At 69.9% G+C, this 230,686-nt stretch carries 199 protein-coding genes, 7 tRNA genes, 1 other RNA gene and 2 pseudogenes (2 of these 209 running past the window's edge); 131 read left to right on the top strand and 78 right to left on the bottom strand.

What is annotated here, in order from left to right; all coding sequences use genetic code 11:
• The 3 genes in view from V1457_RS07060 to V1457_RS07050 are tightly spaced (each overlapping or abutting the next) and all read left to right on the top strand, a layout consistent with a single transcriptional unit that may run on beyond the window.
• Positions 1-428: the 3' portion of a hypothetical protein gene (locus tag V1457_RS07060; protein WP_338601650.1), read on the top strand. Its footprint begins 1,111 nt before the window's first position; 428 of the gene's 1,539 nt are visible here — the last part of the coding sequence; its start codon lies beyond the left edge, outside the window; it ends in the stop codon at positions 426-428.
• Entirely contained in the window at positions 425-1,834 is a 1,410-nt protein-coding gene (locus V1457_RS07055) for a phage portal protein (protein ID WP_338601648.1), read from the top strand. The genes V1457_RS07060 and V1457_RS07055 overlap by 4 nt, the downstream gene beginning before the upstream one ends.
• Positions 1,752-2,477, top strand: coding sequence for a hypothetical protein (locus tag V1457_RS07050; RefSeq protein WP_338601646.1), 726 nt, complete (start codon positions 1,752-1,754; stop codon positions 2,475-2,477). Before V1457_RS07055 ends, V1457_RS07050 begins: the two co-directional genes overlap by 83 nt.
• Here the strand turns inward: V1457_RS07050 and V1457_RS07045 are convergent.
• Complete coding sequence (locus tag V1457_RS07045) at positions 2,460-3,269, bottom strand: hypothetical protein (protein WP_338601644.1); 810 nt, start codon at positions 3,267-3,269, stop codon at positions 2,460-2,462. The two genes, V1457_RS07050 and V1457_RS07045, sit on opposite strands and share 18 nt — an antisense overlap.
• Positions 3,270-3,342: 73 nt before the next feature.
• Between V1457_RS07045 and V1457_RS07040 the strand changes: the two genes are divergently transcribed.
• From V1457_RS07040 to V1457_RS06995, 10 genes are all read left to right on the top strand, one after another.
• Positions 3,343-3,831, top strand: a complete 489-nt coding sequence (locus V1457_RS07040) for a hypothetical protein (RefSeq protein WP_338601642.1) — start codon at positions 3,343-3,345, stop codon at positions 3,829-3,831.
• Positions 3,832-3,840: 9 nt separating this feature from the next.
• Positions 3,841-4,863 carry a phage major capsid protein gene (locus tag V1457_RS07035; RefSeq protein ID WP_338601639.1) on the top strand — a complete coding sequence of 341 codons (1,023 nt, stop codon included), beginning with the start codon at positions 3,841-3,843 and terminating at the stop codon, positions 4,861-4,863.
• Positions 4,864-4,876: 13 nt separating this feature from the next.
• A complete protein-coding gene (locus V1457_RS07030) occupies positions 4,877-5,176 on the top strand; it encodes a hypothetical protein (RefSeq protein ID WP_338601636.1) in 300 nt (99 codons plus the stop codon).
• 126 nt (positions 5,177-5,302) lie between these two features.
• Complete coding sequence (locus tag V1457_RS07025; RefSeq protein ID WP_338601633.1) at positions 5,303-5,680, top strand: Gp19/Gp15/Gp42 family protein; 378 nt, start codon at positions 5,303-5,305, stop codon at positions 5,678-5,680.
• Between the two features lie 4 nt (positions 5,681-5,684).
• Positions 5,685-6,011, top strand: coding sequence for a hypothetical protein (locus tag V1457_RS07020; RefSeq protein WP_338601630.1), 327 nt, complete (start codon positions 5,685-5,687; stop codon positions 6,009-6,011).
• A 4-nt stretch (positions 6,012-6,015) separates the two neighbouring features.
• Positions 6,016-6,318 (top strand): HK97 gp10 family phage protein, encoded by a 303-nt coding sequence (locus V1457_RS07015; RefSeq protein WP_338601627.1) that lies wholly within the window; start codon positions 6,016-6,018, stop codon positions 6,316-6,318.
• A 3-nt stretch (positions 6,319-6,321) separates the two neighbouring features.
• Positions 6,322-6,717, top strand: a complete 396-nt coding sequence (locus tag V1457_RS07010) for a hypothetical protein (RefSeq protein WP_338601624.1) — start codon at positions 6,322-6,324, stop codon at positions 6,715-6,717.
• A 4-nt stretch (positions 6,718-6,721) separates the two neighbouring features.
• Entirely contained in the window at positions 6,722-7,450 is a 729-nt protein-coding gene (locus tag V1457_RS07005) for a hypothetical protein (RefSeq protein ID WP_338601620.1), read from the top strand.
• Complete coding sequence (locus tag V1457_RS07000; RefSeq protein WP_338601617.1) at positions 7,447-7,782, top strand: hypothetical protein; 336 nt, start codon at positions 7,447-7,449, stop codon at positions 7,780-7,782. The genes V1457_RS07005 and V1457_RS07000 overlap by 4 nt, the downstream gene beginning before the upstream one ends.
• Before the next feature lie 155 nt (positions 7,783-7,937).
• Positions 7,938-8,219 carry a hypothetical protein gene (locus V1457_RS06995; protein ID WP_338601614.1) on the top strand — a complete coding sequence of 94 codons (282 nt, stop codon included), beginning with the start codon at positions 7,938-7,940 and terminating at the stop codon, positions 8,217-8,219.
• A gap of 69 nt (positions 8,220-8,288) precedes the next feature.
• Here V1457_RS06995 and V1457_RS06990 read toward each other — a convergent pair whose 3' ends face one another.
• Positions 8,289-10,364: an NACHT domain-containing protein gene (locus V1457_RS06990; protein WP_338601611.1), complete on the bottom strand. Its 2,076-nt coding sequence runs from the start codon at positions 10,362-10,364 to the stop codon at positions 8,289-8,291.
• A 104-nt stretch (positions 10,365-10,468) separates the two neighbouring features.
• On the opposite strand from V1457_RS06990, the gene V1457_RS06985 reads away from it, so the two are divergent.
• Entirely contained in the window at positions 10,469-14,005 is a 3,537-nt protein-coding gene (locus tag V1457_RS06985) for a hypothetical protein (protein ID WP_338601608.1), read from the top strand.
• On the opposite strand, the gene V1457_RS06980 is transcribed toward V1457_RS06985, so the two are convergent.
• Positions 13,971-14,885: a DUF4365 domain-containing protein gene (locus tag V1457_RS06980; RefSeq protein WP_338601605.1), complete on the bottom strand. Its 915-nt coding sequence runs from the start codon at positions 14,883-14,885 to the stop codon at positions 13,971-13,973. The genes V1457_RS06985 and V1457_RS06980 overlap by 35 nt on opposite strands.
• Before the next feature lie 93 nt (positions 14,886-14,978).
• Here V1457_RS06980 and V1457_RS06975 point away from each other — a divergent pair, with 93 nt between their 5' ends.
• Positions 14,979-15,887: a hypothetical protein gene (locus V1457_RS06975; protein ID WP_338601600.1), complete on the top strand. Its 909-nt coding sequence runs from the start codon at positions 14,979-14,981 to the stop codon at positions 15,885-15,887.
• Positions 15,787-16,704, top strand: coding sequence for a hypothetical protein (locus V1457_RS06970; RefSeq protein ID WP_338601597.1), 918 nt, complete (start codon positions 15,787-15,789; stop codon positions 16,702-16,704). The genes V1457_RS06975 and V1457_RS06970 overlap by 101 nt, the downstream gene beginning before the upstream one ends.
• Here V1457_RS06970 and V1457_RS06965 read toward each other — a convergent pair.
• Positions 16,685-17,686, bottom strand: coding sequence for an IS481 family transposase (locus V1457_RS06965; protein WP_338604824.1), 1,002 nt, complete (start codon positions 17,684-17,686; stop codon positions 16,685-16,687). The genes V1457_RS06970 and V1457_RS06965 overlap by 20 nt on opposite strands.
• Before the next feature lie 180 nt (positions 17,687-17,866).
• Here V1457_RS06965 and V1457_RS06960 point away from each other — a divergent pair, with 180 nt between their 5' ends.
• The 21 genes from V1457_RS06960 (at position 17,867) to V1457_RS06860 (ending at position 38,808) form a co-directional block, all read left to right on the top strand.
• Positions 17,867-18,217 (top strand): hypothetical protein, encoded by a 351-nt coding sequence (locus V1457_RS06960; RefSeq protein WP_338601595.1) that lies wholly within the window; start codon positions 17,867-17,869, stop codon positions 18,215-18,217.
• Positions 18,218-18,225: 8 nt separating this feature from the next.
• Complete coding sequence (locus V1457_RS06955) at positions 18,226-19,353, top strand: hypothetical protein (protein WP_338601592.1); 1,128 nt, start codon at positions 18,226-18,228, stop codon at positions 19,351-19,353.
• Positions 19,354-19,526: 173 nt separating this feature from the next.
• Complete coding sequence (locus tag V1457_RS06950) at positions 19,527-20,630, top strand: N-acetylmuramoyl-L-alanine amidase (RefSeq protein ID WP_338601589.1); 1,104 nt, start codon at positions 19,527-19,529, stop codon at positions 20,628-20,630.
• Entirely contained in the window at positions 20,627-21,658 is a 1,032-nt protein-coding gene (locus V1457_RS06945) for an alpha-hydroxy acid oxidase (protein ID WP_338601586.1), read from the top strand. The genes V1457_RS06950 and V1457_RS06945 overlap by 4 nt, the downstream gene beginning before the upstream one ends.
• 113 nt (positions 21,659-21,771) lie before the next feature.
• The gene (locus V1457_RS06940; protein ID WP_338601583.1) at positions 21,772-22,371 is read left to right on the top strand and encodes a hypothetical protein; all 600 of its coding nucleotides are present in this window, start codon (positions 21,772-21,774) and stop codon (positions 22,369-22,371) included.
• Between the two features lie 152 nt (positions 22,372-22,523).
• Complete coding sequence (locus V1457_RS06935) at positions 22,524-23,321, top strand: hypothetical protein (protein ID WP_338601580.1); 798 nt, start codon at positions 22,524-22,526, stop codon at positions 23,319-23,321.
• Positions 23,322-23,397: 76 nt separating this feature from the next.
• Positions 23,398-24,141: a hypothetical protein gene (locus V1457_RS06930; RefSeq protein WP_338601577.1), complete on the top strand. Its 744-nt coding sequence runs from the start codon at positions 23,398-23,400 to the stop codon at positions 24,139-24,141.
• Positions 24,142-24,405: 264 nt separating this feature from the next.
• Complete coding sequence (locus V1457_RS06925) at positions 24,406-24,648, top strand: hypothetical protein (protein WP_338601574.1); 243 nt, start codon at positions 24,406-24,408, stop codon at positions 24,646-24,648.
• Complete coding sequence (locus tag V1457_RS06920; protein ID WP_338601571.1) at positions 24,645-25,055, top strand: hypothetical protein; 411 nt, start codon at positions 24,645-24,647, stop codon at positions 25,053-25,055. The genes V1457_RS06925 and V1457_RS06920 overlap by 4 nt, the downstream gene beginning before the upstream one ends.
• Before the next feature lie 4 nt (positions 25,056-25,059).
• Entirely contained in the window at positions 25,060-27,201 is a 2,142-nt protein-coding gene (locus V1457_RS06915; protein ID WP_338601567.1) for a DUF3631 domain-containing protein, read from the top strand.
• An 11-nt stretch (positions 27,202-27,212) separates the two neighbouring features.
• On the top strand, positions 27,213-29,102 hold the full coding sequence (locus V1457_RS06910; RefSeq protein WP_338601564.1) for a DNA polymerase: 1,890 nt from the start codon (positions 27,213-27,215) through the stop codon (positions 29,100-29,102).
• A 375-nt stretch (positions 29,103-29,477) separates the two neighbouring features.
• A complete protein-coding gene (locus tag V1457_RS06905; RefSeq protein WP_338601561.1) occupies positions 29,478-30,308 on the top strand; it encodes a hypothetical protein in 831 nt (276 codons plus the stop codon).
• A 57-nt stretch (positions 30,309-30,365) separates the two neighbouring features.
• The gene (locus V1457_RS06900) at positions 30,366-30,611 is read left to right on the top strand and encodes a hypothetical protein (RefSeq protein ID WP_338601558.1); all 246 of its coding nucleotides are present in this window, start codon (positions 30,366-30,368) and stop codon (positions 30,609-30,611) included.
• Between the two features lie 394 nt (positions 30,612-31,005).
• Positions 31,006-32,223: a helix-turn-helix domain-containing protein gene (locus V1457_RS06895; RefSeq protein WP_338601555.1), complete on the top strand. Its 1,218-nt coding sequence runs from the start codon at positions 31,006-31,008 to the stop codon at positions 32,221-32,223.
• Positions 32,224-32,282: 59 nt separating this feature from the next.
• Positions 32,283-32,663, top strand: a complete 381-nt coding sequence (locus V1457_RS06890; protein ID WP_338601553.1) for a hypothetical protein — start codon at positions 32,283-32,285, stop codon at positions 32,661-32,663.
• Positions 32,664-33,508: 845 nt separating this feature from the next.
• Positions 33,509-33,811: a hypothetical protein gene (locus V1457_RS06885; RefSeq protein ID WP_338601550.1), complete on the top strand. Its 303-nt coding sequence runs from the start codon at positions 33,509-33,511 to the stop codon at positions 33,809-33,811.
• A 786-nt stretch (positions 33,812-34,597) separates the two neighbouring features.
• Positions 34,598-34,984 carry an SAV_915 family protein gene (locus V1457_RS06880; protein WP_338601547.1) on the top strand — a complete coding sequence of 129 codons (387 nt, stop codon included), beginning with the start codon at positions 34,598-34,600 and terminating at the stop codon, positions 34,982-34,984.
• Entirely contained in the window at positions 34,984-35,283 is a 300-nt protein-coding gene (locus V1457_RS06875; RefSeq protein ID WP_338601544.1) for a hypothetical protein, read from the top strand. Before V1457_RS06880 ends, V1457_RS06875 begins: the two co-directional genes overlap by 1 nt.
• A 23-nt stretch (positions 35,284-35,306) precedes the next feature.
• Entirely contained in the window at positions 35,307-36,443 is a 1,137-nt protein-coding gene (locus V1457_RS06870) for a hypothetical protein (protein ID WP_338601541.1), read from the top strand.
• A gap of 47 nt (positions 36,444-36,490) precedes the next feature.
• A complete protein-coding gene (locus V1457_RS06865; protein WP_338601538.1) occupies positions 36,491-37,087 on the top strand; it encodes a hypothetical protein in 597 nt (198 codons plus the stop codon).
• A 1,373-nt stretch (positions 37,088-38,460) separates the two neighbouring features.
• A complete protein-coding gene (locus V1457_RS06860) occupies positions 38,461-38,808 on the top strand; it encodes a metallopeptidase family protein (protein WP_338601535.1) in 348 nt (115 codons plus the stop codon).
• Positions 38,809-38,827: 19 nt separating this feature from the next.
• Here V1457_RS06860 and V1457_RS06855 read toward each other — a convergent pair.
• Positions 38,828-39,127: pseudogene (locus V1457_RS06855) on the bottom strand (metallopeptidase family protein); the annotation flags it as partial.
• 4 nt (positions 39,128-39,131) lie between these two features.
• Positions 39,132-40,133: a septum formation family protein gene (locus V1457_RS06850; protein ID WP_338601532.1), complete on the bottom strand. Its 1,002-nt coding sequence runs from the start codon at positions 40,131-40,133 to the stop codon at positions 39,132-39,134.
• A gap of 164 nt (positions 40,134-40,297) precedes the next feature.
• On the opposite strand from V1457_RS06850, the gene V1457_RS06845 reads away from it, so the two are divergent.
• From V1457_RS06845 to serS, 5 genes are all read left to right on the top strand, one after another.
• Entirely contained in the window at positions 40,298-41,011 is a 714-nt protein-coding gene (locus V1457_RS06845) for a hypothetical protein (RefSeq protein ID WP_233626572.1), read from the top strand.
• A gap of 3 nt (positions 41,012-41,014) precedes the next feature.
• Entirely contained in the window at positions 41,015-42,181 is a 1,167-nt protein-coding gene (locus V1457_RS06840) for a glutathionylspermidine synthase family protein (protein ID WP_200068130.1), read from the top strand.
• 117 nt (positions 42,182-42,298) lie between these two features.
• Positions 42,299-43,357, top strand: a complete 1,059-nt coding sequence (locus V1457_RS06835; RefSeq protein ID WP_200068131.1) for a hypothetical protein — start codon at positions 42,299-42,301, stop codon at positions 43,355-43,357.
• Positions 43,354-43,602, top strand: coding sequence for a hypothetical protein (locus tag V1457_RS06830; protein ID WP_200068132.1), 249 nt, complete (start codon positions 43,354-43,356; stop codon positions 43,600-43,602). The genes V1457_RS06835 and V1457_RS06830 overlap by 4 nt, the downstream gene beginning before the upstream one ends.
• A gap of 77 nt (positions 43,603-43,679) precedes the next feature.
• Positions 43,680-44,945 (top strand): serine--tRNA ligase, encoded by a 1,266-nt coding sequence (gene serS, locus V1457_RS06825; protein WP_200068133.1) that lies wholly within the window; start codon positions 43,680-43,682, stop codon positions 44,943-44,945.
• 39 nt (positions 44,946-44,984) lie between these two features.
• Here the strand turns inward: serS and V1457_RS06820 are convergent, their stop codons facing one another.
• The gene (locus V1457_RS06820) at positions 44,985-45,620 is read right to left on the bottom strand and encodes an endonuclease (RefSeq protein WP_338601520.1); all 636 of its coding nucleotides are present in this window, start codon (positions 45,618-45,620) and stop codon (positions 44,985-44,987) included.
• Positions 45,621-45,720: 100 nt separating this feature from the next.
• On the opposite strand from V1457_RS06820, the gene V1457_RS06815 reads away from it, so the two are divergent.
• On the top strand, positions 45,721-46,335 hold the full coding sequence (locus V1457_RS06815) for a cupin domain-containing protein (protein ID WP_338601517.1): 615 nt from the start codon (positions 45,721-45,723) through the stop codon (positions 46,333-46,335).
• Positions 46,336-46,479: 144 nt separating this feature from the next.
• Here the strand turns inward: V1457_RS06815 and V1457_RS06810 are convergent, their stop codons facing one another.
• Positions 46,480-47,355, bottom strand: coding sequence for an LLM class flavin-dependent oxidoreductase (locus tag V1457_RS06810; protein ID WP_200068136.1), 876 nt, complete (start codon positions 47,353-47,355; stop codon positions 46,480-46,482).
• 172 nt (positions 47,356-47,527) lie between these two features.
• Here V1457_RS06810 and V1457_RS06805 point away from each other — a divergent pair, with 172 nt between their 5' ends.
• Positions 47,528-48,343, top strand: a complete 816-nt coding sequence (locus V1457_RS06805) for an HAD family hydrolase (RefSeq protein ID WP_295142594.1) — start codon at positions 47,528-47,530, stop codon at positions 48,341-48,343.
• Between the two features lie 7 nt (positions 48,344-48,350).
• On the opposite strand, the gene V1457_RS06800 is transcribed toward V1457_RS06805, so the two are convergent.
• A complete protein-coding gene (locus tag V1457_RS06800) occupies positions 48,351-49,589 on the bottom strand; it encodes a glycosyltransferase 87 family protein (RefSeq protein WP_338601512.1) in 1,239 nt (412 codons plus the stop codon).
• Positions 49,590-49,872: 283 nt separating this feature from the next.
• Here V1457_RS06800 and glf point away from each other — a divergent pair, with 283 nt between their 5' ends.
• The 6 genes from glf to V1457_RS06770 all read left to right on the top strand — a co-directional run bounded on the left by glf (position 49,873) and on the right by V1457_RS06770 (position 57,001).
• On the top strand, positions 49,873-51,057 hold the full coding sequence (glf, locus tag V1457_RS06795; RefSeq protein WP_200068139.1) for a UDP-galactopyranose mutase: 1,185 nt from the start codon (positions 49,873-49,875) through the stop codon (positions 51,055-51,057).
• A 1-nt stretch (position 51,058) separates the two neighbouring features.
• Complete coding sequence (locus V1457_RS06790; protein WP_307849841.1) at positions 51,059-53,047, top strand: glycosyltransferase; 1,989 nt, start codon at positions 51,059-51,061, stop codon at positions 53,045-53,047.
• 123 nt (positions 53,048-53,170) lie between these two features.
• On the top strand, positions 53,171-53,689 hold the full coding sequence (locus V1457_RS06785; protein ID WP_200068660.1) for a phosphatase PAP2 family protein: 519 nt from the start codon (positions 53,171-53,173) through the stop codon (positions 53,687-53,689).
• A 205-nt stretch (positions 53,690-53,894) separates the two neighbouring features.
• Positions 53,895-54,851 (top strand): decaprenyl-phosphate phosphoribosyltransferase, encoded by a 957-nt coding sequence (locus V1457_RS06780; protein WP_233626697.1) that lies wholly within the window; start codon positions 53,895-53,897, stop codon positions 54,849-54,851.
• Between the two features lie 139 nt (positions 54,852-54,990).
• A complete protein-coding gene (locus V1457_RS06775; RefSeq protein ID WP_338601503.1) occupies positions 54,991-55,950 on the top strand; it encodes a hypothetical protein in 960 nt (319 codons plus the stop codon).
• Positions 55,951-56,062: 112 nt separating this feature from the next.
• Positions 56,063-57,001: a hypothetical protein gene (locus V1457_RS06770; RefSeq protein ID WP_338601500.1), complete on the top strand. Its 939-nt coding sequence runs from the start codon at positions 56,063-56,065 to the stop codon at positions 56,999-57,001.
• Between the two features lie 133 nt (positions 57,002-57,134).
• Here the strand turns inward: V1457_RS06770 and V1457_RS06765 are convergent, their stop codons facing one another.
• From V1457_RS06765 to V1457_RS06745, 5 genes are all read right to left on the bottom strand, one after another.
• Positions 57,135-58,403: an NAD(P)/FAD-dependent oxidoreductase gene (locus V1457_RS06765; RefSeq protein ID WP_338601497.1), complete on the bottom strand. Its 1,269-nt coding sequence runs from the start codon at positions 58,401-58,403 to the stop codon at positions 57,135-57,137.
• The gene (locus V1457_RS06760) at positions 58,400-58,804 is read right to left on the bottom strand and encodes a GtrA family protein (RefSeq protein ID WP_200068140.1); all 405 of its coding nucleotides are present in this window, start codon (positions 58,802-58,804) and stop codon (positions 58,400-58,402) included. The genes V1457_RS06765 and V1457_RS06760 overlap by 4 nt, the downstream gene beginning before the upstream one ends.
• Entirely contained in the window at positions 58,791-59,798 is a 1,008-nt protein-coding gene (locus V1457_RS06755) for a glycosyltransferase family 2 protein (protein ID WP_200068141.1), read from the bottom strand. The genes V1457_RS06760 and V1457_RS06755 overlap by 14 nt, the downstream gene beginning before the upstream one ends.
• A 172-nt stretch (positions 59,799-59,970) precedes the next feature.
• On the bottom strand, positions 59,971-63,213 hold the full coding sequence (locus tag V1457_RS06750) for an arabinosyltransferase domain-containing protein (RefSeq protein ID WP_307849844.1): 3,243 nt from the start codon (positions 63,211-63,213) through the stop codon (positions 59,971-59,973).
• Positions 63,214-63,397: 184 nt separating this feature from the next.
• Entirely contained in the window at positions 63,398-64,330 is a 933-nt protein-coding gene (locus tag V1457_RS06745; RefSeq protein WP_200068143.1) for a helix-turn-helix transcriptional regulator, read from the bottom strand.
• Between the two features lie 352 nt (positions 64,331-64,682).
• On the opposite strand from V1457_RS06745, the gene V1457_RS06740 reads away from it, so the two are divergent.
• Together V1457_RS06740 and V1457_RS06735 are read left to right on the top strand one after the other, a co-directional pair.
• Positions 64,683-65,153 (top strand): hypothetical protein, encoded by a 471-nt coding sequence (locus tag V1457_RS06740; protein ID WP_338601489.1) that lies wholly within the window; start codon positions 64,683-64,685, stop codon positions 65,151-65,153.
• Between the two features lie 95 nt (positions 65,154-65,248).
• Positions 65,249-66,172, top strand: coding sequence for an alpha/beta fold hydrolase (locus V1457_RS06735; protein WP_338601486.1), 924 nt, complete (start codon positions 65,249-65,251; stop codon positions 66,170-66,172).
• Here the strand turns inward: V1457_RS06735 and V1457_RS06730 are convergent.
• The 3 genes from V1457_RS06730 to V1457_RS06720 all read right to left on the bottom strand — a co-directional run bounded on the left by V1457_RS06730 (position 66,150) and on the right by V1457_RS06720 (position 71,230).
• A complete protein-coding gene (locus V1457_RS06730) occupies positions 66,150-67,142 on the bottom strand; it encodes a hypothetical protein (protein ID WP_338601482.1) in 993 nt (330 codons plus the stop codon). The genes V1457_RS06735 and V1457_RS06730 overlap by 23 nt on opposite strands.
• Positions 67,143-67,259: 117 nt before the next feature.
• The gene (locus V1457_RS06725) at positions 67,260-70,277 is read right to left on the bottom strand and encodes an arabinosyltransferase domain-containing protein (protein ID WP_338601479.1); all 3,018 of its coding nucleotides are present in this window, start codon (positions 70,275-70,277) and stop codon (positions 67,260-67,262) included.
• A gap of 125 nt (positions 70,278-70,402) precedes the next feature.
• Positions 70,403-71,230, bottom strand: a complete 828-nt coding sequence (locus tag V1457_RS06720; protein ID WP_338601476.1) for an SDR family NAD(P)-dependent oxidoreductase — start codon at positions 71,228-71,230, stop codon at positions 70,403-70,405.
• 255 nt (positions 71,231-71,485) lie between these two features.
• Between V1457_RS06720 and V1457_RS06715 the strand changes: the two genes are divergently transcribed.
• Complete coding sequence (locus tag V1457_RS06715; RefSeq protein WP_200068147.1) at positions 71,486-72,361, top strand: helix-turn-helix transcriptional regulator; 876 nt, start codon at positions 71,486-71,488, stop codon at positions 72,359-72,361.
• A gap of 258 nt (positions 72,362-72,619) precedes the next feature.
• Here V1457_RS06715 and V1457_RS06710 read toward each other — a convergent pair whose 3' ends face one another.
• The 3 genes from V1457_RS06710 to V1457_RS06700 are packed head-to-tail and all read right to left on the bottom strand — an operon-like array spanning position 72,620 to position 76,073.
• On the bottom strand, positions 72,620-73,381 hold the full coding sequence (locus V1457_RS06710; RefSeq protein WP_200068148.1) for a decaprenylphospho-beta-D-erythro-pentofuranosid-2-ulose 2-reductase: 762 nt from the start codon (positions 73,379-73,381) through the stop codon (positions 72,620-72,622).
• Positions 73,378-74,712, bottom strand: a complete 1,335-nt coding sequence (locus V1457_RS06705) for an FAD-binding oxidoreductase (protein WP_200068665.1) — start codon at positions 74,710-74,712, stop codon at positions 73,378-73,380. The genes V1457_RS06710 and V1457_RS06705 overlap by 4 nt, the downstream gene beginning before the upstream one ends.
• A gap of 26 nt (positions 74,713-74,738) precedes the next feature.
• Positions 74,739-76,073 (bottom strand): FAD-binding oxidoreductase, encoded by a 1,335-nt coding sequence (locus V1457_RS06700; RefSeq protein WP_338604868.1) that lies wholly within the window; start codon positions 76,071-76,073, stop codon positions 74,739-74,741.
• A 365-nt stretch (positions 76,074-76,438) separates the two neighbouring features.
• Between V1457_RS06700 and V1457_RS06695 the strand changes: the two genes are divergently transcribed.
• Positions 76,439-76,828 (top strand): GtrA family protein, encoded by a 390-nt coding sequence (locus V1457_RS06695; protein WP_233626704.1) that lies wholly within the window; start codon positions 76,439-76,441, stop codon positions 76,826-76,828.
• 113 nt (positions 76,829-76,941) lie between these two features.
• Here the strand turns inward: V1457_RS06695 and V1457_RS06690 are convergent, their stop codons facing one another.
• The 6 genes and pseudogenes from V1457_RS06690 to V1457_RS06665 all read right to left on the bottom strand — a co-directional run bounded on the left by V1457_RS06690 (position 76,942) and on the right by V1457_RS06665 (position 84,177).
• Positions 76,942-77,208, bottom strand: coding sequence for a hypothetical protein (locus tag V1457_RS06690; RefSeq protein WP_200068150.1), 267 nt, complete (start codon positions 77,206-77,208; stop codon positions 76,942-76,944).
• A 150-nt stretch (positions 77,209-77,358) separates the two neighbouring features.
• Positions 77,359-80,676: an arabinosyltransferase domain-containing protein gene (locus V1457_RS06685; RefSeq protein ID WP_374220902.1), complete on the bottom strand. Its 3,318-nt coding sequence runs from the start codon at positions 80,674-80,676 to the stop codon at positions 77,359-77,361.
• Between the two features lie 245 nt (positions 80,677-80,921).
• Positions 80,922-81,848, bottom strand: coding sequence for a glycosyltransferase family 2 protein (locus tag V1457_RS06680; protein WP_338601469.1), 927 nt, complete (start codon positions 81,846-81,848; stop codon positions 80,922-80,924).
• Positions 81,845-82,492: pseudogene (locus tag V1457_RS06675) on the bottom strand (ABC transporter ATP-binding protein); the annotation flags it as partial. The gene V1457_RS06680 and the pseudogene V1457_RS06675, both read right to left, overlap by 4 nt.
• A 187-nt stretch (positions 82,493-82,679) precedes the next feature.
• Positions 82,680-83,552 (bottom strand): ABC transporter permease, encoded by an 873-nt coding sequence (locus tag V1457_RS06670; protein ID WP_200068153.1) that lies wholly within the window; start codon positions 83,550-83,552, stop codon positions 82,680-82,682.
• Positions 83,553-83,646: 94 nt separating this feature from the next.
• Positions 83,647-84,177, bottom strand: coding sequence for a bacterial proteasome activator family protein (locus V1457_RS06665; protein WP_374220903.1), 531 nt, complete (start codon positions 84,175-84,177; stop codon positions 83,647-83,649).
• 85 nt (positions 84,178-84,262) lie between these two features.
• Here V1457_RS06665 and V1457_RS06660 point away from each other — a divergent pair, with 85 nt between their 5' ends.
• Positions 84,263-85,462 carry a cysteine desulfurase-like protein gene (locus V1457_RS06660; RefSeq protein WP_200068155.1) on the top strand — a complete coding sequence of 400 codons (1,200 nt, stop codon included), beginning with the start codon at positions 84,263-84,265 and terminating at the stop codon, positions 85,460-85,462.
• A gap of 152 nt (positions 85,463-85,614) precedes the next feature.
• Entirely contained in the window at positions 85,615-87,942 is a 2,328-nt protein-coding gene (gene secA2, locus V1457_RS06655) for an accessory Sec system translocase SecA2 (protein WP_338601462.1), read from the top strand.
• 127 nt (positions 87,943-88,069) lie between these two features.
• Here secA2 and V1457_RS06650 read toward each other — a convergent pair whose 3' ends face one another.
• The gene (locus tag V1457_RS06650; RefSeq protein ID WP_338601459.1) at positions 88,070-89,050 is read right to left on the bottom strand and encodes an NAD(P)H-quinone oxidoreductase; all 981 of its coding nucleotides are present in this window, start codon (positions 89,048-89,050) and stop codon (positions 88,070-88,072) included.
• A 129-nt stretch (positions 89,051-89,179) separates the two neighbouring features.
• Between V1457_RS06650 and V1457_RS06645 the strand changes: the two genes are divergently transcribed.
• Complete coding sequence (locus V1457_RS06645; RefSeq protein WP_200068158.1) at positions 89,180-90,640, top strand: M28 family metallopeptidase; 1,461 nt, start codon at positions 89,180-89,182, stop codon at positions 90,638-90,640.
• A gap of 33 nt (positions 90,641-90,673) precedes the next feature.
• Here V1457_RS06645 and V1457_RS06640 read toward each other — a convergent pair whose 3' ends face one another.
• Positions 90,674-91,447 carry an ABC transporter permease gene (locus tag V1457_RS06640; RefSeq protein ID WP_200068668.1) on the bottom strand — a complete coding sequence of 258 codons (774 nt, stop codon included), beginning with the start codon at positions 91,445-91,447 and terminating at the stop codon, positions 90,674-90,676.
• Positions 91,448-91,506: 59 nt separating this feature from the next.
• A complete protein-coding gene (locus tag V1457_RS06635) occupies positions 91,507-92,478 on the bottom strand; it encodes an ABC transporter ATP-binding protein (RefSeq protein ID WP_338601453.1) in 972 nt (323 codons plus the stop codon).
• 191 nt (positions 92,479-92,669) lie between these two features.
• Between V1457_RS06635 and V1457_RS06630 the strand changes: the two genes are divergently transcribed.
• The 5 genes from V1457_RS06630 to V1457_RS06610 all read left to right on the top strand — a co-directional run bounded on the left by V1457_RS06630 (position 92,670) and on the right by V1457_RS06610 (position 95,878).
• Positions 92,670-92,754, top strand: a tRNA-Ser gene (locus V1457_RS06630).
• 76 nt (positions 92,755-92,830) lie between these two features.
• Positions 92,831-93,151, top strand: coding sequence for a hypothetical protein (locus V1457_RS06625; protein WP_338601450.1), 321 nt, complete (start codon positions 92,831-92,833; stop codon positions 93,149-93,151).
• A gap of 389 nt (positions 93,152-93,540) precedes the next feature.
• Positions 93,541-94,404 carry a L,D-transpeptidase gene (locus V1457_RS06620; RefSeq protein ID WP_338601447.1) on the top strand — a complete coding sequence of 288 codons (864 nt, stop codon included), beginning with the start codon at positions 93,541-93,543 and terminating at the stop codon, positions 94,402-94,404.
• 137 nt (positions 94,405-94,541) lie between these two features.
• A complete protein-coding gene (locus tag V1457_RS06615) occupies positions 94,542-95,033 on the top strand; it encodes a hypothetical protein (RefSeq protein ID WP_338601444.1) in 492 nt (163 codons plus the stop codon).
• A gap of 89 nt (positions 95,034-95,122) precedes the next feature.
• The gene (locus tag V1457_RS06610) at positions 95,123-95,878 is read left to right on the top strand and encodes a hypothetical protein (protein ID WP_200068181.1); all 756 of its coding nucleotides are present in this window, start codon (positions 95,123-95,125) and stop codon (positions 95,876-95,878) included.
• Between the two features lie 219 nt (positions 95,879-96,097).
• Here the strand turns inward: V1457_RS06610 and V1457_RS06605 are convergent, their stop codons facing one another.
• Together V1457_RS06605 and hisC are read right to left on the bottom strand one after the other, a co-directional pair.
• Positions 96,098-96,853 (bottom strand): hypothetical protein, encoded by a 756-nt coding sequence (locus V1457_RS06605; RefSeq protein WP_338601440.1) that lies wholly within the window; start codon positions 96,851-96,853, stop codon positions 96,098-96,100.
• A 76-nt stretch (positions 96,854-96,929) separates the two neighbouring features.
• Complete coding sequence (gene hisC, locus V1457_RS06600) at positions 96,930-97,985, bottom strand: histidinol-phosphate transaminase (protein WP_338601437.1); 1,056 nt, start codon at positions 97,983-97,985, stop codon at positions 96,930-96,932.
• Positions 97,986-98,386: 401 nt separating this feature from the next.
• On the opposite strand from hisC, the gene V1457_RS06595 reads away from it, so the two are divergent.
• From V1457_RS06595 to V1457_RS06580, 4 genes are all read left to right on the top strand, one after another.
• Positions 98,387-99,091, top strand: coding sequence for a dienelactone hydrolase family protein (locus V1457_RS06595; protein WP_200068184.1), 705 nt, complete (start codon positions 98,387-98,389; stop codon positions 99,089-99,091).
• 117 nt (positions 99,092-99,208) lie between these two features.
• Complete coding sequence (locus V1457_RS06590; RefSeq protein ID WP_338601434.1) at positions 99,209-101,203, top strand: acetoacetate--CoA ligase; 1,995 nt, start codon at positions 99,209-99,211, stop codon at positions 101,201-101,203.
• 78 nt (positions 101,204-101,281) lie between these two features.
• A tRNA-Ser gene (locus V1457_RS06585) sits at positions 101,282-101,371 on the top strand.
• A 37-nt stretch (positions 101,372-101,408) separates the two neighbouring features.
• Positions 101,409-101,481: transfer RNA gene (locus V1457_RS06580), tRNA-Arg, on the top strand.
• Positions 101,482-101,705: 224 nt separating this feature from the next.
• Here V1457_RS06580 and V1457_RS06575 read toward each other — a convergent pair.
• Positions 101,706-102,857: a glutathione-independent formaldehyde dehydrogenase gene (locus tag V1457_RS06575; protein ID WP_338601431.1), complete on the bottom strand. Its 1,152-nt coding sequence runs from the start codon at positions 102,855-102,857 to the stop codon at positions 101,706-101,708.
• A 198-nt stretch (positions 102,858-103,055) separates the two neighbouring features.
• A complete protein-coding gene (locus tag V1457_RS06570; RefSeq protein ID WP_338601428.1) occupies positions 103,056-103,418 on the bottom strand; it encodes a group 1 truncated hemoglobin in 363 nt (120 codons plus the stop codon).
• Between the two features lie 114 nt (positions 103,419-103,532).
• On the opposite strand from V1457_RS06570, the gene V1457_RS06565 reads away from it, so the two are divergent.
• Positions 103,533-104,324, top strand: coding sequence for an aminotransferase class IV (locus tag V1457_RS06565; protein WP_338601426.1), 792 nt, complete (start codon positions 103,533-103,535; stop codon positions 104,322-104,324).
• A 253-nt stretch (positions 104,325-104,577) separates the two neighbouring features.
• On the opposite strand, the gene V1457_RS06560 is transcribed toward V1457_RS06565, so the two are convergent.
• Together V1457_RS06560 and V1457_RS06555 are read right to left on the bottom strand one after the other, a co-directional pair.
• Entirely contained in the window at positions 104,578-105,777 is a 1,200-nt protein-coding gene (locus tag V1457_RS06560; protein WP_200068189.1) for a thiolase family protein, read from the bottom strand.
• A 45-nt stretch (positions 105,778-105,822) separates the two neighbouring features.
• The gene (locus tag V1457_RS06555; RefSeq protein ID WP_307849849.1) at positions 105,823-106,800 is read right to left on the bottom strand and encodes a prephenate dehydrogenase; all 978 of its coding nucleotides are present in this window, start codon (positions 106,798-106,800) and stop codon (positions 105,823-105,825) included.
• Positions 106,801-106,928: 128 nt separating this feature from the next.
• Between V1457_RS06555 and V1457_RS06550 the strand changes: the two genes are divergently transcribed.
• The 4 genes from V1457_RS06550 to V1457_RS06535 all read left to right on the top strand — a co-directional run bounded on the left by V1457_RS06550 (position 106,929) and on the right by V1457_RS06535 (position 108,293).
• The gene (locus V1457_RS06550; RefSeq protein ID WP_200068191.1) at positions 106,929-107,417 is read left to right on the top strand and encodes a tRNA adenosine deaminase-associated protein; all 489 of its coding nucleotides are present in this window, start codon (positions 106,929-106,931) and stop codon (positions 107,415-107,417) included.
• Positions 107,414-107,872 carry a nucleoside deaminase gene (locus tag V1457_RS06545; protein WP_200068192.1) on the top strand — a complete coding sequence of 153 codons (459 nt, stop codon included), beginning with the start codon at positions 107,414-107,416 and terminating at the stop codon, positions 107,870-107,872. The genes V1457_RS06550 and V1457_RS06545 overlap by 4 nt, the downstream gene beginning before the upstream one ends.
• 63 nt (positions 107,873-107,935) lie before the next feature.
• Positions 107,936-108,157: a CsbD family protein gene (locus V1457_RS06540; RefSeq protein ID WP_200068193.1), complete on the top strand. Its 222-nt coding sequence runs from the start codon at positions 107,936-107,938 to the stop codon at positions 108,155-108,157.
• A gap of 51 nt (positions 108,158-108,208) precedes the next feature.
• Positions 108,209-108,293: transfer RNA gene (locus V1457_RS06535), tRNA-Ser, on the top strand.
• A 428-nt stretch (positions 108,294-108,721) separates the two neighbouring features.
• On the opposite strand, the gene V1457_RS06530 is transcribed toward V1457_RS06535, so the two are convergent.
• Both V1457_RS06530 and V1457_RS06525 read right to left on the bottom strand, forming a co-directional pair.
• On the bottom strand, positions 108,722-109,915 hold the full coding sequence (locus tag V1457_RS06530; protein ID WP_200068194.1) for a lipase family protein: 1,194 nt from the start codon (positions 109,913-109,915) through the stop codon (positions 108,722-108,724).
• 66 nt (positions 109,916-109,981) lie between these two features.
• Positions 109,982-111,562 (bottom strand): GMC oxidoreductase, encoded by a 1,581-nt coding sequence (locus V1457_RS06525; RefSeq protein WP_338601415.1) that lies wholly within the window; start codon positions 111,560-111,562, stop codon positions 109,982-109,984.
• Between the two features lie 201 nt (positions 111,563-111,763).
• Between V1457_RS06525 and V1457_RS06520 the strand changes: the two genes are divergently transcribed.
• Entirely contained in the window at positions 111,764-112,318 is a 555-nt protein-coding gene (locus tag V1457_RS06520; RefSeq protein ID WP_200068196.1) for a TetR/AcrR family transcriptional regulator, read from the top strand.
• A gap of 77 nt (positions 112,319-112,395) precedes the next feature.
• Positions 112,396-112,581 (top strand): hypothetical protein, encoded by a 186-nt coding sequence (locus V1457_RS06515; RefSeq protein ID WP_200068197.1) that lies wholly within the window; start codon positions 112,396-112,398, stop codon positions 112,579-112,581.
• Between the two features lie 130 nt (positions 112,582-112,711).
• Here the strand turns inward: V1457_RS06515 and V1457_RS06510 are convergent.
• Positions 112,712-112,797 (bottom strand) — tRNA-Ser (locus V1457_RS06510).
• A 137-nt stretch (positions 112,798-112,934) separates the two neighbouring features.
• The gene (locus V1457_RS06505; RefSeq protein ID WP_200068198.1) at positions 112,935-113,594 is read right to left on the bottom strand and encodes a superoxide dismutase family protein; all 660 of its coding nucleotides are present in this window, start codon (positions 113,592-113,594) and stop codon (positions 112,935-112,937) included.
• Between the two features lie 102 nt (positions 113,595-113,696).
• Here V1457_RS06505 and ffs point away from each other — a divergent pair.
• An RNA gene (ffs, locus tag V1457_RS06500) (signal recognition particle sRNA small type) lies at positions 113,697-113,793 on the top strand.
• A gap of 68 nt (positions 113,794-113,861) precedes the next feature.
• Positions 113,862-116,096: a DNA polymerase III subunit gamma and tau gene (locus tag V1457_RS06495; RefSeq protein ID WP_338601406.1), complete on the top strand. Its 2,235-nt coding sequence runs from the start codon at positions 113,862-113,864 to the stop codon at positions 116,094-116,096.
• Positions 116,097-116,108: 12 nt separating this feature from the next.
• Here V1457_RS06495 and V1457_RS06490 read toward each other — a convergent pair whose 3' ends face one another.
• Positions 116,109-117,920 carry an alpha/beta fold hydrolase gene (locus V1457_RS06490; RefSeq protein WP_338601403.1) on the bottom strand — a complete coding sequence of 604 codons (1,812 nt, stop codon included), beginning with the start codon at positions 117,918-117,920 and terminating at the stop codon, positions 116,109-116,111.
• A gap of 299 nt (positions 117,921-118,219) precedes the next feature.
• On the opposite strand from V1457_RS06490, the gene V1457_RS06485 reads away from it, so the two are divergent.
• Together V1457_RS06485 and recR are read left to right on the top strand one after the other, a co-directional pair.
• Positions 118,220-118,537, top strand: coding sequence for a YbaB/EbfC family nucleoid-associated protein (locus V1457_RS06485; RefSeq protein ID WP_233626592.1), 318 nt, complete (start codon positions 118,220-118,222; stop codon positions 118,535-118,537).
• Between the two features lie 12 nt (positions 118,538-118,549).
• Positions 118,550-119,146, top strand: a complete 597-nt coding sequence (gene recR / locus V1457_RS06480; RefSeq protein ID WP_200068202.1) for a recombination mediator RecR — start codon at positions 118,550-118,552, stop codon at positions 119,144-119,146.
• A gap of 97 nt (positions 119,147-119,243) precedes the next feature.
• On the opposite strand, the gene V1457_RS06475 is transcribed toward recR, so the two are convergent.
• Both V1457_RS06475 and V1457_RS30560 read right to left on the bottom strand, forming a co-directional pair.
• Complete coding sequence (locus V1457_RS06475) at positions 119,244-120,866, bottom strand: hypothetical protein (protein WP_338601397.1); 1,623 nt, start codon at positions 120,864-120,866, stop codon at positions 119,244-119,246.
• An 836-nt stretch (positions 120,867-121,702) separates the two neighbouring features.
• Positions 121,703-121,936, bottom strand: coding sequence for a zinc finger protein (locus V1457_RS30560; RefSeq protein WP_407074752.1), 234 nt, complete (start codon positions 121,934-121,936; stop codon positions 121,703-121,705).
• Positions 121,937-122,193: 257 nt separating this feature from the next.
• Between V1457_RS30560 and V1457_RS06470 the strand changes: the two genes are divergently transcribed.
• Positions 122,194-123,057 carry a helix-turn-helix transcriptional regulator gene (locus V1457_RS06470; RefSeq protein ID WP_200068206.1) on the top strand — a complete coding sequence of 288 codons (864 nt, stop codon included), beginning with the start codon at positions 122,194-122,196 and terminating at the stop codon, positions 123,055-123,057.
• Positions 123,054-123,257: a DUF397 domain-containing protein gene (locus V1457_RS06465; RefSeq protein ID WP_200068207.1), complete on the top strand. Its 204-nt coding sequence runs from the start codon at positions 123,054-123,056 to the stop codon at positions 123,255-123,257. The genes V1457_RS06470 and V1457_RS06465 overlap by 4 nt, the downstream gene beginning before the upstream one ends.
• Positions 123,258-123,325: 68 nt before the next feature.
• Here the strand turns inward: V1457_RS06465 and leuA are convergent, their stop codons facing one another.
• Positions 123,326-125,113, bottom strand: coding sequence for a 2-isopropylmalate synthase (gene leuA, locus V1457_RS06460; RefSeq protein ID WP_338601391.1), 1,788 nt, complete (start codon positions 125,111-125,113; stop codon positions 123,326-123,328).
• Positions 125,114-125,363: 250 nt separating this feature from the next.
• Here leuA and V1457_RS06455 point away from each other — a divergent pair, with 250 nt between their 5' ends.
• The 3 genes from V1457_RS06455 to V1457_RS06445 all read left to right on the top strand — a co-directional run bounded on the left by V1457_RS06455 (position 125,364) and on the right by V1457_RS06445 (position 128,233).
• Entirely contained in the window at positions 125,364-125,645 is a 282-nt protein-coding gene (locus V1457_RS06455) for a hypothetical protein (protein WP_200068674.1), read from the top strand.
• A 174-nt stretch (positions 125,646-125,819) separates the two neighbouring features.
• A complete protein-coding gene (locus tag V1457_RS06450) occupies positions 125,820-126,206 on the top strand; it encodes a hypothetical protein (protein WP_200068209.1) in 387 nt (128 codons plus the stop codon).
• A 137-nt stretch (positions 126,207-126,343) separates the two neighbouring features.
• Complete coding sequence (locus V1457_RS06445) at positions 126,344-128,233, top strand: FUSC family protein (protein ID WP_338601384.1); 1,890 nt, start codon at positions 126,344-126,346, stop codon at positions 128,231-128,233.
• A gap of 43 nt (positions 128,234-128,276) precedes the next feature.
• Here V1457_RS06445 and V1457_RS06440 read toward each other — a convergent pair whose 3' ends face one another.
• Genes V1457_RS06440 through V1457_RS06430 form a run of 3 tightly spaced genes read right to left on the bottom strand, consistent with a single transcriptional unit; the run spans position 128,277 to position 131,291 of the window.
• The gene (locus V1457_RS06440; RefSeq protein WP_338601381.1) at positions 128,277-129,398 is read right to left on the bottom strand and encodes an aminotransferase class V-fold PLP-dependent enzyme; all 1,122 of its coding nucleotides are present in this window, start codon (positions 129,396-129,398) and stop codon (positions 128,277-128,279) included.
• A gap of 41 nt (positions 129,399-129,439) precedes the next feature.
• Positions 129,440-130,033: a nitroreductase family protein gene (locus V1457_RS06435; RefSeq protein ID WP_338601378.1), complete on the bottom strand. Its 594-nt coding sequence runs from the start codon at positions 130,031-130,033 to the stop codon at positions 129,440-129,442.
• 16 nt (positions 130,034-130,049) lie between these two features.
• On the bottom strand, positions 130,050-131,291 hold the full coding sequence (locus V1457_RS06430) for a mannosyltransferase family protein (protein ID WP_233626595.1): 1,242 nt from the start codon (positions 131,289-131,291) through the stop codon (positions 130,050-130,052).
• Positions 131,292-131,599: 308 nt separating this feature from the next.
• On the opposite strand from V1457_RS06430, the gene V1457_RS06425 reads away from it, so the two are divergent.
• From V1457_RS06425 to V1457_RS06395, 7 genes are all read left to right on the top strand, one after another.
• Positions 131,600-132,865, top strand: coding sequence for an aspartate kinase (locus V1457_RS06425; protein ID WP_200068213.1), 1,266 nt, complete (start codon positions 131,600-131,602; stop codon positions 132,863-132,865).
• The gene (locus V1457_RS06420; RefSeq protein ID WP_200068214.1) at positions 132,865-133,917 is read left to right on the top strand and encodes an aspartate-semialdehyde dehydrogenase; all 1,053 of its coding nucleotides are present in this window, start codon (positions 132,865-132,867) and stop codon (positions 133,915-133,917) included. Before V1457_RS06425 ends, V1457_RS06420 begins: the two co-directional genes overlap by 1 nt.
• A 150-nt stretch (positions 133,918-134,067) precedes the next feature.
• Positions 134,068-134,640: a Uma2 family endonuclease gene (locus V1457_RS06415; protein WP_233626597.1), complete on the top strand. Its 573-nt coding sequence runs from the start codon at positions 134,068-134,070 to the stop codon at positions 134,638-134,640.
• A gap of 78 nt (positions 134,641-134,718) precedes the next feature.
• A complete protein-coding gene (locus tag V1457_RS06410) occupies positions 134,719-136,218 on the top strand; it encodes a gluconokinase (RefSeq protein ID WP_200068215.1) in 1,500 nt (499 codons plus the stop codon).
• Between the two features lie 193 nt (positions 136,219-136,411).
• Positions 136,412-137,827 (top strand): gluconate:H+ symporter, encoded by a 1,416-nt coding sequence (locus tag V1457_RS06405; protein ID WP_338601368.1) that lies wholly within the window; start codon positions 136,412-136,414, stop codon positions 137,825-137,827.
• A gap of 188 nt (positions 137,828-138,015) precedes the next feature.
• Positions 138,016-138,528 (top strand): Fur family transcriptional regulator, encoded by a 513-nt coding sequence (locus tag V1457_RS06400; protein ID WP_295139576.1) that lies wholly within the window; start codon positions 138,016-138,018, stop codon positions 138,526-138,528.
• Between the two features lie 29 nt (positions 138,529-138,557).
• Entirely contained in the window at positions 138,558-140,009 is a 1,452-nt protein-coding gene (locus V1457_RS06395; RefSeq protein WP_200068217.1) for a catalase, read from the top strand.
• Positions 140,010-140,196: 187 nt separating this feature from the next.
• Here the strand turns inward: V1457_RS06395 and V1457_RS06390 are convergent, their stop codons facing one another.
• The 3 genes from V1457_RS06390 to V1457_RS06380 form a co-directional block, all read right to left on the bottom strand.
• The gene (locus V1457_RS06390; protein ID WP_338601361.1) at positions 140,197-141,666 is read right to left on the bottom strand and encodes a dynamin family protein; all 1,470 of its coding nucleotides are present in this window, start codon (positions 141,664-141,666) and stop codon (positions 140,197-140,199) included.
• Positions 141,663-143,474, bottom strand: coding sequence for a dynamin family protein (locus tag V1457_RS06385; protein WP_200068219.1), 1,812 nt, complete (start codon positions 143,472-143,474; stop codon positions 141,663-141,665). Before V1457_RS06385 ends, V1457_RS06390 begins: the two co-directional genes overlap by 4 nt.
• 162 nt (positions 143,475-143,636) lie before the next feature.
• Positions 143,637-144,752: an IniB N-terminal domain-containing protein gene (locus V1457_RS06380; protein ID WP_338601356.1), complete on the bottom strand. Its 1,116-nt coding sequence runs from the start codon at positions 144,750-144,752 to the stop codon at positions 143,637-143,639.
• A gap of 329 nt (positions 144,753-145,081) precedes the next feature.
• Here V1457_RS06380 and V1457_RS06375 point away from each other — a divergent pair, with 329 nt between their 5' ends.
• Both V1457_RS06375 and V1457_RS06370 read left to right on the top strand, forming a co-directional pair.
• On the top strand, positions 145,082-146,530 hold the full coding sequence (locus tag V1457_RS06375) for an Hsp70 family protein (RefSeq protein WP_338601353.1): 1,449 nt from the start codon (positions 145,082-145,084) through the stop codon (positions 146,528-146,530).
• A gap of 41 nt (positions 146,531-146,571) precedes the next feature.
• Entirely contained in the window at positions 146,572-149,058 is a 2,487-nt protein-coding gene (locus V1457_RS06370; RefSeq protein WP_338601350.1) for a LuxR C-terminal-related transcriptional regulator, read from the top strand.
• Between the two features lie 47 nt (positions 149,059-149,105).
• Here the strand turns inward: V1457_RS06370 and V1457_RS06365 are convergent, their stop codons facing one another.
• On the bottom strand, positions 149,106-150,203 hold the full coding sequence (locus tag V1457_RS06365; RefSeq protein WP_295143071.1) for an alpha/beta hydrolase: 1,098 nt from the start codon (positions 150,201-150,203) through the stop codon (positions 149,106-149,108).
• A 158-nt stretch (positions 150,204-150,361) separates the two neighbouring features.
• On the opposite strand from V1457_RS06365, the gene V1457_RS06360 reads away from it, so the two are divergent.
• Positions 150,362-150,919 (top strand): NADPH-dependent FMN reductase, encoded by a 558-nt coding sequence (locus V1457_RS06360; RefSeq protein WP_200068224.1) that lies wholly within the window; start codon positions 150,362-150,364, stop codon positions 150,917-150,919.
• 103 nt (positions 150,920-151,022) lie between these two features.
• A complete protein-coding gene (locus V1457_RS06355) occupies positions 151,023-151,514 on the top strand; it encodes a Dps family protein (RefSeq protein ID WP_200068225.1) in 492 nt (163 codons plus the stop codon).
• 113 nt (positions 151,515-151,627) lie between these two features.
• Here V1457_RS06355 and V1457_RS06350 read toward each other — a convergent pair whose 3' ends face one another.
• The gene (locus V1457_RS06350; RefSeq protein WP_338601342.1) at positions 151,628-152,692 is read right to left on the bottom strand and encodes an NADH:flavin oxidoreductase/NADH oxidase; all 1,065 of its coding nucleotides are present in this window, start codon (positions 152,690-152,692) and stop codon (positions 151,628-151,630) included.
• A gap of 413 nt (positions 152,693-153,105) precedes the next feature.
• Here V1457_RS06350 and V1457_RS06345 point away from each other — a divergent pair, with 413 nt between their 5' ends.
• Positions 153,106-154,914 (top strand): ABC transporter ATP-binding protein, encoded by a 1,809-nt coding sequence (locus V1457_RS06345; protein ID WP_338601339.1) that lies wholly within the window; start codon positions 153,106-153,108, stop codon positions 154,912-154,914.
• 41 nt (positions 154,915-154,955) lie between these two features.
• Here V1457_RS06345 and V1457_RS06340 read toward each other — a convergent pair whose 3' ends face one another.
• The gene (locus V1457_RS06340; RefSeq protein WP_338601336.1) at positions 154,956-156,800 is read right to left on the bottom strand and encodes a prolyl oligopeptidase family serine peptidase; all 1,845 of its coding nucleotides are present in this window, start codon (positions 156,798-156,800) and stop codon (positions 154,956-154,958) included.
• Positions 156,801-156,988: 188 nt separating this feature from the next.
• Here V1457_RS06340 and V1457_RS06335 point away from each other — a divergent pair, with 188 nt between their 5' ends.
• From V1457_RS06335 to V1457_RS06325, 3 genes are all read left to right on the top strand, one after another.
• Positions 156,989-158,005, top strand: a complete 1,017-nt coding sequence (locus tag V1457_RS06335) for a hypothetical protein (RefSeq protein ID WP_338601333.1) — start codon at positions 156,989-156,991, stop codon at positions 158,003-158,005.
• A 268-nt stretch (positions 158,006-158,273) separates the two neighbouring features.
• Positions 158,274-159,275, top strand: a complete 1,002-nt coding sequence (locus V1457_RS06330; RefSeq protein WP_338604824.1) for an IS481 family transposase — start codon at positions 158,274-158,276, stop codon at positions 159,273-159,275.
• Positions 159,276-159,715: 440 nt separating this feature from the next.
• Positions 159,716-160,651: a hypothetical protein gene (locus tag V1457_RS06325; RefSeq protein ID WP_338601330.1), complete on the top strand. Its 936-nt coding sequence runs from the start codon at positions 159,716-159,718 to the stop codon at positions 160,649-160,651.
• A gap of 121 nt (positions 160,652-160,772) precedes the next feature.
• On the opposite strand, the gene V1457_RS06320 is transcribed toward V1457_RS06325, so the two are convergent.
• The 4 genes from V1457_RS06320 to V1457_RS06305 all read right to left on the bottom strand — a co-directional run bounded on the left by V1457_RS06320 (position 160,773) and on the right by V1457_RS06305 (position 165,253).
• Positions 160,773-160,846, bottom strand: a tRNA-Pro gene (locus tag V1457_RS06320).
• A 51-nt stretch (positions 160,847-160,897) separates the two neighbouring features.
• The gene (locus V1457_RS06315; RefSeq protein ID WP_200068679.1) at positions 160,898-161,839 is read right to left on the bottom strand and encodes a metallophosphoesterase; all 942 of its coding nucleotides are present in this window, start codon (positions 161,837-161,839) and stop codon (positions 160,898-160,900) included.
• Positions 161,840-161,967: 128 nt separating this feature from the next.
• Complete coding sequence (locus V1457_RS06310) at positions 161,968-162,753, bottom strand: siderophore-interacting protein (RefSeq protein ID WP_307849852.1); 786 nt, start codon at positions 162,751-162,753, stop codon at positions 161,968-161,970.
• 31 nt (positions 162,754-162,784) lie between these two features.
• Positions 162,785-165,253 (bottom strand): transglycosylase domain-containing protein, encoded by a 2,469-nt coding sequence (locus tag V1457_RS06305; RefSeq protein ID WP_338604862.1) that lies wholly within the window; start codon positions 165,251-165,253, stop codon positions 162,785-162,787.
• A 214-nt stretch (positions 165,254-165,467) separates the two neighbouring features.
• On the opposite strand from V1457_RS06305, the gene V1457_RS06300 reads away from it, so the two are divergent.
• Entirely contained in the window at positions 165,468-165,767 is a 300-nt protein-coding gene (locus tag V1457_RS06300) for a WhiB family transcriptional regulator (protein WP_200068231.1), read from the top strand.
• A 68-nt stretch (positions 165,768-165,835) separates the two neighbouring features.
• On the opposite strand, the gene V1457_RS06295 is transcribed toward V1457_RS06300, so the two are convergent.
• The 3 genes from V1457_RS06295 to V1457_RS06285 all read right to left on the bottom strand — a co-directional run bounded on the left by V1457_RS06295 (position 165,836) and on the right by V1457_RS06285 (position 168,319).
• The gene (locus V1457_RS06295; RefSeq protein ID WP_338601323.1) at positions 165,836-166,981 is read right to left on the bottom strand and encodes an ArsA family ATPase; all 1,146 of its coding nucleotides are present in this window, start codon (positions 166,979-166,981) and stop codon (positions 165,836-165,838) included.
• Positions 166,978-167,979 (bottom strand): ArsA-related P-loop ATPase, encoded by a 1,002-nt coding sequence (locus tag V1457_RS06290; protein WP_200068233.1) that lies wholly within the window; start codon positions 167,977-167,979, stop codon positions 166,978-166,980. Before V1457_RS06290 ends, V1457_RS06295 begins: the two co-directional genes overlap by 4 nt.
• Before the next feature lie 88 nt (positions 167,980-168,067).
• The gene (locus V1457_RS06285; protein WP_295141931.1) at positions 168,068-168,319 is read right to left on the bottom strand and encodes a hypothetical protein; all 252 of its coding nucleotides are present in this window, start codon (positions 168,317-168,319) and stop codon (positions 168,068-168,070) included.
• Between the two features lie 147 nt (positions 168,320-168,466).
• On the opposite strand from V1457_RS06285, the gene V1457_RS06280 reads away from it, so the two are divergent.
• The 4 genes from V1457_RS06280 (at position 168,467) to V1457_RS06265 (ending at position 171,468) form a co-directional block, all read left to right on the top strand.
• Positions 168,467-168,622 (top strand): DUF4177 domain-containing protein, encoded by a 156-nt coding sequence (locus V1457_RS06280; RefSeq protein WP_019855875.1) that lies wholly within the window; start codon positions 168,467-168,469, stop codon positions 168,620-168,622.
• 2 nt (positions 168,623-168,624) lie between these two features.
• The gene (locus V1457_RS06275; protein WP_200068236.1) at positions 168,625-169,083 is read left to right on the top strand and encodes a RidA family protein; all 459 of its coding nucleotides are present in this window, start codon (positions 168,625-168,627) and stop codon (positions 169,081-169,083) included.
• A gap of 343 nt (positions 169,084-169,426) precedes the next feature.
• Positions 169,427-170,035 carry a hypothetical protein gene (locus V1457_RS06270; protein ID WP_200068237.1) on the top strand — a complete coding sequence of 203 codons (609 nt, stop codon included), beginning with the start codon at positions 169,427-169,429 and terminating at the stop codon, positions 170,033-170,035.
• A complete protein-coding gene (locus V1457_RS06265; RefSeq protein WP_338601313.1) occupies positions 170,035-171,468 on the top strand; it encodes a hypothetical protein in 1,434 nt (477 codons plus the stop codon). Before V1457_RS06270 ends, V1457_RS06265 begins: the two co-directional genes overlap by 1 nt.
• Before the next feature lie 41 nt (positions 171,469-171,509).
• Here the strand turns inward: V1457_RS06265 and V1457_RS06260 are convergent, their stop codons facing one another.
• Positions 171,510-172,400, bottom strand: a complete 891-nt coding sequence (locus V1457_RS06260) for a Gfo/Idh/MocA family protein (RefSeq protein ID WP_200068238.1) — start codon at positions 172,398-172,400, stop codon at positions 171,510-171,512.
• A 391-nt stretch (positions 172,401-172,791) separates the two neighbouring features.
• Between V1457_RS06260 and V1457_RS06255 the strand changes: the two genes are divergently transcribed.
• The 3 genes from V1457_RS06255 (at position 172,792) to V1457_RS06245 (ending at position 175,062) form a co-directional block, all read left to right on the top strand.
• Positions 172,792-172,998 carry a hypothetical protein gene (locus V1457_RS06255; RefSeq protein ID WP_338601308.1) on the top strand — a complete coding sequence of 69 codons (207 nt, stop codon included), beginning with the start codon at positions 172,792-172,794 and terminating at the stop codon, positions 172,996-172,998.
• Between the two features lie 442 nt (positions 172,999-173,440).
• Positions 173,441-174,277 carry an NUDIX hydrolase gene (locus V1457_RS06250; RefSeq protein ID WP_407074751.1) on the top strand — a complete coding sequence of 279 codons (837 nt, stop codon included), beginning with the start codon at positions 173,441-173,443 and terminating at the stop codon, positions 174,275-174,277.
• Positions 174,274-175,062: an MBL fold metallo-hydrolase gene (locus V1457_RS06245; RefSeq protein WP_200068240.1), complete on the top strand. Its 789-nt coding sequence runs from the start codon at positions 174,274-174,276 to the stop codon at positions 175,060-175,062. Before V1457_RS06250 ends, V1457_RS06245 begins: the two co-directional genes overlap by 4 nt.
• 1 nt (position 175,063) lies before the next feature.
• Here the strand turns inward: V1457_RS06245 and V1457_RS06240 are convergent, their stop codons facing one another.
• The 3 genes from V1457_RS06240 to V1457_RS06230 form a co-directional block, all read right to left on the bottom strand.
• The gene (locus V1457_RS06240) at positions 175,064-176,287 is read right to left on the bottom strand and encodes an MFS transporter (protein WP_338601302.1); all 1,224 of its coding nucleotides are present in this window, start codon (positions 176,285-176,287) and stop codon (positions 175,064-175,066) included.
• A gap of 606 nt (positions 176,288-176,893) precedes the next feature.
• On the bottom strand, positions 176,894-177,568 hold the full coding sequence (locus V1457_RS06235) for a Crp/Fnr family transcriptional regulator (RefSeq protein WP_338601299.1): 675 nt from the start codon (positions 177,566-177,568) through the stop codon (positions 176,894-176,896).
• A 95-nt stretch (positions 177,569-177,663) separates the two neighbouring features.
• Entirely contained in the window at positions 177,664-177,918 is a 255-nt protein-coding gene (locus V1457_RS06230; protein WP_200068243.1) for a hypothetical protein, read from the bottom strand.
• Between the two features lie 301 nt (positions 177,919-178,219).
• Between V1457_RS06230 and nth the strand changes: the two genes are divergently transcribed.
• The 4 genes from nth to V1457_RS06210 all read left to right on the top strand — a co-directional run bounded on the left by nth (position 178,220) and on the right by V1457_RS06210 (position 181,571).
• The gene (gene nth / locus V1457_RS06225) at positions 178,220-178,957 is read left to right on the top strand and encodes an endonuclease III (RefSeq protein ID WP_338604856.1); all 738 of its coding nucleotides are present in this window, start codon (positions 178,220-178,222) and stop codon (positions 178,955-178,957) included.
• Positions 178,954-179,613, top strand: a complete 660-nt coding sequence (locus tag V1457_RS06220; RefSeq protein ID WP_338601294.1) for a TlpA disulfide reductase family protein — start codon at positions 178,954-178,956, stop codon at positions 179,611-179,613. Before nth ends, V1457_RS06220 begins: the two co-directional genes overlap by 4 nt.
• Positions 179,610-180,305 carry a CoA pyrophosphatase gene (locus V1457_RS06215; protein ID WP_338601292.1) on the top strand — a complete coding sequence of 232 codons (696 nt, stop codon included), beginning with the start codon at positions 179,610-179,612 and terminating at the stop codon, positions 180,303-180,305. Before V1457_RS06220 ends, V1457_RS06215 begins: the two co-directional genes overlap by 4 nt.
• A 78-nt stretch (positions 180,306-180,383) precedes the next feature.
• A complete protein-coding gene (locus V1457_RS06210; RefSeq protein WP_200068245.1) occupies positions 180,384-181,571 on the top strand; it encodes a MarP family serine protease in 1,188 nt (395 codons plus the stop codon).
• Positions 181,572-181,702: 131 nt separating this feature from the next.
• Here the strand turns inward: V1457_RS06210 and V1457_RS06205 are convergent, their stop codons facing one another.
• From V1457_RS06205 to V1457_RS06190, 4 genes are all read right to left on the bottom strand, one after another.
• The gene (locus V1457_RS06205; RefSeq protein WP_200068246.1) at positions 181,703-182,209 is read right to left on the bottom strand and encodes a phage holin family protein; all 507 of its coding nucleotides are present in this window, start codon (positions 182,207-182,209) and stop codon (positions 181,703-181,705) included.
• A gap of 114 nt (positions 182,210-182,323) precedes the next feature.
• The gene (gene nhaA / locus V1457_RS06200) at positions 182,324-183,541 is read right to left on the bottom strand and encodes a Na+/H+ antiporter NhaA (protein WP_338601287.1); all 1,218 of its coding nucleotides are present in this window, start codon (positions 183,539-183,541) and stop codon (positions 182,324-182,326) included.
• 152 nt (positions 183,542-183,693) lie between these two features.
• On the bottom strand, positions 183,694-185,676 hold the full coding sequence (acs, locus tag V1457_RS06195) for an acetate--CoA ligase (protein ID WP_338601284.1): 1,983 nt from the start codon (positions 185,674-185,676) through the stop codon (positions 183,694-183,696).
• Between the two features lie 495 nt (positions 185,677-186,171).
• The gene (locus tag V1457_RS06190) at positions 186,172-186,609 is read right to left on the bottom strand and encodes a hypothetical protein (RefSeq protein WP_200068249.1); all 438 of its coding nucleotides are present in this window, start codon (positions 186,607-186,609) and stop codon (positions 186,172-186,174) included.
• A gap of 216 nt (positions 186,610-186,825) precedes the next feature.
• Here V1457_RS06190 and V1457_RS06185 point away from each other — a divergent pair, with 216 nt between their 5' ends.
• Both V1457_RS06185 and V1457_RS06180 read left to right on the top strand, forming a co-directional pair.
• Positions 186,826-187,581, top strand: coding sequence for an oxidoreductase (locus V1457_RS06185; RefSeq protein ID WP_338601281.1), 756 nt, complete (start codon positions 186,826-186,828; stop codon positions 187,579-187,581).
• A gap of 134 nt (positions 187,582-187,715) precedes the next feature.
• Positions 187,716-188,651, top strand: a complete 936-nt coding sequence (locus V1457_RS06180; RefSeq protein WP_295144555.1) for a nucleoside hydrolase — start codon at positions 187,716-187,718, stop codon at positions 188,649-188,651.
• 69 nt (positions 188,652-188,720) lie between these two features.
• Here the strand turns inward: V1457_RS06180 and murQ are convergent, their stop codons facing one another.
• From murQ to V1457_RS06150, 6 genes are all read right to left on the bottom strand, one after another.
• Positions 188,721-189,641, bottom strand: coding sequence for an N-acetylmuramic acid 6-phosphate etherase (gene murQ / locus V1457_RS06175; RefSeq protein WP_338601277.1), 921 nt, complete (start codon positions 189,639-189,641; stop codon positions 188,721-188,723).
• Positions 189,638-190,582: a MurR/RpiR family transcriptional regulator gene (locus V1457_RS06170; protein WP_200068253.1), complete on the bottom strand. Its 945-nt coding sequence runs from the start codon at positions 190,580-190,582 to the stop codon at positions 189,638-189,640. Before V1457_RS06170 ends, murQ begins: the two co-directional genes overlap by 4 nt.
• A gap of 185 nt (positions 190,583-190,767) precedes the next feature.
• Positions 190,768-192,516, bottom strand: coding sequence for a serine hydrolase (locus tag V1457_RS06165; RefSeq protein WP_338601272.1), 1,749 nt, complete (start codon positions 192,514-192,516; stop codon positions 190,768-190,770).
• 33 nt (positions 192,517-192,549) lie between these two features.
• Entirely contained in the window at positions 192,550-193,797 is a 1,248-nt protein-coding gene (locus tag V1457_RS06160) for a DUF1343 domain-containing protein (RefSeq protein WP_338601269.1), read from the bottom strand.
• Between the two features lie 4 nt (positions 193,798-193,801).
• Positions 193,802-195,601 carry a glycoside hydrolase family 3 N-terminal domain-containing protein gene (locus tag V1457_RS06155; RefSeq protein ID WP_338601266.1) on the bottom strand — a complete coding sequence of 600 codons (1,800 nt, stop codon included), beginning with the start codon at positions 195,599-195,601 and terminating at the stop codon, positions 193,802-193,804.
• A 504-nt stretch (positions 195,602-196,105) separates the two neighbouring features.
• Positions 196,106-196,945, bottom strand: coding sequence for an HAD-IB family hydrolase (locus tag V1457_RS06150; protein ID WP_200068256.1), 840 nt, complete (start codon positions 196,943-196,945; stop codon positions 196,106-196,108).
• A 607-nt stretch (positions 196,946-197,552) separates the two neighbouring features.
• Between V1457_RS06150 and ssd the strand changes: the two genes are divergently transcribed.
• From ssd to V1457_RS06110, 8 genes are all read left to right on the top strand, one after another.
• Positions 197,553-198,665 (top strand): septum site-determining protein Ssd, encoded by a 1,113-nt coding sequence (ssd, locus tag V1457_RS06145; RefSeq protein ID WP_338601259.1) that lies wholly within the window; start codon positions 197,553-197,555, stop codon positions 198,663-198,665.
• Positions 198,662-199,831: a TadA family conjugal transfer-associated ATPase gene (locus V1457_RS06140; RefSeq protein ID WP_200068258.1), complete on the top strand. Its 1,170-nt coding sequence runs from the start codon at positions 198,662-198,664 to the stop codon at positions 199,829-199,831. Before ssd ends, V1457_RS06140 begins: the two co-directional genes overlap by 4 nt.
• On the top strand, positions 199,825-200,664 hold the full coding sequence (locus V1457_RS06135) for a type II secretion system F family protein (protein ID WP_200068259.1): 840 nt from the start codon (positions 199,825-199,827) through the stop codon (positions 200,662-200,664). The genes V1457_RS06140 and V1457_RS06135 overlap by 7 nt, the downstream gene beginning before the upstream one ends.
• Positions 200,661-201,386 carry a type II secretion system F family protein gene (locus V1457_RS06130; RefSeq protein WP_338601251.1) on the top strand — a complete coding sequence of 242 codons (726 nt, stop codon included), beginning with the start codon at positions 200,661-200,663 and terminating at the stop codon, positions 201,384-201,386. Before V1457_RS06135 ends, V1457_RS06130 begins: the two co-directional genes overlap by 4 nt.
• A 235-nt stretch (positions 201,387-201,621) precedes the next feature.
• Complete coding sequence (locus V1457_RS06125) at positions 201,622-201,762, top strand: DUF4244 domain-containing protein (protein ID WP_338601248.1); 141 nt, start codon at positions 201,622-201,624, stop codon at positions 201,760-201,762.
• Between the two features lie 86 nt (positions 201,763-201,848).
• Positions 201,849-202,193: a TadE family type IV pilus minor pilin gene (locus V1457_RS06120; RefSeq protein ID WP_200068262.1), complete on the top strand. Its 345-nt coding sequence runs from the start codon at positions 201,849-201,851 to the stop codon at positions 202,191-202,193.
• Positions 202,190-202,555, top strand: coding sequence for an Rv3654c family TadE-like protein (locus V1457_RS06115; RefSeq protein WP_200068263.1), 366 nt, complete (start codon positions 202,190-202,192; stop codon positions 202,553-202,555). The genes V1457_RS06120 and V1457_RS06115 overlap by 4 nt, the downstream gene beginning before the upstream one ends.
• A gap of 307 nt (positions 202,556-202,862) precedes the next feature.
• Positions 202,863-203,570, top strand: coding sequence for a bifunctional DNA primase/polymerase (locus V1457_RS06110; RefSeq protein ID WP_338601241.1), 708 nt, complete (start codon positions 202,863-202,865; stop codon positions 203,568-203,570).
• Positions 203,571-203,708: 138 nt separating this feature from the next.
• On the opposite strand, the gene V1457_RS06105 is transcribed toward V1457_RS06110, so the two are convergent.
• Positions 203,709-206,087, bottom strand: a complete 2,379-nt coding sequence (locus V1457_RS06105; protein ID WP_200068685.1) for a DEAD/DEAH box helicase — start codon at positions 206,085-206,087, stop codon at positions 203,709-203,711.
• Between the two features lie 571 nt (positions 206,088-206,658).
• Between V1457_RS06105 and V1457_RS06100 the strand changes: the two genes are divergently transcribed.
• The 5 genes from V1457_RS06100 (at position 206,659) to V1457_RS06080 (ending at position 215,122) form a co-directional block, all read left to right on the top strand.
• Positions 206,659-208,971 carry a sodium-translocating pyrophosphatase gene (locus tag V1457_RS06100; protein WP_233626737.1) on the top strand — a complete coding sequence of 771 codons (2,313 nt, stop codon included), beginning with the start codon at positions 206,659-206,661 and terminating at the stop codon, positions 208,969-208,971.
• Positions 208,972-209,196: 225 nt separating this feature from the next.
• Positions 209,197-209,892, top strand: a complete 696-nt coding sequence (locus V1457_RS06095) for a hypothetical protein (protein WP_200068266.1) — start codon at positions 209,197-209,199, stop codon at positions 209,890-209,892.
• An 88-nt stretch (positions 209,893-209,980) separates the two neighbouring features.
• Positions 209,981-210,565 carry a hypothetical protein gene (locus V1457_RS06090; RefSeq protein ID WP_200068267.1) on the top strand — a complete coding sequence of 195 codons (585 nt, stop codon included), beginning with the start codon at positions 209,981-209,983 and terminating at the stop codon, positions 210,563-210,565.
• Between the two features lie 189 nt (positions 210,566-210,754).
• The gene (gene topA, locus V1457_RS06085) at positions 210,755-213,799 is read left to right on the top strand and encodes a type I DNA topoisomerase (protein WP_407074750.1); all 3,045 of its coding nucleotides are present in this window, start codon (positions 210,755-210,757) and stop codon (positions 213,797-213,799) included.
• A 72-nt stretch (positions 213,800-213,871) separates the two neighbouring features.
• Positions 213,872-215,122: a DNA polymerase III subunit delta' gene (locus tag V1457_RS06080; protein WP_200068268.1), complete on the top strand. Its 1,251-nt coding sequence runs from the start codon at positions 213,872-213,874 to the stop codon at positions 215,120-215,122.
• A gap of 72 nt (positions 215,123-215,194) precedes the next feature.
• On the opposite strand, the gene V1457_RS06075 is transcribed toward V1457_RS06080, so the two are convergent.
• The 3 genes from V1457_RS06075 to V1457_RS06065 form a co-directional block, all read right to left on the bottom strand.
• A complete protein-coding gene (locus V1457_RS06075; protein WP_200068269.1) occupies positions 215,195-215,995 on the bottom strand; it encodes a hypothetical protein in 801 nt (266 codons plus the stop codon).
• Between the two features lie 165 nt (positions 215,996-216,160).
• Positions 216,161-217,000 carry a DUF4231 domain-containing protein gene (locus V1457_RS06070; protein WP_200068270.1) on the bottom strand — a complete coding sequence of 280 codons (840 nt, stop codon included), beginning with the start codon at positions 216,998-217,000 and terminating at the stop codon, positions 216,161-216,163.
• Positions 217,001-217,557: 557 nt separating this feature from the next.
• A tRNA-Thr gene (locus tag V1457_RS06065) sits at positions 217,558-217,631 on the bottom strand.
• Positions 217,632-217,827: 196 nt separating this feature from the next.
• Between V1457_RS06065 and V1457_RS06060 the strand changes: the two genes are divergently transcribed.
• Complete coding sequence (locus V1457_RS06060; protein WP_338601227.1) at positions 217,828-219,348, top strand: hypothetical protein; 1,521 nt, start codon at positions 217,828-217,830, stop codon at positions 219,346-219,348.
• Between the two features lie 96 nt (positions 219,349-219,444).
• On the opposite strand, the gene V1457_RS06055 is transcribed toward V1457_RS06060, so the two are convergent.
• Entirely contained in the window at positions 219,445-219,936 is a 492-nt protein-coding gene (locus V1457_RS06055; RefSeq protein WP_200068271.1) for an inorganic diphosphatase, read from the bottom strand.
• Between the two features lie 274 nt (positions 219,937-220,210).
• On the opposite strand from V1457_RS06055, the gene dacB reads away from it, so the two are divergent.
• The 6 genes from dacB to folE form a co-directional block, all read left to right on the top strand.
• Positions 220,211-224,773, top strand: a complete 4,563-nt coding sequence (gene dacB / locus V1457_RS06050; RefSeq protein ID WP_338601224.1) for a D-alanyl-D-alanine carboxypeptidase/D-alanyl-D-alanine-endopeptidase — start codon at positions 220,211-220,213, stop codon at positions 224,771-224,773.
• Between the two features lie 140 nt (positions 224,774-224,913).
• Positions 224,914-226,011, top strand: coding sequence for a zinc-dependent metalloprotease (locus tag V1457_RS06045; RefSeq protein WP_295146922.1), 1,098 nt, complete (start codon positions 224,914-224,916; stop codon positions 226,009-226,011).
• Positions 226,012-226,045: 34 nt separating this feature from the next.
• Positions 226,046-227,077 (top strand): tRNA lysidine(34) synthetase TilS, encoded by a 1,032-nt coding sequence (tilS, locus tag V1457_RS06040; protein ID WP_374220906.1) that lies wholly within the window; start codon positions 226,046-226,048, stop codon positions 227,075-227,077.
• Positions 227,078-227,110: 33 nt separating this feature from the next.
• Complete coding sequence (gene hpt, locus V1457_RS06035) at positions 227,111-227,668, top strand: hypoxanthine phosphoribosyltransferase (protein WP_200068273.1); 558 nt, start codon at positions 227,111-227,113, stop codon at positions 227,666-227,668.
• A gap of 224 nt (positions 227,669-227,892) precedes the next feature.
• Positions 227,893-230,451 carry an ATP-dependent zinc metalloprotease FtsH gene (gene ftsH, locus V1457_RS06030; protein ID WP_338601221.1) on the top strand — a complete coding sequence of 853 codons (2,559 nt, stop codon included), beginning with the start codon at positions 227,893-227,895 and terminating at the stop codon, positions 230,449-230,451.
• 109 nt (positions 230,452-230,560) lie between these two features.
• On the top strand, positions 230,561-230,686 hold the beginning of the coding sequence (gene folE, locus V1457_RS06025; protein ID WP_295142362.1) for a GTP cyclohydrolase I FolE. It continues 516 nt past the right edge of the window; the window shows 126 of its 642 coding nt (coding positions 1-126); it begins with the start codon at positions 230,561-230,563; the stop codon falls past the right edge of the window.

Raw genomic sequence — 230,686 nt, 5'->3', positions numbered from 1 at the left:
TGCGTGCCGCGTTCGAGCGCTACCGCGTGATGGCGATGTACGCCGACATCGCGTACTGGGAGTCCTATGTGGACTCGTGGGTGGCCGACTTCGGCCGCCGTGCCAAGCTCAAAGCCTCGCCGCGCTCGACGTTCGCGTTCGACATGCGTGCCCGCATCCGCGACTTCGGGTTGGGCTGCGAGAACTTCCTCGAAGCGGTGCTGAACCAGCACGTGCGCCATGACGGCGATCCGCTGCTGCGGCAACACGTGCTCAACGCCAAGCGGCGGCTGACGAAGTACGACCACATCGGTATCGGCAAGGAGACCAGGGACTCCAAGCGCAAGGTGGACGCGGCCGTGACCGCGGTCCTGGCGTGGATGGCCCGCCAGGAGATCGTCAAAACCCGAACGCTCGGAGCAAGAAAGGTGGTGTTCCACCGCGGATGAACCAAGCTGAGCTGGACATCATCGATCGTCTCCAAGTCGAGCTAGCTACGCGCGAGCCCTACACCCAGGTGGAGACCGCCTACTACGAGGGCGAACAGCGGCTGCAAAGCATGGGCCTGGCGATCCCCCCGGAGATGCGCAACCTGTCGGTGATCGTGAACTGGCCGGCGATGTTCGTGGACTCCGTCGAGCACCGGATGGACATCGAGGGCTTCCGGTTGGCCGGGCAGTGGCGGGCCGATGAACAGCTCTGGGACTGGTGGCAGTACAACGACCTCGACGAGGAGTCGAGCCTCGCCCACCTGGAAGCGTTGATCCACGGTCGCGCGTATCTGTGCGTCGGCTACAACGAGGAAGACCCCGAGGTCCCGCTGATCACGGTGGAGTCCCCGCAGAGCATGATCGCGCTCACCGACCCGCGTACCCGCCGGGTCACTGCTGCGCTTCGGCTCTACGAGCCCGACCCCTCCCGCGCTGTACAGGGCTGCGTGCTCTACCTGCCGGACGTCACGATCTACGCCGAGCAAGCCGATGGCCGGTGGGTGGAGACCGACCGGCACGCGCACAACCTGGACGTCGTGCCCGTAGTCGCACTGACGAACCGGGCTCGGGTGTCTGATCGGCAGGGGCGTACCGAGATGCGGCGCATCATGGGACTGACCGATGCGGCCTGCCGTTCGTTGATGAACCTCCAAGGCGCGCAAGAGCTGATGGCCACGCCGCAGCGCTACATCCTCGGCGCAGACGAGACGTTGTTCCAGGACGAGCACGGCCGCCCGGTCCCGACATGGCAGGCGTACCTGGCGCACATCCTGGCGATCCCGGAAAGCGGCACCGAAGTCAAGGTCGGCCAGTTCTCCGCGGCCGACCTGCGGAACTTCACCGACACCTTGAACGCCTACGCCCACCATGTTTCTGCGCTGACTGGGCTGCCGTCCCACTACCTCGGACTGTCCACCGACAACCCGGCCTCGGCCGACGCGATCCGCTCGTCAGAGGCCCGATTGGTGAAGTCGGTCGAACGCAAGAACCGAGCGGCCGGGGGCGCGTGGGAACAGGCCATGCGGATCGGACTGCGCATCACCGGCGGCGACCCCGACGCCTACCGGCGCCTGGAAACGATCTGGCGCGACCCGGCCACGCCCACGGTCGCGGAGAAGGCCGACGCGGTGCAGAAGCTCTCCGGCGGCCAACCCCTCTACGACCGCGAAACCGCGCTCGAAGAACTCGGCTTCAGCCCGGAGCGGATTCGGATGGTGATGCAACGGGTCGCCGACGACCCGATGCTCAAGCTCATGGCGATGGAAGGAGGCGCAGCCGCGGATGGCGCTGACGATGAACCAGTACAGCAACAAGCAGGCGGGGATCGTGCGCCGACTAGCCCGAGCGATCCTCAAGCTGCTTAGCCCCTTCCGCGCCCAAACCCTCACCGACCAGCAGTACACCGTCCTCATCGGACAGATGTATGACCTGGTCGACGACGCACGCCGCGAGTCCGCGAAGGCCGCACGGGAGTTCTTCGACTCGCAATGGAACGCCGAGTTCGACCAAGACCCACCCGACGTGGACCTACCGGCCTACCGGACCGAGTGGTTCGAGGCAGCGATGCAACCCCTCAAACCGCAACTGACCAGCCGCAACAGCCCACGCGACGCCATCCACCGAGCCTCCCAGATCGCGACTAAAGAAGCCGAAAACGGCGGTCGGCGCACCGTCATCCGAGCCGTGGACGACAACTCGCGGCTGATCGGCTGGGCACGGTACGACCCCGAGCCACCGACCTGCGGGTTCTGCCTGATGCTCATCTCCCGCGGCCCGGTCTACAAGACCCGCCGCACAGCCGGAGACCAACAGCTCTGGCACCCAGGCTGCACCTGCAAGGCCGTGCCGGTCTTCTCCCGCGACCAGTGGGAAGGCCGGGACCAGTACCTCGACGCTGACCGCCTCTGGCGCGAAGCGACGCGGGGATGGTCCGGCAAGAACGCCATCAACGCCTTCCGCCGCGCTGTCGAAGACAAGCATCGTCGCGACTTATCGGTTGCTGCGTGATAGCGTCAGCGAACCGTTCGGAAACTTGTTTGGGTTTGGCCGTGCCTCGGTTCTATCGCGGTTCTTGGCGCCCGAGCTGACGAAATCGATGTGGATGTGGTTCTCTTCCTCAGCCTTTGACAGGTTCCTGACCTTGTCCTGCCGAAGGGTGGTGGTCATCCATGTCTTGTCATAGTCAATCTCGATCTCGTGCAAGAAGCCACTGGCATCGCGCCTCCAGGTCTGCTTGTTTGCGTCGAGGAAGATCACAGAAACGCCAGTTTCCTGCAAGCTTTGACATAGCGCGTCCGATTCAATCGAAAATGTGCCATCCCTGTAAGTGCTTGGCAAATCGTCACTGAGCGTTGCCAGTTTACCGTCGATGACTGTCCGAGCCCATCCAGTGGCTGCGTCAAACGGAAGCACCTGAACCTTGTCGGTCGGCTCCGCCACGAGGAGCCTTACTCGCCGGGTGGTGCACGCTTCGAGGATCACCATTAGATTCCACACTGGAAGCCCGCTCTTATTCACGTAATGCAATTTGACGAGCGGGAACCCATCTTCGGGATCGCGTGAGGCGGAAACCCACACCGCAACCTTCGAAGCCTGCTCCTCTCGGTCCTTCGCATTGCGATACTCGATCTGGTCTAGTGCAACGTCGCGCTGTATTTCTGAAGATCTCGCGCTTCGTCTGGTGAATGTCAGCGCGACGGATGCAATAAGTGCGGCGAAGCACGCGGCGAGTGCTGAAACCCACGAAGGAAGATTACCTGGATCTAACTCAAACATGAGATCGAGAGTATCAGCGGTCACGAGTATTTGATTACAAAAACGTCGGCGCGGCTCCTGGAGGGTCGGCGCTGAGATCTGGTCCTGGAGGCCATCTATGTCTGAACCCCTGTCCGACCCCGCCGAGCACGACGTGACCCCGGAGGCCACGTCGGTCGAGCCGGAGCGGGAATCGGTTGAGGATCTGCCGGCGTTCGCTCAGAAGATCATCAGGTCGTTGCGGTCGGAGGCGGCGACGCATCGGCACAAGGCCCGCGTCGCGGCCGAGAAGGCCGCCGCGCTGGAGCAGGAAACCACCGCGCTGCACGCCGCGAAGGTCAACGCCGAAGCGACCCTGTCCGAGTCCCGGATGGAGCTGACTCGCATTCGCGCCGCGCTCGACGCGGGTGTTCCGGCCGAGATGGTCGAGGACTTCGCTGCCCGATTGCAGGGCTCGACCGCGGAGGAGATCGCCGCCGATGCGGCTCGCCTGAAGTCGACCTTCGGGGTGTCGGCGCGACGTGGTGATCCCTCGCAGGGCGCCTCGGGTGGCTCGGCTGTGACCGATCACCCGCTGACGAACTTCTTCCTGTCACACCGAACGTAAGGAGGGGCTGTGGCGTTCGAAAACGAGATCGCCCCGAACGAGCCCACGACCAACCACGCCATCGCCGATGGGCGCCACCAGCTCCGGATGGCGCACCTGCAATCCCACGACGTCCCCCGGGAGATCGTCAGCGACATCTTCCGCGAGGCCCAGGAATCCTCGCTGGTGTTGCGGGTCGGCCGCCGGATTCCGGTCGGCTACGGCGAAACCATCATCCGTGTCGACGGCGTGGAACCCGAAGTCGGACAGGTCGGCGTCGGCACCCGGCCCGAGGACCGCGAGGGCTACACCAAGCCGGTCTCCGGGGTGAGCTGGGGACATAAGAGTTTCGGGCCGATCAAGCTCGCGACGATCGTCACGGCCTCGGCGGAGTGGGAGCGGACCGATCCGCTGCCGTTCTACCGCGACCTCCAGTCGAAGATGTCGCGTGCGATCGGCCGCGGTGTCGACCTCGCGGTGTTCCACAACCGGCGCCCGGACACCGGTGCGCCGCTGCTGGGCACGGAACTCAACAGCTACGTCAACGCCACGCCGAACCGGATTTGGCTCTCCGGCGACATCTACACCGACATCATGACCGGCTACACGATGCTGGCCGAGTCCGACAAGGACCTGACCCAGTTCGCCGCCGACGAGCGTGTGCGCCCGCAGTTCATCTCCGCCCGCGACCACAACGGCAACCAGGTGTTCCAGTCCCGGTTGAACCTGGCCGACCCGTTCGACTCGATCGCCGGGCTGACCGTGGAGTACGGCAAGGCCGTGCCCGGACGTATCGGCACGTCCCGGGACACCGGCGTGCGCATGTTCGCCGGGGACTTCAAACAGATCGTCTACGGATACGCCGATCAGATCACGCTCAAACGCACCGACGTCGGCTCGATCGAGGTCGACGGCCAGCAGATCAACCTCTGGCAGACCAACCAGGTCGCCTATCTCGTCGAAGTGACCTTCGGGTGGCTGGTCAACGACCCGAACGCCTTCATCGCCTACGACATGGCGCCACTGCCGCACGTGGCCCCCGCTGCTGCCTGAAAGGAGCCGAACATTGGCTGACATCAACGCGCTGCCCGAACTGCACGAGGGCGATTCGGGACACATCGAGGCCCACAACACCATCCGCACGATCTTGTGCGAGCACGAGAACCAGTTGCGTGCACTGGGCGAGCGGCTTGCCCGTGTGGAACGGCGCCCGTGGTTACCGGAGGACCCGGACAACCACGAGGGGCAGCGGCCGTTGCTGCCTGATGACCCGCGGCAGGCTCCCGAGCTGCCCGAGCAGCCGCCGAAGCGGCAGAACCCGGAGATCCCCGCGCCGCGGTCGCCGCGTGAGGACGGGAGCCGCTGATGCGCCTGATCAGCCCGTACGGCCGCGAGATCCACGTCTTCGGCCCGATGGTCCCGGCACTGCTCGCAGTCGGCTACAAGGACGCCGACGCCGAGTGCCCCGACGAGGACGAGGAGGAGCACGGCGATGCCGGTCGCGACTCCGCACGACGTGGCGCTGAGGCTCGGCAGGGACATGGACGCAGCCGAGGTTCCGCAAGTGGAGGCGCTGCTAAGCGACGCGGAAACACTGATTCTGACGAGGCTGCCTGACCTGTACGCCCGCATCGAATACGGCCTGCTCGCTACTGAGGTGGTCGTGCTCGTCGAAGCCACCGCGGTCCTGCGGGTGCTACGCAACCCGGCCGGCATCCGCTCGCAAACCGCAGACGCCTACAGCGTCAGCTATGACAACCGCGCCGCATCCGGCAATCTGAACCTCACACCCGAGGAATGGCGCCTGCTCGGCGTGCGCACCGGGCTGGGTGTACTACGCCCCTTTCTCCCGCCTGCGGCGTGGTGGTGAGCCCGTGCGGTTCGCCAACCCGATCACGGTCACCGTGCGGCGCTTCGCGGTGGATGGCTTCGGCGACGAGACGGTCACCGCCGAGTTCACGCTCACCGGCTGCGCTCTCGCGCAGCAATCGTCCGAGGGCACACCCGGTGACTTCCGGCAGGAAACCACCACCCGATTACGGCTGCTTGCTCCGGCCGGCGCCGCCCTGCACGCCGGTGACGAGGTGACGCTCCCGGGCGGGGCGCGGTTCCGCGTCAGTGGCACGCCTTCCACGCCGCGGTCACCGTTCACCGGATGGCGGCCCGGCCTCGTCGCCGACATCGAAGACATGAGGGGGTAGGGCAGTGCGCTACCGGCGCAACAGCCGCTCCACCGGCCGGTTCCTGCGCTCGTCGCAGCTCTACCCGGTGGTGCAGAGCATGACCCGCGAGATCGCGCGCCGAGCGCGGCGGCTCGCGCCGGTCGGCGATAGCGGTGAGTACCTGGACGGGATCACTACCGGCTACCGCGCCGGGTGGACCGATGGACGTCTGGTCGGCGAAGTCGTGGCCACCGCGGAGCATTCGGCCGCGGTCGAGTTCGGCAACGCAGGCAACGCGCACTCTGACCAGCATGTGTTGCGCCGCGCTGCCTCCGGCGAGGAGTAACCCGTGTACGCCGATCAGCGCCCGTTTCCCGACACCGAGCAGGTCGCGATGGCGTTGCTGACACCGCTGGCCGACGTCGTGGTGGTGAGCCCGCGCCAGTTCACCAGCCCGATGATCCAGGTGCGCCGAGCCGGTGGCGCCGACAACGGGGTCACCGACACCGCCCGGTTGGAGGTCGAATGCATCGCCTTCTCCCGCCACGAGGCATGGCGCCTTGCCGAAGCGGTGCGCCAGCGCGTCCTAGCCGCCGGAGCGACCGTCCACAGTGGAGCGCTCATCGATCGCACGGCCGTGGAGATCGCTCCGCAACAGATCCCCGATGACAACGTCGACATCCGGCGGGTGGTGGCGACCTACCGGGTCTCGATGCGCCGCCCGTTGCGCACGGGAAAGGACTGAACTTTTGCCTGCATACGAAGAGATCGCGAACCGGCAAGCCGAACTGATCCGTAAGGCCCTGGCCGGGTCCGTGTTCGTCGCCCCCATCGCCGCACCCCTCCCCGAGCGATTGACCAGCGGCGGCAACGCCGAGCTGGTGCCATTGCCGCAGGGCTACGGCGACCTCGGGTGGATCAGCAAAGAAGACGGCGTGAACTGGGCACGCGAAACCGAGGTCTCCGAGGTGACCTCCTGGGGTGCGTGGGAACCCACCCGCCGCGATATCCAGTCCGACGTCACCGAGATGACCGTGATCGCCCAGGAAACCAACATGCGCACCCTGGGCATGTACAACAACACCGACCTGTCGCACGTGCGCCCCGACCCCGAAACCGGCGAAGTCTCCTTCGCTACCGCGGTGCGCCCGGCTACCCAATATTGGCGGGTCTTCGCTGTGTTCGCCGATGGTGCCGGCGACGACACGATCTACGTCGGCCGCCTGCTGCCACGCGCCATGGTCTCCGAGGTCGGCGAGCAGATCTGGACCGATGGCGAAGACGACCCTGTCGCCTACGAGATGACCCTGACCGCCACCCGCGACTCCGAGGCCGGATTCTCCATCCGGCACTTCTTCGGCGGCCCCGGCTGGCGCAAGCTTCTGACCAAGATGGGCTTCGAACCCGAGCCTGCCCCGGCGCCGAAGCGCGGGCAGGGCGTCAGCGTCGTGGCCGCAACCGTGACGAGGGCGGCATGAGCAACAACAGAAAGGGCAAACCGGTGGAGCGCAACGTGCGCACGTTCGAGCAGTTCCGGGACGAGGCCGGTCGCGCCGAACCGTATCCGCTGGATCTCGGTGGCGGCGACATCATCGACATCCCGCCACCGGACACCACCGAAGCGGTGTTCATCCTCAGCGAGAACGGTCACAAGCCGCGCGAGGCACTGAAGGCCCTGTGCGGCCAGCACTACGGACGGGTCTACGCCCGGCTCAAGGGCGAGCACATCTCCGTGTTCAACGGCCTGGTCGCCGACATGGCCGAGCACTTCGGCATGGGCAGCTCCCCTTCTGGAGCTGGCGGGAACTGATCGAGATCATCGACCGCTACGGAGAGGAGATCGAGTACGACCTCCTCAGCCTGCTCGGGGTCGACATCCTCGACTTCTTTCGAGGGGTGCACCCGTGGATGCGGTTGTTCCGGATACTCCGTCAGCTCCCGCGCACCTCGCGCTACTGCGCCGCCGTGCACAACGACGACGAGCGCGCCGCTGAGCTGGTCGCCGACGACCAGGAGCCGGCGGCGCGGCCGCCGTTGGAGACCTGGTCGCAGGAGGCTGAACTTCTCGCCCTGATCGCGGACCTGTTGGCCCATCAGCGCGCGGACTTCGCCCAGGTACACAGCAAGTCCCACCGGTGGCGGGCACCGAAATCCGTGCCGCGGCCGGAAACCGCGCTCGACCGCGCCTCACGGCGCAGTGACCACCAGCGACACCGGGACATCGTCACGTCGATGCTCCGTGCCTAGGACCTGTTCTCGAAGCTACCGCGGCTGGCGTGTTTGGGTGGTCAACTTAGTAACCATGTGTCGTCCGGGCTAGCTTCGGTAGTGCTCGGCGAGGTGATCACGGAGCCGCGCATGGCGGAATTGGTAGACCGCGCCTGTCCTGCGCAGTACACCGCGCTCGTAGGCGTCTTCGAGGAACAGCTTCGGGCGCCACGGCAAACGACGGGTTATCGGCAACCACAACCGCGAGAACAAAATCCATTGTCCCCATGCTGACAGTGGAAATCGTACGACCCCGACCAGAATTCCAATGAGGAGGCCCTCGCTTAGTCCGATCGCGGCGACATGTCCGCGATCAATCCCACCCATGGGGGCGAGCATCAAAAGAGACGTTAATGCGAACATGAAGATGGGAATAGTTGCGGATGTCCGGACAATTGTGACCTTCCGGTCGGAATTGAGGAGCGTCCACGGGTGATTGGCGTGTGGGATCGCTGTGTCGCCGAAGTCTGTTACAGCGAAGTACGCTGACAGCACCGCGGCCGCGAGTATGATCCCAACTCCGACTCCGTTGAGTCCGTACTGAAGACCGCCTCCAAGTAGGCACATAAATCCAATGGCAAGTCCGACCGTAACCTGAGTCTTAGACTTCTTGAGGTGTGTCAACTGTAGGCGTGTTTGGGGGCCTTGTGGTGGTATCCAGAAGCGTGGCGGATCGCTGCTTTTGGTATTCCTGTACTTGAATCCAGATTCGCTGAACCATCCAGCGATGAGGCCGAAAAATGCACCGAAGAAGAATCCAAATGAAAGACCTTCTTTGATGCCGATTGCGAACGTAGTCCCAGCCTTAAGCCCGTCGGCGAGCCCGAGGGTGAGTCCCCAAAGCCCCCCGACAAGAAGCCCAGTGGGGAGTCCGAAAGCGAGCCAGACAGCAACCGTGGTGACGCCGCGGCGAGTCAGGTGGTGAAGGGTGTCGGGGAGTCGCCACCAGGCGAGGTCGTGGGTGTTGCGTTCTTGCAGATGGGTGGCGAGGTAACCGAGCCAGCGGCGGGCTTGCTCCGGACGCCACTCGGGGTGTCGTGCTCGGTTCGGGCCGACGCCACCGCGAACGTACGTCGTGCGCAGGTAAGCCGCCAACAGATGCCCTTCCAGTGCCGCCGTGGTGGGGAAGCGTTCGGCGTCGAGGAGCTCACCAGGGTCGTGTCCTCGATCGTCGTTGTAGACGGTGCGGGCGAGCGTGATCATCAGGGGGGTGGTCAGCACGGCGGTGAGATTCTGGCTCAGAGACTCGTCGGGTGCGATGCGCATCTGCTCGAACACCGAAGTCCAGGCGGGGGCACGGGTCTTGCCGGTGCTGTGGAGTAGGTATTCCTCGGCTTCTCCGAGAGTGAGGTCTTCCAGCGCTATCGCCGCGGCACCACCGACCGCTTTGATCTCGTGCGCGGCGCGAGCGTAGTCGTCTAAGCGACTTGTGACGATCAGTGGCAGGTCGAGGGTACTGATCTGGCGGATGGCGGCGGGGTGATGCTGTCCGAGGATCTCATCGAATCCGTCCAAGACGGGCACGATAAGACCGCGTTCGATGAAGACCTCGGCCAGCTTGCTCCCGACGGAGGTTTCCTTGGTGCCTAGGAACGGATAGTCGCGGATGAGGTGTTCGGCCAGCCAATGTCTAAGTTCGGTTGAGGGGTTCCAATCGCCGAGGCTGAACAGCACCGGCACCGGACCCGTCGGGTTGTTCTTGAGCAGGTCCAGGATTAACCGGTGCGCAAGCATGGTCTTGCCCGCGCCGGCCCGTCCCAGCACGACCAGCCGTCGAGACTCGACTGCCTCGTAGGTCCGTCGGATCTTGGTGAACTGACCCTCCAGCGACACCGGCGCACCGCTTGTCTGGATCTTCTCCCAGTAGTCGAAGAGGTCTTCTGCTGCGGTGTGCCAGCGCACAGGCAATGCATCCGACCCACGTAGGCCCCACTTCGACAGTTCCTGGCCGCTTGCCGAGCTGGTCTCGTCGGCGAGTTTCTGGAGAAGTTCCGCTTGCTTCCCGTCAAGGTTCGGCGGGGGCGGTGGGCTGGTCATGGAGATCGGCCCGTTGTTGACGGCGATCTGGAAGCTGGTCCCGGCCTGCCCGGTGAACTCGTTGTGGTTCCTGTGCACCTCTTCCACCTCGCACAGTGTGCCGCATCTGCCTACGTACTGTGCGCGATCACGCTTGATTACCCGAACCGTCGCTGAGGACGGATCCAACACGTGAAAGGAGGCGGTGCCGCGTGGCGAAGTTCGAAGCGGGCACCGCTTTCGTGCAGGTCGTCCCGAGCTTGCAGGACTTCCACAAGAAGATCGGCCAGGCTCTGAAGGGCTTGGACGATCAGGTGGCGGTGCCGGTCTCCGCCGATGCTGCCGAGGCGCAAACGGCGGTCGCCCAGCTCGGCAAGCAGCTCGACACGAACGCCACTGTGGACGTCTCGGCCGACACCGCATCTGCGCGGGAGAGTGTGGAGCAATTCCAGCGCGAGGCCGAAAACACCTCGGCGAATATCCGCGTCTACGCCCAGACCTCGAACATCGAGGCCGACACACAGACGATGCTGGCCAAGCAGAACACCACCAGCGTCACCGCCGAAGGCGACGTCGCCCGCGCCCAAGCGCAAATCGACGCACTCGCCGCCACCGCGCCGGCCGTTGAAGTGCCCGTTGACGCCGACATCGCCAAAGCCGAAGCCAAGATCGCATCCTTGGCAGCGAAGAAAGCCACAGCCGAGGTCGAGGTCACCGCCAGCATCGATCAGGCCCGAGCCCGGATCGAGGAGTTGACCACCCAGCGGCGTGCGCGGGTGATGGCGATCGAGGCGGACATGGCCCCGATCCGTCAGCAGATCGCCGCGCTGGTCAAACAGCGCGACGAGAAGCACATCGACGTCACCGCCGAGATCACCAAGGCGCAAGCCCAGTTGGCCAAGCTCGACGCCCAAAAACGCGGCGTTCAGGTGCAGGTCGATGCCGACATCTCCCGTGCGCAGATGCAGATCGCCAAAGCCCAAGCGCAGTGGGAACACACAGCCTTGACCGTGGATGCGGATACCGCGGTGGCCGAGGCGAAACTGGCCGAGTTGCGTGAAGGCGCCGAGAAACTGGACGGGCGCAAGCTCGCGATGCGGGCGGATGTCGAGGGCGCCGAACGCGCGATCAACATCACCGGTCTGCTCTCGGCCGCACTATCCACGCTCGGCGCCGCAGCGCCGGCCGCCGCCGCGGCACTCGCAGCCGTGCCAGCATCCCTAGTCGGTATCGGGCAAGTCGCCGGAGCGGCCATCGCCGGGTTCAACGGCATCGGGGACGCCGTCGAAGCGATGGAGACGGTGCGGTTGGACAACCTCACCGGTGCCGGGGCCAGCAAGGAACAGCTCGACAAGATGCACGACGCGCTGGCGGCGCTCACACCGGCAGGGCGCGAGTTCGCCGTCTTCCTGCACGGCGAACTGATGCCCGCGATGAGTGGTATCGGCGACCGCGTGCAGTCCGAGATGCTGCCTCCCATCCGGGACGCACTCGGCCAAATGATGGCGCTTGCGCCGCAGCTCGATCGTGCCTTGGTCTCGACCGGGCAAGTCCTCGGAGACGTCGCCAACCGGTCAGCGCAGATGATGACCTCGGGTGTGTGGAGCAACGACTTCACGCTCGTAGCCGAGGCCAACAGCCGCATCATGGGCTCGCTCGGCGGCGCCGGACTCGCGTTGGCCGATGCGCTGCGGTCGCTGACCGCCGCGGCCATGCCCATGCTGGAGACCTTCGGCCAATGGGTCGAATCGCAAGCGATCCTGCTCAACCAGGTCGTCCAAACCTCGCGCGCCAGCGGCGAGCTGGGCGTGTGGTTTTCCCAGATGGGAGACCGGCTCGCCGAGTTCGGCGCCATCGCCGTCCAAGCAGCAACCGGCATCGCCGGATTGCTCAACACCCTTGCCCCACTGGGCATGGCAGTGGCGGGCATGGTCGGCAACCTCGCCGAACTGGTCGGCAACTTCGCTACGGCCAACCCGGCGTTGACCCAAGTCACCGCCGCTGCCGCTATCGCCCTGGCCGGTTTCGTCGCGCTCGGCCGCGGGATCGGCGGTGTTGCAGCGGCCATCACCTCGGCGCGTGCCGGATACCAGGCACTCACCGGTGTCATGGCCACGTGGCAGGCCCGCGCCACTGCGGCGGGCGCCGCGATGGGCACCGTGGCCACCTCGATGACCGGCAGTGTGGCCGCAGGCCAGCGCATCACGACCGCTGTCGGCGGCGTGGCCGGGGTGTTTTCCCGATTGGTCAGCGTGGTTCCGGTCGCCGGAGTCGTCCTCGGCGGCGCCGCGCTCGCCTTGGATGCCGTGGGAACCAGCGCCGACGAAGCCGCGAACTCACTGCTGAAAGGCGGCACCGCCGCGCAACAAGCGGTCGCCTCCATTCAGCAGGACAACCAGTTCACCGGGCTCGGTTGGCTGGACGCCTTCGGCGGACCCGGCCAGTTGATCAAATCGCAGTTCACGACCAACCTCGACGAGGCCAAGGCGAAAGCGGGCGAGCTGTACGCAGCCATGACCCCGCTACAGCAGGCGCAGACGGACCTGACCCGGGCACAGAACGACTACGCCTTGGCGGTGCAGCAGCAAGGCCCCGCCTCGTCGGCCGCAGCCGCGGCACAGCAAGCCGTTGCCGCCGCCTCGAACCGCGTGGAGCTGGAACAAGCCGCCGCGGCCAACGCCACCAAGTCCCACACCGACCGGATGGTCGAGCAGCAGCTACAAGCGATTGCGGCGCTCGATAAGGACTTGGCGCTGCGCCAGGCGTTGACCGCGGTCACCCAGGCACAGCAGCAGGCCGCAGCCGCCACCGCCCAACACGGAGCCGGCAGCCTCCAAGCCACCACCGCGAACCAACAACTGGAGCAGACGATGCTGCGGGCGGCACAAGCTGCCCGTGACAAGGCGCTGGCCCACAACCAAGGGCTTCCTGCCGAAACTGCCGCCACGATCGCCAACACCGAATACAACCGCACCCTGGCAAACCTGGTCATGCAGGCCGGAGCACAAGCACCGGCCGCGCTCATGGGCTACCTCGGCAGCCTCAACCGCGCCCAACTCGGCGCGATCGGCGCCCGCATCTCCACCGACCAGTTCGGCCACGCGATCGCGATCCTGCCCAACGGCAAAGCCATCCCCATCACAGCACCCGGCGTGCTGGAATCCCTGCGCTACACCCGCGAACTCATGACCGCGATCAACACCATCCCGGCCCAAAAGAACATCCGCGTCCACATCGATCGTGTCCTCGGGCCACCCGTGGGGCCGACCAACCCCGGCAGCGGCATCCCGCTTCCGCTCGGCAACGCCACCGGGAACCTCGTGCATCGGTTCGCCGCAGGCGGCATCGCGGGACTCACACCGATGCGCCCGGTCGCCCAAGTCGTCCCGCCGCAGACCTGGCGTGTGGTCGGCGATCGGATGCGCGGCGACGAGGCATACATCCCCGTCAACAAATCCCCACGGTCACAGGCAATCCTCGCCGAAACCGCCCAGCGCATGGGATACGGCCTCCTGCCCCAACAGCAACAGTCGGTCGGCATGGCCTCCGGCGGACTCGTCGGCGGCGGTGTTGCTTACAACAACACCGCACCACCACGGCGGGCACTGCCGCGAGACCGGGGTCAAGTAACGGCACCCGGGCAGCCGATGTGGTCGCCGCATATCATTGTCAACGCCCGAACTGAGGCGAATCCCGATCACATCGCTGCGGTGATCAACCGGCAGTTACGGATTCGCTCTCGGCTGTGAAAGCGCGGAACTGATTCTTCCGCCAAGTCAGGGGTCCATCCCAAACCTCATGATCATGACTGAAGTGCGCCCTTTTTGTGATTTGTGCAATCTCGCCAAATAGCACCGAAGGGATCACCTGAACCGCTCCAGGGGGCATTAACGCGAAAAGTGCAGAGATTAGGGAGTGATCCAGTAATTCCCCCTGTGTTTCATGCCCTTCTTTTGCCTGATCGAAATGTTCCGCTGCTGCCCGGAGCGCTGGGCGGAAGGCGGGGGTGAAGCTGTATCCATCCCCGCGGAGGGTTACGATACTCAAATCGTGCATTACATCGATAAGCTGCAAGTGGATATCCTCACGGATTCTTCCTGCGGCTTCGATATCGTCCTCGGCTACGTCGATCATGTCATGGTACGAGGCCTTCATGAGGCGCATGGCTGCAAGCAGCCTTGCTTCCCATGCGAGAATGTCAGCTGTCGCCGTGTCGAATTTCGCGTCCCGTGAAAATGGGATGGACACCTTCTTTTGGCCAGCTTCTAAAAGTGTCGTGAAATCAAAGTCGTGGTCGGCCGGTATCGCATACCACCCGACATTGTTGGCAACATCCCAAAGTACAACTAGGACAGGGTCTCCGAAGCGGGACCAGCGGATTAGTTGCCGGACGCTCAGGTTGACAGATGGGAGATTAGTCCCCTCATCAAGGCAGTTCCGCTCAGTTCCTTTGACCTGGACCCAGATTGGCCTCGGGTCTACCCTTCCGCGAACGCGAGTCTTGACCAAAAGGTCTTCGCCGTAGTCCTTATGAATTTCGTCTACGGCAGCTCCCTGTCTATTCCAAATTAGACGGACAGCGGCGGCTGCCTGGTCTCCGATGACATGCTCGTTCGGCCTTGCTGTCATTTGCCGAGCGTACCCCTTGCTGGAAAACCGCTTGTCTCCGACCGCTGGATTCTAGGCAGCGTACCCAGTTTGCCCCTATGAAAGGACATCTCTGTGGACGGCTCCCCAATCTGGAGCCTCGGCCCTGTGGTGCTCGATCCTGAACGTCCAGATCACAACGGTGTGCACTGGATCTTGACCAGCGAGGAAGGTTTCTGGGCTTCGCCGGCGACCAACGCGGAGCTGAACCCTCAGTTGAGCACTCATGGTGCGTTCCGCACGCCAGGTTGGAAGACCGAGCGCACGATCACGTTGGAGGGCCAGGCATTCGCGCCCACCGCGGCGGCGTTGCGCCGTGCCTCGGCGGCGCTGACCGGTCTGCTCAGTGACCCGACAACGCCGGTGACGTTGACCTGCCACTCGGAGATCGGTGCCCAGAGCTGCGATGTCTACCTCGATGACCAGATTTTGACCAAGCCGACCGAGACCGCAGCGCTGGGGTTCGAGTGGTCGCTTCAAGTTGTGGCGCCGGACCCGCGCCGCTACTCGTCGGCGTGGTACCGCACCTCGACCGGGCTGCCGTCGCAGGGCGCGGGCGGGTTGAAGTTCGGCAGCGGTCTCGACTTCGAGCACGGCCTGCACTTCGGCTCGGGTGCGAGTTCGGGCGCGATGGTGTTCTCCAACGAGGGCACCGCGCCGACTGCGCCGCTTTACACCCTGCACGGGCCGCTGCATTGGCCTCGGCTGACCGTTGATGCTGGCGGCAGCAGGGCGGTGTTGGCATACGAAGCCACGCTGCGGGACGGCCAGTCGCTCGTGATTGACCCCGCGGTGCCGACCGCGTTGCTTGACGGCCGCACTCCTGTCCGGGGGCGGATCTTTCCCGCGCAGTTCGGGGAGTTTGTCGTCCCCGCGGCGAGCTTTGACCGAGAACCCGGACGGCTACACGTCCGGCTCAGTCACGACGGCCCCGCTGGTGCCGAAGGCCGTGTCGAGGCGGCCTGGCGGCACGCCTGGTTCTGACGCCCGCTTCTACTTCTCAGGGAGTTTCCTTATGTCCACCGTCAGCATGTACGTGACCTCGGATGTTGATCCGTGGGCCGTCGAAGGACAGATCGGTCTGCGCGACGCGCGCATGGCTTTCTCCGCGCTGCTGGCCCCGGAACCGCACAAACCCATCGACGTGCGTCCCGGCGTGATGGTCTCGGGTGATTCCGAGGGGTTCGACGGCTCGTGCCACACCGGCCTTCGGGTGCAGGCCGCGCAGTCGATGAGTCTCACCGTCGAATGCGGCAGTTGCGTGATCACGACCGAGGACGGGCCGTACATCTGCACTCTCAACACCACCGCGCGCCTGCACCTGGAGCCGGCCAGCCGGTACATGAACCGCATCGATCTCGTGGTTGCTCGCGTCTACGACGACCTCAGCGAGTCCTTGCTGCCATCACAGGGACGTCGGCATTTCTGCATCGAGGTGTGGAGCGGTGACCCTTCGCCGACGATGCCGGCGGCACCAGAGCCGGACGGCATCGGGTGGATTCCGCTCGCCAAGGTCCGCGTCCCGGCCGACACGACCCAGATCACCGCCGAGCACATCACCGACCTACGAGGGCCGGGATTGGCTACCCGCGGCGGTGTTCGGATACTGCACGGGCAGGACGCTCGCCCAGAATCACCGGTGTTCCGGCAACCTGGTGCCCACCCTGGCGAACAACGATGGGTCACCGGTTCCGTCTTCGCTGCCCAGGTCTGGCATGGCGGAGGTGAGGACAGAACGGTCCACGGCTGGCACGGAGTTCACAACGCGGCCACGCACACAGCTAGCTGTATGAGGCCATGACGTTGGTGACGCCGGTGGAGAGCCGGGATGCTGGTGGCTGATCTCCGGCGGCAGTGTGTGGCCGATGGTAGTTGTAGTGCACGTTCCAGACCGCCAGAGCCGCGGTGCGGTGGTGTTCGCTGGTCCAGACGCGGGCGTAGAGGAATTCTTCGGCCAGGATTCGGTTGTAGCGTTCGACTTTCCCGTTGTGGCGTGGGGTGTAGGGCGTGATCCGCTGGTGGCGGGCTCCGCGCAGGACGACGGCGAAGTCCTTCGCGCGGTAGCAGGCGCCGTTGTCGGTGACCAGGCGATGAATGTGGGCGATGCCGTGACGGGCGAAGAACGCGCGGGCGCGGTGGACGAATCCGATCGCGGTCCGAGCCTTCTCATCGGGGAGAGCTTCGGTGTAGGCCAGGCGGGAGTAGCCGTCGATCGCGGAGTGCAGGTAGATGTAGCGGGCCCGCTCGCCGCGGGTCTTGCCGCAGGCAACCCGTTTGTCCTGGTCGCTGCCTTTGCCGTGGACGCGCCAGCCACCACCGTCGGGGATCTCGCCGGTCTTTTTCACGTCCAGGTGGACCATGTGCCCTGGCCAGCGAGCGAGGATCCGCCGCGGCTGGCGGTTGCCGGCGCCGGTGGGGTCGAGGAACCTGCGCCGGTTCAGCCCGAGATGCAGCAGCTGCCGACCAACGGTCCGCACCGAGATCATCACACCCTCGGCGGAAAGTTCGGTGGCGATCCGGCGCGCTGAATACTTCCGCTGCCGGCGCAGCTGCTCGATCCGGGTGATGGCCTCGGCAGGTGTGGCGGTGGGCTGGTGGTGCGGAACGCTCGGGCGATCGAGCAGCCCTGCCTCGCCGTGGCGGCGCCAGCGGTTGACCCACTTGCTGGCGCATTGGCGGGAGAGGCCCATCTCGGCGGCGACGTGGGCGATCGGGCGGGTCTGGCACCGCTGCACGAGCCGACGGCGGCCCTCGACAGACAGTGGGGCATTACGGTGATGCATGGACGGGTCTTTCTGTCCGGCGGACGAGTTGGTCGCACTTCTCATCCTGCCGCCGAAAGACCCGTCCCCCTCCTCAGACCCCGCCAGCCGACACCAACGTCACGACCCGCAACAGCTAGCCCCGGCAGCGGCGATTGGCTGTGGCTGCGCGGAGGGGGAGCGCTGCGCGAGGTATGCAGCGTGACGATCCCCGATCCCGGTGTGCCTTACACGATCTTTCCCACCGGCCGCGTCGTCGCGCAGCAGAGCCCCAACACCGCCGTCGACGTCCACATCAAGGTGCACGACCCGAACACCGGCCCGGCGGTGAACTGGGACGGCGGCGAGACCGGCAACGCCGACTCCGACACTCGACAGGTATATGGCGTGCCGCCGCTGCGATTCGGGCCGTTCGTCGGCGAAATCCAGGTCTTCCTCACTGTTCAGGTCATCCGTACTGATAACCCCGAGTTCGGCGTGGCCTATCGAGGTGATGACGTCGGCGACAACACGTTGTCCGTCGAGGTCTGGCCGCTCCCGCGTCGGGTCTAAGGGCAGCCGTGGCTGACGAATGGCGTGTGCTCGTCGCCCGGACGACAACGGGGGAGATCGTCGGCGATATTCGAGCTTCCGACGTCCCGCGCTTCGAGCGCCGTATCAGTGACCCCGGTAGCTACAGCGTCGATGTCTTCCTCGGCACCGGTGCCAACACGGCCGCCGACCTGCACGAGTTCACCGAAACCGGTCGCTACTCGTGGATCGTGGCCTACGGCGACCACATCTGCCAGGCCGGTCCAGTGTGGACATGGCAGTTCTCTGACGAGGAACGCAAGCTCAGCGTGTCCGGGTCGAACGTGTCGAGCCTGTTCGACAAGCGCATCCTGCGAAACCCGCACGGACACACCGCCATCACCGATCCCAGCGAGGACCTGATCCTGCGCGACCTGTCGGTGCGGGGGCTGGTCGCCGAGCTGGTGCGCGCCAACCTTGCCCAGCGCGGCTACCAACTCCCCATCACCATCCCCGACGCCGAGCCAGGCCCGGAAAGCATCACGTACTACGGCTACGACCTGGCGACGGTCTGGGATCGCATGACCGATCTCGCGGAGCGCGATGACGGTCCGGAAGTCGATTTCGCGCCCGAGTTTGTCGACGGTGGGCGCAAGATCCGGTGGCGCTTGGAGATCGGTGGCCCCTTGCTGGGTGATCAGAAGACGCCCGAGGTGTGGGACTACGGCTCGGTGGTCGGCCCCATCGACACCGATGTGGACGGGGCGACGACCCCGGCAAGCCGGGTGTGGGTCAAAGGCGCCGGAGAGGGGCGCACCCTGCTGACCGGTGTCGCGGAAGATCCCGCCCTGCCCGCGGCCGGTGTGCCCGGCATCGATCTGGTCGACACCACCCACGCCGCCGAACAGCGCCAAGATCTATTGGACTCGTACGCCCGTGCAGCCCTGGAATCGCAGCGTCGACCGGCCAGCAGGTGGGAGACCACCTTGCGCATCGCCACCGGACGCCGTGGCAGCGAGGTTTCGGCGGCGCTGGGCACCTGGTCTTTGGGCGATGCGCCGTTGATCGCGGTGGACGGGCACCCGTGGGTGCCGGCGGCGCACTACCGACGCCGTGTCGTGTCGTTCGCCGACAGCTCTCCGACCGAACTCCGGATCGATCTCCAACCCGTCCCGTGATGCCAGGAGAACACAGTCATGCCACCACCTGATGATCTCGCACGTCGTATCCGCCGGCTGGAACGCCAGATCGCAGAGTTGACCCGCCGAACCGGCTCGTCCGGGCTCGGAGGTTCCGGCCCGATTTCGGACGTCGTCGGAGACGTCGTCACCAGTAGCGGCGGTGGTTCGTCGTGAGTCTTGATCTCGTCGGCGTACTCCGCAGTGCCGGACTGGTGGTGACCGCTACTCCTGGCTGGGCGCAGCGCGGTGTCCGCGGCACGCCACCGGCTCCGGTCGGCGTGCTCAACCACCACACCGCCAGCAGCTCCAGCGAGCGCAACCCGGCACCGAGCGTGCAGCTGACCATCAAGGGTCGTTCCGACCTGGACGGCCCGCTGTGTCACATCGTGATCGGAGCGGACGGCACCAGTCACATCATCGCCGCAGGCCGGGCTAACCACGCCGGACGTGCGAAGGCGTCCGGGCCGAACCCGGCAGGCGACGGCAACACCCTCTACCTCGGCGTGGAGTGGGACTACGACGGCACTCATCCCCCGAACTCAGCCCAGTACAACGCCGCGGTCCGGGTCAACGCGGTACTGCTGCGCCACCTTGGGCGTCCTGCTGAGGCGGCCCGTGGTCATAAGGAAACCAGCACGACCGGCAAGTGGGACCCCGGCTACGTCGACATGGACCGGTTCCGGGCCGATGTTGCCCGTGCCATGAGCGGAGACACCGACATGAACCTCAACGACGAATTCACCGACTGGGCCGGGACGACGAAGACCGTTCAGGGCCTGTTCAACGATCTCGATCAGCGGATTGCGGCACTGCACCACGTCTTCCTGAAGCCGGGCGCCGAGCCCTCGCGCATCCCTGGCGATAAGAACCGGACGAACCTGCGCGACGCGATCATGGACACCACCGCCAAGGTCGTAGGCGCAGGCGGCGAGACTCCGCCGCAACCGGTTCCACCGGTGCCGCTGCCGACTCCAGTGCCGGAGAACCAGCCGACTCCCGAGCCAGCACCGGTCGAGCCCGCACCGGTCGAGCCGGTGCCGGAAGCGCCTCCTGCTGCTCAGGCACCGACGGACACCCCGGCGCCGAAGCCGTCGCGGAAGCCTGGCCGCACCGTGGCCGCCGGTGGCGCGGCCGGTGCGGTGGGGACCGTGGCGGTCTGGATCGCCAGCCTCTACGGCGTGCAGATGCCCGAACCGGTCGCCGCCTCCATCGTGCTCGTGCTCAGCGCTGGCATGTCCTACTTCGTCCCCGACCGGCAGGAGGCCCAGCAGTGACAGTGACACCGAATCGCCCCCTGACACCGGAGATGGAGGAGTACGCGGCGCGTGCGGTGTTGAGTTCGCCGGTCTTCGCGTTTGTGGCCGGTGCTGCGGGAAGCCGGGAAACCACCAAGGGCCTCAACCGCCATCGCTGGGACGCGGTGCGCCTCGCTCACCAACTTCCCGCGGATGTGGCACGGCGCGATCTGCGGTCGCGGGTGTTCGGGATCGACTCCTCCGCGCCGATGGCCGTCGCCCCGATGGGCAGCCTCGGTGCCGTCTATCCGGACGGAGATCTCGAAGTTGCTCGGGCCTGCGCCGTGGCCGGGATTCCCATGGTCGTGTCCACAATGGCCAGTAGCCCTGTTGAGGACATCGCTGTTACCGGGGCAGCTCTGGTGTTCCAGCTCTACGCACTGCGCGACAAGCACCACCAGCGCGACCTGGTCCGCCGGGCGGAAGCTGCCGGCTGCCGCGCCCTTGTGCTCACCATCGACACCCCGGTCCGCCACGGATCGGCTCGCGAAAGCTCTGCCGACTGCGAGCAGCGGGCTCCGAAAGGGCACTTCGTCGAGGGAGACGCGGACATCGACCCCGCCTTAACGATGGAGGAGATCACGGCACTGGTTGAGCAGACCAGCCTGCCGGTATGGATCAAGGGAGTGTTGCGGCCGAGCCAGGCCGAACGTGCCCTTCGTGCCGGAGCATGTGGCGTCATCGTGAGCAACCACGGTGGTCGGCAATCCGATGCAGCACCCGCCACCGCCGATGTTCTGCCCGCCGTCGTCGATGCGGTCGCAGAGTCGCCCGTCGATGCGGGCGTGATGGTCGATTCCGGCATCGTGACCGGCACGGATGTGCTGCGTGCGTTGGCCTTGGGCGCCTCCGGGGTGTTGGTGGGCCGGCATGTCGCCTACGCCCTCGCTGCGTATGGCGAACTGGGCGTGATCATGACGTTGACACGGCTGCGGCGGGAACTGGACCGCGCGCTGGCGTGTTCGGGAAGCGCCACCCCGGCGGACGCCCGAAGCCTGCTTCTTTGAGCGTTTCGGCTGGTCGGCGCGGGGACTGGCGTCGCCCCGTGTTTGTCCCACGGATTAATTCTCGCTAGGCTTGTCACCAGCTCGTGATGAGACCGTAGGTGAGGAGAACGACTGTGGGGATGCCGAATTCCGCTGAAGACCTCAGCGGTGAGTTCCGCAGTCGCGTCGCCGCCGGGGCACGGCATTTGCGCAATATCCATAACGCGCCGAACTCGGAGCAAAAGCAAAAAGATTCCGACGACCTGGCCAGCATCATGTTGTGGCTGCGGAAAAACTGTCGGCGGCGCGATGGGGAAATGGATCTGCGTGGCAAATCTGGGGAATATACTCAAGCTATTGGGCTGATTCGCAAGGAAGCCGGGTCGCCTGGCGATCCACTAGCGGTTCCGGCGGCAGTCAAGTACAAGGTCAGTGAACTATTGTTTCAAGATCCCGATATCAGCGAGGAGACCCGCGAATCCTACGGATTCGGGTCTGCTCCTTCGCATATCGCCTCTCGGAGGCGGTACGATGATCGGCGATCAAGGGATCGTGCATTTCGGCGATCAGGCTTGTCGGAGAATATTTCCCAGCTTGTCCGCGATGTCGAACAGCTCGAACTTTCGAAGCTGGATGACGCGGATGAGGCCGAGCGGGAGACTGTGATCGAGCAGTTGAGCCGCCTGGAAACCCTGGTGCGCGAAAGGCGCGACGAAATCGGATCAATCTTCTAGGTTCCGAATGGGAGCGGCCCGTCTCTTCATGTGAGAGGCGGGCCGCTCTTGTGTTTGCTCCATCCGAGTGAACTGGAGCGGTGGCGTGCCCACCTTGCGCAGTGCGGCACCCCTTGTCTCGGTGTCAACACCAGCCCAGTTGAGGAGCATCGATGACAGGGGTTCAGACCCTCAACCGTTCCGGCAGTCGCTTCTACGTGGACCCGGAGACCAACAAGAAAGCTCCTTCGGTGACCAGCGTGGTCAGCATGTTGCCCAAGCCGTTCCTGACCGCATGGGCGGCCAAGCTCACCGCCGAGAACGCGCTGGAAAATCTCGGGTCCATCGTGGATCTCGCGCTCACGGATCGGGACGGCGCGCTCGACTACATGAAGCGTGCGCACCGCCGCGTCACCAAGGCGGCCGCGGGTGTCGGGACTGAAGTGCACGACCTGTTCGAGCGGGTCGCTCGGGGCGAGACCGTCCGTCACGTCCACCCGGACGTGCGTCCCTACCTTGATCACATTCACGCCTTCCACGAGCGCTACCAGCCCGAACACCGTCACATCGAGGATGCCGTGTGGTCCGACGAGCACGACTATGCCGGGTCGTTCGACGCGATTAGCGACATCGACGGCGAGACGGTGATCATCGACGTGAAGACCACCCGTAGCGGGGTGCACGAAGACGTGGCGTTGCAGCTCAGTGCCTACGCCCATGCTGACCGCATCATCAAACAGGATGGTCAGTCACATTCGTTGCCGGACATTCAGGCTGGTGCCGCGCTGCATCTGCGTCCGGAAGGCTGGCGGCTCGTTCCCGTCCGCGTGGACGAAGAGGTCTTGGCGTATTTCCTGCATCTGCGCAGCATCTTTGATTGGAACAACGAGGTGGCCAAGACGGTCATCGGCAAGCCTGATTACGAATCCTCTGCGTCGACCGGGTCACAACGCCGGAAGGCGACGCGCTGACCCCGGTGGCGGGGAGGAAACGTTCGCCGGACGCTTCCGGTGTTGCGGTGGAAGTGTTCATTGTTGTGGTCGTTGTGTGGCTGCTGTTGTCTTTTCTTTCGCACGAGGGGGTTTTATGAGTCTGCGCATCTGGGAAACTGATCCGGAGGCCAAGCCGAGTCCGCGCACTCGGTTCGCCGAGGACGTCGTGGGTTACATCCACGGTGGAATGATGACCAAGACGAAGCCGCTGTCGTTGAGTCTCTGGCGGTTCACGTCCGACGATCCTGATGTGGCCGCGCGCATTGCGGAGCTGTTCGGCGGCGAGGTCGAGGAGTGGGATACCGATAAAGCCAACAAGCTGCAAGTGCTGTCGGAGTCCGCGAGTATCGATCTGATCCTGGAATCCCCGGAAGAGCTTCGCTCGCGCATGGTGCTGTGGGGGCGCAAGGGCGTCATCCATGCTTGCGACGGGGTGTACTTCGTCGATGGTGAGGACCGAGGAAATCCCTGCGGGTGCCCGCCGGAGTTTGCGGTGCGCAAGGCCAACGCTGAGAAAGGCACCGGACCGCAGCCGGAGATCACCGTGAAAGCACGGCTGGCTGAGGACGAAGGGCTGGGGTTCTTCCTGTACCGCACCAGCTCATGGACGTTGACCAAGGAGTTGCACGCGGTGGAGAACGCGGTCGCCGAGGCCGCCGAGTCCGGTGCTCGGGTGCGGATGACGTTGCGGCTTGAACACGTGCAGTTCACGACGAAGAAGGGCCAGGACGTCGACTACTACCGCCCGGCGCTGACCGACATCACGGCAGAAGCGTCCCCCACGGACGCCGCAGCGTAATCGAGCCGCTTGCTGCGCCCCGGCCACCTGCTGGTGGCGAAGGACGGGGCGCTTTTCGCGTCCAAGGAGCCCCATGCGCGCCGAGCCCACGCCGCCCGCGGCTGAGACCCCGACTGCCCCCTACACCGCACGACCCCGCCGCAGGCGGCATTTCCCTCCGTCGCCGAGTCGCACCCACATCTGAGATCGGAAGTCATCGTGCCCGTCTACGTGTACCTCGTCACCGGTTCCTGCCCGCGGCCGGTGGGAACGTCCTCGCACCCGATGCAGGTCGAGCTGGATCGCGCCCATGAGTCGATCACCGTGCTCTGCGACGAGCTGGAGCAGGTTCAGTGCGCGCTCGCGGCCAAAGACGCGAAGCTTGCCGAAACCAGTACCGGGGTTTCCGTCGATCGGTTCGAGGCGATGCGTGCCGACCGTGATCACTGGCGTCAAGCAGCCGAGTCGACGTGTCGGGCGCTGGCCATACTCAAACGCCGCCTGGCCGAGCTGGCAGGCCGCGAATGAGCCGAGCCCGAGCAACCGGCACCAACTGGGAAAGCCGTTGCGCGTCCTACTACGCGCAGGTCCTCGGCACACCGGTGCGCCGCCTGGCCCAACACGGCGTGCTGGACATCGGTGATCTGGAAGGGATCTACCTGCACGCCGCCGAAGCCAAGGCCCACCGCCGGTGGGACGTCTTGGAGTGGGTCCGCCAGGCGCGGCGCGAGGCCGACAACAAGCAGGTTCCCTTCCACGTGGTGCTGGCCAAGCGTCCCCACGTCAAAACCCCGGAGTGCCTGGCCATCTCGACCATCGACAACCATGCCCGCCTCGTCGCCCGGTTACGCGACGCCGAAGAGGCATTGCGGCGAACCGATCCGGCGACCTATCGGGTGCACGTCGCCGAGCACAGGACAACAGCACGGGGGTAGAGCGGTGCACATCGACACGCTGGTGCAGCGGCTCGCGGCAGGGGGACCGGTCGAGCAACGCGGTGATGGGCGGTTGGTGCGGTGCCCGGTGCATGGAGACCGCCGCCCGTCGCTGCTGATCAGCGTGAGTCCGGAACGCAAGGCAGTGCTGCATTGCCGTTCCCAGGGGTGCGATGTCGGGTCCATGCTCGACAAGGCCCATCTGACCTGGTCGGATCTGTTCGATGTCCGCGGCGAGATCACCGCGGGGTCAGTCCCGGCCGATGGCCTCGGCACAGCAGAGGTCGCCGCTCTCGCGTCCTTTCTGGACCGTACGCAGGGGGCGTTCGCCGGCTCGCCAGCGGCGGTCTACGCGCGCGAGCGTTTCGGCATCACCGACAGCGCGGCGCGTGAGCTGGGGCTTGGCTACGACGACGGCGCCACGCCGTTTGTCCACGCCTCGGAAGCGTTCCAGGAGCACCCCCGGCTGGTGGTCCCGTTCTGCACCCCCGATGGCATCGCGCAGGGAGCCCAGGGGCGTGACCTGTCCGGTTCGGACCCGCATCGGTGGGCCGGACTGACCAATCCGGACGGCAAGCGCTGGACGCATCTGGCGTGGTTCCGAAGGCAGCCCACGGGGCCTGTGGTGGTCACCGAAGGCCCTAGTGACGGGCTCGTCGTGGCCGCGGCGGGTTACACGGTGGTGTCGGTGGCCGGGGCGTCGCACGCACGCCGACGCGCCACAGCAGAGGAGATCGTGGCCGGGGCCGCGGGGCGGGATCTCATCCTTGCCGGAGATGCCGACGAGAGTGGGCAGCAGTTCAACGCGCACCTTGCTGAACACCTGGCCGACGTCGGGATGACGGCGAAGCAGCTCGTCCTCCCGCACGAATGCGGGGACCTCGCCGAGTGGTTCCAACACAGTGGTGAAGGCTTCGCCGGGGAGTTCGCCGAGGCGATCAGACGAGCCCGGCCCCTGCGGCTGGAGGAGATTTTCGACGATGATCCTGTCGAGCTGTTGGACGCCGTGCACGCCTTCCTCCGGCGGTTCCTGCTCATCGAGCCGGCCGGCTGGTTTGACGTGATCACGTTGTGGATCGCGACCTGCTTCTTCGTGCGCCGGTCCGATGCGGCCGATGTCGCTCCGCGGCTCGGCTTCCTCAGCACTGTGCCGGGATCGGGAAAGACCTTGGCGTTGGATCTGGTGTGCCGGTTGGCGCAAGGACGATTGGCCGTGGACCCCACCGCCGCCTCGGTACTGCGCACGATCAACGCGATGACCTACGAGGAGTCCGATCCGGACAAGCCCGACGTCCCGGTGCCGCTCGGGCTGGACGAGGTCGACAACCTCTATGCCGCCCGAGGCCAGGACACCAGCAGCATCACCGCGGTGTTGAACTCCGGCTACAAGCGGGGCCAAGACACCATCCGGGCCGACACGAACGACCAGCGCAAGGCCATCGCCTACACCACGTTCGCTCCGATCGTGTGGGCTGGCCTCGCTCGTGCTGCATTGCCCGACGCTCTGCTCTCGCGCACCTTCGTGGTCTCGATGCAGCAAGCGATGTCGCACGAACGCCCTGCCTCGTTCCGGCCGCGCCGCGACGGCCCGGTGGCCGATGACCTCGCCGAGAAGCTGTCGTCCTGGGCGGCGTCGGTCGCCAGCGATGACGCGGTCAGTGAGGTGTTGGACCAGGTCGAAGACGACCTGGCTCCGATGGTGTCGAACCGGGATCTGGAGCTGTGGTCGGTGCTGTCATTGCCTGCGGTAATGGCCGGCGGGCATTGGCCAGCCCGTGCCTACGCCGCGTGCGAAGCACTGCGGGATGCCGGTAAGGACCAGGCCGAGAACATCAGCGTCCGATTTCTGCGCGCCACGCGGGATGTGTTCCGTGCGGGCAACTGGGGACGCGGCATCAATGACCGCGTGGTCTTCCGCTCGGCGCTGGCCGAGCGGGTCATCGACGCCGACGCGATCTTCGGCCGCTGGTCACGGGGGCAAGGCATCGACGACGAGCACGTACGGCGCTTCCTGGCCGAGTTCGGCGTGCGGCCGGTCGTCGTCCGCGTCGGCAAGGAGACCGGACGCGGCTTCCGCTGGAGCGACTTGGCACCCGAGTGGCAGCGCTACCTCGGAGAGGACCACGAAGAACCCATCACGGGATAAGGGAGGTGACCATGCGCAGCTATTCCTACCGGGTCGCCGGCGACGAGACGGTCACCTACCTGCCGGAGACCGCCGAGGACCTGGAAGCGTTTACCGCATGGGCGCGTCGCGAGCGTGGCCGCGTGATCGGAGTGGACACCGAAGGCACCGGTCTCGACACCTTTGTGGACGGCAACCGCTTGCGGACGGTGCAGTTCGGTACCACGCGGGAGGCGTGGGTGCTGCGGGTCGAAGGACGCCCGAGGTTCTGGGCCGCGGCGCGAAACACGCTGCTGGGGCTGTCTCGGATCGCACTGCACAACGCCCCGTTCGACTGGCTTGTGCTCGACCACCACCTGAAGGTTCCGATGGAGAGCCTGGCGAAAAAAACCATCGATACGCGGATTCTGGCCCATCTGCTCGACTCGCGAGGCCGGGAAGACGGCGGCATTGGGCACGGGCTCAAACCGTTGTCGGAGCATCACCTCGATCCCGAGGCGCCCGACACCCAGGACGGCCTGAACAACGTGTTCCGAGAACTCGGGCACACCAAGACCACGGGGTGGGCGGCGATCCCATCCCACCACCCGATCTACGTGCGCTACGCCGGGCTCGACGTCATCTTCACCTCCCGCCTGCTCGACGTACTCGGCCCGCAGGTGCACCAACGCGGCCTTGCACGTCTGGCCGAGTTCGAACACCGGCTCGCTCGGGTCTGCGCTGCGATGGAGCGCCGCGGCATTCGCATCGATGACGAGTACGTGTCCCGGCTGTCGTCGCGGCTGTCGGCCGAGGCCGAATCCCAACGCACGCGGGCGCTTCGGTACGGGGTATCGACGATCGGCTCGACCAAGCAAGTCGCCGACGCGCTGGTGGCGATGGGCGAAACCCTGACCGCCACGACCGAGACCGGAGCGCTGCGCGTCGACAAGGACGTCCTGCTGCCGCTCGCCGACCTGAACCCGCGGTGGGAGCCGCTGGGCGTCCGAACGCCGAATCCGCTGGCCGATGCCGTCGTGCGAGCCAAACGGGCTTCCAAGTGGAAAACGACCTACGCCGACGCCATTGCAGCCGGCCTCGATGCACGGTCCCGGCTCCACCCCAAGATCAACGCTCTCCAGGCGAGGACAGCGCGCATGTCGATCAGCAAGCCACCAGTACAGCAACTTCCCGCCGGGGACAGCACGATCCGCAAAGCGATGGTGGCCGAGCCCGGCAACGTCCTCGGCAGCGTCGACTTCTCGGCCATCGAGATGCGGGTGCTGGCGGCGTTGTCCGGGGATCGCGCGATGGTGGACGCCATCCGCGGCGGGCTCGACCTCCACGACTTCACCGCCGAACAGATCTACGGGCCGCGCTTCACCAAGCACCACCGCAAAGTTGCCAAGACAGTCGGCTTCGGCAAGGTCTACGGAGGCGGGGCCGACTCGATCGCGCGCCAGACCGGGGCGCCACTGGCCGACATCCGCCGCGCCATCGCCAGCTACGACCGGACCTTTCCCGGCATCAAGCGGTACTCAACGCGGCTGACCGCCCGGGGCCAGTACGGGGCTACGGAGCTGATCTCACCGACTGGTCGCGTTTTGCCGCTGGACCGAAGCAGGCTCTACGCGGCAACCAACTACATGATCCAGAGCGTCGCCCGTGACATCTTCGCCCAAGCACTCATTGACCTTGACGAGGCAGGGCTGGCCGAGCATCTGCGGCTACCGGTACATGACGAAGTGGTCTTCGAGGTCGCCGAGGATGGCGCCTTCGAACTCGCCGAGGAAGTACAGCGCCTCCTGACCGTGCCCGACTTCTTCGGTGTCGAGTTGACTACCGAGGCCGAGCTGTTCGGCACAGCGTGGGAGCCCGACGCCGCCCATCACGTCCGAACGGGCGCACAACCGTGGAGGTTGCAGGGTGCCGATGCTGCCTAATGCAAGGCGGCCAGCGCACGATCTCCAGTATGGGAATACCGGCAAATGGGGGTTCTATGTGTCGGTCCGCCGTTTGGTCTAGGTACCCCTACCTACAGGGGGAAGAGTAGAGGCACGTCAATAGTCCATTTGTGCGGACTGCGCCACCTCTACTGGCCAGTAAGTGATCAAATCGTTACTTTTGGCGTGCTTCAAATTTCGTTCGCAACCACACGAGTCGCATACGCTATGTAGCGATCGCGTCTGGGCTGTGTTCGCCCGAAAGGAGGTATCGGCACGACAGTGCGCAGGAACGACGAGTGCATGTGATGTCGGGGGGGGGGCTTATGTGCATGAATGCAAGCTTATGCACAGAGAGTTTGTAGGGGGAGATCTGTGGACGGGCGCACCTACGTGGACCGGATAGCAGCCACCCGAAGTGCTGCTTTCGGAAGTAGTCCGCTTTCGTCGGTCGGCCGGTGCCTTATCCGGAACGCAGAGTTTCAAGATGTCGCGCAAAACGAGGACGATCCCGGCGACTTAGTTCGGTGGATCGCCCAGCACGGAGCCGACGCCATCGGCGAACTGAAGCTCTATGCGCAATACGGGATGCTGATCGAATCCATCGGAACCCGGTTCGGGCGCTACCCCGCGTTCGGTCCCGAGGACGGCCACCAGGAAGGCGTGTTGGCGCTGCTGGAGATGGCCCGCGCAGGGGCAGCCGACTTCACGCGACGGGTGAAGCGCTCGATCACATACCGGGTGTCCACCGAGGCGTCCCGCCTTTCCCGCGCCGTAACCGGGTTCAGCCGCGATCAAGTGCGCACCGTGTACGCAGCGCTCGAACAAGCGGCCCATGACCACCAGACCGCCCGTGAGTTCGTGCTCGCCCACCCCGATGTGAACCGGCGTATGCGCGCGGACACATTCGATGCCATCGCGGCGCTGTTGCAGCCAGCGCACTACACCATCGACGACGCGCTCAACGATCACGCCGACCCGTGGCTCGACGAGGCCGCCGCGTACGTCGATGAGCTGCTGAGTCACGAAACGGTCAGCGAGGACGAACACGAACTGCTGTGCCGCGCTTACGGGCTCTACGGGTTCGCCCCACATACCGACCACGACCTCGGCCAGCACCTCGGAGTCGATCGCAGCGTCGCCGGCAAAGCGCGCCGCCGAGCGCTGGCCACGCTGCGCGCTGTTGCCAAGGACGTTGCTGCTTGAGGGCAGGCAGACAGACGTGCCGCACTCATATTCCCGCTCCCAGGAAGGAAGACGACTGTGCCCAGTACCCGCTCGGACTGGCCCGAGCCGGCCGACACCTACACGCTCCAGCCTGTCTGGGAAGTGTGGAGCAAGCACAAGGAATACCTCGGCGTGGTCCGTCGCGAGGAGCGCTCAGGCACTAGCGTCTACATCCCCGAACGCAAAGATGGAAACCCGATCGAACTTCCACGAAGGGGCAGCCGACCGGGCTGGTCCAGCAAGAACAGTGCCGCCGCGGCACTTGTGCTCTCCTACCGCTGACGGTACGGGCGTGCCTTGTGGCAGCGTCCTGCTCCGCCGCCGGGTTAGGCGGTACTTTTGTGCACAAATGACTTATAGTCTTGTGTTAAGCTTCTCTCGTCAGAAGATGACGGCACCGTCCGTCACCGAGCATTGTCACCGCACTGACAATAGAAGGGCTCCCCGATACGTCGGGGAGCCCTTCTTGCGTCTGCGCTAAGGTGGTTGAATCTCATGGCGGATCTTCCGTCGTACCTGGGGCTGCACTGTTGACCTTCTTCAACTGTTGGCCACCGGTGAGGGCTCACCTGGGTACTCGTCACTTGATCGTGCCCCAGCTACGCTCGACGAGCCGGACGAGAGAGAGCTGTACCGCGAAGGCGGCTGGTCGACTCAGGGAACGTGGTGGTTGTAGGTGGAACACAACGATCTGCCCGTCGGTAACCGCATCCGTCAGGCGCGGGAGCGCTCCGGCATAAGCCGTCGGGTGCTCGGTGGGCTCGTCGGTCGCTCGCCCGAATGGGTGAAGGCAGTCGAATCCGGCCGTCTCCAGACGCCAAAGCTCCACATGCTTACCAAGATCGCCGGTGCTCTCGACATCAGCGACCTCGCCGAGCTGACAGGCGACGGAGAAGCAGTCTCGATCTCCCGGTACGCGATCGGCCCCGCGCACGGTGCGCTCAACGACGTGCGGGCGGCCTTGATGGACTACCGGCTCAGCTCGGATACGCGCCCGGTAGACCTGGCGCACCTGCGTGAGCGGCTTGCTGCGGCGTGGCATCTTCGCCACTCGTCACCGGACCACCGGACACAGGTCGGTGCCGTTCTGCCGAACCTCATTCGTGATGCGCAGCGTGCTGTGCGGGCACGATGGGGACAAGAACGTCGAGACGCACGCCGGATCTTGGCGGGCGTCTATCAGTTGGCGGATTTCTACGTTGCCTACCAACCGGCTCCTGAGTTGGTGTGGCTCGTCGCTGATAGAGCGGTTACCGAGGGGCAGGACGCCGACGACCCGTACGCGATGGCGGCAGGCGCATGGGCACTGGTGCAAGCGCTGCGCGAGTCCGGGCGTTGGGACGAGGCGATCTCGGTCGCACATGACGGCGCCGCACAGCTTGAGCCCTATATGGAGTCGGCGCCTGATGACTGGCGCGGGATGGTCGGAGCGCTACGCGCGGAAAACGCCCTTACGTACGCCCGGAAAGGGAGGCATGGGGACGCCTGGCGGTACTGGGAGTCCGCGTACGAGATCGCCCGAAAGCTCGGGCCGAGCTATCGCCACGTCCAGTCCAGTTTCAGTCTCTCGATCATGCAAGCGAATGCATTGAGTCTCGGTGTTGATCTCCGCCGCAACGGCGAGGCACTGAAGGCCGCGAGAGGACTCGACCCTGACCACATCGTCTCGATCCCGCGCCGTTCACGGCACTTGATCGAGGTGGCGCGTGCTTACGCAGAGCACGGCGAGAGTGCGTCAGTACTGGAGATCCTGGCCAGAGCGGAGCGAACAGCTCCGGAAACGGTTCGATTCAACGGCTGGGCACGGGACCTGAGTCTGAAGCTTCTTGACCACCCGCCAACGGGGGAGCAGGCAGCCGTCCGCGAGCTTGCCACGAAGATCGGCACCCGCTGATCGGGTGAGGGTACAAAACGTACCTACTCTCTTGCTGGTCGTGCACGAAGGTGCCGATCATGAGCTACAGCCTGTCCACCGTGGACCTGCTCCCCGAGTGGCTTCGTGCGCACATCGAGGCGATTGAGGACAGCAAGCGTGCCGGCTTCATGTTCCTCTACCTTCCGAGTTTGGCGAACCTGACGACGTTGCAAGGGGTCCACAAGACGCATGGCGCGATGGACGTCTACAGCGCGAGTTCGACGTCAGACGCCGTCGCGGCTCGGTTCCGGCTCGAAGACCTGGAGGGTGGAAGACCGCGGCCATTGTGGCAAGCGCATGGATCGGTCACGGACGTGGTGGGCGAACTAATGCAACTGCCGCCGCATGGGTCCACGGGGGCGCCGAATCTCGCGCTTCCGCTTCCAGGCGAGCTGTGGGTGCCGCCGTTCGCCCGGTGACCTCGCAGCAGCGTCTGCATCGCGCATTGGTGCGCTCCGAGTAGATCGTTCAGTTTCGCCAAAGCCTTTCAGGGGAGATCCGAAAGGCGGGGACTAGCCGTATTAAGAGTCAGGAGTATTCGTGTTTCACGAGATAATGTGGATATTGGTGCTTCTTGTTGCCGGGCTCAGTGCGCTCGCGTGGTGGGCGTCTTCGCCGGAGCGGGAGCAGCAGGGGATCAACGAGGGAAAAGACCGAGCCACCCGAGCGTGCGACCGATGAGTAGACCGGTCGATTTCGTGTGGGTGGCGAGCGAGAAGGAATCCAGGCTGCATCTCGTCGAACGGTCCGTATCCGAGATGGGAGCGGATTTTTTCCCCGGTTTATGTGAGCACTGGGTCCGCGGGGTCATTGGGGCATGGTCGGGCCGCCCCCCGCACGTTCACGGCTACGCCTTGTGCGAGCCGTGCTGTGTGATTGCGAAGATTTTTCCAGTTCTGTCCGAGTCGGCCGTGTCTCTCGACGAAGCCCTATCGAGGGCGTTGGGCAGCTCCCGGCCGGGGGCGCACTCGACGGATCGGGCGACGGCACTGATTCCGCGCGTAGCGGATGTCGAGGCAACCGACCAACTACCGGTGATCCGCGATGGTGTTCACGTCGTGGATTGGCCTGTGGTTGACCAAGATCTTGACGGCCCCGGCTTACACATTGGTGTCCCCGGCAGCGCTGACGAACGGTCCTGGCAGTCCTCACCTGCCAGGCACACCCGTCAAGCATCTCCGCCGGGGACGGCAGCCGAGCCTACTCGGCTTCCGGGGCAGTCGTACAGGCCGCGCCACGCGCTGGAATTCGGGGTGGAGGCGGCATGACCGAGCACAGTGAGCGGACCACGGGAGCCGCGGACAACCGTCAGTTCCGTGCCGTGGTTCCGGGTGTGGATCCCGACGCCGCTTATCAAGCTATGCGGCAGGCGGGCGGATTTCGCTCGTGGGAGGACCCGACCCGAGATCTGCACTGCCTTGGGCCGAACCGCGTCGAGGTCTACCGGGCCGGCGGGCTGTGGGTGCTGACCGTTAACGGTCCGAGCGTTGAAGCCGTCCGCGACGGTGTGCGCCTGCTGCGGTGCGGTGCGGACCGGGATGTGCACGAACTGAAGGGAGCAGTGTGATCGTCATGACGTTGGTGGCAGCCCTGTTCGCCGTGGTTGTCGGCGCCGCCGTCGGGTCGTACAACGCCCGCACCCTGTGAAAAAAGTTCGGGTCGAGGGTTGTCGTCAGCACCGGACTCGGCCCGTTTCGGCCCTGGCCACTGGCACACGAGGTGGTGGCCAGGGCGTCCAACCAAAAAGGGGAGGGCTAGCTCGCAAGTTTGGCCCGGCCCGCCTTCGCGACGGCTGGTTGGACCGGCGATGCCACCGCCGACATCCCTGAGAGGAGAGGAATTTCGTGCCCGAGGACTCAGACTCGCAAAAAGAACCGGAAGACGGGGACGACGAGCAGGCCAAACCCGTCTACGACTCGAAGGGGACGCCGCATTGGCCGGGGGTCGGGCCGCAACTGTGACCCAGCGATTAGAAAGAATCCTGAAAAGGGGCTGAATATGTCAAAAACTCCAAATGCCGAGAAGGAGGCTGTCGCGGGGGTGCCGATTCCTGTTCCGGTTGAGATCTTCCCGACCGCTTCCGGTGTTGGGGTCGACACCGAGCATGAGTTCACAGGCGCCCACGAGACTGAATAGTCCTGCGGGCTGGTCCGTCCAAGGCCGACGCTGTAGAGATCGATTACGGCGTCGGCCTTGCTCGCATGAGCATCGAGCTGTCCAGGTGAGTGTCCTGGCGACCCTGCGTCTTGGACTGGTCTATCCAGGTGATCCGGGGAGCTGAGTAGTTATCCCCCCGCGCCGTCGGTGCCTTGTTCGTTACCGTGCCCTCGGAGAGATCGTCTGAGGAGGGGTGTTGGCTTACGGGGACCGGGACGTTCTCCAGCAGCATGGGGATGTCGCACCGTCGGTGATCGGCCCGGAGAGCGTCGCACCGCTCGACGCCGATGAGCAGTTGCCGGAGACGGTGTACCTGCCGTCCGAACGTGTCACCGACCGCAACGCCGAGGTGACCTTGGAGCTGCGGGCGACCGGGCAGGGGCAGATCGCCATGCTGGCGTTTACCTCGTTGGAGGAACTCGTCGCCGGGTGCGGCAATGCGCAGCCTTGGGTGTCGGTGCGCGGCCATCAGGTTGACGAGTTGCGATCACTCAGTGGCGCTGACGTGGTGGTGTGGGATTCGGCGCTGCCCTATGAGGAGCGGAAGACCCAGTTGGAGCGGCAGAAGGGCAACGAGAACTGATGGCCGATCAGGTAGGCGTCGACCCAGAGCTGTTGTCCTCACTGACCAGCAAGCTGCGCAACGTCGCCGCGGACGTGGAAGCCGAGGCCAGCGAGCCGCCGATCCCGCAGGCCGGAGAGGTCACCGATGTGATCGAGGCAGCCCTGCGGTTGATCTGCACCGGCGTGGGCAACATGTCCGCCAGCGCGGGCGGTGTCGGCGACGCTGTGGCCGAGAGCCGAGACACATACACCACGACCGACTACGAGTCCGCGTTGCAGCTGGAAAAGACGCAGCTCAATGCAGAGAACCCGAACTGACGATCTCTGAGGATTGAGAAGCAGTGGGAGAGCTGGACACCGAGGTCAAGGGCGACCCCGAAACCTTGACCGTCACCGCACAGTGGATGCGCGAACGCTGCGTCAGCCTGGAGGACCTCGCCCGAGCGTTCGCGTCGGCACGCGGCGAATCGGAGACCGGATGGCTTGGCTTGGCCGGTGACAATCTGCGCGCTCTGCTGACCGAAGGCGACAAGATGGCCAACGGCCAGACGATGCTCATCACGAGCATGGTCACCGCGCTGGAGACCCACCAAGCCGACCTGCGCACGGTCCGAGCCCGTATGCAGCAGGCACGTGATGTGGCGCGCGAAGGCGGCTTGGTCATCGAGGGTTTCAAGATCAAGGAGCCGGGTCCGGCGCCTGCCGCCCCGGGGCATTTGCCGAAGAACGCCACCCCGCAACAGAAGGAACAGCACGCGGGCCTGACCGAGGCGAACGCTGACTACGTCAAGCAGGTCCGCGCGTACAAGGAAGCAAGCCAGATCGTCAAGGCCGCCAAGGACAAGGAAACGAACTCGCAGTCGATGGTGGTGCAATTCCTCTCCGGCACCTTCGACCCGGCGAAGTTCACGGTCACGCTCGGCGATATTTCCGGTGGTACGGCTGCTGCGATCGCTGCGCGGACCTCTGCATGGCGCACGATCGCCTCGAACGTGAAGAGCCCGGCCCTAGCCTCGAAGATGGCCGCAAACCCGAGCATTAGCGCAGCCGGTCAGCTTAAGGCAGCATCGATCGCCGCCGAGCGCACGATGGACCACAAGTATGCGTTGAACATGGCGCAAGCTACCCGCGCGTCCCGGTTCATCGACAAGTACGTGCCGCCGCGGGTCACGCGGATGCTCGACGCGAAGATTGTGCCCAAGAGCGTGACCCCTCCCGCCAATATCTTTGTGCGGGGCGGCAGCAAGGTCCTCAGCAAGCTTCCATGGGTTGGCCTGGGCTTCACCGCCGTGGGCGTCGGTCTCGACGTCTCCGGTGGCAAGGATCCGACGCAAGCGGTCGTGTCCAATACCGCTGGCTTCGCAGTAGGCGGCCTTATCGGGGCCTCTATCGGCGGCCCGGTAGGTGCTGTCGCAGGCGGGTTGATTGGAGTCGGAGTCGGCTTCGTCGTCGATGAGGTGTGGGAAGCGGCCGGGTAGCGTTCTCGCCAAACCCCGGACCATGAGCAGGAAAGCAGGACTGCACTGTGCCGCAGGTCGCCCCGAAACCCGACCCGACCACTGGGGAACCCCGCCCCCCGCGCGCCCCTGTGCTCAAGGAAGACCACCACGAAAAGAGCAGGGTCGACCCCACCAAGGCGAACTACCCCCCGGCCCCGGAAGGTGAAGGGCCGGTCCTGGAGTGGTACCAAAGCTCGGCCCGAGACTTCTTCCTCATGGGCGTCTATGCCTCAATCGCACTGCTGCTCTTCGCCATCCTCCGCGACTGGGGCTTTGGGTGGATGAGTACCTGGTGGATGTGGCTGATCATCCTGGCACCCATCCCGGTGTTCAGCCTCGTTGTCCGCTTTCAGCAGCGGGTCGGGATCTCCGCGGGCGCGGAATGGTTCGCCAGCGACCGCACGACCTACGTTCGGGTCTACGAACTCGCCGAGGTCAAACTCGAAGGCACCTACGGCGGGTGGGACCTAAGCCTCGAAGATCGAGTCGGTGGCCGAGCTTTGGTCAACCTCCGCGACGTGCAATGGGATCGCGACCTCTGGGACCTGGTCTACAACGGCATCGTGTACTCGGTCCAACAGGGTGCGAAGACGAACGCGCGCGCTGACTCGATGTTTCGCTGATTTGGCAGGTGTGAACTGGTCAATCCCGGGATCTGACCTGACGCCGACGCCAATAACCGTCGCGCGTTCGGTATAATCGTCCCTGACGGGCGTCGCCGCGTACCTGATTCACTAGCGCTGCCGCATCAGCCGGCACCTCCGCGACCGTCCAACGTCGCTTCCGTTGATGCCGTATCGACGGTCACGCCTTGCACGAACAGCTGCGCCTCGCCGAAGCTGATTCCGCAGCGGATTGCTGTGGCGGTGCTCCCACCGCACACGGCGGCGGCCGCGGACGCTGCCGCCGTCGACGAGAGACCGCCACAATCCCTTGCGCTCGCTGCAGGAGGCGGCAATGCCAAGCTGACGGCGACCGAAAAGGCACGACGGTGGCTCGACGAGCAACGTGAAAGGTCGTGACCTCCGAATCAAGGTCACCGCGGGGGTCGGCTGCGCTGAAGGCTCGGCGTTCACGGGCGTCGGCGCCACATCAACGCAAACAGTACGTCTAATGCTGCTTTTCGGCGCTTAGCGCACTTAGTGAAAATTGCCATTGTTGCAGCTAGGGATATCAGCGCCAAATAGATCAGTGTCACGACGCCGGCCATGTCGGGTATAGCCATGGTGGAGATCAGCATCATCGCGACCCCCCGTCGTTGCGATGCTTGCTCGCCACAACATTTAGTTCTGGGCTCTCGTCTTCCTGTATCCTTTTCCACGATTCGAGTAGCGGCGCTGGGAAATCTTGCGGATGCGCGTCGACTATTTCGTGGCAATGCTGACACAGCATAAGAGTGTTGTCGAGCGTGTCGAAATGTTTTGATGGGTCAAAGCCGGGTATTGACATTGACGCTGGGCGTATATGAACTATTTTTGCCGCGTTGATTGCACGGGGCTTTCCGGCAACCCAAGCGATACACGTCTCCGCGCATTCCGGATTGGCGCATGTACGCGCTGTAGCGAATAGGCTCTCTGCAAATTTATTTGGCGGGGGCGAAATCTTCTTACGCCGATTTTCGACCGCCTGAAGGGCTTGGCGGTAGGAACACCCGTGTTGTGCCTGATATGCCCTGGCCGCGCGCTTACGCGCCTGGTTCACTTTGCGCTTAGGGGGCGAGTCACCCATGACAGCCTCCGCAGGAGCCCATGCCGTCCCACACGAGGTCGGGTAACCGGCGCTGCCGTCGTGGACGACTTGTCCTCATCGTCACCAGCTGCATGGGAACCAGATGACTCGGAGCGGGCCTGCGTTCTGCCCGCCGCCGAGTGTAGCTGTCCGCGCTGACACGCCCGCTCAACGGGTCGGCATCTAATGAACGCCGCAGGGTATGGCCTCAGGCGGACAGCTCATTCCCGGGGTACGTGGTGGCACGGATGCGATACATGATGGTTGCATGAAGCTTTCCCGGGCCGAGTTTGAAGAGCTGGTGGCCGATGCGCTCGATACGATCCCCGGCGAGTTGATGCGGCTGCTCAACAACGTCGTGGTGCTAGTCGAGGACGAGCCGGATCCTTCGGACCCTGACGTGCTGGGTCTGTACGAGGGCATCGCGCTAACGGAGCGCGATAGCACCTACGGCGGTGTGCTACCGGACCGCATCACCATCTACCGAGGCCCGACGCTGCGGGTGTGCGAAACCCTTGACGAGGTCGTGCAGGAGGTTGCAACGACCGTCGTCCATGAGGTCGGACATCACTTCGGCATCGATGACCAGCGGCTTCATGAACTCGGATGGGCCTAGCTCGACGGGTGTATATCGGTATAAGCTGCACGACGGTGATCGCGACCTCGTCGACGACGTCCTGCTCGCTGTCGCACATCTCCAGCAGCGGCTCGCGGTAGATCATGATCCGGTCCGGCAGCACGCCCGCGTAGGCGCTGTCGTCCCGTTCGGTCAGCGCGATCCCGAAGTACAGCCCGAGCAGCGAGGGATCCTCCGGGTCGCGGTCCTCGACCAGCACGACCACGTTGTTCATCGCCGTCGCGAACTGCTCCGGCACCAGGTCGAGGGCATCGGCGACGAGCTCCTCGAACCGCTTCCGGGTCATCTCCACCGGCACCGGTTCAGCGCTCCCCGGTGGCGGGCACGCCGGGTTCGATCGGCGCGCTGTCCTGCGGCGCGGGTTCGGTACCGACCTGCACGTCACCCTTGACGCTGCCGGTGACCGGGGCGAGCCCGCTGCCGTCCGGCAGCTGCGCGCTGGCCTTGCAGTTGACCTGCCGGGAACCGGCGTCCCAGCTCTCCTGCGGCAGCGTGTCCCAGTAGCTGACCAGCTTCTTGTCCGCCACCGCGGTCGGGCTGCCCGCGTATGGCGCGGTGAGTTCGGTGCAGCGGGTCGCGAGGAAGCCGTCCTGCTGGTCCTCGCCCGGGAAACCGCCGGGGAACTGCCGGCCGAGGTCGACCAGTCCGGTGATCTCCACCGAATGCGGCTGCGCGCAATCCACCGGATCCCACACCGCGGTCCCGTTGACGCCCAGGCAGCGACCCACCTCGTAGGTGTTCGACTGGTCCTGCTTGGCCACCTGCCCCTTGATCGCGTACAGCTTGCCGGACGGGCCGGGCTGCTGGAGCCCGCAGTGCAGGGTCCGGTCCCCGGAATCCCAGCCCTGCTGGCTGGGCGTGAACGCGCCGACGGCGAACCGGCCGTTCGGGTCCAGCCTGCCGCCGAGGTACCGGTTCGAGACCTCCGTGCAGCGTTGCTGCTTGAGCTGCTGCCACTGCTCGCCGCTCGGGTAAGGCGTGTTCGGGCCGAACTCCGCGTTCAGGTTGGCTTGACCGGTGACCTCGAACAGGTGCCGCTCGCCGCACTTGACCTGGCGGATGTCGGCCGCGTCGGGTTCGGTCCAGTGCAGGCAGCTGCCGGCCTTCGCCTGGAACACCGGTGGCGTGGCGGGCGAGGAGCCTTGCCTGCCCGGGCCGCCGATGCCGGAGCCGCCACCGCCGGTGGGCGTGTTCAGCAGTGCGCTGATCAGCAGCACCAGTCCGCCGCCCAGCGCGGCCATCACCATCAGCAGCCAGGTGTGCGGCTTCTTCCGGCGGTTCCCGGATTTCTTGTCGGCGGCCATCGAGCTACATCATGCCTGGCGGCCGATGGGCACGCGCGGGTACCGAGACAACGTGTCGAAACCGATTCGTGTCCGGTTGCGTTGCGGCATTGCATCCCCTGCCCGGGGCGGCGATGGGTAGGGTTGCCGCAGGGAGCGGGCGATGACGGGAAGATGGCAGACCATTGGTTGAGCAGGACAGACCACGGCGCGAGGACGAATCCCCCGACGGACAGCAGCCCTCCGGCGCTGATCGGACCGGCGGGACCAACGGTGACGAGCCGACCGAGCAGGTGCACGCGCCGCGTGGCCGGGTGCGCCAGCAGGACGCGGAGACGGCCACGCCGCGCGAGCCGACGCTGAGCGAGCAGCGCGCCCGGGTCGCCGCCGAGAAGCGCCGCGAGGAGCAGGAGCAGCGCGAGCTCGACGAAGCGGAGCGCAAGACGCAGAAGCGCCGCCGCGTGATGGTCGGCGGCGGGGTCACCGTGGGCGTGGTGGCGCTGGTGTCGGCGTTCTACTCCGGTGCGGCCTACAGCGAGCAGAAGAACGCGGTCGAGCAGTACTGCGCCGCCGCCGACCAGCAGCCCGGCCAGACCACGGTGGAGCGTCCGGAGCTGTGCAACGAGGACTACGTGCGCAGCCAGGGCGGTTACCCGACCGGCGGCGGCATGATGTTCATGCCGATCTTCTTCCCCGGCACCAGCACGCCGATTCCCGGGCAGGGCCACTCCTACCGCTACGGCTACACCCAGCCCGGCACCTCGGCCCCGCCGGTGGGCGGCACGGTGAACTCGCCGAACTTCAACAAGCCGTCCGGCGCCACGGTCAAGGACGGCAAGGGAACGACCGTGTCCCGCGGCGGTTTCGGCATCAACAGCAAGGGCACGAGCGGGAGCTGACGAGTGCGTCGCAGGACAACCGGACGACGGCCGGACTGGCAGCGCAAGATCGAGGAACTGGGCCTGGTGTTCGGCTCGCCGGCCCGCGCCGCCGACGGATCGCGGCGGCCGTACTGGGACGAGGCCGTGCACTACGAGTTCGGCCTGGACGAGGTGCTGTCCCTGGAGGCCGACGTCGAACTGCTGCAGTCCATGTGCCTGGACGCGGTGGACCACGTGATCACCACCGAGCGGTTCAAGGACTTCGGCATCCCGGAATGGGCTTGGCCGCACATCGCCGATTCCTGGAAGCGCGGCGATCCGCACCTCTACGGCCGGTTCGACCTGCGCTACGACGGCTCCGGCCCGGCGAAGCTGCTGGAGTACAACGCCGACACCCCGACCTCGCTGCTGGAGGCGGCGGTGGTGCAGTGGCACTGGCTGACCGAGTGCCACGAGGGCGACGACCAGTGGAACTCCGTGCACGAGAAGCTGGTCGAGCGCTGGGGCGAGATCAAGGACCAGCTCTCCTCCAACGAGGTGCACTTCACCTGGTCCGGCGCGGACACCAGCGGCGAGGACAACATCACCTCCGCGTACCTGCAGGAGACCGCCGCGGAGGCCGGGATCGACACCGTCGGCCTGGTCATCGAGGACATCGGCTGGGACAGCCTGCTGGAGCGCTTCGTCGACCTCGAAGAATCCCCGATGAGCTCCGCCGTCAAGATCTACCCCTGGGAGTGGATGGTCGACGACGAGTTCGGCAAGCACGCGGTGCACAGCCTGCCCGCGACGCAGTGGATCGAGCCGCTGTGGAAGATGCTGCTGTCGAACAAGGCGCTGCTCGCGGTGCTGTGGGAGATGTACCCGGGCCATCCGAACCTGCTGCCGACCTTCCTGGACCAGCCGGGCCTGCTGACCGAGTACGTGCGCAAACCGCGGCTCGGCCGCGAGGGCAACAACATCAGCGTGGTCGCGCCGGGCTGGGAGCTGGACACCGGCGGGGTCTACGGCGAGGAAGGCTTCGTCTACCAGGCGTTCGATCCGCTGCCGGAGTTCGACGGGATGCGCCCGGCGCTGGGCGCTTGGGTGGTCGGCGACTCCGCGGCGGGCCTGGGCATCCGGGAGACCGCGGGGCTGATCACGGACGACGGGGCCGCGTTCGTTCCGCACCGCATCCCGGGTTCCTGATCTCCGCGGTGTCCCCTGTCCGGCGCGACATGCCGCGCTGAACTGTGTTTTCGTGGGCTGGTGGGGCGTTCCGCCAAGGGGGAGGGCACGCCCCGACGAGCCAGCGGGGTGGGACCGATGCCCTACAGCCAAGCGCCGCAAGACGACGGCACCGGCCCGGACGAGCAGCGGCAGGACGAAATCCGGCCCGAGTCCGGCGCGGCGGACGAGCAGCGCGCCGGTGATCAGGAGCCGGATGTGCTGCTCGACGTGCCGGTGCTGAAGGTCGATGAGATCAACTTGGAAGTCGAGGACCTGCACGCGAAGGTCTCGCTGTCGGCGGAGGTCCTCGATCTGCTGCGGCTGAACGTCGGGGCGGATGTGACGCTGGGGCGGGTCGGCCTGGACATCAAGGGCGTGGAGGCGGAGGCGCTGCTGAAGGTCCGGCTCGGCAACGTCGCCGCGATCATCGAGCGCGTGTTGCAGACGATCGACCGGAATCCGGAGATCCTGGAGCAGATCACGCGGGGAGCCGGAGCCGCCTTGCGCGATGTCGGATCCGGTGCCGGTGAGGCTGTGGAAGAGGTCGGCACGGGAGCGGGTCAGGCTGTGGAAGAGGTCGGCACGGGAGCGGGTCAGGCTGTGGAAGAGGTCGGCACGGGAGCGGGTCAGGCTGTGGAAGAGGTCGGCACGGGAGCGGGTCAGGCTGTGGAAGAGGTCGGCATGGGGGCGGGCCGCGCAGCCGAAGAGGTCGGCACGGGGGCGGGACGAGCGGTCGATGACGTCGGGGCCGGAGCCGGTCGCGCGGCGGAAGAGGCAGGCTCGGGCGCGGGCCGCGCAGCGGAAGGCGTCGGTGCGAGTGCCGGACGGACGGCCGAGGAGCTGGGCGAGCGGGTCGGCCGGGCTGCGGGAGGCGTTCGCCGCATCGCCGGGGAAGCCGGCCGGGGCGTTGGGAGAGCCGCCGGCAGCGCCGCCGGTCGCGGCTCCGAACGCAGCGCGGAACGCAGATCCGAAGGCAGCACCGAACGCAAATCCGACGGCACCGAAGCAGCAGGCAGGTCGCGGCGCCGCACCGACGAGGGCGATGCCCGCGAGCCTCGCGGCCGTTCGGGGCGCGCGAGGATCCCCAAAGGGGGTCGGTCCGGCGAGGACCCTCGCCGGGAGCCGCGACCGCGCCGTCGTCGCAGCGACGAGTGACCGAGCACGACGCGGAAGTGTCGTGGACCGCCACCGTGGCGGCCGCGGAGCTGACCTTCCGGGCGGTTCCCGCCTCGCGGGTCGACTTCACCGGGGACCACGCCCCCGGATCGACTTCCGGCAGCGTTCGCCGTGGCGTGTCCCGCCCGGCTCGGGAAGAGGTCGTGTACCGCGACGTCCGGGTGCACCACTGGATCTTGGCGGCGCTCGAGACCGAGTCCAGGGCGAGTCCGGAGCCGACGTGACCGCGCCCGCGGCTGCGCGGCGCCCGGCCGCCACCCGTGCGGTCCCTGGCCGGTGCGGCCCGCTAGGCTGACCTGCTGTGATCGACCTGAAGACGCTTCGCGAAAACCCGGAGGCCGTGCGCGCTTCGCAGCGCGCCCGCGGTGAGGACGCGGCACTGGTGGACGCTCTGCTCTCCGCCGACGAGCGGCGCAGGTCGGCGGTCTCCCGCGCGGACACGTTGCGGGCCGAGCAGAAGCAGCTCGGCAAGCAGGTCGGCAAGGCCCAGGGCGACGAGCGCGAGCAGCTGCTGTCCCGGGCCAAGGACCTGGCCGCGCAGGTCAAGGAAGCCGAAGCGGAACAGGGCGCGGCCGACGACGAGCTGCTGGCCGCGCAGAAGAAGGTCTCCAACGTCGTCGAGCCGCAGACCCCGCACGGCGGTGAGGACGACTTCGCGGTGCTCAAGCACGTCGGCACCCCGCGCGAATTCGACTTCGACGTCAAGGACCACCTGGAGCTGGGCGAGGGGCTGCGCGCGTTCGACATGGAACGCGGCGCGAAGGTCTCCGGCGCCCGGTTCTACTTCCTCACCGGCGTCGGCGCGCAACTGGAACTGGCGCTGCTGAACATGGCCGCCGCGCAGGCCACCGCGGCCGGGTTCACGCTGGTCGTGCCGCCGGTGCTGGTGCGTCCGGAGATCATGGACGGCACCGGTTTCCTCGGCGAGCACTCGACCGAGGTGTACCGGCTGGAGGAGGACGACGCCTACCTCGTCGGCACCTCGGAGGTCCCGCTGGCCGGCTACCACGCCGGCGAGATCCTGGAGCTGTCCGGCGGCCCGCTGCGCTACGCGGGCTGGTCGACCTGCTTCCGCAGGGAAGCCGGTTCGTACGGCAAGGACACCCGCGGCATCATCCGCGTGCACCAGTTCAACAAGCTGGAGATGTTCGTCTACTGCCGCGAGCAGGAATCCCGGGCCGAGCACGAGCGGCTGCTGGCCTGGGAGGAGGAGATGCTCACCAAGCTCGAGCTGCCGTACCGCGTGGTGGACATCGCCGCCGGTGATCTCGGTGCGAGCGCGGCGCGGAAGTTCGACTGCGAGGCCTGGGTGCCCTCGCAGGGCGCCTACCGCGAGCTGACCTCCACCTCGAACTGCACCACCTTCCAGGCGCGGCGGCTCAACACCCGCTACCGCGAGGCGGAGGGGCCGAACCAGTTCGCTTCGACGTTGAACGGCACGCTGGCCACCACGCGGTGGATCGTGGCGATCTTGGAGAACCACCAGCAGGCGGACGGTTCGGTGCTGGTCCCCGAGGCGCTGCGGCCGTTCCTCGGTGGGCGCGAAGTGCTGGAGCCGGTGGCGTGAACGTGCTCGGTGACCGGGTCACCGAGCACGGCGGCCGGCTCAGGCCGGGGCCTTGATCTCCTCCAGCAGTCCCTTTTCCAGCGTGATCCGGACGAGCGCGGCGGAGAAGCGGGCGTAGTCCGCGGCGTCCACCAGCTCGGCGAGGCGGCCCGCGTCCTTCGGCAGCCCCGCCTTCTCCGCGCCGGAGAGTGCCTTCTTGTCGAAGTACGGCCGCAGTTCCGGCCACACCGCCTGCGCTTCGCGGCAGAAGATGTCGATGCCGACCGGGCCGAGGTTGGGCACCTCGCGCAGCAGTTCCTTGATCCGGCGCACGTCCCCGCCCGCTTCCTTGCGGAGCTTGCGCAGGTCGCCGCCGTACTTGTCGAGCAGCAGATCGGCACCGTTGCCGAGCGCGGTAGCGGTGCTCTCGTCGTAGCGGACGTAGCTGCCGCGGCCGAGCGCGTCGACGCGCTGCTGCCAGGTGGCCTCGCGCATCCGGCGGGCGGTGGGGAACGCGCCGAGTTCACGGGCGGCGGAGACCGCGATCTCGGCCTTGATGCGGGTGGACAGCAGCACCGACAGCACCAGCAGCCGGTACAGCTGCGAGGGCTTGTCGGTGAGCGTGAAACCTGCTTGCGCGGCGTAGCTCGTGCCCGCTTCGCGGATGATCGCGCGAGCCGTGGCTTGCTCGGACATCTTTGGCACCTCCTCGGGCGCCGGTCTACCCGTGCGGGCGAGCGGGCACACCGCGACGAGCGCAGCGCGTGGCACCTGCCGCGCGCTTATGGTGGTGAGCGTGTCGGATCACTCGGACGAGGTGCACGGATCGCGCGGTGCGGCGCACAGCCGTGTGCTGACCGGGCTCGGCGACCGGATACGCCGCCTGCGCACCACCCGCGAGCTGCCGCAACGGGATCTCGCAGGCCGGGCCGAACTCAGCGAGGAACACCTCGCGGGAGTGGAGCAGGGCGATGTCGCCCCGTCGCTGGCGGAGCTGACCAGGCTGGCGGACGCGCTGCAGGTCGCGCTGGCGGAGTTGTTCACCGACGAGGCCCCCGGCCCGGCCGCGGTCGTGCTGCGCGCCGAGGAGGTGCCGACCGTCGAGTACGGCGACATCGCGGTGCAGGTCCTCACGCCGCGCTCGGTGATCCCCGGGATGTACGCGGCCCGCTACCGGTTGTCGCCGACGAGTTCCGGGGTGCGGCCGGTGCAGCACGAGGGGCACGACTGGTTGTACGTGCTCAGCGGGCAGCTGCGCATCGAGTTCGAGCAGGACGCGGTGACGTTGTCGCCCGGCGACAGCGTCAGCTTCAGCTCGAACGTGCTGCACCGGCTGGTCGCGCCCGATGCGGCCGCGGAATTCCTGGCCGTCGGCGCCACCCTGCTGGGCGATGCCGGTTCCGCTGCTTGACCGGTCGGAAGCCGCGGTGATCCGCGATTCGTCCCGGAGACCGCGTGGACCCGCCCGTACGGCGAATCGGGATCAGGACCGATTCGCGCGCCGGGCGGCCTTGTTCCGAAGAATCCGGACGAATGCGGCGGTACCGCCGGAAACTCACAGTTCCGGCAGCACTTCTGCCGCGATGTCCTCCACGGTCGACTCAGTTCCCGCGTACGGCTCGTCCGTGCGCGGCCAGTGCGTGATCACGTCGGTGAAGCCGAGCTCCTCGGCCCGTCCCACCACCTCGCGGAAGTACTCGAGGCTGCGCATCGAGTAGGCGGGCGCCGCGTCCGCGGACAGGTACCGCTGCACCCGCTGCGGATCGCGGCCCTCGTCGGCCATCGTGTCCGCGAACCGCTTGGTCAGCTCGGCCACCCCGCGCCACCAGGCTTCGAGGTCGTCCTCCGCGGCCGGGCCGGTGGTGACCCAGCCCCGGCCGAAGCGCGCGGCCAGCCGCATGCTGCGCGTCCCGTTCGCAGCGATCACGAACGGCAGCCGCGGCATCTGCACGCAGCCGGGCGCCCGGCGCGCTTCCACCGCCGTGTAGTGCTCGCCGTACCAGGTGGTGCAGTCCTGCGTGAGGATCTTGTCCAGCAGCTCCACGAATTCCGCGAACCGGTCCACGCGGGTGCCCGCGTCCGGTTGCGCCCCGCCGAGCACCGTCGTGTCGAAACCGGGACCGCCCGCACCGATGCCCAGCGTGATCCGCCCGTCGGAGACGTCGTCGAGCGCGAGCACCTCCCGGGCGAAGTGCACCGGATGCCGGAAGTTGGGCGAGGCGACCAGCGTGCCCAACCGGATGTTGGAGGTGACCGTGGCCGCTGCGGTGAGCGTGGGCACCGCGTCGAACCAGGGTTTGTCGACCAGCGATCGCCAGCCGAGGTGGTCGTAGGTCCAGGCGTGGGCGAAGCCGTATTCCTCGGCCATCCGCCACAGCGGTTCCGCGGCCCACCACCGGTGTTCGGGCAGTATCACAATCCCAACGCGCACATCGATGACCGTATCGGTACTACCCAGATGTGTTCGACCCGATGCGGTCCGTGCCGCGCGGCCCGGCACACAACTCGATCCGGTTTCGCCCAATTCAGGAAAGATCCACACGCTCAGGTGAAGACAGATTAATCCGGACCAATGCTGACCTGCGGCTCGCCAGCATGATCGCGTGAACAAACCGGATCTTGTCGCATCCGATCTGGACGGCACCCTGCTGGACCCGTCGGTGCGAGTGAGCGAGCGGACCGCGCGCACCGTGCGCGCGGTCGCGGCGGACACCCCTTTCGTACTCGTGACCGGAAGGCCGCCGCGCTGGGTGCCGCAGATCGTGGACGGGCTCGGCGTCGCGGGCGTGGCCGTCTGCTCCAACGGCGCGGTCATCTACGACGCCGAGGCCGACCGCGTGCTGCACAGCACCGACATCCCGCCCGAACGGCTGCGCGACGCGGCACGGGAGCTGCGGGACGCGTTGCCCGGCTGCACGTTCGCGGTGGAGCGCTCCACCGAGCGCGCCCGGGACCGGGTGGACGATCAATTCCTCGCGGAGGCGGGGTTCCACCGCGTGTGGCCGAACCGGGACATCCGGGTGACCGGCGCGGACGAGCTGTTCGACCGGCCCGCGGCGAAGCTGATGGTGCTGCACGAGCAGCACCGGGGCGCGGACATGGCTCCCGCGGTGCACGACGTGCTCGGTTCCCGGCTGTGCCTGACCTGCTCGATCGGAGGCGGTCCGGTCGAGCTGTCCTCGCCGGGGGTGGACAAGGCCAGCGGGCTGGCGTTCGTGGCGGGCGAGCTCGACGTCGAGCAGGATGCGGTGATCGGCTTCGGCGACATGCCCAACGACATTCCGATGCTGGACTGGGTCGGTCACGGCGTCGCCATGCGCAACGCCCATCCCGGTGTGCTGGAGGTGGCCGACGAAATCACCACCTGCAACAGCCAGGACGGCGTCGCGCAGGTCCTGGAGCGCTGGTGGACGAACTGACCGCGGATCAACTTCCCGGGCCCGCCACGGCGGCGGGCTCGGGCCGAGCCGGGGTGGCCGCGCGATCGCGGTGCAGGAAGAACGCGACCGTTGCGGCGATCAGGAAACCGATGCCGAACAGCGTGTAGGCGTTGCCGACCACCTGCTGCGAGAACGTCCAGTTCAGTTCCTTGTCGTCGGTGTAGGGCAAGTACCACTGCGGCCCGATCAGCACCACCAGCGTCGCGAACAGCACCGACAGCTGCACTCCGTACCAGCGGTGCCGCAGCGCCATCGCGAACAGCAGGGCCAGCGTCGGCGCCGCCCAGACCCAGTGGTGCGACCAGGAGATCGGCGAGATCAGCAGCACCAGGATCGCGTTGATCATCAGTGCCAGCGGGGTGTTGCGCGTGGTCAGCGCGTAGCGCATTCCGAGCACGGCCAGCACCAGCAGCAGCACCGAGCCGCCGATCCACAGCCCGTCCAGCGCACCGCCGGTGATGTCCTGCTTGGCCAGCAGGCTGCGCAGCGTCAGGTTGCCCGCGTAGACCGCGCCCATGTCCTCGCCGGTGGACCACATCTCGCTGAGCCACCAGTCCGCCGAGTCGTTCGGCGCGGCCAGCAACCCCACCAGCACCGTCGCGGCGAACGTGCACGCCGAGATGGACAACGCCCGGAAGTCCTTGCGCAGCAGGAACAGCAGCAGGAACCCGAGCGGGGTGAGCTTGACGGCCGCCGCGATCCCGACCAGCAGCCCGCGCGGCCAGCGGGTGCGCGGCAGCAGGCAGTCCGCGGCGACCAGCGCCATCAGCACCAGGTTGATCTGCCCGTAGTTGATCGTGTCCCGGGCCGGTTCGATCAACGTGATGAACGGCAGCAGCACCGCGGTGCCCACCGCGACCAATCCCGCGCGCGGGGCCGAATACGGCGAGGAGCGCGCCAGCGAATACGCGGTGACGAGGATCGACAAGTGCGACAGGATCGCGACCGCGACCACCGCGCCGTCCTCGGACAGCGCCATCAGGGGGCTGAACACGATCGCCGCGAAAGGCGGGTAGATGAACGGCAGCGTGCTGCTGTCCGGACTTTCCGGAGTGAGATCGCCGCTGTAGATCTCGTAACCGTTCAGCCACGCTCGGGCACCGAGCCGGTAAATCTCGGTGTCCATGTATCCGCGGGTGTCGATCCAGTGCACGAACCAGATCGCGAGCACTTCCAGGACTATCGCCGTGACCAGCAGGTACCTGCCGTCGCGTACCCGAGTCACGCTTTCGATCACCTTCCCGGTCAAGGGCTGCTCGCGGGCGGCGACGATGCTACCGAATCCGACTCGCCGAGCGGGTCGCCGACCGGAGCGATATTGATCCGCGCGCACTGCCGCAGACGACTCCGGAGTGTGGCGAAATATCACTGTTCGTGGTACCCAATCCGTCCTGATCGGACTTCCGACCACCCGTATGGCCAGGAAAAACACGGGTGGTAACGGCATCGGGCGAAGAACGTCAACGCGGTTTCGGAGCGCGCGCCGGCGGCCGCTACCCTCGACGGCTGTGAGCTTCGCAGGCTATGACCTGATCGTTGTTGGTTCCGGGTTTTTCGGACTGACGATCGCAGAGCGCGCCGCCACCCAGCTGGACAAGCGGGTGCTGGTGCTGGACCGACGTGACCACATCGGCGGCAACGCCTATTCGGAACCGGAACCGGAAACCGGGATCGAGGTGCACCGCTACGGCGCGCACCTGTTCCACACCTCGAACAAACGGGTGTGGGACTACGTCAACCGGTTCACGGATTTCACCGATTACCAGCACCGGGTGTTCACCCGGCACCAGGACCAGATTTACTCGTTCCCGATGAACCTGGGCCTGTTGTGCCAGTTCTTCGGGCGCGCGTTCTCGCCGGACGAGGCGAAAGCGCTGGTCGCCGAACAAGCCGCGGAGGTGGACACCGCCGAGGCGCAGAACTTCGAAGAGAAGGCGATCTCGCTGATCGGCCGCCCGCTCTACGAGGCATTCATCCGCGGCTACACGGCCAAGCAGTGGCAGACCGATCCGAAGGAACTGCCCGCCGCGAACATCACCCGGCTGCCGGTGCGCTACACCTTCAACAACCGGTACTTCAACGACACCTACGAGGGTCTGCCGGTCGAGGGCTACACCGCCTGGCTGGAGAAGATGGCCGAGCACCCGAACATCGAGGTGCGGCTGAGCACCGACTACTTCGACGTGCGCGGCGAGCTGCCGGACGCCCCGGTCGTCTACACCGGGCCGCTGGACCGCTACTTCGACTACGCCGAGGGCGAGCTGGGCTGGCGCACCCTGGACTTCGAGTCCGAGGTCGTGCCGACCGGCGACTACCAGGGCACGCCGGTGCTCAACTACGCCGACGAAGAGGTGCCCTACACCCGGATCCACGAGTTCCGGCACTTCCACCCGGAGCGGGACTACCCGAAGGACAAGACGGTCATCGTGCGGGAGTACTCCCGGGCCGCCGAGAGCGGCGACGAGCCGTACTACCCGATCAACACCACCGACGACCGGGCGAAGCTGGAGGCGTACCGGCAGCGGGCCAAGGCGGAGGCCAAGGACCGCGGCGTGATCTTCGGTGGCCGCCTGGGCACCTACAAGTACCTGGACATGCACATGGCGATCGGCTCGGCGTTGAGCATGTTCGACAACAAGCTCGTCCCATATTTCACCGAGGGCCGCCTCCTGGACGGCTCGCTGGAGGACTGACGTGACCGACCGGACCCCCGCCGCGTCCGGGGCTGCCGCGCAGCCCGCCGGGACCGGCCAAGCCACCGAGGGCGAGAGCAAGCTCAGCGACGTGACCTCGGTCCGCTCCGGCGGCCGCCGCAAGGTGGCGCCGGAGCAGGTGCTGCAGCGCGTGGTGTTCCCGCGCGGCGAGGACCCGCTGGACGTGCGCGCGCTCTACATCGACGAGCCGCAGGTCGGCACGACCACCGTGTCGTCCCGCCGGTCGATCAAGGTGCCCGCGCACAACAAGATCTCGCTGGCGTCCTACTTCAACGCCTTCCCGGCCAGCTACTGGAAGCGCTGGACGAAGGTCGACGAGGTGGTCCTGCGGCTGAAGGTCAAGGGCGCGGGCCGGCTCGACGTCTACCGCTCGAAGCCGAACGGCGACAGCGTGCACCTGGAAGGTGCGCCGGTGTCCAGCGGGAAGGCCTGGACCTACCTGGAGTTCCGGGTCGCGATGCAGCCGTTCGAGGACGGCGGCTGGATCTGGTTCGACGTGTTCACCAACGACACCGCGCTGGAGATCGACGAGGCGGCCTGGACCACCGACGTCGAGCTGCCCAAGCAGAAGGTCGTCGTCGGCACCACCACGATCCGCCCGCAGGACTGCGTCGTCGCGTTGCAGACCCTGGGTGAGGACCCGCAGGTGCTGGACGTGGTGGAGAAGGTCGTCGTCGCCGACCAGGGCGGGCAGAAGATCCGCGACACCGAGGGCTTCGAGCTGGCCGCCGAGCGGCTCGGCGAGAAGCTGCAGGTGATCGAGCAGGCCAACCTCGGCGGCTCCGGCGGCTTCACCCGCGTGATGTACGAGGGCGTGCACAACTCCGACGCGGAGCAGGTGCTGCTGCTCGACGACGACATCGCGCTGGAACCGGACGGCGTGCTGCGCGCGAACGCCTTCGCCCGCGCCGCGACCCAGCCGGTGATCGTCGGCGGGCACATGCTCAACCTGCAGGCCCGGTCCCGGCTGCACACCATGGGCGAGGTCGTCGACGTCGGCGCGGGCATCTGGCGGGCCGCGCCGGGCGCGGTCACCGACTACGACTTCGCGAAGACCCCGCTGCGCAAGAGCAAGAAGCTGCACAAGCGGATCGACGCGAACTACAACGGCTGGTGGATGTGCCTGTTCCCGCGTGAGGTCGTGGAGAACACCGGGCTGCCGCTGCCGCTGTTCATCAAGATGGACGACGCGGAGTACTCGATCCGCGCGGCCGCGCGCGGCTACCCGACGGTGACGCTGCCGGGCGCGGCGGTGTGGCACATGCCGTGGACGGACAAGAACGACGCCACCGACTGGACGGCCTACTTCCACACCCGCAACCGGCTGATCATGGCCGCGCTGCACAGCCCGGAAGAGGTGCGCCAGGTCCTGGTCAAGCAGGGCCTGAAGCTGACCCTGCGGCACCTGCTGTCCATGGAGTACTCCACGGTCGCGGTGCAGCAGAAGGCGATCGAGGACTTCCTGTCCGGTCCGGACGAGTTGTTCCGCTCGCTGCGCACCGCCCGGCCCGAGGTGGTCGAGCTGCGCAAGCACTACGACGACGCGAAGACGCTGCCGTCGGCGCGGGAGTTCCCGCCGCCGTCCGCGGACCCGATCATGGCCGAGGGCCTGCTGAAGCCGCCGGTGAACCCGGCCGTGATCGCCGCGCGCGCCTCCAAGGCGCTGCTGCACAACCTGAAGGATCCGGAGCGCGAAGCGGGCGAGCGCCCGCAGCTGAACATCCCCGCGGACAGCGCCCGCTGGTTCCTGCTCGGGGCGCTGGACAGCGCGACGGTGTCCAACGCCGACGGCAGCGGGGTGGCGTTCCGGCGCCGCGACCCGGAGGAGTTCCGCAGGCTCGGGTTCCGCGCGTTGGCGAACTACCGCAGGCTGGCCCAGGAATGGCCGCGGCTGCGCGAGCGCTACCGCGCGGCGCTGCCCGAGCTGACCAGCCCGGAGTCCTGGAAGCAGGTCTTCGACGAGACGTGAGCACGCCCCCGCTGCAGACCATCCTGCCCCGACCCCGGAGACGAAGTGACTGCTGAACCGACGACGAAACCAGGCGCGACCGGCGCCGCGGAGCAGGAGTTCATTCCCGGCACGGACGAACCGATGCCGGAGGTCACCAACGAGACCCTCGCCCTGCGCAAGGTGCAGGGCACGCTGGCCAAGCCGCCGGTGGTCAAGGCGGCCAAGGCGATGTCGCTGTTCGGCGAGCACGCGGCCGGTTGGCTGGCGATCGGCGCCCTGGGCGCCGTGGTGGACCGCAAGCGCCGCGGCCAGTGGGTGACGGCCGCGGCCGGGGTGGCCGCCGCGCACGGCGCCTCGATCGCGGTCAAGCGGGTCGTGCGGCGCAGCCGCCCGGGAGACCCGCAGGTGAAGGTGCTGGTCGGGACGCCGAGCAAGCTCAGCTTCCCGTCCTCGCACGCGACGTCGACCACGACCGCCGCCGTGCTCTACGGCGGCCTGGTCGGCAAGCGGCTGACCCCGGCGCTGGTGCCGCCGATGATGGTCAGCCGGATGGTGCTGGGGGTGCATTACCCGAGCGATGTTCTCGCCGGCTCGGCGCTCGGCGGTGCCGTGGCGCTGGGCGTGCGGCGGTTCATGAGACGGCGGAGGAACCGTGGCTGACAAGAACGAGAGCGGCGCGACCGTCAGCGAACCCGAAACCGATTCCGGCGCCGCCGGGACGAACGGTGTCGCGGCCGCGCACGAGGACGCTGGCGAGAACGGCCAGGTCGTGACGGAGACCGACGGCGAGCAGGCCGCGCGCGAAGAGGTCGAGGCCGACGCGGACGGCTCCATCGGCTCGGAGGCCGGCGGCAGCGCCGCCGTGCTGGAGGAGACCACCGAGCAGGCCGAGGACGACAAGGACAAGTCCTCGGACGCCTACCACGCGAAGGTGACCGCGAAGGCGGGCACCGTCGGCGGCCTGATCAGCGGCCTGATCAAGGAGCTGCGGCCGAAGCAGTGGGTGAAGAACGTCCTGGTGCTGGCCGCCCCGTTCACCGCGGGCGCGCTGTGGGACCCGACGATCCTCGCCGACGCGGCGCTGGCGTTCGTGGTGTTCTCGATGGCCGCTTCGGGCATCTACTTCATCAACGACGCCATCGACGTGGAGTCCGACCGCCAGCACCCGACCAAGCGGAACCGGCCGATCGCGGCCGGTCTGATCCCGCTGCCGGTCGCGTACCTGGTGTGCGGGCTGCTGCTGGGTGGCTCGCTGGTGATCTCGGGCGTGGTCAGCATGGGCCTGCTGACGGTGATGGCGGTCTACATCGGGGTGCAGCTGGGCTACTGCTTCGGGCTCAAGCACCAGCCGGTGATCGACCTGTGCATCGTCGCCTCCGGCTTCCTGCTGCGCGCGGTCGCCGGTGGTGCCGCGGCCGGGCTGGTCATCACCCAGTGGTTCTACCTGGTGGTGGCGTTCGGCTCGCTGTTCATGGTGGCGGGCAAGCGCTACGCCGAGGTGAAGCTGGCCGCCGAGACCGGCGCGAAGATCCGCAAGTCGCTGAAGGCGTACTCGCCGTCGTACCTGCGGTTCGTCTGGGCCATCTCGGCGGCGATCACGATCATGAACTACTGCCTGTGGGCCTACGATATCCGCGCGATCGAGCAGTCCCGCTGGGGCATCATCTCGATCATCCCGATGGTGATCGCGATCCTGCGGTACGCGGTGGACGTGGACAAGGGCGTCGCGGGCGAGCCGGAAGAGGTCGCGCTCAAGGACAAGGTCCTGCTGGTCCTGGGCGCCTGCCTCGCGGGTTGCCTGTTCCTGGCGTACTACCTGTAAACCGCCGGCGGAAGTACGCGAACGCTCGACCGGGGTTTTCCCGGTCGAGCGTTCTGCTTTTCGCGGGTTGCCGCGGGGTCCTCCCGGTTGTCGCCGCAAGGACGACCTTTTCGCCCGCTCCGTTCGTAGTCTCACCGGCATGTGCGCAGTGCAGAAGGCCGGTGTCCGATCGCGGCGCAGACCGGTGCTGGCGGTGAGCGCAGCGGTGGGCTGCGCCGCGTTCCTCGGAGTTTCCTGCCTCGCGTGGTCGGCGGATTTCCCGCTCGGCTCGACCGCGGGCCACGTCGTGGTGGACGACGCGAGCGGCGAGGTCGAGTCGCAGGACAACGAGCACCTGAAGTTCCGCGCCGCGTCGGTGGTGAAGCTGCTCATCGCGCTGGACCACCTGGAACGGCTCGATCCCGACGTGCCGATCACCGAAGACGACCGGTTGCTGCTGCAGCCGATGTTGCGCTCCAGCAATGACGACGTGGCCACCGCCTTGTGGGCGGAGGGCGGCGGGGTCGAGATCATCGAACGCGCGGTGGACAAGATCGGCTTGTCGGACACCGAACCGCCGCCGGCGGGCCAGGAAACCACCTGGGGCTACACCAGGATGAGCGCTTCGGACGTCGCCGCGACCTACCGCTACATCAGGCACGGGGCCGATCCCCGCACTCGGGATTTCATGCTGGAGAACCTGCGGCGGCACACCGCCTGCGCCGCCGACGGTTTCGACCAGTCCTTCGGCCTGCCCAGCGCCGCGCCCGAGGTGGGTGCGGTCAAGCAGGGCTGGTCCGGTTTCGGCGCCTCGCCCGCGTCGGGCCGCAGGTGCAACGGCTCCGACGATCCGGCCCGCACCGGTGAGCTACTGGCCGATCTCGCGGGGCAGGCGGTGCGCGCGCCGGCCCCGGTGGACGACGTCCCGACCGCGGCGGACGACGTCCCGGCCGCGGCGGAGCAGGCAGCGGACCCGAACACGACGCGGCGAGCCATGCACACCACCGGCATCGTCGACGACAAGATCGTCGTGCTGCTCACGCTGCAACCCGACGGCACCACCTGGCAGACCGCGGCCGACGCGGTGTCCGAACGCACCGGCGAGTTGCTGCAGAGCTGATCTCCGCGGCGGGCCTCCGGGGTTCTGCGATCTCTTCCGGGCTGTCGAAGGGAATCCCCGATCTTCCGTCCGAAGTGGACCACTCGGCCGCGTAGCGGCATAGGGTCCGCTCGTGGCCAGTATTCGAAACCTCAAACATGCCAAGGAATTCGGTCGTTTCGTCGGTGCCGCGGCGGTCGGCCTCGCACTGCTGGCGTCTCCGGGAGTCGCCTCGGCCGCCGAACTTCCCGCGAACTCCACCGCCGCCCACGTCGTCATGGACGAGTCGGGCGGGAAGGTCCGTTCGAAGCACGACGAGCACCGGAAGTTCCGCGCCGCGTCGGTGGTGAAGCTGCTCATCGCCGTGGACCACCTGGAACGCCTCGACCAGGCCAAGCCGATCCCCGAGGAGGACAAGCTGCTGCTGCAGCCGATGCTGCGATCCAGCAACGACGACGCGGCCAGCGATTTCTGGGTGCGCAACGGCGGCGCCGAGATCATCGATCGCTCGGTCGCCAAGATGGGGCTGCAGGACACCGTGCCGCCGCCCGCCGACCAGTCGAGCGTTTGGGGCTACACCGGCACCAGCGCCTCCGACATCGCCAAGACCTACCGCTACGTCCTGGACAAGACCGATGCCCGCACCCGGGACTTCGTGCTGACGAACCTGGGCAAGCACACCAAGTGCGCCGCGGACGGTTTCGACCAGTCCTTCGGGCTGCCCAGCGCCGCGCCCGAGGCGGACGCGGCCAAGCAGGGCTGGTCCGGCTTCGGCGACGGTCCCGCGCCGGGACAGGAGTGCAACGACTCCGACGATCCCGCGCGCACCGGGCAGCTGCTGTCCTCGGAACCGGTCCAGCGCTCCAAGGCGTCGGCTTCGGCGGAAAGCCGCGGCGGCGCGCGGCCGTTCGCGGCGAACGGCGACGTGGACCTCACCCGGCGAGCCATGCACACCACGGGCATCGCGGACGGCAAGATCGTCGTGCTGCTCACCCTGCAGCCCGATGGCACCCCCTGGCAGACCGCTGCCGACGGGGTGACCGCCAGCACCGAGGAGCTGCTGGCCGGCTGACCCGCGGCCAGCGCCTCCGGGCCGCACCGCCTTGCCGACCGCTCACCGCGCGGGCGCCGCACCTCCGGGCCCGGGCGTTGAGCGGTTCTGCGCGGCGGGGCCGCTGATTCCGCCCGCTACCGCCGCTGCCTGCTCACGACGGGCGGTCGAGCCCGAGGCGGCGGGTGACGTCGTGCGCCATCCGCACCGCATAGCTCTGCCCGCGGTCCTGCGGATAGATCTGGGACATGGTGGCGAGCGTGACGCCGGGCATCGGGGTTTCGTGCGCGGGGATCAGCGAGCGGTATTCCGGGGTGACGATCGGCTGCGCGAAACCGGCCTTGGAGAAGTGCCAGTTCGAGATCCACGACTCGTCGAAGTCCGGGTTCAGCTTGCGCAGCCACGGGATGTAGCGCTCCAGCAGCTCGGCGGGCTCGGTGGTGAACCGCCAGTCGTCGCGCGGCACGTAGTTGCCGACGTAGACCACGTGCTTCCCGCCGTACTCGGCGCGGTCGACCATCCGGGTGTGCTCGACGACGGCGAGGAACGGGAACTCGGTGTCGTTGATGTTCAGCCAGTAGTACGGGATCAGGCTCCGCTCGCACTCCAGCACGAAGCAGGTGGCGCCGAGGTACTGGTTGCGCCACAGCACGTCGTCGGATTCGAGGTCGGCGGCGCGGGCGAACGCCGGCTGCGGAACCGTCACGACCAGCCGGTCGAACTCGTACTCGGCGCCGTCGGCGGTGCCCACCGCCACCAGGTCGGGCTGGCTGATCGAGCTGACCGGTTTGCCGAACTCGACCCGCCCGCCGCGGGCGGTCACCGCCTCCAGCAGCGCCCGGTACACCTGCTCGAACCCGCCGTGCACGTAGCCGAGGCCGAACGTGCGGTAGTGGATCCGCGCCCACAGCCAGGCCATCGAGATCTCACCTGCGCGCTCGCCGAACTTGCCGGTCAGCAGCGGTTCCCAGATGGTCTCGGTGACCCGGGGCCCGGCCCAGCGGCGCATCCAGTCCAGCGCGCGCACCGAGTTGAACCGGGAGCCGTCGCGGACCGCTTTGAGCGCCGCCGAGCTCGCCCCGAACCGCAGGCGGTCGAGCAGCGAGAACTCGGGGAACCGCAGCATTTCCGCCGGTGTGCCGAACGGGTGCGTCCGCCCGCCGTAGTAGACGCCGGTGGCGGGGGAGTGGAAGCGCAGCTTGTCGCCCAGGCCGAGCTCCTCGACCAGCTCGATCATCGCCCGGTCGGTCTTGAAGCTGTGGTGGTAGAACCGCTCCAGCGGTGTGCCGCCCACCTCGATCGAGGCCGCGAGCCCGCCGAGTTCGCCGGAGGCTTCCAGCACGGTCACGTCGTGGCCGGCCTTGACCGCGTCGAACGCGGCGGTCAGGCCGGTGGCACCCGCACCGACGACACCCAGCTTCATCCGAAACTCCACCTCTTGTTGATCAAGTACTGCAGCCCGACGACCAGCGGGATCGCGGCCGCTTTGACCAGGTTCGGATTCCAGCCGAACGCCCCGGAGCCGAGCTGCAGCAGCAGGAACGTCAGCGCCATCCCGGCCAGGCCGACCGTGTAGAACCGGGCGAACCGCCGCAGCAGCCGGTCCCGGGTGCGGAAGTTCAACCAGGCGTTGAACACGAAGTTGTTCGCGATGCCCACGCTGGTGCTGATCGCGTTCGCCACCTGCTCGTGCATCCCGGCCACGTTGAACAGCAGCAGGAACAGCAGGTAGTCCAGGGTGACGCCGCAGACTCCGATGATCCCGTAGAGCACCAGCGCGCGGCTCGGCAGCGGCAGTTTGACCTGCTGCTCAGTCCTGGTCATGCCGGATCTCTCTGCGCACGATGTACAGCGGCCGCTGCTGGACCTCGTGGTAGATCCGCCCGATGTAGCTGCCGATCACGCCCAGCGACAGCATTTGCACCCCGCCGAGGAACAACATCACCACCATCAGCATCGTCCAGCCGGAAACGGTGATCGACGGCCACAGCAGCCGCATCGCCACCGCGTACATGATGCCGATCGCGGCCAGCGCCAAGCTCACGAACCCCACCCGAGTGATCAGCTTCAGCGGTGCGGTGGAGAAACCGGTGACGCCGTCGGCGGCCAGCCGCACCATCTGCTGCAGCGGGTACTTCGTCTCGCCCGCGGCGCGCTCGTCCCGGTCGAACAGCACCTCGGTGTGCTGGAACCCCATCGAGGCGACCATGCCGCGGATGAACCTGCTGCGTTCGCGGAAGCCGCGCAGCTCCTCGGCCGCGCGCCGGTCGAGCAGGCGGAAATCGCCGGTGTCGGTCGGGATGTCCACTTCGGCCCAGGTGTGCAGCAGCCGGTAGTAGGTGTGCGCGGTGAGCCGCTTGAACCGGGTGTCCTGCCTGCTGCGCCGCCGCGCCGAGACGATCTCGGCACCGCCGCGCCAGGCGTCGATCAGCTCCAGGCTCACCTCCGGCGGATCCTGCAGATCGGTGTCCATCACGATCACCGCGTCGCCGTCGGCGTAGTCCAGGCCAGCGGTGATGGCGATCTGGTGGCCGAAGTTGCGGGCGAAGTCCAGCACCCGCACCCGCGGATCGGCGATGGCGAGTTCCCGCAGGATCACCAGCGAGCGGTCCGCGGAACCGTCGTTGACGTAGATGAACTCGTAGTCGAATTCGGGGCGCGTCCCGGTGGCCGCGAGCAACGCGCGGTGGAAACCGCGGATGCCCTCGGCTTCGTTGTAGACCGGCAGGACGTAGCAGATCCGCAGGCCGGTTCTCGCGCGCTCGCGCCGCGGTTCCGGCGACGGCACGGGTACGGCTTCGCCGATCGTTTCCGCCACCTGAAAGACCTCCCTCGCTCCCACCCGCTGCGTGGACGCCGCGGACCGCCGGTGCGTTGCCCGTGGAACGGGCCCGGGCGGGGCGGTGCCGGGCGCACTCGCGCACGATCAGTTTTGCGCAGCACGGCCGCGGTTCGCAGCCCGATCGTTTGATCGTTATGTGCGCGCGGGGTCAGGGATGCAGGTTGCCGGGCTCGAACGGGTACTCGCCGTCGCCGTCCGCGCCGCCCTGCCGCACGCGGCGGGTGCGGGTGTCGTAGGCGTCCCGTTCCACGTCGTAGCTCACCGACAGCACGTGGCCCCAGATCACTCCGGGCGCACCGCGCAACCGGCTCGGAGTCTCCAGGCGGCGGGACTGGCTCAGCGCGCCGGTGAACACACCGCCGTAGGACGGGTCGAACGCCATCGAGCCTTCTCCGCCGGGCGGGGTGACCAGCACGCCCGGACTGTCCGCGGTGCCCCGCGTGACGCGCGGGTAGTCGATGTGGCACGGGAACAGGAAGCTGATCGGCCAATCGACCAGCGCAGGCCGCCCGCCGTCCAGAACGTCGCGCAGCGGCACCACATCTCGCACCGCCGGGCCGCCGAACGCGAGCCAGCCCTGCTCGTCGGTGGTGGTGTCGGTGGCGCGCAGCCGCACCCGGTCGGTACCGGCGGGCAACTCGTTCGCGTCTACGGTGAGCAGCCGCCAGGAGCTGAAGTCGCGCCAGTCGACGGGCCTGCCCATCCGCGGATCCTCGAACGGGAGCTGCTGCGGCGGTGCGTCCCGCAGCGTTCGCGAGCCGAGGCCGCGCGTCCCGGAACCGGTCGAGCCGCCGAACTCCATGCGCAGGTCGTTGCCCTGCTCGGGGCGTCCGGCGACCCACACCGACAGCACTTGCCCGGGGCGCGGGCGGGGCAGCTCGAACCAGCCGGTGGTCACTTCGCCGACGGTCCGCGGCCCGTTGGCCAGGCTGTCCCACATCAGCGGACTCGCCTCGGCCGGTGTCGCTTCCGGGCCGGTCGGGCGCAGCGGTCGCTCGCCCGGCGGGCGGCGCAGCAGCGGTTCCTGCGGGGGCCATCCGGGACGTCCTTGATTCGCGGCGAAGCCGCTGCCCGTCTCGCCGCTGCCTGCTTCGCCGGTGTCGTCCAGCGGGCCGTCGGTGATCCGCAGCGTGCCGTTCTCGGCCAGCGGCAGCGTCTCCACCTCGTTCTCGATGCCGCAGCTGCGCGCGCGAACGCTGTCCCAATTGGACTGAGCGATGGAGAATTCGCCGGCCTTGGCGGGCGCCTGCGCGAACGAGCCGAGCAGCACCCCGACCATCACCAGCGCGGACAGCGTGAACAGCGAAGAAGCAGGCAGCGTGACCGCCGAAGCGAGCACCCGCAGCCGCACCAGTCCGTATGCCGCGAGCCCGACGACGGCGGCCGCTGCCAGCCACGCCAGCGGGCTGTCCAGCGGCAATCCCAGCGGCCGCACCGGGGCGTCCGACCACGCCATGCCGAAATCGGAGTACTGCCACCACGAGTTCGGCCCCATGAACGACAGCGCGGCGGCGACCGCGGCGGCCACCGCGCCGAACAGGCCGAGCAGCTTCGCCTCCCGCCGCGCGGACTCCAGCACGCCCGTCCGGGACAGCAGCACCACCGTCGCCGCCAGCAGCGCGGGCGCGAGACCGGCCAGCGCGCCGAAGTGGTGCGTCCACTTCGACGGCGTGAACCACAGCGTCGCGAACACCGCGACCACCGAGCCGAGCAGCAACGGCAGCTCCGGCATCCGCGTCATGCGGTGCAATCCACGCATCGCGCACCCGGCGGTGATCAGCACCGCGGTCACCGTCAGCAGCACGGCCAGCCGTTTGCCCGCCGAGCCCCACGAGGTGGTGCCCAGCAGCTCCGCGTACCGGTCGATCTCCTGGTACCAGCCCAGGCTCGGCCCGAACTCGTTGTGCACGGCATTGGCCTGTTTGAGCCCGTTCCAGGTGGAGTCGGTGAACATCGCGACCACACCGACCGCGCCGAGGCAGCCGAGCAGCGCGACCCGTGCGGGCAACACCAGCCACCGGCTGACCGTCCCGGGGCGCAGCAACAGGCGCCGGATCCGCGGCGCGAACATCGCCACGATCAGCAGTGCGGCGATCCCGGTGGGCGTGACAGCGACCGTGAGCCCGGTCAGCAACGCGGCGGCGCCGAGCCATCCGAACGGCGAGCGCGCGCCTTCGGCGCTCGCCCGCAGCAGCGCCGCGACGACACCGGCGGTGCCGAGCGCGACGAACGCCTCCGGCCGGATGCCCAGGTCGAACGGCAGCCAGCAGACGAGGAAGAACACCGCGGTCAACAGGTGCAGCGGCACTCGCCGGGTGCCCCGGCACAGCCGCGCGACGATGCCGTGGCCGAGCACCAGCCAGGTGAGGAAACCGGCGACGACGCTGGGCACCCGCAGCCACGCGGGCGCCAGGCTGTAGTCGGAAACCCAGCGCATCAGGTGCTGCACCAGCGTGAACGGGGTTTCCGAGGCGTTGAACCAGCGGTAGAAGTTGCCGATGTCGCCGGTCTCCGCGAAATTGCGCACGGTCAGCATCGCGAAGCCGTCGTCATCGCTGAGCGGTCCGATGACCAGCCACGACGCGAGCGCGGCAGCCACCGCGGCATCAGTCAGCAGTATTAGTGAAGTGTTCCACCGAATGCGTCGGCGCAGTGCCAGCCGGACCCCGGTCCACGTCGGCGGCGCGTGCGCGACCAGCAGCAGCAGCGACACCGCGGCGAGCAGGATCGCGGTGAGCGCCAGCGACCTCTTCAGCGGCGTCGGGGACGTCTCGAACCACGAGTAGGTGCGGGCGTCGACCGACAGCTGCGCCGCGTCCGGCGGCGCGAGCCCGGTGCGGAAGGTGAAGACCTCCGGCGCGGCGACTCCCGGCAGCGTGATCACCGGGCTGTCGCCGATCGAGACCTGCGAGTCGTGCCCGTCCGCGCGCACGGTCAGGTCGCAGTCGGCAGGCAGCGGCGGCAGCGGCACTTCGCGCTGGCCGAGCACCAGTTCCGGCTCGCCCGCCGCGGTGCTCAGCACCATGCCTTCGCGGTCGCTGCCCGGCGGCAAGGTTGACAGCAAGGTCGTCGGCGCGGGCTTGTCCAGCGCTGTGCGCAGCACCGGGCAGGGCACCGTCGCGGTGAATTCGGCAGGCCGGTAGGGAGCGAGCAGGGCGGTCGTGGACACCGCGGGTTCCTCGGCGGACGGCCAATGCACGTCCGTGCGGTCCGCCCACACCGGCGCGAACGGCAGCACCAGCGCGCAGATCAACCCGGCCACGCCCGCGAACAGCGCCAGCGAGTGCGCGGCCCACCGAGCCCGCAGCGCCGCCCGCGCTTCCAGTTCGTCGAGGCGGGAGCGCTGCGCGATGTCCGGGTCGTCCGCGCGGACCGGGCTGCTGGGCTCCACGGCACCGTCCTCAGATCGCCAAGCCGGGTGGGGTAGCGAAGGCATTCTTCCCCACGCGCCACAGCGGTTGCGGGTTGCCGTCTGCGGCCACGACCCGGGCTATCAGCGCGGACCGGCGGCGGCCAACGATCCTGCGCGGCAGCCGATCGAACCGTGGTCCCTTCGTGACCGGACCGAGAGCGGATCAAGCCCCGAGCAGCTTCTCCAGCAGTTCGGCACTGCGTTCGGTGTTCAGCGCGGTGTCCTGGAGCCGGTCGAAGGTGCGCGCGTACCAGTCGGTCTGCGCGTTGCTGTCGAGGTAGCTGGAACCGATCAGCTCCTCCAGGTAGACCACCGAACTCGGGGTCGGCTGCTCGGTGCGCACCAGCTGGAACGACGTGGCCATCGCCGGGTGCGCGCCGGTGTCGAAGGGCAGGATCTGCACCGCGACGTTCGGCAGATCGGCCAGCTCGCGCAGGTGCTCCAGCTGGTTCTGCAGCACCGGCTCGCCACCCACCGGGCGGCGCAGCACGGCTTCGTTGAGCACGGCCGCGATTTGCGGTGGCTGCTCCCGGTCGAGCACCGTTCTGCGTTCCTCGAGGACCGCGGAAAGGCGTTCGAGTTCTTCGTCGCTCAGGCCGGTGTCGGCGGCGCGGTTGATCGCCTTCGCGTAGTCGGCGGTCCGCAACAGCGCGGGCACGAGTTCGGACTGGTAGATCGAGACCGCGGTGGCAATGCTTTCCAATGCGACGAAACGTTGCGCCCAATCGGGAACGCGAATCTGATTCCGCTTCCGCGCCTGGCGGGCGAGTTCCAGCACGGCTTCCGTCGGATCGCCGTGCACCCCGTAGAACCCGACGAGCAGCCGGACGTCACCCGGGCCGATGGTGGCCTTGCCGGTTTCGATCTTGCTGATCTTCGGTTTGGTGCACTCCAGCGCGAGCGCCGCCTCGGCCTGCGTCTTTCCGCAGCTCTCCCGCATGTCGCGGAGCAGCCGTCCCAGTCGCAGGCGGGCCACGGGCGGGCTCAGCGCGCGGTGCGCGACGCTGTCCGCGGGAACGCCTCCGGCGGAGCCATCGGCGCGGATGCGCTGCCGGCCAACGCCCTCCCGGGAGAGGCTCTCGGCGGTGCGGCTCATGATTCCCCTTCTGCTCGGATTGTCTGATCCGGATGCGATCCGGTGGTCTGATCCGCCGGTGGTTCGGTCCGGTGATCGGGCGGGCTCCGGCGCCGGAATGACATGGCTTCACTTTCAGTTCTTCCAGCGGAATCCGCGCACGGCAACCAAGATCATCCAATTGGGTAGTTCCCGGTGCGAAGCAGGTTTCTTTATCGTTCATGAGGGCGGTCGCCACGGCGGCATTTTCCCGCGACGCCGGACCGGGGCGAACGGGTGGAACCGCCCGGAGCGAGTCGCAGCAACGGGCAAGGAATACGAATCCGGCCGCCGGTGCATCCGGCGAGAGCTCCCGAGACGCGAGGAAGCGAGCATGAGCATCGAAATCTGCGCGACGATCGCGCTGTTCGCGCTGACCACCGCGGTTCTGCTGGCGTTCCCGCTGCGCAGCGGCAACGGCGAGCACGCGCACGCGGGCCCGGGCACGTTGACGGTGCACCGCCTGCACGAGGTGGTCGCCGCGCTGCCCGCCGGTCCTGCGCAGCTCGCCATTCCCGAACCGGCCGCTCCCGCATCGGCCCGGTCCCGGACCCGAACCGGCTCGGCCGCCGCCGAACCGGACGACGAGGACATCGCCTGGCCCGAGCACGACTGGTCGGAGTACGTCGGCAGGCACCGCCTGAGCACCGACAACCCGATCTTCCACCGGCTCGCGATGGGCGTGTGGCTCTACATCCACCGCCATCCGCACTCGCGGGAGGCGGGCAACCGCCGCTTCCGGCATCCCGGAAAAGAGTTCGTCGTGTTCAACAAGCCGCCGCTACTGTTGGACCAGCCGTTCTGATCCGCCGACCGCAGGCGGCGCTCCGGGTGATCGGCGAGGCTCCGGCGGTTCCGGGCTCGCCGTAGCGGCGGGGTCGCAGCCGGGACCGAGGCAGCTTGTCCGCCGACACCTCTCCCACGCTGCTACTGGTGCACGGCGCGGCCTCCACCGCGCAGGTGTGGGGCCCGCTGCAACGCGAGCTCGCGCTGCTAGGCCACCGGACTCTCGCGGTGGACCTGCCGGGGCACGGCACCCGCGCGCACCATCCCGCCGGTTACCACCAGTCGCCGCAGGACCTGGAAGCGTTCGCGGCCGAGCCGTCCGCGCTGGCCGGGATCGGACTCACCGACTACACCGACGACCTGCTGGCGGTGGTGCGCAGGCTGGCCGAGCACGGCCCGGTGGTGCTGGCGGGTACGAGTGCGGGTGGAGTGCCGATCACCGCGGTCGCCGAGGCCGCTCCGGAGCTGGTCCACGGCCTGGTCTACCTGTCCGCGTGGTGCGCGGTGCGCTCGGCCACCGTCGGCGAGAACGCCACCTGGCCCGAGCACTCGGGCAACCCGTTCGACCAGATCCCGTGGCCGCAGGTGGGCGACCCGGAGCGGCTCGGCGTGGTCCGGCTCAACCTGCGCAGCGCCGATCCCGACTACTTGGCGAAGGCGCACGCGGCGATCATGGCCGAGGGTTCCGCGGACGAGTTCCGCGCGCTGCTGGGCACCATGGAACCGGACGTGAACTTCCTGCTCGGAACCCAGCGATGCCCTGCGACTCCGCAGCGGTGGGGCCGGGTGCCGCGGCACTACGTGCGGTTCACCGCGGACCGAGCGATCCTGCCCGCCGCGCAGGACCGGATGATCGCCGAGGCGGACGCGCTGGCGCCGCGGAACCCGTTCCGGGTGCACTCCGTCGACGCCGGGCACGTCGGTTACCACAGCCGTCCCCGCGAGCTCGCCGAACTGCTGGACGGGATCGTGGCGGGTTCCGCCCGGCCCGCGGACCAGGCGGAACCCGCGCGGATCACGACCAAGGACCGTCGCTGACGCCGCCGGTGACGGGGTCGAACAGGATGTAGCCGCGCTGGAAGTCCACCTGCGTGCCGCCCTCGACCTCGTGCGGATCGGAGGTCGGGTAGCCGAGGTATCCGGACTGCCGGTCCAGCTCGTCCCAGCGCGCCAGCACCGCGCCGGTCAGCCAGTGCGCACCGGCGTCCGGGTGCCAGTAGGCAACACCGGCTTGCTCGCCGGAGAACTCGTTGTAGCGGCCGACGCCGTCCGGCGCCGCCAGCTCGTCGGTGACCGGATAGCCCAGCGGCCCGGTCTCGGAGCCCTGCGCGATCCAGGCGTCGCGGATCGCGCCCTGCACCGAGTGCGTGCCGGTCCGCTCGGTCGAGTACACCGATGCGCCCGCGGCGTCCGGCCCGACGAACTGGTTCTGCTCGCCGAGCCCGTCCGGCGTGGCCTCGGTGGTCGTCGTCGGATACCCGAGGTAGCCGACCTCCCAGCCCTTCTCCGCCCAGAACGCCCGCACCGCGCCCCACACGCCCTGCGCGCCGGTGTCCGGGGTCCAGTAGATCGAGGCTTCTCCGCGGGTGCCGCCGGTGAACTGGTTGTAGCGGCCGACTCCGTCCGGCGCGATCAGCTCGTCGCTGGTGGCGGCCCCGAGCGACGCGTAGCCGCCCGCGGAGTCGTAGCGGGCGGCGATGTCGCCGTGGATCTCGGCGACCCCGGTCCGCTCGGTGTGGAACAGCCAGCCGTGCTGGAACTGCCGGTAGGTGACCGCGCCGTCGCCCTGTTCGGAGTCCACCGGGTCGCCGAGCAGTTCCCGCAGCGCCGCGTCGTTCCAGTAGCGGTCTTCGATCGGCGTGAACTCCCGGACCTGTGCGGGTGGTGCGGCGGAGGCGGGCGCCGCCAGTGCATCCGGGGTGGCCAGTGCGACCGGGGTGGCCGGTGCCAGCGGGAGGGCGGCCAACGGTAGAAGGGCGAGAGCGGTGCCCCAGCGTGTCGTGTTCAAGTCGGGTCCCCTTTTTTGTTGTCCGACACGGTCACCGCTCGCACGCACCGGCCACCGCGCCGGTTTGCCGCCGTCCGGCAAATTCACCGGTTCGGCCGCACGGCCCGGTTCCGGGCGCTAGTCCCGCGCATCGCCGTCCCGGTCGGAGCGCTGCACGCCCGCATTGCCGTCGATGTCCCCGTAGTCGTTGTCCGCGAGGGTCGGCAGCCGCGTCCACCCCTGCCGCGTCACCTGCCGCACGTCGAGGTCGTACTGGCCGACCGGGTGCAGGTAGCGGTTCACGAACACGTTCCCCCACGGCAGCCGGGGCGGTCCGCCGGGCAGTTCGGCGGGCAGCTTGGTCTGCACCCACGTTCGCGAGGTCTGCACCCACGCGCCGGCCCACGGCAGGTTGCTGATGTTGTCCAGCCATTCCGACGGCAAGCCTTCGTCGGCGGTCAGCCGGACCTCGGGCGTCTCGGTGATGCCGTTGTGCACCGACACCTGGTTCACGCACGGCCACAGCGGCGCGGCGATGTGGTTGGCGAACACCGTGCGCCCGCGGGTGACCTCGGTGACGGGCCGGGATTCGGTGGCCTTCGGCTCGGCGACCGCGAGCCAGCTGTTCGCGCCGGTGATCCGGTCGACGGCCACCACCCTGGCGGCGTCCGGTCGAGCCTGCGGCACCGGCGCGGAAACCTGCTGCCATTCGCGCAGTGCCGAGCGCCGCAGGTCCGGCGTCAGTTCCGCGGAGCCGGTGACGGTGAAGCCGTCACCCGCGGCGTGCCCGAACTCGACGCGCAATTCCTGCCCCTCGAGCCCGCCAGCGACGGGCACGGTGATGTTCGTGCCCTCGCCTGCCAGCGGGTACCACGGGGTGACGAGCTTGCCGACGCTCGGCGTGGTGCCGTCCGGGCGCGCGTCGTGCCAGAGCGCGGTGGGCGAACCCCACGGGCTCGTCGGAATCGGAGGCTGGGCGCCGGAGCCCGCGAAATCGTCGTACACCTCGGCCTGCCCCACGGGAGCACCGAGCTGCCGCTGCACCGGCAGCTGCACCCGCGCATCGGAAGCCAGCCCGCACCCGTCGCCGAAGGCGGTCTGCATCCCGCTGCGCGCCACCGTCCACCCCGGTGCCTGCGCGATCGGCGCGTACACGAACAGCGCGCCCATCAGCAGCACCGAGCCGAGCGAGGCGGTCACCAGCACGGCCCGGTCCGCGCTGATCCGCACGAGCTTGCCGGACCGGCGTCGCCAACGCGCCCACAACCACGTGCCCAGCGCGAGCGCCAGCCACGGCAGCGGGTTGTGCAGGAAGAGCGGGCCGATGTGCGGGAGTTGGTCGTCGGCGGCCGGGTTCACGTGGTTGCCGAACCGCTGTCCGGCGTCGGTGAACGGGATCCACCAGTTCTTCCCGGCGAAGCTCAGCGACACCGCGCCGATCAGCACCAGGACGCTGCCGATGCTGATCACCGCCCCGGCCCGCCGCGGCAGCGGGGATCGCAGCAGCACGGCCGCGAGCAGCACCGTCGGAGCGGCGGCGATGGAGTGGAAGTGGTTCACCCACTTCGTCGGGCTCAGCGCGATCAGGCCGAGCGCCATGGCGGTGGTGATCGCGCTGGTGAGCACGAGCCGCCGGATCGGGTCACGCCCCATGCCGCCGCGCCCGCTGGCGACGGTGACCACGGCCAGCACGCCCAGCGCGAGCAGCACCGGCAGCCGCCGCGCCCAGCCCGCGGTGTTCAGCAGCGTGTTGTAGTGCTCGAACTCCTCGTACCAGGAGAACGACAGGTAGTACCACTTGTGCACGTCGGTGGCCTCGAGGACGTCGCCGAGCGTCGCGTCGGCGAAGCCCACGGGCACGATCACCGAGGCCGATGCCGCGGCCAGCAGCAGCACCCCGGCCCGCTCCGCCCAGCTCTGCTCGCGCAGCCAGCGCAGCACCCAGGGCACGCTCAGCAGCAGCGGTGCGGCCGCGACCACCCCGGACGGCGAGGCGGTGACCGCGAGCGTGGCGCACACCGTGCCCGCGGCCAGCGCCCCGACCGACCGCTGCGCCCGCGCCGCCTCGGCGAACACCAGCGTCGCCGCCGCGAACAGCACGATCACCGGCTCCGGACGCAGCGTGGTGCCGTAAGGCAGGTACCAGACCAGGTGCGCGACCAGCAGCGCCCACGGCACCGCCCGCAGGTTCGCCGTCCGGCCGAGCATCGTCGCCAGCAACACCCGCAGCAGCGCCCACGTCGCGAGGCCGCAGAGCGTCGGCACCAGCCGCATCCACCACAGCGACCATCCGCCGAGCCAGCCCCAGACCTGCAGCATGTACTGGCTGAGCCCGAAGGGGTTCTCCGTGGCGTTGTACATGTAGACGAAGTTGCCGAGGTAGCCGGAAGCCTCGGCGTTGCGGGCCATCATCATGTACCAGCCGTCGTCCATGTTGGCCGGTCCGAGCAGCACCCACGCCACCGAGACCAGCACCACGACCGCGTCCGCCGGTGCCGGCCGGGGAACCCGCAGGCGGTGCATCGACTGCGTGCCGCGCCATCGCCGCCAGGCCAGCACCAGCAGCAGCGCCAGGCAGCACGCGTGCGCGATCAGCAGCACCGTTTTCACCGCGGTGGGGCCGGATTCGTAGCGCGCGTCGGTGTGCAGCTCGACGCCGAGCCCGGGAGCGCCGGGGACGTCACTGGCCAGTTCGGCCACCTGGGGCGGCAGCAGGTCCGGCCGGGACACCAGCTCGTGGCCGTCGCGCAGCACCTGCACGCCGCCCGCGTCGGCGTGCACCCGGTAAGCGCAGTCGCCCGCGGGCAGCGGCTCGGCCAGCAGTTCGTCCACGCCGTATCCGAAGTGGACGGTCCCGGAGCCTGCGGTGACGCGCAGGCCGGGTCCTTCCGGCGACGTGCTCAACGCCGTGCCGTCCTGCGCGTCCACCGCGTGCAACGCCCCGCACGGGATCGTCGCGTCGAACTCCAGCGGCCGGTACGGCGATAGCGGCAGCACCGTCGACGATGCCGGAGCATCGGCTTTCGGCCAGCGCACCACCGGGTCGTCGGCGCGGACCGGAGCCAGCACCGCCAACACGCCGAGCAGCAGGGTCAAGCCGCCGAGCGCCGCGAGCAGCGCGGCACCGGCACGCGAGGAACGTGAAAATAAGCCCACGTTTCGTTGATCGCTGACCAGCGTGAATGCTTTTCCGTGGTTGGATTGCTATCCGATTACGATCGTCTGATCTGCGGAAATACCCCGGAGATTCGTCCCGGTTCAAGGGTTTCCCCGCAGCGCGCTCACTCCGCGGCGGTGGCCGCCGCCGCTTCCCGCCACTGGTCGAGATCCCCGCGCAACGCCGCGAGCTTCACATCGAGCCGTTCGATCGCGTCCGCGCCGACCGGCAGGTGCCCGGGGAGCTTCTCCTGCTCGGTCACCTCGCAGATGAACCGCGCGGCGAGCATCGGGTCGCCGAGCTGAGCATGGTTCGTGGCGGCCGCCCAGTCCAGGGTGTCGTGCGCGGGAGTGCCGTCGTAGACCGCGAGGGGGTTCGCGGGCCGCGACAGCGAGCTGCCGTCCAGGAAGTCCGTCCGGAAAGTACCCGGCTCGACGACCATGCTCTGCACGCCCAGCGGTGCCAGTTCCGCCGCCAGCGCCTCGCTGATCCCGGCCACTGCGAACTTCGTGGCGTTGTACGCGCCCGCGCCCGGCTCGCCCTCGAATCCGCCGCGGGAACCGATGTGCACGATGCGGCCGCCGGACTCGCGCAACGCGGGCAGCGCCGCGCGGGTCGTGTTCAGCAGGCCGAACACGTTCAGCTCGAACAGCGAGCGGACCTCCTGGTCGGACAGTTCCTCCAGCGCGCCCAGCAGGCCGCGACCGGCGTTGTTGACCAGCACGTCGATCCCGCCGAACCGGTCGATCGCCGCGTCGATCGCGGCGGGGACGTCCGCACGGCGCGTCACGTCCAGCTGCACGCCGAGCACCTGCTCCGAGTCCCGCAGGTCGGCCGGGAGCTTGCGCGGGTCGCGGGCTGCGGCCACGACGTCGTTGCCGCGGGCGAGCGCGGCACGGACGATCTCCGCGCCGAGACCGCGAGCCGCGCCGGTGATGAACCACGTTGCCATTGCCGAATTCCTCTCCTAAGTGCCTGTCTTTGAACTTGTTGTGCGGAGGTGTCCGGGTAGCGGAACCTGGGCACACACCCGGACCGCCAAGTTCAAAGACAGGTTCTAAGATCCTCCGGCCGTGCCGGCCGGACGAACACCACGGAAGCAGCTCGGCGACCCGATTCGGGCGGCTGAGCAGGCCCCGCTCATCGGGGGAAGAACCGTCCCACCCGAGCGGTCCCTCGGCCCGCCTGCGCAGGGCACACTGGTGGTATGAGTCCACAGCGCACCGCTCTTTCGGGGTTCCTGCGGTCCTGCCGGGCCAGGGTGGACCCGGCGGAGCTGGGCCTGCCGGACACCGGCAGGCGACGGGTTCCGGGGCTGCGGCGCGAAGAACTCGCCCGGCTCGCCGGCGTGAGCGTCGACTACTGCACCCGCCTGGAGCAGGGCCGCAGCACCACCGCCTCGGCCGAAGTGCTCGACGCGCTGGCCGGCGCGCTGCGGCTGAACGATGCCGAGCGCAGCCACCTGTTCGACCTGGCCCGCCCCGGCCCGGAACGCAAGCGGCGGCCGAAGCCGCAGCGCGTGGCTCCGGCCACGCTGGACCTGGTGCGCAGCCTCGACCAGGTCTGCTCACCGGCGTTCGTGCTCGGGCGGCGGCTGGACGTGCTCGCGCACAACCGGATCGCCGCGGCGCTGATCACCGACTTCAACGCGCTTCCGGCGCAGCGGCGCAACCAGGCGCGGTTCGTGTTCTTCGACCCGCACGCACCCGAGCTCTACGCGGACTGGGACGCGGTGGCCGCGGACACGGTGGCGATGCTGCGGCTGGACGCGGGCCGCAACCCGGACGATCCGAAGCTCAGCGCGCTGATCGGGGAGCTGTCCATCCACAGCGAGAAGTTCCGCCGCTGCTGGTCGGACAACAAGGTGCACCTGCGCACGACCGGGACGAAGGGCTACCACCACCCGCTGGTCGGCGACCTCACCGTCCGGTACCAGGCGCTGACGCCCAACGGCGATCCCGATCAGAGCGTGTACGTCTACACCACCGAGCCGGGATCCTCTTCGGAGGCGGCCATGCACCTGTTGTCCCGGCTCACCTCGGAGGGCAGCGAGCGCACCGCCGAGCAGCCGACGCCTGGGTGAGCGGCATCTTGCGAGCGCGCTCGGCCCGTCGATGGTGGAACGGGACGCGCTGCAGATCGTGGCGGTGCTCGGCACGCTACTGGCGCTGCACGCGCTGATCCGTCCACGCCTCCGGACGATCGCCGCCGTCGCCGGTTGCACCACCGCGGCCGCGGGGCGGCGCACCGGCCGAACATTTAAGTCCACAGTGGACTCGTGTGGAAAAAGCGGGCCGCCGGAGCGAAAAGCCCCGGCGGCCCGGCGGATCGAGCGGCTCGATCAGAACGACAGCTTGCGGAAGATCGCCCGCGGCAGGTGCCGCAGCACGGTCATCACCCAGCGCATCTGCGCCGGGACCCAGATGGACTCCTTGCCCTTGCGGACCGCGTCGACGATCGCGGCGCCGACCTGCTCCGGCGTCTGCGCCATCGGCGCGGGCTTCATGCCCTCGGTCAGCTTCGTCTTCACGAAGTTCGGGCGCACGACCGTGACCTTCACGCCCGAGTCGGACAGCGCGTAGGTCAGGCCGGAGTAGAACAGGTCGATGCCGCCCTTGGCGGAGCCGTAGACGAAGTTCGTCCGGCGCGCGCGCTCACCGGCGGGCGAAGCCATCATCACCAGGTGCCCGTGGCCCTGCTTGCGCAGCTTCTCCGCCAGGTGCACGCCCAGCGACATCGGCGCCACGTAGTTGACCTCCGCGGTCAGCCGCGCGGCCGCCGGGTCGGTCCAGCACTTCTCGTTGTCCAGCTGCACGCCGAACGCGACCAGGGTGACGTCGATGTCGCCGTCGGCGAACGCCTTCTCGACCACCTCGCCGTGCGTTTCCGGGTCGCGGGCCTCGAACTCGATGGTGCTGACCGTGCTGCCGGTCTTGCGCAGCCGCTCGGCCGCGGCTTCGACCAGCTCGGCCTCCTCCGGGCGCGCGGCCAGCACGATCCGCAGCGGGCGCTGGTTCGCGTACCGCTCCGCGGTCGCCAGCGCGATGTCGGAGGTACCGCCGAGGATGAACAGGGACTGCGGGTTGCCAACGGCGTCAATCACAGCTCGAGCCTCCGGCTCATGTCTGAGGCGAAAACGCCTCGGGGGTCAACGGATTGGCGGATCTTGCGGAACTCCTCGACCCGCGGATACATCTTGTGGAACGTCTCCGCGGTGGTCCGCGAGTCCTTCGCGGTGTACAGGCGGCCGCCGAGCGAGAGCACTTCCTCGTCCAGCTCGGTGCAGAACCGGCTCAGCCCGTCCACGATCGGGAAGTCCAGGCACACCATCCAGCCGGGGTGCGGGTAGGACAGCAGGCCCCGGTTGCCCTCGCCCATCTTCTTGATGACGTTGAGGAACGAGACGTGCCCGGAGTGCGCGATCTTGCGGATGATCCGCTTGAGGTCCTCCTCCTTGCCGTACGGCACGGAGAACTGGTATTGCGCGAAGCCCTGCGAACCGTACGCCCTGCTCCACTCACCGATGAGGTCGAGCATGTGGTAAAAGGCGCTGATGTTCTGGATCTGGTCCCGGCCGCGCTTCGGGGTCTTGCGGTAGTACAGCTCGCCGATCGTGCTGAACGTGAGCTTGTTGCCCAGCCGCGGCGGGAACACGTCCGGCAGCGTCAGCAGTTGCGGGGCGTCGAACTTCAGCGGGTCCGCGCGCAGCTTCTTCGGCAGCTGGTCGACGGTGGCCAGCGAACCGCGGCCGAACGCGGCGCGGCCCAGCTTCGACCCGGTGGAGATCGAGTCGAACCAGGCCGAGGAGTAGGTGTACTTCTCGTCCGAGCCGTCGTCGAACAGCGCGATCGTCTCGTCCAGGTCGGCGGTCTGATCGGTGTCCGCGATGAAGTACGCGGTCTCGGTCCGGGTCATCCGGATCTTGGCGCGCAGCAGGATGCCGGTCAGGCCGATGCCCGCCACGGTGGCCCAGAACAGCTCGGACTCGGCGCCGTCCGGCGTCAGGGTGCGGACTTCGCCGTCCGCGGTGAGCAGGTCCATCGACACCACGTGGTTGCCGAAGCTGCCCGCGCTGTGGTGGTTCTTGCCGTGGATGTCGTTGGCGATCGCGCCGCCGATGGTCACCTGGCGGGTGCCCGGCAGCACCGGAACCCACAGGCCGTAGGGCAGCGCGGCCTTCATCAGCTGGTCCAGGCTCACGCCCGCGTCCACGTCCACCAGCGCCGAATCGGGGTCGATGTCGTGGATGCGGTCCAGCGGGGTGATGTCGACGACGACGCCGCCCGCGTTCTGCGCGGGATCGCCGTAGCTGCGGCCCAGGCCGCGGGCGATCACACCGCGCTCGTCGCTCTCGCGCACGGCGCGGGCGATCGCCTCGACATCGCGGGTGCTCAGCACGCGGGCCTGGGTCGGCGCGGTGCGCGCCCAGCCCATCAGCGTGCGGTTCTGCAACGCAGCGGTCACAGGCTCAACCTCCGGGACAGGTCGGAATGGAACACGCCCTCGGGGTCGACCGAGGCGCGGATCTTGCGCCACTCGTGGATGCGCGGGTACATCCGCTCGATCATCTCCGCCGTCGTCCGCGACTCCTTGGCCAGGTACAACCGGCCGCTCGCCGCGAGCACCAGGTCGTCGAGCTCGCGGCAGAGCCGGTCCAGCCCCGGCGTGACCGGGATGTCGACGGTCAGCGTCCAGCCTTCACCGGGGAACGACATCGGTGCCGGGTTGCCCGGGCCGAACGTCTTGAGCACGTTCAGGAACGATGCGTGCCCGGAGGCGCTGATCTTCTCGACGCAGCGGCGGAACACCGCCTCCTGCCCGAACGGCACCATGAACTGGTACTGCAGGAAACCGTTCGAGCCGTACACCCGGTTCCACTCGCCGACCAGGTCCAGCGGGTGGAAGAACTGGGTGATGTTCTGGACCTGGCCGAACCGCGTCGGCGCCTTGCGGTACCAGACCTCGTTGAAGGCGGTGATCGTGCGGCGGTTCACCAGCCCGTTCGGGAAGATCGCCGGAGCGGTCATCAACTGCGGCGCGTTGAACTTCAACGGGTCCTTGCGCAGCTTGCGCGGCAGGTCCTCCACCTTGGCGGAGTTGCCGCGGGTCAGCAGCGCCCGGCCCATCGCGTCGCCGCGCGCCAGCGAGTCGAACCAGGCGACGGAATAGGTGTAGTTCGCGTCGGAGCCGTCGGTGAAGTGCTCGAGCAGTTCGTCGAGGTTCTTCGTCCGCACGTTGTCGACCAGGAAGTAAGCCGTTTCGACGCGCTTGAGGCGGATCGTCGCGCGCAGCACGATGCCGGTCAGCCCCATGCCGCCGACGGTCGCCCAGAACAGCTCCGACCCCTCGCCCTGCGGCGTCAGCGTGCGCACCGAACCGTCGGCGGTGAGCAGGTCCAGCGACAGCACGTGGCTGCCGAACGAACCCTGCGAGTGGTGGTTCTTGCCGTGGATGTCGGCACCGATCGCGCCGCCGACGGTGACCTGGCGGGTGCCCGGCAGCACCGGGATCCACAGGCCGAACGGCAGCAGGCGGCGCATCAGCGCGTCCAGCGAGACACCGGCGTCGGTCACCACGGTCGCCGCGTCGGCGTCGACCTGGTGCACCCGGTCCAGCGCGGTCATGTCGATGACGGTGCCGCCCGCGTTCTGCGCCGGGTCGCCGTAGCTGCGGCCGAGCCCGCGGGCGATGACGCCGCGCGCACCGGCTTCGCGGACCGCCTTGGCGAGCACGTCCACGTCCGGTGTGCTCAGCACCCGCGCCGTGCTCGGCGCCGTGCGGCCCCAGCCGGTCAGCCGCCGTGCCTGCGCAGCGGCCGGACCGCCGGCGGAGTCGCCGTCGGCGTGCTGCTGCTGTACCGATCCCACCCAGCCGAGTCTATCCGCGCGGCATCCCCCGGTACTGCCGGGTAGTCGCCCGCTGAAGCACGGGCGGCGAGTGCCGTAAATAGGTGCGCCGTTACACTTTTCGGGGATCAGTGGCGCCTGTGCGTCGTCGATCTTCCCGGCCTGTCGTTGACGACTCTTGAGGTGACCCAGTGGCCGTGGCCGACACCGAGACCGAGGGCCCCAAGGGCGACCGTCCCGAGGGCGATGGCTCCGCCGGGGCGGACGCAGCGGGCTCCGGACCAGCACAATCCGGGGAATCAGCACAACTCGGGCTGTTCCAGCAGCTCCTGCGGTTCGTGGTGATCGGCGGCGGTTGCGCGCTGATCGACTTCGGCACCTATTCGCTGCTGCTCGGCCTGGCCGGGTTCCCGGTGTGGTTGTCCAAGTCGATCTCGTTCATCCTCGGCACCACCACCTCGTACCTGATCAACCGGAAGTACACCTTCAGCGGCGCCAGCACCGGCAACTCGAAGGCCAAGGCCGGGGCGTTCGCGATCGTCTACACCGTGACGTTCTTCGTGAACATGGGGTCGAACCAGCTGCTGGTGGTGTTGTTCGACGCCCAGCAGGCGTGGCAGTTCACGTTGTTCTGGGTGATCGCGCAGGGCTTCGGCACGCTGATCAACTTCGTGATGCTGAAGTGGGTCGTTTTCCGGGACTGACCGGTGCCGCCGAACCTGCGGCGGTCCTGCTGCGGGCGCACCCGGCCGACCGCGCAGCGGCGCGACGAGTCCGGGCCGCGCCGGATCGGCCCGGCCCGCGCTCCGGTCTCCGCTCAGCTGCCGAACCCGGTCCCGCGGCTCGGCGCGCCGTAGTCGTTCGTGTCCGAGCGGGAGTTCTCCAGGTGCGCGGTCGCCACCTGCCCGAAGTTCACCGCGAACCGGCCGCCGTCGGCCATGGCCAGCAGCGTGGTGCCCCCGGAGCCCATCAGCTCGGGCAGCCGCGCGTTGAGGGTTTCCGCCTCGGCCGGGTCCAGCGCGATGTGCAACGGCTGCGGCGCCCCGGCCAGGTGCAGCACTAGTGCGGGTCGTTTTTCGCTCATGGACCAAGCGCACCACCGGTGCGCCCGGTGCGGCAGGCGTTTTCACCCTGAGCTGACGCGCACCGCCCGGATTTCACCGTGAGCGGACGCGAAAAGGCCCGCTCGACGATGCGAGCGGGCCCTTCTGCCGCGGCGGTGCTCAGCGCCGGATCACTTCTGCGACTGCTCTCCCTCGTCGCCGCTGAGGTTCTTCACGTCGTTGCGGTCGTCCGAACTCGGCACGTCACCGGGCAGCTGCACCGTCGGCGTCAGCGGTCCCGGCGACCAGAAGCCCCAATGGGTCTCCTTGCGCACGTCCATCGCCGCTTCGGCGGGCAGCGCGTCCGGCTGGTACGGGTCCACCTCGTAGAGCGAGCCCCAGTCCCGGTTCACGTCGCCGTTCATGTAGGTCGGCAGCTCCCGCACGCTGGCGCTGACGTTCATCCAGCCGAACGGGCCGCCTGCGTCCGGCGACGACCAGCCGGCGCCGATGTCGCGCACCTCGGCCCCGGCCGTGACGCGGAACTTCGGCATCTCCGCGACACCGTTGTGGATGCCCGCGATCCGCAGGCTCGGGTGCACCAGCGCCGCGGTCCACTCCACGAAGCTCGGGGAGCGGCCCACGACGTCGGTCATCTTCGACAGCTGCGGAACGCGCGGGGCGCTCACCGCGAGCCAGCCGTTCGGCGAAACCGACTGGTCCACGCCGACCACCCGCATCTTGGTGGCGCCCTGCGCGTCACCGCTGACGTTGTAGCGGAAGTCGCGCCACTGCGGGCCGCCTTCCTGGCCGACGGGCTGCCGGTGCAGCACCTCGAAGCCCTGCGGGGTCTCCTTGCCGAACTCCAGCGTCAGCGAGTTCGCGCCGGTCTCCACACCGGCCATGCTCAGCACCACCGGCGCCTGCCCGTTCGCGGCCTGCTCCGGCAGGTCGTACCACTGGGTCCGCAGCTCGCCGGAGCCGATACCGGCCTCGTCGTAGCTGCCCCACACCGGCGCCTGGTCGGTGCCGAACTGGTGCGGCGGGCGCCAATCCGGTTCCTCCGGATCGGAGCCGTCGCCTGCGGGCAGACCGGGCCTGCTGAAGCCCTGCATGGTCGGCCGCATGTACTGGTCGGCGTTCTCCTTGTCCTCGTTGTTCTTCGGCACCTTGAAGCCGGGCGCGGCCTTGGCGGGCTGCTGCTTGGCGGCGGTGAGGATGCCGTCCTGCGGATCGGTCTCCACGTACACCGAGTCCGAGAGCCCGCGGCTCTGCCCGGTCAGCTGGCGGACGTTGTCCAAGCCGATGCTGTAGCTGGACGCCTGCTTCTGCACCGCCTTGCCGAAGGTGGCCAGCTCGGCCAGCACCAGCAGCGCGCAGATGATCGACAGCGGTGCGGTGCCCAGCCGCAGCGCGCGGCTGCGCTGCTCGAAACTCGGTGGCTCGCCGACCTGCGGGTTCTTCTCGTCCAGCCGCAGGTGCTCGACGAACGCGACCACCGCGGCGATCGCGGCCACGCCGAGCAGCAGCGTGCTCGCGTTGTGCCCGTGGATCGAGGGCGCCTTGTCGTACCACGGCACGCCCCAGCCGGAGACGTACCAGTAGGCGTTCGGCCCGGTGGCGGCGAACGCGCAGATCACCATCAACCCGGAGAAGAACGCGGCCCGGTTGCGCCGCGACCGCAGCACCGTGCTGCTGGTCGCCAACGCGGTCAACGCCGCGAGCGCCCCGCCCAGCGCGGCGAACATGCCGAAGTGGTGCGACCACTTGGTGGGGGTCAGCGCCAGCACCACGAACGACAGCGCGGTGATCGCGAGCAGCCTGCGGCTCGGCCCGACCGCAGCGCCGCGGATGCGCCCGCGCCGCAGCAGCATCACCGCGCAGGTGACCAGGCACAGGATGACCAGCAGCACCGGGAACCGGCGCACCAGCGAGCCGTCCGGGGTCGGGCTGAACAGCAGGTTGTAGCGGTTGAGCTCCTGGTACCAGTCCTCGCTCGGACCGATCTCGGTGCGCAGGTCGGTGGCGTCCATGACCGACTGCCAGGTCTGGTCGGCGAACACCACGGTCAGGATGATGAACCCGCAGGCCGCGATCGGTGCCAGGATCGCCACCCAGCCGTAGTCCTTGGCGCGCAGCCGCACCAGCCGCAGCAGCGGCTTCAGCGCGGCGATGTAGGGCAGCACCGAGACCAGGCCGTGCGGGTTCGCACCGACCGACAACGCTGCGACCACCAGCCCGAGCGCGGCGGGCATCAACCTGCCGGTGGCCACCGCTCGCTCGACGGCGCACAGCGCCAGCAGCGAGAACAGCACCACGACCGGCTCGGGGCGCAGCCCGTTGTTGTAGGGCAGCCAGAACGCGAGGAACACCGCGGCCGCGGCCCACCCGGCGGCGTTGCTGCGCCGCACCTGCTGACCCAGCCTGGGCAGCACTTCGCGGCTGATCAGCAGCCAGCTCATCGAGCCCATCAGCAGCGCGGGCAGTCGCACCCAGGGCGTCGCCGTGGACACCTGCACCCACAGCGAATACAGCTCGTAGAACCAGCCGAACGGCGCTTCCGGAACGGCGAACCATCGGAAGTAGTTGCTGATGTACCCGGCGCTCTCGCGCGCTCGCGCGATCGTGAGGATGTAGCCGTCGTCGGAGGTCATCGCCCCGATCAACCACCACACGACGAGCGAGCCGATGACCGCGATGTCCCGCAGCGTCGGCTTCCACCAGCCGCGCGGCACCAGTCGCGGCGGCCTGCGTCCCGCGCGCACGTCCAGCCGCCGCAGGCAGATCACCGAGCCGATGAACGCCAGCACCGCCGCGCCGATCACCGTGTACTTCAGCACCGTGGCGCTGCTCTCGTACCGGTTGTCCACCCGTGCCTCGAAGGACAGGCCGTCGATGTTGTCGGCCTGCGCGTCCAGGTCGGAGAAGATCCCGGTCAGCTGCGGGCGCTGGTCGCCGCGCACGTTCATCAGCGACTCGTCGCCGAGCTTGACCTTGGTCCCCACGGCGTCGGAGTGCACCGAGATCGAGCAGCCGCCCGGCGGCAACTGCGTCGAACTGACCTGCTGGCCCTTGGCCAGCACCACCAGCTGACCGTTGTTCACCTGCAGCGTCAGGCCGGTGAGGTTGCCGTACTCGGAGTTCGGCGGGTTCGTGCTCAGCACGTTCGCCACCCCGGGGGTGCGCGCGTCGAGGCTGCGCATCGACTCGCAGGGCACGTTGGCGTCCATCCACGCCGGGGAGAAGCTCACCAGCGGCGCGGAGACGGACTTGGTGCCCTGCGCCGTCGGCCAGCGCAACGTGTTGATCTCGTGGTTCACCGGCAGGAAGGGCACGACGATCGCCAGCACCGCGCCCAGCAGCCCGAGCACGGAGGCGAACAGCGTCAACCGCTTCGCGGAGGGCTCGCGCCTGCCCGCGGCCGGGCTCGCCGGGTCTTCCACCGCCGGAGGAGCGGACGACTCGTCCCGATCGTCCTTGCGACTGTCTTCCTGCTGCCCGTTAAGCACGCCAGCACAATAGTAGTCGCTGGTCCGGGGGCCTTCGGCGCGTTCGTGAGGTACCGCAACGAGATCATTGCCGACGCTATGAGCAGGCTCGATCGAGTGACTCTCAGGCGGCTCTCAGCATCCTGTGACACTCCGGTGACTCGACTGCGACGGCAGGTGCGAGGCCGCGCTCGTGGCCGGTCCGAAACGAGTTCGTCCGCCGCGGCATCGGCCCGCGGCGGACGAAAGGAACGGTGCGGAGGTGCTCAGCGCCGGTAGAAGTGCTCCCGCTGCCCCTGCCGGACCAGGCGCAGCCACTCCAGGAACGCCTTCGGGTCGCGGCGGTGCCCGATGAAGTACAGGCCGAAGCGCAGCACTTCCAGCGCCCCGATCTTGCGCATCCCCGGCTGGGAGAGCAGGTAGCCCCGGTTGCGGTAGGTGTAGTAGCGCTTGTTCGCGTCCGGCGGGTCCTGCGCGTGGAACCGGCCGCCGAGCATCGGTTTGAACTCGTCCGAGCCGTCCGGGTGCACGAACCGCGTCTTGAGCGAGGTCCCGAACGGCAGCCCGGAACGCACCACGCGGCGGTGCAGCTCCACCTCGTCGCCGCGGAAGAACAACCGGTAGTCCGGCACGCCGACCACGTCCAGCGCGGTCGCGCGGAACAGCGCCCCGTTGAAGAACGACGCGATGCCCGGCAGGAAGTCCCCGTCCGAGTCGGCCAGCTCCTCCGGGTGCCGCTTCCAGGTCAGCCCGCGGCGCAGCGGGAACGCCAGCTTGTCCGGCCGGTCGATGTTCACCACCACCGGCGAGACCGCGGCCAGCTTCCGCTCCACGGCCACGTCCAGCAGCGTCCGCAACGCGTGGTCGTCGGCGGGCCTGCCGTCGTCGTCGCCGAGCCACACCCATTCCGCGCCGAGCGCCAGCGCGTGCAGCATGCCCAGCGCGAAACCGCCCGCGCCGCCGAGGTTGCGGTGCGACGGCAGGTACGTCGAAGGGATCGGGCACTCCTCGACGACCGGCCGCGCGGGCTGGTCCGGGCCGTTGTCGACCACCACGAGGTGGTCCGGCACCCGGGTCTGGGTGGCGATCACCTTGAGGGATTCCGCCAGCAGCTCGCGGCGGTTCCTGGTGACGATCACCGCGACCACGGAGTCCGCGGGCAGGGCGGACCGCTCGGCGGAGTCGGTGCTCATGAGCCTTCTTCGCTCCCGATGGTGGCGCCGGCGGCGGAGGTGATCTTCGCCAGCGCGTCCGGACTGAGGTTCTCGTACGGGTCCTTGCCCTTGTAGGCGGTCAGGACGCTGCGCAGCGAACCGTGCTCGCGGATGGAGCCCTTGTCCATCCACAGGCCGGTGTCGCACAGCTCCATCAGGAACTCGTCCGAGTGCGATGCGAAGATCAGGATGCCGGAGCGCTTCACCAGTTCCTTCAACCGGTCCCGCACCTTCTCCAGGAAGTCCGCGTCGACCGCGCCGATGCCCTCGTCGAGCACCAGGATCTCCGGGTCGATGGAGGTGACCACGCCGATCGCCAGCCGCACCCGCATCCCGGTGGAGTAGGTGCGCAGCGGCATGTCCAGGTAGTCGCCGAGCTCGGTGAACTCGGCGATCTCGTCCATCCGCTTCTCCATCTCCCGGCGGTTCATGCCGAGGAACAGCCCGCGGATGATGATGTTCTCGTAGCCGGAGATCTCCGGGTCCATGCCGACGCCGAGGTCGAACACCGGCGCCACCTTGCCCACCACGCGGGCGCTGCCGCGGGTCGGCTCGTAGATGCCCGCGAGCAGCCGCAGCAGCGTGGACTTGCCCGCGCCGTTGTGCCCGACCAGGGCCAACCGGTCGCCGTGCTGCAGGTGCAGGTCGATGTCGTGCAGCGCCTCGATGATCGGCACCTTGCTGTCCGAGTCGATCTTGCCGCCGGCCTTGCCGAGCACGGCCTTCTTCAGCGACCGGGACTTCGCGTCGAAGATCGGGAAGTCGACCGCCGCGTTCCAGACGTCGATGCTGACCACTTTTCGATCTCCCTCAGACCCAGTAGGGGACGCGGGCACGGTAGTTGCGCAGCACCACCGCGGCGAGCAAGTAGCCGACGACGGTGCAGCCCAGCACCCAGTACCAGTGGTAGAGGTGCTGGTCGAAGCCGATCAACGGATCGCGGAAGATGGCGATGTAGTGCGACAGCGGGTTGCCGTCGACGAAGACCTGCCGCCAGGCGTTCTGCGGGTTGTGGTCGAACTCGAACATGCCCCAGGTGATCGGGGACATGAACAGCGCCATCGTCATCAGGCTCTGGATCACCGGCGGGATGTCCCGGAACCGGGTGGCGACCACGCCGAACAGGGTCGCGACCCAGATGCCGTTGAGCATGATCAGGAACAGCGCGGGCACCGCGGCGATCACGGTCCAGGTCACCGGGATGGGATTCGCGGTGAACGCGAAGATGATCAGCAGGATGAAGTAGATGACCAGGTTGTGCACGAAGAACAGGGTCTGCCGCCACACCAGCCGGTAGATGTGCACGCTCAGCGGCGCGGGCAGCTGCTTCATCAGGCCTTCGTTCTTGATGAAGACCTCGGTGCCCTCGGTGACGCAGTTGCGGATGAACTCCCAGATGATGAAGCCGACCGCCAGGTGCGGCAGCTTCTGGTGCAGCGGCGAGCCGAACAGGCTGCCGTAGAGGATGCCCAGCCCGGTCACCATCACGCCCATGCTGATGGTGATCCACAGCGGTCCGATCACCGAACGGCGGTATCGCTGCTTGATGTCCTGCCAGCCCAGGTGCGCCCACAGCTCGCGCTGCTTGGCACCCTCGGCGAGGTCGGTGAACGCTTTTCGCCAGGTCCGCGACGAAGTCTCGGGCGGAGCCGGGGCTCTCTCGATCGTGCTCGTGGCCTGCACGGTGCGTCAGAGTACCGATCGGGGTGTCGTCACCGGGCAGAGGGCGGCATCCGCGAGCAAGATCGCTCATAGCGGACAGCCCTGGACACAACGGTCACAGGTACTGGCCGGTGCTGCTGCTCGCCGCGTTGTCCTCCTCGCCGCTGCCCGCCGGGAGGCCGCGGCGCATCTGCTCCAGCTGCGCCCGCGCCGCCATCTGCTGCGCGAACAGCGCCGTCTGCATCCCGTGGAACAGGCCCTCCAGCCAGCCCACCAGCTGCGCCTGCGCGATCCGCAGCTCGGCCTCCGAGGGGGTGGAGTCCTGGGTGAACGGCAGCGACAGCCGTTCCAGCTCCTCGATCAGCTCCGGGGCCAGGCCCTGCTCCAGCTCCCGGATCGAGGACTGGTGGATCTCCTTGAGCCGGTTGCGGCTGGCCTCGTCCAGCGGCGCCGCGCGCACCTCCTCCAGCAGCTGCTTGATCATCGTGCCGATCCGCATCACCTTCGCGGGCTGCTCGACGAGTTCGCCGACGTTCTCCCGTTCGCCGTGCTCGGTCGCCGCGGCGGCGTCCCCGCCGAGCGGGGTGCCCTCGCCGACGACGAACACTTGGCGCTGGTCCTGCTCGTTCTCGCTCATGCCCACCATCCTGCCGTGCCCGCCGGGCCGGGCGCCGCCGACCGGCGCGGCACCCGGCGATCAGCGGGTTCCCATCGCTGCGTACCGTAGGTCCATGGCGTTCGACGTCGCTGCTGTCCGCGGGCTGTTCCCCGCGCTCGGCGACGGGTGGGTGCACTTGGACGCCCCGGCCGGAATGCAGGTCCCCGAGCAGGTCGCGACCGCGGTCTCCACCGCGCTGCGCGCGCCGGTTTCCGGACCCGGCGGGATCTTCCCCGCTTCGCAGCGCGCCGAGGCCATCGTGGACGCCGCCCGTCGCGCACTGGCCGATCTCGTGGGTGCCGATCCCGCCGGGGTGGTGCTCGGGCCGAACTCCGGCGTGCTGCTGCAACGGCTCGCCGACGGGCTCGGGGACAGCTGGGTGATCGGCGACGACGTCGTGGTGTCCAGATTGGACCACCCGGCGAACGTGGTGTGCTGGCAGCGCGCGGCGCAGCGATCCGGTTGCCAGGTGCGGTGGGCCGAAGTGGACATCGAGACCTGCGAACTGCCCGCGTGGCAGTACCGGGACCTCGTCGGCGACCGCACGAAGGTCGTCGCGATCACGGCCGCTTCCGGTGCGGTCGGCACCCGCCCGGAGGTGCGCCAGGTCGCCGACCTGGCCGCCGCGCACGACGCGCTGGTGGTGGTGGACGCCTCCGCGGCGGCACCGTTCCTGCCGCTGGACATCACCTCGCTGGGCGCCGACGTGCTGGCGCTGAACGCTTCGGCGTGGGGCGGGCCGCCGGTCGGTGCGCTGGTGTTCCGCGACCCGGGGATGATCGATCAGCTGCCGCCCGCGGCGCTGGAACCGGATTCGGACGGGGCCGAACGGCTGGAACTGGGCCCGCACGCCTACCCGCTGCTGGCGGGGCTCGTGTCCTCCGTGGACTACCTGGCGGGGCTGGACGACGCGGCGCTCGGCCCGCGCCGGGAACGGCTGCTGACCTCGCTGGGTTCGGTGAAGTCGTACCAAGCGGGCCTGCTGGCCAACCTCACCAACGGCCTGCGCAGGCTGCGGCACGTCATGGTGATCGGCGACGCCATGCGGCGGGTGCCGTCGATGGCTTTCACGGTCGACGGGGTGAAGGCCGTCGATGCGATCGAGCACTTGGCCGAGCGCGGGGTGTGCGCGTTCGCCGACCCGGGCACGCACGGGGTGTTCGCGGTGCTCGGCGCCGGCGAGGTCGGGGGAGCGGTGCGGGTGGGGCTCACCCACTACACCAACGCTCACGAGGTGGACCAGTTGTTGCGGGCGGTCGCGGATCTCGGTTGAGCATTCCGGGAAAACCCGTTCCGGACGGTCGAGCGAAAATTCTGCGTTCCGGATCGGTGAGGACGAAAGCCGGGTGTTCGCGCAGTCTCCCCGGCACTTTCCGGTAGCGGCGTATCGTTCGGTTGGCGAGCTGCCCACCACGAGGAGTGCCCATGCGGCTTCGTGATCGGATCCGGCGTTTCTTGGAACGTCCGGGAACCGCGGATCTGAAGCGCTGCCGGCAATGGGTGACCGCGGCCGGTTCGCGGGAAGAAGCGGTGCGTGCGCTCTCCGCGCCGGAGTGGGACCGCGCCATCGCCCAGCTGCGCGGCAAGCGCGAGTTCGGCCGCGCCGAACTGATCGAGACCTGCGCGCTGGGGCGGGAAGCGGCTCGCCACCGGCTGGGCGAGCGCCCGTTCGACGTGCAACTGCTCGGCACGCTGGGGCTGCTCACCGGGCACGTCGTGGAGATGGCCACCGGAGAGGGCAAGACGCTCTCCGGCGCGCTGGCAGCGGTGGGTTTCGCGATGCAGGGGCGGCGGGTGCACGTCCTGTCGGTCAACGACTACCTCGCCCAGCGCGACGCGACGTGGATGGGCGGGCTCTTCGAGGCGTTCGGCGTGTCCGTGAGCTGGGTGGATCAGCACACCACCCGAGCAGGCCGGGCCGCGGCGTACGAGGCCGACGTGACCTACGTGCCGGTGCGCGAACTCGGCTTCGACGTGCTGCGGGACCGGATGCGCACCGATCCGGGCGAGCTGGTGCTGCCGGCCCCGGACGTGGTGCTGGTCGACGAGGCCGACTCGGTGCTGGTGGACGAGGCGCGGGTTCCGCTGGTGCTGGCGGGCGCGGCCGAGGGCGCCGAAGGTGACCCGCTCGTCGCGGAAGTCGTCCGCGGCCTGCGCCCCGACGAGCACTACGAGGTGGACGCGGAAGGGCGCAACGTCCACCTCAACGACGCGGGCCTGGAGCGGGTGGAACGCGCGCTGGGCGAGGAAGACCTGTACGCGCCGGGGCGCGGGCACCGGCTCAGCCAGGTGCACGTCGCGCTGCACGCGCACGCGCTGCTGCGCCGGGACGTCGACTACCTGGTGCGCGACGGCAAGGTGGAGTTGATCGACAACTCGCGCGGCAGGGTCGCGCTGCTGCAGCGCTGGCCGGACGGCCTGCAAGCCGCCGTGGAATCCAAGGAGGGAGTGCCGGCCAGCCCCACCGGCGAAGTGCTCGACTCGACCGTGGTGCAGGCGCTGATCGAGCGCTACCGGACCGCGTGCGGGATGAGCGGTACCGCCGTGCCGGTCGCCGAGCAGCTGTGGGAGTTCTACCGGCTGCCGGTGGCCGCGATACCGACGAACGTGCCCTGCATCCGCCGCGATCACCCGGATCGGCTGCACGCCGCGGTCGAGCAGAAGGAGACCGCGATCGTCGAGCACGTCGCCGAAGCGCACGCCACTGGCAGGCCGGTGCTGCTCGGGACGCTGGACGTGGCCGAGTCCGAACGGCTGGCGGCCCGGCTCGTCGCAGCCGGTGTGCCCGGGGTCGTGCTCAACGCCCGCAACGACGCGGAAGAAGCAGCGCTGATCGCGCGGGCGGGCGAACGCGGACGGGTCACGATCTCCACCCAGATGGCCGGTCGCGGCACCGACATCCGGCTGGGTTCGCCGGACGGCGCGGGCCGGGAGGAGGTGGTGCGGCTCGGCGGGCTGTGCCTGGTCGGCACCGGGCGGTACCACACGGTCCGGCTCGACGATCAGCTGCGCGGACGGGCCGGGAGACAGGGCGATCCCGGCGATTCGGTGCTGTTCACCAGCATCGATGACGAGCTGGTCCAGCGGAATGCGCCGGATCGCCGGGCGCCCGCTCGAGTCGATGCGGACGGACTGGTGCACGACGAACGCGCGCAGTCGACGGTGGAGCACGCCCAGCGGGTTGCGGAGGGCGCGCACCTGGAGAACCAGCGCACGACGTGGCGCTACAACCACCTGATCAACGTGCAGCGCACCGCCGTGCTGGCGCACCGCGACGAGGTTTTGCACGCCGATCAGGCCGCCCGCCAGCTCGCGGACAGGTGCGCGCAGCGCTACCGGGAACTGCACGATTCGGCCGGGCAGCGGGCGCTCGATGCGGCCGCGCGCGCGATCGTGCTCCACCACCTCGACCGGCACTGGACCGAGCACTTGGCCTTCCTCGCCGATGTCCGCGAGGGAATCCACCTGCGCGCGCTGGCCAGGGAGAACCCGCTGGACGAATTCCACCGGATCGCGGTCCGCCAATTCCGGGAGTTCTTCCCCGGCGTCTACGCGGATTCGGTCCGGACCTTCCTGGACGCGCCGATCACCGCGGACGGCGTCGACCTCGAGTCCATGGGGTTGAAGCGTCCCACGTCCACCTGGACCTACCTGGTCACCGACAACCCGTTCGGCACGCCGGAAGAACGCTTCGTCCAGCGCATCGGCACGATTGTCCGGGACGGTGCCGTCCGGGCGGGCGTGCGCGACTGAGCGTTCCGCGAATTGGGCGCGAACCGCTGCCGCTTTCCTCCGGACGGAGCACGGCAGGAATCCGCTTCGGCATTCCGGGGCGCCGGGCGGTCGCGCTCACCGGATGAGCGCGACCGCCCGGCCGTGCTCAGGGCCGGGTGAGCAGGATCTTGCCGCGCAGGCCACCGGCTTCCATCAGGGAGTGCGCGCGGGCCGCCTCCGGCAGCGGGATGCGGTGGTGCACGAGCGAGCGCACCTCGCCGCGGGCGACCAGCGGCCACAGCTTCTCCCGCACGTCGGCGACGATGGCGGCCTTGCCGTTCGGCCCGTCCACCGGCCGCCCGCGCAGCCCGAGCACCGACATCCGCAGCCGCTTGACCAGCATCCGGCCGATGTCCAGCTCGGCCTTGCGGCCGCCCTGCATCCCGATCACCGCGAGGTGCCCGTCCGGTGCCAGCGCGGACAGGTTGCGGTCCAAATAGGACGCTCCCATGTTGTCCAGCACGACGTTCGCGCCGCCGAGCCCCTTGACCACCTCGGCGAAGTCCTCGTCCCGGTAGTTGATCACCGGGTCGGCGCCGAGCTCGCGGCAGAACTGCACGCTTTCCGGTGCGCCCGCGGTCGTGGCGACCCGGGCACCGAGCGCACGCCCGATCTGGATCGCATTGCTGCCGATCCCGCCGGAGCCGCCGTGCACCAGCAGCAGCTGGCCGGACGAAAGACCGCCCTCCATGACCACGTTGGACCACACGGTGCAGGCGACCTCCGGCAGACCGGCCGCGTCCACCAAGTCCACGCCTTCGGGGATCGGCAGCAGCTGGCTCGCGGGAACCACGACCCGCTCCGCGTAACCGCCACCGGCCAGCAGCGCGCACACCTCATCGCCGACCTGCCAGTCCCGCACATCATCGCCGAGTTCCGCGACGGTGCCGGAGCACTCCAGCCCCAGCACCTCGCTGGCGCCCTTCGGTGGCGGGTAGTTTCCCTGCCGCTGCGCCAGGTCCGCCCGGTTCACCCCGGCCGCGGCCACCTCCAGCAGCACTTCGCCGGGGCCCGGCCGCGGATCGGCCTGCTCGGTCCACTCCAGCACATCCGGTTCGCCCGGCTCACGGATAGCGATCGCGTACATGCCAACGACACTAGTACGCCTGCGAACTCCGGCAATCTTGGGAAAACCTGCCGAACCGGACGGATTTCGGGCAATCTTGGCGGAGCCGGGGAACGCCCGGCGAACCTCACCTGCCGGGGAGACAACAGCATGAGCGTTGTGAGATCGAGGCGCCGCCTAGCGGCCGTGCTCGCGACCTGCGCCGCGACGGTCCTCGCGGCCGCGCCCGCTTCCGCCGCCCCCGCCGGGCTCGGCGACCGGGTCGATGTGGACCGGGTGCAGCGGCACCTGGTGGCGTTGCAGCGCATCGCCGACACCCACGACGGCAACCGGGCCTCCGGCCTGCCCGGATACGAGTCCAGTGTGGACTACGTCGCCGGGAAGCTGCGGAACGCCGGATTCGACGTGCGCACACCGGAGTTCGACTACCAGGCATACCGGCTCGACTCGTTCGCGCTGGACGTGGACGGCTCGCCGACCGAAGGCGACGCCCTCGAATACTCCCCGGCGACACCGCGGGGCGGGCTGACCGCGCCGCTGTCGGTGGCCGCGGTGGACGACACACCCGGCTGCGAAGCCGCCGACTTCCCGGCCGACGTGGCGGGCAAGGTCGTGCTGGTCCAGCGCGGATCCTGCTCGTTCGCGCAGAAGCAGCAGGTCGCAGCCGACCTCGGTGCGGCAGCCGCGATCATCTACAACAACGCGGAAGGGCCGCTGGGCGGCACGCTCGGCGACCCCGCGGACGCGCGCATTCCCACCGCGGGCGTCACTCGGGCCGTCGGAGCGGACCTCGCAGGTCGAGCCGGTGCGCAGGTGCACCTGGACGTGCAATCGCGGCTGGAGAACATCACCACCCGCAACGTCATCGCGCAGACCCGCACCGGCCGCCCGGACAACGTGGTGATGGCCGGTGCGCACCTGGACAGCGTTCCGGAAGGCGCGGGCATCAACGACAACGGCACCGGCACGGCGGGGCTGCTGGAGACCGCGCTGCGGCTGGGCGGCGAGCCGGGCACGCCGAACGCGGTGCGGTTCGCCTTCTGGGGTGCCGAGGAGTCCGGCCTGGTCGGCTCGACGAAGTACGTGCAGGGCTTGAGCTTCGAGCAGCGGCTGGACATCGCGCTGTACCTGAACTTCGACATGATCGGGTCGCCGAACGCGGGCTACTTCGCCTACGACGGCGACGACTCCGACGGCGTGGGAGCGGGCCCGGGGCCGGAGGGTTCCGCGGCGATCGAACGCGACCTCACCGCTGCGATGGCCGCGCAGGGCGTGCGGCTGCAGGGCACCGACTTCGACGGCCGTTCCGACTACGGTGAGTTCATCGCGAACGGCATCCCGTCCGGCGGGCTGTTCACCGGTGCCGAGGACCTCAAGACCGAGCAGCAGGCCGCGGAGTGGGGCGGCACGGCCGGGCAGCCGTACGACCTGAACTACCACGGCCCGGCCGACACTCTGTCCAATGTGGACGAGGTGGCGCTGGAGCGGAATTCCAAGGCGCTGGCCACGACGATCGGTGCGTACGCGGAAAGCACCGGCAGCGTGCACCGGGGCAGCCGCGCCCTGGCCGCGGAGGAACCGCCGATGCTCGGCTCGCACGCGCGGATCTGACGGGTGAGCGGCCCGTTCGCGCCAACGGGCCGCTCAGTCCAACGCCCGCCGCAGGAAGAACACGATCCCCAGCGCACCGAACAACGCGCACGCGCCCACCAGCACCAGCACGCACACCCACGGCGCCAGGTGCGGAACGTCCGGCAGCAGCGCTCCGCGCATCCCTTCGCTGACGTAGGTCAGCGGGTTGAACCCGCAAAGCACTTGGAACCAGCGCAGATTCCCCAGCTGCGTCCACGGGAACTGCGTCGCCCCGGTGAACATCAGCGGCGCCAGGATCACCGCGAAGATGATGTTGATGCGCCGCGGCGGCACGATCGTGCCCACCGTCATCCCCACGGCCGCCCCGGTCAGCGAACCGAGCAGCATGCACAGCACCGCGAACCAGAGCCCGCCGAGGTCCCAGCTGATCCGCCCGAGCATCCACATCCCCAGCGGGATCATCAGCACCGCCGCGAACAGTCCCCGAGCCGCACCGAACAGCATCTTCTCCACCGCGACCCAGCTCACCGGCATCGGTGCCAGCAGCCGGTCCTCGATCTCCCGCGAGTAGGAGAAGTCGAACACCAGCGGGAACGACGTGTTCTGCAACGCGACCAGGAAAGCGTTCATCGCGATCATGCCCGGCAGCAGGATCTGCTCGTACCCGGGCTGGGTGTAGCCGAGCGAGCCGAGCACCTTGCCGAAGATGAACAGGATCGCCACTGGCTGGACCAGCACCTGCGCCAGGAAGCTCGGCATTTCGCGGCCGGTGACGAACACGTCGCGGCCCAGTACCGCGGTGAACGCCCGCAGCCGAGCCGCCATGTTCCCCGCACGTGGTTCCGCGCCCGCCGGCAGCGGCGCGCGCCCGGCATCCGTGTCGGTCATCGCAGCTCCCGGCCGGTCAAGTCGATGAACACGTCTTCCAACGTCGCCGACCCCGGCGACAGCTCGGTGACCGGCACCTGGTGCTCGTGCAGCACCCGCGCGACCGGGCCGAGCAGTTCCGCGGGCTCCCCGCCGCAGTAGAGCCGCAGCCGCAGCTGGCCGTCGTCGTGCCCGGCGATCTGCTCGACCTGCTCGACTCTGGGCAGGTCGGTGAGCAGCGCACGCGCCTTGTCGGCGTCGGCCCCGTCGGCCCGCATCGCCGCGTCCACCGTGCCGCCGCCCGGCAGCGATTTGATCAACGCGGCCGGAGTGTCCAATGTGAGCAGTCGCCCGTGGTCGACGATGCCCACCCGATCCGACAGCTTCTCGGCCTCGTCCATGTCGTGCGTGGTCAGCAGCACCGTCACGCCCTCCGCGCGCAGCTCGCTGATGCGGTCGTGCACGAACAGCCGGGCTTGCGGGTCCAGCCCGGTGGACGGCTCGTCCAGGAACAGCACCTCCGGGCGGTGCATCAGCGCCCGCGCGATCATCAACCGCTGCGATTGGCCGCCGGAGAGGTCGTCCACCCGCGCCTTTCGCTTGTCCGCGAGCCCCATCCGCTCCAGCAGCCCGTCGGCCAGCCGATTCCGCTCGGCCCGCGGAACACCGTGGTAAGCGGCGTGGAACGTCAGGTTCTGCCGCGCGTTGAGCGAGCGGTCCAGGTTGACCCGCTGCGGCACGACGGCCACCTTCCGGCGCGCCGAAACGGGATCGGCGGCCACGTCCACGCCGCCGATCCGCGCCGACCCACCGCTCGGCAGCACCCGGGTGGTCAGCACTCCCACGGTGGTCGTCTTGCCCGCGCCGTTCGGCCCGAGCAGCCCGAAGATCTCCCCGCTGTGCACCTGGAAGCTCAACCGGTCGACCGCGGGCGGTGATCCGCCGTCGAACCTCTTGACCAACTCGCGCACTTCGACCGCGTGCGTCACGTCAGCATCCCCCTCCGCCGCCGACAGCCGACCACGCAGACAACCATCCCCGACGATCGCCCCGCAAATGATTTTTCCCGCGCACCGAGCACGACACCGCAGCTCACGACGCCACGCGCCGTCCCCGGGACCACTCGTCCTCGGCCGCCCCGCTGTCCGCGGCGAAGCGCGGACGGTTACGCTCCAACGTTGGAAGCGTGGCAGAGCGGCCGAATGCACTCGCCTTGAAAGCGAGCGAGCCGAAAGGCTCCGCGGGTTCGAATCCCGCCGCTTCCGCGCCGCTGACCAGCACGAACAGCGCCCGGTGAGGGTCGCTCCCGCTCGGGCTCCATTGTGCTTAGTCTCAGTTCGTGTGCTCAGGCGCCTGCCAGGGGTGCGCGCCGACTCGTTCGGCGATGTCGCCGAGGACGTTGCCGCCGACGTGTTGGTAGCGCTCGGTGACGCCGACGTAGTCAGTCGTCCGAACAGGGAAATAAGTCCCGGAAAGTTCGCATTCCTTGAAATGCTCGAGTACGTGGGTTCGCGCGTAAAGATCGTTATTTGGGACTTTGCCGGAAACGTGGCGGTCAAAATCATAGAAGCGGGTGCCGACCGGTGGAGCCCGGTCGCTGCTGCGGTGCCGGGCGGTGTCGGTGCAGGAGGACGGCGTGCCGCCGCGCCCTGGGTCGGGTGATTTGCGGCGTTGGGGTGATCGGGATGCCTACCGCGGACGCGCGCGCGATTAATGCCGCCGAAAGCGAACGGAAAGCCGCGACATGTTCACTCGTCTCGGTGAATATCAACACCCATTCGTGGTGCGTTGGCGACGAATCTGCGGTCGCGGCTGTGTCGGTCTCGGACGTTTTGCCTGCTCACGCGCTACTTTGATCGATTTTTCGGCAGGTCGGAGCGGCATATTCGCGTTTGGACGGTCCGGTGCCGTGGGTTAGCGTCCGCCCGGCATGGATCGGCGGCGACCAGCTTCCTTCCCCGAAACCCCGAACCCGTTTCCCGACGAATGCCGCCATGGCCCCGACGCAGCCGGAAACCGAACCGGCCGGTCATGAAACCCCGAGGATTGTCATGAGATCGCGGAACGCAGCCACGCTTCCCGCCCCGGCGGCCTGCCGGGCGGTCCGTTGCGCGTGGTCGTCGACGATCCTGGCGGGAGCGCTGGCGATGCTGCTCACGGGCTGTTCCGGGACGCTGTCGGCACCGACCGCACCCATGCCTGCGCGGCCGGCCGCGCAACAGCCGCCGATCCCGCAGGCGGATCGGGTCGATCTCAGCGGCCTGCCGGAAGCCACGACCTTCGGTGATCTCATCGGCGGGGTCCCCGATCCGGAACCGCAACGCGACACCGACGGCGTGGTGCTGCACATCGAGCAGCCGGTCGCGGTGCACGACAGGCCAGGCGGATCGGCGTTCGCGAAACTGCCCGCCACGCAGCTCGGCAATCCCACGTGGGTTCCGGTGATCGCGCGCTCCGGTGCCTGGGCGCAGGTGTTGCTGCCGTCCAGGCCGAACGGCACGAGCGGCTGGATCCGCGTCACCGCCGCGGACCCGGTCCGGCAGGCCCGCTCGCCGTTCCGGGTCGAGGTCGACGTCGAGGCCAAGCGGCTGGCGGTGTGGCGCGGCGCCGAACGGCTGGGGGAGTGGATCGTCGGAGTCGGGGCCGCCGAATCGCCCACGCCGCGCGGCCGGACCTTCGTGATGGCCGCCGTCGAAGAGCAGGTCACCCGCTTCAGCCCGATCATCCTGCCGCTGGGCACGCATTCGGAGACGTTCAACTCCTACGGCGGCGGGCCGGGCACGGTGGCGCTGCACGGCTGGCCGGGTGACGAAGTGTTCGGCAAGGCCATCAGCGACGGGTGCGTGCGCGTCCCACCGGACGCATTACAGCTGCTGAGCACGCTGCCGCTGGGAACGGTCGTGCTGCTGCGGTGACCGCGGGCGCTACGGCCGCGCGGTGACAGGACCCAACGGGACCTGTCGCGAAAGGACGGACCCGGCCTCACCGGACGACGGGGTGCGGTGAGGGCGGACCGAGGAACCCCGTAATCGAAACCGAAGGAAGTGCGACAGTGCGCAAAAATGCCTGCTACTTCGCCGGTGTCGTAACCGCGACCGCCGGATTGCTGCTCACCGCCGTCCCGGCGTCCGCGGACGGTACCCAGAACGATGGTGTCAACGGCGGCAACGACGACAACGTGAACGTGGCGCCGATCCAGCTGTGCAACAGCAGCGTCGCCGTCGTCGGCGCCGTCGCCGACGGGCTCTCTCCGGACGGCTCGGGTTGCAAGCCCGAGGACAAGCCCAAGCCGGAGAAGCCGAAGCCCGAGAAGCCGAAGCCGCCGAAGCCCGAGAAGCCGCACGCGCCTGCGCCGCCGCCGGTGCCTGCCCCGGGCCCCGCTCCGGGGCCGGCTCCCGCTCCGGCTCCCGCTCCGGCACCGGAACAGGCTCCGGAGCAGGCTCCGCAACAGCAGGCACCGGCCCAGGAAGCGGTCTCACCCGCCGAGCTGCCCGCGGCGCCGAGCCCGGTCGCGGTCGCCGGTCACGCCGCCGTAACGGGCTGACCAGCGGCGGAGCTCACTACCACGTGCCCGCACCCCGTCTCCGGCCACGGTTGTGGTCGACGGGGTGCGGGCACGTGCACAGTAGGGGCATGTTGATCCGCATCCCCACGCCCGGCGACGTGCTGGGCGTCGCGAAGTCCACCGTCGGCTGGGCGGTGGAGTCGGCCACGACCGCGGCGACCGCGCCGGCCAGGGTGCTGGGACTGGTCGATCAGGTGGAGATGTTGCTGCGCCGGGTCAACACCATCGTCGACGGGGCCGAGGAAACCCTGGCGCGCACCGACCGCACCGTCGGCGAGGTCGAGGAAGTGCTGCGGCAAGCCCGCAACACCGCCGATGCCGCCGCGGGCACCGTGGCCGAAGCCGCGGACATCTCCGCCGGAGCGCGCAAGCTGGTCGCGGAAGCCGGTGGAGTCAGCGCCGACGCCGCGGACACCGTGCGCGATGTGCAGAAGACCGCCGCGGTGGCCGACGAACTGCTCAACACCTACGAACCGGTGGCGCGCCGTGCCGCGCCGATGGCGCAGCGGTTCGTCGACGAGCTCTCGCAGAAAGAGGTCGATGCGGCGATCCGGCTGGTCGACGAGCTGCCGGTGCTCACCGAGCACGTGCTGTCGGACGTGCTGCCGATCCTGCGCACGCTGGACAAGGTCGGCCCGGAGATCCACGAACTGCTGGAAGTCACCCACGACGTGCGCCGCGCGATCGTCGGCATTCCCGGTTTCCGGTTCTTCCGCCGCCGCGGCGAGGACCGGGTCAGCGAGGAGGAAGTCGGCAAACCGGCCGCCGACCACTACCAGCCGCGCCCGCCGGACGAAGCCGAAGCTCGCTCCACCGGCCGCTGAACGGGCAAGATCTTCCACTCGAACGAGCGATCATGGTGCTCGTGCCCGGCGGGTTTTCCACGGGTGCGGCTAGATTCGCCCTCGGCGTAGTTCACTACGCAGTCGGCGTGATCACCGGTTGCCGCCGGGATCACCTCGTGGGGTGTCCGGCGAAGTACTCCCCCTCTCTTCGCCGGACATCTCCCGCAGCCCGGTGGGCGACCGCGGGAGAACGTGGCGCTACTCCGACGTTTTCGCCGCTTCCGCGTCGAGTTCGCGGGTCAATTCGGTGATCCGCGCCGCGGACGCGTCCCAGCTGGTCGCTTCGGGCTGCAGGGTGAGCACCACCATGATCCGCTCGCGGTCGCCGTGCCGCACGGTTCCGGTGCTGTGCATGGCGGGCCGCTGCAGATCGATCCGCTCGTCGGGGACCCTGCGGCGGCTCTTGCCGTTGACGGATTCGTTCGGGCCGGGGCCGAAACCGGACCAGCCCTGCTTGACCGCTACCGGGTGGTCGGCGCCGTCGGGCAGGCCGAAGCCCTGGTCGAAGCCGTCCGAGGCGAATTTCGTGTACTCGCCCAGGTTCGCCAGCACGTATTCCCCGACGCTGCCCGAACTGCGCAGGTAGTCGTAGATCCGGACCACGTCCGCCGCGGTGATCGCGGTGTATCCCCACATCTCCGGATCGCGCGGCGGCGCGGTGTCGACCAGCCCCATTTCCGCGACCATCCGTCCGACCACGTCGTTGCGCCCGCCGCGGTCCCAGAGCTCGCTGGCCGCGTCGTCGTCGCTGGCCCGCAGCATCGGCTCCAGCAGGACGCGGTCGGCGTCCGGGACCGGACCGTCCAGCCGCAGCAGGTGGTCCACCGCGATCAGCGGTTTCACCAGCGATGCGGACCGGATCTTGTCGTCGGCGTGCCGGGTGCGCAGCACTTTTCCCGTCACGGCATCGACGACGAGGTACGCGGCGCGCATGCCGTCCGGTATCTGCTGCATAGCCGCTCCCCGCCGTCGACCGTTCGCCGGATGGACCCTAGCAACGCGGGGCGATCAGCGGCTTCCCCTCGTGGTGTCAGGTTTTCCGGAACGAGCGGGCGGCCGCCAGGAAAGCGTCGTTCTCCGCGGCGCCGCCGATGGTGACGCGGGTTCCGTCCCCGGCGAACGCGCGCACCACCACCCCCTCGGCCATGCAGTGCTCGTTGAACTCCTGCGTCCGCTCGCCCAGCGCGAGCCACACGAAGTTCGCCTGCGTCTCCGGAACGTCGTAGCCGAGCGCGAGCAGGTCGTCGCGGACCCGGACGCGTTCGGCGGCGACCGACTCGCAGCGATCCTTCAGCTCGTTGCCCGCGTCCAGCGAGGCCAGCGCGGCGGCCTGGCCGACCGCGTTGATGCTGAACGGGATGCAGACCTTGCGCAGCGCTTCGATCACGTGCTCCGGGCCGACCGCGTAGCCGACGCGCAGGCCCGCCAGCCCGTACGCCTTCGAGAACGTCCGCAGCGACAGCACGTTGGCGTACCGGCGGGACAGCTCGATGCCGTCCGGCACGTCGGGGTCGGTGACGAACTCGCGGTACGCCTCGTCGAGCACCACCAGCACGTCCGACGGCACCGCGTCCAGGAACCGCTCCAGCTCGGCGCGGCGCAGCGCGGTGCCCGTCGGGTTGTTCGGCGTGCACACGAACACCAGCCGGGTCGCAGGCGTGATCGCGGCGGCCAGTGCGTCCAGGTCGAGCGCGTGCCCGGTGCTCAGCGGTACCGGGACCTGCCCGGCGCCGTGCACCTGCGTGACGATCGGGTACGCCTCGAACGAGCGCCACGGGAAAACGACCTGGTCCTCGGCGGTGCAGGTGATCTGCACGAGTTGTTCGCACAGCGCCACCGAGCCGCAGCCGATGGCGATTCGCTCCGGCGCGACGTCGAGGCGCTCCGCGAGCGTTCCGGTGAGCCGGGTCGCGCCCATGTCGGGGTAGCGGTGCACGTCCGCGGCCGCGCGCGCGATCGCCGCCTCGACGCCGGGCAGCGGACCGGCTGAGACTTCGTTGCTGGCCAGCTTGATCGCACCGGGGACGGTGCGGCCTGCGACGTAGGCGGGCAGCTGGTCGAGGTCTGCGCGGATGCGGACGGTCATGCACGGCTCCTTGGTTCGACGTACCGCGGGCGACGGTGTCGCCCGCCAACTCTAGAGCGCGGTGCGGCTCTGCGGTGGCACCCCGAGCGGCGTCGATTCGCGCGTGTTCGACACCCGCGGGCGACTTGTCGGTTCCTGTGCGCTGCGGACGCCGACCGGGTGTAATGCGTGCCACGTCGCGGGTGCGGTGCCGGTGCGGATCCGGGCGTTCGCGCGGCTCGGCGCGGGTGTTGCGGAGGTCGAATCATCGCAGTTCGTGGCCGTTGCGATCGAGTTTCTCCGCACGCTGGCGGGGCGGCGACGAGTCACCGGCGGTGCTCGTGGACGGAGCGTCAGCGACCTACCGCCATCCGGACGATCACGTTGACTTTTGTTCACCCGTACCTGGTTACCTGAACGACATGACCGAATCCCGGACCGAGACGCTCGCGCTCACCGACGGCAGCACGCTGCGGATGACCGTCGCCGAACCGGACAACGTCGTGCGCGGCGGGCTGGTGGTGCTGCACGAAGCCCGGGGCGTGACCGGCCGAGTGCGCTCGCTGGTGAGCAGCCTCGCCGACGAGGGCTGGCTGACGGTGGCGCCGCACCTCTACCACCGCGACGGCACCGACGAGCTCTCCGACGGCCACGGCGACGACCAGGTCAACGACCAGGTGCAGCGGCTGAGCGGCGAGTCGATCCTCGCCGACTCGGACGCGGCGTTCGTGTGGCTGACCGACCGGGGCGTGCCCGCCGACCGGCAAGGGGTCATCGGGTTCGACATCGGCGGCTCGGCGGCGCTGGTGGTGGCGGGCAGCCGCAGCCTCGGAGCTGCGGTGACCGTCGGCGGTGGCGGCATCCTCGAACCGCTCTCCGATGGGCTGCCTGCGCTGGTGGAGATCGCCGGTGAGCTGACCTGCCCGTGGCTGGGGCTCTACAGCGAGCTCGACCCGGGCATCCCGGCCGCGGAGGTCGGCAAGCTGCGGGACGCGGCGGCCACCGCCCGGGTCGCCACGGACGTCGTGCACTACGCGCGCAGCGACCACCGCTTCGACACCGATTCGAGCGCCGCGGTCGAGGCGTGGCAGCGGGCGCGGAACTGGTTCGACACGCACCTGCGCTGACCTCGATCCACAATGTGTGGACAACTTGTCCACAGTCGCTGTGGATGAATTGTTTCCGGTGCACACCTGGTCTCCCGGCTATGGCGTCCGGGCGTCTTCGTGGGTTAGGAAACGTGCATGACTTCCAGTACGGCTCCCGAATTGCTGTGGCAGCCCGCGCCGGACCAGGTCCGCCGCACCCGGATCGAGGACTTCCGCGAGTGGCTGCGTACCGAGCGGGGCGTGGACCTGCCGGACTACCGGGCGCTGTGGCGCTGGTCGATCACGGACCTGGAGGGGTTCTGGGGAGCCGTCGCGGACTTCTTCGGCGTCACGTTCCACGAGCGGCCGAGCCGGGTGCTGCCCGCCGAGGTCATGCCGGGTGCGGAGTGGTTCCCCGGCGCGACGTTGAACTACGCCGAGCACGCGCTGCGCCGCGTTGAAGGAAACGGGGGCGAAGCGAAGCGGGATCAGGACTCGGCGATCGTGTTCGCCCGCGAGGACGGGCTCGAGGCCGAGCTCACCTACGGCGAGCTGCGCGCCCGCGTGGCCGCGATGCGGGCGGCGCTGGCCGAGCAGGGCGTGGGCCGCGGTGACCGGGTCGCGGCGCTGGCCCCGAACTGCCCGGAGACGCTGATCGCGTTCCTGGCGGCCGCGAGCCTGGGTGCGATCTGGTCGTCGTGCTCACCGGACTTCGGGCTGCGCGCGGTCGCCGACCGGTTCGTGCAGATCGAGCCGAAGGTGCTGGTCGCCGTCGACGGCTACGTCTACGGCGGCAAGCGCTACGACATCAGGTCCACTGTGGACGAACTGCGCGGAATGCTGCCCGGGTTGGCGAGCACCGTGCTGGTCGACTACGTCGGCGCCGGCGAACTCGACGGCTGCGCGGACTGGGCGGAGCTGCTGCGACGGCACCGCGACGCCGAGCTCGCCTTCGACGCCGTGCCGTTCGACCACCCGCTGTGGGTGCTCTACTCGTCCGGCACCACCGGTTTGCCGAAGGGCATCGTGCACGGCCACGGCGGCATGGTCGTCGAACAGCTCAAGTCGGTCGGGCTGCACTGCGACCTCGGTCCGGGCGACACGTTCTTCTGGTTCACCACGACCGGCTGGATGATGTGGAACTTCCTGCTCGGCGGGTTGCTCACCGGCGCCCGGCTGCTGCTGTTCGACGGCAGCCCCGGGCATCCTTCGCTGAACGCGTTGTGGGAGCTCGCGCAGCGCCACCGGGTGAGCTACTTCGGCACCTCAGCGCCGTTCATCCAGAGCTGCCTGAAAAGCGAGCTGCGGCCGAAGGCCGACTACGACCTCTCGGCGCTGCGCGCGGTCGGCTCGACCGGTTCGCCGCTGAGCACCGACGGCTTCCGCTGGGTCGCCGACGCGGTGGGCGAGCGCGTGCAGATCGCCAGCGTCTCCGGCGGGACGGACCTGTGCACCGCGGTCGTCGGCGCGGCACCGGACGTTCCGGTGTGGCTCGGCGAGATCTCCTGCCCGCTGCTGGGGGCGGCGGTGCGGTCCTACTCCGAGGACGGCCGGGAACTGCACGGCGAGGTCGGCGAGCTGGTGATCACCAAGCCGATGCCGTCGATGCCGGTGTTCTTCTGGAACGACCCGGACGGTTCCCGCCTGCACGAGGCGTACTTCGACACGTATCCGGGCGTGTGGCGGCACGGCGACTGGGTGGAGGTCACCGAGCGGGAGACCTTGGTGATCCACGGCCGCAGCGACTCGACGTTGAACCGTGGCGGCATCCGGATGGGAACCGCCGAGTTCTACCGGGTGGTCGAGGGATTCGACGAGGTGACCGACTCGCTCGTGATCGACACCTCCGGCGCGGCGGGCGGCGAGGGCGAATTGCTGTGCTTCCTGGTCCTGGCCGAAGGCGCGGAGCTGGCGGACGTCGAGCCGGAGCTCAAGCGGCAGCTGCGGTCCCAGCTCTCGCCGCGGCACGTGCCGAACCGGTTCATCGTCGTCGACGAGGTCCCGCAGACGCTGAACGGCAAGAAGCTGGAGGTGCCGGTGAAGAAGATCCTCGCAGGCGCCGACCCGGAGCGGGCCGTGAGCCGCGACGCCCTGCGCAATCCGGCCGCGCTGAACCCGTTCGTGCAGCTCGGGAAGGACGCCGGGAGCTGAGCTCCGGCCGGGCGGACCCCCCTTTGTCGCCGCGATGGCAGGTTGTGTAGGCTTTCCGCAGTGGCCGAGAGGACACCGGGAGGCTTCGCCTAGTCTGGTCTATGGCGCCGCACTGCTAATGCGGTTGGGGGTCACGCCCCCTCCCGGGTTCAAATCCCGGAGCCTCCGCGGGGTTCCCGCCCGGCGGGGATCCACAACTGAACAAGCGCCCGTAGCTCAACGGATAGAGCATCTGACTACGGATCAGAAGGTTTGGGGTTCGAATCCCTACGGGCGCGCGTCTGGTCGAGACAGCAAAAACCCCCTGTGCAGCAGGGGGTTTTTTGCTTGTGGGGATCGAATCGCCGAACTCCCGCCGCGAACTCGGCGCCCAGCGCCAGGCCGCGTGCCGCCGCGGCGACGTTCGCGGGTCAGCGAGACGGAAGCCCTGCTCCGTCAAAGAAGCGACCGAACGTCGTTCGCTGCCCGGAAATCCGCCGATCCCCGGGCAGCGGTCGGTGCTTCACGAAGTTCGGCCGGGATGCAGGACCACCTTCGTCCAACCGTCTTCACGGGCGTCGAAGCGCTTGTAGGCGTTCGGCGCCTCATCCAGCGGCAGGTCGTGCGAGACGATCCAGGACGGGGTGGCCTTGCCCTCGTGGATCAGGTTGCGCAGATGCCGGTTGTAGCGCTTGACCGGGGCTTGGCCGCACCCCATCTGCTGGCCCTTGAACCAGAAGTCGCCGAAGTCGAACCGGGCCTTCCCGTTGCGGGCCAGCTCGTCCGGGCCGCCCGGATCCTGCGGGACGAACACGCCGACCGTGCCGATGCCGCCGGTGAACCGCACCGAGGAGACCAGGTCGTTCAGCGTGGTCGCGTTGTCCTCGCGGCCTTGCGGATCGTGGGCCTGGTAGCCGACGCACTCGCAGCCCCGGTCGGCGCCGCGCCCGCCGGTCCGCTCCAGCACCTGATCGACCGCGGGGGCCTTCGAGTCGTCGATCGGGATTGCGCCGATCTGCTCGGCGAGCCGGAGCCGGTCCGGGTGCCGATCGACGACCAGCACCTTCGCCGCGCCCTTGATCCCGGCCGAGAGCGCGGCCATCAGCCCGACAGGGCCGCCGCCGAAGATCACGATCGTTTCGCCGGGGCGCATCCCGGACATCTCCACGGCGTGCCAGCCGGTGGGGAAGATGTCCGAGAGCATGGCGTAGTCGTTCTCCTTCTCCGCCGCGTCCTCCGGAAGCCGCAGGCACTGGAAATCGCCCCACGGCACGCGCAGCAACTCCGCCTGACCGCCGGGCCACGGGCCCATGTCGGCGAAGCCGTACGCCGCCCCGGCCATGCCTTCCTGATCGTTGGCTTGCAGGCAGTAATTCGTCAGGCCGTGCTCGCAGTTCTCGCAGTGCCCGCAACTGACGTTGAACGGCGCCGAGATCATGTCGCCGACCCGGACCTTGTCCACACCGGAACCGACTTCGACGACCTCGCCGACGTTCTCGTGCCCGAAGATGCGGCCGGGCTCGAAGTCCGTGCGGCCTTCGTACATGTGCAGGTCCGAGCCGCACACGTTGGTCGAGGTGACTTTGACCAGCACGTCGGTGGGTTTCTCGAGGCGCGCGTCCGGGACCTCTTGGACGTCGACCTGCCGCGGCCCTTGGTACACCACTGCCTTCATCAGGGACCTCCTTCGCGCGGGTGCGGACCTGCGGGTCACCGAGGCGCTCTTGCGAACCGGCCGCCCGGCGCAGGTCCCGCAGCTGTGCGGTGATCAACCGCTTGTCCAGGCTTACCCGCAGCAGCGGGTCGCGGAAACAGGACCTGCGTCGCGGCGGGGCGTCGAGCCCCGCCGCGGCAGTGGAATCCGCTCGGTCACCTACGAGTCGTAGGCAGTGACGATGTCGGCGGACAGCGGCGAGATGGTGGTCAAGATGCGCTGCACCGTGTCCGCCGGTACGCCCGCTTCGTTCAACGACGCAGCCAGGTGCTGCGCCACCAGGTCGAAGTGCTGCTGCTCGATGCCGCGGCCCTGGTGCACCTGCCGCATCGACGCACCCCGATACGGTTCCGGGCCGCCGAGCGCGGCGGCGAAGAATTCGACCTGCTTGCCCTGCAGCCGGGACATGTTCACACCGCTGAAGAATTCGGTCAGCGCCGGGTCGGCCAGGACTTTCCGGTAGAACTCCGAAACCACCACTTCCAGCGCGGGCGCGCCGCCGATTTCGTCGTAGATGCTCATCTGTCCTCCGTTCGCGGGGAATGCGCAAACGACACCACGGCTGTTTTTCAGCGCCATGATCTACGGGTGAAGACGTCGCTACGCACCGCACATCGGCGGCTACCCTTGCCTGCCGTGGGAGTCCTGCGCATGGAGATCAACGGCGAGCCGGCGACGCCCGAACAGGTGCGGTCGGCGCAGACCTACGGGCACTTCACGTCGATGCAGGTTCGCGACGGGGCGGTCGCGGGCTGGCGGCATCACCTGCGCAGGCTCGCGGACTCCTCGCAGGAGCTGTTCGGGCGCCCGTTGGAGCCGGGACGAGTGGCCGAGCTGGTCCGTTCGGCGTTGCGGGACATGCCTGCGGCGGTATCCGTGCGGGTCAACGTGTTCGCCAGGTCCGGAGTGCCGGTGCAGCCGGTCGATCCCGACCTGCTGGTGATCGTGGCCGGGCCGGAAACCAGCGAGCCGGGCCCGCCGATGCGAGTGCGGAGCATCGGGTACGAGCGGGACTTGGCACATCTGAAGCACTACGACTTCCTCGGCGTGCTGCACCGGCGTCGGCAGGCGCAGGCGGCAGGCTTCGACGACGTGCTGTTCGTGGACCGTCGCGGCCGGATCAGCGAAGGTTCGATCTGGAACATCGCCTTCTGGGACGGCGAGCGCGTCGTGTGGCCGGAAGCCGACATGCTGTGCGGGATCACCATGCAGGTGCTCGCCGAAGGCCTCGACCGGATCGGCGTGCCGCAGGTGCAGCGCCCGGTGCTGCTGGACGAACTGCCCGCGCTGCGGGCTGCGTTCGCGACGAACTCGGTCTGTCCGGCGCAGCCCATCGGCTCAATCGATGACGTGGCGTTCCGGGAGACCGGGGACGCGGATCCGCTCAGTTCGGCGTGGGCTGCGGTGCCCGCTGAACCGTTGGGCTGACTCGAGACAGCCGCGGCGGGTTGTGCCGATCGACCGCGTCGGTCAAGCCGGGGCCTTCGTGCAGCTCAGCACGTGTTGGCAGAACAGGGTTCCAGCGCGCGCGGGGCTCGCGGCGGCACTAGCTTCGTAAGCACCTGCTCCGCTGCTCGGCCGAAGCTGACCGGAGAGGCCTGGCGAGGGTGGTCTTGACCGCAGTGGCCGGCGGCGACATGGAACGGGGTCGTCCACTACGCGGGGCGGCCCCGTTCCCACGTCACGCGCGCACGGCCAGCGCCATGCCCTGCCCGACTCCCACCGAAGCGGCCGCGATTCCGAGACCGCCGCCGCGGTGCCGCAGGTGCCGGCACAAGTCGATCACCACACGCGGCATCGAAGCGCCCAGCGGGTGCCCGTAGGCGAGCGCGCCGCCGTGCACGTTGACCCGCTCGCGGTCGACGTCCGGCAGGTGCTCCAGGACGGCGAGCACCACCGCGGAGAACGTCTCGTTGATCTCCCACAGGTCCACGTCCGCAGCGCCGATGCCCAGGTGCCGCAGCAGCTTGCGGATCGCGGGCACCGCGGCCAGCGCGAAGTGGTGCGGTTCGGTCCCGGTGGTCGCCGAGCCCAGCAGCTCGCCCCACGTGCGCACGCCGAGCCGCTCTGCCCGCTCCTGCGTGCCGATCAGCGCGGCCAGCGCGCCGTCCGACAGCGGAGCCGAGTTGCCCACCGTGACCGGACCGTCCGGGGAGAACGCCGGCTCCAGCTTGGCGAGTTTGCGTTCGCTCGTGTCCGGGCGGACCGACTCGTCGCGCCGCACGAGAACACCGCCCGGCGTGCTGACCGGGAACGCGAATCCGTCGTGCGCCCCGGCGTCCCACGCCGCCGAGGCGCGGCGGTGCGAGCGCAGCGCGTAGTTGTCCATGCGTTCGCGGGTGATGCCGAGGTCGAGCGCGCTGCGTTCGGCGGCGTGCCCGAGCGGGACCGTCCACGCCGCCGGGAGCTTCGGGTTCACCAGCCGCCAGCCCGCGGCAGTGGACACGACCTCCATCCGGTCCGGCATGGCCTGCTCGGGCCGCGGCATGACGAACGGCGCGCGGCTCATGCCTTCGACGCCGCCTGCGATCAGCAGCTGCGCCTCGTCGGCCTTGACCGCCCGGGCGGCCTGCACCAGCGATTCGCCGCCCGAGGCGCACAGCCGGTTCAACGTGACGCCGGGGACCGTGGCGGGCAGGCCCGCCAGCAGCGCGGCCATCCGTGCCACGTCGCGGTTGTCCTCACCGGCTCCGTTGGTGTTGCCGTAGAGCACGTCGTCGACCTGCGCCGGGTCGAGCAGGTCACTGCCTTCCGGCCCGTGCCGCCGCAGCAGCTCGGTGATCGGCAGCGCCGCGAGGTCGTCGGTGCGGAGACCGGACAGGGCGCCCCGGTACCGGCCGAACGGAGTGCGAGCGGCGTCGATCACGAAGGCGCGGGCCATGCCCCAATGCTGACCGAACGGCTGGCCGGGGCAAAGGCCGCGAGCTCAAGGGGTCGGCAGTTCGACCGTCGCGCCACCGGACTCCAGCGAGACCACCCGGCCGCCGCGGTCGCCGAGTTCGCGCAGCTTGCGCAGGTCGTCGTCGCCGCGCAGGGCCACGTTGGTCCGGGTGCGCGCGCTCGCGCCGAGTTCTTCGAGTTCGGTCCTGGCTCGGAAACCCGCGTCCACGGTGGTCTGCAGCGCGCCGGTGGAGGCCAGCGAACCCCGCGCGGCGCCGAGCCTGCCCAGCGCATCGTCCACCGCGTCCAGCAGCGCGACCCGGTTGCCTTCGGTCATCGCCCGCACCAGCTCCGGATCACTGCCGGCGACGCGAGTGGTGTCCCGGAACGAACCGGCCGCCAGCGACAGCGCAAGCGGGCCGCCGTCCGCGCCGACCGCCGCCAAGATCTCCGCGAACACGTGCGGCAGGTGCGAGATCCGGGCCACCGCGGAGTCGTGCTCGGCGGCAGAGGTCGCGACCACGTGGGCGCCGCAGTCCAGCGCGAGTTCCGCCGCGTCCCGCCAAGCCTGCAACGTGGTGCCGTCCTCGACGGCCACGGCCCAGGCCGCGCCCTGGAACAACTCGGCCGAACCGGCCGCCCAGCCGGAGGCGGTGACCCCGGCCATCGGGTGCCCGCCTGCGTAGCGGGCGGCGGGCAGCAGGCTGCGGACCTCGGCGTCGACCGGGTCCTTCACGCTGACCACGTCGGTGAGCCGGGCCTCCGGCGCGTGCCAGGCGATCTTGCGCAGCACCGACCGCACCGCGGTGAGCGGGGTGGCGACGACGACCAGCGCGTCCTGCTCGGCGGCTCGCCGCAGCGCGTCCTCGGTGCCGAGAACGTCGTGGCCCTCGGCGCGCGCCGCTTCGGCGTCCGCATCGGAGTTCGTCGAGCCCCATCCGGTTCGCCCGGCGGCGGCCGCGGCCCGCAGCACGGAGCCGCCGATCAATCCCAGTCCGATCACGCAAACGGCACGCATGGTCACATCCTGCCGGACCGCCGCACCCCGGCGCCCCACCCGGTCGAGGGTCGTTCGGACTCGATCGCGGTGCGGAAGGTCACGAGCGCGCAATAGTGCTTTCGGGGGGCACCCGCACGATTTACGGTGTGCACATGACAGGGCAGGAGCCGGTCGCGGGCTTCGCCGTTGCCGTCGTGCGAGAGGACGGCCGGTGGCGGTGCAGCGCCTTGGACAGCTCGGTGCTGAGCGGGTTGGACGCCACCATCACGGCGTTGCGCGATCTGCGCTCCACCGGCGCGGTGTTCGGCATGTGCAACGTGGACGACGAGTTCTTCGTGCTGATCCGGCCGGTGCCGGGCGGCGTGGACCTGCTGCTGTCGGACGCCGCGGCGGCGCTCGACTACGACATCGCCGCCGACGTGCTGGACCTGCTGCGCGCGGACACCCCGGACGAGGACGACGACGAGGTGTGGCCGGAGGGCAACCTGGCGCTGCTCTCGGACATCGGCCTGCCCGAGGGCGAACTGCTGGTGATCATCGAAGAGGTCGACCTGTACCCGGACGAGCAGCTGGAGATGATCGCCCAGCGCTGCGGGTTCGGCGAACAGTTCGCCGGGCTGCTGGAGAAGCTGGACCAGTGAACGACCGCGACACCGAGCTGGTGCGCGCGGCCCTCGACATCGCTCCCGGCGCGTTGCCCAGCGCAGACGTGCCGATCGGCGCGGTCGTCGCGGCTCCCGACGGGTCGATCCTGGCCCGCACGCACAACCGTCGCGAACTGCTGGCGGACCCGACCGCGCACGCGGAGATCCTGGCGCTGCGCGAGGCGGCGGCCGCGTTCGGCGACGGCTGGCGGCTCGCCGGCTGCACCCTCGCCGTCACGGTCGAACCGTGCACGATGTGCGCGGGCGCGCTCGTGCTCGCGCGGGTGAGCCGCGTGGTGTTCGGGGTGTGGGAGCCGCGCACCGGCGCGGTCGGGTCGCTGTGGGACGTGGTCCGCGACCGGCGAACCAACCATCGCCCGGAGGTCGTCGGCGGCGTGCTCGCCGACGAGTGCGCGGCGCTGCTGGAAGGCTTCTTCGACCGGCAGCGGTGATGCGTGCCGCCGGATCATGCTGGGTACCCGGGGGATGCACGGACCCAGTGGAAGGAGTGACCGATGGGCGTGTTCGACAAGGTCAAGCACCAGGCCCAGCAGCTCGCAGGCCGGGCCAAGGAGGCCACCGGCAGCGCGAGCGGCAACGACGAGCTCCGCGACGCGGGCAAACGCGACCAGGCCGAAGGCAAGGTGAAGGAAACCGGCCAGGACATCAAGGACAAGGCCGCAGGTGCCGCGGAGGACGTGCAGGACAAGTTCCGCGGTTCGGGCAAGGGTGAGTGATCATCGACCCCGTCTGCGGAGATCGCTGCGGCGTCCAGTAGCCTAGTCGGCGGTAGCGTGTCCGAGCGGCCTAAGGAGCGCGACTCGAAATCGCGTGAGGTGAGAGCCTCCGTGGGTTCGAATCCCACCGCTACCGCCGATCAGAGCCGGTCCCCGTCGAGTTCGGGGACCGGCTCTTCGTCGTTGGTCTCAGTATTGGTCTCGTCCGGCCCTCGAGCGGGCGCTCGCCACTGACACGTCGTCGCTGGTGCCAGGGCCGTGCTACTCGGTGAAAACAGCAAGAAGTGCGGAAAAGGCCGTGAGTACGCCGACTGCTGAGGCGGCCAGGTACCAGCTTCGCTGTGCGGCTGGATCAGCACGGCGTGTGCCGGTTCGGGCAGCGAGGCTGAGCACCAGTAGCAGCACTGCGAGTCCTGCGGTGACGTACAGCATGGCGGGTATCCCTCTCGCATAGGTCAGCACGCACGGTGCCACAGCGATGATGGTGCCGAAGGGATGTCGCAGGCAGTGCAGCGCACGAGCCGGTCCCCGCAGTGCGTGGGGACCGGCTTCGGTATGCAGGGGTCAGCAGTCGTTGGGTGCGGGTTCGCCCTCGAAGCGGTCGGCGAGGTAGTCGACCACGCTGCCCGCTGCGGTGATCATCGTGCTGACGTGCTCGCCCGGGAACGTCTTCCAGGAGACCTCGGAGCCCGCCCGGCAGTACTGGTCGCGCAAATCCGCCGCCTGGTCCAGCGGGATGAGTTCGTCGGCGTTGCCGTGGAACAGGTAGACCGGCGCTTGCGGCCGGGCGGAGCCGAGCTTGTTCTGCTCCAGCCGAGCCTGCCAGCGGGGATCCGCCAGCGGGTTGCTGGTCGTGAAGTCACTGATGCGCTGGAAGGCGTGGCCGAACACCGCATCCACGCAGGCGCCCTGCTCGGACTCGTACGTCTCGCGGCCCTTGTCGTTGAGGAACGACTGGAGATCGAGTTCGGGGTAGGCGCTGTCCAGGCCGAAGGCGGACATCAGCAGGAAACCGAAGCCGACGTTGCCGTCGAGCTGCCGGGACACCGCTTGGAGGTCGGCGGGCACGCCGCCGCCGGTGACGCCGACGACGTTCATCTCGGGTGCGTACTCCGGTGCGAGCTCACCCGCCCATGCCGCACCGCCGCCGCCCTGCGAGTAGCCGGAGAACGCCACCGGCGAGTCGGAGCTCAGTCCGGTCGCGGGCAGGCGGGTGGCGGCGCGCGCGGCGTCGATCACGGTGCGGCCTTCGGACCGGCCGACGACGTAGGTGTGCCCGCCGGGAGTTCCGAGCCCTTCGTAGTCGGTGATCGCCACCGCCCAGCCGCGTTGCAGCATCGGTTCGACCAGCGGCCGCTCGTAGTCCGGTTGGAACTTCGACGGGGCGCAACTGTCGCCGACGCCGCGCGTCCCGCTCGCCAGCGACACGATCGGCCGCGGTTCGTCCGGATTCTGCGGAACATCCGGTACAAGAATTCTCCCGGACACGGCTATCGGCTCGCCGGTGGCGGACTCCGAGCGGTACAGCACCAGGTAGGTCCGGACGTTGAATTGCCGGGGCAGTTCCTGCCAGCGGATCACATCGCCGCTGACGCCTTCCGGTAGCGGATTCGGTGGTGTGTAGAAGGTGTCGTCCGGCTTGCCCGGCGGGCGCTGTTCCGGTGCGGCGATCGCTGTCGCGGAAGGCGCTGACAACAGCAGTGCGACGGCTGCGATGAGCACGCGCCAGGCGCGCAATGGGCGGAGGTTGCGCTGCATTGGAACTCCTCGTTGAGCTGCGCACGCCGTCGTGCGCGACCAATTCGAATCAGCGTTTCCGGGGCGTCAGAACACCACGTCCACGTCGTTGGCGATCAGTTCGTCCGTGGCGCGCTCGGCGAGCGCGGCGATGGTCATCGAGGGGTTGCACGCCGCGCTGTTGCCCGGCATCAGCGCGCCGTCCAGCACGTAGAGCCCGCGGTGGCCCCGAACGCGGCCGACGAGGTCGCAGACCGTGCCCATCGATGCCCCGCCCAGCGGGTGCCAGGTGTTGGGCACCAGCGAGGTCGTGTCGAGCCGGACGGCGCCTCGACCCGCGACTCGGGAAACCCGCTCGTCGATGTGCTTCGCCAGCTCGGCGTCGGGGTTGCCGGGCCACTGCAGCACCGCGTCGTCCTTGGCGGAGTCGTAGACGAACTCGCCGCGTCCCTGGCTCACGCCGTAGCCGACGAGCATCGTGGTGCGCAGGTCCGGCAGCGGCGGCAGCGAAGCCTGGATGACCGTGTTCGCCCGCGCGGGGTCGTCCCACTCCAAGCTGCCGTAGACGACCGGACCGCCTTGGGGCGCGTCGAAATCGTCCGCGAAGCTCGTCCAGGTGTAGATGCGGTCGCCGTTGGAACCCCAGTTGGTGCCCAGGCCGTCCGGCATGTCCGGGATCTGGTCCTTCGCCGCCGAGCGCATCAGCAACCTGGTCGTCCCGGCCGTTCCGGCCGCCATGACCAGCGCCTTCGTCGTGATGATCTTCTTTTCCAGCACGGTTCCGTCGGTGTGGATCCGGTCGACGTGAACCTCCCAGCCGCCGTCGGAGCGCATCGCCACGTCGGTGACGTTGTGCTGCGTCGCGACGGTGACCCGGCCGGTCGCTTCCGCCTCGGCGAGGTAGGTGACGTCGATCGAGTTCTTCCCGCCGTTGTTCACGCCGAACGCGCAGTCGCCATTGGTGTAGGACGGCTTCATCTCGCCGCGCAGCTCGCGCAGCGCGTAGTCCCAGTCGATCGGCATCGGGATCTTCGAGAGCGGATAGCCGGCCTGCTCGACGTTGCGGGCGAACACCCGCGATGCCTTGTAGGTCTTGCTGTTGATCAGCTCGTCCGGCGCCGTCCGCAGCCGCAGCATCTTGGCCACCCGCGGGTAGTGGATCCGGTCCATGCGGGCGTAATCGAGCTGTTCGGGGAAGTTGGCGTTGAACACCTCCGCGGTGGGCTGCAGCGTCATCCCCTGGTACACCAGCGAACCGCCACCGACGCCCGCGGCGCACATGATGTCCATCCCGTTGCCGGGCACCTGCTCCAGCAGCCCGGTGTAGGGCTTGAGCGGCAGCACCGGAACCCCGAACAGCGACGGCGTCGAACCGAGCCAGGACATCCGCTCGTCCGGCGAGGTCGGGCGCGGGAACGTCTCCGCGTTCGGCCCGCTCGGCCAGCGGATCCCGCGCTCCAGCACCAGCACCGGCACCCCGGCCTGGGCGAAGCGCAGCGCTGTCACGCCGCCGCCGAAACCGGATCCGATGACCACGACGCGTTGCTCCTCGCGCGTCACCGGGATCCGGCGGGCGGGCCCGGCCAGCGCCGTCGGACCACCGACGACGGACAGCCCGGTGGCGGCCGCAGCGCCGGCGAGCACGGAACGTCGGCTCAGTGCAGGCATAGTCGCTCCTCGCGCGGTGAGCCGGCCGCCGCACGTGAGGATCGGCGGGAGAACTCTGCTGCTCCTGATCACTGCGGGACGCCGGCTGATCACTGTCGGGGCGGGAGTGTATGGAGCTGAACCGAGAGAAAGAACGGGTCGCTGATCTCACTACGCGCGAGTAACATCGGGCTTCGTGTGGCAACAGCGAGGTCGCCGGCTGTGAGGTCCCGGCGCACCGATGCCCGCCGCAACCGGCAGGCCATCCTGCGGGTCGCCGACGCGGCGTTCGCGCAGGGCACCGAGGTGGTTCCGCTCGCGGAGATCGCGCGCCGCGCCGGTCTCGGGCGGGCCACCGTCTACCGGCACTTCCCCGACCGGCAAGCGCTCGGCGCGGCCGTCGCAGCGCAGCAGATCGGGATGTTGCGCAGGGTCGCCGACGCGGACGGCGAAGAGGTCGACTTCCGCTGCTTGATGCACCTGGTGCTGGCCGACCAGATCGCGCGCCGCCCGCTGGTGCAGCTGTTCCGCGAGCTGTCCTCCCGTGATCAGCGCCGCTACGTCGACTCGCTGATCGGCGCGCTCACTCCGGCGTTCCGGCGGGCGCAGGCGGACGGTCAGATCCGCGCCGACCTCGAACCGGCCGATCTGGTGCTGGTCTTCGAAATGGTCGAAGCCGCGCTGACCTCGCCGTTCTCTGAGGCGGACCGGGGTGCGGCCGCCGAACGGCTGCTGCCCGCGATCCTCGACGGGCTCTGCGTCCGATCGGCCTCCTGACGGGCTCCGTCGAAAGGTGGCCGCCGAACGAGTGGCGGGGGTTCAGGGACCGGGGTCGCCGGGTCGAAGGTGGGGACATGCGGATCGCTGGGCGGGAGTACCTCGTGATCGTCGAACGGGACGATCAGGACGGTTTCAACGCGCGGGTGGCGGGACTGCCGGGAGTGGCGGCCGCGGCCGCCGCGTACGACGAGTGCGTCTCGCGGGTGCGTGCCGAGGTCGAGGAATACTTGGCCGGACTCGGCTTGCGCGGACCGGACTAGGCACCGCTCGGCACCGGCGGGACCGGTCAGGAACGCCGACGTTCGCGTAGAGGGATCAACTGGGCCCCGAACTGAGACCCGCAACGAAAGAGGGCCGGGCACCTGTACTGTGCCCGGCCCTTTCGACCTGCGGAGGATACGGGATTCGAACCCGTGAGGGCTGTTAACCCAACACGATTTCCAATCGTGCGCCTTAGGCCGCTCGGCCAATCCTCCGCACAGAAGTGTACGTGAGCGGTCGCGTCGTTCGGCGCTGGGGGCTCGGCGGCACCGGCGGAACGGATCGCAACCGGTCACGCGGCAAACGGGGCTCCTGCAAGGCCGGCCGGTTCGCGACCGACCGGCCCGCCGGCTCAGGACTCGATGTTCAGGCAGGCCGACCTTCCACCGGCCTTGCCGGCCTCGCCGGGCCCGGTGGAGGTCTGCTGCGCCTCGTGCACGATGATCGACTTCGGGGCGCGTTCGGTGAAGCCGAACGGGACCTGCGTGGTCGCCTCGCCGGATCCTTGCGCGTCGGTGCCCAGGTCGAGCCAGATCTCGTTCTGCGGGTTGGCGAAGGCCGGGTCGGTCGACGGTTTCTGCGGCGAGGCCGCCGGGTCCTGCCGGTTCTGGAAGTGCGGCCCCGCCGCGTCGCCGGTCGGCCCGCACGGGTTGACGTGCGCGTGCACCGCGTAACCGCGGTTCGGCTGGAAACCGTCCACCTTGAAGTTCACGGTCGTGGCTTCCGGCGAGCCGTGGACCTGCGTCTCGACGTGCGCGCCGACCGGAGCGGCCGCCGGGTCGTAGGTGAACGCGTTGCCCTGCCCGCCGGGTTCGGCCAGCGTCCCGCTGAACGAGCCGGACTGCGCGTGCGCGCCCGGGGTCTCGGGCTGCGGAGGCGGGGGAGTGCCGGGGCCCGGCGGCTGCTGCGAAGGCTGCCCGGGCGGGGTGCAGGCGGTCAGGGCGAGCGCGACGGCGGCGCCGCCGGTCACCAGCAGGCGGCGGCCGAGGCGCGATGAGATCCGCGGAGTCATGGCGATGATGATGCCCGAAAACGACTTATCCGGCGATAACCGGCACGCTCGATGATCCGGACGGGTGGGGTTCGGATGCCGCGCGGCGGGGGTTACACTATCTGCGGGACTCCGTGCGGCGTCCATCCTGTGAACTCCCCCAGGGCCGAGAGGCAGCAAGGGTAAGCGGGCTCTGGCGGGTGCACGGGGTCCCGCCTACTTTCTCCCCGGCCGCGGCGGACCTCGCCCGGATCCGGATCGTCAGTGGCACCGCGTAGGGTCTCGACCGTGGCGCTCGCCCTTTACCGCAAGTACCGTCCGGCGACCTTCGCTGAGGTCGTCGGGCAGGAGCACGTCACCGAGCCGCTGCGGACCGCGCTGGGCGCGCAGCGGATCAACCACGCCTACCTGTTCTCCGGGCCGCGCGGCTGCGGCAAGACCTCCAGCGCCCGGATCCTGGCGCGCTCGCTGAACTGCGCGCAGGGCCCGACGCCGGACCCGTGCGGCGAGTGCGACTCGTGCGTGGCGCTGGCCCCGGAGGGCGGCGGCAGCGTCGACGTGATCGAGCTCGACGCGGCCAGCCACGGCGGCGTCGACGACACCCGCGAGCTGCGGGACCGCGCGTTCTTCGCGCCCGCGCAGTCCCGTTACCGCATCTTCGTCATCGACGAGGCCCACATGGTCACCACGCAGGGCTTCAACGCCCTGCTCAAGATCGTGGAGGAGCCGCCGGAGCACCTCATCTTCGTGTTCGCCACGACCGAACCGGACAAGGTGCTGACCACCATCCGCTCCCGAACGCACCACTACCCGTTCCGGCTGATGCCGCCCGGGGTGATGCGGGAGCTGCTGGAGACGATCTGCGGCGACGAGGGCGTGCGGGTCGAGCCCGCGGTGTATCCGCTGGTGATCCGGGCCGGTGGGGGTTCCGCGCGGGACACCCTCAGCGTGCTGGACCAGCTGCTGGCCGGGGCGGGCGACGAGGGCGTCACCTACGACCGCGCGGTCGCGCTGCTCGGCGTCACCGACGTGGCGCTGATCGACGACATGGTCGACGCGCTCGCGGCCGAGGACGGTGCGGCCGTTTACGGCACGGTGGACCGGCTGGTGGAGGCCGGGCACGATCCGCGGCGGTTCGCCTCCGACCTGCTGGACCGGCTGCGCGATCTGGTGCTGCTGCACGCGGTGCCGGACGCGGCGCAGCGGGGGCTGCTGGACACCGCGGGCGACGAGCTCACCAAGATGCAGAGCCAGGCCGAGCAGCTCGGCGCGGCCACGCTGTCCCGGTTCGCGGAGATCGTGCACACCGGGCTGCAGGACATGCGCGGTGCCACCGCGCCGCGGCTGCTGCTGGAGCTGCTCTGCGCGCGGATGATGCTGCCGACCGTGTCCGAGTCGGAAGGCGCGCTGCTGCAACGGATCGAGCAGGTCGAGCGGCGGATGACGCTGGGGCCGCCCGCGGAGGGCGCTGCCGCGGAGGATTCGCGGCGGGTTTACCAGCGGCCCAGCGAGCGGCAGGACAGCGCGCAGGAAGCGGGTTCCGAGCAGGCCGGGAGCGGGCCGGAGAAGCAGGCCGCGCAAGCTGCTGCTCCGGCAGCGCCCGCGGGGACGCCGGATTCCGCGGGCAAGCGGCCGCAGGAGAGTTCGGTGCCCAGGGCGGCTCCGCCGCCGGAAGAGCCGGTGCACTCCGATCCGCCGGAGGCCGCGGTGGCTCAGCCGGAGCAGGCGCAGGCGAACCAGGCCCAGCCGACTCAGGACCAGCCGAGCCAGTCTCAGCCGAGCCAGCCCCAGTCGAGCGGGTTCGACGCGGTCAAGGTCCGCCAGGTGTGGACGGCGCTGCTGCAGGCCGTGGCCAAGCGCAACCGGCCGACGCAGGCGTTGCTGCTCAACGCCATCGTGCAGGACTTCTCCGACGGCACGCTGGTGCTGTCGATGCCCACGTCCGGCCTGGTCAAGCAGTTCGCCCAGCAGCACCGGATCGAGTTCGTGCGGGACGCGATGCGCGAGGTGCTCGGTCCCGACGGCGAGTACGAGGTGCAGTGCGTGGAGGCCGGTGAAGCCGGTCAGCAGGCATCCGCGCAGCAGCGGCAGTCGCAGCAGCGACCGGCTCCGCAGCGGCAGCAGACCCAGCGTCCCGAGCAGCAGCGCCCCGAGCAGCAGCGCAGCGGTGGTCAGCCGCCGAGCGAGGGCCAGAACGGCCGGCGCGGCCCGAACCCGGACCAGGGCAAGCAGGACCAGCGCGGCGGGACCGCGCAGGCGAGCGGGCAGCGCAACGGCGGACGCGCCAGGTCGTCCTCGGACGACATCCCGCCGCCGCCGGAACCGCCGCCGGACGACGAGCCCCCTCCGGAAGAGCCCGCACCGCCGCCTCCTCCGCAGCCGCCGGAAGAGGAGGACGAAGAATCCATGATCGCCGGCTCGTCGCCCGCCTCGGCGGCCGATGCCGCGCCGAAGCGGAACCGGGAGGCGGAAGCCGTCGAGCTGTTCACCGCCGAACTCGGCGCGCGCCGCATCGACGACTGAGGCCGCCGGGGCTCAGCCCAGGTGCCTGCGCAGGAACTCCATCGCCCGCGGGTAGGCGTCCAGCCGGTTGCCGCGCTTGGCGAGCCCGTGCCCTTCGTCGTCGTAGACGAGCAGATCGCACTCCAGTCCCTTGTCGCGCACCGCGGCCGCGACCTGCTCGGCTTCCGACAGCGGCACCCGCGGATCGTTCGCCCCGTGGATCACGAACAGCGGCGCCGAGATCTCGTCGACGTGCGTCAACGGTGAGGCCTCGCGCAGGAAGTCCGCGTCCGCGGCCAGCGAACCGTACTCGCGCTCCCGGTGCGCCCGCCGGTACGGCGAGGTGTTCTCCAGGAACGTCAGCAGCGAGGAGATCCCGACGATGTCCACTCCGGCGGCCCACCGCTGCGGCTGGAACGCCAGCCCGGCCAGCACCATGTACCCGCCGTAGGAACCGCCCCACAGCGCGGCCCGCGCCGGGTCCAGCCCGAGCGTGCCCAGCCAGTCGTGCACGGCGGCCAGGTCGCGCACCGAAACCAGCCGTTCCCGCGCGTCGTCGGCGCTGTACCAGCGCTTCCCGTAGCCGGTGGAGCCGCGCACGTTCGGCACCAGCACGGTGTGGCCCTGCGCGGCCAGCGCCTGCGCGATCGGGCTGAACGTGCGCACCGACTGGCCTTCCGGCCCGCCGTGGATGATCAGCACCGAGGAACCGGTGGGCTCCGGCGGCGAGTAGGCGAAGCACGGCACCCGCTCGTCGTCCGGTGTCGGCACCCGGTGCGCGGTGGGCGTGACCAGCCGTTCGCCCGCCAGCGGACCGGCCGATTCGGTCAGCTTGTGCACGGTGCCTTCGGCGATGTCGATCATCAGCACGTCGCCGGGCAGGTCCGGGGCGCTGAACGAGAGGACCGCCAGCCGCGAGTTCGGCGACCACACCGGCGACGGCAGCGGGAAGGTGCACCACCCGTCGGAGGGCAGCCGCAGCTGTTGGCGCAGCTCGCCGGTCGCGGCGTCGTGCAGGCTGAGCCGGGACGTCCCGTCGTCGTTGGTGTGCACCAGCAGCGTCCGACCGTCCGGCGAGAGCCAGCCGATCAGGTCGTGCTCGTCGGAGGTGACCAGCCACGTCAGCTTCCCGGTGCGCGGGTGGATCCGGGCGACGCCGGTGTGGTCCCGGTCCGCGTTCGTGCTCACGACCAGGCCGGAGTCGTCGGGCATCCACCGCAGGTGGGTGCAGCGGGCGTGCCGGTCGGCACCGGTGACCGCGCGGACCTGGTCGCCTTCGGTGGCGGGCATGGTGTTGACCCGCACGATCTGGTCGGACATCGGCCTGTTGCCGGGCAGCGTCAAGGCCAGGTACTGGCTGTCCGGGGTGGCGACGACTTCCTGCACCATGCCGCCGCGGTCGTAGACGACCTGCTCCGCGCCGGTGAGCGCGCTGCGGATCACCACGTCGAAGTCGACGCCGTTGCGGCGGTTGGTGGAGTACACGAGCCGGCCGGGCAGCACGTCGAGCAGCCGGTGCACGTACCGCGAGTCGCGCACCAGCGGCTGCAGTTCGCCGAGTTCGGCCGGCTTGGTGCGGCGCCGGTCCAGCCGCAGCAGCGACAGCTGGCCGCGTTCGTTGCCGCCGGTGTCGTGCTGGATCACCGCGGCCCGCTCACCGGGCAGGTAGCGGCCGCTGACGGCGCCGGAAAGGGCGGTGATCGGGACGTTCTTGCCGAGCGGGGACAGCTCGACGAGCTGGGTCGAGCCGGATTCGTCGGATCCGGCGAGCACCCGGCCCGCGTCGTCCACGTCGAACGCCCGCCAGCTCGTCAGTCCCAGCAACCTTGCCAAGTCCACCGCCATGCCGCTCACCTTGTCACGCACTATGCGTGCTGTGGCGCACCGGTTCCGCTGCTGATCGAAGTGCCGCGAATGCTGGGTTCGTCCGATGCGCCTGGAGCGGCCCGCCAGCGGCCGGGTGATCGCGGCGGCGGATCTGCGGGAGTGGTTGCGCGGCCTCCGCGCGGGTCACGACTACCCTTGCGGATGTGCCCGGCAAGGGCGCGCGCCCGCGTTGGGGTCGGCTCGACCGGCGGACCCAGCGGCGAGACGAGAACAGCTCTGGGAGGACCACAGTGCAACCGGGTGGCGAGCAGCCGAACATGCAGCAGATCATGGAACAGGCGCAGCAGATGCAGCAGCAGCTGATGACCGCGCAGCAGGAACTCGCCGACGCGGAAGCCACCGGCACCGCGGGCGGCGGCCTGGTCTCGGCGGTGGTCAGCGGTACCGGCGAGCTCAAGTCGATGACCATCGACCCGAAGGCCGCCGACCCCGAGGACACCGAAACGCTCGCGGACCTGGTGGTCGCGGCGGTGCGGGACGCGAACAACGCCGCGCAGCAGCTGCAGGCGGACAAGATGGGGCCGGTCACCGGCGCGCTGGGCGGCCAGGGCGGGCTCGGCCTGCCCGGCATGTGACGAGGGAGCGCGGTGTACGAGGGTCCGGTCCAGGACTTGATCGACGAGCTCGGCAGGCTGCCGGGCGTCGGTCCGAAAAGCGCGCAGCGCATCGCCTTCCACTTGCTCGCGGCGGAACCTGCGGACGTGACGCGGCTGGAGGAGGCCCTGCAGAAGGTCAAGGAGGGCGTGGTCTTCTGCGAGGTCTGCGGCAACGTCGCCGAGCAGGAGCGCTGCCGGATCTGCCAGGACGCCCGGCGTGATCCGACCTTGGTGTGCGTGGTGGAGGAACCCAAGGACGTGCTCGCGGTGGAACGCACCCGCGAGTTCAAGGGCCGCTACCACGTGCTGGGCGGCGCGCTGGACCCGTTGTCCGGGGTCGGCCCGGACCAGTTGCGGGTGCGCCAGCTGCTGGCCCGCATCGGGCAGGACGAGATCACCGAGGTGATCATCGCGACGGACCCGAACACCGAGGGGGAGGCCACGGCGACGTACCTGGTGCGGATGCTGCGGGACTTCCCCGGGCTGAACGTGACGCGGCTGGCTTCCGGCCTGCCGATGGGCGGCGACCTGGAATTCGCCGACGAACTGACGCTCGGCCGCGCACTGTCCGGCCGGCGTTCGATGTGAGGCTCGCGCGGACGGGCCATCGTGCGCGGTGGCCCGCCGTTCACCGGGCCGCAGCAGTGCGTTGGTTCTCGCTGACCCGCGGCCGTGCAGAACCAGTTCAGCGCGGTGCGTGCTGCTGCGCCCAGCGGGCGATGGCGGCGACTTCGTCGGCGTGCGCGGGCAGCGTGTCGTCGGCGATGCCCACGACCGGGATGTGCCCGGCGCGTTCGACGTCGGGCGGGCGCGGCACGAAACCTTTCTCGTGCACCCCGGTGCTTCCGCGGCCCGGGGTGCCTTCCGCGAGGTGCCCGGTGGTGCGCGCGTAGCGGGTGAGCACCTGCGGCAGTCGCAGGTCGCGGTCGACTCCGAACCACTGCTGGCTGAGCGGGAAGATCCCGGACAGCGCGTCCCACCAGCCTTCCGCGGCCAGCAGCAGGCCCGGGTGCCTGCGCCGCAGCTCGTCGGCGAGGCGCCGGTAGCCGTCCACGAGTTCGTGCCGCGGGTCGTTGAACCAGTAGCCGACGGTGTCGAAGAACGCCGCGTCCACGCCGAACTCGGACACGACGGCGGAGACGGATTCCACCAGGTGCTCCCGGAATCCCGGTTCGCCGGGGTTGAGGAACACCTGATCACCTTCGCCGCTGCGGTCGGAGTCCCAGTCCGGCCGGTTCAGCAGTTCCACGTAGCGATCGGTGTCGTTGCGGAACACCGCGCGCTCCCAGTCCGGGTATTGCGCGACGTTCGCGCCGTGCCCGCCGAACATCGGCATCAGCCGGACTCCGAGTTCGCGCGCCGTGCCCGCTAACGCGTGCAGGCCGGCCGCGCCGCCGAGGTCTTCGCCCGGCCGGTAGCTCGGGTAGTCGTGGTAGTACCGGCCTTCCCATCCGGGCAGGTAGGCGAGCACTCGGTGTCCGTCGATGTGCCGGGTGATGAACCGCAGCGCTTCGGCCATCGCGGGGAAGGTGTTGAGCACGTACCCGGTCCAGTGCTGGCCGTGCAGCGTGACCACGAGTGCGATGTCGCGCAGCCACTCCGGCACGTCGGTTCGTTTTTCCCACGGCACCAGCCGATGCGCTCGGTCCACAAAGGACATGTGATCCGCCAGGTCGGCTTCTGGCGCGGAAACGTTGTGGCGCAACAGGATCGGCGGAACCTGGTAGGTCGTCGTGCGGTTCGAGGCTGGTGCGGCGTGCACCAGCTCGGCGATCGGCGCCGAAGCGTAGGCGGGCTGGTGGACGTGCAGGATCTGCCGCCGCACCAACGGATCCCGCACGCTGATCGTCAGATCTCCGGCGGCCACCCAAGGTGTCGCCCACTCCGGCCCGGGATATTCGAGCTGGAACCGCTGCCCGTCGACCCCGTGCGCGTGCCCGCGCGGGGTGTTCGCCGCCCACCAGCCGCCGCGCGTGCTCGCGGGCAGCCCGGTCAGCAGGAGCTTGACCGCCTTCACCGGTTCCGGATGGCGCACGTTGATCGACCACTCCAGGTGGTCGCCGGTGCGGCGGAGTTCGATGTCCGCGCCACCTTCGCTGGTCCGCTGCTGCCCGAGCAGCGCGAGCCGGTCGCAACGCACTCCGTCGTTGTCGTGCGGGCCGTTGTCGTGCGGCTGCGCGCTCGCGGCGTCGAGGCCGTAACCGTTGCCGGTGGTGAAGATCTGCACCGCCCAGCGCAGGTCGGTGCCGGGCACTGGGAAGTAGGGGTCGCGGGGGTCGAAGCTCAGGTCCGAGTCGATCAGCGCCACGAGCCCTCCTGGATCAGGTGGTGTCGGTGTGCCCGGTGGCCTCGTCCAGCAGGGCGGCGAAGTCGTCGGCCTCGTCCGCGTCGAAGATCACCGTGTCTCCCGGCGGCAGCACGACGGCCACTCGATCGCCCATGACCAGCACCGATACGGTGCGATTCTCGCCGCCGGAGTCGCGGCAGGGAATCCGCCATCGGAGGTCATCGGTCGGTTCGCCGTTCGGCCACATGTCGTCCTGTCCACTTCGGGCTGTGCGGTCTGGATGACTGAACCGCGTGTACCGCCCGGCTTCAAGTGGCGTCGACCGATCGAGTGGTGAATCGTGATCAACTTCGCTCGGGAGCTTCCCGTGAGCGGGGAAAGCGGCCGGCCCCGACGAGTCCGCTGACCCACCGGCCGCCCTCCCGATCATCCCCAGGGGTAAGCCAGATCACCGCAACCTTCAGCGGCTCTCACTATTTTGGGGGCGCTGGACTAGCTTTCACTACCTCCTTTAGTCGAGTCGTTGCGCCGAACGTGATAACGCCGACTCCGCCGCCGGATCAGATCGTCGCGACCCGCTCACCGCAGGTGACGATTTGTTTTCTGAAGAAACGGTTGCGAGTGCACCTATTCGCCTGTGCTGCGCCTTCCTTCCGGATGCGCTGCAAGGCCCGATCGGCCCTCGCTTTTTCGGCAGTCGGAGCAAATGCGCCGCGCGACGTCGTCCGCCGGGGCGTCGAGCCTGCGATGCACCGGCCCGTAGAGCCGATGGCCGCACGCCGCGACCGGCGCCCCGCCGCCGGATGTGATCCGGTGCCAGGTCGCGCTGTAGACGCTGCTCATCCAGCCCTGCGCGGTCATCCGAACAGCGGTTTCGGCGCGGCCGCGTATTCCTCGGCGAGCCGCCGCGTTTCCGGCGCGCATTCTGGGTAGGTAGGCCATAGCCATCCGAACTCCGAGTTATCCGCGCAAATTTGCACCCCGCATAAAGTTTCCACGGAAATCCCGGTCGGATACCCGCCACCCGGTCGCGCATCGAGTGTGGCGTGCCGCTGCCCAGCGGCCGGAACCCAGTGAAACGGATACGGCATCGAAACCGCCTTTCGGAAAGTGCGGGGCCGGTGAGCCGATGCCGGGGGATGCTCACCGACCCCGCGAACCGCTGCGCGCCAGGCCGGGGAGGGAAAGGCCGTCGCCGCAAGCGGTCGTTTTCTGGTCCATGGACCGTTCGGTCCGTGGACCAAATTAAGCCAGTGTTGCCGATCTAGCCGCAATGCCCTGATCGAGTGGATCAATCCTGGTCATGGGGTCGCAAAGGTGAAGCCGTCTCGACTCTTAAGATTCGTGCATGGCCAAGATCCCCGGTGGCGGCCCGCGAGCCCGCGCGGTCGGCTACGAGCTGCGCAAGAAGCGCGAACAAGATCGAGTCACGACCAGGGCGCTGGCGGCACGCCTGGAGATCGCCAAAACACGACTGCTGCGCTACGAAAGCGGCGAGATTCTGCCGTCGTTGGAAGAGATCGCGCGCTACCTCGGCAAGCTCTCCGTCTCCCGCAGCGAGACCGAACGCATCCTGGAACAAGCTCGCGAAGCGCACAGCGCCGCCGACGACAGCACGCTGAGCACCTACGGCAGGGGTATCCACCAAGAACTCGCCACGCTGGCCGAGTTCGAGAGCACTGCCGCCAACATCGTCGAAGTCGCCCCGCTGGTGATCCCCGGCCTGTTGCAGACCCGCGAATACGCGAACGCGGTGCTGGACGGTCAGGGCGAGGAGGAGAAGGAGAACAAGCTCGCGGTTCGGTTGCAGCGACAGGAAATCCTGAACCGGTCCCGGCCACCTCAGCTGACGGTCATCGTCGGTGAGTTCGCGCTGCGCGAGCCGATCGGCGGCGTCGAGGTTCTTCGCGCCCAGCTGGACCAGCTGATCAGTGCCGCGGAGCGCGAACGCATCTCGGTCCGGGTACTCGAGTCCGGCTCCGAGGTCTTGCACGCGGGGCATCTCGGCGAGTTCATGTTGTTCGACTACGACGACAAGGCTCGGCCGTTGGTGCATGTCGAGGGCTACTTCACTGCGTCTTCGACCAGCAACGCGAAGGTCATCGCGACCTACCAGGGCGCTGTTGACGACCTGCTGAACAGGGCTCTGGGCCGTGATGAGTCAGTACAGTTCATCAAGGCACTGCACAACGAATCGGGGTCGTTGAGATGACTGCGTTAGATGCACTGACATCCGGCTGGAGGAAGTCCAGCCACTCGGGACCGCACACCGCCTGCGTCGAAGTCGCGCCCACCGCCACGGGGACCGCGGTCCGCGACTCGAAGTTCCCGGCCTCGGGCCACTTTGCCGTCGACCGTCCACAGTGGTCCGATTTCCTCGGGGCGATCAAGCGCGGCGACTTCGACCGCTGACCGGCCCAGCCGGACCGGCGGGAGTCGCGCCCGCGCAGGGGAACGCGGGCGCGAACTCCGCTGGACGGTCAGCGGTTGGCGCGGTTGATCGCGGAGACGACTGCGCGCAGGGACGCCGTGACCGTGGAGGTGTCGATGCCGGCGCCCCAGAAGATCTCGTCGCCGACCGCGCACTCCAGGTAGGAGGCGGCGCGGGCGTCGTCGCCCGCGGTGAGCGCGTGCTCGTTGTAGTCCATGACGCGCACGTCGTAGCCGATGGTGCTCAGCGCGTCGACGAACGCGGCGATCGGCCCGTTGCCGGAGCCGGTGATCTCCTGCTCGGTGCCGTCCACGACGACCTTCGCGGTGATGGACTCGTTGCCCTCCCCGCCGGTGAAGGAGCGGCTGACCAGCTCCAGCGGCGTCCGCGGCTGCAAGTACTCCTCGGAGAAGACCTGCCACATCACCTCGGGGCTGACCTCGCCGCCCTTGGAGTCGGTGCGGGCCTGCACCAGCTTGGCGAACTCGATCTGCAGCTTGCGCGGCAGGTCGAGCTGGTGCTCGCTCTTCATCACGTAGGCCACGCCGCCCTTGCCGGACTGCGAGTTGACCCGGATCACGGCCTCGTAGCTGCGGCCGACGTCCTTGGGGTCGATCGGCAGGTACGGGACCTCCCAGCGGTGCTCGGCCAGCTCGACGCCTGCCCGGTCGGCCTCCACCTGCAGCGCGTCCAAGCCCTTGTTGATCGCGTCCTGGTGGCTGCCGGAGAACGCGGTGTAGACGAGCTCACCGCCCCACGGGTGCCGCTCGTGTACCGGCAGCTGGTTGCAGTGCTCCACGGTCCGCTTGATGTGGTCGATGTCCGAGAAGTCGATCTGCGGGTCGACGCCCTGGCTGAACATGTTCATGCCCAGCGCGACCAGGTCCACGTTGCCGGTGCGCTCGCCGTTGCCGAACAGGCAGCCCTCGATGCGGTCCGCGCCCGCCTGGTAGCCCAGCTCCGCGGCGGCGATGCCGGTGCCGCGGTCGTTGTGCGGGTGCAGCGAGAGGATCACCGAGTCGCGCCGGGACAGGTTGCGGTGCATCCACTCGATCGAGTCCGCGTAGACGTTCGGCGTGGCCATCTCCACCGTCGCGGGCAGGTTCAGGATCACCGGTTTCTCCGGCGTCGGCTGCAAGATCTCGGTGACCGCGTCGCACACCTCGACGGCGTAGGACAGCTCGGTGCCGGTGTAGGACTCCGGCGAGTACTGGAACCGGAAGTCGGTGTCGGGGTACTTGCCCGCGTACTCCAGCGCCAGCTCCGCGGCCGTCGTGGCGATCTTCTTGATGCCCTCGCGTTCCTCCCGGAACACCACGCGGCGCTGCAGGATCGACGTCGAGTTGTAGAAGTGCACGACCGCGCGCGGCGCTCCCTCCAACGCGGCGAAAGTGCGCTCGATCAGCTCCGGGCGGCACTGCGTGAGCACCTGGATTCGCACGTCGTCCGGGATGGCGCCGTCCTCGATGATCTCCCGGACGAAGTCGTAGTCGGTCTGGCTGGCCGCCGGGAAACCGACCTCGATCTCCTTGTAGCCCATCTGCACCAGCAGCTCGAACATCCGGCGCTTGCGGGCGGGCGACATCGGGTCGATCAGCGCCTGGTTGCCGTCGCGCAGGTCCACCGCGCACCACAGCGGGGCGCGGGTGATGCGGTTGTCCGGCCAGGTGCGGTCCGGTACCGATACGTCCTCCACCAGCTCGTGGAACGGCCGGTAGCGGTGGAACGGCATCGAGCTGCCCTGCTGCGGGTTCCACGGTGCCTGGTCGGCCGGGGCGGTCCGGGAAGGTTTGCGGACATCGCCGGTGAAGGGGGCCTGCGGCTCTTGCGAAGTCATCTGCTCGTCTCCTGCTGGTTGGCGGCTGAGCCTGGCGACCGGCAGGTTGCTACCCCGCGACGAGGGGCCGGTCTGTCAGACCCCGTCGCGGCGGCGAAGCAGGAGAACGCGAGCCACGACGGCCAGGTTAACCGCGAGGTCCGCCCGCGATGCAACCAGGTATCCCACATGTTGAGCGAACCGCTGCGCAGCGCGGCGCTGCGGCGATCGGGGGATCGGGGGCCTGGCGGCGGCGGGCAGACTGAAGATCATGGCTGCGAAGAAGAAGGGATCCGGGATCGGCACGCTGATCACCGGTGTGGGATTCGTGTTCGCCGTGATCTTGGTGCTGCACATCATCTCGGTGCTGTTCAAGATCCCCGCCGAGAACGGGTTCATCGACTCGGTGCACCAAGCCGCCGAGCCGCTCGCGCTGTTCTTCCCGGGGCTGGTGCAAACCGGGAACTCGCAGCTGCAGGTGCTGGTCGACTACGGCCTCGCCGCCGGGTTCTGGGTCCTCGTGACCAGCCTGCTGGCCCGCGCTTTCGGCTGAGCGCCGAATGCGGCCGACGATGCTTCACGAACGATTCGGCCGATGGGGCGCAGAGCTTCCCTGCGCGGGGCAACCTCGAGGCTTCCCGAGCGACTGGGTCCGGGCCCGCGTGCTGCGGGCCCGGCCGCCTACCGGTTGGTAGCTTTCTGTGTGGCCGCGTGCCACACTTCCGGCATGTCGGAGAACGTCGGTGGAGTGACCACCGGTGATCAGGACGGCGACCGGCCCAACGGAGGGCGACGACGGCTGCGGCAGTCGTACGACTGGGCGAAGGCTCGGGCGCGCGTCGTCGGTGTGCTGTCCGCAGTGGCCCGCTGGGTCGGGACGCTGATCGCGCTGCTGCTGGTGCTGCGAGTCGTGTTCACCCTCGGTGGTGCCAACCCGGACAACGGCATCACGCGGTTCATCACGGAATGGTCCGATCCGCTCGCGCTCGGATTCTCCGACCTGTTCACGCCGGCCGATCCGCAGCTCGCGGTATTGGTGAACTACGGGATCGCCGCGCTGTTCTGGCTGTTCATCACGTCCATCGCGGTGCGGATCATCAACGCCTTCGCTTGACCCCAACCGGTGATGTGACGCACCGCAACGTGTGACGCTTGCACATCGCAGTTCTGCTTGCCACGCAGCGGCGTGACAATGCACGAACCCAGCCGCTCGGCGTGGAGCGCGCCAGTCCCACCAGGGAAGGGATGTGCGTGACACAGAGCGATGCGATTCCCACCGCGACCCGGAATTCCCGCGCGCCGCTGCCCGCGTGGCTGATCCGGATGCTGCGTCCCGCGCCGCTGCCGCTGGACTGGACCCGGATCGTCGCGGCCGCCGTCGGCATCGGCGGGCCCGCGGTGGTCGGCATCGCGGTGCAGCGGATGGAGCCGGCCGTGCTGGTGTCGGTCGGGGCGTTGTGCGTCAGCTTCTCGGACCTCACCGGTTCCTACCGATATCGCACGAAGCGGGTCGGGCTGACCGTGCTCACCGGCGGTTTCGGGTTCGCAGCGGGGGTGCTCGCGCCGGGGCCGGTGTGGTCGGCGGTCGTGGTGGTCGCGGTGTCGATCCCGTCGGTGCTCTCCAGCCGGGTCAACGACCTGTGCGCGGCGGCGGGCGCGCAGATGCTGACGTTCTGCGTGGTGGCGACCGGCCACGTCTCGACGGGGATGCCCCCGAACGAGCAGATCGCCTGGTTCGTCACCGGTGAGTTGCTGCTGCTGGCGATGGTCGCGGCCACCTGGCCGTTCCGGCGCACCGCGCCCGCGCGCGCCGCGGTCGCGCGGGTCTTCGACGCGCTGCTGCGGTTGTTCGACGCGGCGGGCACCGGCGCCGCGATCGGCGCGCGGCAGAACCTCACGAAAGCGCTCAACGGAGCGCACGACATCCTGCTCGGCGGCGCATCGGTTTCCCGCAGCCGGGTGCACGACCGGCTGTACGTGATCCTGGCCCGGGCGACGCCGGTGGTCGAGGCGTCGGTCGCGCTGGCGCACTCGGGGAGCAGGCCGTCCGGCGAGGCGCTCGCGGCGCTGCGCAGCATCGCCTCGTGCGTCCGAAGTGGACAAGCGTTGCCGCGGTACCGCCCGGCGCCGAGTGGTTCGGTGGTGGAACACGCGCTGGACCAGGGCATCGCCGACCTCATCGATGCGTGGCTGCGCGTGAAGAGCGCCGACGAGCCGGTGTTCCAGGAACGGCTCGGCCCGCGTGAACACTTCCGGCTCTGGCGCAGCAACATCAGCATCGGGCGCACCGGGTGGCTGCTGGCGGTGCGGATGGTGCTGTGCCTGGCCGTCGCCGAAGGCGTCGGGCTGGCGCTGAACTTCGAGCAGTCCTACTGGATCGCGATGACCGTCGCGCTGGTGCTCAAACCGAACTCCGGCTCGGTGTTCGCCCGCACCGTGCTGCGCGGATTCGGCACCGTGGTGGGAGTTCTGATCGCCAGCGTGCTGCTGGCCGTCATACCCGCCGGGTGGCCGCTGGCGGTGATCACGGTGCTGCTCGCTGCGTTCGTGCCGGAAGCGCTCAGCAGGCACTACGGGATGTTCACCATGGTCGTGACGATCGTGGTGCTGGTGCAGATGCACCAGAGCGAGCTGTTCATGGACCAGCTGCCGGTCGTGCGGCTGGTGGACTCGCTGCTCGGCTGCGGGATCGTGCTGCTCATCGGCTACCTCATGTGGCCGCCGGGGCGCAGCCCGGACCTGACCGGCAAGCTCGCGGGGGCGGTGGAGACGGTCTCGGAGTACGTGTCGCGGTCGCTCGCCGGCCGCGAGCAGGGCCGCTCGACGCTGCGGCGGCGCACCTACCGCGAACTGTCGGACCTGCGCGCGACGCTGCAGCAGCAACTCATGGAACCGGCTTCCATCGGGCGCAACGCGGAAGTGTGGTGGCCGTCGATCATCCTGCTGGAACGGCTGGTGGACGCCGCTACCGGGCGCGCACTGCTGATCGAGCGCGGCGGCGACGACCTGCGGCTCGACCACACCCAGCGGATCGTGTCCACGATGCGCACCGCCGCCCGGCAGCTGCGGATCCAGCCGGATGCGCCGGCGCACGTGCTGCGCAACCGGCTCACGGACGTTTACACCGAGGTGGTGTCCTGAACCGGCGGCACCGGACCGCGCGCGGCAGCCGGGTTCGTGGCTCCTAAGTGGACAGATCCTGCAGGACGTCGCGGAAGCGGGCGGCGGCCTCGCGGACGTCGACGTAGCGCAACCACAGCGGGGCGAAGCCGAACCGCAGCGTGCCCGGTTCCGGGACGTCGACGACCACGCCCCGGCCGAGCAGCGCCTGCGCCACCTGGTGCGCGTGCCGGTGCCGCACGCAGACGTGCGGTCCGCGGCGGAGCCCTTCCGGGATCGGCACCGGATCCGCACCGGGCGCATCGGCCAGGCAGCGCAGGAAGAACTCGGCCAATCCGGCCGCTTTCGCCTCCAACGCGGCGGGTGCGGCACCGGTGAGCGCGGAAAGACCGGAACGCAGCTCCGAGAGCGCCAGCGTCGACGGTGCGCCGGGGAACGCGTCAGCGCCTGCCGCCTCTTCGTGCCTGTCCCGCGCGAGGTACGAGAACCCCGGCGCGCCGGAGCCGCCGCCGAGGTAGCGGTGGCCGCAGCCGATCGCGAAGTCGGCGCCCCACGAGCCCAGGTCGATCAGCATCGCGCCCGCCGAATGGCTCAGGTCCCACAGCGTCAGCGCGCCGTGCCGGTGCGCCAGCTCGGTGATCGCGGTCGCGTCCCGGACCGCCCCCGATTCCGGGTCGACGTGCGACAGCGCCAGCACCGCCACCCGTTCGTCGAGCAGCTCCGGCAGGTCGTGCAGCTCGTCGAACAGCCGCAGCTCGCAGCCGGCGATGTCGGCGGCCGAACGGGCCAAGTAGTGGTCGGTGGCGAAGCAGAACTTGCCGACTGCCAGCACCGGTCTGCCCGGCCGCATCCCGGCAGCCCGCAGCAGTGCGCTGAACAGGTTCATCGAGGCGGATTCGGCGACGGCCACCTCCGATGGCAGCGCGCCGATCAGCGGTGCGATGCTCGCGGCGGCCAGCCGGGCCTGCTTGCGGCGGCCGCCGTCGGTTCCCGCGCGGTGATCCCAGCGGTGCTCGACGAACTCGCGCAGCTTCGCCGGAGTGGACCGGGTGCGCGGGCCGCTGCTGCCGTCCAATCGGATCCTCGTGGCGGGCAAGCCGTAGCGGGAGCGCAGCGGGGCCAGCTCGTCGGCGCGGTCGAGCGCCTCGGCGGCAGCTCTCGTGCTCGTCCACACGAGTGAAGTCATACCGCATTGATCGACGCTGCGTCACCGCTTCGGCGCGGATTTCAGTACCGGGGGCTTCCCCAACCGTCCGTGAAAACCAGCTCTGCCAAGGGTTTCCGGGTGCGCGGCGCCTGCTCCTTCTGCTGCAGCCGGTCCGGCAGCTCGTCCGCGTTGCCCGGCGCGCCCACCGCGATCGCGACCATCGGCTCGAAATCGCCGGGTACCGCGAACTCGGCCCGCGCGGCTTCGCGGTCGAAACCGGCCATCTGGTGCGCCACCAAGCCTTCCGCGACCGCTTGCAGCACCAGGTTCTCGCTGGCCAGACCCAAGCCGTACGCGGCGTACGGCAGCGGCTCGCCGTCGTCGGCGACGGTCTGCGCGAGACCGATCGCCAGCGCTGCGGCCGAAGCCGCCCAGCCCCGGTTACCGCGCGAGAGGGTGCCGTGGATCCGGTCGAACGTCGGCTCGCCCCGGCGTCCGGCCAGGTAGCGGGCCGGTTGGGTGTTGCCCCAGGACGGCGCCCAGCGCGCGGCTTCGAACAGCGCGGTGAACTGCGCTTCGGCCAGCTGGAAAGCCGGATCCAGCGCTCGCGGGCTCCACCGGGAGGCCAGCAACGGGTGCAGCGGAACCGAGGTCACCGCGTCCTTCTCGCCCATCGGAATCCTCCTGCGGTCAGATCGCGTACGGCCACGCCGTGAGTGAGTAAGCGCCGAACCACGCACCGAAGCACACGATCAGCGCGGCCGAGCACACCGCGGTCGTGCGGCGGCGGTGCGCCAAGCCCATCGCGACCGGGATCAGCAGCGGGAACGCGGGAAGCATCAACCGGACCTTGGAGTACATCAGGCCGTCCGAGCCCAAGTCCATCGCCAGCACCGCGAACGCGAACAGCACCAGCGGCCACGGCAACCGGTTCCGCACGCACAGCACCATCAGCACCAGCGCGGCCAGCACGATCCAGACGGTGAACGTCTCCAGCACCGACTTGTCCTGCGACAACGCTTCCAGGGCGAACTTGCCGGTCGCCCAGCCGCCGTCGAACGCCGACGACCAGCCGCGCTGCTGCAGCTTGAAGTAGCCGTCCAGCGAGCCGGTCTGCAACGCCACCCAGCCCACGTAAGCCGCCAGCCCGGCCGGCGCGAGCAGCACCGCCAGCCACGGCCGCCACGAGTCCCGGCGCTGGAAGATCGCCACCAGCGCGGCCAGCCCGACCACGCCGATCAGCGCGGCAGCGGTAGGCCGCACCAGCCCGGACGCCGCGCAGCACAACCCGGCCAGCGTCCAGTTCCGCTCCAGCACGCCGACCAGCGCCCACACCGAAAGCGCGCAGAACAGCGCCTCCGAGTAGGCCATCGACAGGGTCACCGCCATCGGCGACGCGGCGAACAGCACCACCAGCAGCAACCCCACGCCGTGCGAGCCGCTCACCAGGCGCCCGATCCGGACCAGTCCGTAAGCGGCGGCGATGCCGGTCAACAAGCTCACCGCGATGGCCGCGCCCTGCACGCCCACGCCGGGCAGCAGGTCGAGCAGCTGCACCAGCACCGGGTAGCCGGGGAAGAACGCCAGCGGCGTCTCGGGGGAGCGGTGCCCGTAACCGTCGACCATGCCCGGGTCGACGCCGCCGTAGCCGTGCGCGGCGATCTCCAGGTACCACTCGCCGTCCCAGGACGAGAGGTTGTCCAGCAGCGACTCGCTGTTGGCCGCGGACATCAGCGCGAGCACCAGCAGCCCGAACAGGCGGATTGCGAGGTAAACCACACCGGGTGCCAGGAAGGACCAGCGGCCGCCGGGGTGCGACAGCTTCTCCAGAGCCTGCGCCCACCGGCCCGATACCCGCTGTTGCCGCTGGGTACGTGCCGCTTCCCCGGTCGGCGAGGGATCCGGCCCGACCGCTTCGGGAGTGGTGGACAACCCGCTCCTCCGCCCTTGTCGACAAACCGGTTCGCCAGGCTAGTAGCCGGTCCGGGAGGTGGGGCCGGACGGTGCTGGTTCGGTAGGCTGGTGCAGCAGCGGAGCGACCCGTGAGCGGCCGCCCGACCGGACCGGTCGAAGCTGCTTCTCGCTGGTCGCGGGGCTCCCCGGTACGTCGCCGTCGGCGGCGGCACCGCGCTGGTGCTCTTCGTCCACCGGCGTCAGTGCGGGGGGCCACCCCGTGCCCGGGACGACCGCTTCCTGCGGGCACCCACACCCGAGGAACGGCGCGAGGAGGTTTGTTTCACGTGGCGCTCGTCGTCCAGAAGTACGGCGGTTCCTCGCTGGAAAGTGCCGACCGGATCAAACGGGTCGCCGAACGCATCGTGGAGACCCGCAAAGCGGGCAACGACGTGGTCGTCGTGTGCTCGGCGATGGGCGACACCACCGACGAAATGCTGGACCTGGCTCAGCAGGTCAACCCCGCCCCGCCGGAGCGGGAGCTGGACATGCTGCTCACCGCGGGGGAGCGGATCTCCAACGCGCTCGTGGCGATGGCCGTCGAGGCGCTCGGCGTCGAGGCGCGCTCGTTCTCCGGCTCGCAGGCCGGGGTGATCACCACCGCGGCGCACCAGAACGCGCGGATCATCGACGTCACGCCGGGGCGCGTGCAGGAAGCCCTCGCCGAGGGCCAAGTGGTGCTGGTGGCCGGTTTCCAGGGCGTCGCCCAGGACACCAAGGACATCACCACGCTCGGCCGGGGCGGTTCGGACACCACCGCCGTCGCGGTCGCCGCGGCGATGAAGGCCGACGTCTGCGAGATCTACACCGACGTGGACGGCGTCTACACCGCGGACCCGCGGATCGCTCCCGACGCCAAGCAGCTGGAGCGCGTGACCTACGAGGAGATGCTGGAGCTGGCCGCGACCGGCGCGAAGGTGCTGCACCTGCGCGCGGTCGAGTACGCCCGCCGCTACGGCGTCCCGCTGCACGTCCGCTCGTCGTACTCACCCAAGCCCGGAACGATCGTTTCCGGCTCAGTGGAGGACCTTTCCGTGGAACAGGCGATGATCACCGGCGTGGCGCACGACCGGTCGGAGGCCAAGGTCACCGTGCGCGGTGTACCGGACAACCGGGGCGTCGCGGGCAAGATCTTCCGCGCGGTCGCCGACGCCGAGATCGACATCGACATGGTGCTGCAGAACGTTTCCGGCACCAGCTCCGGGCGCACCGACGTCACGTTCACCGTGTCCAGGGACAACGGCCCGGAGGCGGTCGCCGAGCTGGAGAAGATCTCCGCCGCGGTGGGCTTCGAGGAGGTCGTCTACGACGACAACGTCGGCAAGGTCTCGCTGGTGGGAGCCGGGATGCGCTCGCACCCCGGGGTCACCGCGACGTTCTGCGAGGCGCTGTCCGACGCGGGTGTGAACATCGAGATCATCAACACCTCGGAGATCCGGATCTCGGTGCTGGTCCGGGACACCCAGCTGGCGGACGCGGTCAGCGCGCTGCACGCCGCGTTCGAGCTCGGTGGCGAGGAAGAGGCAGTCGTGTACGCGGGGAGTGGTCGCTGATGGCCCCCACCGTTGCGATCGTCGGCGCCACCGGCGCCGTCGGCAGCGTCATGATCGACATCATCAACCAGCGCGAGTCGGTGCCGTGGGACGAGGTCCGGCTGATCGCCTCGGCCCGCTCCGCGGGCAAGAAGATCACCGTGCGCGGGCGGGAGACCACAGTGGTCGAACTCGCCCCGGAAGCGTTCGACGGCGTGGACATCGTGCTGTTCGACGTGCCGGACGAGATCTCCGCGCAGTGGGCGCCGATCGCGGCCGAGCGCGGTGCCATCGCGGTGGACAACTCCGGCGCGTTCCGGATGGACCCCGAGGTTCCGCTGGTGGTGCCCGAGGTCAACCCGGAGAAGGTGCACGAGCGCCCGCGCGGCATCATCGCCAACCCGAACTGCACGACGCTGTCGATGATGGCTGCGCTCGGTGCGCTGCACCGCGAGTTCGGGCTGCGCGAGCTGGTCGTGTCCTCGTACCAGGCGGCGTCCGGTGCCGGGCAGGAAGGCGTCGACCGGCTCTACGACGAGATCGCGGCCATCGCGGGCAAGCAGCTCGGCGTGCGGGCCGGCGACGTGGCCGAGGCGCTGATCGCGGCCGGGCTGCCGGAGGAGACGCCGTTCAAGGCTCCGCTGGCGCTGAACGTGGTGCCGTGGGCGGGCTCGGCCAAGGGCGACGGGTGGACCTCCGAGGAGCTCAAGGTCCGCAACGAGTCCCGCAAGATCCTCGGCATCCCGGAGCTGAAGGTCTCCGCGACCTGCGTGCGGGTGCCGGTGGTGACCACGCACGCGCTGGCGGTGCACGCGGTGTTCGAGCGCGAGGTCACCGTGCCGGAGGCGCACCGGGTGTTCGAGTCGCAGCCGTCGATCGTGCTGCAGGACGACCCGGACGAGCTGGACTTCCCCACTCCGGCCGGGGTCGTCGGCGCCGATCCGACCTACGTCGGGCGGGTGCGGCAGGCGCTGGACTTCCCGAGCACGCTGGAGTTCTTCGTCTGCGGTGACAACCTGCGCAAGGGCGCGGCGCTGAACACCTACGAGATCGCGGAGACGCTGGTGCGGTGATCCCGGCGCGGGTCCGGTGGGGCGCCTTCCTCCTGGTGCGGAGGGAGGCGCCCTTCTATTGTCTGCGGCAGGGATCGCGCGAGTCACCTGACCGAGTGTTGATCATAAGAGTCGATCAAGAGCTCGCCTGGTAGCGCCGATGATGGAGGTATGACCGCGATGAGTTGGCCCGATCATCTGCTGACGCTGGAGGAGTTCGACCGCCTCCCCGAGGACAACTCGCGGCGCTACGAGCTCCAGGAAGGTCTTCTCCAGGTGTCCCCCAAGGCAGCAGCCGTTCACCAGCGCGTCGTCAAGCGGATCACCTCGAGCTTGGACGAACAACTTCCGTCGAAGTGGGAAGCGCTGCAGGACGTCGAAGTCGCGCTCGACGCGCGATTCCCGCCGACGCTGCGCATCCCCGACGTCGTCCTCGCCCCCACCATGGCGTTCGACGCGAACCCGAACCGCTTGTACGCCAACGACGTCGCAGTCGCGGTCGAGGTCGTCTCGCCCGGCTCGGGCCGGATCGACCGGTTGATGAAGGTGCACGAGTACGCGCAAGCCGGTATCCAGCACTACTGGATCCTGGACATCGACAGCTCTGTGACGATCAGTGCGCTCAGACTGCACGACGGTGCGTACGCGAGCTGCTTCGAAGGTGGCGGAATGTTCAAAACGACCGACCCGTTCGAGCTGGCAGTCGACCTTTCCGCGCTGGCCGTACGCTCGCCGGAACGCTGAACGTCCCAGGCGCTTCCGAAGTCGCGAGTAGCTCCTCCGTGCGGAGGTGGCGGTCGGCGGCCCGGATAGGTTGGGGTCATGAGCTCCGCAGCGGTCGTTCTCGGCATTGATCTCGGCACCACGTCGACCAAGGTCGTCGCCGCCACTCGCGAAGCGAAGGTGCTGCACCAGACCGAGCGCGGCTACCCGTTGCGCACCGAGCAGCCGGGGGAGGCGACGCAGGACCCGGCCACGGTGCGCGATGCGGCGATCGAGGCGTTGATCGAGTGCGTCGAGTGGACCCGCAGCCACGGCCACGAGGTGCGGGCGCTGTCGTTCAGCACCGCGATGCACACGATCCTCGGCTTGGACTCCGCCGGGACACCGGTGACGCCGTCGTTCAACTGGGCCGACACGCAGGCGTCCGAGATGGCGCGGCGGCTGCGGACCTCCGGGACCGCGGACTCGACCGGGCATTCCGAGACCGCTGCCGAGCTGCACCGGGCCACCGGCACACCGGTGCACACCCAGTCGGTGATGGTGAAGCTGGCCTGGCTGACCGGGAAGTACCCGGACTTGGCGCGCACGGCCGACCGGTGGTGCGCGCTGAAGGACTTCGTCTTCGAGGAGTTCGCAGGCGAGTTCGTCACCGACTACTCGCTCGCGTCCGGCAGCGGCTTGCAGGACATGCAGAGCCTGCAATGGCATCCGGACGCGCTGGAGGTCGCCGGGGTGCGGGCGGAGCAGCTGCCCGAGATCAAGTCGCCTGTGGACACCGTGGCGCTCGGGGCCGAGATGGCGCGCAGGACGGGGCTGCCGGAAGGGCTGCCGGTCGCGCTGGGCGGTGGTGACGGACCGCTGGCCAATCTGGGCGTGGGCGCGATCCGGCCGGGTGTGGCGGCATTGTCCCTGGGCACGAGCGGGGCACTGCGGGTGGTCCGGGAGAAGCCGGGCATCGATGACCGGTGCCGGACGTTCAGCTACGCGCTCGCCGAAGGCTTGTGGGTCGTCGGCGGAGCGGTGAGCAACGGAGCCGTCGTCGGGCAGTGGGCGGCCGACGCCTTCGGCGTCGACGTGGCCGAGCTGCTCGACGAAGCGCGGGAGGTGGCTCCCGGCGCGGACGGGCTCATGGCCCTGCCGTACCTGCTGGGAGAACGCGCGCCCTGGTGGGAAGCGGACCTGACCGGCGCGTTCGTGGGCCTGCGCAAGTCGCACGGGCGGGCCGAGATGACCCGGGCCGTCGTCGAGGGCGTCGCGCAGCAGCTCGCGCTGGTGCGGGACGCGGTGCTCGACGCGGGTGCGCAGGTGCGGGCCGTGCGCGCGACCGGGGGCGGTTTCCGCAGTCCGGTGTGGGCGGAGGCGATCTCCGCAGCGCTGGACCTCGATCTGCAGCTCGCCGAGAGCAGCGGCGGCTCCGGGCTCGGCGCGGTGCTGCTGGGCTGGCGGGCGTTGGGCGAGTTCGACTCGCTGGAGGAAGCGGGCGGGTTCGTGCACCCGGAGCGGGTGGTCTCGCCGGACCCGGCGGCCGCCGAGCTGATGACCCGCCGCAGGCCGCTGGTGGATCAGCTGCACCGGGCCCTGCGAGCGCTCGAACTCTGACCGCGGTACCGCTGTTCGGGGCGGGCGGCTGCGCCGAACGGCGGGGCGTGCTCGGGCACCCGGGTTGCGGTTGCGTGACGCTTGCGCGGCCGGGGCTGCGCGGGGCTGGCCCGCGACGGGATCGAGTTGTCACGATCTCGAACCTCGGTTCTGCCGATCGTGCACAACGTCGTGACCGCGAGGGGATTCCGCCGTGCCGAACCTGCTGGCGCAAGGCGCCGAACCAGTAGTCCCGGCCCTCAGCGCCGGGCCCGCGCTGGCCATCGCGGCCGCGTCGATCGCCGTGCTGCTCGTGCTGATCATGGCCCTGAAGATGCAGCCGCTCATCGCGCTGCTGCTGGTCAGCCTGGGCTCCGCGCTCGCGTTGCAGGTGCCGGTGGGCGAGGTGATGGACACCTTGCTCGGCGGGCTCGGCGAAACGCTCGCCGAAGTGGCGTTGCTGGTGGCGCTCGGCGCGATGCTCGGCCGGATGCTGGAGATCTCCGGCGGTGCCGCGGTGCTGGCGCGTGCGCTGGTCCGGCGGTTCGGCGAGCGGCGGGCGCCGTTCGCGCTGGGGGTGGCGGGGATGCTGTTCGGCTTCCCGATCTTCCTGGACGCCGGTGTGATCATCTTCTTGCCGATCGTGTTTTCGGTGGCGCGCAGGCTCGGCGGCTCGGTGCTGCGCTACGGGTTGCCGGTCGCGGGCGGGTTCGCCGTGATGCACGTGTTCCTGCCGCCGCACCCGGGGCCGGTGGCCGCGGCGGGACTGCTCGGTGCGGACATCGGGCTGCTGGTGCTGCTGGGCCTGGTCGTCGCGGTGCCCACCTGGTTGATCGCCGGTTACGGGTTCGGCCGGTGGGCGGGGGAACGCATCTACCTGCCGGTGCCCGAGATGTCCGTGACCGCCGAGGGCGAGCAGGACGAAGACGATCCGGCGGGCGGGCCGTCCGCGTTCACGGTGATCGCCATGCTGCTGCTGCCGCTGTTGCTGATCCTGCTCAACACCGGCCTGAGCACGCTGGCCGAAGCCGGCGTCGTCGACGACTCGGCGCAGTGGGTGCAGATCGCCACGTTGATCGGGGAGAGCCCGGTCGCGCTGGTGATCTCGGTGCTGGTCGCCTGCGTGCTGCTCGGCTTGCGCCGCGGGATGCGCGCGGCCGAGATCGAGCAGCAGCTCACCGACTGCCTCGGGCCGATCGCAGCGGTGATCCTGGTGACCGGCGCGGGCGGCATGTTCGGTGCGGTGCTGGAAGCCGGGGGTGTGGGCCAGGCACTCGCGGGCGCGCTCAACGCGCTGGGCATTCCGCTGATCCTGGCCGCGTTCGTGATCGCGATGGTGATGCGGGTGGCGCAGGGTTCGGCGACGGTCGCGCTGACCACGGCGGCCGGGTTCATCGCGCCCGCGGTGCACGCCGCCCAAGGGCTCTCGCCCGCCGACGTGTGCCTGATCGTGCTCGCCATCGCGGCCGGGGCGACCGTGCTCTCGCACGTCAACGACTCCGGGTTCTGGCTGATCGGGCGGCTGCTGGGGATGGACGTGCCGACGACGCTGCGGACCTGGACGGTGCTGGAGACGCTGATCGGCCTGATCGGGTTCGCCATCACCTGGGGGCTGTCGCTGGTGCTGTGACCGGCTCGCCCGGCGGGGCCGAGATCACCGGGCGAACGTGCCGGGAGATGCCATGCTGCCCGGAGCCGCCGCTGCGGAGCCGTCCGCGCGCAACCGGGGCCGGCAGGCGAATTCCCCCGGATGAGATGCGCGACAGCGGCGTTTTTTCTTGACTCGTTCCAATCTGGCCGTGGCATACTCGAAGTGCCATGGAACCCAGCGCGACCCCGGACGACAGGCTGATCCCGGACGACGGCGAGCACGCGGCCGGTCACGAGGTGACCCGGATCCGCGAGCTGCTGCGCGAGGCCGGACTGCGGGCCACCAAACCGCGCGTGGCGGTGCTGCGGTGGTTGACCGGGAATCCGCACTCGACCGCCGAGCAGGCGGCGAGCGCGGTGCGCCGCGAACTCGGTGCGGTGTCCACGCAGGCCGTCTACGACGTGCTGCACGCGTGCAACCAAGCCGGGCTGCTGCGGCGCATCGAACCGGCCGGGCACCCCGCCCGGTTCGAGACCCGCACCGCCGACAACCACCACCACCTGGTCTGCCGGGGCTGCGGCCGGACCACGGACGTCGACTGCGTCCGCGGCGCCGCGCCGTGCCTGGCCCCGTCCACCACGGCCGGGTACGAGGTGGACGAGGCCGAGATCGTGTTCTGGGGCCGGTGCCCGGACTGCCGCCGCACGGCAACCGAACCGCTGCCCGACGGGCAGCACTGACGAAGCCACCACCACTAGGAGGGACGCTCGTGACGCCAAGGCCCACGACGACCAACGCCGGGATCCCGGTCGGCAGCGACGACCACTCGCTCACCGCCGGCCCGAACGGCCCGGTCCTGCTGCAGGACCACTACTTGATCGAGAAGAACGCGCAGTTCAACCGGGAGCGCGTGCCGGAGCGCGTGGTGCACGCCAAGGGCGGCGGCGCGTTCGGCTTCTTCGAGGTCACCGAGGACGTCAGCCAGTTCACCAAGGCCGCGGTGTTCCAGCCCGGCGCCAAGACCGAAACGCTGATCCGGTTCTCCTCGGTCGCAGGCGAGCTCGGTTCCCCCGACACCTGGCGCGACCCGCGCGGCACCGCGATCAAGTTCTACACCAGCGAGGGCAACTACGACCTCGTCGGCAACAACACCCCGGTGTTCTTCATCCGGGACGCGATCAAGTTCCCGGACTTCATCCACTCGCAGAAGCGCCGCGCCGACAACCACCTGCGCGACAACGACATGCAGTGGGACTTCTGGACCCAGTGCCCGGAGTCGGCGCACCAGGTGACCTGGCTGATGGGTGACCGCGGGCTGCCCAAGACCTGGCGGCACATGAACCTCTACGGGTCGCACACCTACCTGTGGCAGAACGCGGGCGGCGAGAAGTTCTGGGTCAAGTACCACTTCAAGACCGACCAGGGCCACGACTTCCTGCCGCAGGCCGAGGCCGACCGGCTCGCCGGTGCCGACGGGGACCACCACATCCGCGACCTGTGGACCTCGATCAAGGGCGGCGAGTACCCGAGCTGGACGCTGTACGTGCAGGTCATGCCCTACACCGACGCGGCGGACTACCGGTTCAACCCGTTCGACCTGACCAAGATCTGGCCGCACGGCGACTACCCGCTGATCAAGGTCGGCCGGTTCGTGCTGAACAGGAACCCGGAGAACTACTTCGCCCAGATCGAGCAGGCCGCGTTCGAGCCGTCGAACCTGGTTCCGGGCATCGGCACCTCGCCGGACAAGATGCTGCAGGGCCGGTTGTTCGCCTACCCGGACGCGCACCGGTACCGGATCGGCGCCAACTACATGGACCTACCGGTCAACCGCCCGGTCTCGGAGGTCAACAGCTACTCCAAGGACGGCCAGATGCGCTACAGCTTCGGCCACGGCGACCCGGTGTACGCGCCGAACTCCTACGGCGGTCCGCACGCCGACAGCGCGCGCTCCGGTGAGGACGAGGCTCCGGCGAACCTGGAGCAGGAGGTCCTGCGGTCGGCCTACGCGCTGCACTCCGAGGACGACGACTTCGGGCAGCCGGGCGCGATGGTGCGCAACGTGTTCAGCGACGAGGAGCGGGCACGGTTCATCGACAACGTCGCCGGGCACATCAACGGCGGCGTGACCAAGCCGATCCAGGACAAGGCGCTGAACTACTGGCGCAGCGTCGACAAGGCGACCGGCGACAAGATCGCCGAGAAGGTGCAGGGCGCCTGATCGGTTCGCGGCAACGGCGCCGGCCCCCCGGCGCCGGTTGACGCACCGGCGCGGGCTCCGGCGGAGCCGCCGCGCCGTCCGCTGACTGCGGAATCCCACCACGGACGCCAGGTCCGGGACGAGTTCCCGGGCCTGGCGTCTTCTTTCGCGGATCGGGTCGAGGAATCGATGCGCGGGCGGTGCCGCGCTACCGCATCCGCGCGGCGATGATGCGTTCGCAGCTGCGCAGCACGACCCGGACGGCTTCCCGGTGCGCGCGGTCGTGCATCGGGTTCACCAGCTGGTCCCGCCACCGCGCCAGCGCCGAACTCGCCTCCTCCGCGAGGATCGACTCCAGCGTGTCGGATTCCTGGCCCAGGCGGGACGGGGCGTCCTGGCCCTGCCCGCCGAGCAGCCGCCGCGCCTCGTTCTGCAGCGGGCGGGGGAAGCTGAGCTGGCCCGACTGCAGTGCCGAGAGCAGCCGCAGCTCCTCCCACTCCGGCGCGTTCGCCAGCAGGCGCTCGAACTCGCCGAGCAGCTGCTGCACGCCCGGGCGCGGGTTGGCCCGCAGCGCCATGTCCACCGCCAGCAGCGCCGACCGCGCCCGCAGCGCCTCCTGGCGCTCGATGAACTGCTGGTACACCGCTTCCTGCAGATCGTTGAGCCTGCTGGCCTCCAGCAGCTGCGCGGAGAGCTTCTTCGGTTCGGAAACCCCTTCGCCGAGGGCGGTGAGCGCTTGCGCGACGCCGTACCGGCCGAACTTCTCCAGCAGTCCTTGCCGCACGCTGGTGGGCACCGACTCCGGGGTGCTGTTGTTGGCGAACCGGTCGGCCGACAGCAGCAGTGCTTCCAGCGAGCTCTCCGGAAGCTGCCGCAGCGCCACCAACGAGGCGAAGTCCTCGTCGGTGAGCGTCGCCGCCGCCTGCCCGAGCAGCCCGACCACGGGGATCACGTACTGCGCGAACGCGCGCACCGTCGGATCGTCGCGATAGCGCAGCGAGATCCGCTCCGCGGCCTGCAAGGCGCCGCTGCCGCCGTTGCCGGTCTCGTCCGCGCGGGAGAACGCGACGATCGTGTTGATCGGAGCCCGCCGCGCCAGCTGCAGCTCGTGCACCGACTGCAGGAACTGCACGTCGGTCTGCTGCGGATAGCGCGTCAGGTACAGCACCGCGTCGGCCTCGGACAGGATCTGCGCCAGCGCCGAGCGCCCGGTCTCCTGCATCGCCGACGACGAGACCCCGGGGGTCTCGATCAGCGAGATCGCCTGCAGGCCGGGCACCGGTGCCTCGATCACCAGCCGCGCCACCTCGTCCGGCCGCCACCGCTGCAGGTCCCGGATCGTGCTCGGATCCAGCGTCGTGACGGGCACGTTCTGCACCGTGCCGTGCGGGGTGTGCACGGTGATCTTCGGCTCCGGCCCGTACCGGTACAGCGTGCTGACCTGGGTGCTCTCCTCTGCGTCGGAGGGCGCGAGCCGCTGCCCGACCAGTGCGTTGATCAGCGTGGACTTGCCGGACTTGACCCTGCCGCTGACCGCGATCCGCAGCGGCTGGTCGAGCCGCTCCAACCGGCCGCGCAGCCAGCTCGCGGTGCGCGGGTCGTCCCGGTAGAACGTCATCGCCCGGATCAGCAGCGACCGCGAACGCTCCAGCAGCGGGTCTTCGGGGGGAGCGGTCATGCCGCGGTGATGCGGTTCGTGGTCAGCATCCCGGCCCGCCTGCGCAGCTGCGCCAGCTCCTCCAGCTTGCGGCGGATCTCGCGGGCGCGGTCCTCGCGGTCCACCGCGCTGCGCTCCGCGCTGCGCTTGATGTCCTGGATGGCGGTGCTGATCTCCAACTGCGCTTCCTCGGTGAGCTGCGTGAAATGCGTGTGCAACGTGCGGTGGGTGCGCCGGATCGCGTCCTTGGCCTCCTTGTTGACCTGGAAGGCCACCTGCTCGACGTAGCGCTGCGCCGAGGTCTTCGCCTCGGCCTGGCGGCGCCGCTTGCGCACGTCCTTCTCCTCGCTGAGGCTGCGGGTGCCCAGCAGCATGCCCGCCGTGATGGTCACGACGTTCAGCAGCCCCAGCCCCAACATGTTGGTGACCAGGCCGAACATCAGCACGCCCCCGTAGGACCCGCGCAACCCGGTCAGCACCTGGTCCAGCCGCCGGTACTCCCCGTTCTTCGGGTACTTCAGCTCGGCCACCTCGGCGAACGGCTCGGGCTTGGGCAGTTTCTCGATGCGGGGCCGGGCACCCGGGTGTTCCCGCAGGAACTGGTCGGCGACCTCGTCGCTGAGCCGTTCGAGGCGGCTGTCGAGCCACCCGAAGGTTTCCTCGATGGCCTCGGCGAGCGCGTTTTCGAGCCATTCCACGAAGTCGTCCCAGACCAGCACCGGGTCGGCCTCGTCCATGGTCTCGTTGAGCTGGGTGGTGATCGCCCAGGCGCGTTCGCGGAAGTCGAACTCGATGTCGGCGAACAGTTCACCGATGCCGTCGTTGAGCGTCTTCTGCCAGTGCCCGGTGGACCGCCGCAGGTCCTCGGAACGGCGCTGCGCGGTCTCCAGCTCGACCAGCGTCTCGGCGGCGGTTCGCGGGCTCTGCGCGGACAGTTCGGCCTTGAGCGTCTCGGTGAGCTCGTCCACGGCGTCGGCGACGTTCTGCGCGACCAGTCGCCGGGTCAGCTGGTCGTGCTTGCCCAGCGCTTCGGAGCGCAGGTGCTCGACCAGCTGCGGGAAGCCGGACTCGTTGTTCAGGTTGCCGTCGCGGGCGTGCATGGCCTGCAGCCGGATCGTGGACGAGACCGGGAAGACCTTGGCGCTGATCCCGGCCCCGGCGAGGTGGCGCTGGTTGACCTCGACGACCTTCCGCCAGTGCGGGCTCAGGTCGGTCTTGGGCTGCACCACCGCGACGTTCGGGCACAGCTTGGTGACCTTCTTCAGGAAGCTGATCTCGTTGTGCGTGAGTTCCTGGGTGGCGTCGGAGACCATCAGCAGCGCGTCCGCCTCGGCCACCACGGCCAGCGTGCGCGCGGTGAGCGTGGTCGAGGTGGTGCCGACGCCGGGGGTGTCCATCAGCGTCAGCCCGTCCTTGAGCACCGCGCGCGGGAGGCCGACCTCACCGCGGGAGACCGGTCGGCCGTCGCCGATGGCCTGCTCGATGCGTTCCCGGACCTGTTCGACCGGGACCGGAACGCGATCCAGCGCCGCGGGGCCCTGCGCCGGTTCTTGTTCGATGACCAGCGCGTTGGGTTGTTCGGAATGCCGCACCAGGGTGGGCACGACGGTGGTGGCGTCCTCGCCCGCGTCGCAGACGGCGGCGTTGACCAGAGCGTTGACGAGTTCGCTTTTGCCCTGTTTCGGCTCGCCGACGATCAGCACCAGCTGCGCCGGATCGAGCGCGCGCGTGCGGATTTGCCGCAGCCGGCTGTGCAGGTCGGGGCGCTGCTGCTCGGCGCATTCGGCAGTCGCGCGATCGATCAGTTCCACCATTGCCGTCTCGATCACGGCGTTGATTGTGAACCGTTCTCACTCGGAAGAGAAACCCGAGCGGGTGACTCGTAGCTCGAATGTGGTGTGGTAGCACGAAGGCCGGATTCGTGCAAAGCGCACGAATCCGGCCTTCGTGATCAGAATGCTGACGCCTCGATCAGCCCTTGCCGGGCTGGATCAGAGCAGGCCGTCCAGCGGCAGCGAGTCGGTCGCGCCGCCCGCGACGTCGCCCACGGCGTCTCCGGCGCCGCCCACGACGCCCTCGGCGGTGCCGCCGACGGCGCCCACGGCGCCGCCCGCAACGCCCTCGGCGGTGCCCACGGCGCCACCGGCCACGCCACTGACGGTGTCGACGGCCGGGCCGGCCACGTCACCGGCGACCGGGACGTTGCCCGCCACGTCGCCCGCGGTGTCCAGCGCGCCACCGGCGACGCCCTCGGCGGTGCCCACGGCGCCGCCCGCAACGCCCTCGACGGTGCCCACGGCGCCACCGGCGACACCGCCGACGGTGTCGACGGCCGGGCCGGCCACGTCACCGGCGACCGGCACGTCGCCGGCCACGTCGCCCACGGTGCCCAGCGCGCCGTCGACGGTGCCCGAGATCGGGCCACCGGCGGAGCCGGCGTCGGCGTTCGGCAGCGCGGCGGGCAGGGCGCCGGTCAGGTCGTCCAGCGGCAGGTCGCCGCCGGTCGCGCCACCGGCGACGCCGCCGACGGTGCTCACGGTGTTGTCGACGGTGTTGGTCACGTTGCCGACCGCGTCGGTCACGTCGCCGACGGCGTTCCCGTTGGCAACGTCGTTGCCGCTCAGGACGTCGTGCACGTTGATCAGGTTGTGCGAGTCGGTCTGCTCAACGTTGACGTTGGTCTCCGACTCCGGGTCCTCGTTCGGGGCGGGGGCGGGCGGGTTTTCCGAGTGCAGCATGCTCAGTTCCGTAACTTCCTGCTCGGGTGGATGTGCGGGATGCAGTTCCGTGATCGCGACGTGCTGGGTGTTCGCGGCGAACTTCTCGACGCTGCTCTGGAGTGAGCGGCCGTATTCGTCCGCGACTTCGACTGGCGCGTAGTCGAGCACCAGCGACGTGGCTTGCAGCACGTCCGTCGCGCTCATGTCCCCGAGTCCGGCCTGATCCAGCGTGGCGCGCGGATCAGCGTCGAAGGCCGACCGGGCGTCCGGACTGGTGACGATCCTGGTCAGGAACTCGTACAGCGTGGGTCCGTCCGGTGCGGCCGCCTCGGGGTGGGAGTCGGGGGTTTCGGCGCGACCTGGGGCATCTTCCGGCTGAGAGTGCATGGCGCTATCTCCTCGCTCAGCGGAACTCGGTTACGTGTGACCGGGTGAGGCCGTGCTGACTCCCTCACTCCCAGCGAGCACGCTACTGCGAGGCGTGCCGATCGCCATCGGGTACGACTCCTAGTGAGTGGGGGCACTGTTAGGGGATGGGCTTGATACCTGATTAGGGGGTTGGTGGGGGATCCGTCAGCGTTGCGTGATCGGCGACGCGCTAAGTTGTCACCGCCTTGAGCGCGTGAGGCGGTCGTGCTGGTCCGATGACCTGCTCCGCACCCAACGTGTCCAGGTACCGTCAGCGACCCGAAAAGGTGATCACGGGAAGGGGTTCGATGCCTTACGTCCTGGGGATCCACGTGGGGGCCACGGCCACCTCGGCGGCCGTCGCGCGGCGCGAGGGCGGCCGGTGGGGCGCGGCTCAGCCGCTGCCGTTGAGCTCGACCGCGCAAACCGTCCCCACGGTGCTCTGCCGGGTCCAGGACGGCTCGTTCGTCGCCGGTGAACCGGCGAGCAGGCAGGAACTGACCCATCACGAGTGGGTCGTGCGGGGCTTCACCCGCCAGGTCGGCGACGACGCCCCGATGCTGGTCGGCAGCGAGTTCGTCAGCGCGCAGGCGCTGGTGGCCTCGATGGTCGAGTGGGTCGCCGACGTGGTCGCCCAGCAGCTCGGGCACCCCGCGGAGCACATCACCCTCGCGCACAGCGCGTTGTGGGGACCGTTCCGCACGCACCTGGTGCGCCAAGCCCTGGCCGGGCTGGGGCTGCGCGACGTGACGATGGTGCCGGAGCCGGTCGCGGTGGCCATGGACTACGCGAGCAAGCAGCAGGTCACCGAGCAGGGCAAGGTCGCGGTCGCCAACGTCGGCGGCAGCGGTTTCGACGCCACCGTGCTGCAGCACCGCGCGCCCGGGTTCGACGTGCTCGGCTCGCCGCTGGACGCGGGTTACCCCAGCGGGCAGGACCTCGACGACGAGGTGTTCGGGCACGTGCGGGAAGCCTTCGGCGAGCACATCGACGAGCTGGACCCGACCGACCGCACGCACCGGGCCGCGCTGGCCGGGCTGCGCGCCGAGTGCGCCAGGGCGAAGGAGGCGCTGTCGTACCACCCGGGCGCGACGGTCCGGGTGGATCTGCCGCAGGTGCGCACCGACTTCGCGCTGTCCCGTTCCCGGTTCGAGCAGCTCAGCCGCGGGCACCTGGAACGCATTCCGGAACTGCTGCTGCAGTCGATCCAGTCCGCGGGACTGGGCAAGTCCAGCGAGTCGGACAGGGCGGCCCGGACGGGCAAGACCGCGTCGGTCAGCTCCGGCGGAACCGGCGCCGACGACCTCGACGCCGTGGTGCTCGCGGGCGGCTCGGTGCGCACCCCGCTGGCCAAGCAGATCGTGGCCGAACGCCTGGAGACGACGCCGCAGGTGGATGCCGCCCCCGAACTCGTCGCCGCCCGCGGCGCCGCGGTCTCCGCGGTCGGCGTGCTGTCGAAGGGCAGCGACCAGCAGGCATCGGCGGCCGAGACGAGCGTGCTGATGCGCGTGGAAGGCGGCCCGGATTCGGACCGGGTCGACATCATCGAAGCCCAGCGCCAGCGGGAAGCCGAACCGCGGCCACCGGTGCAGGTGAAAGCGATGTACGTGGAACCACCCGACGAAGACCGGGAACGCCGGCTCAAGATCTTGAAGTTGAGCCTGGCCGCCCTGCTGATCCTCGCCGGGCTGGCGCTCACCTTCGTGCAGACCGTCGAAGGCCACCCGCTCAGCCCGACGACCAGTACCCAGCGCTGATCCGCCGCAGCTATGAGGTGTTCCGTGAACCGAGGACTCCTGTGAACCATCGGACCGTCCCCGCCCCCGACCCGACCACCGAGCTGCGTGCCGCCCGCCTCCGCGAAACGATCACCGCGGATCCCGCGGCACCGATCCGCACCGCCGTGCAAGGAGCCGGTGGGCACGGCAAGACGACGCTGCTGCGCGAGCTGACCGGCGCTTACCGCGCCGCGGGCGTGCCGGTCGCCGATCGCCCGGAAGAGGTGGCCGACCCGGCCTCGACCGCGGTGCTCGTCGACGACGCCCACCTGCTCGACCCCGAGCGGCTGCCCGCGCTGCGCGAACTGGCCGAGACGCCGGGCGCGCGGCTGGTCGTTGCCTACCGGCCGTGGCCACGCGGTGCCGAGCTGACCGAGCTGCTGCACTCCCTCGGCCCGCCGGTGCTGCTGGGCGCCTTCAGCGCGCACGACGTGGCGCACCTCGCGGAACGCGCGTACGGCGCGGCACCGCAGCACGAGTGGCTGGAGCGGGTGCTCGCGCAGACCGGCGGGGTGCCGCGCTACGTCGCCGCGATGCTCGCCGGGCTCGGGCCGAACGACCGGCCCGAGGCGCTGCCGCAGCGCGTCGTGGAGCAGTTCCAGCACGACTTCGAACGGCTCGACCGGCCTGCCAGGGACTGCGTGAGCGCGGTCGCGGTGGGTGCCGCCGCCCATCCGGACGTGCTGGCGTGGCTGCTCGAGCTGGAACCGGACGCGGTGCTGCGCGCGCTCTCGGCGGTGCGGGCGAGCGGGCTGGTCGACGGCTCGGACGTGCTGCTGCCGGTGGTGCGCAACGCCGCACTGCTGCTCACGCCGATCGAATGGCGGCTGCGGGCGGTGCGCAGGCTGGTGCGGGTGCAGCTGGACCGCGGCAAACCGGTGCTGGGCCTGCTGCGGCCGTTCCTGGACGCCCACGACGCGCTGGCCGCCGACCCGACGATGGCCGCCGCGTTCGAGCAGGCCGCGGAGGAAGCGGTCCGGCAGGCACCGGCGCTGGCCTCCCGGTTCTTCGACGCTGCCGTGTCCGCGGGTACGCCCGCGCCCACGCTGGCCGCGCGGCGCGCCCGCGCCGCGGCCGTCGCCGGTGATTTCGACGAGGCGCTGCGGCTGGCCGACGAGGTCATCGTGGACTCCTCCGCCCCGGAGCGGGCGCTGGGCGTGCAGGTCGCCGCAGGCGTCCTCGCGCACCGCGGGCTGCCCGCCCGCTCGGCGCAGTTGTGCCGCTGGTCGGCCGAGCACCTGCGCTGGCCGGGAGACCGGGCGTACGCGGCGGTTTCGCTGATCGGGATCGGGCGGTTCGGCGACGCGGAGCAGCTGCTCGACGGGAGCACCGACGCGGCGGCACCGCCGACCTCGCTGTCGGGTTCCTCGGACCAGCTGGTCGACGGCCTGCGGGAGTCGATCACCGGCAGCCCGGCCACGGCGCTGTCCATGCTGGCGCGGTCGGCCTCGCTGGCCGAGCCCGTCGGCCCGGGAGTGCTGGTGCCGGACACCCCGGCCGCGATCGCCACGCTCGCGGCGCTGCACTGCGGTGAGCTGGACGTCGCGGCCTCGGTCGTGAACCGCGCGATCGAAGCGGGCAGCGGCGGTTCGATGCTGGCCGTGCGGCACCGGCTGCTCGCCGCGTGGATCCCCATGACCAGGGGGGACACCGTCGGCGCAAGATCCGCGCTGGAGCAGGCCGCGCCCGCGCCGGAGTCGTTGCAGGCCCGCGACCGGCTGCTGGCGACCGCGGTCGAAGCCGGCATCGCCGACCGGGACAACGACACCGCCGCGCTGCACGCGGTGCGCGGCCGGGCGCGGCAGGCCATCGCCGAACACCCGGCGGACCTGTTCGGGCTGCTGCCGCTCGGCGAGCTGGTCGTGTCCTGCGCCCGGCTGCACGATCAGGAATGGGTCGACCCGCACCTGGACGCCGCGTTCGCGCTGCTTCGCCAGCTCGGCGACCCGCCGCTGTGGGCGGGCCTGCTGCGCTGGAAGTGCTTGCAGGCCGCGATCGTCGCCGAGGACCCGACGGCCGCGCGCAAGCACGCCGCCGAACTCGACGCCATGGCCGCCAGCAGTCCGATGGCGTCGGCGATGGCCGCGGCGGCCCGCGCGTGGCTGGGTGTGCTGGCCGGTGAGGTGGATCGGGAAGCCACCGAACAAGCAGCTCGCGGGCTGCACGCGGCCGGGCTGACCTGGGACGGTGCCCGGCTGGCCGGGCAGGCGGCGCTGCACACGCCGGACCGCCCCGCGATGTTGGCGCTGCTGGAGTGCGCCCGTTCGCTGCAGGGCAAGCCCGGACGGCCGCGCGCGGTCGGCGGCCCGGACGGCGGAGCGCTCAGCGGCCGCGAACGCGAGGTCGCCGAGCTGGTGCTGTCCGGGCTCACCTACAAGCAGGTCGGCAAGAAGCTGTTCATCTCCGCCAAGACCGTGGAGCACCACATCGGGCGGATGAAGCAACGGCTCGGCGCGAACACCCGCGAAGATCTGCTGATCCGCCTGCGCGGCCTGCTGGACGAGTGATGCGCGGGAGTCGGCGGCGGCTCAGGTGCCGCTCGACCGCCGCGGACTCAGGGAACGGAGTCGACCGGCTCGCCCAGCGCGAGTCCGGCTCGCAGCGTCCCGGCGATCTCGCTGCACGCCTCGTTGAACCGCGTCCCGGCTTGGCGCAGGTTCGCGAATCCGTGCACGAGGTCGTCGAACCGGCGCGCGACGACCGGGACGCCGGCTTCGGTGAGCCGCCGCGCGTACTCCTCGCCTTCGTCCCGCAGCGGGTCGAACCCGGCGGTGACCACGTGCGCGGGCGGCAGCCCGGCGAGGTCTTCGGCCAGCAGCACCGACAGCCGCACGTCGGCGCGCCGGTCCATCTCCGGCACGTACTGGTCCAGGAACCAGGTCATGTCGGCGTCGCTGAGGATCAGGTTCAAATCACCGAACACCTCGCGGGAACGCCTGCGGACCGTTGCGTCCACCGCCGGGTACAGCAGCAGCTGGAATGCCGGTTTCGTCCCGCCTTCGCGGGTGGCCTGGTAGGCCACGGACGCGGCGAGGTTCCCGCCCGCGCTGTCCCCGCCGACGGCGATCCACTCCGGCCGGGTGCCGAGTTCGGTCGCCTTGTCCACCGCGTACCGCCAGGACGCCATCGCGTCGTCGAACGCGGCGGGGAACGGGTGCTCGGGCGCGAGCCGGTAGTCCACCGACAGCACCCGCGTTCCGGCGTTCTTGGCGAGGTATCGGCACAGGTCGTCGTGGGTGTCCAGGTCGCCGACGACCCAGCCGCCGCCGTGGAAGAACACCAGCAGCCCGCTCGGGTCGTGCACGTGCTGCGGCCGGTACAGCCGGGCTGCGAGTTCGCCGGAAGGCGTGGGGATGCGCCGGTCGCCCACCGAGACACCGCTGATCTCGGTGCGTTCCACGATCCCGTGCGACTTGGTCATCATCGCGCGTGCGAGCTGCGCGGTCGGCGCGGACAGCTGGGTGCTTCCGGTGAGCTTCTGCATCTTCAGCAGCAGTTGCGCGTCCAGCGCCAGCTCTTGCCCGTCCATCCGCAGCGGCGTGCCCGCGATGGCCCGGCGGATCGGGCGCGGCAGCGCGAACACGGTGTGCAACCCGGCTCCCAGCACGCGGGTGGCCGGGGCGGAGCTGAGCGCGGCGGTGGCTATCGACATGGCGGAACCTTCCGGACGGTGAACACGCGAACCCGAGGCTACTCACAAGTAGGCGTGTTCGGGGACACCGCTTCGCACCTTGACCTTGAGCTGGCTGCAAGTCGTAGCGTGAATCGCGAGCCGCCAGCGGTACGCCGCTGCGAGGGAAGGATCGACGTATGACGGTGACCGTGGTGGGCCTCGGCGGCTCGATGCGACCGGGTTCGCAGTCCGAGCGGGCGATGCACGTCGTGCTCGCAGGCGCCCAGGCGGCCGGCGCGAAGGTGCAGGCGATCGGCGGCGACGACCTGGTGCTGCCGTTCTACGACCCGGAGGACCCGCAGCGCGTTCCCGCGGCCGGACAGCTGGTGCGGGCGTTGCGCACCGCGGACGGCGTCGTGCTGGCCTCGCCCGGTTACCACGGCACGATCTCCGGGCTGATGAAGAACGCGCTGGACTACGTCGAGGACCTGCGCGGCGACGATCCGCCCTACCTGGACGGACGGGCCGTCGGCTGCGTCGGAACCGCCTACGGCTGGCAGGCAACCGTGAGCACATTGCACGCGTTGCGGTCGGTGGTGCACGCGTTGCGCGGGTGGCCTACGCCGCTGGGCGCCGCGGTGAACTCCACCGAGACCCGCTTCGGCCCGGACGGCGAGTGCTCCGACGCGAAGGTCGCCGAAACCCTGCGCACCATCGGTGAACAGGTCGTCGAGTTCGCGCAGCGGCACCGCTGATTCGATTCCGTCCGCGCCGGCGAGTGATTTTTCGGCCCCGCTCGGGTACCCCACGGGTGCGTTTCCTGAACCGACTGCGCACCCGAGCACGAGGAGGTACCTCATGGGCGACAAGTCGAAGGCTCCGGTCACGAGCCCGCTGGGCGATGCGGAGCAGGACATCACCGGCAAGGCGCTGCAAGGCACCCTGCTCGACATGATCGACCTGCACCTGGTCGCCAAGCAGGCGCACTGGAACGTCGTCGGCCGGTCGTTCCGCACCGTGCACCTCCAGCTGGACGAGCTGGTCAGCGCCGCGCGCGGATTCGCCGACGACGTCGCGGAACGGGCCGCTTCGCTCGGCGTCCCGCCGGACGGGCGCGCCTCCACGGTCGCCGAGGGTTCCGGCGTGCCCACCTTCGAGAAGGGCTGGCGCCAGGACCGCGACGTGATCGAGGCGGTCGTCGAGTCGCTGGAGAAGATCATCCGGCGGATGCGCGGCCGGATCGACGAGACCGACAAGACGGACCTGGTCACCCAGGACATGCTGATCAGCATCGCGCAGGAGCTGGAGAAGACGCACTGGATGTGGCAGGCCCAGCTCGCCGAAGCCTGACTCGCGCGCACGAACGTCCCGCCGGCGCACCACTGCCGGCGGGACGTTCGTGTTCGCGGCCGGGAGACGTTCACCCCGTCCATCGGGGTGGAGGGGTCCGGCGCCCCGGTTCGTCAGGCGCGGCGGGCGCGCCCGTACTGGCGAGGCCAGATGTTGTCCGCGTGCAGCCGGTCCGCGGCGTGCAACGGCCAGTGCGGGTCGCGCAGCAGTTCCCGCGCCAGCAGGACCGCGTCCGCCGAGCCGGAGGAGACGACCTCCTCGGCCTGCTCCGGCGAGGTGATCAGGCCGACCGCGCCGGTCGGCACTCCGGCCTCCGCGCGGACCTGGCGGGCGAACCGGACCTGGTAACCCGCACCGACGGGAATCCGGGCGTCCGGCACCGCGCCGCCGGTCGAGGCGTCGACGAGGTCCACACCCCGCTCGGCCAGCAGTTTCGCCAGCCGCACCGAATCGTCGCCGGTCCAGCCGCCGTCCACCCAGTCGGTCGCGGAGATCCGCACCAGCAGCGGCCGCTCCTGCGGCCACACCGCGCGCACCGCGTCCACGATCTCCAGCGGCGCCCGCACCCGGCCGGCGAAGTCGCCGCCGTAGCGGTCGGTGCGGTCGTTGATCAGCGGTGAGTAGAACTGATGCGCCAGGTAGCCGTGCGCGAAGTGCAGCTCCACCGCGTCGAACCCGGCGGCTTCGGCGCGGCGGGCGGAGGCGGCGAACTGCTCGGGCAGCGCCGCGACCTCCGCCTCGGTCAACGCCCGCGGAGCGGCCAGCTCGCCGAAGGCGGCGTCGGTGGAGCTGATCGTGCGCCAGCCGCCCGCTGATTCGGGAACGCTCGCGCCGCCGTCCCACGGAGCCTCCGTGGAAGCTTTGCGTCCCGCGTGCGCGAGCTGGACGGCGGCCGTCGAGCCCTGCTGGTGCAGGAAGTCGGTGATCCGCCGCCACGCGGTGGCCTGCTCGTCGTTCCACAACCCGGCGTCGGCGGGGCTGATCCGGCCTTCCGGCGCGACCGCGCTGGCCTCGGCCATGACCAGGCCCGCACCGCCGGTGGCGAACTGGCCGAGGTGGACGAAGTGCCAATCGCCGGGCACGCCGTCGATCGCGGAGTACTGGCACATGGGCGAGACCCACACCCGGTTGGGGATGGCGACATCGCGCAGCTTCAGCGGCTCGAACAGGTGACTCATATTTCGCAACAACCCGGCTGCGCAGGGGTTTATTCCTGTTGTACGGCAGCTCACAGCGGCTGGGAACTTCCTCGTAGAACGGTGTGCGCCCGCTGGGAAATCGGCAGCCCGGCCGGACGCGGGAATTCGTCCAGGAGCTTCCCAGCGGATTTCCGGATATTTTCCGTCGAATCCGTTCCGAAATGCTCGGTAGGTTGATTCCAGTCGGCGCCGAAACGGCCCGGCGAAATGTGATTCGATTCGACCAGGAGGTCGCAAATGGGTTTCCCCGTTCCGGTCCCAGGCAAGCCGCGCCCGCCCAAGCCGCCGAAGCCCCCGAAGCCGGAGCCGGGCCGGCCGCCGCACAAGTGAGTTGATCCTCGGCGGGCCGGTCGGTTCAGCACCGGCCCGCCGGGGCAGCGGGAAGGACCGAGATGAGCGCTGCGCCGGGAATTCGCGAGGTTTTCGCCCGCTTCCGGCCGTTCCTGCGCCCGGAGCGCGGTGGCCTGCTGGTCGCTGCGGTGCTGCTGGTGATCTCCGCGCTGGCCGACACCGCGGGCATCTGGATGTTCATGCTGATCACCGACGACGCGCTGGCGACCGGCAGGTTGGCGGAGTTCTGGGCGCCGGGCCTGTCCTGGCTGGCGATCGCGGCGGTCGGCGCAGCGGCCTCCTTCGGCGGCTCCTACTTTTCCGCGCGGGCGGCCGAACGTTTCCTGGTGCGGTTGCGCGCGCACGTCTTCGCGCATTTGCAGCGGCTTTCCCCGGATTTCTTCGCGCGCAGCAAACTGGGCGATCTGGTCTCGCGGCTCTCCGGGGACGTGGAGGCGGTGGAACGGCTCGTCGCATCCGGCATGGTCGAGACCGTCACCGCGATGTTCAGCGTGGTCCTCTACGCGGGCGCCGCGCTGTACCTGCGCTGGGACCTGGCGCTGCTTTCGTTCGCGCTCGCGCCGGTTTTCTGGCTGGTGGCGCGTAGCTTCGCGAACCGGATCAGGTCGGCGTCGCGGGACGAGCGGGCGGGCAACGGCGAGCTGAGCACGGTCGTCGAAGAAGGACTCGGGCACATCGAGCTGGTGCAGGCCGCGAACCAGCAGCCGCGCAAATCCGCCGAGCTGCACGCCGCCTCGATGCGCTGGTTCCGCGCGAAGATCACCGAGGCGCGGCTGTCCGCGCTGTACCCGCCGCTGGTCACGATGGTCGAGACGGGGTGCGTGCTGCTGGTGATCGGCGTCGGCGTGTGGGAGATCTCGGCGCAGCGCATCAGCATCGGCGGCCTGATGGCGTTCGCCGCCTACATCGGCTACCTGTACCCGCCGCTGCAGGACCTCGGCCGGATCACCATGGCGGTGACCGCCGCGCGCGCCGGTTCGGAGCGGTTGATCGAGCTCATGGACGCGCAACCGGCGGTGGCCGACGCGCCCAGCGGCGTGTCGTTGCCGCCGCGGCGCCCCGCGGGGCGGGCGATCGAGTTCGACCGGGTCGGTTTCGGCTACCCGGGCGCGGGCCGGGCTGCGCTTCGCGACTTCCGGCTGCACGTTCGGCCGGGAGAGTTCGTGCTGGTCACCGGCCCCAGCGGAGCCGGGAAATCGACGCTGGCGAGGCTGCTGCTGCGGTTCTACGACCCGGGCGCGGGCCGGGTGCTGCTGGACGGCGTGGAATTGCCCCGGCTCCCGCTGCACGAGGTTCGCGACCAGATCGCCTACGTGCCGCAGGAAGCCGACGTGCTGCACGGAACGGTCGCGGACAACATCGCGTTCGCCGCGCCAGGGGCGTCTCGGGCCGACGTCGTCGCAGCGGCTCAGGAAGCCGACGCCGACGAGTTCGTCCGCGCCTTGCCGGACGGCTACGACACGGTGCTCGGGGAGCGCGGAGCGCTGCTTTCCGGCGGCCAGCGCAGACGGATCGCCATCGCCCGCGCCGTGCTGCGCCGTGCTCCAGTGCTGGTGTTGGACGAACCGACCAACGGACTGGACCAGGAGTCCAAGCGCAACGTCCTCGCCCCGCTGCGCCGGCTCGCCCGCACCCGCACGACCTTGCTGATCAGCCACGATCCTGATCTCGCCGAACTGGCCGACCGGATCGTGCGGCTGCGCGGGCAAGGCACGAACGCTGCCGGGAACGCGCCGGTTCAGCAGGAGCCGACGGCATCGGCTGCCGGTCCCGACGACACCTCCACGGTCCGGCTCCGCCCGCCGTGGCCTGCGGGGCTCACCGATCCGCTGCACGCGCGGCACCGGTGAAGGTGCCGGGGCCGCCGGGCTGACCGGCGGCCCCGGTCCGATCAAGCCAGCCCGACGGCCCGCTGCGCGAAGTGGATCTCCGCGGAAACCTGGCGCAGCGTCTCGGCCACCACCAGCGAACCGTGCCCGGCGTCGTAGCGGTAGAACTCGAACGGCACCTGCCGCGCGGACAGCCGGTCCAGGTAGTTCAGGATCTGCCGGAGCGGACAGCGCGGATCGTTGTCCCCGGCCAGCACCAGCACCGGCGCGCGGACCTCGTCGACGTAGGTCAGCGGCGAGCAGTCCCGGTACACCGCGGGGACGTCCTCCGGCGAGCCGCCGAACAACGCGCGGTCGTAGGCGCGCAACGGCTCCATCTCATCGGCGTAGGCCGAGACGTAGTCCGCCACCGGCACCCCGGCCACGCCGCCCGCCCACCGCTGCGGTTGCGTGCCCAGCGCCAGCAACGTCAGGTAGCCGCCCCACGAAGCTCCGGCGACCACGCTCAACGCTGGCGTGGTGAGCCCTTCCGCGACGGCCCAGTCGTGCACCCTGGCGACGTCGGCCAGCTCGGTCAGCCCCGGACGCCCCTCGATGGCGTCCCGCCAAGCCGAGCCGTAACCGGTCGAACCCCGGTAGTTGATCTCCACCACGGCGAAGCCCGCGTCCAGCCACGCCGCCCGGTACGACGAGAACCGGTCCTCGTCGGCCGCGTGCGGCCCACCGTGCAGGTTGAACACCGTGGGCAACGGCTCGTCCCCGGAGTTTTCCGGGCGGGATACCAGCGCGTGCACGGTCTCGTTCGGCCCGTACGGCACTTCCACGAACACGTCGCCGACCGGCTGCGAACCGGGCGCCCGCTCCCCGGGAGGCGTCAGCAGCACGCGGTCCTCGCCGTCCGCGGTCAGCGTGCGCACCAGCCCCGGCGTCGCGGCCGACGACCACGAGTACTCCACCGACCGGTCCGGTCGCACCGAGGCGTTGCCGACCGTCCCGGCCGGGGTCGACAGGTCGGTCAGCTCGCCAGAAGCCAGGTCGTAGCGGTGCATCGTGGTGCGCGCCCGATGGGTGTGCGCGATCAGCAGCGCCGAACCGTCCGGGTACCAGTCCGCGGAGACCTCACCGGGCAGTCCGAGGTCGAGCTCCTGCTCGGTGTCCGCGAGCACGTCCCAGATCAGCAGCTCTTCGCGGCCGTGCCGCTCGTGCAGCACCAGCAGCCGCGGATCCCCGCTCACCGGCGCGAAGTCCAGCGCGTCCAGGCCCTTGCCCGGCCCGTCGTACTTCTCGGCGACGGTCGCCGCGTCGGACACCCGCAGCACCCGCAGCGCCGGGTGCCTGCTGTCGCCGTGTTCCGAGTGCGACAGCACCAGCAGCGACTCGTCCCAGGACAGCGCGGAAAGACCGCCGTCCTGCTCGTGCTCGTAGACGACTTCCGGGCTCGCGCCGTGCTTCGACACCCAGATCGTGACGCCGTCGTCGGTGGACATCCCGATCCCGGTCACGGTCGGCCCGAGCGCCAGCCCGGCCGGGTAGCCGGCGTGCGTGCCCGGCACCGCCTCGGCCGGCTTCTCGCCGCCGTAGGTGAAGTCCTCGCTGACCCACTTGCCGAACTCGTCGCCGTCGGTGTCGTCGAACCACCACACCCGCGTCCCGTCCGAGGACAAGGTGCCGTGGAAGGTGCCGTTCGGCCGGTCGGTGACCTGCCGGTGTTCGCCGGAGTCCCGGTCCCAGGCGTAGAGCTCCCAGGTTCCGCTGCTGTTGGAGACGTACAGACTGCGCGCCGGGGCGTCGCGCGCCCAGTCCGGCAGGGACACGCGCGGCGCGCTGAACCGCGCCCGCCAGCGCCGCTCCAGCTCGGCGTCGTCGAACAGCTCTTCCGGGATCTTCGCGTCAGGATAGGTGCTCACCCCACCGATCCTGCCCGATCCGTCCGACAGGTCGCCGCCCCCAGGGGCGCGGATCGCCGTCGGCGGAATCCGCGGCGTACCCGGTGAAGGGTTTCCCGACGCAGCTCGCCCGCGCCGCGGCAGCGGGCGACTTCGGCTCGGCGCTCATCGTCCACTTCAGGTCCGCGCAACAACACGAGGGAGCTGCATTGGTCTCCAAAGCAACGACTCTGCCCAGGCTGGTCGCGTTGGGCGGCGTGCTCGCCGGGTCGGTCGCGCTGGCACCGGTGCCCGCGGTCGCTGAGCCGCAGGCCGCCGCGCCCACCGAGTGCCGGATCCACGAACTGCCGATGCCGCCCGGCGCGACCAAGGGAAACGTCAGCGGCGGTAGCCCGGACGGCAGAACACTGGTCGGCACGGTCGAGGGCACGCCGTCCGACCTGGTCCACGTCGTGTGGCGGGACGGCGAGATCCTGGAAACGCCCGGGAACCTGCCGGACCGGCTGGAAGACGTGAACTCCGACGGCGTCGCGGTGGGCGGGATCTTCGACGAGTACGGCGAACGCCGTCCGTACGTCTACCGCGACGGCGAGGTCCGCGTGCTGCCCGGCCACGTGACGCCGCGCGGCATCAACGACACCGGGCAGATCGTCGGGTTCCGCAGCGACGCAGCAGGCGAGGTCCCGGTCAGCTGGGCACCCGGCTCCGACCAGCCCGTCGACCTGCCCGGACCGCCTGGTGTCGCCGAGGACGTCGCCGCGGACGGCACGGCGGTCGGCACGGTCGCGGGCGAGACTCCGGGCGCCCCGACCAACGGCTTCGTCTGGCGGCCGGACGGCACCTCCGCGGCGCTGCCGCGGCCCGAAGGCATCCCCGCGAACGAGCACTTGGAGGCCCACCAGATCAACGGCCCGTGGGTGATCGGTTCCGGCAGCAGCGGCGAGATCCGCTGGAACCTGGACACCGGCACGGCCGAGGTCATCCCGAACACGATCTTCGACTCGGGGGCGATCAACGAACAGGGCTGGGTCGCCGCGGCCAGGCGGGACAGCGAGGGCAGGGCGGCAACGGCAACCCTGTTCGCCGATGGACAGCAGGTTCCGCTGCCGGGGATCAACAACTGGGATCTCTCCGCGAGCTCGATCAGTCCGGACGGCAGCGTGATCGGCGGCACCGCGTTGCTCTCGCGCGGGCCGTCCAAGCCGGTGTCCTGGACCTGCTCCTGACAGCTGTCCGAGCAGTGGCCGTTACCGGACGACCGCGTTCCACCGTGGTCTCCGAGGCGGGGAGCCGATCATCGAGAACGGCTCCCCGCCTTCTCCCTGCGGAATCCTGGAGCAGAGGACGGCCTGGTCAGAACTTCTCGCGGAATTTGCTAGCTGTTGCGGGTCGTGACGTTGGTGTCGGCTGGCGGGGTCTGAGGAGGGGGACGGGTCTTTCGGCGGCAGGATGAGAAGTGCGACCAACTCGTCCGCCGGACAGAAAGACCCGTCCATGCATCACCGTAATGCCCCACTGTCTGTCGAGGGCCGCCGTCGGCTCGTGCAGCGGTGCCAGACCCGCCCGATCGCCCACGTCGCCGCCGAGATGGGCCTCTCCCGCCAATGCGCCAGCAAGTGGGTCAACCGCTGGCGCCGCCACGGCGAGGCAGGGCTGCTCGATCGCCCGAGCGTTCCGCACCACCAGCCCACCGCCACACCTGCCGAGGCCATCACCCGGATCGAGCAGCTGCGCCGGCAGCGGAAGTATTCAGCGCGCCGGATCGCCACCGAACTTTCCGCCGAGGGTGTGATGATCTCGGTGCGGACCGTTGGTCGGCAGCTGCTGCATCTCGGGCTGAACCGGCGCAGGTTCCTCGACCCCACCGGCGCCGGCAACCGCCAGCCGCGGCGGATCCTCGCTCGCTGGCCAGGGCACATGGTCCACCTGGACGTGAAAAAGACCGGCGAGATCCCCGACGGTGGTGGCTGGCGCGTCCACGGCAAAGGCAGCGACCAGGACAAACGGGTTGCCTGCGGCAAGACCCGCGGCGAGCGGGCCCGCTACATCTACCTGCACTCCGCGATCGACGGCTACTCCCGCCTGGCCTACACCGAAGCTCTCCCCGATGAGAAGGCTCGGACCGCGATCGGATTCGTCCACCGCGCCCGCGCGTTCTTCGCCCGTCACGGCATCGCCCACATTCATCGCCTGGTCACCGACAACGGCGCCTGCTACCGCGCGAAGGACTTCGCCGTCGTCCTGCGCGGAGCCCGCCACCAGCGGATCACGCCCTACACCCCACGCCACAACGGGAAAGTCGAACGCTACAACCGAATCCTGGCCGAAGAATTCCTCTACGCCCGCGTCTGGACCAGCGAACACCACCGCACCGCGGCTCTGGCGGTCTGGAACGTGCACTACAACTACCATCGGCCACACACTGCCGCCGGAGATCAGCCACCAGCATCCCGGCTCTCCACCGGCGTCACCAACGTCATGGCCTCATACAGCTAGCCGTGCGCTTATGTTGCTCTCGGAGCTTTGTCCCAACGCTCCCAAGGTCGAACCTGCATGACCGCAAGCGCACCGGGCGCCCGCAACCACTCGACCATCGCCGCCCTCCGGCTCGCGAACCGGACATCACCAGTCCAATCCCGCCACCCGCCAAACCCCTGACGCAACGTTGACGCCGAACCTCCAAACCTGAGCACGCCGTCGACGCGCGTTCGTCGGCACGGAGCAGCGCACCGGAACTCACGTCCCCCGTTCGGCAGCGGGCATCGGCACACCGGGTCAGCGCCTACCACCGTCCGAACGCATCGGACGACCCGCACGGACAAGCGCAAGACCAGCATCGCGACGCAGCGAGTTTCGCTGGACCAGCGGTAGATCAAGACCACGCTGCCGGGAAGCATGCGTTTTCAGCGGCTCTTCTTCCGCGCCCTGGAGGAAAATTGACGCATCCGTCCAACTGTCAACGTGCCGGTGGCGATACCTGCGAGTGCCAGTGCGGAGGCTCCCAGCACGGCTGGCCCGGCGCCATCTCGCTGATCCGTGACCGATCTCCCGATGCTCTCGACGAATTCCGGCAACGAGCCGACTGTCGCTGGGACGCTGCTGAAGACCACGCCGCTGCAGGGAAGAACCGCTCCCGATCGACGATCAACCACAAGCGTGCTGCGGTGGATACCGCACGCGATCATGTGCTCCGGGCACTCCGCGATGAACTGCACGCCACCACGAATTCCGTTGGGGAGCAGGAGAAACCTCCGCACGCCCCCGCAGAGTCTCCATCGAGTTCGGCTCCGCATGATGCAACGGTCGATGCCACGACTCGGGAACGAGAGGACAACACCAACCGGAAGCTCGCGACCGCCCGCACCGATGTGGATCGGGTAGAAGCAGTGGGCGAGCTGCTCGGCCAGGTCCTTGCCCAGGTCGAGCGGGAGATCGGACCGCTGGGCGTCGACACTCGCACGGCGATGGCGGATCACTTCTGGTGTGAACTGCTCGTGCAGCTCGTCGTGGTGATCGAGGAGGCGAAGCGCGCCTGGGACGCGGTTCCGCAGGTGGTGGGAAAGCGGCTCGACAAGGTGGTCAATGCGAGCGGGCGCAAAATTCCCACCAAGGTCGTCACCGCGTGCACGAAGCAGCTCTGGAAACGCCTCACCGAAGCACTCGGCCTCGGCGGGATCGAGCAAGCCGCCACGCTGCTGCCCGCGCTGCGGACGCTCGCGGTCCTGTTGTGCAAATCCCCGTCCCGCCATCCGGCGGTCGTGCAGCACTGCCTGGACCCGCTCAAGGCACTGCTGCTCGACAAGGCGAAGCAGCGGTTGAAGCAGGCGTTCAGCGAGAACCTGCTCCCCGAGATCCGCGCCCAACTCGGCTAGCGCCAGAACGAGCAGGGCCACGTACTGGCGGAGTCGCCGCGCCCGGTGCAAGACGCGGTCCGGACATGAGAAAGGGCCTGGCCGGAACTCCTTGCGGAGTCCTGACCAGGCCCTTTACTTGTCGGGGTGGCGGGATTTGAACCCACGACCTCTTCGACCCGAACGAAGCGCGCTCCCAACCTGCGCCACACCCCGATCTTCCGGCGGTGGACTTATCGGGTCCCTGTCCGACCGCCGCGAAAAAGTCTAGCGGATGTTCGTGCGCGCTCCGGAAGGGGGGCTGCCGACCGCGGCCGCCGACTCGGCCGACCCGGCGCGCGAACGCGGGACCAGCGTCAACAGCGTCGCCTCCGGCGGGCAGGCGAAGCGCACCGGCGCGTACGGCGAGGTGCCCAGACCGGCCGAGACGTGCAGGTGCATCCGCTCGCCCCACGTCGATGCGCCGCGCGCCCGCGCGCGGTCCAGCTCGCAGTTGGTGACCAGCGCGCCGTAGCCCGGCAGCCGCAGCTGGCCGCCGTGGGTGTGCCCGGCCAGCACGAGGTCGTAGTCGTCGTCGGCGAACGCGTCCAGCACCCGCGGCTCGGGCGAGTGCGTCAGGCCCAGCCGCAGGTGGGCGTCGTGCGCGGGCGCGCCCGCGATCTTCGAGTACTTGTCCCGCTTGAGGTGCGGGTCGTCGAGCCCGGCGACGTGGATGCGCACTCCGTTGACTTCCAGGTCGCTCCAACGGTGCGTCACGTCGAGCCAGCCGCGCTCGGTCATCGCCGCGCGCAGATCCCGCCACGGCAGCGGGTCGCCGTGGATGCGCTTGGTCTTCGCCGACGGCAGCAGGTAGCGCGCGGGGTTCTTCGGCTTCGGCCCGTAGTAGTCGTTGCTGCCGAACACGAACAGGCCCGGCCGGTCCAGCAGCGAGCCCAGTGCGCGCAGCGCGGCGGGCACCGCCTGCGGGTGCGCCAGGTTGTCGCCGGTGTTGACGACCAGGTCGGGGGCGAGTTCGTCCAGCGCGGCCACCCAACGCTGCTTGGAGCGCTGGTTCGGCAGCATGTGCAGGTCGGAGATGTGCAGCACGCGTAGTTCGGGGGCGCCTTCGGCCAGCACGGGAATCTCCGCGCGCCGTAGCGTCCAGTGGCTGCGTTCCACACCGGCGGCGTATCCGAAGGTGGCGGCACCGACCGCGCCACCGGCGAGCATGATCCGACCCAACTTGTTCACGCCATCCAGCCTACGGCCGGTGGCAGGCCCGCGACGCCCGGGATGGGCCGCGCCGCCAACCGCCCTTTCCGGCGCTGTGACCAGGTAAATCGACGTCCCGTCGAGGGTCAGGGCCCGGCGGCGTCCAGCCGCCAGTACGCCAGCGCGTAAACCCGGCGCCGGTCCAGCCCGAGCACGTCCTGGCAGTGCTCGCGGATGCGCTGCACGGCCGTGGATTCGGCACCGGCCCACACGTCCGGGCGCGGCCCCAGGTCCGCCGCGCGAACCGCGTCTTCGAGCAGCGTGCTCCGCCCGGCCGCAACGCCTTCGCGGTGCAGCCAGGTCCACGAGACGTCCGCTTCGGTCCGCACTTGCTGTTCTTCGGCGGCGTCGGCGACTTCGGCGAACACCTGGACGCGGGCCTGCGGGGGCAGCTCGCCGACCATCGCCAGCATGGCGGGCAACGCGGTCTCGTCCCCGGCGAGCACGAGCCGATCGGCCGCGGGGTCCGGCGCGTAGGACGGGCTCGGCCCGACGGCCACCACCTGGTCGCCCGGGGCCGCGGTGGAGATCCAGGACGCGCCCGGCGCCTCGTGCTCGTGCACCACGAAGTCGATCGCGAGCTCGTGGGCGGCCGGGTCGAACCAGCGCACCGTGTAGGTCCGCTGCTTAGGTTGCTGCTCGCGGGGCAGCGCGAACACCTCGGCGCGGTCGCGGCCCAGCGGAGTCGGTCGCCCCGGCCGCGGCAGGCACAGCTTGATCCGCTGGTCGCTGCCGGTGCTGTCGAAATCCGCCAGCTCCGGGCCGCCGAGCACCATCCGCAGCATCCGCGGCGTCAGCCACCGCACCGACCGGACCTGGACCAACCGGTACCGGGAACGCACTCGCCGGATGCTCGCCCGCGTGTCCACCACGAACGCCGAGTCTAGGCAGCGACCGAGTCGGCTACGGAGGGGAGTTCCCCGGCGGCGGCGCGGCGGGAGGATTCGGCGCGGGACCGCCCGGCGCGGGCTCTTCCGGCTGTTCCGGCGGGCGAGCAGGCGCCTCCGGTGGCCGAGCAGGGGGAGGCGGGGCCGGTGCGGTCGACGGCGGCGGCACGTAGCCGGTGCTCACCGACAGCGTCACCGTCTCGCCGGGCAGCGCGAAACCGCGCGGCGTCTGACTGGTCACCGAGCCCTTGCGCCGCTCGCTGTTGATCGAGCGCTTCTGCACCTTGTAGCCGGCCTTCTCCAGCGACGTCGTGGCCCGGTCCGCGCCGAGCCCGACGACGTTCGGCACCTGGAACTCGTCGCCGCCGTTCTTGTAGCGCTCGTTGACCGGCGGCAGCGGGATCTCCGGAAGACCCTCGTGGATCGGTTTCATCGCGTCGAACCAGGTGCGCGCAGGCACCTTGCCGCCGTAGATGTTGCCGCCGTTGGCCCCGCACAGCGTCGGCGGCGTGCTGTCGCAGATCCCCTGCGGCCGGTTGCCGTCGGAGAACGTCAGCACGGCACCGGCGAATTGCGGTGAGGCGCCGAGGAAGCCGGCCGACTGGTGCGCCTCGGTGGTGCCGGTCTTGCCCGCGATCGGCCTGCTCCAGCCCGCGCCCTGCGCCGCGGCGTGCGCGGTGCCGCCCGCCTGGTCGTCCTGGCTCATGCCGACGACCATGGCGTTCGCCAGTTCCTTGTCCACGGCCTGCTCGCACGGATCTTCGGTGATCTTGACCTGGTTGCCCTGCCGGTCGGTGATCTCGGCGATCGGTGTCGGCGGGCACCAGGTGCCGCCGCTCATCAACGTGGCGGAGACGTTGGCCAGCTCCAGCGGGCTGGTCGGGCCGAAGCCGAGGGTGAACGCGCCGATCTTCTTCTGCTTGACCACTTCGGCCATCGACGGCCCGTTCGAGCCGTTCGGCGTCAGCGGATCACCGCTGAGGTTCGACTGCTGCAGCGTTTGGCGCATTCCCAGCCGGGTCGCCATGTCCACCGTCGGATTCAGCCCCACGCGCTCTTCCAACGCCACGAACGCCGTGTTCGGCGAAGTCGCCAGCGCCTTCTGCAAGGTGCGCGGGCCGGGCGAGACGCCTTCGGCGTTGCCCACCGTGTAAGGGGCGGTGCCGTTCCGGAAGACCTTGGAGGTGTAGGTGCCGGGAGCTTGGATGGTGTTCTGGATTCCCATCCCCTTCTCCAGCGCCGCGGCCGCGGTGAACACCTTGTAGATCGACCCGGCGCCGAATTTGGCCACACCGCTGGGAAGTGCGTAAGAGGTCTGGCCCTTGTCCGCGTCGTTGCCGAAGTCGCGGTTCGCGACCAGCGCGCGCACCCGGTGCTTGTCGCTGCCCGGTTCCACCACGGCCATCACGTTCGCGATGCCTTCGGTGTCCTTCGGCACGTGCTTCTCCGCAGCGGCCTTGGCGGCGCCGGTCGCTTTGTGATCGAGCGTGGTGCGGATCGTGTAGCCGCCGGACCGCAGTTCCTCCTCGGAGAATCCGGCGTTCTGCAGGTAATCGATGACGTATTTGCAGAAGAAGCCGTCCGCGGGGCCCGCTCCGACGCAGTTGTTCGGCAGCGAGTTCAACGGCTGCACCAGGCCCAGCGGCGCCCTGCGCGCTTGCTCGGCGGTCGGTGCGTCGATGCGCTGCTGCGCCTCCATCGCATCGATCACGAGGTTGCGGCGAGCCAGCGCCTCGTCCGGGTTGGTCTCCGGGTTCAGGGCGCTGGGGCTGTTGACCATCCCGGCCAGCAGCGCGGACTGCGGGATCGTGAGCTTGTCCGGGGTGCTGTTGAAATAGGTGCGCGCCGCGGCGGCGACCCCGTAGCTCTGGTGCCCGAACGGCACGACGTTCAGGTACCGCGCCAGGATCTCCTCCTTCGGCAGCCGCTTTTCCAGCTGCAGCGCGATCCGGATCTCCCGCAGCTTGCGCGCCGGGGTCTGCTCGACGGCCTTGGCCTGCTTGACCGGATCGTCGGCCGCGGTCACGTGCACCTGGTAGTTCTTCACGTACTGCTGGGTCAGCGTCGAGCCGCCCTGGGCGATCTCACCGGACATCTGGTTGGTGACCGCCGCGCGCACCGTGCCCGGCCAGTCCACGCCCTGGTGCTCGTAGAACCGGCGGTCCTCGATGGAGATGATCGCGGCCTTCATCGGATCCGAGATTTCATCCGGCGCGACCGGGGTCCGATTCTGCTCGTACAGGTAAGCGAGCGGAGTGCCCGCGCGATCGGTGATGGTCGTGGCCAGCGGCGGTTGCTGGGTCATCAATTCCGCGGAGATGTTGTTCACCGCGTCGCCTGCGCGGTTGGAGACCACGCCGAGCGCGCCGGCCATCGGGAAGAGCATCCCCGCGACCAGGACTCCCGCCAGCACGCACAGACCGAACAGCTTCAGCAACCCGTCCCGGACACGCACGCGGGCAAGCCTAAGCCGGGTGCCGGACATCAACACGGCGTCGCCGGGCACACCCCCCGATGTGATGAGGGTCAAACATAACGGAGCGACAACCCTTGTTTGGCCGTGGAACCGAAAGGATCTAGAGTTCGTCCACGTCCAGCGACAGCATCGTTGCGGCGCGCCATGCGCCGCAGCATCCGGTGCCGGGGGGCTCCGGACGAAACAAGTCGCCGACGATCCAGTGAGGAGCTGGGGGAACCTTATGTTGGAGCAGGGGGATTGGCGGGTTAACGCCGCTTGCCGGGACGAGAATCCCGACCAGTTGTTCGTACGTGGGGCTGAGCAGCGCAAAGCACGGATGATCTGCTTCGGCTGCCCGGTGCGCACGGAGTGCCTCGGTGAGGCGCTCGACAACAAGATCGAATTCGGGGTCTGGGGCGGAATGACCGAGCGGGAACGGCGCGCGTTACTGCGTCGCCGCCCGGACGTCCGCAACTGGCGCGAGCTGCTGGAAGCCGCGCGTCAGGACTACACGGATATCGACGAGTACCAGGTGGGCTGAAACTCACCCGGATGCCGGATCGGGCGGCCCGCTTTCCGGGTCGCCCGCACCGGAAATTGCGGAAATGATCATTCCGCGGCGAGTCGCCGCCCGATCTCGCGCAGCCCGTCCAGGTCGTGCACGTCCGCGGGCAGTGCCGGTACGCCCACCAGCGACACCTCCGGGTGCGCGCGGGTGAACCGGGCGAGCATCCGGCGTTCCCGGTCGCCGATCGCGACGCGGTCGGCGTGCACCCGCAGGACCGCCGCGGCCAGCTCGGCGTTCCCGGTGGCTTCGAGTTCCTCTGCCGCCGTGGTCGCGCGCGTCCCGGTCAGCTCGGCGAACACGGGGTGCGTGCGGTTCGCGATCAGCCCGGCCAGCGGCATGTTCTCGGTGCTGAGCCGTTCGACGAAGAACGACGCCTCGCGCAGCGCGTCCGGTTCGGGCGCGGCGACCACCAGGAACGCCGTGCCCGGCGAGCGCAGCAGCTGGTAGGTGTTCTCGGCGCGTTCCCGGAAACCGCCGAAGGTCGAGTCGAAGGCTTGCACGAACGCGGACGCGTCCGCGAGCAGCTGACCCCCGATCACGGTGGAAACGGCCTTGGAGAACATGCCGAACCCGGCACCGACGATCTTGCGCAGGCCCTTGCCGCTCGCCTTGGCCGGGCTGGACAGCAGCCGGATCAGCTTGCCGTCCAGCACCGTGGACAGCCGCTGCGGCGCGTCCAGGAAGTCCAGCGCGGATCGGCTCGGCGGGGTGTCCACGATGATCAGGTCCCAGCTTCCGGTAGCGGCGAGCTGGCCCAGCTTCTCCATCGCCATGTACTCCTGCGTTCCGGAGAACGAGGTGGAAATGGTCTGGTAGAAGGGGTTCTCCAGGATCTGCTGCGCCCGGTCCCGCCCGGCGTGCGCGAGCACCATGTCGTCGAAGGTGCGGCGCATGTCCAGCATCATCGCGTTGAGGTCGCCGTCGGGCTCGAACCCGTCCAGCACCACCTGCCGCGGCTGGTTGCCCAGTTCCCGCATCCCGAGCGCCTGCGCCAACCGGCGCGCCGGGTCGATCGTGAGCACCACGGTCTTGCGGCCGCGCTCGGCGGCGCGCACCGCCAGCGCCGCGGCGGTGGTCGTCTTGCCGACACCGCCCGAGCCGCAGCACACCACGGTCTTGGTCGCCGGATCGTCGAGCAGCGCGTCGACGTCCAGTCGCGCGGGGTCGTCGCGCGCGGGTTCGGTCATCGCGGCCTCCCGACGCCGTTCTCGGTCAAGATCTCGGCGAGTTCGTAGAGCTCGGCGACGTCGATCCCGGCGGTCAGCTCGGGCAGCGACACCGTCGGCAGGCCGGCGGCCGCGAGCCGCTCGCCCGCGTCCTGCTCGGAGCGGGCGCGCACCGCGTGCTCGGCGGCTTCGTCCGCGAGCCCGCGCAGCATCGCCTCGTCCGGATGCAGCCCCGCGGTGTCCAAGCCGGTGCGCAACCGGTCGACGTCGAGCTGCCCGGTGGCCGCGACCGGTACGGACGAAGCGGGCAGCCTGCTCGGGCGGACCCGGTTGAGCAGCACCGCACCGGGCCGCAGCTCGGCCGAGTCGAGTTCCGCGACGGCCTCCAAGGTCTCCCGCACCGGCAGGTCTTCGAGCAGGCTCACCAGGTGCACCACCGTGTCGCCGGAGTGCAGCAGCTTGACCACGCCTTCGCTGTGCCCCCGGATCGGCCCGACCTTCGCGAGGTCGGCCATCGCGCGGGTCACGTCCAGGAACTTCACCACCCGCCCGGTCGGCGGCGCGTCCACCACGACCGCGTCGTAGAAGTGCCGCCCGTGCTCGTCGGTGCGCCCGACGCATTCCTTGATCTTGCCGGTGAACAGCACGTCTCGGAGGCCGGGCGCGAGCGTGGTGGCGAACTCGATGGCGCCCATCCGCTTGAGCGTCCGGCCCGCGAACCCGAGGTTGTAGAACATCGACAGGTACTCCAGCAGCGCCGGTTCGGCGTCGATGGCCAGCGCCCGCACCTCGCCGCCGCCCGGCGCGGCCGCGATGGACTCCTCGGAGTAGGGCAGCGGGGCGGTGTCGAAGAGCTGCGCGATGCCCTGCCTGCCCTCCACCTCGATCAGCAGCACCCGGCGTCCGCCGGTCGCCAGCGCCAGCGCGAGCGCGGCTGCGACCGTGGTCTTGCCGGTGCCTCCCTTGCCGCTGACCACGTGCAGCCGGGCGTCGTTGAGTTCGGCGTCCCACTCGGTCACACGATCAGCGTAGGTGGGCGGCCGGTGCTGTGTCTCCCGCAGGAGGCGGCCGTCTCCCGTACGGGTCGCACGAGCCGTGTCCAGCGGTTCAGTCGATCACGAACCGGATCGAGATGATCAGCGCGGTGGCCGCGAGCAATGCCCACACGAGCGTCGCTGGCAGCACCGTCGCGACCAGCCCGGTGCTCACCACCAGCAGCAACCCGCCTTGCACCGCGGCGCGCGCCCGCTTCGGGCGGCGTTGTGCGCGGGTGCCGCGGATCCCGACCACGGCATCCAGGATCAACAAAGCGCCGAAGGCGATCGTCAGCGCGGTCGCCGCAATCCGCCAAACCTCCACTTCGCGCAAGCTAGTCCGATGCGGTGATCAATGAGGCGCGAACGAATGAAGGCGAGGTCGCGTTCCGATATCGACCTGTGCCTGCGGGACCCGCGCCGGACCGGGGCAGCGGTGCCGCGGCGACACCCGCTCTTTACGCTGGTGACCATGACCAAGTGGGAGTACTCCACCGTGCCGCTGTTGAGCCACGCGACCAAGCAGATCCTCGACCAGTGGGGCGAGGACGGCTGGGAACTCGTCGCCGTCCTGCCCGGCCCGACCGGCGAGCAGATGGTCGCCTACATGAAGCGGCCGAAGGAGTAGGCATGGCTTCCTGGAAGCAACGGCTCACCGAGCTCGGCATCGAACTGCCGGAGGTCGCCGCGCCGGTCGCCGCCTACGTGCCCGCGGTGCGCAGCGGTTCGCAGGTCTTCACATCGGGGCAGGTCCCCTTCGTGGAGGGCAAGCTGGCCGCGGCGGGCAAGGTCGGCGCGGAGATCGACCCCGAGGAGGCCAAGCGGCACGCGCGCACCTGCGTGCTCAACGCGCTGGCCGCCGTCGACGCGCTGGTCGGGCTGGACTCGATCGTGCGGGTGGTGAAGGTGGTCGGTTTCGTGGCTTCCGCGGAGGGCTTCTCCGGGCAGCCCGCCGTGGTCAACGGCGCTTCCGAGCTGCTCGGGGAGATCTTCGGCGACGCCGGGCAGCACGCGCGTTCCGCGGTCGGCGTCGCCGAGCTGCCGGTGGGCGCGCCCGTCGAAGTTGAGATGATCGTCGAGGTCGGCTGAGCCCGATCCAGCACGAACACGGCCCGGTCCGGGAGCTGCTCCCGGGCCGGGCCGAGCTGTGTCGCGCCCGCTTCCCGGCGCTGTGACGTATTCCGCGGTGCGGACCGCCGTTTTCTCGCCAGCCGGGCCCCACACGGCTCGTACCACCCAGTACGCTACGGCCGCCGCTACTTGGGGTGACTACATCGGGTTCGCCCGAACGGCGGTATTGATGCCTGCGTGTGTCCGATCTGGTTTGCCCGTGCGTCGGTTGACGGGGCAGAGTTCGCCCGATCGGGCGCTCGCGTGTGGGGTGCGGGTGGCCGCCCGCACGTGATGAGCGAACGAAGCTGAGAGGGGCGACGTGGCGGTGCGCGAATCGGACCTGCTGTGCCACGAGTTGCTGCTTCGACTTGCCGGTCGGCTGCCGGACCGGCATCTGTGGCGCTACCGCGATTGGCTGGCGGGGGGAGCAGGCGACGTCCTCGCGCGTTCGCTGCCCGCCACCCTGGTCCGCGAACGGGTCGCGCTGTCCGACGCCGACCACCGCAGGCTCGCCGAAGCACTGCTGCCCCTCGGCGCCGACCCGTCCGCGGTGCACGCGGTGCTGCCCGGCGCGGAGCCCGACCGCTACACGTTCCGCGCGGAGTCGCACAGCGACGACAAGGGCGACCCCGCGGTGCTGGTGCTCGGCGCGACGCTGCGCGGGAGGCAGGGCGTGCGCGAGGCGCGCAGCTCGTGGCGCCACCTGCCGGGGCAGCGCTCGAAGCGGATCTTCCTGGTGACGGCATCGACCGACCCCGTCGAGCTCACCAGTGAACTGCAGCGCATCCTGCGGGCGCTCGGCGATCCCGAGCCGTGCGTCGAGGTGCTGCCGCCCGAACTCGAACCGACCGCCTACCAGCGCGCCGCGCTCGCGGAATCGATGCTGGTGTGCCTGGGCGGCGACGAACTGGTGGGACACCGTGGCTGATGGTGTCCCGAGGTCTGGGCAAGACCGCGCAGAAGGAGGCTTTCGTGGTGGACGTCGCTGAGGGTGCGGGGCCGGTGGAACGCCTGCACAACCTCGTGCTGGCCTTGACGGGCCGGGTGGACGACGACGCCGTCAATTCGGTCCGCGAGATGCTCGGCATCGGCCAGCTCGACGCCGCGGCGGAGTTCCTGGCCGGCTGCCTGCTGGCCGGCCGCATCCCGGTGACCTCGACCGAGCAGTACCACCTGCGCCGGGCGCTGGAGGAGGCTCGTTCGCAGCAGGCGCTGGCGGATCGGTTGCACGTGGTGGAGGCGGTGCCGGACGAGGGGCACCGGTTCAGCGACGAGCACGACCAGGACCGCTCGGACCGCGAGCTGGTGGACGCGCTGACCCCGATCGCGGGCCGGTTGCACGGGGTTCGCGCGCTGTGGTGCGCCTGGCGCACGACTCCGGCCGGGGTGACTTACGGGGCCGTGCCGCGGCGGGTGCTGCTCGCCGAGGTCGGTTCGGATGGTTCGGTAGCCGCGGCCGGCTACCAGCTGCTGGAGGCGGTGCGCCGGGCCGGTCTGGGCTGCTCGGTGGACGTCTTCAACAGCGGGATGGATCTGCCGCCGTACCACCGCAACGCGCTGGCCAACGCGCGCCGGGTGCACCTGGACCTGGGTTCGCAGATCGCGGTGCCGAACGGTTCGAACCACGCGCGCGCACCACGGGCCACGGCGGGAAGCAAGGCCGGGGGCGCTGACGCGCCGAGTGAGCCAGCGACGGGGTCGGGAAAACGGGCCGAGGCCCCGGCTCCGGAGCCCGCAGCCTTCGACTCGGCACGTCCGGATTACGCCGAACCGGCGCACCTCGATCCGGGCGAGGCGGACCTGGCGCCGGTGGGGCGCGAACGCGCGGGTGAGCGCGCTGGTCGGGAACGTGGCGACTGGGAGCGCACCGAGCGGGAGCACGCCGAGCGGGAACGCCCTGATCGGGAGCACGCTGATCGGGAACGCGCCAAACCCGACCCCGTCGCGGCCGAGCGCGCCGAACCGGCCCTGTCGGCTCAACCGGAATCTCAGGCGCAGCCGGAACCGGCGCACGCCGAGCCGGAACCGGCTCCGGCACCGGAGCCCGACGCGCCCGAGCAGGGCGAGCAGACGGTGCAGACCGGCGGCAAGAACACCCGCGTTCCGGCAGCGGTCGACGCGAAGCTGACCGACCGGGAACGCAACCTGCTGCGCAAGCTGCACGAGGAACTGGCGCAGCGCGAGCAGGACAAGGAAACCGCGGGCGAGCAAGTGGCGGGCGAGCAGGTGGCGGCGGGCGGGAAGTCCGCCGGTTCCGGCCAGGACGCTTGGACGGCGACGATGCCGGGCACTCCGACCGGCGGTTTCCCGTCGATCGGTGCGCCCACGTCGAGCGGTCGGGAGCGCCCCGGTTCCGAGTGACCGCGCGGATCAGCTGACGGGTCGGTAAGTCGGCGGGCCGCTCAGCCGACGGCCCGCTGCACGGCGTCGAGCACCCGCTGCAGGTGCAGCCCGCGGCGCACGTCGCACGGGTGCCCGGTGCGGCCCGAGCAGATCATCCCGAACCATTCCTCCAGCAGTTTCGCGTAGCACTCGCGGGCGGCGGTCCGGCCGCCGGTGAGCTGCGATTTGCCCTGCGAGCCGTAGATCGTGAACTCGACCAGCGCGGGCTGCACCGGCACTCGCAGCGACAGCGCCAGCGTGCTGTTCGCCCCGCTGGCGTGCCCGAGCACCAGATGCCACAGATCGCCCGCGTCCCGTTGTGCGTAGTGCACCAGGTTGATGCTGCCGAGCGCGGCGTCCAGCAGGTCGAGCGCGTGCGGTCCGGCGTCCAGCAGCGATCCCGCGCGTTCTTGCCGCCACGGTGAACCGGCGTAGTCACCGCCGAGCAGCCCACCGGCCAGCCATTGCGCGGTGCCGCCCTTCCAGCCGCCGAGCTTGCCGAGCCCGGTCAGCCAGTCCCGCACCTCGGGTGCGTAGCGGCGGGTCAGCATCAGCAGCGCCGCCACGCCGTTGCGCTCCACTGCGCGGACCGTTGCTTCGGCAGCCGCCACGTCCGCGGCCAGCGGCTTCTCCAGCACCAGGTGTTTGCCCGCGTCAGCGGCGTGCACGGCCAGTTCGGCCTGCACCGCGGGCGGCACTGCGAATGCCACGGCGTCGACCGCGTCCAGCAGCGCGTCGAACCCGTCGACGACGTCTGCGTCGTAGGGGCGGGCGAGTTCTTTCGCCGCGTCCGGGCGGCGCGCCCACACCGCGGTCAGCCGCATCCGGGGGTGCGCGTGCAGCCCGGGCGCGTGGACGCGTTTCGCCCACGGTCCCGCTCCGACGATGCCGACCCGCAGTGCTTCGTTCATCCGTCCATGGTCCCCGCGCCCCGATCAACACGCAGAAGCGCGGGGTCTGCCGGGCCGCGGAGATTCGGTGGTGGCGGACTCGTGCGAGCCGTCGAGGATTGCGAGACGAAACGGTCCATAATTCTTGGCCCGCCAGATGATCTTCGTGATAGGTGACAGTTCTTCTGACAGTGTCTGCTTAGATCGATCGTGTCGGATGTGGCTAAGCGTTGACGTTCCGGACAGCTTGAGAACAAGTCTGTCCTCTATAGAGCGAACTGGCTCAGGGTGGTTCCGAACGCAGTGTTAGTGTCCCGGGCAACGATCTCATCGAGGTTCCACTCCGGTTGTCGGGTGGCAGTGACCCCTCCAAGGAAATTGCCGAAATGTGGAGGTGGAGAAAGGAAGTTCGATGGCGATCGCCAAGAACGGCAGTCCGTCCGCGCAGCCGCCTCGCCGCGGCCCGCTGGGCGTTGAGTTGGTCGCGTACGCGCTCGACATCTTCGCCCTGTGGTGCGAGCTGACCGACCAGAACGGCCCGGCCACCTGGGTGGCCAGGCCGCTGGCCGTCGCATTGCGCGGGATTGCCCAGTGGTTGCGTAACGGCGACCAGCGGTAGCAGGGCTGCGGCTGGGGCGACGGCAATTGCGAGGCGGCAACCTCGCGAGCCTCAGCCGCTGTCCCTCGCGCGACAGCGCCTATGCACAGGTGTGCGCATAGGTCGCCGAGCACCTTATCTGCCCGACGGGTCGGTTGGCCATGCTCAGCGGAAAACCGGGCGTTCGGCACAGCGGTAGGGAAGCCCGTCGGTGTCCGGGTTCGGCGCGTTCCGCGCAGTTCTGCGGAGTTCTCGTTGACTGCAAATTTGCGATACCTTCTCGGCGGTGTGGCTCGGATTGATCGCCGGAGTCTGAGTGGAACTTGTCGGTTTGGAATATGCACTCCACTGTGGATCTGGTGCGGCATCGGACGCCGGGTGTCGCTAGGGCCGGATCCCAGCGGAGTGTTGATCTTGAACTCGAGGGTGGGACATGAGAGTTCCTCGGCTTAGGGTATCCGGCATGGTGCGACTGCCGGAGGACATGAGGATGCCGGACGGATTCGTTCCCGCGCCGGCGCCGGATCCGCCCGCGACGCCGAAGGACGCCGCGACGGTCGTGCTGCTGCGCGAAGGCGACCAGGGCACCGAGGTCTTCCTGCAGCGCCGGGTGCGGAACATGCCGTTCGCGGGCGGGATGACGGTCTTCCCCGGCGGCGGCGTCGACCCGCGGGACGCCGATGCTTCGATCGCGTGGAGCGGCCCGCCGCCGCAGTGGTGGGCCGAACGCTTCGAGTGCACCGAGGAGGTCGCGCGCGCCCTGGTGTGCGCGGCGGTGCGGGAGACCTTCGAGGAATCCGGCGTGCTGCTGGCGGGTCCGGACCCGGCCACCGTCGTCGCGGACACCCGCCCCTACGCCGAAGCCCGTCCGCGCCTGGAGTCCCGCGAGCTGTCCCTGGCCGGTTTCCTCGCCGAGTCCGGCCTCGTGCTGCGCGCGGACCTGCTGCGCCCGTGGGCGAACTGGGTCACCCCGGTCGACGAGCCGAAGCGCTACGACACGCGGTTCTTCCTCGCCGCCATGCCGGACGGGCAACGTGCGGACGGGGTGACCACGGAAGCCGCGCACGCCTACTGGAGCACTCCGGAAGACGCTCTGGAGCAGTGGCGGCGAGGTCGCTGCGGGCTCATGCCGCCGACCTGGGTGACGTTGTCCGAGATCGGTGCTTGTGACGGCGTCGAGGCCGCGCTCGCGGTGCAACGACCGCTCGGGAAGGTCCTGCCGCGGCTGGTGCACCGCGACGGCGCTTGGCGCGTGGTGCTGCCCGGCGAACCCGGCTACGACGAGGAGAGCGACCGGTGAACCATCCCGCTTACGGCGAATTCCGGCCGGTGACACCGTTCGCTTCGGTGCTGCTGGCGGACAACCCCGGCCCGATGACGCTGGACGGCACCAACACCTGGCTGGTCGGCACCGGCGCCAACCGGGTGGTCATCGACCCGGGGCCGGCCGATGCCGGGCACCTGCGGCGGGTCGCCGAGCACGCCCCGGTCTCGCTGATCCTGCTCAGCCACCACCACCCGGACCACACCGAAGGCGTCGCGGAATTGGCCGAGCTGACCGGGGCGCCGGTGCGCGCGCTGGACCCGGAGCTGTGCGCGGGCGCGGAGGCGCTCACCGACGGCGCGGTCATCGAGGAGTCCGGAGTGCGCCTCGAAGTGCTCGCGACCCCGGGGCACACCAAGGACTCGGTGTGCTTCGCCGCGGAGCACGCCGGAGCCACCGCGGTGTTCACCGGCGACACCATCCTCGGGCGCGGCACCACAGTGGTGGCGCAGCCGGACGGGCACCTCGGCTCGTACCTGGAATCGCTGGGCAAGCTGGCGCGGTCGCCGGAAGGGACGCCCGCGCTGCCCGGCCACGGCCCGGACCTGCCGGACGTCGCCGAGGCAGCACGGGGCTACCTGGCGCATCGCGCGCAGCGGCTCGACCAGGTGCGGCGGGTCGTGGATGAGCGCGGACCCCGGGTCACCGCCCGCGAGGTCGTGGAGGTCGTCTACGCGGACGTGGACCCGTCGGTCTGGCCTGCCGCGGAGTGGACCGTGGACGCCCAGCTGACCTACCTGTCCGAGCAGGGCGAACGCTGACTCACACCAGAGCGGGCGCGGTGGCGCTCGCCGGCAGCAGCGTGCGCCGCCGCAGCCACAGCGCCCCCGCCAGCACCGCGCCCGCGATGCCTGCCGTCGCGAACGCCGATGGCGGTCCGAACAGCTCGACGAGTTGTCCGCTGGTCGACTGGCCCACCGCGGCTCCCAGCGTCACCGACGTGACCACCCAGCCGAACGCTTCGGTCTCGGTGCCCGCCGGTGCGGCCAGTTCCAGCGCGACCGAGTGCGCGGTGGACTGCGGAGTGATCAAACTGCCCGCCACCAGCAGCGCCACGCACAGCCCCCACAGCGACCCCGGCAGCGACAGCAGGGCGACCAGCACCGCGAAACCGAACAGCAGCGCGGGCAGCCGCAGGTGCATCGGCCGCGGCCACGGCCGCATCCCGTAGAGCACGCCCACCACGACCGAACTCACCGACAGCACGCTCAGCAGCAGTCCGCCCGCCGAGGGGTGACCGGCGCGTTCGGCCGATGCGGGCACCGCGACCTCGATGAACCCGACCAGCACGCCGAACCCGAGCGCGGCCAGCGCCACCGTGCGCATCCCCGGCGTGGCGATGGCTCCCAGCAGGCTGCCCTGCGCTGCGCCTTCCGGACGCAGCGCGCGGGCCGCCGGGGTCGCGGCGAACCCGAGACTGCCGATGATCATGCACGCGGCGCCCGCGACCAGCCCGGCACCCGGCCACGGCAGCGCGACCAGCACTCCGGCCAGCCCCGGGCCGAGGATGAAGAACACCTCCATGCTAATCGCCTCGTACGAGTAGGCGGCGTCCCGCACCGCGCCCGCGGGCAGCAACCGCGTCCACAGCGCCCGCGAAGCCGGCGCCACCGTCGGCTGGCTGAGCCCGAGCGCGAACCCGAGCGCCGTCAGCACGGCCACCGGAGCGCCCAGCTCGATCGCCGCGATCTCCGCGCTGACCAGCAACGCCAGCACCAGCGACATCACCGCCATCGGGCGGCTCGGGCCGATCCGGTCGATGATCCGGCTTTGCACCACCGAACCGCAGGCGACGCCGATCAGCTCGCCGGCCGAGACGAGCCCTGCGGCCGCGAAGCTGCCGGTCTCGCGCTGCACGTACAGCATCAGCGCCAGCCCGATCATCGCGATGGGCAGCCGCCCCAGCAGGGACGTCAACACGGGAGCGGTGGCGCGCGGCGTGCTCAGCGCGACGCGGTAGTCGGCCAGGGACACCGAGTGGGACATGCGTACCATTATTGGTCATGCTGGTACGTGAGTACCAGTCATTTTCGCCGTGCTCCCGCACACCCTCCGAGGTCAGGACGTTGTGCCCGGTGCTCGCCCGTAATCCCGGGGCACACTCGTGCAAGCAGGACAGCGGGAAAAGCCGAAAAATCTGCTGGGACCGTGCAACGTCTCGCGCCGCTGCAACGTCCTAGAGAGTGAAGGGCCTTGAAACCGGCGCTGGGCGACGCCCATCGTTGAGCCCGGGCAGGCGCCCGGTGCACGAGCCCGCGCGGCGGGTAACTGCCACAAGAGCACAGACCACCTCCGATGCCGGGTTCGGGGCCGACACTTCGGAGGTTCGGGGAAAGCGTGGTTGGTCGGGGGACGAGCCGCGCAGCGAAGAGGCCGGAGCGTCGCGTCGGGGGCGACGCCCGGTCTCTTCGCATGTTCGGCCCCAACACCGCGTCTGCGAGCCGGTGTCAGGCAACCTGCCCCGTACAGTCGGCGACCGTACTCCGGTACGAAGATGTCGTCGGCACACCAGCGCACACGAAAACGCGCGCCGACTGAGGGGTCCGAATACCAGCGAACCCGTCAGGCGGCGCGCGTTGTGTGCCGCGGAGGTCAGCGGGCGCGGCGCGCCAGCCGTTCCGGATCGAGGATGAGCACGCTCTTGCCCTCCAGCCGCAGCCAGCCGCGGTGCGCGAAGTCCGCCAGCGCCTTGTTCACGGTCTCCCGCGAAGCCCCGACGTACTGCGCGATCTCCTCCTGCGTGAGGTCGTGAGTGACCCGCAGCAGTCCGGCTTCCTGGCTGCCGAAGCGCTGCGCGAGCTGCAGCAGCGCCTTGGCGACCCGGCCCGGCACGTCGGTGAAGATCAGGTCGGCCAGCATGCCGTTGGTCCGGCGCAGTCTGCGCGCGATGACGCGCAGCAGCTGCTCGGCGATCTCGGGCCGATTGCCGATCCACTGGCGCAGCGCGCCGCGGTCCATCGTCAGCGCGCGGACCTCGGTCACCGTCGTGGCGGTGGAAGTCCGCGGACCCGGGTCGAAGATGGACAGCTCGCCGAACATGTCCGACGGCCCCATGATCGCCAGCAGGTTCTCCCGCCCGTCCGGCGACTTGCGGCCGAGCTTCACCTTGCCGGATTGAATGATGTAGAGCCGATCACCCGGCTCGCCTTCGGCGAAGATCACGTGTCCGCGCGGGAACTCCGACGGTTCCAGCGACTGGGTCAATGCCTCCGCAGCGGCCGGTTCCACTCCCTGGAAAATGCCGGCCCTGGATAGGGTCTCGTCCACCTCGTCCCTCCATGCTGAGACGCGGCGGCTTGTTCGTCGCGGCCCCGCGTCCCGTTGCGGTCACCGGCCTTGCCGCCGATCACTACCCGTCAAGTCTAAGACCGGTCACGGGAACGGCGAGTCCGCAGTCTGCCTGCGCGTCCCACCCTGCGTAGCTGGAACAGCTCCAGCGCACGTCCAATTCCCTGCCGGAACAGCGCCCGCACCTCGTCCGGCCGGGCGTTCTCCAGCAGCTCTTCGACCTCGTTCTCCTGCACCGCGACGTGCCGCAGTCTCGCCTCCACGCGCTCCATGAACAGCGTGAAGAACATGATCACTAGCGGTACGACGACAACGAACCAGGCAGTCATGATGCTCCGAATCCTCGCTCATGCCTTCGAGCCAGGTGCAACCGGGGGTGGGTCACCGCCGCTCGGGGCCGGACCGGGGTGTCGACCGGGTCCGTACCCTGGTGGAGTGCCGGAGCCAGCTCAAGACCGCTCGAACGCGGCGGCCACCGCAGCGCGGGGCCGGGGTCGATCTTCCCCAGCGCAGCCGACCGGGCCCGGTGCCACGTCGCCGAACGGCCGGGACGGCGCCCGCAAGGCACCGGCCCGGCGCAGGTCACGGGCCGCGGAGACGCGGACCGGCCTGGTCCGGCGCGCCCGCAGGATGCTGCGCGCGCTGGCCGAGGCCTATCCGGAGGCGCACTGCGAGCTGGACTTCGAGACGCCGCTGGAACTGGCGGTGGCGACCGTGCTGTCCGCCCAGTGCACCGACAAGCGGGTCAACGAGGTCACGCCCGCGCTGTTCGCGCGCTACCGCACGGCCGCCGACTACGCGGGAGCCGAGCGCGCCGAGCTGGAGGAGATGATCCGCTCCACCGGCTTCTACCGGAACAAGGCGAATTCGCTGATGGGCATGGGCGCCGCGCTCGTCGAGCGGCACGACGGGCAGCTGCCCGCGCGGCTGGAGGACCTGGTCAAGCTGCCGGGCATCGGCCGCAAGACCGCCAACGTCATCCTCGGCAACGCCTTCGACGTCCCCGGCATCACGGTGGACACGCACTTCGGCCGGCTGGTGCGGCGCTGGCAGTGGACCGCGGAGGAGGACCCGGTCAAGGTCGAGCACGCGGTCGGCGAGCTCATTCCGCGCAAGGAATGGACGATGCTCTCGCACTACGTGATCTTCCACGGCCGCCGCGTGTGCCACTCGCGCAAACCGGCCTGCGGGGCGTGCCTGCTGGCCAAGGACTGCCCGGCGTTCGGCGCGGGACCGGAGGAACCGCAGGCAGCGGCGAAGCTGGTGCGCGGCCCGGAGGCGCCGCGGCTGCTGGAGCTGGCCGGGGTGTCCGGGGAGCTGGACGCGGCGACGATCGAGCGCGCCGCGGCCGAGGAGCCGGACAGGTGAGCCGCTGGCGGCAACTGCGCGAGTTCCGCACCGAGATCCAGTGGACGATCGTGGTGCTCGTGCTGGCCGGTCTCGCCGTGGTCGCGCTGTTGCCGGGCGCCCAGCTCACCGGCCGGGACTCCGGTGGAACCGCGAGCCCGCAGCCGGCTCCGGGCACCGCGGACCCGCCCCCGGTCGATCCGGCGCTGCGCACCGGCATGCAGCCGTGCCCGCAGCCGCGACCGGGCGGTCCGGCGCAGCTCGCGGGCGTCACCGGGACGTGCATGGCCGACGGGGCTCCGGTCGATGTCGGCGCGGCGGTCGCGGGCAGGCCGGTGCTGATCAACGTGTGGGCGACGTGGTGCGGTCCGTGCCGCACCGAGCTGCCCGCGCTGCAGGAGTATTCGCAGCGGCCCGGTTCGGTGCCGGTGCTCGGCGTGCAGGTGCTCAGCGACGAGGCAGGCGGGTTGCAGCTGCTGCGGGACCTCGGGGTCCGGTACCCCGCGGTGCACGACGTCGACGGCGGGCTCCGCTCGGCGCTGCGGGTGCCGAACGTGCTGCCCGCCAGCTTCGTGCTCACCGCTTCCGGCGAAGTGCGCCGCGTCGATCCGGGGGTGTTCGGCTCGGCCGACGAGGTCCGAGCCGCGGTCAGCCGCACCTTGGGAGGGCAGTCGTGACGGAGCAGGTCGCCCTCGACGGCGCGCCGGATTGGCTGCGCCCGCTGGTCCGGCGCACCGCCGAAGTCGACCAGGGCCATTTCGGCTGGCCGCACGGGCGCCCGCCGCGCAGCGCCCGCCCGGCGGCGGTGCTGATCCTGTTCGGCGAGCAGGCGGGCACCGGCCCGGACGTGCTGCTGATCCGCCGCGCCGACGGGTTGAACTCGCACCCGGGGCAGGTCGCCTTCCCCGGAGGTTCGATCGATCCGGACGACGACGGCCCGACCGGTGCGGCGCTGCGGGAAGCGCAGGAAGAAGTGGGCGTGCTCCCGGAGGGCGTGCGGACGCTGGGCACGCTGCCGGAGCTGCACGTCGCGCACAGCGGTTTCCGGGTGACGCCGGTGCTGGCGCACTGGCGCGAACCGTCGCCGGTGGCCCCGGTCGACCCGGGCGAGACCCGGGCGGTGGCGCGGGTGCCGATCTCGTGGCTGGTCGACCCGGCGAACCGGATCAACGTGCGGTTGAGCAGCCGCCACCCGAGTCCGGCCTTCCTGGTGCCCGGGATGCTGGTGTGGGGCTTCACCGGTGCGCTGCTGTCCGGCGTGCTGGACTTGGCCGGCTGGTCGCGCCGGTGGAACGGCGACGACGTGCTGGGCCTGGACGAGGCGTGGCGGGCCGCTGAGGAGGCCGATGACGCCGGGTTCGGTTCGTGACGGCTTGCTGATGCCGGTTCCGGTCGGGTTGAGTGATCGCTCGGATCGCCGCGGGCGGCGGCCGTCGAAGGGAGCTCGGTGAACTGGGTCGATCTGCTGGTGGTGGCGCTGGCGTTGCTGGCCGCCGTGTCCGGCGCGCGCAACGGCCTGGTCACGGCCCTGTTCTCGTTCCTCGGCGTGTTCGTCGGGGCGATCGTGGGGTTGCGGGTGGCGCCGCTGCTGCTGGAGCGGCTGGACAGCCAACCGGCCCGGGTCGGGTTCGGCGTGGGCATCGTGGTGCTGCTGGTGGCCTTCGGCGAGACGTTCGGCATGTGGGCCGGGCGGGAGCTGCGCGACCGGATCACCTCGGCGAAGCTGACCGGCGTGGACAACGTGCTCGGCGCGGTGCTGCAGTGCGCGGCCGTGTTCGTGGTGGCGTGGCTGGTGGCGCTGCCGTTCACGTCCGCTTCGGCGATGCCGGGGCTGGCTTCGTCGATCACCCGGTCCTCGGTGCTGCGCACGGTGGATTCGGTGATGCCGGCGGCGGTGAAGTCGTTGCCGGACGAGCTGCGCCGGATGCTCGGGGTCAGCGGCTTCCCGGACGCGCTGGAACCGTTCTCGCAGACCCCGGTGGCCGCGATCGATCCGCCGGATCCGGCGCTGGCCTCCAGCGACGTGGTGCGCAACGCGCAGACCAGCGTGGTGAAGGTCCGCGGCCGCGCGTCCTCGTGCGCGCGGGCGCTGGAGGGCACCGGTTTCGTGGTCGCGCCGCACCGGGTGATGACCAACGCGCACGTCGTCGCGGGCACCGACCGGGTGTCGATCGAGGTCGGCCGCGGCCAGTTCGACGCGGAAGTGGTGCTGTTCGACCCGTCCACGGACGTTGCGGTGCTGTCGGTGCCGGACCTGGACGCGGACGCGATGCCGTTGGACCGCTCCGAGGTGCCGCCCGGCGGCAACGCGATCGCGCTCGGCTACCCGCTGGACGGGCCGTACACGGCCGCCGCAGGCCGGGTGCGCGAGCGGATCAACCTGCGCGGCCCGGACATCTACGACGGCAACACCGTGGTCCGCGACGTGTACACGGTGCGCGGGAAGGTGCAGAGCGGGAACTCGGGCGGTCCGCTGATCGACGCGGAGGGCGACGTCGTCGGCGTCGTGTTCGGCGCGGCCGTGGACGATCCGGACACCGGGTTCGCGCTGACCGCCGACGAGGTGTCCGACGAGGTCGCGCAAGCCTCCGCGCTGAACACCCCGGTGTCCACGGGGGAGTGCACCGCGGGCTGAGCCCGGGCGCGAAAAACCGCCCGGTCCACGTGCGGGACCGGGCGGTTTCGTCGGCTGCGGCCGGGTTCAGTTCAGCGAGCGGAGTCACGGCTTGCGGTGCCCGCGGACCCGGACCACTTCCCGAACAGCGGCTAGCTTTCGATGGCTTGTTCCTCGGATTGGCCGCGTCGCTGCGCCAGCTGCTTGGTGTCCTTGAGCGTGGCGATGGTGCGCTTCGGTGCCCGGATCTTGCGCACCCGCCGGTAGCCGAGCAGCCCGAACACGCCGGCCACCAGCAGCATCAGCAGGAAGGTGATCCCGAACGACGCCCACCGCCAGATCCCGAGCGCGTGCAGCCCTTCGGCGAGCGTGAAGAACAGGAAGAACATGCTGAACGCGAGCACGGCCAGCGCGAGGATGAAGAAGACGCTGCCCTTGACGCCCTTCTTGACCTCACCGGTGATTTCGGTCTTGGCGAGTTCGATCTCGCCGCGCACCAGGGTCGACAAGTGCGTAGTCGCGTCCCGCACGAGCGTGCCGACGGACTGCTCGCCGCCCGCGCCGGTGCCCTCCTCGGACAGCGGGAGGGACGTGACGGCCGACGCCGCGGCGCTGTCGCTGCTGCCTTGCTGGTTCTTCTGGGCGTTCACGCCCGCCATCGTGCCACGCGGCCCGACCGGCAACCGAGCGAGACTCGCTCGGTGTTACCGGTGGGTGATCTCGGTGCTCGTCGGTGAACTCGATTTGCCGAGGTGATCGCTCGGCGCGACCTCTCAGGCGCCGTCTCGCCGCGTGCCGCGGCGGCGCAGCAGCATCGCCGATGCGGCGAGGGAGGCGAGGGCGGAGGCGAGCAGCACGGCGGCCTTGGCGCGTTCGGCGGCGTCACCGGCCAGCGAGAGTTCGGCGATCAGCAGGCTCACCGTGAAGCCGACCCCGCCGAGCATCGCCAGCGCCGCCATGTCCCGCCAGGTCACGCCGGTCGGGGAGGCGGCAAGGCCCAGTTTCACCGCGGCGAACGAGGTGCCGAGGATGCCGATGAACTTCCCGACGAACAGTCCGGCCATCACCGCGACCGCGACCCGGTCCTGGAACATCTCGCCGAGCGCTGCGGCGTCCACCGGAACCCCGGCGGCGAAGAACGCGAACACCGGCACCACGAGCCCGGCCGACCAGGGCTGCAGCCGGTGCTCCAGCCGCATCGACGGCGAAGCGTCCTCGTCCGGGTCGCGCTTGACGCGGGTCAGCAGGCCGAGCGCGACACCGGCGATCGTGGCGTGGATGCCGCTGCTGTGCACCGCGATCCACGTGGCCAGCGCCAGCGGGACGTAGAGGTAGGCGGTACTGATCCGCTTGTGCTGGGCGAACCAGTAGGCCGCGCACAGCACGACGGCCGCCAGCAGCGCCAGCAGGTTCAATCCCTGCGTGAACAGCACCGCGATCACGACGATCGCCCCGAGGTCGTCCACCACGGCGAGGCTGAGCAGGAACACCCGCGCGGCCGTCGGCATCCCCGACCCGGTCAGCGACAGCACCCCGAGCGCGAACGCGATGTCGGTGGCCACCGGGATCGCCCACGCCTGTCCGGCGCCGGGGGCGCCGTGCCCGATCGCGAAGGCGAGCACCGCGGGCACGATCATGCCGCCCAGCGCGGCCAGCACCGGCAGCAGCGCCCGCTTGCGGTCGGCGAGTTCGCCGACGACCAGTTCGCGTTTGAGCTCCAGGCCCGCGACGAAGAAGAAGATCGCCAGCAGGCCGTCCTTGGCCCACTCGCCGATGCTCAGGTCCAGGTGCAGCGCGTGCGGCCCGAGCTGGAAGTCGCGCACCGCCTGGTAGAGCCCGCCGGCAGGCGAGTTCGCCGCGATCAGCGCGATGGCGGTCGCCGCCAGCAGCACCATGCCGCCGACCGTCTCGGTCCGCAGGTACTCCCCGAAGTCGAACGCCCTGGCCCGGACGCGTCCGCGGGGCGACTGGTCGTTGTCGGGTTCGGTCATCGGCCGGCCTCCTGGACGTACGCGGTCACACCACGCCGACCAGACTTCCCGGCACACCCTGGCAAGACCCTAACAGCAGCACTTCAGCTCGCGGCCGACCGCAGAGTGCAGGCCCCCTCGGTCGCGAAGGGGCCTGCACTCGGGTCAGCGGATCACTCCTCCGCGGACTTGCTGATGCCCTTCGAGATCTGGTCCATCACCGAGGAGTCGGCCAGCGTGGACACGTCGCCGACCTCCCGGTTCTCCGCGACGTCCCGCAGCAGCCTGCGCATGATCTTGCCGGAGCGGGTCTTCGGCAGCTCCTGCACGACCATGATCTGCCGCGGCTTGGCGATCGGCCCGATCTCGCGGGTGACGTGGTCGCGCAGCGCCTGCATCGCGGCCTCGCCACCGGCTTCGTCCGCGGCGTTGCCGCGCAGGATCACGAACGCGACGATGCCCTCGCCGGTCGTGGCGTCCTTGGCGCCGACCACCGCGGCCTCGGCCACCGTCGGGTGCGACACCAGCGCGGACTCCACCTCGGTCGTGGAGATGCGGTGCCCGGAGACGTTCATGACGTCGTCCACCCGGCCCAGCAGCCAGAGGTCGCCGTCCTCGTCGTACTTCGCCCCGTCACCCGCGAAGTAGTAGCCGAGGTCGGCGAACTTCGACCAGTAGGTGTCCTTGAACCGCTGGTCATCGCCCCAGATGCCGCGCAGCATCGACGGCCACGGCTGGTCCAGCACCAGCAGCCCACCGCCGCCGGGGCCGACGTCCGCGCCGGACTCGTCGACCACCTTCGCCGAGATGCCGGGCAGCGGTACCTGCGCCGAACCGGGCTTGGTGGCGGTCACCCCGGGCAGCGGCGAGATCATGATCGCGCCGGTCTCGGTCTGCCACCAGGTGTCCACGATCGGCGCGGTGCCGCCGCCGATGTGCTCGCGGTACCACATCCACGCCTCCGGGTTGATCGGCTCGCCGACCGAGCCCAGCACCCGCAGCGTCGAGAGGTCGTACTTGGCGGGGAACTCCGAGCCCCACTTCATGAACGTGCGGATCGTGGTCGGCGCCGTGTAGTACAGCGAAACGCCGTACTTCTGCACGATCTCCCAGTGCCTGCCCTCGTGCGGCGTGTTCGGGGTGCCCTCGTAGATCACCTGCGAAGCGCCGTTGGCCAGCGGGCCGTACACGATGTAGGTGTGCCCGGTGACCCAGCCGATGTCGGCGGTGCACCAGTACACGTCCGACCCCGGCTTCAGGTCGAAGACGTTGCGGTGCGTGTAGGCGGCCTGCGTGAGGTAGCCGCCGGAGGTGTGCAGGATGCCCTTCGGGTTCCCGGTGGTGCCCGAGGTGTAGAGGATGAACAGCGGGTGCTCGGAGTCGAACGCCTGCGGGCTGTGGTTGTCGGACTGCCGGGGGACCACGTCGTGCCACCATTTGTCCCGGCTGTCGTCCCAGTGCACCTCGGACTCGGTGCGCTGGACCACGAGCACGTGCTCGATGCTCGGCGTGCCCTGCACGGCCTCGTCCACGTTGGCCTTCAGCGGGGCGGCCTTGCCGCGGCGGTACTGGCCGTCGCAGGTGATGACGACCTTCGCCTGCGCGTCGTTGATCCGGGAGCGCAGCGCCTCGGCGGAGAAGCCGCCGAACACGACGCTGTGCAGGGCGCCGAGCCGTGCGCAGGCCAGCATCGAGAACACGGCCTCGGGCAGCATCGGCAGGTAGATCGCCACCCGGTCACCGGTGCCGACGCCGAGCTCGGACAGCGCGTTCGCGGTGCGGGAGACCTCGCGCTGCAGCTCCGCGTAGGTGATCCGGCGGCTGTCGCCGGGTTCACCTTCCCAATGGATCGCGACCCGGTCGCCGTTGCCCTCGTCGACGTGCCGGTCCACGCAGTTGTAGGCGACGTTGAGCTTGCCGCCGACGAACCACTTCGCGAACGGTGCGTCGGACCAATCCAGCACCTGCGACCACTCGGTGTCCCAGTGCAGGTGCTCTGCCTGTTTCGCCCAGAAGCCTTCGCGGTCGGCCGCGGCCTGGTCGTACATCTCCGACGTGGCGTTGGCCGCGGCAGCGAACTCCTGCGGCGGGGGGAAGGTCCTGCTCTCGGTGAGCAGGTTGTCCAGGGTGTTGCTTTGCCCGTCGGGCTGACTCATCGCGGGGAACCTCCCAGCTCAAGGGGCGCCTTTCGTGTCGGGTAGACCGTAGTGCGATCCGGCTCACGCCGACAGGGGTTCGCGGGCGGGTCCGGCCGATCTGGTGGCGGACGCGATGAGATCAGCAGCTTACCGTCCGTGCATCGCAGTGCGCTGTGACGAAAGTTGCATCAACTTGTCCGTTGCGTTCCGGGTGCGATGGGCCTATCGAGACCGGATCGTGCAGGAAACCGGAAGGCACCAGCCGGGAGGGTGCCTTCCGGTATCGGTTCGCCTGCCGACGGTTTCCGGTCCGCGGCGACTCGCTCGCCCGTTCGCCGCGCGTCAGCGGCGCGGACCCCCGTCCCGCGCGCATCCCGCTGCTGCTGGTCGCGGGCAATTCCCGGAAACATCGCGGGCGGGTTCGGAATCGGCCGCGCGGTGAACGTGTTCCCCCTGCCGGGGTGTCCCGGGGCGGGGTTCTCGGAACCCGTCCGGACGGATCGGGGCTGCGGGTCAGCCCGCCTGCGTCGTGGCGATGATCGAGATGTTCTGGTCGTCGAAGCAGTCGACGGCCTGGGCGCCGGTTTCCTGCACGGTGCTCAGGTGGCAGTCGAAGCCCTGGTAGACGTCCTTGGCGTACTTGTCGGCGCCCACCAACTCCGCCGGGTCGGTGTTGAAGTAGGCGTTGATGGTGTTCATGGATTCCTCGGCGCCCGCGAATCCCTCGTCGCTCTGGCGGGCGTAGACCTCCCAGAAGCCGCCGTCGGGGCCTTGGGTCCCGCCCTGGTCGATGTCGTTCTTCGTCGGTCCGGGGATCTGGTTCGCTTCGCCCTGGTGCGAGCCGGACGCCGAAGCAGCCATGCTCGTACTTCCGGAGTCCACCATTCCGGTGCAGGCGGACAGGGAAATGCCGGCGGCGAGAATGGAACCGGCGATGGCGAGGCCGCGCATTGTTGTCTCCTTGGATGGGATGCGCATTTCGTTTTCCGTCCGGTGGACGCCCGGCTGCGTCGGAGGTTCATCGTCGGGCCCAAATTCGTTGCCGCGGATTTGCTGCTGAGGGATTTCCCGCACGCGCCGTTTTCGATCCCGAGCGGTGCTTGTGGTGCCCTTGCCCGGTCCGGGTTGTGCGCTCCGGCCGCGGCCGACCGGGTAGCGTCCGGCGGCGTGAACGCGCAAGAGTCGTTGCTCCCCCTGCTGGAGCTGCCCGGCGTGCAGGACGCCGTGACCGCCGCGCGGGCGGCCATCGACGAGATCCACGAGCACCCGGCGAACCGCCGCGGCTGGCCCGCCACCAGCGCGGAGGCCTCGGTGCGCGCGGCGCGCGCTTCGGCGGCGGTCGCGGGCGGGGCGGCCGAGATCCCGGACAGCGGCGAGGTCACCGATCCGCTGCTGGCCGGTTCGCTGCGGGTCGCCGAAGCGCTCGGGCCGCTGCTGCCGACCTGGCAGCGCGCCCCGATGCAAGCCCTCGCACGGCTGCACGTGCTGGCCGCCGCGGACCTGGCGGACGATCAGGAACGGCTGGGCCGCCCGCGGGAGGACCCGGCGGTCTCCGCGCGGCTGGACCTGCTCGCGCAGGTCGTCGCGGACGCGGGCGGCAAGTCGCAGGGGCTCGTGCCCGGTCCGGTGCAGGCCGCCGTGGTGCACGGCGAGCTGCTCGCGCTGTCCGCGTTCGGCGAGGTCGACGGCATCGTGGCGCGCGCGGCGGCGCGGCTGAGCATGATCGGCAGCGGGCTGGACCCGAAGGGGCTGGTGGTGCCGGAGGTCGCCTACTTCCGGCGGCAGCCCGACTACGTCGCGGCCGCCGAAGGTTTCGCCTCCGGAGAGCCGGACGGCGTCGCGAAGTGGATCGTGCACTGCTGCACCGCGCTGGAAACCGGCGCGCGGGAGGCGAAGTCCATCGCCGACGCCGTGGAGTCCTGATGAGGGCCGGCTTCGAGCGGCTCCGCCGCGGCAGCCGCTGACCGCACACGCGTCCGGAAGCGTGCATCCGCACCGCGACGGAACCGCTGGTCGACCGACGCGCGCACCGACCCCGAAGAACCGACGGGAGCGAAATGCCGAAGAAGGTCCTGATCGACTGCGATCCGGGCATCGACGACGCGCTGGCGCTGGCGCTCGCGCACGGCAGCCCGGAACTGGACGTCGTCGGCGTGACCACCGTGGCGGGCAACGTCGGCCTGCCGCACACCACGAACAACGCCCTGTGCCTGGCGGACTTCTACGGGATGGACGTGCCGATCGCGGCCGGCGCGGGCCGCCCGCTCGTTCGCGAAGCGCTGACGGCCGGCGACGTGCACGGCGGCAACGGGCTCGGGGGCGTGGTGCTGCCCGCGGCCACGGCACGGGCGATCGACGGCCACGCCGTGGATCGAATAGTCGACGAGCTGGCCGCCGCGCCCGGCGAGATCTCGCTGGTCGCGATCGGTCCGCTGACCAACATCGCGCTGGCGGTGCGCAAGGAGCCCAGGATCGTCGAGTGGGCGCGCGAGTTCGTCGTCATGGGCGGCTCCTACACCCGCGGGAACCGCAATCCGGCGGCGGAGTTCAACGTGCTCGCCGACCCGGAGGCCGCGGCCGTCGCGTTCGACGCGGGCTGGCGCACCACCATGGTCGGGCTGGACCTGACCGCGCAGGCCCGCGCCACCGCCGAAGTGCGCGAGCGGTTCGGTGCGCTCGGGCGGCTCGAGGCGGAACTGCTTTCGCCGATCCTGGACTTCTACGCACAGCACCGGCAGTACCGCGCCGAAGGTCCCGCGGTCCACGACGCCTGCGCCGTCGCGCACGTGCTCGATCCGGGGTTGCTGAGCACCGTGCCCGCGCGGGTGGACGTGGAGACGCACGGCCGGTTCACCTCGGGCATGACGGTGACCGACTTCGACGCGCCCGCCGAGCGCTGCAACGCGGACGTGGCGACGGTGCTCGACACCGAAGCCTTCTGGAACCGCGTGCTCACCGCCTTCGAGCGGGTCGCCGCCGAACTACCGGAGTGAACGGACTGTTCGTCCGGCCAGATTGGTCAGACGGTCCGTTCGCCCGGTCCGTTCGCTCAGAGATTCGGCTCAGCGCGTCAGCGAGCGCAGCGCGTCCCGCACCCGGCCGTCCGAGACCGCCAGCGCCGCCGCGGACCGCTCCACGTCGGAGCCGGTCAGCAGGTGCACCAGCGCCGTCTTCAAGTCACCGCCCGCGTCGCCGAGCGCGCGAGCGCACTCCTGCTCGGACGCGTCGGTGGCCTCGCGCAGGATCGCCACGGTCCGGCCGCGCAGCTTCGCGTTCGTGGCCAGCATGCTGACCATGAGGTTCGAGTAGGTGCGGCCCATCCGGATCATCACCGCGGTGGAGAACGAGGTCAGCACCAGCTTCTGCGCGGTGCCCGCCTTCATCCGGGTGGAGCCCGCGATCGGTTCCGGCCCGGTGTCCACCGCGATCACCACGTCCGCCGGGGCGGTGCCCGCCGACTCCGGGTTCGCCGACATCAGCGCCGTGCCCGCCCCGGCCCGCCGGGCCGCCTGCAGCGCTCCCATGACGTACGGCGTGCGGCCGGAGGCGGTCAGCCCTAGCACGAAGTCCGAACCGGTGACCTGCGAATCGACCAGCGCGGCACCGGAATCGGTGTCGTCCTCGGCGTTCTCCACGGCCTTCTGGAAGGCGCCGCTGCCACCGGCCTGGTGCGCCACCACCCAGTCCGCGGGCACGTTGTAGGTCGGGATCAGCTCGGCGGCGTCGAGCACCGCGAGCCTCCCGGAGGTGCCCGCGCCCACGTAGTGCACCCGTCCGCCGGAGCGCAGCGCGGTCACCGCCAGGTCCACCGCGCGGGCCAGCTCCGGCAGCGCCCGGCCGACCGCCTCCGGCACGGTGCGGTCCTCGGCGTTGAGCACGTGCAGGATGTCCAGCGTCGGCAGCAGGTCGATGTCCCTGGTGCGCTCGTTGGTCCGTTCCGTCGGGGCGTTCACCCGCGCGGGCGGCTGCGGATCGCGGGTCATCCAGCGTCCTCCTCGTTCCTGGGCCGGTCCGGATGCCTGCGGCGATCCGGGCGGGCACCGAGCCGGTGCCCGTCGACGGCCGCGTAGGTGGCTTCCAGCGCTGCCTTCGTGTCGTCGATGTGCCGTTGCGCCACCCCGATGAACAGGCAGTCGATCACGGTGAGCTGGCCGAGCCTGCTCGCCATCGCCCCGGAGCGGTAGGTCGTCTCGCGCACCGCCGTGGTCAGCACGTTCCCGGCGATCTCGGTGATCGGCGAACGGCTGAAGTTGGTCAGCGCGGCGGTGACCGCCCCGTGCCGCCCGGCCTCCCGCAACGCCTCCACCGTCTCGGAGGTGGCTCCGGTGTGCGAGATGCCGATGGCCACGTCGCCGTCGCGCAGCAGCGCCGCCGAGGTCAGCGCGGTGTGCGTGTCCGACCACGCGAAGCAGGTCAGGCCGATGCGGTGCAGCTTCTGCTGCAGGTCGAGCGCGACGAAGGCGCTGGCGCCGACGCCGTAGACGTCGATCCGGCGGGCCCGCGCGACGGCGTCGACGACCGCGGCGAGCGCTTCGGCGTCGAGCTGTCCGGCGGTTTCCTCGACGGCTTTCGCGTCCGCGTAGGCGACCTTCTCGATGATCTGCGCCAGGTCGTCGTCCGGTTCGATGTCGCCGCCGAGGTCGCGGTCGCGTTCGGAGGTGCGGGCGGTGTCCGCGGCCAGCGCGATGCGCAGGTCGGGATACCCGCCGACGCCGATCGCCTTGCAGAACCGGGTGACGGTGGTTTCGCTGGTGCCCGCCGCTTCGGCGACCTCGGTGATGCTGCGCCGGGCGATGGAGGCGGGATCGGCGAGCACGATGCCCGCGACCCGCTGCTCGGCTCTGGCCAGCCCCGGGAGCAGCGAGCGGATCCGCACGAGGGGACTGCCGTCCCCGGCTTCGGACGAGCTGTCGTCAACGGCCATGTGGGAAACTTACTAACCGCGATCTGTGCAGGTCAATGCGGGTGTCTCCGGGTCGGCCGAGGTTCGGGCGGGGCCGGCGGGCCGCGCCCGCCGTGGACAGGACGGTTCGCACCGGGAATCGGGTTGCACCGTGCGGCGGTGCGCCGATCACCTTCGTGGGCCAACGGCGCCGAGTCCGCGCGGGCTCAGCGGTGCACCGGCGCCCAGCCCCGCGGGTCGAAGCCCTGCGGCTCGCGCTCGCCGTCGAGCAGCGTGCGGTCCCGGTCGGCCACCGAGATTCCGTCGACCAGCACGCCCCGCCCGGTGTACTGCTTGTCCGGCGCGTAGCGCCAGCGCACCTGGACGTGCTGGCCGGGCTGAGCGTCCACGGTGCCGCGCACCTGCCACCACGCGCGGTGGCCCGATCCGGCCAGCGACTGCTGCGGCCCTTCCGGTGCACCCGGCCCGTTCGCGGTCACCGGCACCGGCCGCCAGCTCGCCCCGCCGTCCACACTGGACTCCAGTAGCAGCGGGTCGGCGCCGTCCGGATCCCGCTGGGTGTCCACGAAAGCGTCGAACGACACCTCCGCCTGCCCGGCCACCGGCCCGAGGTCCCGGGTGCGCAACGTCGCCGGAGCCGCCGCGGGCGCGCCCCACGACTCCGACCCGCGCTCCGGGCGCACCGCCAGCGCCTCCGCCATCGCCTGCGCGATCGCCTCCCGCGCCGGGTTGTTCGAGCCCCATTCCCGCGTCGGGTGCACCCGGTTGGTCAGCAGCACCACCACCGAACGCGAGTCCGGGTCCAGCACCAGCGAAGTACCGGTGAAACCGGTGTGCCCGGCCGTGCGCGGGCCGCTCAGCCCGGCCATGTACCAGCGCTGGTCCAGTTCGAAGCCCAAACCGTGCCCGTCGCCGGGGAACGCGCCGTTGTAGTCGGTCAGCATCCGCTCGACCGTCTCCGGCTGCAGGATCCGCTGCTCGCCGTAACCGCCGCCGTTGACCAGCGCCTGCCCGAGCACGCCCAGGTCGTGCGCGGTGGAGAACAAGCCCGCTTCACCGGCCACGCCGCCCAGCGACCAGGCGTTCTCGTCGTGCGGCTCGCCGCGGACCATGCCGCGCGGGGGCTCGGTCTGGAACTCGGTCGCCGCGATGCGGTGCAGCTCGCTCGGCGGCGGGTTGTAGCCGGTGTCGTCCATGCCCAGCGGCCCGGTGATGCGTTCGCGGACCACCTGGTCCAGCGGCGCATCGGCCATCCGGGACACCAGCACGCCCAGGGTGATGAAGTTCGGGTCGGAGTACTGGTAAGCCGTTCCCGGCGGCTTCTCCGGGCTCAGCCGCATCACGTGCGGGATCCGCTCCTGCGGGGGCAGCTTCCACAGCTGCACCTCGGACGGCAGCCCGGAGGTGTGCGTGAGCAGCTGCCGGACGGTGATCGACTGCTTGCCCTGGCCGCCGAACTCCGGCAGGTAGTGCGCCACCGGGGTGTCCAGGTCCACGTCGCCGTCCTCGACCTGCTGCAGCACCGCGATCGAGGTGAACAGCTTCGTCAGCGACGCCACGTCGAAGATCGTGTCCGGGCGCATCGGCTCCTGCTGCTGCGGCGGCAGCTCGGTGCCCTGCGCGTCGGAGTAGCGGACCTCCTTGCCGAACGCCTCGTGCCGCACCACCACGCCGTCGTGGGCCAGCAGCGCCACCGCACCGGCGAACATCGGGTGCTCGCGCCCCGGCGTCGGCCCCGTCCAAGCCCCGATCCGTCGCAGCGCGTCATCGATCGGCGCCGCCGCGAGCCCGGCCTGCTCCGGGGAACCCGGCCGCAGCACGGTCTCCGCGGAGGAGAACCCGTCCTGCGGGCGGTCGAAGCGGCCGCCCGCGCCGACCGGCGGCGAAGCGCACGCCGGTCCCGCGGCCGTCGCCGTGATCGCCGTGAGGACCAGAGCCAACAGCGTTCCGCGCATCAAGACCCACCCTCGTCAGCAATGAGCACGCGCTCACCGGTACAGCAGGAAACGCTCCCGCAGGCGCCGGAACTCGGCCAGTTCCGCGTCCCACGAGCCGACGATCTCGTCCACGCCCGCGCCCGCGTCGACCATGGTGCGGACCCGGTCGGTGCCGGCCAGCTTGTCGATCATGCCGTCCGGGCGCCAGCCGAAGACCGGGCCGAACAGCCGCTTCGCCGTGACCAGCATGGTGATCGCGATGCGGATCGCGTCGACCTCTCCGCCGCGGTGCAGCTGCACGCCGCCGCAGGTGGCGCCGGCGTGCTTGCCGAACTCGGGCACGAAGTAGGTCTCCCGGAAGCGGAGACCCTCCAGCCCGGCGGCGTTCAGCTCGTCCGCCCAGCGCCAATCGATCCCCGGCGCCCCGATGATCTCGAACGGGTGCGTGGTGCCGCGCCCCTCGGACAGCACGGTGCCCTCGAACAGCCCGGTGCCCGGGTACACCATCGCGGTGTCCGGCGTCGGCATGTTCGGGCTCGGCGGCACCCACGGCAACGCCGAGCCCGCGGCACGACCGCGCCATCCTTCGGCGCGCACCACCGACAGCCGCTGGCCGAGCGGCGGGTCGAGGTACTCGGCGTCGAACATGCGGGCAAGCTCGCCGAGCGTCATGCCGTGCTGCTGCGCGATCGGCAGCGCACCGACACCGGAGGCGAACCGCATGTCCAGCCGCGGACCCGCCACTTGCGCACCGATCGGGTTCGGCCGGTCCAGCACGACGAACTCGGCGCCGGTGCGCGCGGCTGCGCGCATCGCGGTGTACATGGTCCACACGTAGGTGTAGAAGCGGGCGCCGACGTCGGCGATGTCGAACACCACGCGCTGCACACCGGCCTTGCCGAACATGCGGGCCAGCTCGTCCGCGTTCGCGCCGTAGGCGTCGTAGACCGGCAGGCCGGTGCGCGGATCGGTCACGTTCCCCTCGGAGCCACCGGCCTGCGAGGTGCCGCGGAAACCGTGCTCGGGACCGAACACGGCGGCGATGTCCACCGCACCGGACGCGTGCATCGCATCGACGATGTGCTGCAAGGAAGCCAGCACGCCCGTCGGGTTGGTGATCAGTCCGACCCGGCTGCCCGTCAGCGGCTGCCAGTTCTGCGCGGCCAGCACGTCCGCGCCGGTGCGCACCGCGCCGCCGTCGATCCGCTCCTGCTGCGGGGCCGCGCACGCGGCACCGGCGCCCACCAGCGGCGCCGACAGCGCCGTGGAAGCCAGCAAACTCCTCCTGCTCAGCGGCATCGCACTACCAGCTCAATCCGTGTCCGAGCGGGAAGCGGTCCGCACCCGCGCCGTCCGGATCCGGCACCGGGACCGGCAGCTTGCCCTGCGGAGCGATCTCGCCGAACAGCACCTTCGCCAGCGATTCCATCGCCACCGGCTTGTCCGAGTACGTCGCCAGCCAGGTCGGCACCTGCTCGGCGTACGCGGCGTCGTACGGATCCCGCACGGCCGCGGCGACCACCGGCACGTTCGCCCGCTGCAACGCGCGCACGAGCTCCTGCTGGGCGGCGTTGTCCGCGTCCCACGCCGCGTTGGTCAGCACGACCGTCACGTCGTTGCCCTTCGCGGCCTGCACCGCCTGCGAGATCTGCTGCTGGGTCGGTGCCTTCCCCGTCGGTAGCGAGGTCGCCTGCGGCCCGCGCGCCCGCACGCGATCCGCCAGTGCCCCGGTCGCGTCCTCTCCGGCGCCGGTGACCAGCATCTTCCCGGGCTTCTGCCGCATCGGGAGCTGACCGGCGTCGTTGCGCAGCAGCGTCGTGGTCCGGTCGGTGATCCGCTGCGCCTGCTGCGCGTGCTCCCGGCTGCCGACGACCCGGTCCACGCGGCCGGTGTCCACGAACGGCGCGTCCAGCACGCCGCGCTTGCGCTTCATCTCGAGGATCCGTTCGACGCTCGCGTCGATGCGGTCCTCGGTCAGCGCGCCGGTGTGGACCGCGTCCAGCACCCCGTCGATCGCGACCTGGAGGTTCTGCGGCATCAGCAGTTGATCCGCGCCCGCCCGCAACGCCAGCACCGGGATCTCGGCGTCCGGGTGCTTCGCCCGCACCCCGTCCATCTGCAGGGAGTCCGTGGTGATCACGCCCTTGTAGCCCAGCTCGTCGCGCAGCATCCCGGTCAGCACCGTCGGTGACAGCGTCGAGGGCTCACCGGAGGAATCCAGGTTCGGCACCACGATGTGCGCGCTCATCACCGCGTCCGTGCCCGCCTCGATCGCCTCCCGGAACGGCGGAGCGTCCAGCCGTTCCCACTGCTCGCGGGTGTGCTCGATGACCGGCAGGTCGGTGTGGCTGTCCTGGTTGGTGTCCCCGTGCCCGGGGAAGTGCTTGGCGGCCGCCGACACGCCGGCGGCGCCCGGGTCCTGGTAACCGTGCACGGCCGCTCCGGTCAGCCGCGCCGCCAGCTGCGGGTCGGACGAGAACGAACGCACCCCGATCACCGGGTTGGCCGGGTTCACGTTGACGTCGCCGCTGGGCGCGAAGTCCTGGTTGAGGCCCATCGCGCGCATCTCTTCGCCGGTGATCCGCGCGGACAGGCCGGTGTCGGCCGCGCTGCGGCCGGCGCCGAGCGCCAGGTTCCCCGGCAGCTGCGTGACCGGTTCCGGCAGCCTGCTCACCTGGCCCTGCTCCTGGTCGGTGGAGATCAGCAGCGGTATTCCGGCACCGGAGGAGGTAGCCGCCCGCTGCACGCCGTTGGACAGCTCGGCGATCTGCCGCGGTTCGTACAGGCTGTCGGTCCAGCTGAAGTGGATCAGCCCGCCCGGGTGGTAGCGCTGCACCACCTGCGCCGGGGTGTCCACGCCGAACTCCTCGCGGTTCTGCGGGTGCGGGGTGTCCGCGTCGCGGCCATAGGCGTAGGTGACGAACAGCTGGCCGACCTTCTCCTCGAGGCTCATCGCCCGCACCTTCTCGGTGACGGCGGGGTCGACCTCGCTGTGCCGCACTTCCGGTGGCTGCGCGCCCGCGGACGAACCGCCGCCGATCGTCACCACCGCCGCTGCGCTGATCAGCACCGCCACGAGGCGGCGCGAACGGTTCGAGCCCACGGAACCTCCTGGGGCTGCTCGCCCACGGTCCCGGACGTCTTCGTGGGGTCGTCCAGTGGGCTCGGGTGGAAAGTCCTCCACGACAACGCGGATGGGATTCGGAAGTTACCCACCGTGCTGAGCCCGGTCAACGACATTCACCGGCAGGCCGCGCACGTTTCGCGCGGATTTCGCTGCGCACGAACGACGGCGCCCGCCGGCAGGCAGGCGCCGTCTTGCGTGAACGGACGGGTTACCAAGCGTGCAACAAGTGTCGTAACTCTTGGGCTAGGCGTCCGGCGTCCCGGTACGCAACCCGGTCGACGTTTCAGCCTCTCGTGGCGGCTGCGCGTGGGTGCTCCGTCCGCACGCACGGAGCCCGGTTCAGGGGGAGCGCCGCTTCTCCTACGCGTCGCCCCTGGCCGAGCCAGGGTCCGCAATTCCTTTGTAGTCGGCCGCCCCTGGCCGCTGCAAGGTCTCTGAATCGGTCGCGGACGGCCTCGATCACCTGGGATTTCGCTGCGTTCAGCGGTGCCTGCGCCAGTAGCGCAGACCCCACCAGGCCGCTCCGGCCGCGGCGACCGCGCCCATGCCGACGCCGGCCGCCGTCACTGCCGCGCGCGAAGGCGTGGGGAAGCGCGCGCGCAGCGAAACCGGCTGCTCGAACGCCAGCGACGGCCAGCCGCGTTGCGCGGCGTGCCTGCGCAGCCCGCGATCCGGGTTGACCACCGTCGGGTGGCCCACCGCTTCCAGCAGCGGCAGGTCCGTCACCGAATCCGAATAGGCGTGGCAATCCCGCAGGTCGTAGCCGTAGCGCTCGGCGAGGTCGCGGGCCGCGGCGGCCTTGTTCCCCGCCGAGCAGTAGAACTCGACCTCACCGGTGTAGCGGCCGTCGGCGACGACCATCCGGGTTCCGGCGGAATGCGTTGCGCCGAGCAGTTTCGCGATCGGCGCCACCACTTCTTCGCCGGAGGCCGACAGCACCACGATGTCGTGGCCCTGTTCCTTGTGCTCGGCGATGAGCTGGGTGGCTTCCTTGTAGACGAGCGGATCGACGATGTCGTGCAGGGTCTCCTCGACGATCGCGTTGACCTGCTCGACGTCCCAGCCGGTGCACAGCGAGGTGATGTGCGCGCGCATCCGGTCCATCTGGTCGGCGTCCGCGCCTGCCAGCATGAAAACGAATTGTGCGTAGGCGCTTTTCAGCACCGCCCGGCGGTTGATGAGACCTTCCTGGAAGAACGGCCTGCTGAATGCGAGCGTGCTCGATTTGGCGATGACCGTTTTGTCCAGGTCGAAGAATGCCGCCGTCCGGGGTCCGGTGGCGGTCGGGGGGTTCGCGGGCGCTGTCACGTCGCACAGCATACGACCGGACCCCGGCGCGGCGGGCGATGCGCGGCGCGCGGGCCTGCTTCACTGCGAGTGGCCGACTTCGGCTCGTTGCAGTGAGTTCTCGCCACGTTCGGGCAGTGGATCGGGCGTGGCGTTTCCAGAAGGCGCGACAGGATGCTTATGTTCGTCCTAATGGACGGGACGCGAGTGGGGGAGACCGGGCGCTAGAGTATGGGGGTCCGGGAACCGGACGGGTTCAGCTCGACCCCCCGGAGCTGAACTCTCGGCGACCCCCGTCCTCCCCCTGGCGGGGGTCGTCCGCATTGTCGGGGGCGATGTTCCCGGCCGCGTCCGGTGCGGACGGTTTCCGAGCAAATTATTCCAGGCTTCAAGTAGTTTCCGCGGTGCGCGGGCACTTCTTTTCGGCTCCCTGCGCTGGTCGGGCCATTTCCGGTGAACCCTTCACGGTTGATCGCTTAATCGGGTGAAGAAGTTGTCCACAAGGTGCCGGTCCATCCACAGATTCCGGAATTCGGTCTGGGCGCCGCCGCCCGGCCGCTGCAACGTGGACGTCGAGCGGGAATTCCGCCGGTCCCGGCGAATTCCTCCCGCGAGCCCTGCGACCGGAACGGGTGCCGGCATGCCCACCTCGACCACCGCACCACCACTGCTCGTCAGCCAGGACGACGACCTGGCCGCGGAGATCACTCGGTTGACCGCCGTCGCGGGCTGCGACCTGCGGCGTCGCGCCGACCCGGCGGAGACGGGGCAACTCTGGCGCGAAGCGCCGCTGGTGCTGCTCGACGACCGCACGGCGGCTCGTGCTGCCGCGGCCGGTATGCCGCGAAGATCAGCGGTCCTGCTGGTCTCCCGCACGCAGCGAGCGGAGCGGTGGCGGTCCGCGTTCGAGATCGGCGCGGACGCGGTGCTGCAGTTGCCCGAGCAGGAAGCGCAACTCGTCGAGCTGCTCGCCGAGGCCGTCGACGCTCCCGCGTCCGGCGCAGGACGGGTGCTCACCGTGCTCGGCGGAACCGGCGGCGCGGGTGCCTCCACGTTGGCCGCGGCGGTCTCCGTCGTCGCGGCACGCCGCGGCGACCGCGCGTTGCTGCTCGACTGCGACCCGCTCGGCGGCGGGTTGGACCTGACCGTCGGTGTGGAGCGCACGCAGGGGTTGCGCTGGTCCGGACTGGCGATCAGCGGTGGCCGCGTGGCGGCCGGTGCGCTGCGGGAGGCGCTACCGGGACAGCGGGTCGGTTCCGGCGCGCTCACCGTGCTCTCCTGCGACCGAGACGGCGCGGCCAGCGGACTCACCGCGCCGTCGGTGCAAGCCGTGCTCGCCGCCGGTCGCCGGGGCGGTGAAACGGTCGTGTGCGATCTCCCGCGGGATCTGTCCGAGCCTGCTTGCGCGGTGCTGCGCGCCGCCGATCTGACCGTCCTGGTCGTGCCCGCGCAGGTCCGGGCGTGCGCGGCCGCGGCGAGCCGGCTGCGGGTCCTGCGGGAACGCGCTTCCGCACCGGTGCGGCTGGTGATCCGCGGGCCTGCGCCCGCCGGGCTCCGCGTGCGCGACATCGAGCTTGCGGTGGGCGCGCCGGTGCTCGCGGTGCTGCGAACGCAGGCGGGTCTGCCGGGAGCCGTCGACAAAGCGGGACTGTGCGGGACGCGGGCGAGCAGCCGGGGAGCGACGGCCAGAGCAGCGGCGGAAGTCCTCGAGACCTTGGATGATCAGCGAGCCCCGGAACGGGTGGCGTCATGAACACCGACTTGATCGAGCGGGTGCGCAACCGCCTCGCTGGCGGCGGCACGCCGGTGAGCCCTTCGGCGGTGGCGGCCGCGGTGCGCGAGGAAGCGGGCGGTCCGGTGGCGGACGCCGACCTGCTCACCGCTTTGCGGTCGCTGCAACAAGAATTCCTCGGTACCGGCGTGGTCGAGCCGCTGCTGCGCGATCCGGAAGTCACCGACGTACTGGTGACCGCACCGGACGAGGTCTGGGTGGACCGCGGCGACGGGTTGTGCCGCTCCGCGGTGACGTTCTCGGACGAGGAGGCGGTCCGCAGGCTCGCGCAACGGCTCGCCGTGGCCACCGGCAGGCGGTTGGACGAAGCGCAACCGTGGGTCGACGGCTGGCTTCCCGGAGCCGGTGCGGGCGAAGCGGTCCGGATGCACGCGGTGCTGCCGCCGATCGCCGTGAACGGGACGTGCTTGTCGTTGCGGATTCTGCGGCCCGCCTCGCACGGGGTGGATGCGCTGCTGCGGATGGGCACGTTCTCGCCGGAACTGGGCGCGGTGCTGCGCTCGATCGTGCGGGCGAGGCTGGCCTTGCTCGTGACCGGCGGCACCGGCGCCGGGAAGACGACCCTGCTGGCCGCGCTGCTCGGCGAGGTTTCCGCGGCTGAGCGGATCGTCTGCGTGGAGGAAGCGGGTGAGCTCCGCCCGCGGCATCCGCACGTCGTCCGGCTGCTGACCCGGCCCGCGAACGTGGAGGGAGCCGGTGAGGTGCGGATGCGGGATCTGGTGCGGCAGTCCCTGCGGATGCGCCCGGACCGGTTGATCGTCGGCGAGGTGCGCGGCGCGGAGGTGTGCGAACTGCTCGCCGCGTTGAACACCGGCCACGAAGGCGGTGGAGGGACCGTGCACGCCAACTCCCCGGAAGAGGTTCCGGCCCGGATGGAGGCCCTGGCCGCGCTGGGCGGTATGGCCCGGGAGGCGTTGCACAGCCAGCTGGCCGCCGCCGTGCAGGTGGTGCTGCACGTGCGCCGCAGCGCCGATCGCGGCAGGCAGTTGGCCGCGATCGGTGTGTTGCGCCGTGAACGGGACCGAGTGTCGGTCGTGCCGGCCTGGCGGTGCGACGACGGTTGGATCGAGGGGCGTTCGGAACTCGCCGGGCTGATCCGTTCGCGGGGAGGTGCGGCGCCGTGCTGACTCTGCTGCTGCCTGCCGCGGCGTTGCTCGGATGGCCGGACCTGCGGGCGCACCACCGACTGCTACCCAGGCGTGAAGTTTCGCTGCCGCACCGGAATCCGGTTTCGTCGTTGCGGATCGGCGCGGTTCCGGCCGCCGCGCTGCTCGGACTGCTGCTCGCCGGTGTCGGCGGATTGCTGGCGGCGAGTGCGCTGACCGCGCTCGGCGTGTGGTGGTGGCGTACCCGCGGCGGGTACCGCCTGCGGTTGCAGCGCTCGGCGGCGCTGGCGGCCGGATTCCGGTTGCTGGTCGCCGAGCTTCGAGCGGGGTCGCACCCGGCCGCCGCCGCGGAAGGGGCGGCCGTGGACGCGGATTTTCCGGTCGCCGCCGTGTTCCGCGACCTGTCCACCACGGCAAGGATGGGCGGCGACGTCGCATCCGTGCTCACCGCAGCAGGTGCGGGCGCCGAAGCGGTGGATCGCCGCGTGTTCCGGTTCGGCGAGCGAGCTGCGCCCGTCGATCCCTTGGCACGGGCCGGCAGAGCGTGGGCGTTGGCCGAACGTCACGGCGTCGCCCTGGCGGAGCTGCTGGACGCGGTGCGCCGCGATCTCGAGCACCGAGTGGCGTTCGCGCGGGAGGTCGAGGCGAAGCTGGCCGGTCCGCGAGCCACCGCCGCGGTATTGGCGGGTTTGCCGTTGCTCGGCTTGCTGCTCGGGGAGGTCTCGGGAGCGACTCCGCTCGCGGTGCTCACCGGAGGTCTCTTCGGGCAGGCCGTGCTCGTGCTCGGAGTGGCACTGCTGTGCGCGGGTGTGCTGTGGACGGTCCGGCTGACCGAGTCGGTGGTGCGGACATGAGCGCCCTCGAACCGGTGTTGCTCGCGGTCGCGCTGCTGTTGTTGCCCGTCCGATCGGCGCGGGTCGCCGTGCTGCGCCGGAGGGGCGAAGCTACCGCTGCCGGGCAGCCGAACTCCGTCACGCGGCTGTTGTCGAGATGGCCGGAACGAGCCAGAGCTCCCGTGGCTGCGGCTGCGTCCGGTGCCCTCGGCGCTGCCGTCGCCGGGGTGATTCCCGGTGCGGTGCTCGCTGCGGCCGTCTTCTGGCTGGTGCTTCGCGCTCGGGCCGGACCGCCGGACACCGATCCGCTGGAGCTGGCCGCGGGGTGGGATCTGCTGGCGGCCGGGATGCGTGCAGGGCTGCCGCTGGTCGTGCTCGTGCGGGCGGTGGCCGCGGAACTCGCTGGTCCGGCGGGTACCGCGCTGCGCGAGGTCGCGGGGCTGCTCGAACTCGGGGCCGACCCGGCCTCGGCGTGGGAACCGGCGCTTCGCCATCCCGGCACCGCCGAACTCGCCCGCGCGGCCCGCCGCAGTGCGCGGACCGGCAGTGCGTTGGCCGAGGTCGCCGACGGCCTGGCGGCCGAAGCGCGAACCGCGGTCGCCGACCGAGCCCAAGCAGCAGCTCAGCAGGCCGGGGTGTGGATCACCGCGCCGCTCGGCTTGTGCTTCCTGCCCGCGTTCCTGTGCCTGGGCGTGGTTCCGGTCGTGGCGGGGATGGTGCAGCGGCTCGCCGCGACCTGGTGAGCAGGCCGGATTCCGTCGTGCGGCGAGACATTCGTTGCCGACAACCGGCCCGGCAAGCCGCGAAAAGCGATGCGCGGTGCCGGGCGAACGACAACACGAGAAAGGCGGGAGCATGACCCCGATTCCCACGAAGATCAGCTGCACGGTGCCTGCCGGCGATCGCCGCACGAGCCGCTCCGGACTCAGCCGTCGTCGATTGCGGAGTCTTCGAACGCTGTTGCACGGCGACCGCGGTATGAGCACCGCCGAGTACGCCATCGGCACCGTGGCGGCGGCCGCTTTCGCAGCGCTGCTCTACACCGTCGTCACCGGCGACTCGGTGACGGCCGCGCTCACCGGGCTGGTCGAACGTGCATTGCAAGGCAGTGTCCCGTGATCGCGCGGCGAGCGCTCCCGGTCGGTTCGGGCGGCCGGGCGGTCCCGGCGGCGCGAAGTCCGGATTCCTTTTCCGACCGCGGTGCGGTGACGGTCGAGGCGGCCCTGGGCGTGGGCGCGGTCGTAGCGGTGTTCGTGCTCGTGCTGACCGCCATGAACATGGTGCTCGGGCAGGTCCGGTGCACCGACGCCGCGGTCGAGGCCGCTCGGCTGGCGTCCAGGGGAGATCGCGAGCAGGCCGACGCAGCGGTGCGGCGGTTGGCCCCGCCGGGCGCGAGCTTGGCGATCTCCGTTCGGGACGACCAGGTGACGACCGAGGTGAGCGCTCCACCGGTGGTCGGTTTCCTGCCCGCCCAGTGGTGGACCAGTCGAGCCGCGGCAGTGCTGGAACCGGGTGCGGCCGGGTCCGGTCCGGCGGAGCCCGCGCGGTGAGCACCGGTGCCGGCGGCCGGGATGCCGGTGTCGCCACGGTGCTCGCCGCGGTGCTGATCCTCGGATTGCTGGTCATCCTCGGGTTCGGCCTGGCACTCGGCTCCGCCGTGCTGGCCAGGCATCGCGCGGAGGGGGCCGCCGACCTCGCCGCGCTGGCCGCTGCATCGCACGCCACCGCGGGCGGCACGGCGGCGTGCGAGCAAGCGGAACGGGTGGCGCGCGGGATGCACGCGAGCGTGCTCGACTGCCGACTGTCCGGCCCGGATGCGCGAGTGATCGTCGCAGAACGCACTTCCGCCCTGCCCGGGTTGCTTTCATCCCAGGTCAGCGCCAGGGCAAGGGCGGGGCCGGCACCGCGCTGAACGCGAGTGGCGTGTTCCGGGTGCGCGCTCAGCGGTCACACGTCCCCGGGCGGCGACCGGTTGCCGTGGTCGCGCGGCCGGGAACGCCCACCCCGGCATATCAGTGCCTCTGGTCCCGTTCCCGACGTTCGTCGCCGCTGAACGACCGTTCGTCGCCGCGGGGGTATACGCGGGTGCGCCTTGTGACGTTGATTGAAAGTGCGAGTTGCGGGCAAGAGTTCCGACAACGTGGTCGGGCTCGCAGGTGGATCGCGATACCGCGGGAAACCGTTGCCGAGGCGCTCGCCGTTGTTGAGGAGGAGAGGGAATGGACTGGTCGGCGGACGAGCGGCCCGGTGTTGCTACAGGGACCGGTGTCGCTCCAGAGACCAGTGTCGCCGGTTCCGGCACCGGCGGTTGGCGCGGAGCGGCCGATTGGGCCGGTGCGTTCCGCATCGAGCTGCGGGTGCAAGCGATCGAGCTGGCCGCGCGCAGCTGGCCGGTGGTGCCCGGCACGTTCCCGGTCGCTGCGACCGGGAGATGGTCCGGTGGTGGCTCCACCGGCCCGGTGCCCGTGCACGAGGACTGGCAGGGCCGGCGGAGCACCGACGCGGACCAGGTCGCGGCCTGGTTCGGTGAGCGGCCGTACAGCCTGCTGATCGCCACCGGTGACGAGGTGGAAGCACTCGAGGTCGGTGCCGAGCTCGGGCGGCGTGCCGCGCGGGCGCTGCGCTCGATGGGCGCTCCGGCACCGATCGTGGCGACTCCGGACGCCCGCTGGTACTTCCTGGCCGCCGGTGGCCGTGCTGCCGCGGTGTGCCCCGAGCTCGTCACCGCGGGAGCGGTGCGCAGGCACACCGCCGGAAGCTGGCTCCCGGTGCCGCCGAGCACTTTCCACCACGGTGTCGTGCACTGGCGCGTCAAGCCGGAGGTCTGCGGGTGGCGGCTACCGTCGCCCGAGGTCATCGGCGATGCGTTGCGCATCGGTGCGGACACCGCCGAAGACGTGGCCCAGCTCGTCGTGGCCGGCAACTGACGGTCGGCGGCGACCGCGAAATTAGCCGCGGGCAACTGGACGTCCGACCCGTCCAGGGGCACCCCCGATGAGACGTCCGGCGGTGGGAGCGAGCGGGACCGGCGAACCCGCTCGCTCACCCGACCCGCCGCCGTCGTCTCAGCCCCGCCCAGCGGCTTCCCCGTGCGCGGTCGAGAGCACGTCGAGCACAGCCACCGCCCCCGCCTTGTCCAGCGGTTCGTTGCCGTTCCCGCACTTCGGCGACTGAACGCAGGACGGGCACCCCGCCGGGCACCCGCAGGAGACGATCGCCTCCCGCGTCGCGGCCAACCAGGGGAACAACGCGGCATAGCCGCGGTCGGCGAAGCCGGCACCCCCCGGGTGACCGTCGTGCACGAACACAGTGGCTCGTCCGGTGTGTTCGTGCCGGGCAGTGGAGACACCACCGATGTCCCACCGGTCGCAGGTCGCGAACAGCGGCAGCAGGCCGATCGCCGCGTGCTCGGCGGCGTGCAGCGCGCCGGGGATGCGTGCCGGGTCCAGCCCGGCCCTCCCCGGCGCGCTGCCGGTAAGCAACTCGTCGGAGATCGTGTACCAGACGGCGCGGGTCACCAGGTTCCGCGCGGGAAGCTCCAGCGCCACCTGGTCGAGCACCTCGCCGGACGGCAGTTTGCGCAGGTAGCCGACGACCTGCGAGGTGACTTCCACGTCGCCGAGGCAGACCGTCACCCCCGGGGCGACCATCCGTTCCTCCACGGTGCGCAGCACCGAGATGTCCACGACGTCGCGCGGCGAAGTGGTCCACTCCGGGTTCTCCGAGTGCACCAGCGCCAGCCCGCTGTCCAGGTCGAGCTCGTCGACGACGAACGACTGGCCCTGGTGCAGGTGCACCGCACCGGGATGCACCATCGAGCAGGCCGATTCCGGGTCGACGGTGCCCAGCATCCGCCCCGAGTCGCCCTCCACCACCGCGACCTGCTGGCCTCCTGACCCGCGCAGCTCCACCGCCCCGTGCGGCCGATCCTTCGCGGTCCAGTACCAGCCGCGTGGCCGTTTGCGCAGCACACCTTCGTCGGTCAGCGCCTCGACCGCCGCCCGCGCGGGCGCCCCGCCGAAGATCTCGAACGATGATTCGTCCAGCGGCAGCTCCGCGGCGGCGCAAGCCAGGTGCGGTTCGAGCACGTACGGGTTCGCCGGATCCAGCACCGTCGATTCGACCGGCCGGTCCAGCACCGCGGGCGGGTTGTGCACCAGGTAGGTGTCCAGCGGATCATCCCGCGCGACGAAGATGACCAGCGCGTCCTCCCCATCCCGCCCGGCCCGGCCCGCCTGCTGCCAGAACGAGGCCAGCGTTCCCGGATACCCGGCCACCACCACGGCGTCGAGCCCCGCGATGTCCACACCCAGTTCCAAGGCGTTGGTCGCCGCCACCGCGAGCAGTTCCCCGGACAGCAACGCCCGTTCCAGCCAGCGCCGGTCCTCGGGGAGGTAACCGCCGCGGTAGGCGGCGACCTTGTCCGCGAGTTCATGGTCCACTTCGGACAGAGCGCGCCGGGTGGACAGCGCGGCCAGCTCGACGCCGCGCCGCGAGCGGATGAACGCCAGCGTCCGCGCGCCCTCGATGACCAGCTCGGTCAGGATGCGCGCCGCCTCGGTCCCGGCCGCGCGACGCACCGGCGCGTCGTTCTCGCCCGCCAAGTCGTCCAGCAACGGCGGTTCCCACAACGCGACGGTCCGCGAACCCCGCGGTGAACCGTCTTCGCTGATCGCGTGGCACTCCACCCCGGTGAGCCGTTCGGCGAGCGCACCGGGATCGGCCACCGTCGCCGAGGCCAGCACGAACACCGGGTCCGACCCGTAGTACCGGGCGATCCGCCGCAGCCGCCGCAGCAGCAGTGCCACGTGGGAACCGAACACGCCGCGGTAGGTGTGGCACTCGTCGATCACCACGAACTTGAGGTTCCGGAAGAACCGCGCCCATCGCGAGTGCCGGGTGAGCACGCCGTGGTGGAGCATGTCCGGGTTCGTGAAGACCCAGCGACCGTGCGCGCGAACCCAGTCCCGTTCGACCTTGGGCGTGTCCCCGTCGTAGGAGCTCGCACGCACTCCTTCGAGCCCTTCACCGCAAAGCTCCTCCACCGCCCGGAGCTGGTCGGCGCCGAGCGCCTTGGTCGGGGACAGGTACAGCGCGGTGCTCCGCGCGTCCGACAGCAGCTCGGCGAGCACGGGGAGCTGGTAGATCATCGACTTGCCGGAGGCGGTGCCGGTGGCCACCACGACGTGCTCACCGGCCCGCGCCGCTTCGGCCCCTTCGGTCTGGTGCGACCACGGCAGCTCCGCGCCGCGGGCGCGCATCGCGGCCACCAGCTGTTCCGGCGCCCAGTCCGGCCAATCCGCGTGCTTGGCCGGGCGTGCTGGTGTCTGCTCGACGTGGCGCAACGGGGACTCGTCGGCAGGCACTCCGGCCAGCGCGCGATCGAGCAGCCGTCGCCCGCGGCCGTCCCGGTCCCGGCCGGTGTCCGCCTGGCCTGCACCCATGTGCGCTGCGTTCACGTCTTCGAGCCTCGCACAGGGCGCACGCGGCACCGCACACGTGTGTGCATACCCGGTGATGATCTCGATCGAGTGATCTTGCGCGGCTGCGGGCCGTTCGCTGAGCGCGGTCGTTTCGTCCGGCCGGCGCGCGCGGCTTCGTCCCCTTCGCGTGGTTGCGCCGACCGGGTGAGCGCGCGACACGCCGGACGGAGCTCCCGAGCGACACGCGATACCGGAAGTCACCCGTTCGGTCCACGTCAAGATTTGCCCGAACGGGCGATCAAGGCCGCACTGTATCGATCATGAAATAACGAATCCGCACGTCGATGCGAGGCACGCATCACACGGTGAAGTAAGACACTTCGAGCCTGAATAGACTCCCCGCCCACGACTTCGTCGCGCGCGGCCCCCGGCGGGCCGGGCGTCGGCGGGGAAGTATCGAGCGTCGGAGCGGACGCAGCACCGCCCTCTCCGGCGCGCCACTGAGCACATTCGAGGAGGACGGATGTCCCTGCTGACGCCGGCCCAGCCAGGTTGGGCCGCTCAGGGCACTGCACCACCGAGCTCGACGCAGATGAACCTCGCGCAAGCCGCTCCCGGCGGCGGTCTGGATCTCAGCGGCGCGGACTACGCCGTGGTCGGTGTCGTCATGGTCATCGCCCTGGCCGCGCTGGCCTTCGGCTACGTGCTGATCAAGGAGGTGCTGGCGGCCGGTCAGGGATCGGCCAAGATGCAGGAGATCTCCCGAGCGGTCCAGGAAGGTGCCGCCGCGTACCTCAACCGCCAGTTCCGCACCCTCGCCGGGTTCGCGGTGGTGGTGTTCCTGGTGCTGTTCGCGCTACCCGCCGACAGCGCCGCCGAGCGGATCGGCCGATCGATCTTCTTCCTGTTCGGTGCCGCGTTCTCGGCGGCCATCGGTTACCTCGGGATGTGGCTGTCCACCCGCGCGAACGTGCGGGTCGCGGCGGCCTCGAACGACCCGGGTGCGGGCAGGCAGACGGCGATGAAGGTGGCGTTCCGCACCGGCGGTGTGGTCGGCATGACCACGGTCGGCCTTGGCCTGTTCGGTGCGTCCCTGGTGGTGCTGGTCTACGCCGGTGAAGCACCGCGGGTGCTGGAGGGCTTCGGCTTCGGCGCCGCCCTGCTGGCGATGTTCATGCGGGTCGGCGGCGGCATCTTCACCAAGGCCGCCGACGTGGGTGCCGACCTGGTCGGCAAGGTCGAGCAGGACATCCCGGAGGACGACCCCCGCAACGCCGCGACCATCGCGGACAACGTGGGCGACAACGTCGGCGACTGCGCGGGCATGGCGGCGGACCTGTTCGAGTCCTACGCGGTCACGCTGGTGGCCTCGCTGATCCTGGGCACCGCCGCGTTCGGCCTGAAGGGTCTGCTGTTCCCGCTGATCGTGCCCGCGATCGGCGTGGTCACCGCGGTCATCGGCGTCTACATCACCAGGGCGCGGGCCGCCGAGAGCGCGCTGACCGCGATCAACCGCTCGTTCTACATCTCGGCGGGCATCTCCGCGGTCGCGTGCGCGATCGCCGCGCTGCTGTACCTGCCGACGTCGTTCTCGCAGTTGGCCGGGGTCTCCCCGGAGATCAGCAACAGCCCGGGCAACCCGGCGCTGATCGCGCTCGCCGCGGTGATCATCGGCATTCTGCTGGCCGTGGTGATCCTGAAGCTGACCGGCTACTTCACCGCCACCGAGCACCGGCCGGTGCAGGACGTCGGCAAGTCCTCGCTGACCGGCCCGGCCACGGTGATCCTCACCGGCCTGTCCGTCGGGTTCGAGTCCGCCGTCTACACCGCTTTGGTGATCGGCGCGGCGGTCCTCGGTGCATTCCTGCTCTCGGGCACGTTGACGGTGGCGCTGTTCGCGGTCGCGCTGGCCGGCTGCGGGCTGCTGACCACGGTCGGCGTGATCGTCGCGATGGACACCTTCGGACCGGTCGCGGACAACGCGCAGGGCATCGCCGAGATGTCCGGCGAGTTCGAGGGCGAGGGCGCCAAGATCCTCACCGAGCTGGACGCGGTGGGCAACACCACCAAGGCCATCACCAAGGGCATCGCCATCGCGACCGCGGTGCTGGCGGCGACGGCGCTGTTCGGGTCGTACCAGGACGCGATCACGAAGGCCGCCCGCAACGTCGGAGAGGCGATCAGCGCGGCCGACTACCAGGTGTTCGCGCCCAACGTGCTGGTCGGCATCGCGATCGGGGCGGCCGTGGTGTTCCTGTTCTCCGGGCTCGCGATCAACGCGGTGTCCCGCGCGGCAGGCGCCGTGGTCTACGAGGTGCGGCGCCAGTTCAAGGACAACCCGGGGATCATGGACGGTTCGACCCGGCCGGAGTACCACCGCGTCGTCGACATCTGCACCCGCGACTCGCTGCGCGAGCTCGCCACCCCCGGTCTGCTGGCGGTGCTGGCGCCGATCGCGGTGGGCTTCGGGCTCGGCGTCGGTCCGCTGGCCGGTTACCTGGCGGGCGCGATCGCCGCCGGCACCCTGATGGCGATCTTCCTGGCCAACTCCGGCGGTGCGTGGGACAACTCGAAGAAGCTGGTCGAGGACGGCTACCACGGCGGCAAGGGTTCCGAGGCGCACTCGGCGACGGTCATCGGCGACACGGTCGGCGACCCGTTCAAGGACACCGCTGGACCGGCGATCAACCCGCTGATCAAGGTGATGAACCTGGTCTCGGTGCTGATCGCGCCTGCGGTGGTCACCCTGACCATGGGCGACTCGGCCTCGCGGCCGGTGCAGATCGCGATCGCGGTCGTGGCGGCGCTGGTGATCGTGGGCGCGGTCGTGGCGTCGAAGCGGCGCAGCACGGCCATCGCCGACGAGCCTGCCGACGAGGGCAAGGTCGTCAACGGCGCGGCCTGACGAGCCGTCCTGGCGGGGCGTCCGGCGCGGCCGGGCGCCCCGCCTTTTTCGGTGCTGACGGGCGAAGTGGGCGGCTTGTGCGTTGTCCCGCCGCACATCCTTCTCCGACGAGTCCGCAGTTCCGTGCGCAGCGATGAAGGTCCAGTGCGCCCCCGGCCTGCCGGTCGCGGCCGCGGGTGCGGGACAGTCGGGGCGCACGGTGAAGCAAACCCCAGGGGAATGCGCATGAAGATCCGTTCGACCTCCGTCGCGGTGCTCGCCGCCGTCCCGCTGGCGCTGGCCGGTTGTTCGCAGGGACCGCAGCCGCCGGAGCAGCCGCCGCAGCAGCCACCGGCTCCGCAGCAACAGCAGCCCGCCCCGAACCAGCCGGCGAAGGTCAGCGCCGAGGGCGTGGCGTGGACCGGCAAGCTGTGCGGCCTGGTGGGCAGCTTCTCCGCGTCGCAGCAGCAGGCGCCGCAGGTGGATCGCAGCAACACCGACGCCTTCAAGAACTCCTCGGTCGCCCAGATGACCGCCGCCGAGCAGGCCGCGAACCAGACGGTGACCGGGCTGCAGCAGATCGGCCCGTCTCCGATCAAGGGCGGCGACCAGGTCGCGGGCACCTTCGTCGACGGGTTCTCGCAGGTGCGCGACATCTTGAGCACGGCCAAGGGCAAGGCCGAGCAGGTCGACTCGCACGACAAGCAGGCGTTCACCGCGGGCATGACCGGTGTGCAGGACGAGCTGAAGAAGGGGCAGCAGCTGGACTTCAGCGCCCAGTTCGAGCAGTTCTCCAAGAACGCGGAGCTGAACCAGGCGGCGACGCAGGCTCCGGAGTGCCAGCAGCTGACCGCGCAGGCTCAGCAGCAGGCCCAGCAACAGCAGCAGATGCAGCAGCAACAGCAACAGCAGCAGCAGCCGGCGCCCCAGCCGCCGCGCTGATCGACGCGGTGCGCCCGGCCGGGCCCGAGTAGCCCGACCGGGCGTACCCACTGGTCAAGCTCGAACGACTGTTCTACGATCATGGATCGTGGACCAGCTGTCCTTCTTCTCGGCGGAGGCCCGCCACCCCCGCGTGGCCGATCTCGCGGGAATGCTGTGCGGGCCGGGCCAGGCGGTGGGCTTCGGCCGCGGCACCGCCGCCCGGCTGTCCGTCGTGGTCGCCGACGACTGGCGCGCCCGCTCGCTGGTGCGTGCCTGCGAGGAGCGCGGGGTCGGCGCCGAACTCGACCGCTCCGAAGCCGATCACCCGCTGGTGCGCACCGCGTTCCGCGCCGACCTGACCGAGCTCGCGCGCGATTGGCTGCGCGGCGCGATGAAGTCGGTGCCCGCCGATTTCGCCCCGGACGGCGCCGCGCTGCGGATCTGGGCGCTCACGGCGGGACGCCCGGTGCCCGGCGGTTACCTGCTCGGCCTGGATCCGCACGCGCCGGACACGCACGAGCCGTTGACCTCCGCGCTGTCCAGGGCAGGACTTCCGACGCGCTGCCTCGGGCCGCGCGCCGGCGGTCCGGCGTTGCGCGTCACCGGGCGGCGCCGCATCGAACGCCTCGCCGAACTCGTCGGCCCGACACCCGATGGTGCGATCGAGCGCACGTGGCCACTCGTTTCGTGACGCTTCACCGCAGGCAGTGACAGGTCACGCAACGGAACACGTTCCTCACCCGATACGTTCGTACGGGACGGAAGACGCGAGTACCGGCGTGTGGTGTGCCACGCTGTGCGTCCCTGGGTGCGGCATATCGGACCGCGTCCGGTGCACACTGGCGGATCGGACGCCTTCGCGAGGAGAGAGCAGGTAAGCGTGGCTGGGTCGACACGGGCGAAGCAGGACGGCAACGGCCGGGCTTCGGGGTCCGCGAACGGAGCGGGCGCCGGTGGTCGGCGGCTGGTGATCGTCGAGTCCCCCGCCAAGGCCAAGAAGATCGCCTCGTTCCTCGGTTCCGAGTTCCTGGTGGAGTCCTCCCGCGGGCACATCCGGGACCTGCCGCGCGGCGCCGCGGACGTCCCGGCGAAGTACAAGGGCCAGTCCTGGGCGCGGCTCGGCGTGGACGTGGAGAACAACTTCGAGCCGCTGTACCTGGTGACCGCGGACAAGAAGAGCACGGTCAGCGAGCTCAAGGACGCGCTGAAGGAAGTCGACGAGCTCTACCTCGCCACGGACGGCGACCGCGAGGGCGAAGCGATCGCCTGGCACCTGATGGAAACGCTCAAGCCGAAGGTGCCGGTGCGCCGGATGGTGTTCCACGAGATCACCGAGTCCGCCATCCAGGCCGCCGCGGCGAACCCGCGCGACCTGGACCAGGACTTGGTGGACGCGCAGGAGACGCGCCGCATCCTGGACCGGCTCTACGGCTACGAGGTCAGCCCGGTGCTGTGGAAGAAGGTCATGCCGAAGCTCTCGGCGGGCCGGGTGCAGTCCGTGGCGACCCGGATCGTGGTGCAGCGCGAGCGGGAGCGCATCAAGTTCGTGCCCGCTTCCTACTGGGACATCTCGGCCACCATGGATGCCGGTGCGCAGGCCGATCCGCGCCGCTTCGGCGCCCGCCTGGTCAGCGTGGACGGCGCGAAGATCGCCACCGGACGGGACTTCGGCCCGGACGGCAGGTTGCGCAACGCCGATGTGCGCCCGCTCGACGAGCAGGAGGCGCGCCGCCTGGCGGGCGCGCTCGCCGACGCGCAGCTGAGCGTGTCCAGCGTCGAGGAGAAGCCCTACACGCGGCGCCCCTACGCGCCGTTCATGACCTCCACGCTGCAGCAGGAGGCCAGCCGCAAGCTCCGCTTCTCCGCGGACCGCACGATGCGCACCGCGCAGCGGCTCTACGAGAACGGCTACATCACCTACATGCGGACCGACTCGACCACGCTGTCCGAGACGGCGCTGAGCGCGGCCCGCAACCAGGCGCGGGACCTCTACGGCGACGACCACCTCTCGCCGCAACCCCGGCAGTACAACCGCAAGGTCAAAAACGCGCAGGAAGCGCACGAGGCGATCCGGCCCGCCGGGGACACCTTCCGCACGCCCGGCCAGGTCGCCAACGAGCTCGACGCCGACGGGTTCAAGCTCTACGAGCTGATCTGGCAGCGCACCATCGCCTCGCAGATGGCCGACGCGAAGGGCACCACGCTGTCGGTGCGCATCACCGGCACCGCCGCGGGCGGCGAGGAGTGCACGTTCGCCGCATCCGGGCGCACGATCACCTTCCCCGGCTTCCTGAAGGCCTACGTCGAGTCGGTGGACTCGGAGGCGGGCGGCGTCGCCGACGACGCGGAGTCCAGGCTGCCGCGGCTCGCACAGGACCAGCCGATCACCGCCGCCGAACTGGAGCCGGACGGGCACAGCACCAACCCGCCCGCCCGCTACACCGAGGCGAGCCTGGTCAAGGCGCTGGAAGAGCTCGGCATCGGCCGCCCGTCCACCTACGCCTCGATCATCAGCACCGTGCAGGAACGCGGCTACGTGTGGAAGAAGGGCTCCGCGCTGGTGCCGTCCTGGGTGGCGTTCGCCGTGGTGGGCTTGATGGAACAGCACTTCGGCCGGCTGGTGGACTACGACTTCACCGCCGCGCTGGAGGACGAGCTGGACCGCATCGCCGAGGGGCGCCAGCAGCGCACGAAGTGGCTGTCCGGCTTCTACTTCGGCGGCGAGGTCGGCCCGGACGACTCGATCGGCCGCGCCGGCGGGCTCAAGAAGCTGGTCGGTTCCAGCGTGGAGCAGATCGACGCGCGCGAGGTGAACTCGATCCCGATGTTCACCGACGACGAGGACCGCACGGTCTACGTCCGGGTCGGCAGGTACGGGCCGTACCTGGAGCGCCCGCTCGGCGACGACGAGTCGCAGCGCGCGAACCTGCCGGACGACCTGCCGCCGGACGAGCTCACCGCGCAGATCGCGGAGAAGCTGTTCGCGACGCCGATGGAGGGCCGCAGCCTCGGCACCGATCCGGAGTCGGGGCACGAGGTGCTGGCCAAGGAAGGCCGCTTCGGCCCGTACGTCACCGAGGTGCTGCCGGAGGGCGACAAGTCCAAGCCGCGCACCGGCAGCCTGCTCAAGTCGATGTCGCTGGACACCGTGACGCTCGAGGACGCGCTGAGGCTGCTGTCGCTGCCGCGGGTGGTCGGCACCGACCCCGACTCCGGCGAGGAGATCACCGCGCAGAACGGCCGCTACGGGCCGTACTTGAAGCGCGGCACCGATTCGCGGTCGCTGGAGACCGAGGAGCAGATCTTCACGGTCACGCTGGACGAGGCGAAGAAGCTCTACGCGCAGCCGAAGCAGCGCGGCAGGCGGGCCGCGGCGGCTCCGCTGCGCGAACTGGGCGACGAGCCGGACACCGGCAAGCCGCTGGTGATCAAGGACGGCCGGTTCGGGCCGTACGTCACCGACGGCGAGACGAACGCTTCGCTGCGCAAGGGCGATGACGTCGAGTCGCTGTCGATGGACCGCGCGACCGAACTGATCCAGGAACGCCGCGCGAAGGCTCCGCCGAAGAAGAAGTCGGCGCAGTCGAAGAGCAGCTCGTCGAAGAGCGCCCCCGCCAAGAGCGCCTCAGCCAAGAGCACCTCCGCCAAGAGCGCTGCGTCGAAGAGTTCCGCGTCGAAGAGCACGGCGTCCAAGAGCGGCTCCAAGAGCACGTCCGGCAAGAGCACCGCCAAGTCCGGCACGTCGGCGAAGTCGGGCACGTCGGCGAAGTCGGGCACGTCGGCGAAGTCGGGGACCTCCGCCAAGAGCACGGCATCGAAGAGCTCCACAGCCAAGACGAACGGCTCGAAGAGCACGTCGTCGCGCAGCACCGGCGCCCGCAGCAAGTCCGCGAAGAGCGACGAAACCGCGTCCTCGCAGTCCTGAACGCCCCGGGTGCGCCCGGTCCGCTGTCGTGGCCGCCTCGTACAGTGCGGGTGAACGCCACGGAGGTGACCTGTGCAGGAGTCCCCGGATCCGGTCGAGGGCGAGGTCCCGCCGGACACCGGCGTCTGGGCGGACATCGTCGGTCAGCCCGCCGCGGTGCGCACGCTGCTGGCAGCCGCCCGCGCCGCGCGGTTGCAGATCCGGGGTGAGCCGGCGCCGGCCGGGGCGATGACCCACGCGTGGTTGTTCACCGGACCGCCCGGATCCGGCCGTTCGGTGGCGGCTCGCGCCTTCGCGGCGGCACTGCAGTGCACGGACCCGGCCGCGGATGGTGACCTGCCGGGCTGCGGGCACTGCTCCGCCTGCCGCACGGTCATGTCCGGCACGCACGCGGACGTGCGCGTGGTCGTGCCGGAGGGCCTGACGATCTCGGTGCGCGAGATGCGCGAGCTCGTGCAGGCCGCGGCCCGCCGCCCGACCACCGGGGAATGGCGGGTCGTGCTCATCGAGGATTCCGACCGGCTGACCGAAGGCGCGGCGAACGCGCTGCTCAAGGCCGTCGAAGAACCTCCGGACCGCACGGTTTTCGCGCTGTGCGCGCCTTCGGACCACCCGGAGGACGTGCCGGTGACGATCCGCTCGCGGTGCCGCGCCGTGCAGCTGCGCACTCCGCTGGCGTCCGCGATCGCGGAGGTGCTGCGCGAACGGGACGGCATCGAGGACGCCATGGCCACCTGGGCCGCGTCCGTGTGCGGCGGACACATCGGTCGTGCGCGGCGGTTGGCGACAGATTCCGATGCGCGGGAGCGGCGCGCGAAGGTGCTCAGCGTCCCGGCCGGTCTGCGCCGGTTCTCCGATGTGTTCACCGCCGCCGGCGGGCTGGTGAAGTCCGCGGAGACGGAGGCGGCAGCGGCCAACGAGGAACGCGACGAAGCCGAGAAGGACGAGCTGCGCACCGCCATGGGAGCGGGCGGTACCGGTAAGGGAACCGCGGCGGCGAACCGCGGCGCGAACGCCGCGCTGCGCGAACTGGAGAAGCGGCAGAAGTCCCGGGCCACCCGTTCGCAGCGGGACGCGCTGGACCTGGCGCTGGTGGACTTGGCGGGGTTCTACCGGGACGTGCTGGTGACCCGGTCGCGTTCGGCCGCGCCGCTGAACCATCCGGACTACGAGGCGGATGTGGTGCGCGCGGCTTCGGAGTGGAGCTCGGAGTCGGCGCTGCGGCGGCTGGAAGCGGTGCTGGAGTGCCGCACGGCGCTGAGCCGCAACGTGAAGCCGATCATCGCCGTGGAGGCGATGGCCGCCACCTTGCACCGGGGCTGACGCCGCCGCGGACGTGAAACGGCCCCCGCACCCTCCTCCCCTGGGTGCGGGGGCCGCGTCAGTGGCGGCCGGTCAGTCGGCCGGGGTCTGCTGCGGGACGTTGACCGCTTCGGCCAGCGAGCTGTGCCCCAGGCCGTGCTGCAGCGGCTTGCCGAGCATGCCGTTGGCGTTGCTGAGGTCGAGCAGGTGCGGGCGCTGCGCACTGCGCGGGGCGGGCTTGGTGGTCGGGGCGTTGATCGCTTCGGAGCTGCCGCCCGCCTGGCCGTCGGTGCCGCTGAGACCGCCGGATCCGGGCTTGCCCGGCTTGCCGTTCTCGGCGGTGACGTGCTGGTTCATCGCCTCGGGCGGGAGGGCGTTGACGAAGTCGACCATCGCGTTGCCCGCCGTGTTGACGGCGTCGCCGATGTCCCGCGGCGGGAACGCGGGCTGGGCGGCGCGCGCACCGTCTGCCGGGGACTGCGCACTGCGCGGCACCGGGTGCGTGGTCGCGTGGTCGAACGGGGCGAGCGGGTCGCCGAGCGCGCCGTCCTTCTCGGCGGAGCCGCCCAGCGGGCCGTTGTCGAAGGCCGCGTTGAGGGGACCGTTCTCGAGGCTGTTCGCCAAGGGGCCGTTCTGGAAGGTGCTCGCCAGGGGCCCGCCGTCGCGCTGCTGGCCTGCCTGCTGCGCCAACCCGGAGGGTGCGGAGACCACGTCGCCGACGGTCTTCTGGATGCCGTGGACCGTGCCTGCGCCGTGGAAGGCGGTCTGCGCGAGCCCGTTCTGCACGGGCAGTTCGGCCGGGTATTGGGGGGTGGCCAGGGCGGCCCCTGCGGAGCCGACTACGCCGGCCCCGGTCAGCACGGCGGCGGCCGCCGCGGTCAGGCTGCGTTTCATCGCCTTGCTCCTCTCCGCACAGGTGCTCACCTGTGCACCGGGCGGAGAGTACGGAGCCGGGTTCGACCACGAATCAGCGATCACGACCTTCGGAAAATATCTACGCGCAGTGTGTGGAACGGGGCAGAATCCGCTCACTTTCGAGTGATCCGAACGGTCCCGCGATCACTGTCCGGCGAAGGATGTGATGTCCACGGATTGGTTGAGGTGCTGTTGGCGCTTGGCCTGCTCCTCGCGCAACGATTCCACGGTATCGGCGAATTCGGCGTAGGCGTCGGTTTCGTCCTCGAACCTACTGTACCGACCGGCCCGCAATTCGACCGAATGGTATTCGCGTTCCAGTACATCGGCGGTCTGCTGCAGGCTCACGCCCCGCTCGCGGTACTTGGCGTAACCGCCGAACGCGGCCGCGACCGCCACCAGCAGCCCGACGCAAACAGCTGCCCAGCGGAAACTGGGGGCCGAAGTGCCCGCGGCGGTGACCGTGGCGCTGACGATCGAGCCGACGATCACCACGGTCTGCAGGAACTGGTCCTTCCAGCGGTGCCTGCCCGCTTCGTCGCGGTAGCGCTCGATCACGTCGGGCAGGTCCGCCCGGTAGCGCTTGCGCATCCCGAGCAGGTCACCGGAGTTCCACTCGTCGAGCTGGTGCTCGCGGTGCGCCCGTTCGACCTCGCGCAGCTCGGTGGCCACCGAGCGCATCCTGAAATGCTGGCGGTAAGCGGTCCGGGCGGAGACGGCGACCGAGCCGATCGGTAGCACCACTGCCGCGACCGTGGCCGCCACGGGCGGATTGAGCAGGCTGATCCCGGCAGCGGAGATGCCGAACAGGGCCAGGTTGCCCGGATAGACCCAGAGCAGCAGGAAGCGTTGCAGCAGCCGTGCCCGGTAGAGCTGCTCGGACAACTCGCTGATGCGTCGTTCCCAGTCCTGCGCCTGGGATTCTCCGGCGATGACCCCGCCGCCGATGATGCCCGTGCCGTTGCCCGCGTCCCAACGCTCCATCACATCGATCCTTCCGGCGTCACTGTGATCGAAGTAGCTCCCCAAGTTCGGCGACAATCGGCTATAAGGGTGAAGGTCGATTGGGCTGATCGGCCTACACCTGGTGGCGCCGTGTGATCACTGCAGGCCGGTCGCGAGATGTCGACTTCGAAACCCGCCAGTGATAACAGCTGTTGCCACCAGCCGTCCGTCACCGTCCCTACTTGCCCCGGATCGGGGTGACCCACTTTGGCAGCGCCGCCGAACGGCTCAATCACGTGGGGCGCGAACGGCGGCGTTCGGACTCTGCTATGGGGCGGAGCCGAGCGGCGTTCTCGGTGGCTGCGGTGGAGTTCACCGCGGTTGTTCGTGTTGGAACTTCTGCTGTGTGCGATTTAGGAATTCCGAATAAAAGCGGAACGATCCAGAACGAAATTTCTTGCCGATTGTTCCGACTTGGAACTTGATCAAGCCGTTCACGCCTACCCGTCCATGGTCCTGCGGTCGCCCGGACCGCACCACGGCGAGCCGGACGCGAAACAGCCCCCTCCCGGAGTCCGGAAAGGGGCTGTGCGCGGAGCCGCCTGCGGGAATCGAACCCGCGACCTACGCATTACGAGTGCGTCGCTCTGTCCGACTGAGCTAAGGCGGCGTTGCGCGGCCAGTGTAGCGGGGCGACGCGACGGCTCCGACGGAGGGGAGGGCTCCGACGGAGGGGAGGTTCGGAGGCGGTCGCGAGCGGCGAGCGGACGTGCACACGCGGCAATCGGGCCGTCACCCCGGCCAGGGCGCGTCGTTGTGCTGATCGGTGATACGTGTCACCGATCCGACCAACGGAGGTCTTCGCGATGCGATCGAACCGACCGCTGCGCCGCTTCGCCGCTTGCACGACGGTGTCGCTGGCCATCGCCGGGCTGAGCGTGCCGGCCGCGTTCGCGGAGACCACCACGACGCCCATTCCGATCCCCGAGGATCCGAACCAGCCGCCCGCGTCCTCCGGCCCGCCGGTACCGCCGCCGGGGCCGATCGTGGCGGAAGCCGGCACCGGCATCGGGGTGGTGCGGGTGCTGCCGGGCACCGTGCCCGGGGACTCGATCATCGACGGACAGCAGGTGCCGAACCAGTCCGTGGCGGAAGCCGGCATGGGGCTGGCCACCGCGAAGGCGGACTCGGGGACTTACCTGGCGCAGGAGCGCTCGGTCGCGGAAGCCGCGCCGTTCGGTGCGGCGATCGCGGGCAACCCGATCCAGGTTCCCGGGGTGTCGGTGAACCAGACGGCGCTGCCGGACCACCCCGAACCGACCGCGACCGGCTTCGGGCCGCCTCCGTCGCCTGCCGACTCGGTGCTGAAACTCGGTGCGGTGCAAGGAAGTGCGCACGCGAGGTGGGACGAGCTGCAGGGGCCGTGCGTGTCCCCGATCTCCGATGCGGACACCTCGGTCGCGAGCGTTTCCGCGGTCAACGCGCTGCCCGCGATGCCGGACACCCCGCAGGAGTTCGACCGGCTGGCGAGCGACCCGGGCTCGGCCCAGGCGAAGACCGCCGAGCTGCGCGCGATGCTCGATGGTGGGAAGGGCGCCACGCTCGGCGGTCTGCTCTCCGGCGGTGCGCCGGACGAATCGGGCAACGGCTCGCTGCTCAACGTGCCGCAGTCGATCCGCGCGCACTCCCGCATCGAGCTGGTGGACGTGCCGGGCGCGGCGGGCAAGGCGGTGCGGTCCACCTCCGAGATGCAGCCCGCCAGCGTCCAGCTGCTCGCCGGGACGCCGCAGGAGGTGCGGGTCGACGTGGTCAGCGCGCCGAAGCTGACGGTCACCGCCACCGGCGATCCCGCGACCTCCAGCGTCGACTACTCGGCGCCGGTGCTGCGGGTCTCGCAGGGCGGCCGGGAATTGGCGGTGCTCGACGCGGCGCACCCGACGCAGGACCTGCCGATCGGGATGCCGCCGGGATCGGATCGGCTGCCGGTCGTCGGCGACGCGCTGAACAGCCGGATGCTCGACCTCGGGGTGCTGCGGCTGAACCTCGGATCGCTGACGCAGCAGGCCGACGGCACCGAACTCAGCGCCGATGCGCGGTTGTTCGAGCTGAAGGTGCTGCCTGCCGATGCGCTGGGGATGCCCGGTGCCGCGCTGGCCGACATCTCGTTCGGGGAGCAGTCGGCGCAGGCCGGTGCGCCCGAAGGCGGTGTGCAGTGCGGGCAGCAGCCGCTCCCCGCGCCTGCGGACCCGCCCGCGGAGGGCGCTGCTGCGCCGCCGCTGGCGAAGACCAGCGGTGCCTACTACACGATTCCGCTGTTCTGGACCGGTGCCGGGCTCCTGCTGCTGGGCGGCGTGCTGGTCGCCGCGGTCCCGCGCCGCAGGAGCTAGCGGCGCCGTCCCCGCACCCCGAATCCGGGGACGGCCCGCCCGGCACGACGAAGGCCCTCACCCCGGCGAGGTGAGGGCCTTCGGTGCGAGCGCGGTTCAGTGCTCGCCGTGCTCCTTGGCGCGCCGGTAGGAGCGGTGGATCTCCTCCTCCGCCTCGGTCCGGCCGACCCAGGTGGCGCCCTCCACGCTCTTGCCCGGCTCCAGATCCTTGTAGACCTCGAAGAAGTGCTGGATCTCCAGCTTGTAGAACTCCGCCAGGTGGTGGATGTCGCGCAGGTGCTCCTGGCGCGGGTCGTCCGAGGGCACGCAGATGAGCTTGTCATCGCCGCCCTTCTCGTCCCGCATCCGGAACATGCCGACCGCGCGGGCGGTGATCAGGCAGCCGGGGAACGTCGGTTCCTGCACCAGCACCAGCGCGTCCAGCGGATCCCCGTCCTCGCCGAGGGTGTGCTCCACGTAGCCGTAGTCGGCCGGGTACTGGGTTGCGGTGAACAACGTGCGGTCCAGCCGGATCCGGCCCGTCTTGTGGTCCACTTCGTACTTGTTCCGGCTCCCCTTGGGGATTTCGATAAGGACGTCGAACTCCACGCGGTTCCTCACTCGTTCTCGCCAGCTTGCTCGTCGAGACTCTCGCCCGACCGGTTGCGGCCCGCCGCTGCCACGCCGGTCGGCGTCCGGCCCGCGGCGCGCCTGCCGGGCACTGCGCGGTGCCACCTCGCAGGCCACCAGGCCCGACGAGTCGACAGCGGCCGCCCGTGCCGCGGCACGACCACGTCTAGTGTGGACCACGGCCGCGCGCCCGGCCCCACCGCAGTGCGGCAGCTCGCATCTGGCAATCTGTCCACCCGTCGAGGAGGAGCCCGTGCCCGAACCCCACAGCATCCGGGGTGAGGTGTCCGATCCCGATCGCGAGCAGCACTCGGACTCCGCGCGAACGTCGAAGACGGGGGCCGGGGACCAGGCGAGCGCGGACGCGGACACCACGCGCCCGGAGCAGCGCTCGCCGTCCGGCGAGCCGGAGTCGGGTGGCCGGTCGGCCGGCGCCAAGACGCTCGCGGGGGACGTGCGCGGCGGGGCGGACAACGGCGGTGGCACGCGGGTTTCCGGAGATCTCGCGGACGGTCAAGGATCGGAGCAGCCGGACGAGACCGGGCGATCGGAAGGTTCCTCGCACGACGAAGCCGCCGGGTCCGCGGAGCGTTCGTCGGATGCTGCGGCGGATTCCGGCACGGACAGCGCCCAGCGGCAGGCCGCTGCGCAGGATTTTTCCGGTTGGCAGGCGGGTTCTGGGCTGTTCGGCGCTACCTCGGCGCCGAGTTCCGCGCAGCGTCGTGGTGCGTTCGCGGCGCCGATGGTCGGCGAACTGCCCACTGATGACGCCGGGGCCGAGCAGGACTCCGGTGCGCGTGCGAGCTCCGAGGGATCAGACGCGGCGGATGACGACCGCGCGGGTTCCTCCGAGGAGCCCGTGGCCCGGACGGCGGATCAGGACGGGCAGGTAGCTGCCGACGAGGATGTCTCGGCGCCCGAATCCGATGTCCCCGAATCCGATGCCGTGGAATCCGATGCCGCGGACGACGATTCCGGCGTGGGGGAAACGCACGGTTCGTCCGAGGAAGTGGGCGCGCGGTCCGACTCGACGGCTGCTGAAGCGCCCGCCGCGGAAGCCGCGGAGCCGCAGCGTGCATCCGGCTGGGCGGGCCAGGCGGTGGACCAGGTGGCGAGCCCGGCGGAGAGCGGAACCGAGGAGCGGAGCAACGGGCAGCCGGACACCGGCGAGGACGAGCGGGACGCGACGGCCGACGGCAGCCGGTCCCGGGCTTCACCCGAGGTGGACGCCGATTCCGGCCGGAGTGCCGAGGGCGGTGCCGGCCCGGAAGAGGTGACCGGTCGGTCCGGGACGGTGGACCGGAATTCCGGGGCTGCCGAGCAGGAATCCGGCACCGGGCAGGACGCGGAGACCGGGCCGGTCGATCCGGCGACCGGCGAGCAGGACCCGGCAGGCCCGAGCAGCGCGGCGACCGGCGGTGTCCGGACCGCCGAGCAGGGGCCGACCGATCGACGAGCGGCCGAGGGCTCCGGCCGGGCCACTGCGCGCTTCGCGACGGGGCGGATCGATCGCGCGCCCGAGCGCTCCGCGGACGGGGTGGCGGCCGAGGACTCCGCCGACGCGGACGGTGTCAGCGCGGGCGGTGCTGATCCGGACCGCGCCGACCAGGAAGGTTCCGATCAGGTAAGTGCTGGTCAGGGACGCGCCGATCAGGGCCGCGCGGATCAGGGCCGAGACGAACAGGACGGCGACGGCCGGGACCGCTCTGGTCAAGACAGCGACGACCAGCACGGTGCCAGCCAGGATGACGCTGATCACGACCGCGCCGACCAGGACGGCGAGGACACCGGCCGGTCCTCGGACGAGCGGCCGGACGCGGCTGCAGAACCCGACCAGGCCGTTCGAGCTCCGAACGCCGAACCCGACGGGCCGGACGAAGACGCGCAGGCGACCGGACCGCTCGGCGCCTCCGACGAACAGGCAGCGGCGGAGTCGCCCCGAGCGGCCGGTAGCAGCGCGGGAACTCAGCAGATCACCGGTACCGCCGACCCGGACGGGCAGGCGACCGGGAAGTTCGAGGTCGTCGACGAAGATGCCGGGGAGGGCGCCGAGGACGGCTCGGTCTCGGACCGGGAGGAGACCGACGAGTCCGCCACGCAGGTGACCGGCCGGTTCGAGACGGTCGAGCAGGACGAGGTTCCTGCCGTGACCGAGCCGGTGGCGGGCGAACGCGACGCGGACTCCGCGCCGGCCGAGCCGGCGGAGGTCGATCCAACCGCGGCCGATCCGGTCGTGGGCGACTCGGCAGCGGTCGAGCGCGGTGCGGATGCCGAGTCGGCCCCGTTTACCGACCCAGCCCCGTTCACCGACCCAGCCCCGTTCACCGAGCCAGCCCCGTTCACCGAGCCGACCACAGCGGCCGAGTCGGTCCCGGCCGAAGGCGCTGCAGCGGCGGCCGAGCCGCTCGCGGATGAGCCTGCTGCGGATCCCACCGCGGTCGACTCGGTCCCGGCCGATGATGCCGCCGGTTCAGCGGCAGCCGCGCCCGAGCACGACGAGACTCCGACGCGGGAAGACGGCTCCCAGCCCGGCTTCACCGGCCAAGCCACCGGCCGCATCGATCTCGACGACATCGACGCGCCAGCGGACACCGCGCAGCGCGAGGACACCTCGCCGCCCGCGCCCGCCGCGACCGCACCGGAGGTCGACCAGACCGGGGCGACGCCCGATGAAGGCGAGTGGGCCACCGCCGAGCAGCAGCGCATCGACGTCCCGATCGCCCCCGGCTCCGCAGGCACGCCCGCAGCGGACCCGTCGTTCCCCGGTGCGGACACCGCGCCGCCCGCGCCGGAGGAGCCGGTCGATTCCGCCTTCTCCGCGGACTCCGGTTCGGACCCGATCGGCACCCGCGGCGGTGGGCTCGCGAGCGGTCCGCTGCGGGAGGCGCCGCCGCCCTCCGACGTCGAGCGGACGCAGCAGCTGAAGCCGATCGAGGACACCCAGCAGTTCAGCGTCGCCGACCTGGAACGCGAGGTGGCCAGGCAGGAAGGCGGGCCCACCGAGCAGCGGCCCACCGAGCAGGGTTCCGCCGCGGACCGGAACGACGACGGCGGGCCTGCGACGACCCGGATACCGGTCGTCCCGCCAGCGCCCGAACCGGTCGAGGCGCCCTCGGACACCGAGACCACCCAGCAGTTCCGCATCCCGGACTTCAGCGCACCGCCGCGGCCAGGGCCGCCTGCGCAGCCTGCGCCGCCGGCCGCTCAGCCGCACCACTTCCCGTCGCCGCAGGCCAGGCAGGCACCGCCCGCCGCAGCGCCGCGATCGGCGCACCCGCAGGACTTCGCGGGTGCGCCGTCCCAAGCGCCCGGGCCGTACCGGGCGGCGCCGCAGCGGGTGACGCCCGCCGAGCACGAGCCGGACCTCCACCCCGAACCCGCCGAACCAGCCGAGCCCGCTGCGGAGGAACCGCGCCGGAAGCGGTTCCGCGGCGTGCTGGCCGTGGCGGTCGTGGTGGTGCTCGGCGTCGGCGCCGCGATCGGCGTGCCCGCAGCGATCGACGGCATTTCCGCCGCGCAGATCGCCGATCCGCCTGCGCCGGTGCGGTTGAGCCCGTCGATCAAGCCGGTCGGCTCCTCGGCTCCGGAACCGGCTTCGGCCACGCTGGACGCGGCGCTGAACGGCCCGGCCTCGAACCCGGTGCTGGCGCCGTTCGGCGGTGTGGTGCTCGATCCGGCGACCGGCCGCACGCTGTGGGACCGCGGGGCGTCGCAACCGCTGACGCCCGCCTCCACCGGCAAGCTGCTGACGATGAGCGCGGCGATGCTCACGCTCGACCACGAGTCGCGGTTCACCACCAAGGTGGTGCGCGGGTCGGAGCCGGGCAGCGTGGTGCTCGTCGGCGGTGGCGACCCCACGCTCTCCAGCCTGCCCGCGGGGGACGAGTCGGTGTACCCGGGCGCGGCGCACCTCGCCGATCTGGCCGCGCAGGTGCGGGCGGCGACCGGTGGGCAGGTCACCTCGGTCAAGGTCGACAACAGCCGCTACAAGGGCCCGAAGCTGGCGCCCGGCTGGCTGCCGACGGACATCGCGGGCGGGCAGATGTCGCCGATGGAGCCGGTGATGCTCGACGGCGGGCGGAAGAATCCGAAGGAGGACTACAGCCCCCGCACCGAAACCCCGGCGCAGCAGACGGGGCAGGAGCTCGCGAAGCTGCTCGGGCTGCCGTCCTCGGCGGTCTCGGAGGCCAGCGCCGGGCCGAACGCGCAGAGCCTCGGCCAGGTCGAATCGCCGACGGTGCGCAAGATGGTCGAGACGACCCTGCTGCACTCGGACAACGTGCTGGCCGAAGCGCTCGGCAGGGAAGTCGCCATCAAGAACGGCAACGAGCCGTCGTTCGCCGGCGCCACCCAGGCGGTGCGCGAAGTGCTGCAGCGCAACGGTTTCGACCTGACCGGCGTGCGGATGGACGACAGCAGCGGGTTGTCCACCAACGACAAGATCCCGCCGAAGGTGCTCGGCAACCTGCTGGCCGCGGCGAACTCGACCGGCGGGGCGAACGCGAACGGCGGTTCCGGCTCGACCGGCGGGGCGTCGGACAAGTCGGCGAAGCTGCGCGAGCTGCTGACCGGGCTGCCGGTGGCGGGCGGTTCCGGCAGCCTCGGCGACCGGTACGCGGACAGCTCCGGTCGCGGATGGGTCCGGGCGAAGACCGGCACGCTGGACGGGGCGAACGGCTTGGCCGGGTCGGTGGTCACCCGGGACGGCCGGTTGCTGGTGTTCGCGTTCATGTCCAACCACACCGGAAGCTCCGGCGTGCTGCGTCCCGCGCTGGACAAGGTCGCCTCCGCGTTGCGGGAGTGCGGCTGCCGCTGAGCGGCTCCGCGCGGGTTCCGTGCGCTGCACGTGGGAGTGTCCGTGCCCTGCACGTGGAATGTCGCTGCGCAGCGCGCGGAAGTGTCGGTGCGCAGGGCACCGGGGGTACGGTCGGTGCTGTGACTTCGCGATCCGCCACTTTGCCGCCGAGCACTCCCGACAACGGCTCGACCGGAGCGGATCGCACGCTGGATTGGGACCTGGCCGCGGCGACCGCGGCCCGGCTGATGTCCAGCGGCCCGGACGTGCCTCGGGAAGAAGCGGACCGCGCGGTGCGCGATCTGCGGCGGGCCAGCGTCGCGGCGGAGTCGCACGTGCGCGAACTGACCGGCTTGGGCCTGGACCTGCCGGTGTTGCAGGGCGATGTGGTCGACCGGCCGGAATGGGTGCGCGCGGCCGCGCACGGGCTGTCCGAGTTGACCGGTGTGGCGCTGCGCTCGGCCGGTCGTCCCGGCGCGCTCGGCGCTGATCTGCTCAGCGGCCTCGGTGCGCGCGGCGCCGGGCTGCAAACCGGACTCGTGCTGTCGTACCTGGGCACGAAGGTCCTCGGGCAGTACGACCCGTTCCTGCCGAGTTCCCGCGGCACGCGTCCCGGGCGGCTGCTGCTGGTGGCGCCGAACATCGTGGCCGCGCAGCGGGCGTTGGACGTGCCCGCGGACGACTTCGTGATGTGGGTGTGCCTGCACGAGTCGACGCACCGGCTGCAGTTCAACGCGGTTCCGTGGCTGCGGGAGCACTTCGCGCAGAGTCTCGGGGTGCTGCTCTCGGACATGGACTCGTCGCTGGTCGAGCTGCTGCGGCGGTTGCCGTCGGTGCTGCGCGGGCCGCGGGCCGGGACGGAGTCGAGCCCGGGGGTGCTCGGCGTGGTCGAGCTGCTGCAGGGGCCTGAGCAGCGGGCGGCGCTGGACCGCATCCTCGCGCTGTCCACGCTGCTGGAAGGCCACGCCGATCACGTGATGGACGCCGTCGGGCCGGAGGTGGTGCCCAGCGTGGCCACCATCCGCCGCAGGTTCACCGAGCGCCGCAACGGTGGCGGATTGCTGGACCGGCTGCTGCGCAGCCTGCTAGGGGTGGACGCGAAGATGCGGCAGTACGCGGAGGGTGCTGCGTTCACCCGGCACGTCGTGCGCGAGGTGGGCATGGACGGGTTCAACGCGGTGTGGACGTCGCCGGAGCAGCTGCCGACGCGCGCCGAGATCTCGGATCCGCCGTCGTGGCTGCGCCGCGTGCACGGCTGACAGCGGCTGTCGCCGCGCCCCGCACAATGTTGTCGTGACCTCCGCGTTCCCCGGCCCCGCGGCCGACGGCGCCAGCCGCTTCGCAGGCCAGGCGACTCTGGCCGTGCGAACGGCGCTGCGCCGCTTTCTCGCCGCGGCCGGAAACGCGGCCCCGCTGGTGGTGGCGTGTTCCGGTGGCGCCGACTCGCTCGCGCTCGCCGCCGCCGCTTCGCACGTGGCGGCCCGCGAAGGTCGCTCGCTGCGCGGAGTGGTCGTGGACCACGGGTTGCAGGAGGAATCCGCAGAGGTGGCTTCGACGGCTGCCGACCAGTTGCGGGCACTGGATTTCCCGGACGTGCAAGTACTGCCGGTGCGGGTGAGCGGTGCAGGCGGCACGGAGGCCGCCGCTCGCCGCGCGCGGTACGAGGCGCTGGAGCGGGCGCGGCCGGACGGGTCGATGGTGCTGCTCGGGCACACGCTGGACGATCAGGCCGAGACGGTGCTGCTGGGATTGGGACGCGGTTCGGGAGCTCGTTCGCTGGCCGGGATGCGCGCGTGGGACGAACCCTGGGCGCGGCCGCTGCTGGAGATCACCAGGGAGACCACGGCCCGTTCCTGCGCCGAACTCGGCCTGGTGCCGTGGCAGGACCCGCACAACAGCGACGGCAGGTTCACCCGCGTCCGGCTGCGCGGGGAAGTGCTCCCGCTGCTGGAGGAAGTGCTGCAGGGCGGCGTCGCACCGGCGTTGGCCCGCACGGCCCGCCAGCTGCGCGAGGACGTGGACGCGCTGGACGCGGTCGCGGCACGAGTGCGCGGCCGGGTCGAGCTCGCGGGCGCGCTCGACGCGACGGCGCTGGCAGCCGAACCGCCCGCGGTGCGGCGCCGGGTGCTGCGCGGTTGGTTGCTGCAGCAGGGCGTCGCCGAGCTCTCGGACGCCCATCTGCGGTCCGCGGACGCCCTGATCGGTGACTGGCGGGGACAGGGTGGTCACGCTCTGCCGGGCAACTTTGTGCTGCGCCGGACGCATGGCAGGCTTCAGGTGGAACGTGGTGGACGAGGAACCGCCGAACGGTTGAGCGGCGGGTGAACGTGCGCCCAACAGGAGAGGGGAAGCCGGGCCGTGTACGACGGCGACATCGCTTCAGTGCTCATCACCGAGCAGCAGATCAAGGACAAGACGGCCGAGTTGGCCAAGCAGATCTCCGAGGACTACCGGGACGCCCCGGGCGGGGACCTGCTGCTGGTGGGAGTGCTCAAGGGTGCGGTGATGGTCATGACCGACCTGGCGCGGGCGCTGCCGCAGCCCGCCCAGCTGGAGTTCATGGCGGTCAGCTCGTACGGCTCCTCGACCTCGTCGTCCGGCGTCGTGCGGATCCTCAAGGACCTGGACCGGGACATCGCGGGCCGCCAGGTGCTGATCGTGGAGGACATCATCGACTCCGGGCTGACGCTGTCCTGGCTGCTGAAGAACCTGGCTTCGCGCAACCCCGCCTCCCTGGAGGTGTGCACGCTGCTGCGCAAGCCGGACGCGGTGCAGGTGGACGTGCCGGTCCGCTACGTCGGGTTCGACATCCCGAACGAGTTCGTCGTGGGCTACGGGCTGGACTTCGCCGAGCGCTACCGCGACCTGCCCTACATCGGCTCCTTGGACCCGAAGGTCTACACCTCGGGGCTGTGACGCCGCACCGGCGGGCGGGAACGGCCGCGCGAAAGATCCGGTTCCGGCCAAGAGTAGGCTGGTCTGACTGCACGGCTCGCGGCGTGGTCGCGCACTCGTGGCGGCCGGTACGCTGGTTCGAGGGGGTTGACGGCGGCGACGGTTCGTGCGTGCGCCGTTCACCGGTGCCGTTGCCCGAGGTGAAGTCAGGGAGGGTCGAGGCCGAATCCGTCGGCCGCAAGTGAATGGACCGAAAGCGCCTGCTCCGTAACCCGCTGCTTTGGATCCTGGCGGTGTTCGCGCTGATGTGGGGCCTCAGCGTGATCATGGACGAGACCCGGGGCTACCACCCGGTCTCCACCTCCCAAGCGCTTCAGCAGATCTCCGAAGGCAAGGTCTCCGAAGCGACCATCCAGGACAAAGAACAGCGCGTGCTGCTGACCATGAAGCCCGGCCAGAGCTTCGACGGCAGCTCGATGCTGACGACCCAGTACCCCGCGGGCTCCACCGACGCGGTGGTCAACGAGATCCGCCAGGCCGGCGTCGGCAGCTGGAACACCCAGGTCACCCAGGATTCGCTCTGGATGCAGATGCTGATCTACCTGGTGCCGATCGGCCTGCTGGTGCTGCTGCTGATGTGGATGATGAACAACGTCCAGGGCGGCGGCAACCGGGTGTTGAACTTCGGCAAGTCCAAGGCCAAGCAGCTCACCAAGGACATGCCCAAGACGCTGTTCGGCGACGTCGCCGGTGCCGACGAGGCCGTCGAAGAGCTGCACGAGATCAAGGACTTCCTCTCCTACCCGGCGCGCTACCAGGCGCTCGGCGCGAAGATCCCGAAGGGCGTGCTGCTGTACGGGCCGCCCGGCACCGGTAAGACGCTGCTGGCGCGGGCCGTCGCCGGTGAGGCGGGCGTGCCGTTCTACTCGATCTCCGGTTCGGACTTCGTGGAGATGTTCGTCGGTGTCGGCGCCTCCCGCGTCCGCGACCTGTTCGAGCAGGCCAAGCAGAACGCGCCGTGCATCGTGTTCGTCGACGAGATCGACGCGGTCGGCCGCCAGCGCGGCGCCGGGCTCGGCGGCGGGCACGACGAGCGGGAGCAGACGCTCAACCAGCTGCTGGTGGAGATGGACGGGTTCGACTCCCGCGGCGGGATCATCCTGATCGCGGCGACGAACCGCCCGGACATCCTGGACCCGGCGCTGCTGCGGCCGGGCCGGTTCGACCGGCAGATCCCGGTTTCGGCGCCGGACCTGCGGGGCCGCCGCGCGATCCTGGGCGTGCACTCCAAGGGCAAGCCGCTCGCCGGGGACGCGGACATGGAAGGCCTGGCCAAGCGCACCGTCGGGTTCTCCGGCGCGGACCTGGAGAACGTGGTCAACGAGGCCGCGCTGCTCACCGCCAGGGAGAACGGCCAGCTGATCACCGCCGCCGCCCTGGAGGAGTCGGTGGACCGCGTGATCGGCGGCCCGCGGCGCAAGAGCAAGATCATTTCGGAGCGGGACAAGAAGATCACCGCTTATCACGAGGGCGGGCACGCACTCGCCGCGTGGGCGATGCCGGACGTGGAGCCGGTCTACAAGCTCACGATCCTGCCGCGCGGCCGGACCGGTGGGCACGCCTTGGTCGTTCCCGAGGACGACAAGGACATGATGACCCGCTCGGAGATGATCGGGCGGCTGGTCTTCGCGCTCGGCGGACGCTCCGCCGAGGAGCTGGTGTTCCACGAGCCGACCACCGGTGCCTCCAGCGACATCGAGCAGGCGACCAAGATCGCCCGCGCGATGGTCACCGAGTACGGCATGACCGCCCGCCTCGGCGCGGTCAAGTACGGCAAGGAGGAGGGCGACCCGTTCCTGGGCCGTTCCGCCGGGCAGCAGCCGAACTACTCGCTGGAGGTCGCGCACGAGATCGACGAGGAGGTGCGCAAGCTCATCGAGGCCGCGCACACCGAGGCGTGGGAGGTGCTCAACACCTACCGCGACGTCCTCGACGACCTCGTGATGGAGGTCCTGGAGAAGGAGACGCTGGTCCGCAAGGACCTGGAGCGGATCTTCTCCCGGGTGGAGAAGCGGCCGCGGATCACCGCGTTCAACGACTTCGGCGGGCGCACCCCGTCGGAGAAGCCGCCGATCAAGACCCCTGGCGAGCAGGCGATCGAGCGCGGCGAGCCGTGGCCCCCGCCGGAGGCCGAGCCCACGCCGGTCAGTGCCGGTCAGCAGAACGGTTCGGTGCCCGCGGGCGCGGTCCCGGGTGCGCAGCAGAACCAGCAGTACGACCAGCAGAATCAGGGCACCGTCCAGTTCCCGAACCCGCAGCAGGGCCAGTACCCGCAGGGCCAGTACCAGCAGGGGCAGCAACCGCAGGGCGGGCAGTACCCACAGCAGGGCCAGCCTCCGCAGGGCCAGCAGCTGCCGCACGGCGTGCCGCCGAACTACGGCGCTCCGCCCGGGTGGAGCCCGGCCACGGCGTCCGGCGGTGTCGCGCCGGGCGGGCAGCAGCCGGCTGGACAGCAGCAGCCCTACCAGTGGGTTCCGTCCTGGGAACGCCAGCAGCCCACGGCCGGTCCGGGTGAGCAGTACGGCGGGCAACAGCCCCAGCAGCCGGCCAGCCAGCAGTACGGCAGCCAGCAGCCGGGGAACCAGCAGCCCGGCACGGCCGAAGGCCAGAACGCTTCGGGTGCGCAGGACCAGGCCAACCGGTCCGGGACCGAGCAGAACTCGGCGCAGTCCCCGCCCGCGGGCGAGGACCCGAACCGGACGGACCGGGGAGACGAATCGGGCGGCGGCGGCACGTCCCGCTGAGCACGACGGCCGCGCGTCGAGGAATCGAGCCGGTGCACGAGCAACGCCGATGGGGGCACCGCACGCCGGTGCCCCCATCGGTGCGGCCGAACCGGTGGAGGAACGACCAGTGATCAGCAGTCTCGGTGAGCAAGCCGGGTCGGAGGACGACTTCCGGCCGTCCGCGACGACGTTCGAACACCCCCGCTTCGACCACGAGCGGGCGCAGGCGGCGATCCGGGAACTGCTGCTCGCC

Source organism: Saccharopolyspora sp. SCSIO 74807, assembly GCF_037023755.1.
GTDB lineage: Bacteria > Actinomycetota > Actinomycetes > Mycobacteriales > Pseudonocardiaceae > Saccharopolyspora_C > Saccharopolyspora_C galaxeae.
Note: the sequence above shows the minus strand (reverse complement) of the source record. Positions and strands in the feature narration are given on the sequence as shown.

Excerpts from the sequence above, each read along its gene's own strand:
- V1457_RS07055 (WP_338601648.1), top strand. The coding sequence starts at position 425 with ATGAACCAAGCTGAGCTGGACATCATCGATCGTCTCCAAGTCGAGCTA.
- V1457_RS07050 (WP_338601646.1), top strand. The coding sequence starts at position 1,752 with ATGGCGCTGACGATGAACCAGTACAGCAACAAGCAGGCGGGGATCGTG.
- V1457_RS07040 (WP_338601642.1), top strand. The coding sequence starts at position 3,343 with ATGTCTGAACCCCTGTCCGACCCCGCCGAGCACGACGTGACCCCGGAG.
- V1457_RS07025 (WP_338601633.1), top strand. The coding sequence starts at position 5,303 with ATGCCGGTCGCGACTCCGCACGACGTGGCGCTGAGGCTCGGCAGGGAC.
- V1457_RS07000 (WP_338601617.1), top strand. The coding sequence starts at position 7,447 with ATGAGCAACAACAGAAAGGGCAAACCGGTGGAGCGCAACGTGCGCACG.
- V1457_RS06980 (WP_338601605.1), bottom strand. The coding sequence starts at position 14,885 with ATGACAGCAAGGCCGAACGAGCATGTCATCGGAGACCAGGCAGCCGCC.
- V1457_RS06965 (WP_338604824.1), bottom strand. The coding sequence starts at position 17,686 with ATGCATCACCGTAATGCCCCACTGTCTGTCGAGGGCCGCCGTCGGCTC.
- V1457_RS06935 (WP_338601580.1), top strand. The coding sequence starts at position 22,524 with ATGACAGGGGTTCAGACCCTCAACCGTTCCGGCAGTCGCTTCTACGTG.
- V1457_RS06925 (WP_338601574.1), top strand. The coding sequence starts at position 24,406 with ATGCAGGTCGAGCTGGATCGCGCCCATGAGTCGATCACCGTGCTCTGC.
- V1457_RS06920 (WP_338601571.1), top strand. The coding sequence starts at position 24,645 with ATGAGCCGAGCCCGAGCAACCGGCACCAACTGGGAAAGCCGTTGCGCG.
- V1457_RS06910 (WP_338601564.1), top strand. The coding sequence starts at position 27,213 with ATGCGCAGCTATTCCTACCGGGTCGCCGGCGACGAGACGGTCACCTAC.
- V1457_RS06890 (WP_338601553.1), top strand. The coding sequence starts at position 32,283 with ATGAGCTACAGCCTGTCCACCGTGGACCTGCTCCCCGAGTGGCTTCGT.
- V1457_RS06885 (WP_338601550.1), top strand. The coding sequence starts at position 33,509 with ATGACCGAGCACAGTGAGCGGACCACGGGAGCCGCGGACAACCGTCAG.
- V1457_RS06875 (WP_338601544.1), top strand. The coding sequence starts at position 34,984 with ATGGCCGATCAGGTAGGCGTCGACCCAGAGCTGTTGTCCTCACTGACC.
- V1457_RS06860 (WP_338601535.1), top strand. The coding sequence starts at position 38,461 with ATGAAGCTTTCCCGGGCCGAGTTTGAAGAGCTGGTGGCCGATGCGCTC.
- V1457_RS06850 (WP_338601532.1), bottom strand. The coding sequence starts at position 40,133 with ATGGCCGCCGACAAGAAATCCGGGAACCGCCGGAAGAAGCCGCACACC.
- V1457_RS06835 (WP_200068131.1), top strand. The coding sequence starts at position 42,299 with ATGCCCTACAGCCAAGCGCCGCAAGACGACGGCACCGGCCCGGACGAG.
- V1457_RS06820 (WP_338601520.1), bottom strand. The coding sequence starts at position 45,620 with ATGTCCGAGCAAGCCACGGCTCGCGCGATCATCCGCGAAGCGGGCACG.
- V1457_RS06785 (WP_200068660.1), top strand. The coding sequence starts at position 53,171 with ATGCCGGAGGTCACCAACGAGACCCTCGCCCTGCGCAAGGTGCAGGGC.
- V1457_RS06775 (WP_338601503.1), top strand. The coding sequence starts at position 54,991 with ATGTGCGCAGTGCAGAAGGCCGGTGTCCGATCGCGGCGCAGACCGGTG.
- V1457_RS06765 (WP_338601497.1), bottom strand. The coding sequence starts at position 58,403 with ATGAAGCTGGGTGTCGTCGGTGCGGGTGCCACCGGCCTGACCGCCGCG.
- V1457_RS06760 (WP_200068140.1), bottom strand. The coding sequence starts at position 58,804 with ATGACCAGGACTGAGCAGCAGGTCAAACTGCCGCTGCCGAGCCGCGCG.
- V1457_RS06745 (WP_200068143.1), bottom strand. The coding sequence starts at position 64,330 with ATGAGCCGCACCGCCGAGAGCCTCTCCCGGGAGGGCGTTGGCCGGCAG.
- V1457_RS06740 (WP_338601489.1), top strand. The coding sequence starts at position 64,683 with ATGAGCATCGAAATCTGCGCGACGATCGCGCTGTTCGCGCTGACCACC.
- V1457_RS06720 (WP_338601476.1), bottom strand. The coding sequence starts at position 71,230 with ATGGCAACGTGGTTCATCACCGGCGCGGCTCGCGGTCTCGGCGCGGAG.
- V1457_RS06715 (WP_200068147.1), top strand. The coding sequence starts at position 71,486 with ATGAGTCCACAGCGCACCGCTCTTTCGGGGTTCCTGCGGTCCTGCCGG.
- V1457_RS06705 (WP_200068665.1), bottom strand. The coding sequence starts at position 74,712 with ATGGGCTGGGCGCGCACCGCGCCGACCCAGGCCCGCGTGCTGAGCACC.
- V1457_RS06690 (WP_200068150.1), bottom strand. The coding sequence starts at position 77,208 with ATGAGCGAAAAACGACCCGCACTAGTGCTGCACCTGGCCGGGGCGCCG.
- V1457_RS06680 (WP_338601469.1), bottom strand. The coding sequence starts at position 81,848 with ATGAGCACCGACTCCGCCGAGCGGTCCGCCCTGCCCGCGGACTCCGTG.
- V1457_RS06665 (WP_374220903.1), bottom strand. The coding sequence starts at position 84,177 with ATGGTGGGCATGAGCGAGAACGAGCAGGACCAGCGCCAAGTGTTCGTC.
- V1457_RS06660 (WP_200068155.1), top strand. The coding sequence starts at position 84,263 with ATGGCGTTCGACGTCGCTGCTGTCCGCGGGCTGTTCCCCGCGCTCGGC.
- secA2 (WP_338601462.1), top strand. The coding sequence starts at position 85,615 with ATGCGGCTTCGTGATCGGATCCGGCGTTTCTTGGAACGTCCGGGAACC.
- V1457_RS06650 (WP_338601459.1), bottom strand. The coding sequence starts at position 89,050 with ATGTACGCGATCGCTATCCGTGAGCCGGGCGAACCGGATGTGCTGGAG.
- V1457_RS06645 (WP_200068158.1), top strand. The coding sequence starts at position 89,180 with ATGAGCGTTGTGAGATCGAGGCGCCGCCTAGCGGCCGTGCTCGCGACC.
- V1457_RS06640 (WP_200068668.1), bottom strand. The coding sequence starts at position 91,447 with ATGGCGGCTCGGCTGCGGGCGTTCACCGCGGTACTGGGCCGCGACGTG.
- V1457_RS06620 (WP_338601447.1), top strand. The coding sequence starts at position 93,541 with ATGAGATCGCGGAACGCAGCCACGCTTCCCGCCCCGGCGGCCTGCCGG.
- V1457_RS06610 (WP_200068181.1), top strand. The coding sequence starts at position 95,123 with ATGTTGATCCGCATCCCCACGCCCGGCGACGTGCTGGGCGTCGCGAAG.
- V1457_RS06605 (WP_338601440.1), bottom strand. The coding sequence starts at position 96,853 with ATGCAGCAGATACCGGACGGCATGCGCGCCGCGTACCTCGTCGTCGAT.
- hisC (WP_338601437.1), bottom strand. The coding sequence starts at position 97,985 with ATGACCGTCCGCATCCGCGCAGACCTCGACCAGCTGCCCGCCTACGTC.
- V1457_RS06595 (WP_200068184.1), top strand. The coding sequence starts at position 98,387 with ATGACCGAATCCCGGACCGAGACGCTCGCGCTCACCGACGGCAGCACG.
- V1457_RS06590 (WP_338601434.1), top strand. The coding sequence starts at position 99,209 with ATGACTTCCAGTACGGCTCCCGAATTGCTGTGGCAGCCCGCGCCGGAC.
- V1457_RS06575 (WP_338601431.1), bottom strand. The coding sequence starts at position 102,857 with ATGAAGGCAGTGGTGTACCAAGGGCCGCGGCAGGTCGACGTCCAAGAG.
- V1457_RS06570 (WP_338601428.1), bottom strand. The coding sequence starts at position 103,418 with ATGAGCATCTACGACGAAATCGGCGGCGCGCCCGCGCTGGAAGTGGTG.
- V1457_RS06560 (WP_200068189.1), bottom strand. The coding sequence starts at position 105,777 with ATGGCCCGCGCCTTCGTGATCGACGCCGCTCGCACTCCGTTCGGCCGG.
- V1457_RS06550 (WP_200068191.1), top strand. The coding sequence starts at position 106,929 with ATGACAGGGCAGGAGCCGGTCGCGGGCTTCGCCGTTGCCGTCGTGCGA.
- V1457_RS06540 (WP_200068193.1), top strand. The coding sequence starts at position 107,936 with ATGGGCGTGTTCGACAAGGTCAAGCACCAGGCCCAGCAGCTCGCAGGC.
- V1457_RS06530 (WP_200068194.1), bottom strand. The coding sequence starts at position 109,915 with ATGCAGCGCAACCTCCGCCCATTGCGCGCCTGGCGCGTGCTCATCGCA.
- V1457_RS06525 (WP_338601415.1), bottom strand. The coding sequence starts at position 111,562 with ATGCCTGCACTGAGCCGACGTTCCGTGCTCGCCGGCGCTGCGGCCGCC.
- V1457_RS06515 (WP_200068197.1), top strand. The coding sequence starts at position 112,396 with ATGCGGATCGCTGGGCGGGAGTACCTCGTGATCGTCGAACGGGACGAT.
- V1457_RS06505 (WP_200068198.1), bottom strand. The coding sequence starts at position 113,594 with ATGACTCCGCGGATCTCATCGCGCCTCGGCCGCCGCCTGCTGGTGACC.
- V1457_RS06490 (WP_338601403.1), bottom strand. The coding sequence starts at position 117,920 with ATGGCGGTGGACTTGGCAAGGTTGCTGGGACTGACGAGCTGGCGGGCG.
- V1457_RS06485 (WP_233626592.1), top strand. The coding sequence starts at position 118,220 with ATGCAGCAGATCATGGAACAGGCGCAGCAGATGCAGCAGCAGCTGATG.
- V1457_RS30560 (WP_407074752.1), bottom strand. The coding sequence starts at position 121,936 with ATGCCGTATCCGTTTCACTGGGTTCCGGCCGCTGGGCAGCGGCACGCC.
- V1457_RS06470 (WP_200068206.1), top strand. The coding sequence starts at position 122,194 with ATGGCCAAGATCCCCGGTGGCGGCCCGCGAGCCCGCGCGGTCGGCTAC.
- V1457_RS06465 (WP_200068207.1), top strand. The coding sequence starts at position 123,054 with ATGACTGCGTTAGATGCACTGACATCCGGCTGGAGGAAGTCCAGCCAC.
- leuA (WP_338601391.1), bottom strand. The coding sequence starts at position 125,113 with ATGACTTCGCAAGAGCCGCAGGCCCCCTTCACCGGCGATGTCCGCAAA.
- V1457_RS06455 (WP_200068674.1), top strand. The coding sequence starts at position 125,364 with ATGGCTGCGAAGAAGAAGGGATCCGGGATCGGCACGCTGATCACCGGT.
- V1457_RS06450 (WP_200068209.1), top strand. The coding sequence starts at position 125,820 with ATGTCGGAGAACGTCGGTGGAGTGACCACCGGTGATCAGGACGGCGAC.
- V1457_RS06440 (WP_338601381.1), bottom strand. The coding sequence starts at position 129,398 with ATGACTTCACTCGTGTGGACGAGCACGAGAGCTGCCGCCGAGGCGCTC.
- V1457_RS06435 (WP_338601378.1), bottom strand. The coding sequence starts at position 130,033 with ATGGGCGAGAAGGACGCGGTGACCTCGGTTCCGCTGCACCCGTTGCTG.
- V1457_RS06420 (WP_200068214.1), top strand. The coding sequence starts at position 132,865 with ATGGCCCCCACCGTTGCGATCGTCGGCGCCACCGGCGCCGTCGGCAGC.
- V1457_RS06415 (WP_233626597.1), top strand. The coding sequence starts at position 134,068 with ATGACCGCGATGAGTTGGCCCGATCATCTGCTGACGCTGGAGGAGTTC.
- V1457_RS06410 (WP_200068215.1), top strand. The coding sequence starts at position 134,719 with ATGAGCTCCGCAGCGGTCGTTCTCGGCATTGATCTCGGCACCACGTCG.
- V1457_RS06400 (WP_295139576.1), top strand. The coding sequence starts at position 138,016 with ATGGAACCCAGCGCGACCCCGGACGACAGGCTGATCCCGGACGACGGC.
- V1457_RS06390 (WP_338601361.1), bottom strand. The coding sequence starts at position 141,666 with ATGACCGCTCCCCCCGAAGACCCGCTGCTGGAGCGTTCGCGGTCGCTG.
- V1457_RS06380 (WP_338601356.1), bottom strand. The coding sequence starts at position 144,752 with ATGCACTCTCAGCCGGAAGATGCCCCAGGTCGCGCCGAAACCCCCGAC.
- V1457_RS06375 (WP_338601353.1), top strand. The coding sequence starts at position 145,082 with ATGCCTTACGTCCTGGGGATCCACGTGGGGGCCACGGCCACCTCGGCG.
- V1457_RS06365 (WP_295143071.1), bottom strand. The coding sequence starts at position 150,203 with ATGTCGATAGCCACCGCCGCGCTCAGCTCCGCCCCGGCCACCCGCGTG.
- V1457_RS06360 (WP_200068224.1), top strand. The coding sequence starts at position 150,362 with ATGACGGTGACCGTGGTGGGCCTCGGCGGCTCGATGCGACCGGGTTCG.
- V1457_RS06355 (WP_200068225.1), top strand. The coding sequence starts at position 151,023 with ATGGGCGACAAGTCGAAGGCTCCGGTCACGAGCCCGCTGGGCGATGCG.
- V1457_RS06350 (WP_338601342.1), bottom strand. The coding sequence starts at position 152,692 with ATGAGTCACCTGTTCGAGCCGCTGAAGCTGCGCGATGTCGCCATCCCC.
- V1457_RS06345 (WP_338601339.1), top strand. The coding sequence starts at position 153,106 with ATGAGCGCTGCGCCGGGAATTCGCGAGGTTTTCGCCCGCTTCCGGCCG.
- V1457_RS06330 (WP_338604824.1), top strand. The coding sequence starts at position 158,274 with ATGCATCACCGTAATGCCCCACTGTCTGTCGAGGGCCGCCGTCGGCTC.
- V1457_RS06315 (WP_200068679.1), bottom strand. The coding sequence starts at position 161,839 with ATGCTCGCCGGTGGCGCGGTCGGTGCCGCCACCTTCGGATACGCCGCC.
- V1457_RS06305 (WP_338604862.1), bottom strand. The coding sequence starts at position 165,253 with ATGTCCGGCACCCGGCTTAGGCTTGCCCGCGTGCGTGTCCGGGACGGG.
- V1457_RS06300 (WP_200068231.1), top strand. The coding sequence starts at position 165,468 with ATGTTGGAGCAGGGGGATTGGCGGGTTAACGCCGCTTGCCGGGACGAG.
- V1457_RS06295 (WP_338601323.1), bottom strand. The coding sequence starts at position 166,981 with ATGACCGAACCCGCGCGCGACGACCCCGCGCGACTGGACGTCGACGCG.
- V1457_RS06280 (WP_019855875.1), top strand. The coding sequence starts at position 168,467 with ATGACCAAGTGGGAGTACTCCACCGTGCCGCTGTTGAGCCACGCGACC.
- V1457_RS06275 (WP_200068236.1), top strand. The coding sequence starts at position 168,625 with ATGGCTTCCTGGAAGCAACGGCTCACCGAGCTCGGCATCGAACTGCCG.
- V1457_RS06265 (WP_338601313.1), top strand. The coding sequence starts at position 170,035 with ATGGTGTCCCGAGGTCTGGGCAAGACCGCGCAGAAGGAGGCTTTCGTG.
- V1457_RS06260 (WP_200068238.1), bottom strand. The coding sequence starts at position 172,400 with ATGAACGAAGCACTGCGGGTCGGCATCGTCGGAGCGGGACCGTGGGCG.
- V1457_RS06255 (WP_338601308.1), top strand. The coding sequence starts at position 172,792 with ATGGCGATCGCCAAGAACGGCAGTCCGTCCGCGCAGCCGCCTCGCCGC.
- V1457_RS06250 (WP_407074751.1), top strand. The coding sequence starts at position 173,441 with ATGGTGCGACTGCCGGAGGACATGAGGATGCCGGACGGATTCGTTCCC.
- V1457_RS06240 (WP_338601302.1), bottom strand. The coding sequence starts at position 176,287 with ATGTCCCACTCGGTGTCCCTGGCCGACTACCGCGTCGCGCTGAGCACG.
- V1457_RS06230 (WP_200068243.1), bottom strand. The coding sequence starts at position 177,918 with ATGACTGCCTGGTTCGTTGTCGTCGTACCGCTAGTGATCATGTTCTTC.
- nth (WP_338604856.1), top strand. The coding sequence starts at position 178,220 with ATGCTGCGCGCGCTGGCCGAGGCCTATCCGGAGGCGCACTGCGAGCTG.
- V1457_RS06205 (WP_200068246.1), bottom strand. The coding sequence starts at position 182,209 with ATGGCGGGCGTGAACGCCCAGAAGAACCAGCAAGGCAGCAGCGACAGC.
- nhaA (WP_338601287.1), bottom strand. The coding sequence starts at position 183,541 with ATGACCGAACCCGACAACGACCAGTCGCCCCGCGGACGCGTCCGGGCC.
- acs (WP_338601284.1), bottom strand. The coding sequence starts at position 185,676 with ATGAGTCAGCCCGACGGGCAAAGCAACACCCTGGACAACCTGCTCACC.
- V1457_RS06190 (WP_200068249.1), bottom strand. The coding sequence starts at position 186,609 with ATGCGCGGCCTCGCCATCGCCGGTTCCATTCTCGCCGCCGGCATTTCC.
- V1457_RS06180 (WP_295144555.1), top strand. The coding sequence starts at position 187,716 with ATGCCGAAGAAGGTCCTGATCGACTGCGATCCGGGCATCGACGACGCG.
- murQ (WP_338601277.1), bottom strand. The coding sequence starts at position 189,641 with ATGACCCGCGATCCGCAGCCGCCCGCGCGGGTGAACGCCCCGACGGAA.
- V1457_RS06170 (WP_200068253.1), bottom strand. The coding sequence starts at position 190,582 with ATGGCCGTTGACGACAGCTCGTCCGAAGCCGGGGACGGCAGTCCCCTC.
- V1457_RS06165 (WP_338601272.1), bottom strand. The coding sequence starts at position 192,516 with ATGCGCGGAACGCTGTTGGCTCTGGTCCTCACGGCGATCACGGCGACG.
- V1457_RS06160 (WP_338601269.1), bottom strand. The coding sequence starts at position 193,797 with ATGCCGCTGAGCAGGAGGAGTTTGCTGGCTTCCACGGCGCTGTCGGCG.
- V1457_RS06150 (WP_200068256.1), bottom strand. The coding sequence starts at position 196,945 with ATGCTGTGCGACGTGACAGCGCCCGCGAACCCCCCGACCGCCACCGGA.
- ssd (WP_338601259.1), top strand. The coding sequence starts at position 197,553 with ATGCCCACCTCGACCACCGCACCACCACTGCTCGTCAGCCAGGACGAC.
- V1457_RS06140 (WP_200068258.1), top strand. The coding sequence starts at position 198,662 with ATGAACACCGACTTGATCGAGCGGGTGCGCAACCGCCTCGCTGGCGGC.
- V1457_RS06130 (WP_338601251.1), top strand. The coding sequence starts at position 200,661 with ATGAGCGCCCTCGAACCGGTGTTGCTCGCGGTCGCGCTGCTGTTGTTG.
- V1457_RS06125 (WP_338601248.1), top strand. The coding sequence starts at position 201,622 with ATGAGCACCGCCGAGTACGCCATCGGCACCGTGGCGGCGGCCGCTTTC.
- V1457_RS06110 (WP_338601241.1), top strand. The coding sequence starts at position 202,863 with ATGGACTGGTCGGCGGACGAGCGGCCCGGTGTTGCTACAGGGACCGGT.
- V1457_RS06105 (WP_200068685.1), bottom strand. The coding sequence starts at position 206,087 with ATGGGTGCAGGCCAGGCGGACACCGGCCGGGACCGGGACGGCCGCGGG.
- V1457_RS06100 (WP_233626737.1), top strand. The coding sequence starts at position 206,659 with ATGAACCTCGCGCAAGCCGCTCCCGGCGGCGGTCTGGATCTCAGCGGC.
- V1457_RS06095 (WP_200068266.1), top strand. The coding sequence starts at position 209,197 with ATGAAGATCCGTTCGACCTCCGTCGCGGTGCTCGCCGCCGTCCCGCTG.
- V1457_RS06075 (WP_200068269.1), bottom strand. The coding sequence starts at position 215,995 with ATGAAACGCAGCCTGACCGCGGCGGCCGCCGCCGTGCTGACCGGGGCC.
- V1457_RS06070 (WP_200068270.1), bottom strand. The coding sequence starts at position 217,000 with ATGGAGCGTTGGGACGCGGGCAACGGCACGGGCATCATCGGCGGCGGG.
- V1457_RS06060 (WP_338601227.1), top strand. The coding sequence starts at position 217,828 with ATGCGATCGAACCGACCGCTGCGCCGCTTCGCCGCTTGCACGACGGTG.
- ftsH (WP_338601221.1), top strand. The coding sequence starts at position 227,893 with ATGGACCGAAAGCGCCTGCTCCGTAACCCGCTGCTTTGGATCCTGGCG.